Source organism: Paludisphaera borealis (genome assembly GCF_001956985.1).
In the GTDB taxonomy this organism is placed as follows: domain Bacteria; phylum Planctomycetota; class Planctomycetia; order Isosphaerales; family Isosphaeraceae; genus Paludisphaera; species Paludisphaera borealis.
In genome coordinates this window covers 3,282,462-3,513,147 of sequence record NZ_CP019082.1, presented here as the reverse complement: position 1 = coordinate 3,513,147, position 230,686 = coordinate 3,282,462, and the positions used below count along the sequence as shown (strand labels likewise).

Sequence of the window (230,686 nt, the reverse complement as noted above, 5' to 3'; positions counted from 1 at the left end):
GGCCGTCGTGACGGACAACGCCGGATGACCCGCCGGGATGGCGGTCGACCTTCATCCCGTTCCGTCCGCTCCTCTGTTCGGTACATCCTTGACGGCCGCGGCGAATCGCGGAGTTCAAGGAGTCATCGCCGCGCCGACGATCACTTTCGCTTTCCGGAGATGCTTCGCACATGAATGGTTTGATCCGGGCCGCTCTCAAGAACCCGATCGCCGTGACGGTCATGTCGCTGGCGGTCGTCGTCATGGGCGCGCTATCCGCCTACATGATCCCCATCGACATCCTTCCGGTCTTCAAGAGCCCGGCGGTTCAGACCCTGGTCTTCTATGGGGGCATGCCGGCCGCGAGCATCGAGAAGAACATCACCGCGCGGCTCGAACGCGGGGTCGTGCAGGCGACGGGAGGGCGAAGGCTGGAGTCGCGTTCGATCGTCGGCGTCAGCGTCGTCCGCAATTACTTCCGCAGCAACGTCAACCCCAGCGGCGCCCTCACCGAGACCAACTCGCTGGCGGGCTGGGAGTATCCGACGATGCCGCCGGGCACGCTGCCGCCGGTCGTCCTGCCGTACGATCCGACGAGCACCACGCCCGTCTGCCTGCTGGCCCTGGACAGCGAAACCCAGGGCGAGGCGGCCCTGTTCGACACGGGGCGGTACGAGGTCCGGCCTCAGGTCATGTCGCAGCCTGGAGCGATCGCTCCGCTGGTGTACGGCGGCAAGGTTCGCGCGGTCATGTTGTATCTCGACCGGGTCAAGCTTCAGGCCCGCCATCTTTCTCCTCAGGACGTGATGCGGGCGGTCGACGAGTACAACGTCTTCCTGCCGACCGGCAGCGCCAAGTTCGGCGACACCGACTACGCCATCGACTCGAACTCGATGTTCGACGTGGTGGGCAACATGTCGCAGATCCCACTCCGCAACGAGAGCGGCAACGCCGCCTACCTGGGCGACGTGGCGACTCCCAAGGACTCCAATTTCATCCAGACGAACGTCGTGCGGGTCAACGGCAAGCGCCAGGTGTACGTGCCGGTGTTCCGGCAGGCCGGGGCCAGCACGCTGAGCGTGGTCGACAATCTGCGGGCGTCGCTCGAAACGATGAAAGCCCGCCTGAGCCGCGGCGGGATCGATCTGAAGCTGGTGATGGACCAGTCGGTCTACGTCCGTCAGTCGATCGAGAGCCTTGCGGAAGAAGGGGTGCTCGGGGCGGTCCTCTGCTCGCTGGTGATCCTGGTTTTCCTGGGCGAGTGGCGGATGACGGTGATCGCGTTCCTGACGATTCCGGTCGCGATCCTCGCGGCGATCATCGGTCTGAACGCCACGGGCAACACGATCAACGTGATGACGCTGGCCGGGCTGGCGCTGGCGATCGGCCCGCTGGTCGACAGCGCGATCATCTGCCTGGAAAACACGCACCGCCATCTGGGGCTCGGTGCGTCGCCCGAGGAGGCGGCCTACCTGGGGGCGAGCGAGGTCGCCTTGCCGGCCCTCGTGGCTAGCCTTTGCACGCTCCTGGTGCTCGCTCCGTTGGCCCTGATGCCCGGACTGGGCGAGTTCCTCTATCGGCCGATGGCCGCCTCGGTGGCGTTCGCGATGATCGCGGCCTTCCTGCTCTCGCAGACCTTCGTTCCGTCCCGCTCCGCTCGCTGGCTGCGGCCTCACGCGCACACGTCCGCTCACGACGGCGGGGAAGCATCGGAGGATTCCGAAAGTCGCCCCGCCGCCCGGAGGAGCCTGATTGCGGCCGTTTTCGGTCGTTGCGAGGCGATGATCGAGGCCGGAGTCCGGTGGTACACCCGCCAGCTCGACCGCGCCATGAGCCGCCGGTCGCTGGTCGTGTTCGGCTCGCTGGCGACCCTGGTGGCGACGGTGATGATCCTGGGGAGCCAGCTTCGCCGCGAGTTCTTCCCGGAGGTCGACGCCGGGGCCTTTGAAATCTACGCCCGAGCCGCCAGCGGCACGCGGATCGAGAAGACCGAGACGCGGATCGCCGAGGTCGAGAAGTTTGTCCGCGAGAAGATCGGCGACGACGTGCAACTGATCATCTCCGAGCTGGGCGTGGTCGCCGACCTGTCCGCCGCCTACACTCCCAACGCCGGGCCGATGGACGCCGTCGTCAAGGTCCAGCTCGCCGAGCACCGGCATCACTCGGCGCAAGAGTACGTCCACACGCTTCGCGAGGGGTTCGCCGCCGACCCGTCGTTCTCCGACCTGGAGTTCGCCTTCGACGCCGGCGGCATGATCCGTTCCGCGATGAACGAAGGCAAATCGTCGCCGATTAACGTGCGGATCACCGGCAAGGACACGGCCCAGAGCCGAACGATCGCCGAGGCGATCCAGCGCAAGGTGACCAGCGTCCCCGGCGTGGTCGACGCCCGGATCATCCAGCGGCTCGACTATCCGCGGTACATCATCGACGTCGACCGCGCCAAGGCCGCCGACCTGGGCCTGAACCTGGCCGAGGTGATGAAGGACGTCGTCGCGGCCATGAACTCCAGCATCCAGTTCCACAAGAAGAACTTCTGGATCGATCCGGTCAGCAAGAACCAGTACTTCGTCGGGGTCCAGTACTTCGAGGAGGACATCGACTCGGTGGAGACGCTGCTCGACGTCCCGATCACGAGCCCGAAGCAAGACCAGCCGATCCCGCTGAGGAACATCGCGACGCTTCGCCGGGGCTTCGTGCCGACGGAGATCACCCACAACAACCTCCAGTCGACCATCGATCTGACGATGGGCGTTTACGGCCGCGACCTCGGCCACGTGGCCGGCGACGTCACGCAGGTCCTCAACGAGTTCGGCGTCTCCCAGGGCGGCGACTCGTGGCTGCCGTACGACCCCGCCGACCAGGGTGCCGACCGTCAACTCGTCAAGGGGGCGATGATCGAGCTGAGCGGCGAATACTCGCGGATGCAGGAGACGTTCCGCAGCTTGGGCTTCGGGCTGGTGCTGGCGACGATGCTCATCTACTTCCTGATGGCCGCCCTGTTCAAGTCGTACATGACCCCCTTGGTGATCCTCTTCGCCGTGCCTCTGGGCCTGATCGGGGTGGTGGTCATGCTCTACCTGACGAACTCGGCGATCAACGTCCAGTCGCTGTTGGGCGTGATCTTCATGGTCGGCATCGTGGTCTCGAACACGGTGCTGCTGGTCGACTTCGCTCAGAACCTGCGGACGCAGGAGGGGCTGACGCCCGACCAGGCGATTCGCAAGGCGGCGTCGATCCGCGTCCGCCCGGTCGTGATGACCGCTCTGGCCGCCCTCTTCGCGCTGATCCCGATGGCCCTGGCCCTGGGCCGGGGGAGCGAGGCCAACGGGCCGCTGGGACGGTCGGTCATCGGCGGCATCATCGCCGGGCTGGTGACGACCCTGTTCGTCGTGCCGTCGCTCTACTCGCTCGTGATCCGCGACGCCCGCGCCGAAGCCGGGACGCCGGGCGCCGCCGCGTGAGTCGGCGTGCCATTTTGTCAGCCGATCGCCTCCGATGGCATGCCGGAACGAGCCGGCGGCCTCGGGGGTGGTTCGTAAGTCAAGAATGGGTGGCGAGTTGTGGTCGGGCGTTGGTCTGGTATGTCGGTTGCATCCCTGGCCCTGGCGTGAATCCTTCCAACGTCGTCGGCACGTCCGCCGGCGACGTCACGTCTCGGGGTATTGCCGATATGACAGCCGAACACACGCAAGAACGGCAGGAATTCGCGTTTCAGGCGGAGATCAAGCAGCTCCTGCACTTGCTCTCGCACTCGCTGTATCAGAGCCGCGACATCGCGCTCCGCGAGCTGATCTCGAACGCCTCCGACGCGCTCGACAAGATGCGGTTCGTCGCGCTGACCGACGAATCTCAGCGCGAGGCCGGTCCGCTCGAAATCGTGATCGAGCCGCGCGCGGCCGAGAACCAGCTCGTGATCCGCGACAGCGGCGTCGGCATGACGCGCGACGAGCTGGTGACGAATCTGGGGACGATCGCCCACAGCGGCTCGGGCGAGTTCCTCAAGAACCTGTCGAGCGAGTCGAAGGACAAGGCCGACCTGTCGCTGATCGGCCAGTTCGGCGTCGGCTTCTACTCGGCCTTCATGATCGCCGACAAGGTCGAGGTCCGCACCCGCAGCTATCGCGAAGAAAAAGGCTGGGAGTGGGAGTCGGAAGGGACCGGCCGGTTCACGGTCGAGCCCGTCGAGGGCCCCCTGCCCCGAGGCGCTGAAATCGTGCTTCACCTGAAGGACGACGCCAAGGATTTCGCCACGCCCGAACGCATCAAGGAGATCGTCAAGCGGTACTCCAGCTTCGTCCCGCACCCGATCAAGCTGGGGCCGGGCGACGAGGTGATCAACGACCAGAAGCCGATCTGGGTCGAGCCCAAGCGGCAGGTGACCGACGAGCAGTACCAGCGGTTCTACCAGCACCTCAGCCACCACGGCGACGAAAAGCCGCTCTGGCATCTGCACGTCTCGGTCGATTCGCCGATCCAGTTCCACGCGGTCCTGTTCTGCCCGCCGACGAACCTGGAACGCTTCGGCTTCCCCCGGCTCGAGCACGGCGTCAGTCTGTGCGCCAAGCGGGTTCTGGTGCAGAACGACTGCCGCGAGCTGCTGCCCGACTACCTGCGGTTCCTGTTCGGTTTGGTGGATTCTGAAGACCTGCCGCTGAACGTCTCGCGCGAGACGCTGCAAGACAACTCGGTGATCCGCCGCATCCGGGCGTCGCTGTTGAAGTCGGTCTTCGATCGCCTCGACCAGCTCGCCAAGGACCAGCCCGAGGTCTTCCAGACGTTCGTCGACCAGTTCGGCGTCTTGATCAAGGAAGGCGCGATCGTCGATCCGATCAACCGCGAGCGGCTGTCGAAGCTGATCCGGTTCGCCTCGTCGCACAACACCGACGCGACGCTCAACGTCTCGCTCGACGACTACCTCGCCCGGGCGCCGGAGGGCCAGAAGCGGATCTACTTCCTCGGTGGCCCCGACCTGGCCGCGATCAAGAAGAATCCGAACCTTGAGATCTTCCGCAAGCGGAACCTCGAAGTCCTCTACCTGATCGAGCCCATCGACGAGTTCGTGATGAACGCGCTCGGGACGCACGCCGGCAAGCTTCTGACGTCGATCGATTCGGACGACCTCGAACTGCCCGAGGCCGCGGCCGACGCCGAGTCCGACAAGCCGAAGGAAGCCGACGAGAAGAAGGCCGAGGCCGGCTTCGCCCGGGTGCTCGAATTGTTCCGCCAGGCGATCGGCGACCGCGTCCGCGAGGTCCGCGAGTCGCACCGGTTGACCGACAGCCCGTGCTGCCTGGTCAACTCCGACGGCGGCTTCACCATGCAGATGCAGCGCATTCTCAAGATGGCCAACAAGGACGTCCCCGAGATGTCGCGCATCCTCGAAGTCAACCCGGCGTCCCCCTTGATCCGCCGCCTCTGCAACCTGACCGCCAACACCGACCACGACGCGTTCATCAAGCAGTGCGGCCTTCAGCTCTGGTCGAACGCCCTGATCCTCGAAGGCGTCACCCCCGACGCCGAGGAACTCGTCGGCCGCATCCAGGGCTTCATGGACGAAGCCGCCGACAAGCGGTCGCCGTTGATTCTGTCCTGAACGGCAAGCCTCCAAGTGAATTGGCCGTGTGTCGCCGCGAGGGCGAAGAGACAAGCCCGAAGCGCCAGCGAGTGCATGGATCGGAACGTCCGACCGGAAATGCACTCGTTTGCGCTTCGGGCTTGTACTCGGACTCGGCCGACTGCCTACTTGGCTTCGGAGGGCGGTTTGACGCCGTCCTTCAGCGGGAAGATGATGTCGCCCTTGCTGTACCAATCGAGGTCCTTCGTGGCCCGATCATCGACGACGTCCGGGCCGACGCTGTAGAGCAGCATGCAGCCGTCCGTCGGCCGCAGCCGCTTCCCCTCGCGGTCGCGATCGAGGTTGGTGATCGGCCCGTACGAGCCGAGCGGGAGCAACTGTTGTCCCTGCGACGGAAGGTAGCCGAAGGGCTTGTTGGCGTAAGGGTCCAGCGGCCACCCGTCGGGCTCGCCCTCGGGCGTGGGCAATTCGTTGAGCGCGCGGGGCAGCGCGCCGTCGTGCCGGGTTTGCCAGAGCCGAAGGCGGAAGACCAGGTCCAGCGCGCGGCGGGCGACGTCGTTGTTGTGGTCCCGTGACGTGTCGGACCAGTTCCACTGAGCCTGATTGGTCAGGCGGGTGGATATGGCCAGAAAGTACAGCTCCTCGGGGAGGATCGTACTGGGCTTACCGCCGTCCTCGATGTTCAGCGCCGGCCATTGATAGGGCGGCGAGAAGCGGGACGCGGCCGGAGTGGAGTTAGGGTTTCTGCCCAACTCCTGAATCGAAGCGGCCGCCAGCAGGTCGAAGACCTTCCGGGCCCGCTCGATCTCCCACGGGGTCGTCTGGATGTCGTATTGCAGTCGGGTGAACGGGTCGGCTTTCTTTCGGCCTTCGGCCCCCTGGAAGAAGAGATTGTCAGCGAGATCGGCGCGCGGCGTCGCCAACGTGTTCTGAAAGATTAGCGCGGCGATGCGGGCCCGATCGGCCTTGCTGGCAATCTCGGGGAGGTTCTTCCAGGCCGTGCGGGCTGCTTCGAGGGTTTCGGTCGTCTGGCGCGGGTCGGCCGCCCATTGCATCGCCAGGCCGATCGCTGCGGGCTCGATCGCGAGGTACGACCACGGCGAGGACGAGTGCGAATACTGCCGGGCCATGCGCTGCAGCGTCTCGATCTCGGTCCAGGCGCCCTTCAGGTCGCCCCGGGCGAGCCGCACGCGGGCGGAGAGGACCGGCGGGTCCAGGAACGTGTACGTCGGCGGCTCGCTCACCAGGGTGAACAGCGTCACCTTGCGGAGGTCGTCGTACTGGCACGCCGGCATCCGCGCCCCTTTCCGCAGCATCGCCAGCGCGGGCTCGATCCGGCCCAGCCATTCGGCCAGCTTGGGATCGCTCGCGTCCCAATCGCCGAAAAGAAGGCCCTGGAAGTCGCCCCAAGGTCTCGATCCGGAGATCGTGGTCGGCGCAGGCGACATGCCGAACAGCCGGGCGGCCTCGCGATAGAGCGGGGCCGCGTTATCGTCGTCGTGGACCGGCGCGGCGATCCGCGCGAACTGGAAGGTCCGCTCCGCCTGCGCCGGCGGGAGCGTCGGCACTGCCCAGACGCGATTCGCGATGTACGCCGACGTGAGCCCGGTCGCCACGACGGCCGAGTACAGCCCGAGCCTTGCCCACTTCGCCACGCCCGGCCGATCGAGAAGCCAGTCGCCGCTCCAGGCCCAGCTCACGGCCAGCAGCGGGATCGGGATATAGACCAGATGCCAGGGATAGAAGGCCCCGGCGGCGACGAGGGCCCCGATCGGCATGTAGAGAAGGATGCACACGATGAGCGCGATCAGCCCGGCCGTGATCCCGCGCCGGAATACCATCCCGCAGAGGACGGACGCCGCGAATCCGATCGTCAGCCCGCTGGCCGCCCAGAGGACCAAACTATCGTAAGTCAGCCAAGGCTCATGGGGCGATGCGGCCGGCCGTGCGAGGGGGAAGCTGGCGATCCACCAGGTCAGGGCCGCGACCGACCACCAGATCAGCACCTTGACGGTCCAGACCACTCCCGGCCTCGCGCCGTGCTGGAGCAGGAACCGGTTCGTCCGGCCCCGATTCTCGCCGTTGAAGGCGCTCACGCCGGTCACGATCGCCGTCACGCTCATGCTGAGCCAGACCCAGGCCGTCACTTCGTTGCGGGTGCTGCTCATCACGATACCCAGCGGCGCGACCACGCCGACGGCGACGAGGACCCAGAGCGCCGACCGCGCCTCGCGGAGCGTCTCCCAGACGAGCCTCGTCACGGCGTACGGCCAGAACCGGGAGAGCCGGCGCGGCTCGACGTCGACCATCTCCGGCGTCGCCGCGACCGCCGCGAGCCGGACCGGTCGGACCCGCCGTCGGGGCGCCCAGCGCGGCGGCCCGCCCAGTTGGAAAGCTAGAGCCGAGGCCGCGGTCGTGAGCAAGGCCAGGATCAGCAGCGCCGGCGTGGATTCGAGCGTGGTCGGCCCGAGGTTCAGGTTCACCAGTCCCAGGAGGCTGACGCTCAGGCTGGTCATCGCCAGCACCGCGGCGAACAGCGCGTTGCCCAGCAGCGCCGACCAGAGCAGCCCCCATCCCAGGGCGGCCAGGCCCCAGACGAGCGTCACGCCGCCTCCCGTCAACCACTCCGAGGATGACACACCAAAGATGCGAGCCCCAAGCCAGAGCAAGAGCCCCAGCGCCGCCGTAGTCGCGAGAGCGAACGACGCCTTGGCCGTCCAGACCCGCCAGCGCTCGGCCGGGATTGCGTCGAGCAGCCCCAGCGTCCGGTTCTCCCGCTCGCCCGCGAAGACCGCCGCGGCAATCAAGAAGAGGTACATCATCGTGAGGACGAGCGCGATATGGACGTACCCGCCCGGCCCCGCCGCATCGCCCCAGTACCACCCGACGAGCGCCTGCAACCCCAGCCCCGCCGCGGCGAGGAGCGCCCACACCGGCCAGACCTGCCGGGCTTCCTTCCACCACAATCGCGCGATCATGTGATCCTCCTTTCGGATCAAGGGGACGAGTCAGGCGACGTGGATCGCACTGGTGGGCGGCGCCGGCGCGGGGCGTCGGCCGCGCATGTAGCCGATGTAGATTTCTTCGAGGCCGGGCGACTCGATCTGCAACGACTCGACCCCCGGCAGGTGGCGGACCGTGTCGCAGGCCGCGCGGTCGCGGGCGCGCACCAGCCAGTGCGCCTGGCGCGGGGCGTCGGCCGCGTCGATCAGCTCCAGCGGCAGGCTCGCCGGCGGCGCCGGGTCGTGGTCGCGGGTCTGGAAGTTGACCGCCAGCAGAAACGTATGCGCCCGCAGCTCGTCGAGCGGCTCGGCCAGGATCAGCTTCCCCTGGTGCAAGAGCGCCACGTGGCTGGCGACGCGCTCGACCTCGGCGATCTGGTGGCTGGAAAGCAAGACCGTCCGGCCGTCGGCGGCCAGGTCGACCATGCTTTCGAGGAACTCGCGGCGGACCATCGTGTCGAGGCCCGACGTCGGCTCGTCGAGGATCAAGAGCTTCGGATTGGCGGCGAGCGCCAACGACAGCGACACCTTCGCCCGCATCCCCTTCGAGAGCGCCTTGATCTTCCGCTTGGGGGGCAGACCGAACCCCTGCGCCAGGTCGGCGTAGCGAGTCTGGTACGGCGCGGTTCCGGTGACCGCCTCGGGGTGGAATCCGGCGGCGAACCAGCCCATCTCGGAAACCGTCATCCAGTCGTAGAGCGCCGGCAGCTCGGGCACGTATCCGACCCGGCGGCGGATTTCGAGCCCGTCCTTGGCCGGGTCGAGACCGAGCACGCGAGCGTAGCCGCCGTCGGCCGCGATCAGGCCCAACAGGATCTGCAAGGTCGTCGTCTTCCCCGCGCCGTTCTCGCCCAGGAGGCCGAAGACCGAACCTTCGGGAACCGTCAGCGAGAGCCCGTCGAGGGCCGTCTGATCGCGATAATGCTTGCTCACTTTCTCAATGGAGATCGTCGCGTTCGCGTCGGTCGTCGTCATCACGCCCCCCTCCCGTTCGGCTGACTGGCCGCGTCACGTGCCTTGGCCCATTCCTCATGCAAAATCGTCTCGATCTCGGCGGGGTCGAGCCCCGTCCCCCGCGCCTCGTCGATCGCCCCGCGAAGCCGGGTCCGGACGTAGACGCTCCGGGCCGACCGACACTTCTCGGGCGCCCCTTCCGCCACCTGCAAACCCGTCCCCCGCACCGGCTCCAGCAGCCCCTCGGCCTGCAAGTCCCGGTACGACCGGGCCACCGTGTTCGGGTTCACCACCAACTGCTTTGACAATTCGCGGACCGACGGCGCCATCTCCCCCGGACGCAAGACGTCGCCGGCGATCGCGAATTTGATCCTGTCGGAGATCCGCCCGTAAATCGGCCGACCATCCGACTCGCTCAGATCGATCAGGATCATGCGAGCCTCCTAGTGTTATAGCTGACTAGTACAGTGTCGGTGTAGGTCGGACACTTGTCAAGAGGCGATCCGGAAAAGTTGGCTCGGGCGGACGGCGACTGGTTCCGCCCGGGTTGGTCGGTTGCTCAATCGAGCTTGGCGGTCTCGCTTTTGAGAATCCGCATGGCCTGTGCGACGGCGGCGACGTTGGCCGGTTCGTTGAGCCAGCGGCTGACGCCGGAGGGGTGGGGAAGCGGGATGTAGAGGACGCCGTCGCGGTCGGTGGCGGTGCCGACGACGGCGGTCAGTGATTTGACGGGGCCGAGGAAGGTGCGGATGGCGAGCAGCCCGACGAGCAGGACGACCCGGGGGCGGACGATCTCGAATAGCTCGTCGAGCCAGGGGCGGCAGAGAGCCTGTTCGCGGGGGGACGGGACGCGGTCCCCCTTGGCTCCGGGGAGCCGTCCGGGGTAGCACCGGGTGACGGCGGCGAAGTGGATCGCGCGCCAGAAGTCGTCGCGGGGAATCCCCCCTTGTTCGAACCAGGCGCGGAGCTTCTCTCCGGCGGCCCCGGCGAACGGCCGGTCGGTGATCGTCGCACGGAGGCCGGGGGCCTGGCCCACGAGCAGGATGCGCGGCGCAGCCGCGTCGGGCTCCGGGTCGAGGGCGATCGGCACCGATTCGACCTCGTCGAGCAGCCCCGCCATGTGGCACGCGCGGCAGTCGCGGAGGTCGCGGTTCAGCACGATCAAGGCGTTCCGGACGCGGTCGGTGGTCTGGTGGCGAGGTCTCGTCATGGCGCTTGGCGACCAGCCAGCGCCAGCTTCTCGACGAACGCGGCGTGTTCGGGGGTTGCGAGCCCTTGCTGCAAGACGGCGAGGACGCGCGTCAGGTCGTAGTTCAGGAGGGCGGCCGGATCGAGCCAGAGGCCGGGGAACCCGGTGCTCTTGAGGAGGCCGTCCGCGTCGGGCGCGAGGGGTTCGTAGCGGCCCTCGACGAGCACCAGCCAGTCGATCTGCTGATCGAGTACGCGCCAGACGACGTATTCGCGGACGCCGTTGCGACGGTAGGCGTGGAGCTTGGCGCCGAGGTCGTAGCTGACGCTGCTGGACGCGATCGCGGCCGTCAGCTCCGGGGCGCCCTCGACGTAATCGTCGTCGGAAAGCCGCGCCTGGCCGCCGCATCGAGGGAGGATCATAAGGTAGGCGTCGGGCTGGGGCTCGTTGTCCTGGTCGAGCCGGACGGTCCCGTTGTCGCCGACCTCGAGGCCGGGCGTCACCGTTTCATAGCAGGTCAGCCAGGCCATGAGATAGGAGTGGGGACGACTGTGGCGCGAGTGACGGACGGGCGAGGGCATGTAAACGGTCCCTTCGATCAACTCGGCGCGTTTGAGGCCGGGCATGGCGTCGTACCGGCGCTCGAACTCGGCGCGGGTCAGTCGGTCGCCGTTTTCGAGTTCGGGGATCGCTCGGGTTGCGGAGGGATGGATCGCGGCCGTCATGGCGCTTCTCCAAGGTCGTCTTCCTCGACGTCGATCCACAGTTCCGCCGGGGTCGTCGCGAAATCAGGCAGGACGAGGCTGACGAGGGCGTGATCGTCGCGAAAGACCTGCTCGCGCCAGACGTCGCCGTCGCGGTAGAGGATCGTGACCTGGCGCTTCGACGGGTCGATGATCCAGTACTCGAGAACGCCGAATGCGAGGTACTCCAGGGGCTTGGCCTCGTAGTCGCGGACCGCGCTTTGGGTAGAAACGACCTCGCCGACAAGGGCGGGGACGCGTCGGCCTCTCTGATCCTTGGGAGCGCCTTGCAGGACGACCCCCAGGTCGGGGTTTCGGCCGGTCGCCATGCCGGGAAGCCAGATTCGGAATTCCGAGCCGCCGCCGAAGCGACGGACGACTCCGGGGCAACGTTCGGCGAACCGCGCGAGCGCCCGGTAGAGGTTGGACACGACCTGGCCGTGGGGATCGTTGGGAACCTCGGTCACTTCGAGCACTCCACGCGCCAGCTCATAGCGACACCCCTCGTCTGTTTCACTCTCCATGAACTCGTCGAGGGTCATCGAGCGGCCGTGGTCGGTTGGTCCGATTCGGGCGGCGACTGCGGTAGCCATGGGCGTTCTCAGCCTCCAGGAAACCTGTGAGATCGCGACAGTTCATTCTACCCTGGCCGTCCACGGAGGATCACGGTCGTCGGGCTTCGAAAACGCGATCGGCCCGCGGCTCTTGGAAGAGCGCGGGCCGATGCGAAGGTTGATCAGGGGCGTCGCGAGGGGTCGCGAGCTTGGCTTACTCCTTGGCGGCGCCGGCGGTCGCCGGGGCCTCGTCGCGGTATCGGGAGTAGGGCGAACCCTTCTCGGCGAGGGCCTCGAGCGCGTCGGGGTGGATGCGGACTTCGGCTTCGAGGTGAGCCTTGAAGCCGGTTCCGGCCGGGACGAGGTGGCCGAGGATGACGTTTTCCTTGAGTCCGACCAGGTAGTCGGACTTGCCGGCGAGGGCGGCTTCGGTGAGGACCTTGGTGGTCTCCTGGAAGCTCGCGGCCGAGATGAAGCTTTCGGACTGGACGGCCGCCTTGGTGATCCCCAGAAGCTGGGTGCTCGCCGCGGCGGGCTTGGTCCGGAGCCATTCGGCCTTCTTGCCGCCGCCGGCTTCGACGCGGAGGTTTTCCTGCTCGAAGTGGTCGCGGGGGACGATGTCGCCGACGCGGTACTCGCTGTCGCCCGGGTCCTTGATCTTGACGCAGGCGGTCAGCTCGTTGTTGACGCGGCGGAACTCGAACTTGTCGATGACCGAGCCGGGCAGCAGGCCGGTGTCGCCGAGACTGTCGACGCGGACCTTGCGGAGCATCTGGGCGATGATGATCTCCAGGTGCTTGTCGTCGATTTCGACGCGCTGGGACCGGTAGACGTTCTGGATCTCGCGGAGCAGGTAGCGTTGAACCACCTCCTCGCCCGAGATCCGGAGGATGTCGTGCGGGACCAGCGGGCCTTCGACGAGCGGGTCGCCGGCGCGGACGCGGTCGGAGCCGTGGACGCGGAGATACTTGCCGTGGGGCACGAGGTGCTCGCGTTCGATGCCGCTCTCGTTGCGGACGATGATGGTCCGCTTGCCTCGGCGCTTCTCTTCGAGGAGTTCGACGCGGCCGTCGATCTCGGCGATGACGGCCGGCTCCTTGGGCCGCCGGGCTTCAAACAGCTCGGTGACGCGGGGCAAGCCGCCGGTGATGTCCTGGGTACCGCCCACTTCGCGGGGGGTCTTGGCCACGAGCGTGCCGGCCGTGATCATCTGGCCGTCGTCGACCTCGATCGTGGCCCGCTCGGGGATGTACTTGTAATCGAGCGTCTTGCCTTCGGCGTCGACGATGACGATCTGCGGGTGCAGGTCGCCCTTGTGCTCGATGATGGTGCGGCGGATGTGGCCGGAGGGGTCGGCCTCGGCCTTCATGGTCTCGCCCTCGACGATGTCGTCGAAGCGGATCTTGCCGCCGACCTCGGCGAGGATCGGGATGTTGTGAGGATCCCACTCGCAGAGCATCTGGCCGCGGTTGATCTGCTGGCCGTCCTCGACGATCATCATGGCGCCGTCGGGGACGTCGTACTTCTCGAGTTCGCGGCCCTTGGGGTCGAGGATCTGGATCTCGCCGTTTCGCGACAGGGCGATCTGTTTGCCCTCGTCGTTGATGACGATGTTCAGACCGACGAACTTGATCTTACCCTCGCGCTTCGACTTGACGTCCTTGTCTTCCACGGCGCGGGTAGCCACGCCGCCGATGTGGAACGTTCGCATCGTGAGCTGGGTGCCGGGTTCGCCGATCGACTGGGCGGCGATGATGCCCACCGCCATGCCGATCTCGACGAGCTGGCCGGTGGCCAGGTCCATACCGTAGCACCGGCGGCAGACGCCCAGGGGCGCCTCGCAGGTCATCGGGCTGCGGACCTGGATCTTCTCGATCTGCATGTCCTCGAGCTTCCGGGCCGCGGCCAGGGTGATCATCTCGCTTTCACGGACGACCACGGTGTCGCTGATCGGATCGAGGATGTTGACCCGGCTGACCCGTCCTCGGATCGACTGCGCCAGGCTGACTTCGACCTTCTCGCCCTTGTAGATGACGCCCTTGGTGATGCCCTGCGACGTGCCGCAGTCTTCGATCGTGATGACGACGTTCTGGGCGACGTCGGCCAGTTTGCGGGTCAGGTACCCCGAGTCGGCCGTCTTGAGAGCCGTGTCGGCCAGGCCCTTTCGGGCGCCGTGGGTCGAGCTGAAGTACTCGAGCACCGACAGGCCTTCGCGGAAGTTGGCCTTGATCGGCGTCTCGATGATCTTGCCCGACGGCTTGGCCATGAGGCCTCGCATGCCGGCGAGCTGGCGGATCTGCTCGACGCCGCCGCGGGCGCCGGACTCGGCCATCAGGAAGATCGGGTTGTGGTAGCCCTCGTTCTCGCGGGTGTCGGTCCGCAGGGCTTCCATCATCTCGGCCGTGATCCGTTCACGGGCGTGGGTCCAGGCGTCGAGGACCTTGTTGTACCGCTCCTGGTCGGTGATGATCCCGCGGTGGTACAGCTTGTTGTTGCGAAGAACTTCCTTCTCGGCCTCGGCGATGATCGCGTCTTTCGTCAGCGGCGTCTTGAGGTCGTCGGTGGCGAACGACAGGCCCGACCGGGTCGACTCGCGGAAGCCCAGGTCCTTCATGCGGTCGAGGAGACCGATCGTTTCGCGACGGCCGAGGATCTGGTAGCAGTCGGCGATGATGCTCTGGAGCTGCTTCTGCCCCAGCGTCAGGTTGTAGTACGGCATCTTCGCGTGGAGGATGTCGTTGAACACCACCCGCCCGACCGTGGTCTGCACGATCATGCCCGGCGAGAACTCTTTCTCGCTGTCGCCGCGGAGCTTCTTGTGGGCCGGCAGCCGCAACTTGATCACCGAGTGGACGGCGACCTTGCCCTGACTGTGAGCCAGGAAGACCTCGTTGGGCGCCGAGAAGATCATGCCGTCGCCGACCTCGCCGGCGCGGGAGATCGTCAGGTAGTACGAACCCATGACGATGTCCTGGGTCGGGCTGATGATCGGGTTGCCGTTGGCCGGGCTGAAGATGTTGTTGGTCGCCATCATCAGGGTCATGGCCTCGACCTGCGCCTCGATCGACAGCGGCAGGTGGACGGCCATCTGGTCGCCGTCGAAGTCGGCGTTGAACCCCTTGCAGACCAGCGGGTGGATCCGGATCGCATTGCCTTCCACCAGCACCGGCTCGAACGCCTGAATGCCCATTCGGTGCAAGGTCGGCGCCCGGTTGAGCATCACCGGATGGTTGCGGATGACTTCCTCAAGGATGTCCCACACCTCGTCGGTGCGGCGCTCGAGCATCTTCTTGGCCGACTTGATCGTATCGGCGTGGCCGAGCTCCTTGAGACGGCGGATGATGAACGGCTGGAACAGCTCCAGCGCGATCTTCTTGGGAAGTCCGCACTGGTGGAGCTTGAGGTCGGGGCCGACGACGATGACCGACCGGGCCGAGTAGTCGACGCGCTTGCCCAGCAAGTTTTCGCGGAACCGGCCCTGCTTGCCCTTGATCATGTCGGTGAGCGACTTGAGCGGGCGGTTCGAGCTGCCCAGCACCGGCCGCTTACAACGGTTGTTGTCGAAGAGGGCGTCGACGGCCTGCTGGAGCATCCGCTTCTCGTTGCGGATGATGACCTCCGGCGCGTTCAGGTCGACCAGCTTCTTCAGCCGGTTGTTGCGGTTGATGATCCGCCGGTAGAGGTCGTTCAAGTCGCTGGTGGCGAAGTTGCCCGAATCCAGGAGCACCAGCGGACGGAGGTCCGGCGGGATGACCGGGATGCACTCGAGCACCATCCACTCGGGGCGGTTGTCGCTGTCGCGCAGGGCCTCGACGACCTTGAGCCGCTTGGTCAGGTCCTTGATCTTCTGCTTGCTCGTCGTCTCGACCAGGTCCTGGCGGAGCTTCTTGGAGAGCGTCACCAGGTCGAGCCGCATCAGCATCTTGCGGACGGCCTCAGCCCCCATGTCGGCTTGAAACGTGTCGCCGTACAGCTCGCGCGACTTGCGGAACTCGTCCTCGGTCAGGAGCTGGCGCTCCTTCAACGGGGTGTCGCCGGCGTCGACGACCACGTAGTCCTGGAAGTAGATGATCCGCTCCAGGCTGCTGGTCTTCATGTCCAGGAGCGTGCCCAGGCGGCTGGGCATCGCCTTGAAAAACCAGATGTGGACGACCGGCGCGGCCAGCTCGATGTGGCCCATCCGCTTGCGGCGGACCCGCGAGTGCGTCACCTTGACGCCACAGCGGTCGCAGATCATCCCCTTGTACTTCATGCCCCGATACTTGCCGCAAGCGCACTCCCAGTCCTTCTCGGGACCGAAGATCCGCTCGCAGAAGAGCCCGTCCTTCTCGGGACGGTACGTCCGGTAGTTGATCGTTTCCGGCTTCTTGACCTCGCCGAACGACCAGCTCCGGATGTCGTAAGGGCTCGCCAATCCAATCTTGACGGCCCCATAGTCGTTAATACGATCGTAGGCACTTTCGCCCATGCTCACGAGACACTCTCCTCCGCAGGCTCAGGGTAGTCTGAAGCGGGGTGGTTGGTGGGTGAAAGCGGCGGTCGCTCTCGATTGATTCAACGTGCTGACGACCGTCCGGATCAACGGAACCCAAGCTCATGTCGGGGAATGCAAGCGGACCGAAGGTCGGCCCGTCCCCTCTTCTCTGCTCAGCCAAGAACAAAAAAAAAGGTCCGCGTACGGGCTCTCCCTTTGCCAGCGGAGAACCCCGCGGTTATGAAGGTCTTCCTGAGACCCAGGTCGCCAAGTTGAACTCCTCCCTGACCGGTTTTTCGGTCAGACTCCGGCGCCCTCGCGATTCCTCGACCCTTGAAGCGTGCGCGCGCAGCCAGCAAATGCGTCGGAATCGACTCGCGATAAAATCGCATCCTGTGATCCTAAGCAATCACAGGGCCAATTCCAAGTAAAATTTCTGCATGAATTCCCGGAATTCTCCCAGGTTTGTGTCACGATCACCTAAATCGCATGGAGGATTGAACTTGGGGAGGGAGGGTAAGTTCGCCTCCCCACCCAACGCAAACCCTCGTTCGGGACTCAGACGGTTTTCGAGACGTTTTTCCTCCGACTGGAGAGCGAATCATGGCGACGGAAGTCTTGACGAAACAGGCTCTCAATCGGGCCCTGCTCGCGCGTCAGATGCTGCTTTCGAGGCAGGCGGCGTCGGTTTCCGAGGTTCTCGAACGGCTGCTCGGGCTCCAGGCGCAAGAGGCGGCACCGCCGTTCATCGGCCTCTGGACCCGGATCGAGGGATTCCAGCGCGACGATCTGCTGCGATTACTGCGCGACCGCGCGGTCGTCCGCGCCACGCTCCTGCGAGGCACGCTCCATCTGGTGAGCGCCCCGGACTACCTGGCGTTTCGGTCGACCTTTCAACCGATGTTCGACGCGGCGCTCAAGGCGGTGCTCCGTGATCGAACCTCGGGCGTCGACGTCGCCGTGCTCGTGGGGTCGGGCCGTCGTCTGTTCGTCGAGGAGCCTCGGACGTTCACGAAGATGCGGGCCGCCTTGATCGACCTCTTCCCCGGCGGCGACGAGCGGGCGATGGGCTACACGGTCCGGATGCGGGTCCCCCTGGTCTCGACGCCCGACGACTCGAAATGGGGGTTCGGCGGCGACCCCGAGTTTCATGATGCGGCGACCTGGCTGGGCCGGGCACCCGGGCCGGAACCGAGGGCCGAGGAATTGGTCTTGCGCTATCTTGCTGCCTTCGGTCCGGCGGCGGCGGTCGACGTCCAGGCGTGGTCGGGAGTCGGCGGCGCCCGCGAGGTCCTCAATGCGTTGCGGCCGAGGCTTCAGACGTTTCGCGACGAGCGGAAGCGCGAGCTGTTCGATCTGCCGGACGCCCCCCGGCCGGCGGCCGAGACGCCCGTACCCGTGCGGTTCCTTCCGGGCTTTGACAACGTGATCCTCGGCCACGCCGACCGATCGCGGATCATTGACGACGCGCATCGGCCGAAGGTCACGACCAAGAACCTCCAGGTCCTGCCGACGTTCCTGGTCGACGGGTTCGTCGCCGGCACGTGGAAGATCTCGGGGGCCGGGGCCAAGGCCAAGCTCACCCTGTCGCCGTTCGGCCCGATGACGGCCGCCGCGAAGGCGCAGCTCTCGAAGGAAGGGAAGGAGTTGATGCGGTTCGTCGAACCGGACGCGAGCAAGCCGGCGATCGAGTTCGCGGCGGCATGACGGCCGTTCGGACGATGGGGGAAAAACCGCGGCCTCCGCTTCGAGGCGTCCGTAAGGGACGTTCGCGAGGCGGAGGCCGTCGGGGATGGTTGAAGCGCGGGGGCGAGGTCTGGGGTTGGATCAGACCCGCTTCTTCTCAAGCTGCATGTTGAGCCCGAGGCCGCGGATTTCGTTGGTGAGCACGTCGAAGCTCGCCGGGGTGCCGGCTTCGAGGGTGTTCTCCCCCTTGACCATGCTCTCGTAGATCTTCGTACGTCCTTCGACGTCGTCGGACTTGACGGTGAGCAGCTCCTGGAGGATGTAGGCGGCGCCGTAGGCTTCCAGGGCCCACACTTCCATTTCGCCGAACCGCTGGCCGCCGAACCGGGCCTTGCCGCCCAGCGGCTGCTGGGTGATCAAGGAGTACGGCCCCGTGGCGCGGGCGTGGATCTTGTCGTCGACCAGGTGGTGGAGCTTCAGCATGTAGAGGTAGCCCACCGTGACCCGCTGGTCGAATTTCAGACCGGTGCGGCCGTCGTAAAGCTCGGCCTTGCCGTTCTCGGGGAGGCCGGCGTCCTTGAGGCACTGGCGAATGGTCTCTTCGCTGGCCCCGTCGAACACCGGGCAGACCGCCTGGAAGCCAAGCTTGGCGGCGGCCCAACCGAGGTGGGTCTCGAGGATCTGGCCGACGTTCATACGGCTGGGCACGCCCAGCGGGTTGAGCAAGATCTCGACGCCGGTGCCGTCGGCGAGGAACGGCATGTCCTCTTCAGGGAGGATCTTGGCGATGACCCCCTTGTTGCCGTGGCGGCCGGCCATCTTGTCGCCCACCGAGATCACCCGCTTGGTGGCGATGTAGATCTTGACCATCTGGAGCACGCCCGAGGGCAGCTCGTCGCCGCGCTTGAGGCTGTTGAGCCGGCGCTCCTTCTCGTCCTTGAGGGCCTCGATCCGCGGGGCGTACTGGCGGACGACCTCGCGAGCCTTGGCCGAGGCGTCGGGACTGCGGAGGTCGAGCGCTTCGAGCTTGAACCGATCGCTCTCGTCGACGAGGTCCTTGGAGTCCTTGGTCCGGCCCAGCGGCTTGCCGCTGGAGGGGTCGGCGACGGGGCCGCCGACGGCCTCTTCAAGGGCCTTGACCATCTGCCTGTACTCGTCGGCGATGCGGACGTTCTCGCCCCCCTCGGTGTCCTTCAGCTCCTTCTCGAAGGCCTTGCGCTCGTCTTCGCTGAGGCTCATCCGGCGGCTGAACCGCTGGGTGTTGATGACGATGCCCTCGACGCCCGAGGGGACTTCCAGCGAGTCGTTCTTGACGTCCTCGCCGGCCCTTCCGAAGATCGCGTGCAGCAGCTTCTCTTCGGGGGTCAGCTCGCTCTTGCTCTTGGGCGCGACCTTGCCGACCAGGATGTCTCCCGGCTTGACGTAGGTGCCGATCCGGACCACGCCGTTGTCGTCGAGGTTGCGAAGCGCCTTCTCGGAGACGTTGGGGATGTCGCGGGTGAACTCCTCGCGGCCGAGCTTGGTCTCGCGGATCTCGATCTCGAATTCCTCGATGTGGATCGAGGTGTAGACGTCCTCGCGCACCAGCTTCTCGCTGATGATGATGGCGTCTTCAAAGTTATAGCCGTCCCAGGCCTGGAAGCCGACCAGGACGTTGCGGCCCAGGGCCAGCTCGCCCTTGTAGGTCGAGGCCCCGTCGGCCAGGATCTCCCCCGTCTTGACCTGCTGCCCGACCTTCACGATCGGCTTCTGGTTCAGGCACGTCCGCTCGTTGAGGCCGACGTACTTGCGGAGCTTGTAAATGTGGTTGTGGTCGATGATCACCCGGGTCGAGTCGACGTAGGTGATCGTCCCGTCCTGCTGCGCCTTGATCACCATCCCCGAGTTGCCGGCGACCGAGTACTCAAGGCCGGTGGCGACGATCGGCGGCTCGGCCACCAGAAGCGGCACGGCCTGGCGCTGCATGTTCGATCCCATGAGCGCGCGGTTGGCGTCGTCGTGCTCAAGGAACGGGATCAACCCGGCCGAGACCCCGACCATCTGCTTGGGCGAGATGTCCTGGAACTGGATGCTGTCGACCGGCACCGACACGAAGTCGGTCTGGTAGCGGGCGATCAGCGTCGGTCCCTTGAGCTTGCCGTGGTCGTCGACGGCCGCGTCGGCCGGAGCGAGGTAGTTTTCGCTCTCCTCGTCGGCCCGCATCCAGACGACCTCTTCGGTCCCCCTGCCCGCCTTGATCTTGCGGTACGGGGTGATGAGGAAGCCGTATTCGTCGACGCCGCCGTAGATGCCCAGCGAGCTGATCAGACCGATGTTGGTCCCTTCCGGGGTCTCGATCGGGCAGATCCGGCCGTAGTGGGAGATGTGGACGTCGCGGACCTCGAAGCCGGCCCGTTTGCGGTTCAAACCGCCGGGGCCCAGCGCCGACAGCCGCCGCTCGTGCGTGAGCTGGGCCAGCGGGTTGGTCTGGTCGACGACCTGCGACAGCTCGCCGCGGCCGAAGAAGTATTCGATCGCCGCGCTGATGCTCTTGGGGTTGATCAGCGACCGCGGCGTCATGTCCTCGGCGTCTTTGAGGCTCATCCGCTCCTGGACGGTGCGGCGAAGCTTGAGGAAGCCCTTGCGAAGCTCGTCGGCGGCCAGCTCGTCGATCGTCCGCAGGCGGCGGTTGCCCAGGTGGTCGATGTCGTCGATGTGGACCTTCGGGTCGGTCCCCTTGCGAAGCCGGAGGATGTAACGGATCGCGTTGACGTAGTCCTCCGGGTCCAGCGTCATCTGGTCGTCGGGGATCGTCTGGGTGAACTTGCGGTTGATCCGGAACCGGCCGACCTTGCCCAGCCGGTAACGGTTGGTGTCGAAGAACTTCTCGTGGAACAGCTCACGGGCCTTCTCAAGCTGGGGCGGGTTGCCCGGCCGGAGCCGCTGATAGATCCGCAGGAGCGCGCTCTCGTGGTCGGTGGTCGGGTCCTCCTGAAGCGACTGAAGGATGAGCTGGTCGCGGGCGTCCTTGAGGACGCGGATCGGGCCCAGGTCGCCGGCGTCGGCGAACACCTGCGCGAGGGCCTTGGAGATCGTCGCGCCGCTGTCGATCAGGACTTCGCCGGTGTTGGGGTCGACGACGTCGCCGCAGGCGATCTTGCCTTCCAGCAGGGTCGCCGCCTTGGAATCGGACGAGTCGATCTCCTCCGATTCGTAGAACGTGTTGAGGATCGCCTCGTCGGACGAGAAGGCGGGGCTCATCGCACGCAGCAGCGTCATCGACGAGAACTTGCCGGACTGGTCGATGCGGACGCCCAGAGTCTCTTTCTTGGTGACCTGGAGCTCGATCCAGCTTCCCCGCTCGGGGATCACGCGGCAGGCGTGCAGCTTCTTGTCGGTCGACTCGACCTCGACCACGAAGTCAACGCCCGGCGAACGGTGAAGCTGGCTGACCACCACCCGCTCGGCACCGTTGATGATGAACTCGCCGCCGCCGATCATGACCGGCATGTCGCCGAGGTAGACCGACTCTTCGAGCGTGGTCTCGCCCTTGTTCAGCCGCAGCCAGACGTGCAGCGGACGGCCGAACGTCAGCCGGAGCTGGCGGCACTCGTCGGGGTCGTACCGGGGCTTGCCCAGATCGTACCGGATGTACTCCAGCTTGAGCGTCTTGTCGTAGCTCTCGATCGGGAAGATTTCGCGGAAAACACCCTCCAGCCCCGAATCGGCGCGGGCGTCGGCGGGGTCGTCGGCCTGGAGAAACCGTTCGTAGCTGCGGGTCTGAATCTGCGTCAGGTCGGGGACCTGAAATTCGTCGTGGATTCGGCCGAAATTCCGCTTCAGGGCCGGAACGATTCGCCGCACAGTGGTCGGAGTGGGCATAAGGTCGCGCTCCTCAAGAGAAGAAAGGGGCACGGGCCGGAGTCACGGGCGTCGTCCCGGGGGTCGTTGCGGAACTCGCTTCCTTTCGAGTCCGCCCGTCGCGTCGAATTTCCATCATCCCAAAAGGGAGCGGCCCGCGGCAGTCCGCGGGCGATTCCAAACCGGGAGAATCCGTGATCGCGGACGCCCGGGTCGGCTCGGTCGGTCGGACGAACCGAGCCGATCGCGTCTCCGGGCGGTCGAGCTGAAACGACGAAGCCGGTGATACGTGCACGAAATTGCGGTCGATCTGTGAGGTTCCGATGAGGGCCGGGGCGGGAGGCGTTCCAATCGCCGCCCGCGCGTCAGGCCGACCTCCAACGTGCGGCCGGGCGCCGTCGTCGAAGTCAGCCCGAGGATCGCTCGAAACGGGGTCGTCGGCCTGTCCTGGTCGTCGTGAACGCATCGTGATCCGGGCCAGAGACCGCCGCGTTCGCGTCGTGATCGCGGACCGAGCAGAGCAGAGCAAGGAGGGACGACGACGGGGACGCCTGGGGCGGACGACGATGACGACGTCGCCCGCATCCCCGCGAAACGAAGCGGGCGAGGGAGACGCGGCCTCTCGAATGTCGAGACGCCGAGGACCTCCCTCGCTGGCTGTTGCGTTTCAAAAACCGAGACGCCGAACCGAGCGGTCCGGCGGCCGGCTGGAGCGGATTCGCTCGCGGATTTACTTGATCTTGACCGTGGCGCCGGCTTCCTCGAGCTCCTTCTTGAGCTTCTCGGCGTCGTCCTTGGCGATACCGGTCTTGATGGCCTTGGGAGCCGCCTCGACGAGATCCTTGGCTTCCTTGAGGCCCAGGCCGGTGGCGGCGCGGACGATCTTGATGACGTTGATCTTGTTGGCGCCGATGGCTTCGAGGCTGACGTCGAACTCGGTCTGCGGCGCGGCGGCCTCGGTCGGGGCGGCGGCGGCGGCCGGAGCGGCGGCCACGGCGGCGGCGGCCGGCTTGATCCCGTGGACCACCTCAAGGTAGTCGCCCAGGGCCTTGGCTTCGAGGACGGTCAGGCTGACGATCGACTCGCCGAGGGTCTTGATGTTGTCGGCGAACGAGGGGGCTTCAGCGGTGGACATGGCGGAACGGATCCTTTCTAGCTCGATCGTGGAAAACGCGGCTCAAGCGGCGGCGTACGTCGTCGCTGACGCACCCGGACAAATTGGCTGAAAAATCGTTTACTCGCGGCGGTCGTCGGTTGCGAGTGGAACCCGCGACCGCACCGCCACATGAATTGCTGCGTCGGAGTCGAGCCGAAGCCGGCTCAGGACCCCGCTTCGGTCGTCGCGGCGGGCGCTTCGCCCTCGGCTTCAGGCGTGGCGGCGGGCTCTTCGCCCCCGTCCCCATCGGCCGAGGCCCCCTCGGAAATCGTTTGAAGCTGGCTCGCCAGGCTGCCGATCGGGGCGTTGGCCAGGGCGATCACCCGCTGCGCGGGGGCGATGGCCATCGCGGCGACGCGTCCGATCAACGCCTCGCGGCTGGGGAGCTTGGTGATGTCCTCGACCTGCTCGGGGCCGATCACCACGCCGTCGACGGCGCCCCCCTTGATCGCGGGCTTCTTGAGCTTCTTGACCTGGCCGGAAATCTCCTTGGCCAGCTCGGCGACGCCCGCCCCTCCCCAGACCAGGACCGAAGGCCCTTCGAGGTACCTCGAAAGCCCGTCGACGCCGATCTCGGTGAAGATCCGACGCGCCAACGTGTTCTTCAACGTCCGGACGCGGATCGACTTCTTTCGCAAGTCGCTGCGGAACTGGTGCTCGCTGACGGCGTCCAGTCCCTTGAAGTCGAGGATCAGCATCGACCGGCTGTCGGCCAGGTCCGTCCGAAGCTGATCCATCATCAGTTCTTTTACGTATTTACTCATGACTTGGACCGTGGTTTCCGATTCGACGAAATTCGGGTGGTATCGACCCCGGGCGAGCGCGACGCGAGCCGGCTCACGCGGAAACCCGGACGCCGGGGCTCATGGTGGCCGAGATGGTGACCGTCTGGATGTACGTCCCCTTGGAGGAGGCCGGCTTGAGCGTCCGCAAGAAGGCGAGGAACGCGGTGATGTTCTCGATCAGCTGATCTTCCGTGAAGTTGATCTTGCCGACGGGAACCGCGACGTTGCCCCCCTTGTCGTTGCGGAACTCGATCTTACCCGCCTTGAACTCCTTGACCGCCGAGACGATGTCGGTCGTCACGGTGCCCGAGCGAGGCGACGGCATCAGGCCGCGAGGGCCGAGCACGCGACCGAGCGGACCGACGACGCCCATCATGTCAGGCGTGGCCAGGGCGACGTCGAAATCCATCACGCCCCCCTTGATCTGCTGGGCCAGGTCGTCGGCGCCAACGATGTCGGCACCGGCGTTCCGCGCCTTCTCGGCGTTGTCGCCCTGGGCGAACACCGCCACCCGGACGTTCTTGCCGATGCCGTGCGGCAAGGCCACCGACCCGCGCACGTTCTGATCGCTCTGCCGGGGGTCGATGCCCAGGTGGGTCGAAACCTCGACCGTCTGATTGAATTTCGTCGTGTTGAACCCCTTCAGGAGCTTCACGGCTTCCGGCAACGGCACCGGGACCGCGATCTTCACCTTGGAGCTCAACGCGCGAAAGCGCTTCGAATGATATGGCAAGTCGTCACCCCTTTCGCCCTTGGACGGGCTGCCGCCTTAGTATGGGAAACTCTCGGGCCGTCGGCGGGCGGTCGCGCCTGGTTCCGGCCGGTGGTCTCAACTCGGCTCGCGCCGAGATGTGAACCAACCTCAACGTCTTGATCATCCTGCAACTGCGAGGCTCGCCTCACGGCCTGCCGACCCGACCGAACGGGCGGCGGTCGGCGCGATCAACCCTTGATTTCGACGCCCATGCTCCGGGCCGTGCCGGCGATAACGCGGCACGCGTGGTCGATGTCGCGGGCGTTGAGATCGGCGAACTTGGTCTCGGCGATCTTCTTCACCTGCTCGGCGGTCACCGTGCCGACCTTGGTCTTGTTGGGCACGGCGGAACCCGCGGCGATCCCCGCAGCCTGCTTCAGCAGCACGGCGGCCGGCGGGCTCTTGGTGATGAATTCGAACGTGCGGTCCGAATAGATCGTGATTTCGATGGGGATCGTGGTCCCCTTCATGTCCTTGGTCCGTTCGTTGAATTGCATCACGAACTGACCGATGTTCACGCCGTGCTGACCGAGCGCGGGCCCGACCGGAGGCGCGGGGGTCGCCTGTCCCCCGGGACACTGGAGCTTGACCTTCGCCGTCATCACCTTGGCCATCGCGGATTCTCGCTTCCCTTGAAACCTTTGCTTGGTTCGTTCGACTGCGGGTGCGTGTCGATTCGTCGTTTCGATTCGAGCGGCGGCTGCGTGCTTTCAACTTCGGAGCGGGCGTCGCGCCGGCCGACTGACCCATTCCGGTCCGGCGGCTCGCACCTCGCGACGAAGCCGACGCGGGCTCGCGGCCCGCGTCGATCGACCGAAGACGACCCGCTCGAATCAGATCCGCTCGAGCTGCCAGTATTCGAGGTCGACCGGGGTGGGCCGGTTGAAGATGATCAGCATCACCTTCACCAGGCCGCGGCCCTCGATGACCTCTTCGACGGTCCCTTCGAAGTTCTCGAAGGGGCCGTCCTTGATCTTGACCCGATCGCCCCGTTCGACGTCGATGCGGACCTTCGGGCTCTCGGCGGTCGTCTTCTCTTCTTCTTGATGAAGCATCTGGTTTACTTCGGCGTCGGTCATCTTGGTGGGGGTGCCGTGCGCCCCCACGAAGTCTCCCACGCCCGGGGTCTCGCGGACCAGGAACCAGGTCTTCTCGTTCAACTCCATGTGAACCATGATGTAGCCGGGGTACGTCTTGCGCTCGACGATCCGCTTTTTGTTGTTGCGGATCTCGGTGATCTTCTCGGTGGGGACGACGATCCGGGGGCTGCCGTCGGGGTTCTTGCCGAAGAACCGCTCGAGCGCCTGGATCTTGACCCGGCGCTGGAGCGCCGCGGCGATCGTGTCTTCCCGCGAGCTTTGCACCTTGAGGACGTACCAGACCAGTTCCGGCGGGGGCTCGTCGTCGTCCGGGTCGTCGACCGCGGGCGGTTCGGGGGGCTCGACGCCGGAGTCGACCGCGGGCGGTTCGGGCTCCGGTTTGTGAGCAGCCGCCTTCGACGCGCGGGCGGCCGACTTGCCGCTGCCGCCGTCGGGCGTCTCCTCTTCCACGTGCACGACCTGGTCGACCGGCGCAAGACCGCCATCCGTCGAAACGGAGTCGGACGCGTCGGAACCCGGGGGCGAATCGTCAAACTCTTGCGTCAGGTCACTCATGGAACGTTGTACGGCGATTCTCTCTACGGGAACGAATCTCGCGCCGCGCGTCGCTTCAGCGAAGAAGACTCCGGCTCGAGAGCGGGGTGCAGCCTGCCTTGGGAAAGTCGAACCTGAAGCAGGAGGCGGGGAATCGGACTAGTCTACCGAGCCGACCCTGGCGTACGGAAGCCCAAAACGAAAATCTCCAGGGCTTCCATCCGGCGACAGGTCGGCTCCGGGCGTCGGAGCGGTGAGTGGGAGGTGCGCCGGGCGACCTCCCAAGGGTCGGGGCCGCGTCGTGTTTACGACGTCGAACCGAACCCTCCTCCGCCGCTGAACTGGAGCACGCCGATGTTTCGCAGGATGAACAGCCAGAACCAGTCGACGACGAACAGGTAGACCGCCATGACGAGGACCGCGACCAGGACGACGACCGTCGATCGGTAGAGGTCTTCCTTGGACGTCCACGAGACCTTGTTCATCTCGGCTTCGGTGGCGATGAGGAACTCGGCGAACGGCGGGTAGTGGACGATCCGGAAGACGGTCCAGCCCAGCACCAGAGCCACGGTCGCGGGGATGCCCAGCCGCCAGAGCGGCGTATAGTCGAGGGAGGCTTCATAGAGCCGCCAGACGCCGGCCGCGACGATCACGCCGAGGGCCACCCCTGTGTACAAGCGGGCGTGCCAGCCCTGCATCGGCTTGTAGAGAGCGGTGTTCAAAAGATTCAGGAAGAACTGGGAAATAGCGCTGACGGCCCCCCCGCTCGGCTTCCCTTTGAGGGGCTTCGTCGGCTTTTGCCCCGAGACTTCGTCTTTCACTTTGCCCATGGCGACCGTTCCATTCGGAATGGGGAAACCGCGATCTCGAAAGAATCGTGAATCAAAGTCCCGGAGGCGAGGGTTCGAGTGGTCGAACCTCGGCTCGCGGTTGCCTCGATGATTCTCCTGCCTGGGCCCGCAGGCCCCGTCCGGCGTCGCTGGAACCGACCCGACGCAACGCCCGCGGGTTGCGCGGGCGTCGAAGCACGAGCGGAGGGAATCGAACCCCCAACCGCCGGTTTTGGAAACCGGTGCTCTGCCAATTGAGCTACGCTCGTGTGATTCGTCGGCTGATCGCCGGCGAGCCCTCTCCGTGGGGAAAAAGCCCAACCAGTCGATCCGCCGTCGCATTTGATAGGACGGTCGCGCCGTCCATTCTCGCGACCAGAGTCGGCCGTCGCGGTTTTGGCCGGTCGGGACCTGAAATCGCCGGCCGGCGGCCGATCGGCGATTCCGGGTCGGGTCACTTCTTCCGCGACTCTTTGTGAGACGTATGCAGGCGCTCTCGTCGGCAGTACTTCTTCAGCTCCAGCCGATTCGCGCCGCGGGTCTCTTTCTGGACGCGGTAGTTGCGTTCGCCGCAGGCGGTGCACTCGAGCCAGACGTATTCACGCATTGCAATAATACCTCGGTTCCGTCGCTCCCGCCGCCGATTCGGAGACCACGTTCGGTCCGATCGGGCTGGGCCGGGAGGCGGCCGGACGTTCCAGAACACTTGCGGTGCGACCTCCCGGCTTCCGGCCATCAGGCGGAGGCGGGGACCGCGCCTTGGGGGCGACGATCTTCGGATATCGCGGAATCAAAGACGCCGACGGCCCGTGGCCGGCCGCCGGCTCGACGCTACTGAAGGACTTTAGGTTGCGAACGTCGTGGACGACCGACGCGGCGGTCGTCCCGGATCGAAACCCGAGACGAAACGAGCCGCGGACCATCGGGCGAAGTCGCCGACGGTTCGCGGCTGGGGAGCGCGGTCACTCGAGGATCTTGGTCACGACGCCGGCGCCGACCGTCTTGCCGCCTTCACGGATGGCGAAGCGGAGGGCGTCTTCCATGGCGATCGGGCTGCCGAGTTCGACGGTCATCTTGATGTTGTCGCCCGGCATGCACATCTCGGCCTCGCTGCCGTCTTCCGACAGCAGGTTGAGGATCGAGCCGGTGACGTCGGTGGTGCGGATGTAGAACTGGGGACGGTAGCCCTTGAAGAACGGGGTGTGGCGTCCGCCTTCTTCCTTGCTCAAGACGTAAACTTCCGCCTCGAACTTGGTGTGGGGTGTGATCGAGCCCGGCTTGCAGAGCACCTGGCCCCGTTCCAGGTCGTCCTTTTCCACGCCGCGGAGCAGAACGCCGACGTTGTCGCCGGCGACGCCCTCGTCGAGGGTCTTCTGGAACATCTCGACGCCGGTCACGGTGGTCGGCTTCTTGACGCCGAAGCCGATGATCTCGATCGAGTCACCGACCTTGACGCGGCCGCGCTCGACGCGACCGGTGCCCACGGTGCCGCGTCCCTTGATCGAGAACACGTCTTCGATCGGCATCAGGAACGGCTTGTCGATCTCGCGGACCGGGTCGGGGATGTACTCGTCCATCGCCTTGACGAGGTCGAGGATCGGCTTGGCCGCGGTCGGGTCGCTGGGGTTCTCGAGTGCCGGGCGGCTGCTGCCGCGGACGATCGGGATCTCGTCGCCGGGGAACTTGTAGTGAGAGAGCATCTCGCGAAGCTCAAGCTCGACCAGCTCCAGCAGTTCCTCGTCGTCGACCAGGTCGATCTTGTTGAGGAAGACGACCAGCGCCGGGACGCCGACCTGACGGGCCAGGAGGATGTGCTCGCGGGTCTGGGGCATCGGGCCGTCGGCCGCGGAGACCACCAGAATCGCGCCGTCCATCTGAGCCGCGCCGGTGATCATATTCTTGATATAATCGGCGTGACCCGGGCAGTCGATGTGGGCGTAGTGGCGCTTTTCGCTCTCGTACTCGACGTGCGAGACCGCGATGGTCACCGTTTTGGTGGCGTCGCGGACCGTTCCGCCCTTGGCGATGTCGGAGTACGACTTGCTCTTGGCCTGGCCACGCGCCGACAGGACCGCCAGCAGGGCCGCGGTCAGCGTGGTCTTGCCGTGGTCAATGTGCCCGATCGTGCCCACGTTGACGTGCGGCTTGGTTCTGCTGAATGTTTCCTTGGCCATGTGTTCAGCGCCTTTTCGGCATTCCTGTAGTCAAGTTCTCGGCGGGAGATCTGTAATCGAGCCCCACCCGCCAGCCAGGTCCGCTTCGGACGGCTCTGCCAGCGGCCGGGGCCAGCCGCTGCGCACGTCTTCCTTCACGCCCGAACTTTGGGCAACCGACCCAAGAGCTGCCGCTGGGATTTGAACCCAGGACCTCGTCCTTACCAAGGACGCGCTCTACCAACTGAGCCACGGCAGCGTAGTTTTGCGGTTGTTTCTTCTTTCGAGGTCGGTCGTTGCTTTGCGTTGCGGGCGGCTGGGTGACGCCGGGCCAGAGCGGGTGATGGGAATCGAACCCACACGGCCTGCTTGGAAGGCAGGGACTCTACCATTGAGCTACACCCGCGTGCACGTCCCGTTCCCGGCTGGAGCCGCCTCTGTTCCGACCGTCGCCGGCCGGACTTCCTTCGCTCGCTCGATCCTCGCCGTCCTTGTCGTCGCCCTCCCTCTCCTCACCGACCCGCCAGGGCCGGTGCATGTTCACGATTTCTCAAACGAGACGAATGTGGGTGGAGCAGGATTCGAACCTGCGAAGGCTGAGCCACCAGATTTACAGTCTGGCCCCTTTGGCCGCTTGGGTATCCACCCGGTTGGGTCGTCGCCGTCGGCTCGTCGCGGTCGTTTCCGATCCTCGGCGAGTTCCGGCGTTTGGCGTCTTGACGTCCTTAATCATGTGGTAGAGCTGGCGGTGAGAGTCGAACTCACAACCTACGGTTTACAAAACCGTTGCTCTGCCAGTTGAGCTACGCCAGCAGCCTTGGGCCGTGAAACTTCCTACTATATCGTTCGGCCGGGCGACTTCAAGTCGTTTTTCATTCGCTCATACTTTTTTTGTACGACTCGGCCTGCCCCGGTCGGCGCGTTCGATTATGGTAGCGAGTACCTCCCGCCTTCGGCAAGGGGGAAGCCGGAAAAACGACGGCGGCCCACCATTTCTCCGGTTGTTATTCGTTGGTTTGGTCTTGCCTCGGCCCTCACGCCTGACTTTAGGCCTGGTTGGGCGGATGTGTGGTGGCGGTGAAGATGGCCACGTGCTCGGGAGGGGGAAGGAACTCCTGCTCGGGGGCCGTGCGGTACGCCTTCCCAGCGTCGTAGAGTTTCAGGCGATGCTGACGGAGGTCGTCGCCGGGGTCGTCCTTGGGGGCGATCTCGATAGCTCTTCGCTGCCATTTCACGGCGGCCGGGAAGTCGGCCGACTCGGCATAGGACGCGGCCAGGATCTCGAGGTCATCGGGGTCGTTCCATCCCGTGATCGCGCATAACCTGCTGGCGGCTTCGACCGCGCGGCGGCCGTCACGGACCTTGGGTTCGGGGGCCGCGGCCCAGATCCAGGCTTCGGCGTTGAGCGAGTACCTTTCCTGTGGCTCGATCTTCACGGCCGCGGCGAGGTCCGCCAGGGCCTCCTCGTAACGACCCCGAGAGCTCTGCACGCGTCCGCGGAGGCCGTACGCGAAGGCGTCGCTCGGGTCGATGCGAATCACCTGCTTGAGGTCGGCAAGGGCGGCGTCGTGCTCACCCTTTTGTTTCCAGATCACAGCGCGGGACAAATAAGCGAACTTGTCGTCAGGGGCGATTCGTATGGCCTGGGCGAAGTCGTCGAGCGCCTTGTCGTCATTCTCCGTCTCCCGCCAGACGTGGCCTCGTTCACAGTAGAAGGTTGCGTCGCGCGGATCGATTTGGATCGCCGCGTTGTAGTCGTCGAGCGCCTTGTCGTAATGTTTCTTCTCGCTCCAAACGTCGCCACGGTCGCTGTACAGAGTCGCATCGCGGGGGGCGAGTTTGATCGCCGCGTCGTAGTCTTCGAGCGCCTTGTCGTAGTCTCCGGCCCGCTTCCTTGTCAAGCCGCGGCTGCTGAAGAGTGTTGCGTCGCGCGGCTCGATTCGGATCGCCTGCGTATAGTCCTCAACGGCTCTGTCATAGTCTTTCTGGAGCAGTCGCAACAGACCGCGAACCCGATAGGCGAATGCATCCTGCGGATTGATTCGGATGGCCTGATCGTAATCTTCGAACGCTTTCTCAACATCTCCTTTGTCTTGATGCGCACCGCCCCGGCAGATGTGATGAAAGCCATCGTTTGGGTTGAGGATGAGGGCCCCGCTGTAGTCGGCGATCGCCTTGTCGTATTCTTTCTTGAGATTCCAGACGTGCCCGCGACCGCTGTAGGCATAGGAGTCGTCGGGGTTGAAGTGGATCGCCTGGTCGAAATCGGCGATCGCCTTGTCGTATTCTTTCTTGAGATTCCAGGCCTCGCCCCGGCGGCGGTACGCGAAGCCATAGAGCGGATCCAGTCGCAGCGCGTGATTGTAGTCTTCCATCGCCGCGTCGACGTTCTTGGCGTCCTTCGACAGCTTGACGTCGCCCCGAATTGTGTAAGCGATCGCCGAGGTGGGATCGATGCGGATCGCCTGATCGCAGTCTTCGAGGGCTTGATCGTATTCCTTTTTGTCGTACCGAATGCTGGCGCGCCAGATCCGGTTCCAGGCATCATTCGGGGCGGCCAGGATCTTGGCTGTGAAGTGTGCTTCGGCGCGGTCGGCGGCGATGACGCGGGAAATCGGCGCCCAGCCCTCGGACCTCCGGCTTTCGGAGACGAGCCAGACCTGGAAGGCGCGCGCATGGACGACCTTGAAGAACCGGAACGTCGTGTCGCTGGCGGCGGCTCGGCCGTCCTGGAGGATGGTTCCCGGCTCGATGACCACCCGCTGGCCCAGCCAGTCGCCGTCGGCCTTCGGCGGGGCGGTCGCGCCGGGAGGGCCGGCGCCGAGGGCCGAAGCGAGTGTCAGCCAGGCGAGCAGCGAGGCGGATTGAAACCTCGTCGATGGCTTGGTGCGACGGCGACGCCGCTCGTTCCCCGCGCGGATTCTCCAACGGTAGACCATCGGGATTCTCCATCGATCCGGGTTTTGCCGACGACATGCCTGGCGGCCCTCACCCCGCGCGCCAGTGCTCCACGCATGATCGTATCAGCCTGAGCGGGCGATCGCCAAAGTCGGATCGAAAGATTCTTGAAATACCGATGGCCTCTGCGAGGCGGCGACGTCCGGCTCAAGGCTTGAACAGGGCTGCTGCGCGATCGACCCACGGGGCTTTGGTCGCGGTGTTTTCGCGATCAGCCCGGCGGATGATCTCGCTCGAGGCTGCCTCGCGCCTCGCTCGATCGTGTTCGCTCAGGATGGCTCTGTTCACGAAGGCGGTGAGCGAGGCTCGGCGTTCGCCCGGGCTCATCACGTCGCGGGCGCCGCGGGGGCCGGGGTCCACGTGGAACGGCTGTTTGGCGGCGTAGAGGGCCAGTCGCTCGCGGCGTAGTTCTTGGGTTGGTGGATCCTCGGTCAAGTCGATCGCCGCTTGCTGGCGTTTCACGGCGTTCTCGAAGTCGCGGACTTCGGCGAACGAGGCGGCCAGTGTGGCCAGGTGTTCGGGGGTCTTCCAATCGGTGAGCTGGCAGGCGCGCGTCGCCGATTCCACGGCCCGTCCGCCGTCTCGGACTCGCTCATCCGTCGCCGTGGCCAGGATCCAGGCGAGGCCGTCGAGCGCCTCGTGGTCGAGAGGGTCCTGGCCGGCGGCGTAGTCGAGATTCGCGATCGCCTTCTCGTAATCCCACTTGGCGTACCACGCATCGCCTCGGAGGCGGTAGGTTGCGGCGTGCGACCGTCCGAAGGCCATCGCCTTGTCCACGTCCTCGATCGCCAGGTCGAAGTACCCCTGCTCGAATGCGGCGACCGCGCGGTAGTAGAACGCCGAGGGACTGCCCGGATCGTCTCCGATCACGTGGCCGAAATCGCCTGCGGCCGCCGCGAGGTCATCCATGGCGATCCGGGTGATCCCGCGGCAGAGGCGAGAGCTCTTGAGGTCGGGATTGATCTCGATTGCCCGAGTCAGGTCGGCGATCGCTTTGCCGTGTTCTCCGAGGAGGTTCCAGATCGTCGCTCGGCCGTAATACATGCTGGCGTCGTTCGGGTTGATCTGGATCGCTCGGGTACCGTCCTCGACAGCCTTCCCATACTCATTCATTCCAAACCACGCGGAGGAGCGCCAGGTGAAGAAGTCGGCCCGACTCGGATCAAGCTCGATGGCCTTTCCGAAGTCGTCTGCCGCCTTGCTGAATTTCTGTTTGTCGTACCAGATCACACCGCGGTACTTATAGGCATTCGCGAGATCGGGATCGAGCCGGATCGCCTCGTCCAGATCCGGGAGGGCGCGGTCGTATTCCCCCCTTCTCGCCCAGGCGCCTCCCCGACCGCAACGGGCGAGCGCATAGGCGGGGTCGAGTTGCACGGCTTGATCGTAGTCCGCGAACGCTAGGTCGTACTCCTTCCGCTTCGTCCAGACGACGCCTCGATTGTAGTAGGCGCGGGCGGATCTCGGGTCGATCTCTATCGCCTTGTTGAAGTCTTCGAGGGCGTTATCGTAGCTGCCCGAGCGAATCCGGATGGCACCGCGATTCACGTACGCCTCGACGTATCGAGGATCGAGCTGGATGGCCTCGGTGCAGTCCTCGACGGCGTCCTCATAGCGCCCTTCCTCTGCCCGGAGTAGGCCGCGAAAGAGGTAAGCGAACTTGCGATCGTCGCGTGGGATGAGTCGAATCGCCGCATTGCATTGATCGAGCGCCTTGTCGGTCTTGCCCAGCGCTTGCCAGATGAGAGCTCGATCGAAACAAGCCTCAGGGCTTTCGGGCTTTTCGCGGGTCGCTTCATCGATATACGCGATGGCCTCGTCGAGGAGAATGATGTTGGAGATCGGCGTCCAGCCTTGGGCGGTCACGTCGCCCGTAGAAAGCCAGACCTCGCCCTCGCGCGCCTTTCTCACCTTGTAAGTATGGGGCTTCCTCTGGTCGAGCCCCAGCTTCAATCGCTCGCCCCGCCCCTCGTCGTACACGACCTTGTCATCGACCTTCAGGACGGTGCCCTTCCTGGTGATGACCTTCTTTCCCACCAGGGACGTCCCTTCGACTTGCTGGGCGAACATCTCCCGGGGCGCGCCGAGCAGCGCCAGTGCGGCGAGTAGGAGCACCCTCGGTCGGGCGAAGTGGAGTGGGGCGAGTCGTCGCGTCGTCATTTCATTCCTCCCCTGTCGCGATTTCGAAGTGGTTGGAAATCGAACGGAAGCGCGCAGGAGGATAACAGGACGTGGCAATCGGTCCAGGCGAGTGCCGATCACGTCATGGAAACCGGGCGGCGGACGCTTAGGACGGCCGGGGGGCCTGGGGCTCCTCGGATTTTCCGACGCCCGGCGATCCATGCGTTATAGTTCAGCTAACAGCCGGCTTACCCTTCGGGGAGGGCCGGCCGTCGGTTTCCCGGCATTCGTGTCGGGAGCGGGCTGATCATGATTTTTAGGACCTTGCCGCACCGCAGCGGCTGCGATTACACCTCGAGCTTCAACTTACCGCTGGCGGCAGGACGCAGCCGGGGAAACACTATCGATCGTCAGTCCGGTTTTCAAAGGCGCCCGTATCCGGGTCTCTCGATTTCGGCGATTCTCACGACGGCGACGCCGTGAGCTCGACGATGCCGGGAGGCCCGGGCCGACGCCCTCCTCGGCGGTGCTCCTTCGCCCCCCGAGCGCTTGTTCATCCCTCCGCCTTTCGACTATGATCCTGCGACGTCCCGACTCCGGGACGAAGTAGGAGACCGAACGCTCGTGACGCACGGAAGCGACCGGAACGACGAAGGCCAGGAATCCCGTTCGGACACCTCCGAGCCCTGTCGGCCGCTGCGCGAGATTCTCGTCACGGCGATGCTCCTCACGCCGGTGCTGGCGGCCATCTGGATCGTGCCGTGGTTCGTGACGCAGGACGGCCTGACGCATCTCTACAACGCCTGGATCATCGCCGCGTCGACGGCCGGCGACTCGGCCTTCAGCCCCTATTACGAAGTCCACTGGAGGCCGCTGCCGAACTGGGCGGGGCACCTGGCGCTGATCGGGTTGCTCCGGGTGGTCTCGCCGTGGGCGGCTGACCGGATCGTGATGAGCGCATCGCTTCTGGGCTTCGCGGTCGCGACGGTCTGGCTCCGCGCGCGGGTCGTCGGCGGGCGCGGTTCGTTCGCGGCTTGCGCGTTTTCGGCCCTGCTGGCGCTCAGCTTCTCGTGGCTGATGGGGTTCACGAGTTTTCAGTTCGGCGCGTGCTTGTTCCCGATCACGCTGGGCGTCTGGTGGAAGAGCCGCGACGACCTCCGCGCGGGCCGGATGACGGGGGTTTCGGCCCTGCTGGTCCTGGGATACTTCGGCCACCTGGTGAGTCTCGGCCTCACCGTCTGCGCGATGATGTTCCTGGCGATCGTCCTGCCTGGGGGCTCGCGGTGGGCGCGGCTGTGGCGGACCGGACTGAGCCTGGCACCGCTGGGGGGGCTCGGGGTGGTGTACCTGAAGCTCTCGCGGCAGGGCGGGCCGATGCACCCGAAGTTCCCCGCGCCGGGCGAGTTCTTGTCGATCTCGGGCTGGGTGCGGCGGCTGGGCTGGGTCGACCCGATCTCGGTGGCGATCAAGGACGGCTTGCCGTTCACGGACCGAGTCGGGCCGCTGTACGCGGTGTTTTCGCCGGCCGTCTGGCTGGGCCTGGCCGGTCTGCTCGGCCTGGCGACGGCCTGGCGGGGGACCTGCGAGCGCCGGGCCTGGCAGGCGCTAGCGGCGATCCTGGTTCTCGGCGGGGTGTTCGGTCCCGACTCGCTCGGGCCGGGGCACGGCGACTATCTCCCCCAGCGTCTGGCGTTGCTCGGTCTGGTCGCCCTGGTTCCGACATTCGACCGTGCGGCGAAGTCGTGGACCCAGCGCGCGGCGGCCGGGGCGATCGTCGTCGCTCTGGTCCTTCAGACGGTCGTCGTCTGGGACTATGCGCTCGACTCGCAGCGGAAGGTGGCGCAGATGGTCGCGATCGGTCCGTCGGTCGGACGCGGCCAGCGGGTGGCGACGCTGATTTCGGACCTGAAGACCCGGTTCCGCCCCAACGCGGCGTTGCACGCCGACAGTTGGCTGGGGATTTCCGAGGGTGCCGTCCTCTGGAGCAATTACGAGACGCGGTACTACTACTTCCCGGTGCAGTTTCGGCCCGAGCTGGCCCGGCCCGATTCGTTCGAGCTGGAGCAGATCGCGCTTCGGGGCGGGTCGGACGAGGCCGAGGAGCGGTGGGCGCGGGTGTTGGAGACGTATCGCGACGCGATCGACCGGGTGATCGCCTGGCGCGACGATCCGGGGCTCGACGCGATCACCGAGCGGTGGTACGAGCTGGTCGTCCGGCGAGGAGACGCGCGGGTGTATCGGCGTCGCGAGGGCCGGTAGGCTTCGGCCCTCGCGAATCGGAACGGGGGAGTTCGCCCGTCCTCAGCCCTTCTTTTCCTTCTTCAGCTCGAACAGGTAGACCGCGTCTTCGGCGGGGTCGAAGTCCTTGGGGCGGTCGCCGCCGGGGACGGAGATGTTGACGACGAGCTTCTCGCCGTCGAGCTTGTAGACGCCCTTGGCTTCCTTACCCTTGGCCTCGCCGGGGCCGTCCGTGAGTTCGATCGTCCAGGCCGGGTGCGGCTTGGCGTCTTTGTCGAGCTTGAGCTTGCCGATGTAGTCCACGCCGTTGACGGACGCCGTGATCTTGTCGTTCTCGACGGTCCACTTGGCGTCGACCGTGGCGTCGTCGCCCGACACCCAGACGCCTTGAACCGCCTTGAGGGCGGGAGACAGCGTCGCTTCGTCGGCCGAGGCGGTCGCGCCCGAAAGGCCGGCGGACGTCGCCAGAGCCGTGAAGACCGCGGCGAGCAGAGAGTGCTTCATCCACTTTGTCAGCGTCATGATCGCGCTTTCTCATAGAGAGATGGGGAGGGGAAGACGCCGTCGCGGCGTTCGCGACGGCCTTGCGAGATCTCTCCCGGCGCTCCCCGAGACGGGTGCAGGTGGGATTGGATCATGTCGGCGGCCGGGATACAAGGCCGTCCGCCGAATCCGGCCGCGCAGGCCCCCTGATCGTCGCGGCCGTGGTATAATCTGGCTTGCTCGGAGACGCCGATGGAGCGTCGCGACCGTCACGCGCGGAGTCCGGCGACGTAGGACGAACCGCTGCTTCTTTGCTTAGCCACCAGCCCTCCTTTGTCTGGATTCGCCCCATGCTGCATCCCTGGCACGACGTGACCCCCGGCGAGCACCTGCCGCTGGAATTCAACGCCCTGATCGAGATCCCGATGGGGTCGAGCGTCAAGTACGAGCTGGACAAGCGAACGGGCCTGCTGCGGCTCGACCGCGTCTTGTATTCGGCCGTTTATTACCCGGCCAATTACGGGTTCATCCCCCAGACCTACGCCGAGGACGACGACCCGCTCGACGTGTTGGTCCTCTGCCAGGAGGCCGTCGCGCCGATGACGCTGGTCACCGCGCGGGCGATCGGGCTGATGACGATGCTCGACGGCGGCAAGCAGGACCACAAGATCCTGGCCGTGGCCGTCGGCGACCCCGAGTTCAACAGCTTCCGCGAGGCCGCCGAACTCCCCCCCCACCGGCTGATGATGCTCCGGCGGTTCTTCCAGGACTACAAGTTCCTCGAAGGCAAGTCGGTCGAGGTCGACGAGATCCAGTCGTCCGACGCCGCCAAGCCCGTCATCGAAGACTCGCTCCAACGCTACAGCGCCCTCCGCCGCAAGGGCTTCCAGGACCACCACTGACGCCCCCCTGCCCCGGCGGTTGAGTCGCGGAAGAGGCTCGCAAAGCCAATCCACTCGCTGGCGCTTCGAGCTTGTATTTCGAGTCGAAAGCCCTGATACAAGCTCGAAGCGCCAGCGAGTGGATGTTCCAGACGACCGGAGCCGATCGCAAAGCCTCGCCGGGCGTTCCGACCTCAATGGGGCTTCTTGAGCAGCCGGATAATCTCGTCGAGCTTGCCGTCGATCGCATCGACGCGCTGTTCGACCTTGCGCACACGGTCCGCGCCGGCAGACCCCGAGACCGGAGCGGCCGACTCCTGCGCGGAGGGCTGCTCCGATGTGGGCGCCCCGGCGTTCGGCCCAATTCGCTGGAGCGGGAAGCCGGGCTCGGGGGCGGAGTTCAGGTTCGGGTCTTCGGTCTGGTACAAGGACGAGAGGCCGTTCTTATTGAGGATGTGGTAGATCATCTCCGGTGAGGCGTAGAGGCCGGTGTTCTTCTGCGGGTCGGTGAAATTGCAGACGCCGGCCAGGAAGTAGGTGTTGTCGAGAGGCTCTTGCGTGAACAGCCCGCTCCCCACCGACGCCTGCTTTGGGAGCAGGTTGCATTCGATCGCCTCGTAGCCGGCATTGTCGCTCTCCCCTTTGACCAGGCCGAGAATCGGGCCTTGCACGAATATTCCGCTCACACTTCCCCCGAAGCCCCGCATCGTGGCCACGTTCATGCCGGGCTTGGGCTTCCAGTTTCTCGGCACGATCGGCGACGCTGGAAGCACACGGCCGGGAACGATTCGGACCAACGCGACGTTGCGCGTCAAATCGCTGTCGATCAGCTCTCCGACTGTTTGGATGGTGGAGACCCAGTTTGAAATGTCCATCCTAATGGCCGCCGTAAAGTTGACCGAAATCTTCGCGGCACCGGGCGGGAAGATCCGAGCGCTCGTCAGGATGATCGTTTCTTTGGGAGTACTCGAAATGACCGTTCCCGAGGCCGTGATTGTCTTTTCACCCTCGATCTGAATCTGAATGGTCGACTCGGTTGGATACGAAATCACTCTGGCGGGGGCGTCCGGGGCCGGCGGTTTGGGTTCCTCCTCCGCGGTCAGGGGGGCCTGCTCGCCGCTGGGTTTCGCGTTCGGGGTTTCGGCCTGATACAAGGACGAGAGGCCGTTCTTGTCGAGGATGGGATAGATCATCTTTGGAGAGGCGTAGAGGCCACGCTTTCTGCCTGGCTCAGCGAAATTGCAGACGCCCCCCAGGAGATTCGTTTTTCCGTCCGGCCCCTTGGTAAACAAACCGACTCCAGAGCATCCCTGGATCGGCGCCAGGTCGCACTCGATCGCCTCGTAGATGGAATTGCCCTGCAGTCCTTTGGTCATGCCGAGGACGGAGCACTCCGCGAACTTTCCGGAAAACTCTCCCGAATCACCCCAGATCGTGGTCATTCTCGTGCCGGACTTGGGCTCCCAACTCGGCGGCACGATCGGCGAAACGGGAAGCACCTCTCCGGGACGGATTCGGACCAGCGCGACGCCGCGCGCCGTGTCGCAGTCGATCAACTCAGCATCGGATTGCCCGAGTGGGTAGGCCGTCGCTGTCAGCCTGGCGGAGGGGCCGGCGCCTACGAGGTCTCTCGTTCGCCCGCGATAGGTGACCTTGATCGATGTCGACTCGATCTCTTTGCGCCTGGCATCCGAGGGGAAAGCATGGCTGCTCGTCAAGATAATGGCCTCCGTCGGCGTGCTCTGGATGATCGTGCCTCGGACGTAGCCCACCGTCGCTTCGTGCTCGAGCCGGATCAGGACGGTCGAATCGATCGGGGTGGGAATCCCCTTGACCGAGGCTTCGGGCTCCGGCGGCTTGGCTTTCTCCCTCACGGCCGACGGATTTTGGAAGTGCGGCGGTTCCTCCCCGTGAGCCCCGATCGAACGGGGGACGACGGCGGTTGCGAGGCCGAGGCAGCCGACGGTCGCGAATGCGAGCAGGCCGGTCTTGAGTTTCGCCAGCGTCATCATGCGGAGGACTCCTTCGGTCAGAACGAGGATCGACGACGAGATCGCGGCGGCTTGCGAGCCGGTCGCGGCGTACCGCAGGGCGGATTGCAACGTGGCTTCGGCGAGCTTCGGCGGCAGGGCCGATGCGGCGGCGATGGCGACCGATGGGGCCAGGCCGCGCCGGGTCAGGCTCCGCTTGAGTCGCTCGCGGCCCCGGGCCAGGCGGCTCTGGACGGTCCCGACCGGCCATCCCAGCCGACGCGCCGCCTGCTCGTGGGGCAGGCCTTCGAGCAGGCAGAGGACGACCGCCGCGCGATACCGCTCGGGGAGTCGGGCGACCTCTTCATGTAACGCTTCGTCGAGATCGTCCGGGGGCCGCTCCTCGACCTCCGCGACGAGCCCGAAGGCCGCCTTGCGCTCTCGGCGCCGCCGCTGGGTTTCGACCGTCCGGGCCCGCGTGGCGGTGCGGTGGGCCACCTGGTAGAGCCATGGGCCCAGTGAGTCGCGCACCCAGAGCGACCGCGCGCGGCGGACCATGACCAGGAACGTGGCCTGGAAGGCGTCCTCGGCGTCGTGCCGATCGCGCAGGACCGACCGGCAGACGCGCAAGACCATCGGCCCGTGCCGCTCGACCAGGGCCGAGAACGCCGCCTCGGCCGACTCGTCGGCGAACGTCGTGAACCGTTCGAGCAGCCGCCCGTCGGTCATCCCGTCGATCGTCCCCAGCGTGAACAGCGTGCAGACCTGCTGGACGACCACGTCGCGCTGAACTCTCGCCCTTCCCATCGTCCCGCCCCCCTCGCCTTCGCGACGCCTCGCCCCTTACACGAGGATAATGCAGGCGAGCGCGGGGAATGGTCCGCCTTTCTTGGGAAATTCCGTGGAGCAGTCGGCGCGGGAGGCGTCCCGTCCGGCTTGACAGGATCACCGGCGCTCGTCAACTTGAGGCCCGTCAGCCAGGTCGATCAATCAGGAGGAGGCACGATGAATCGGATTCTGAAGGCGTTGCCGCTGCTCTCGACGGCTCTCGTGGTTCAGTTCGCGGTTTCGGCTTCCTCGGCGGACCAGCCCGGCGAGCCCAAGTCACAAGTCGCGGCCGACGCGCCGCCGGTCGCCGGCACCCAGCAGACGGAGCCTCCCGCCGTCCCGCTCTTCAAGATCGTCCCGCGCCACGACTCCGGCGGCGGCGATCGGGTGATCCAGGAGCTGGCCGCCGAGTTGATCGGCCGGCAGGCGGAGACGGATCGATCCGTCCCCGAGAAGCGGGCGCGGCACTTCTCCTGGATCAAGCTCCCGATCCAGGGCTGGACGGGTGAAATTCGGGACCTGGCGATCACGGCGGAGGGCCTCTGCGTCCGCGTGAGGGTCATCCCCGATCTCGGCGGCGGCTGCTGCGCGGTCGGGCAGTATACGGATGAAACCTATCTGATAACCGACGGCGTCGCCCACCTGACCGCGATCGCGTACAACGACCCGAAGTGGCCGCGCGCGATTACGTGGAATTAGGACGCGGGCGGCGCGGCTCCAGGGCGTCTTCGACGAGGCGGACGATATGGCGAAGTGGCTTGCGGGCTGGTTGGCGGCGGTGCTCGTCGTGAGTTCTTTCCTGCTCGTCTCGAACCCGGCTCGCGGGCAGGCCGAGCCCGATGCCGCGCAGCCGGCGGCGGCGGCCGTCGACGAGCGGGCGCCGGTGGAGGTTCCCCAGCCGAGCGCGAAGGCGATGGAGTTTTACAACGGCGGGATGGCGCTCTGGGCGTTTAATCGCGTCTGGGGGATCGTGCTCCCCGCGTTGCTCGTTTTTTCGGGCTTCTCGGCCCGGCTCCGCGACCTGGCCGCCCGGGTCGGAGGGCGCGTCTGGTTCTTGACGGTCGGGATCTACATCGTCTTGTATCTGGCGGTCGTCTTTCTGATCGAGCTGCCGATCGACTATTACCAGGGCTTCGCCCGGCTGCACGCGTACGGGCTGTCGAATCAGTCGCCGGGGAAGTGGCTCAAGGATTCGGTCCTCGACCTCGTCCTGAGCATGGCCGTCGGCTTCGGGGTGCTGTGGGTCCCGTACCTCCTGATGAAGCGGTCCCCGAGGCGGTGGTGGCTGTATACGAGCCTGGCGTCGGTCCCGTTCTTGCTCTTCGTCATGCTGGTCAAGCCGATCTGGATCGATCCGCTGTACAACGACTTCGGACCGATGCGGAACCAGGGGCTGGAACGGTCGATCCTCGACCTCGCCGGGAAGGCCGGCATCGATTCGAGCCGGGTCTTCGAGGTCGCCAAGAGCGTCGACACCAAGGCGGTCAACGCCTACGTCACGGGCTTCCTCGGCACCAAGCGGATCGTCCTCTGGGACACCCTGCTCGCCCGGCTCAATGAGAAGGAAGTCCTGTTCGTCATGGCCCACGAGATGGGGCACTACGTCCTGGGCCACGTCGTCCGCTCGGTCTTCCTCTCGTTCGTCGTCACCCTGCTCGGCCTGTATTTCGTGCACGCGGCGTCCGGCCGCCTGATCCAACGGTTCCGCGGTCGGCTCGGTTTCGACCAGCTCTCGGACGTCGCCTCGGTGCCGCTGATGCTCCTGCTGCTCCAGATTTCCAGCCTGTTCCTGAGCCCCGTGGCGATGGCGTACAGCCGCTATCAGGAGCACGAGGCCGACCGCTTCGCCATCGAATTGACCCACGCCAACCACTCGGGCGGGACGGCCTTCGCGAAGCTGCAAACCGAGAACTTGGGCAACCCGCGCCCAGGGTGGGTTTACCGGGTCTTCCGCGCCTCGCACCCGAGCATCGGCGAGCGGATCGACTTCTGCAACAGCTACCACCCGGCGACGGCTCCCGCCGTTTCGCCAGGCGCCGACTGAACCCGCGCCACCCACCGCCGGGCCGGCTTTCTGGTTGCTGGCGGGGACGCGGAGTCTTATACTGAACTATCAAAAACGTGCGAAACTCAGCCACCAGCCCCACTCCTCTTTCACGGGTCTGCTCGAAGTCGAGTGGGATCCGAGTGACTGCGGCACGCTGTTTCCAGGCTGAACGGAGAGCGCTGCGGGACGAGGTTCCCAGGAGACGGCATCGATGCCACTGGAAATGATAGGGACGCTTTCGAGTCGCTGGCCGGCGTGGATCGTCGCGGCCTGGCTGACGCTGGCGGTCGTCGTGGGGGTGGGGTCGCCGAATCTGACCAAGCTGGCGGCCGAGGGGCAGTCGAAGCTGCTGGGCCGCGAGGCCGAGAGCCGCCGGGCGGCCGAGCTGGTGAAGGAGTGCTGGCCCGACCAGGCGTACGAGTCGACGGCGGTGGCCGCGCTCTACCGTCCCGCCGGCCTGACCGAGGCCGACCGCCGGTTCGCGACCGACCTGGCGCGACGGTTCGAGGTGCCCGGTCGCCCCGCCGTCGTGCTCCGCGTGCTCGGCCCCACGTCGCAGCCCGAGATCGCCAAGCGTCTGGTCAGCGCCGACGGCGCCGTCAGCATGGTGATCGTGCCGCTCGACGCGGCGAACGTCGCGCCCTCGGCCCACGAGGCAATCGGCTGGCTCCAGGAGCAGGCCGAGTCGGCCGTGAAAGAGGCTCCCGAGGCGGCGGGCTTGCAAGTCCTCTGGACCGGTGATGCGGTGATCGGCCGCGACTACATGCACCAGGTGCAGGTCTCGCTCGACCGCGCCGCGGTGGCCACGGTCGTCCTCTTGCTGATCGTCCTCCTGGTCGTGTATCGGTCGTTCTGGCTGGCCCTGGTGCCGCTGACGACGATCGGCGTCAGCCTGGTGATCGCCCGAGGGGTGCTCGCCTGGTTGACCCTGGGAGGCTGGCGGATCTCGTCGCTGGTCGAGCTGTTCCTGGTCGCCATCCTGTTCGGAACGGGGACCGATTTCTGCCTGTTCCTGTCGTGGAGGTTCGGCGAGCACTTCAACCCCCGCAATCCGGCCGGGGTGATGCGGATGACGCTGTCGCGGTCGTTCACGCCGCTGGTCACAAGCGCCGGGACGATCATCATCGGCCTCATGCTGATGGGCACGACCAAGTTCACGCTGTTCGCGACGACCGGGCCGAGCGTGGCGCTCGGGCTGGCGATCACCCTGGTCGCCACGCTGACCCTGACCCCCGCCCTGCTCGTGCTTCTGGCCCGGTTCCGCCCGCGTTGCTTCGAGGGCTTCACCGCGGCGTCGAACGGCTACTGGGAGGCGGTGGGACGAACGGTCATGGCCCGCCCGCTGCGAAGCTGGGCCCTCACCATGGCCGCGATGATCCCCCTGGTCGTCGTCGGTCTGCGGACGCATTTCGTGATGGACCTGCTCTCCGAGATGCCCCCCGACTCCAGCTCCGCGCAGAGCCTGAGCCTGGTGCTCTCGAAGTTCGATCCCGGTATGACGGCCCCGCTGACGATCGTGCTCGAATCGGACCACGTCGACCTGACCAGCTCGGAAGGCCTGGCGCTGATCGACGACGTCAGCCGGCTGCTGTCGCACCAGCGTCGGCACCAGGAGGTCCGCTCGGCGACGCAACCGCTCGGCAGCCCCGAACCGCTCAACCGGGCGCGCCTGGCCTCGCGGCTGGGAGAGGTCGATCAGGGCTTCCAGCAGCTCGCCGACGGTGGGACGCAGCTTCAGAAAGGGCTCAACGAAGGCGCGGCCAAACTTCGCGCAGCGCTCTGGCTGGAGCGGAAGACCGGGCTGAACATCACCGGCGGGGTCGCGGCGGGGAACACGCCCCAGGTGTCGGAGAAGCCCCCCTCGACGCCCCCGGCGCCCCCCCCTCCCTCGGCGACTCCCGCGTCGGCCGACGACGTCCTGTCGGAAGGGCTCAAGACGGCGGCCGACGCCGTCCTCTGGAGCCAGGGCGTCCCCGCCACCTGGAACGTCGCCAGCCTGCGGTCCGGCTTCAATCAGCTCATCCTGGAAGGAGCCGCCCAGGGCGCCAGGCAGCGGGCGCCGAAGACCTCGGGGCTGTTCGACGCCGCGGTGAGGCTCGTCGGCGGCGCGCCCGCCAAGCCCCCCGCCGCTTCGACGACGACCCCGCCCCCGCCCCAACCTCCCAAACCGGGGGAGACCCTGCTCAGCGAGCTGACCCGGGCCGCCGAGGGCGCCGGCAAGATCGCCCTGGGGGCCGAACGGGCTCATCGCGAGGTCAGTGGGATTCTGAGCGACCCGCTGGGCCGTCGCGCGCTCAACCGCCTCCTGATCACGCCCGAGACCGTGAAGGAGAACCCGGAGCTGCTCAAGAGCTTCGCCGCCTACATCACCCCCGACGGCCGCCACGCCCGGATCGACGTGACGCTCACCGACCGGGTCTTCTCGAACGGGGCCATGGACCAGGTCGAGACGCTTCGAAGGCGGCTCGACGACTACCTCGGCGAGTACGAGGGGATCAACGTCACCGCCTCGGTCGCCGGCGCCAACGCCGAATCGGCCGACGTCCGCGCGCTGACCCACACCGACCAGGTCCAGAGCTGGTTCGTCGTCCCGATCGGCGTCTTCCTCGTCCTGATGATCGCCCTCCGCGATCCCTGGGCCTGCTTCAACCTGGTCGCGACCATGGTGCTCACTTATGCGTTCGCCCTGGGGGCCACCCACCTGGTCTTCGTGAGCCTGCTGGGGGCCGAGGGACTGGACTGGAAGGTCCCGTACTTCCTGTTCGTCCTGCTGGTCGCCGTGGGGGTGGATTACAACGTGTTCTTGATGAGCCGGCTGCACGAGGAGACGGCCCGGCACGGGTTCCGCGGCGGCATCATCCGGGCGATCGGCCAGACCGGCGGACTGATCTCGTCGGCCGCGGCGATCACAGCGTGCAGCTTCGCGTCGTTCCTGTTCAGCCCGCTGGGCTCGCTCCGCCAGCTCGGCTTCGCCCTGGTAGTCGGCATCGCCGTCGACGCCGTCCTGGTCCGCCCCTTGCTCGTCCCCTGCGGCCACTGGTTGCTCCGCCGTTCTCGCGAGGTCCTGGCCCCGCGTTACAACGTCCCCTCCGAGCAACTCCGCCTGACGACCGTCCCGGACTGAGCCCCTCGTTTCACGATTGGTTGCAGCCTTGCGCTGGTTTGGGCTGGAAATTGGGCCCGGTTATACCTATAATGCAGCGATGGTGTGGCATCCCTGCCTCACCTCCTAGAAGCTGACACCCCGCAGATTTTCCCCACCTATACTGGATTGAGCCCACGTGGACCATCGTGCGTCCAGAGCGGCCGATTCAAGCCTTGACGCGATCCTCGCCGGCCCCGCGAGTCGCCCGACTCCAGCCCCGACCGGCGGCAGCGATTGGAGCCCTGATGACCGCCACCCTCTTTCTTCGCCTTCTTGGTTTGATGACGTCTCTCGGATTTGGATATCTCGTGTTCGACTACAACGGGCCCGGCGACGAGACCGCCCATGCGGTGGCCGGCAACATTCAGGTTGCGGGCCGCCCGCTGGTCAAGGGGACGGTCCGCTTCATGCCGGCGTCCGGCTCGATGTCGAGGGGCTCCGGGGCGTTCGTCACGAACGGCGAGTACGTGATTTCCCAGGAGGACGGACTGATCGCGGGCAGGTATCAGGTGCACATCAGCAGTATCGGCGTGGATGAGCAGATCCGGGCGGCTCGGGAAGGCGGGAGCGCGGCGGCCAAGCTCCAGGAGTCCATCCCGGCTCGTTTCAACCGGGAGAGCGAGATCTTCGTCGAGGTTACCCCCGACGGCAGCATCCTGGGCTTCGACTTCGACCTGAAGTGACCGCCGACGCCGACTCCAGCCCGGCTCGATTTGACTGGGCTTCGTCGTTCAGAGCCGTTCTCGTCCACGGCCGCCGATCTCAGGGGCGGCCGGACGGAGTGTAGCGGCCGATCAGCAGGCTGGCGTTGTGTCCGCCGAAGCCGAAGCTGTTGGACATGACGCGGTCGACCCGCGCCTCGCGGGCGACGTTGGGGATGTAGTCGAGGTCGCAGCCTTCGCTGGGCTCGTCGAGGTTGATCGTCGGCGGCAGGACGCCGGTGTGGATGGCCAGGGTGGAGGCGATCAGCTCGACGCCTCCCGAGGCGCCCAGCAGGTGGCCGAGCTGGCTCTTGGTGCTGGAAATCTGGAGCCGCGAGGCGTGCGGGCCGAAGACCGTCTTCATAGCGATCGTCTCGGCGAGGTCGCCCAGCGGCGTGCTGGTGCCGTGGGCGTTGATGTAGTCGACGGCGTCGACGGGGGCCCGGGCGTCGGTCAGGCACCGCTTCATGGCGCGGGCCGCGCCTCGCCCTTGCTCGTCGGGGGCGGTGATGTGGTAGCCGTCGCCCGCGAAGCCGTAGCCGAGCAGTTCGGCGTAGATCCGGGCGCCGCGGGCTCGGGCGATCTCCTCGGCCTCGACGATCAAGATCCCGGCGCCTTCGGATAGGACGAAGCCGTCGCGGTCGCGATCGAACGGCCGGCTGGCGCGCTCGGGGTCGTTGTTGCGCAGCGACAGCGCGCGGAGGGCCGCGAAGCCCCCCAGCCCCATGTGGGTGATGGCCGTCTCGCTGCCGCCGGTGATCATGACGTCGGCGTCGCCACACTGGATCAGCTTCATGGCGTCGCCGATGGCGTTGGTCGCCGAGGCGCAGGCCGTGGCGATCGCCGAGCACGGGCCGCGAAGCCCCCACCGGATCGACACCTGCCCGCTGCCCGCGTTGACCATCAGCTTGGGGATCGTGAACGGACTGATCCGCGACGGCCCCTTCTGCATCATGATCGAGTGCTGGGCCTCGAACTCGTTGAGCCCGCCGATCCCCGACCCGATCATGACTCCGCACTGCTCGGGGGGCAGTTTCGAGAAGTCGATGCCCGAATCGACCACCGCGTGCTCGGAAGCCACGAGCGCGAACTGCGCGAACCGGTCGAGGTGTCGCGCCTCCTTGACCCCGAACCGCGCCACGGGGTCCCAATCGCGCACCTGGCCGCCGAAATGCACCTTGAACTCGGTCGTGTCGAACAGGGTCAGCGGCCCTACCCCGCTCCGGCCGGCGCACAGCGCCTCCCAGAACGGGTTCAGGTTCTCACCCAGCGACGTGACCAGCCCCATGCCGGTGATGACGACGCGTCGCGGCTCTCCCATATTCATCTCGTCTCGGGAATGATCCTGTGGCTGTGGGAACGACTCAGGCGCGATTCGGCGGCGGCCGGCGGGCCGGCGCCGACGGGGTCAGGTCACTTGGCGCTGTGACCGTGCTGTTCGATGTAGTCGATGGCCTGGCCCACGCTCTGAATCTTCTCGGCCTCCTCGTCGGGGATGGTGATGTCGAACTCTTCCTCGAACTCCATGACCAGCTCGACGGTGTCGAGCGAATCGGCCCCGAGGTCGTTGACGAAGGACGTCTCCCGGCTGACCTGGTCCTTGGAGACACCCATCTGCTCGCTGACGATTTCGATTACGCGCTCTTCCACGGACACGGGCGAACCTCCTGGTCTACGTATTAGCTCTGGTATTCCGTCGTCACGACCGCCGGTCGCCCGCGTCTACCGGACGCGGGCCGCTCGACGGCCAGGGCTCTGGCTTTCTCGAAAATCGGCTCAGGGCACCTCTCGGAGAGACGTCGAGGCGGGAAACGGCTCTCGGCCGTCGGTCCGCGCTCTCCTCAAGGCGGTCGGAAGCCCTCGGCGATGCGCGTCGCATCGAATCAGGGCCGCCGTCGGGCAAGGGCTCACGGCGAGCCCCGAATTCAATAGGGGCCCAGACGCTTTCCCTGCTCCGTTGATTAATTGAGTCAAAATAGCATGACGCGGAAAGATTGTCCATCCGACGACCGTCAAGGATCGGGCGATCCATAAAATTCCTGCGATCTCAACGGCTCGCCGCGCCCGTCGTCCCCATCGCATCGGCAGTTGGACGGAAAATCTGGAGCGAAAGCCGGACCTCGCGATTCCGTCTCCGACCGACCCCAGCCTTGTCAGGCCGTCATGCCGCCGTCGACGGCGATCACCTGGCCGGTCACATAGCTGGCGCCCGGGCTGCTCAGGTAGCAGACCAGGTCGGCGATGTCTTCCGGGGCTCCCAGCCGTCGCACGGGAATCCGCTCTTTCACCTCGGTCTTGATCTTCTCGGGCAGGACGTCGGTCATGTCGGTCGTGATGAACCCCGGGGCGACCACGTTGACCGTGATCCCCCGCGAAGCCAGCTCGCGGGCGATCGTCTTGCTGAACCCGATCACCCCCGCCTTGCTGGCCGAATAGTTCGCCTGGCCCGGGTTGCCCATCAGCCCCGACACGCTGCTGATATTCACGATCCGCCCGTACCGTCCCCGCATCATGACCGCGCCGACCGACCTGCAGAACAGGAACGTGCCCTTGAGGTTGGTGTCGATCACCTGATCCCAGGCGTCGTCCTCCATCCGCAGGACCAGGCCGTCGCGAGTGACGCCCGCATTGTTGACAAGGACATGAATCTTCTGGTATTTCGCCTCGACCTCGTCGACGACTCGCTTGACGTCCTCGGACGAGGCGACGTCGGCGGCGAAACCCTCGGCCTCGCCCCCCGCGTCGCGGATCTCCTTGAGCGTCGCCTCGAGCCCCTCCAGCGTGCGAGCGACCCCGGCGACCCGCGCCCCGCACGCCGCCAGCCGGACCGCGATCGCGCGACCGATGCCCCGCGAGGCCCCCGTCACCAGAGCCGTTTGACCGCTCAGGTCCACCCGACAGCCCGCTTGAGGTAAACCGGCTCCTTCAGCCATGTTGCGCACGTCCTGCTGGAGAAAGTGTCTGTGAGCCGAGAGGCTGGTGCGATGTCGGACCCCGCCGACCGCCGCTGTCGCTCTCCCGCTCCCTTGCAAGTCAGTCGATTCGTCGCCCGACCCTCTGGAGATTCGTTCCGGTTATAATCCCGCCCGAACCCCGCCATCAACCCCAAAACCATCGCGCCCGAACGATTGCCGCCCCCCTCCCCTTCGACCTTTCCCGGCCTCCCCGAAATTGGCTTCTTCTGAAAATCTTCCGGGCCATGTGTCAGGCTGCAGGGGCTGGTAGTTGGCGTTCGCGGTAGTCGGCCCCGTTCTTGAGCAGGTGCCAGATCACCACCAGGATCTTGTGCGCCACGGCGATCAGAGCCTTCTTTTTCCCGAGTCGTGGGACCCATCGACGGTAGCAGATGCTGAAGGCGGTGTTCTTGGCGTGGCTGGCCGACCACGCCGACTGCACCAGGAGCGAACGCAGCCACGGACTCCCCTTGGTCGTCTTGCCGCTGCGGCGTTTGCCGGCGCTTTGGTCGTTGCCCGGGCACAGCCCCGCCCAGGAGCAGAGGTGGCCCGCGGTCGGGAACGACTCCACGTCCGGCCCGATCTCCCCCACGATCACCTCCGCCGCCCGATCCCCCACTCCGGGGATCCCCTGGAGCCGGCCCGCCGCCTCGTCGAACGGCCTCATGGCCTCGTCGATCCGCTCGTCCAGCCGCTCGATCAGGCGTTCCAACGCGTCGATCTGATCCGTCAGCAGCCGGAGCACGAAGCGGTGGTGGTCGGTGACCCGGCCCAACAGCGCCCGCCTCAGCTCGGGGATCTTGCCCCGGAGCCGCTGCTTGGCCAGATCGGCCAGCTTCTCCGGGTCGTCCTGGCCGTCGATGATCGCCCGGATCATGGCGCGCCCCGAGGCCCCCAGGACGTCGCTGGCCACCGACCCCAGCTTGACGTTGGCGTCCTCCAGCGTCTTCTGGAGGCGATTGGCCACCGCGGCGCGGTCGCGGACCAACTCGGTGCGCTGCCGGGTCAGGTCGCGAAGCTCGCGGATCTCCGGCTTGGGGATGAAGCTGGGCGACAGCAGGCCGTGCTGGAGCAACTGGGCGATCCACTCGGCGTCCTTGACGTCGGTCTTGCGGCCGGGGACCTGCTTGAGCCGCCCGGCGTTGACCAGCATCACGTCGAATCGCCCTTCCAGGATGTGGAAGATCGGCTTCCAGTAGACGCCCGTGCTCTCCATGGCGACCTCGCGGACGCCGTGGGCGTCGAGCCAGTCGGCCAGGGCCAGCAGGTCGGCGGTCATCGTGCCGAAGGTGTGGACCACCGAGGCGACCGAGCCGTCGGGGTTGATGTGGCGGACGCAGGCGACGACGGTCTTCTTGTGGACGTCGAGCCCGGCGCAGCGATCGTGAACGATGTCCATGACGTCCCCTCCAACTCGAGTGGTCGGAAACGAAGCAGTCCGAGCCGGTGGGACGACCTCGGGGCGTAAAGCAGTTTCTTCTACGTGCTCCCCCGCTTCCGGGGGGCGACAGGACGGGGTTCGACGTGAAGTCGAGCCGAGGCCGGGACCAAGTTCCTTCGCGGGTTCGCGACACCAAAGCCAATGACGGCCTCTCGCCCAGGGCCGGACATCCGCAGCATAACCCAACCCGACCCCATTTTCATGGGACGGGTTGAGCCAAAGGCTCATGACCGTTCCTTCGCTCCCCCATCGATCGCTGGCGCCGGGCCGAGCCGAGCTGCAAGCCCGCTGGGCCGATTGGGTTTGTTTGTCTAAAAAAGCATGACGCGTTCTGGGGTTCCTCGACCGATCGTCGCTGGCGACCAGGGAGGTTCTGCCTCGGTTCCGCCCGGCTCGGGCTGCTGCTTTGATAATTCCGGTCTGTGGTTTGCCGTAGGGGCACCCCTTGTGGGTGCCCGATCGCCGAGCGTAAGCCGAACCGGGCACCCACAAGGGGCACCCCTACCGGATCCGGTCGTGACTCCATGCGAGAAGCCCCTCACGGTACGACCCAGAGCTCCTCTTCATGAGGTCGGGGGGCCCGAACTGGGGCATGACGATTCGATCGGCGAGATCTCGTCGCCGCCGATGGAGTGTGATCCGCCCCGGAGTCGGTCTCGTCCCTGCGAATCCCCGTCCTCCCCACCGGATTGACGAAGAGCGCGAGGTGAGCCCCGTTCCCCATAAGGATAGTTTACTCCCTGTCGTCGCGTTTCAAGCGCGAGGGGCTTGGTCCGGGTGGAGAAATCTCGGAGGCGTCCGCCGGTCATGGGGAGTATTATTGGGGCCTGACTACGCGAAGTGGGCCGCCGCCGATTCGTTGTGAGGGAGGAGTTGGCGTTGTAAGCTGGGGTCATGGGACGACCACTTCAGGCGGCGGAAGGCGGGATCGTTTATCACGCGCTGAATCGCGCCAACGCTCGCATGCGTATTTTCGACGACGACGGCGATTACGAAGCGTTTCTCCGCATCTTGGAACAGGCCGTCGTTGTGCGGGAGATGAGGCTTCTGGCTTATTGCCTGATGCCCAATCACTTTCATCTGCTGCTCTGGCCGCGCGCCGACGGCGATCTGTCGAGTTTCATGCGCTGGCTGACACTGACCCACACGCAGCGATGGCACGCCCATCGACGATCGACCGGTGCCGGCCATCTGTACCAGGGTCGATTCAAATCGTTTCCGGTGCAAAGCGACGAGTACTTCTTGGCAGCCTGCCGTTACGTCGAACGCAACGCCCTTCGCGCCGGCCTCGTTCCGCGAGCCGAGCACTGGCCGTGGGGCAGTTTGGCCCGGTTCTCCGCCGACGTCCGAAGCGGGCCGGAACCACCCCTGAGCCCGTGGCCGGTTCCTCGTCCACCGGATTGGTTGGACCGCGTCTGCGCGGCGATGACGCCCCAGGAAGAAGACACCCTGCAACACTGCATCCGTCGCGGCCGGCCGTTCGGATCGGAGCCTTGGCGTGAAGCGTTCAACCCGCCTCGGCCTGGACTCGACCCTCAAGCCCCTGGGACGCCCCAGGAAGCCGAGAAACGGTGCCTGACCCCTTTTGCCTTTGACCCCTTTTCTGTCTTTGTGGCCCCTCTTCGGCATTTTGACCCATTTGCTGTCTTTGGTGGAAAATTCCAACGCACTTTTCGCGTGACACGCGCGGTGTGGGCTGGTAGCATTTCGCCCAGGCGTGGCCGGAACTGGCCTGGTGGCTACCTAACCCGACCCGTAACCCAATAACACACGGTGATGTATGTCGTCGTTCGTCCAGGGGATCAACCGCTTTGACGTTACGGTGCAGTACGGCCACTTCAACATCGCCATCGACGGTATTGTTGGGGCGAATGCTTATATCGCCCTGCACGACGCCGATGGCGATTTAGTATATAATGTCTACGAAAGTTACATGTACCTGAAAGATTTCGGCTCCGTTCTGCCGCTTCTCAACGGGGGCGGATTCGGCCTAATGATGGTGATGGGGATCAACTGGTTCAACGTCGACGCGACTTCCGGGATGCGGTTGGTGATCTGGGATTCTACGCCGGATGACAACGTAATTCGGGCAATGTACGTCTGTACGGTAAAGAAGATTCTGGACTGCCCCCGCGATGAAGGGATTCCGATAGGAGACAGGATCCCTGCCATTGGGAACAAGCATAGTATGCATATGTCACAATTTGACCTGTTCTTGAACGGCGAGCATTGGAATGTCAATATGACCGGCGCTCTAACGGGCCGCGCTCGGATCGCCCTGTATCAAAACACCAGCGGATTCCCAAACGTAGATAACAGCTATACATATTTGGGCATTAAAGAATTGCCTGGGATCTGGGGCAGGCACGGGGGTCTCTCGACTTACCAGTTCAGCGGCTCTACCTGGTTTGATTATGACGCAACGACGCCTTGTTATGTCGGCGTTATTGACCGCACGTTCGACGACGACACGGTAGCGCTCCGGGCGCTCCTGAAGGTCGATTTCCTTCTGGCGACGGTCGTGGAAAACAACTACAAGTGACCGAGGTAGTTTTCTTCCTCCCGAGAATGAAAAGAGGTCATCTACTTGCATGTGGATGTCACACCACCCCCCTCCCCTCATATCCACCGTGCAGACGGGTCAGAGCGGACGCGACCTCGATTTCCACCGGCCGAGCGGCCAAGAAATCGAATGACAAGAGCGGTACATCCTGCAAGCCGAAAGAAAGTACCTGACCCCTTTTCTCTTCCGAGCGATTAGCGCTTGCGAAGAAGCAACAAGATTCCATTTAGGATCATATAGAATGCCAAAAGGATTCCGATTATGAATATTGATATTGGGCCTACGCGTAGAAACGGGAGGATTAGGGCGATTGTGGCGGTGCCTCCTGCCAGCCACATGCAAATAATGACCTTCTCTTGATCACCCATGGCGAGTCCGCCATGTGAAATCTGACGCTTCAATATCCACCTGACAGTCCTCCAAATCCACGCACAGAAAAAAGCAGAAAAGGGATCAGGTACCGTATTTGTGGATAATCCCTCCTTCTCATCCACGGTACGAACGATTCGGAGCGGACGCGACCTCGATTTCCACCGACCGAGCGGTCAAGAAATCGAATGACAAGAGCGGAACATCCTGTAAACTCATGAAGGGGCTTCCGGGGCGGCGGATAACGTGCCGTGTATCAACACGTTAGGCGCGGCGAGAGGCCTTTCGGGTTGGTGCTGCGTGAGTCATCCGCGTTAGAATTCAGAGGGGGAGAAGCCTGGGGCGAGGCGGGAAGCCGCGCCACGTGGGTCGCCGGACTTAGGCTCGGAGAAATCCGGTGGAACGAACGCGCCGATTGCGCCCCTCTTGCCAGCGCGTGGTCCAGGCATCCGGGACGCTTGTCATGATGGGCGGGGTCGCGGTTCTCGCGGGCTGGGCGACGGGAGATCCCGTCCTTCTCGGCCTCCGAGCGAACTATATTCCGATGGCGCCCAACACCGCCCTGGCGTTCATCGTGCTTGGCTCGGGCTTGGTCGCGGTCGTCAGCGGGGGACGATGGGGGCGTCGATTCGCCGCTCTGGGGGCCGTCCTGGTCGGCATGATCGGAGTCCTCAGGCTGGGCGAGTACGCCAGCGGCGACGGATTGGCCGTGGACCATTGGTTCATCCCCGTCCCCGGGGAACGGTTCGGGCTTGCCCCGTTGGGGAAGATGTCGCTCGCCACCGCGTCCGCGTTCGTCGTGGCGAGCGCGGCGGTCTTGATTCTCGCCTGGCCCAGGCGGCGGGTGTTATTGGGGCACATGGCCGGCGCGTGTGGCGTGGCTGCGGCGATGACGGGTCTGATCTTCGTCTTTGGCTACATATTCAGCCCGAACTCCCCGTTGCTCTACGGCACCGAATCGATCCCGATGGCTTTGAACACGGCCTTGTGTTTCGTCGGCCTGGGCGTGGGCATCGCGGCGGCCGCCGGGCCGACGGCGTTCCCGCTGTTGCGGTTGTCCGGGCCGTCGATCCGGGCTCGACTGCTCCGTACCTTCCTCCCGCTGGTGATGGGGACCGTCGGCGTCGTGGCCTGGATCACCCACCTGGTGACGACGACCGTGGGGGCGTCTTCGGCCGCGCTCTCGTCGGCCGCGCTGGCCGCCGTTGCGATCGCCTTGTTCGCAGCGATCTGCGAGCGCATCGCGGGCCGCGTCGGCGGGCGGATCGAGGGCGCCGAACTGGAACTCCAGCAGGCCCACGACCTGCTGGAGGCCAAGGTTGATGAGCGGACACGCGAGCTGAGCCGGGCCAACGCCGACCTCGCCAAGGCGCTCCGTGACACGCAGCTCGCCCACGAGTCGCTCCAGAGAGCCCACCTCGAACTGAAGCAGGCGCAATCCCGGATGCTTCAGCAGGCGAAGTTGGCCAGCCTGGGCCAGACCGCCGCCGGGGTCGCGCACGAGATCAACAATCCTCTGGCGTTCGTCACGAACAACCTCGTCGTCCTCAAGCGCGAGGTTCACGGGCTGCACGACATCATCCTGCTCTACCAGCAGGCCGAGCAAACCTCGGCGGAATACCAGGCCGCCCTCTACACGAAGATCTCCGACCTCGCCGAGGAGGTCGACCTGACGTACGTGCTCGAGAACCTCGACGGCCTGCTGGAGCGGTCCCGAGTCGGTCTGCTCCGGATTCAGAAGATCGTCGCGGACCTACGCGACTTCGCGCATCTCGAGGAGGCCGATTTCAAGGAAGCCGACCTGAACTCCGGAATCAGCGCGACGGTTCGCCTGATGCAAAATCTCGCCAACGACCGACGGGTCACCCTGGAGACGAACCTCCTCGCGATCCCGAGAACGACATGCTTCCCGGCAAAGATCAATCTGGTGGTTCAAAGCCTGGTCTCCAACGCGATCGACGCCTGTCAGCCTGGCGGCAGGGTCGTCGTCGAGACGTGCCCGATCCATGACGGGATCGAGATCGGCGTCTCTGACAACGGGTGTGGGATCGCCGACGCGATCCGTGACAGGCTCTTCGACCCATTCTTCACCACCAAGCCGGTCGGCGAGGGAACAGGGCTCGGGCTCGCGATCAGCTACGGGATCATAAAGGACCATGGCGGGACGATCGATTTCGAGTCGTCCCCCGGCAAGGGCACGCGGTTCCGCGTACGCCTGCCCTTCACCCCACACTGCGAGGCCGTTTTTCACCAAGATGGCCCCAGCGAGGCGCAAGAACCCATGTCTCGAATGGTGTGAACCGTCGTTGAGCGGCGCGGCTCAGGCCAGGTTGAGTTCGGGCTTCGCCGATTCGAGCCGGGCGATCATCCGAGAGGTGAACCTCGCCAGGGTCGGGTCGAGGGTGCTGGCGACGACCATCCACATCTTGAAATCGGCGTCGCTGATATAGTAGCCGGCCGAGTGGTTCATGATGATCTGGTTCCCCATCTCGACCGCGCCATATTGCGAGATGCCGCGGGCTCTGAGGCAGTTGATCATCGCGGTGAGTTTGTCCCTCTGCATCTCGGCGTTCTGCTTCTGGCGATAGTCCTTGACCGCCTGCGCGCCGATGACCACCGGCGGCGCGAGGAACGTGGCCGCCCCCGCGCCGATCGCCCCGGCCACCGCCGTGGCGCGGTTGAGCCCGCGGGCCTTCGCCATGTCGTAGCTCTGGCCGACGGTGTTGTTGTGGAGCTGGTACTCCGCGATCGACTTGTAGTTCTTCAGGCCCTGGGCGAGGGAGTTCAACATGCTCGGCATGGTCGGAACCTCCAGAAATGCGGGAAACCGGACGCGAAGGCCGCCGCTGAGGACGCTGCGCCCTCGACCCCATCCTTATCGCGTCGGGTGTGACAGCATTTCTTTCGGGAGGCGCAACGGGTCAGAAACCGTCGGCCTCTTTCGCCTCGCTAGTTCTTGCCCACGAGACCTAGCGAGAGCCCCTCGGGGGGCGTCGGCTTCTTGGTCTCGGGCAAGGTCATCACGTCGTGGAGCTTCGCGCCGGTGTTCTTGGTCTCTCCGCCGGTGACCAGCGTGAAGCGACCCCCCTCGGCGAAGGCGTTGATGTTCATGACCGGGTTGGCGTCGGCAGTGAACCGGGCCTTGAGTAGCGGGACCGGTTCACCCTCGATCGGCCTGATCCACGCATTCGCGAAATCGGCCTGACGAGCGTGCGTCGTGGAAACGCGGTCGCGCTTGAAGTCCTCGATGAATGCGTAATAGCCGCCGGGATTTTTGCCGCCGGTCACCGTCGAAAACGTCACCAGGCGCTTCCAGCCCTTCGTCTCGGGGACGAAGAACCAGCCGGTGTACTCGGTGCGATCGCCGCTGATCTTGGACGTGACCATCAGCCGGTAGGTCTCGTCGAGCTTCCAATCGTAGTCGAAGAACGACTGCCCTCCGGTTCCCTCGCCGCCGAACCGACCCGTGCGGACGTGTTCATCCTTGTAGAGAAGCTTGGTGCGAAGCTCCGCCTTCACGTCCTTGGGATCGTCCTGGTTGGAATCCCAGACGGAGAAGATCAGCAGCTTCCGGCCGTTCGCCAGTTCCTGAAGCCCGAAATACCCCTTGTTCCAGCCGCAGACCATGAAGTACGACCCGACGGCCGACTTCCGGATCGTCACTTCGTTATAAAAGGCCGTCCCCTCGGCGCCAGGGTATCCCAGGTGCACCGAGCGGCAGGCGACGTCCTTGAGCCGTTCGTCGGCCGTCGCTGAGGAACCGACGACCGACAGAATCACGAGGCCGAGCACGGCGCGAACGCCACGGCAGGGTCGAGACATCAACCAAAACTCCCCAAGAAAGCAAAAAAGAGGTCAGGAACCGAGACATGCGACCCTCTTCGACGGCCGATCAGAGGTTGTACCTCTCGTGCAGGCCGCAGGCGCTCAGGAGGATCATCAGGACGGGGTCGAAGGCGGTGCGGGCGTCGTCGCTTAACGCGGGCAGGCCGTCCAGAAGCGCGACGACCTTCGACTGGTCGTAGAACGGCAGGGATGCCAGGGCCGGGCCGCGCAGCGTCTCCTGCATCAGTTCGTGCAGTCGCTCGCCAGGCGACAGGGCGGCGGGCGGGGCGAGGAACGGGTGTTTGTGCCGGCCGTGGACGGTCGCCGTCAGCACCGGGCGGGCCGCCTCGCGCAGCACGTATTTCTCGGTGATCCCACGGATCTTCTGCGAGATCGGCAAGCCCCGGGCCAGCTCGACGACGTGGTGGTCCAGAAACGGCAGTCGGCCCTCCACCGAGTGCGCCATCTCCATGCGGTCGCCCAGCACGGTCAGGACGTAGCTCGGCAGCATCACCTTGGACCACAGGTACAACGACTGATCCACCGGTTCGCGGCCGGTGAGCTGGCCCGGCGCGTCCAGGCCGTTCAGGAGGACGCGATAGGGGTCGCGCCTGGCGAACTCGGCCGCGAAGTCCGGCGCGAACAGGGAACGCAGCCGGAAGGCCGCCGTCGCGTAGGCCTCCAGCCACGACGGCACGAACCCCAACGCGCGGCGCACGCTCGTGAGGGGAAGGGCCGCGCCCTCGGGCAGCAGCAAGCCGCGGGAGATCGGGTTGCTCGACTGCAACTCATCCAGAAGCCGCCGGACCTCTTCCTCGTCTTGCCCTCGCGCGTTGTAGAGCAGCATGTCCCGCCGGAAGGGTGGGTATCCGGCCAGGATCTCATCGGAGCCCTCTCCGGTCAGCACCACCTTGTAGCCCGCGTCGCGGACGGCGCGGCTGAGCAGGTATTTCGCCACCCCGTGCGCGTTGAAGCAGAGCGTCTCGGCCTGCCAGATCGCATCGATGAAATGGTCGGCGAGGTCGGACTGCCGGATCGGAATCGGATGAAACTCGGCCCCGGCGTGCGCCGCCATCTCGCGGGCGAGGGCTCCTTCGTCGTAGTCGGCCCGGTCGAAGGTCAGCGTGAAGGCCCGGATCGGGTCGGCGCGGTGGGTCGCCGCCAGTCCCAGCACGGCGCAGGAGTCGATCCCACCGCTGAGATAGCAGCCGACCGGCACGTCGGCTCGTAGGCGGAGGCGGACCGCCTCGTCCAGGGCGTGCCGAAACCGCTCGGCGTACTCGGCGTCGGGCTCGACGGGTCGGGAGTCGTCGGCCGCGGGGTAATCGAAGTCCCAGTACCGGATCAGCCGGATGCGGCCGCCCGAGGCGAGCAGGAAGCAACCGGGGGGGACCTGGTCGATTCCCTCGAAGAGCGTGCGGTCCTGGGGAGTCGCCAGGAAGTGGTTGGCCTGGAAGAACGCGGCGTGGTCCCAGCGTCCGGGGACGCCGGCCGCGAGCAACGCTTTGATCTCGGAGGCCAGGTACAACGTGCCTTGGTGCAGCGCGTAGTAGAGGGGCTTGATGCCGAGGCGATCGCGGGCGGCGAAGAGCGTGTCGTTGGGGCCGTCCCACAGGATGTAGGCGAACTCGCCGCGCAACTGTTGGAGGCAGGCCGTGCCGAGGTCCTCGTAGAGGTGCAAGGCGATCTCGCTGTCGGAGTGGGTGCGGAGGCGGTGACCTCGGCTCTCCAGGTCGCTCCGCGTGCGTTCGAAGTCGTAGAACTCGCCGTTGACGACGATCCGCAGACTCTCGTCCTCGCTGGCGATCGGCTGATCGCCGGTGGCGAGGTCGATGATGCTGAGACGGGCGTGACCCAACGCAACCCGTCGATCCTCGGAGATCCACGTCCGCCGTCCGTCCGGCCCGCGGTGGGCGAGCCTCGACGTCGACCGCTCCAAGGGGGCGGCCGAAATCGGCTCGCGCATCGAGTACATCCCGATGATCCCGCACATACCGAGTCTCCTTCGCGGCCCGGTCTCAGCTTGCTCGCTCGGCGGTCTTCCTTTCACGAGTATACAGGAAAGCGAAGGGGACCAGGGAAGGAAAGGCGGCTCGAACGGTTCGAAGTGATCCGAACCTCACCGCGCCGGGACGTTCGTGCAGGGGGTTTTGCGGTCGATCCGCTTGAGGAGTCCGGTGAGGACGCGGCCGGGGCCGATTTCGTAGAACGTGTCGAAGCCGTCGGCGAGCATCTTGCGCATCGATTCGTCCCAGCGGACGCTCTGGAGGACCTGGGAGACGAGGATCTTGCGAATCTCGGCGGGGTCGGCGTGAGGGGAGGCGTCGACGTTGGAGTAGACGGGGATGCGGGGGGCGCGGACGTCGACGCGGGCGAGGACCTCGGCGAGCTGTTCGTCGGCCGGATTCATCAGCGGGGTGTGGAACGCGCCGGCGACGGCCAGGCGGATGCACTTCATGGCGCCGAGTTCCAGGGCGATCGGCTCGACGTGTTCGAGGGCCGAGGCGTCGCCCGAGACGACGATGTTGCCGGGGCCGAGCATGTTGGCCTTCCAGAGCCGGCCGTGGGGGGCGACCCGCTGGCAAAGCTCGTCGGCCTTGGCTTCGTCGAGGCCGAGCGCGCTCATCATCCCGCTGGGAGAGGCCAGCGCGGCGGCCTGCATCGCCTGGCCGCGGCGGCGGACGACTTCCAGGCCCGACTCGAAGTCGAGCGCGCCGGCGAACACGAGGGCCGTGTACTCGCCCAGGCTCAGCCCCGCGGCCCCCTGGCAGTCGCGGACGACGTCGGGGTTGGTCGCCTTGAGGCTCTCAAGAGCGGCGAGGCTGGCCACGAAGATCGCCGGCTGGCTGACGTCGGTCGCTTCAAGGGCTTCAGGCGGGCCGTCGAAGCAGATCGCCCGCAGGTCGAAGCCGAGCACGGCGTTGGCCCGGTCGAACAGGGCTTTCACGGCCGGCAGCTCGGCTTCCAGCTCGCGGCACATGCCGACCGCCTGCGCGCCCTGGCCGGGGAAGAGAAACGCGATCTTGGACATGACGACTTTCCTTGAATTCGGATCAGGACTTCGGGCCGTCGCCCTCGGCCTCGGCGGTCGGCTCGGAGGCTTCGAGTTTGGCACCGAGCTGTTCGATGATCTGGGCGTTGATGCGGTCTTCGGCCATGGCGTAGGCGACCCGCAGCGCGTTCTTGATCGCGCGGTTGCCGGACGAGCCGTGGCAGATGATGCAGGCGCCGCGGATGCCCAGGAGCGGCGCGCCGCCGAACTCCTCGTATTCGAACCGGCTCTTGAGGTTCTTGAGGCTGCCGGCGATCTTCTGCCCGGCGTCGACGGGAAGGTTGGGCAGCAGCCGGGCGAGTTCCTCGCGGAGCGTGGCGAACAGGAACTCGACGGCGCCCTCGCCGGCCTTGAGCAGGACGTTGCCCACGAAGCCGTCGCAGATGATGACCCGGACGTGGCCTTCGTAGATGTCGCGGCCTTCGATGTTGCCGACGAACCGGGCGGCCCAAGGGCTTTCCTGGAACAGGGCGCGGGTGGCGCGGGTGAGGTCGTTCCCTTTGTCGTCCTCGGAGCCGACGTTCAAGAGGCCGATGCGGGGCGAGGTGACGCCGAGGATTTCCTGGGCGTAGATCGAGCCCATGATGCCGTACTGGTAGAGGTCTTCGGCCTTGGCGTTCATGTTGGCGCCGACGTCGATGATGACGATCGGGCCCTGGTGCGACGGGAAGATCGCCGCGATGCCGGGGCGGCGGACGCCGGGGAGGAACATCTTGGCGTGGGCGCCGGCGAACAGCGCCGAGGCCACCATCGCGCCGGTGTTGCCGGCCGAGACGATCGCCTTGACGTCGCCGGCGGCCATCAGGCCCCAGCTCTTGGAGATCGAGTTGTCGCGCTTCTTGCGGAGCGCGTCGACGGGCTTCTCATCCATGCCGATCGCCTGGCTGGCGTGGACGATCGGCAGGCGGTCGCGAGGGGCTCCGGGCGCCTTGGCCAGCTCGGCCTCGATCCGTTCCTGATCGCCGACGAGGACGACGACGAGGTCGTCCTGATCGCGCACCGCTTCCACCGCGCCCGCGACGATCGGGCCGGGGGCAAAGTCGCCGCCCATCGCATCCAGCGCTATCCGCATCGTCGATCTCCCGGTGTTTCCAGCACGTCGTCCGACCCTCGTCCTTGGAAATGAGGACGGGATGCCGAACCAAGGCGCCTCGCCTCGTCCGCATCCCGAGAGTTTTCCCGAGGATCCCGATGAACGCGAGCCGCCGTCGCGATCGTTCGAGTCGAGCGGCGACGGTCGAATTCATCAGCGTTCATGAATAAAGCGGTCCCATCGTAGAAGACGCTCGGGCGACTGTCAAGCGATCGTCCGGCCTCATCCTCACCGCGTCCGGGCTTTCCGGGTCGGCCTCGCCAGCGGGCCGAGGGCGACCCGAAACAGGGCGTCGGGGTGGAGGTGGGTCCGGGCGGCGTCGCGAACCTGGCGGGGCGTGATCGCGGCGATCCGCTCGGGCCAGGTCTTCGGCTCGTCGAGCGGCAGGCCCAGCCGTTCCAGGTCGACCAGCCGCTCGGCGCGCTGCTCGACGGTTTGCAGCTCGAACAGCGCGGCCCCGGCGAGGTACTGCTGCACGCCGGCGACCTCGTCGTCGGAGAAATGGCCGAGATGCATCGCTCGGATCTGGTCGACGATCGCCGCGACCACCCGGTCGGCCTCCTCGGGCATGGTTCCGGCGTAGATCCGGAACAGGCCGGGCATCAGGTCGGCCGAGTCAGTCATGCCGCCGCCGACGGTGTACACCAGGCCCAGTTCGTCGCGGACGATCCGGCCCAGCCGGTCGGAGAAGCCCGGCCCGCTGCCGAGGATGTGGTCGAGCACCAGAAGCGCGTCGTAGTCGGGGTGGCGGCGGGCGATCCCCCGGTGTCCCAGCACGATGTGGACCTGCTCGCCCGGGTGGGTGATCCGCCGCGATCGCGGCCGTCCGGTCGCGGGCAACGCTGGCCACGAGGGGGCCGCCTCGCCTTTCGGCTCCCAGTCGCCGAACTGCTTCTCGATCATCCGCTTGAGTTTCCTGGGGTCGAACTCGCCGACGACCACCAGGAACGCGGTCTCGGGCGCGAAGCAGCGCCGGTGGTGGGCGAAGACGTCGTCGCGGGTCAGCCGGCCGATCTCGCGGACGCCGCCGCGGTGGTCGCGGCCCAGGGGGTGGTCGCCGTAGACCATCGCGCGAAAGGTCTGATCGGCGCGGAACGCGGGGTCTTCGCGGTCGCCCCGCAAGTCGCCGATGATCCGCTGTTTCGCCCAGTCGAGAGCTTCGGCCGGGAACAGCGGGCGGCGGATCACGTCGGCCAGCAGATCGAGGCCGAGGCCCAGGTCTTCCGAGCGGGTCCGCAGCGAATTCCAGGTCGTCGACAATTCGAGCGAGCCGCCGACGTCCTCGATGGCCGCGGCCAGCTCTTGCGACGATCGCCCGACGCTCCCCTCTTCGAGCATCCGGCTGGTCAACGCCGAGACGCCGGGGACGGCCTCGCGCACCCAGCCGCCTTCGATGTAGAGGTCGACGGCCGCTACGCCGACCCCCGGTCGGCGCTCGTGGATGACCCGCAAGCCGTTGCTCAGCAGCATCCGGCGAGGCTGGTAATCGACCTGTCGCGGCGTCCTTCGCCCGGCCTTCGTCGACGCTTCGATCTTGGGATGAGCGATTGTCGTCGTCGAGGCGAGGGCCGCGTTCGTCACGGCGACCTCGCGTTTCTTCGGAAGTGGAAGCGCGGGCGCGGGGCGTTGATTGGGCTTGGCGTCGTCGGGGCGGAGCAGCCAGCCGGCGGTGAGGTTGGATTCGACGAGGTACTTCGAGGCGACCCGGCGGACGGCCGCGGCGTCGACGGCGAGCGCGGCGGCGTGTTCGGCCTGCCAGTCGCGCCAGTCTCCCCAGAGGGCGGCCTGACCGACCCCGCAGGCCAGGGCGAGCAGGTCTTCCTGGTCCCATCGCCAGCCGGCCTCGAACCGGTTGCGGACGCGCGCCAGCTCTTCGGGCGCGGGGCCGATCTCGGCCAGGTCGGCGATCACGTCGGCGATCGCCTCCTCGACGTCGGACGGGTCGATCTGGTCTTCGGCGGCTTCAAGCTGGACGAAGAACTGGCCCGCTTGCCGGCCGCAGGCGTGCGCGGCCTCGACCCAGCCGACCAGCCGGTCCTCGTCGACCAGCGACCGCCACAGCCGCGACCGCCGGCCGGCGGACAGGAGGTCGGCCAGCACTTCGAGCGCCGGGGAGTCGGGGTGGTCTTCGGGGACCGTGTGCCAGCCGAGGATGCCGCGCGGCAGCGCCTCGGATTCGTCCATCACGAAGTCGCGCCGGCCGGTTTGCGGGCCTTCGATGCCGTCGCGCCGCGGGGGTCGCTGGACTTGGCCCGGTGGGATCGCGCCGAAGTGGGCCAGGGCGCGATCGAGCACAAGGCCCGGCTCGACGTCGCCGGCCAGCACCAGGACGGTGCCGTCGGGCCGGTAATGCCGGCGGTAGAACGATTCCAGATCCTCGGCGCCGATCGACTCCAGGTCTTCGGGCCAGCCGATGACCGGGTCGCGGTACGGGTGTCTCAGGTACGAGAGCGCCTGGTGGGTCTGATCGAGGCGGATCAGGGGCGTCTCGACGTCCCGCGCCCGCTCCTCGCCGATGACCTGGCGCTCGGCCTCGACCTCGCGCGGGTCGAACTGGGCGTGGACCATCCGGTCGGCTTCGATCTCCAGGGCGAGTTCCCACTGTTCGGCCGGCAGGGAGAACCAGTAATGGGTGCGGTCTTCGCCAGTGTCGGCGTTGGCCTGGCCGCCGGCGAGGAACGCGAGTTGGTCGATCCGCCCCTTGGGGAACCGCTCGGTCCCCTTGAACAGCATGTGCTCCAGAAAGTGGGCGATCCCCGACTTTCCGGGAGGCTCGTCGAACGACCCGACCGGATAGAAGAGGTCGCAGACGACGATCCGGACCCCTTTGCGGGGCAAGACAAGGACTTTCAGCCCGTTGCCCAGCACCCGCTCGAAGACCGGCTGATCGCCCACCCGCGCGACCGAGGGCTGGGACTTGAGCCGTCGAGCCATATCGGTGCTTCCCCTCCATCCGTTCCGAGGCTTGATCGGGCGACGTCGAGTTCGTCCAGACCGACGCGGACCCCCGTCTCGCCATGACCCGAGGACGCCCTCTATTGTAACACTCCGGGGCCCGACATTCCCAACCGTCCTTGCGCCTCGGCCGCCGCGGGGAGGATTGTCACGGCTGCGCGGGGGCCGTCGGCTCGTTCTCTCGGCGGTGGCGGGCCTCGTAGCGGATCAGGTAGACGACGAACGCCGCGTTCACGATCAAGACCAGGATGCGAACCGCCGTCGGCTTGCGAGCGATCTCGTACAGCTCCAGCGGAATCAGCGAGCTGGTGGCGATGATCGTCAGGAACGCCCCCCAGTTCTTGCCCCGGACCAGCCCGAAGCCCTCGACCATGTGGAGCGATCCATAGAAGAACGCCCCCGCCTCGATCAGCCGGCGACGGCCCGGCTGGATGTTCGCGACCCTCGTGACCGCCTCGTGGATCAGTCGATTATCGGGATCGAACCGGAGACGGCTTATCCACGACTCCAGCGTGACCGCCACGTCGCTCCGGAACAGCCTGAACAACCCGAACCCGACCGCAAGCGCCAGCACCCCGCTCGCGAGCTTGGCGACGCCGATCAATTTCAATCCCAGCGGCGAGCGGGAAGGAGTCGGAGTGGAGGGCATCGTGGGTTCCGAAAATTGAGAACAAGATGATCCGGGCGCGACGTCCGAGAATATCGCCGAGCAACGGCCGAACACAGGCCAGAACGTCGACTCGCCCCGCCGCTCAAGTCGCCTGCATCGTCTTCGGGGACGGCGAGATCGTCGCCGAGGCGGTCAACCTCCTCGTGCAGACGCACGATCCGACCGCCCACGCGGAGTTCCTGGCGATCCGGGCGGCGGCCGCCGCGCTGGGGGCCGAGAACTTCACCGGCTGCGCGTTCACCCTCCTCGCCCACTGTTGTCCCATGTACCTGGCCGCCGCTCGCATTGACGGGCTGTTCTCCGTACTCTGATAAGGATCAGGGGCTTCGTTGCGGCGGGAATCTCAGGATGGTGTTGCATGTGGGATGACGGGAGGCGGGCGCGTCGAATCCTCATCGCGCTGACGGCGACGGCGGTCTTCGCGACGTCCTGCGCGGCCGTTGCTTACTTCTGGCGATCCTTCCTCCCGGTCGACCCTCTCAAGGAGGCCCGGACCGCCTACGACCGGCAGGATTGGGACGCCGCCGCTCGGGCGGCTCGCGCCCGGCTCAAGACCGCCAACGGCGACCTCGACGCCCTTCGCCTTCTCGCCCGCGCCTCGCTCCGTCAGGGGAAGGAGTCGTCGGCCCTGGCGATCTACGGCGGGCTCGGCGAAGACGCGATGGAGTCCGACGACTTCTACCTTCTGGGCATGGAACAGAGCCGCAAGGGGAACGTCGATCTGGCCCACCAGGCGTGGAAGCTCGCCTTGACCAGGAATCCGAACCACCCCGAGACGCTGGCGGCGACGGCGAAATCGCTCTCCGAGATGGATCAATACATCCCCGCCGTGGTCACGATCCAGCAATTGCTGACCCAACCCGGCTGGAAGGCCCGCGCCAATCTGCTGCTCGGTGAAATGTACGTGATGATGAACGCCCCGGAGCAAGTGATCACCGCGCTCGAGCGGGGGTTGAACGAGCCGGGGGAGTCGATCGATCCCAAGGATCGGGAACGGTATCGCAAGCTGCTGGCCCGGAGCTTCCTGCAGACGGGCAAGCCCGCCCGGGCGCGCGAAGTCCTCGAGCCGATGCAACCCGCCGGCGCGACCTCCTCGCCCGATCTCGAAGTCTCCTGGCTGCTGAGCCGTTGCGATCTCCAGGAGAGTAAACCCATCTCCCCGACCGTTCTCGATCAGGCTCGCACATATCGCGACGAACATCCACTCGAAGCCGAGCCGGCGTCTTACGTGGGCGCGGCGGGCTGCGTCAGTTGTCATCGTGTGATTTCCGATATGCAGCAACCCAGCCGGCACGGGCGGACCTTCTTCCGCGAGTCGGAGATCGCCGCGCTACCGCTCCCGAAACAGCCCGTGCCCGACCCCGGCGACCCCAAGGTCGTTCACTCGTTTCAAAAGGTCGAAGATCACGTTGAAGTCGAGACCAAGATCGACGATCGGGTCGTCCGCTCGATCATCGACTACGCCTTCGGCACGGGCGATCGCGGGTTGACTCTCGTCGGGCGCAACGACAAGAACCACTACTTCGAGAGCCGTCTTTCGTATTACGGGAACGACGGGAAATGGGACGTCACGTCGGGCCAGAGCCGAATTCCCCAGCACTCGGCGTTGTACCAGGGATCGATTTTGACGCTCGACGTCGTCCGGCGGTGCATCATCTGCCATCAGACAAATGCCATGGCGGTCCTGAGCAACTCCGGCCCCGAGGCCGCCGATCGCGCGATCGGATGCGAGAAATGCCACGGCCCCGGCGGCAACCATCTGCTGGCCGTCAACGCTCCCGACGCAAAGAAAGACCCATCCCTCTTCTTGCGCGACATGGCGATCGCCCGCCCTTCGATGACGTACGGCGAGCCGATCGTGAAGCTCTGCGGACAGTGTCACGACCCGCGGAAGGTCGGTTTCGAGGTCACTCCCTCGCTCGAAACGGCCAGCCGGTTCCAGTCGACCACGCTCTCCTGGAGCCGTTGTTACACCGAGTCGCAGAAAGCGCTCGACTGCGTCACCTGCCACAGCCCGCACCGCGACGCCGAGACCTCCCCCGCGCATTACGAAGCGAAATGCCTCGAATGCCACTCCGGAACTCCGTCGCCCCCGAAAGAGCCGCGCTCGCTCCTTCGCCCCCGGCAGACCGCGTTCACAGCCGCCCCCCCCTGCCCCGTGCAACCGAAGTCAGGCTGCATCGCCTGCCACATGCCCAAGGATCAAACCCCGATCCCGCACTCGCAATTCACCGACCACCACATCCGCGTCCACCCGGAGCTGACCGAGAGCAAGCCGCCCATCGCGGGACGGTGAGCCGATCGGCCGGCGTCAGGCGATCTGTTTCGACCAGACCGCGTCGTCTGACGCCCGCATCGGCACCGTGTGAATCCAGACGGACTTGAACGGGATTTCCAGGATGATCCCGTCACTGAAGAGAACGCGGTGCAGCAACGCTCCCTGCGACTCGGAATCGACGTCGACCTCGTCGTAGAGCCAGTGCGCCCTTTGCTTCGAAAGCGGCCAGGCACCCTTGTACCGGCTCAACCGAAGCTGATCTCGATGAAGGTAGATCAGCGAGACGATAGGGCACGCCCCATTACGAGCCCGAAGCGCCAGCGAGTGAATCGATTCGAATGGCCGACCGGAAATTCACTCGCTGGCGCTTCGGGCTTGTATTTGGACCGAGTCGACCGCGATCCCCATTTTCATGAGGTCGGGCACCCCAAACTGGGGCATGACGATTCGTCCGGAACCTGCTACTAAAACTGCTTCCGCTGCCGGCTCGACGGGATCGAAAGGGCCTGGCGGTACTTGGTGACGGTGCGGCGGGCGACCTTGAGGCCGTGGCGGCCCATCTCGTCGACGATCTCCTCGTCGGACATGGGGTTCTGCTTGTCTTCCTTGGCGACGACTTCGAGGAGCTTCTGCTTGATGGTGTCCCAGGCGATCTCGTCGCCGTCGGCCGTGGTCGTGCCGCCGCCGAAGAACCGCTTGAGCGGGAAGATCCCGCGCGGGCTCTGAACCCACTTGTCGTCGACGGCGCGGCTCACGGTCGTGACGTGGACGCCGACGCGGTCGGCGATCTGCTGCATCTTGAGCGGCTCGATGAACTCGGGGCCCTTGTCCAGGAACGGCCGCTGATGCTCGATGATCGCGCGGGCGACCTTCAGCAGCGTGTTGCGGCGCTGCTCGATCGACTCGATCAGCCAGCGGGCCGACTGGATCCGCTTCTGGATGAACTCGCGGGCCGCGGGGTCGGTGGCCTTGTTGCGGAGCTGCTTCTGGTAGTACCGCGAGATCGACAGGTTCGGCGTGTGCTCGTCGACGAGCCGGACGTCGTACGTGCCGAGTTCGTTGGGCTCGACGACCAGGTCGGGCACGACGTAGTGGGTGTTTTCCTGGAGGTTGTACGACGAGCCCGGGCGGGGGTTCAGCCGCCGCAGGTGCTCGATGGCCGCCTTGATCCCCTCAATCGACAGCCCGGTCTTCTTCTCGATGGTTGGCAGCCGGTTGTGCTGAAGGTCGTCGAGATGGTGGGTGATCAGGGTGCGGAGGATGTCGAGGCAGGGCGTCTCGGGCGTTAACTGCAAGAGCAGGCACTCGCGGAGGTCGCGGGCGCCGACCCCCGGCGGGTCGAGCCGCTGGACCATCCGCAGCGCGTCCTCGGCCTGTTCGATCGTCACGTCGTGGCCGAAGTCGCGGGCGATGTCGTGGAGGGTGACGTTCTTGGGCAGGTAGCCGTTGTCGTCGAGACTGTGGATGATGTACTCGGCCAGGTCGCGGAGGATCGGGTCGCAGTCGAAGAACCCGAGCTGTTCCGCCAGGCCGTCATGGAACGAACGCGGGCGCGACGCCATGTTTTGCATGGCGTCTTGCTTGCGGTCCCCCTCTTCGCTAAGCGAGGCGCGGCTGCGGCGCGGGCCTTCGTCGTACAGCTCGCTCCAGTTCTCGTCGAGGCCGCCGAGGCTGTCGAACTCGTTGGATTCGGCCGTCTCGGCCTCGGCCGGTGCGGGGGTGGACGTGTCGTCGGAGTCCTCGGTGGTCGTCGGCGTCGATTCGCGGAGGTCGACCAGCACCGGGTTTTCGCTCAGCTCCTGCTCGATCCGCTCCTGCAAGGCCATGATCGGCAACTGAAGGATTTCCATCGACTGGATCATGCGCGGCGCCATGCGCAGCCGCATCTCGGTTCGCATCTGCTGGGACGTGTCAAGCCGCATGATCCACCAATCCCTCAGTTCCGCGAATCAGTCGAACCGTCGCGACAAAAACCAGAACGATTCTCGCCACGGCACGCCATGTTCTCTAGCAAGTATTATGCCACCTTCCGGCGGACTTCAAGCGCAATCTCGTCGAAGGCCCGGGAAACCGACAGGCCGGCGCGCGGAGCGATTCACGGACGCCACATCGCCCGGCCGGTTGTTGCGGCGCTCAGAACGGCTGGCGGCCGGCGAGGGCGTCGGCGAGCATGTCGCGGCTGGCGAATTCGAGCGTGCTGCCCGAGGCCAGTCCGCGCGCCAGGCGGGTGATCTGGACGGACGTGTCGGCCAGCCGCTTGGCGATGAACAGGGCGGTGCCGTCCCCTTCGAGGTTGGGATTGGTGGCCATGATCAGCTCGCGGACCGACCCGGCGCGGACCCGGGCTTCCAGCGCGTCGACGGTCAACTGGTCCGGCCCCATCCCCTGCAACGGGGCCAGGCGGCCGAGCAGGACGTGATAGACGCCGGGAAACGAGCCGGCTTTCTCGATCGCCAGCAGGTCGCGCGACTGCTCGACGACGCAGACCAAGCTCGGATCGCGGCGCTCGTCGCGGCAAATGCCGCAGATGGGTGCATCCACCTCGGTGAGGTGGTAGCAAATTTGACAATGGCGTACCTGCTCCTTGGCCGTTCGGATGGCCTCGGCGAGTTCGAGGGCCTCGTCGACGGGACACTTGAGCAGGTGATGGGCGAGCCGCTCGGCCGATTTCGCGCCGATGCCGGGGAGCCGCCCCAGGGTCGTGGTCAGGCGGTCGAGCGCCGCCGCGTAGCCGGAGCCGGCCATCGTCAGGAGCCTCCGGGCCCGGGGCCGATCGGTGCGTCCCCGCCGGGGAACAGCCCCATCGGCAGGCCGCCGGCCACCGACGCCAGCGACTGAGCCGCCGAATCGCGCGCCTTGACCATCGCGGCGTTCACCGCCGAGACGACCAGGTCTTCGAGCAGCTCGGCATCGCCGTCGGCCAGCAGCTTGGGATCAATCCGCAGCGCGATCATCTCCATCCGGCCGTTGATCTTCGCCGTCACCGCGCCGCCGCCCGAGCTGCCTTCAACCTGAAGCTGGCCAAGCGCTTCCGTCGCCTTGGCGACCGAATCCCGCAACTTGCCCGCGTTGCGCATCAGTTCTGCGATGTTTCCCAGTTGTCCGAACACGGGAGCCTCTTTTCTGACGTATCCTTGTGGCGATCGCGGTGATTCTTCAGCCCGCACCCTGCGCGGCCGAAGGGCCGTCGTTGTCTTGCTCGCCTTCGTATTCGAGATGCAACACCCGCGCCTCGAACAGCTCGATGACCTTCTGAACCATCGGGTCGCTCTGGAGCTGGTCGGCCCGTCGCGACTCGGCGGCGGGAGCGCCGGAGCCGCTGTCGGCGTCGGCGTTTGATTGCTGGTAGCGAACGGTCAAGGGGCGTCGCAGCAACCCTCGAAGGGAATCGGCGATCAGCCTTCGCGCCTCGTCGGTCCCGCACAGGTCGGCCACCGAATTGTATCCCGGCTTGGCCCCGATGACCAGGACGTCCGGCCCGTCCAGACCGATCGGCATCGCCTGGCTCAACTTCCATCCCAGATTCGCGCCCACCTTCTTGATCAGGTCGGGCCAGATGCCGCTGACGACGTGCAATTCGAGCGGCGCCCCGCCGGCTTCGTCCTCGGCCTCGGCGACCTTCGCCGGTTTCCGGGCGACCGTCGCAACCTCTTTCACACCCTGGGCTTTCGTCGCCGTTCCGCTGCCCGCTCGGGGCCTTTCGGCCGCGCGCTCGGGTTCGGATCGAGGAGCCGGGGCGACGGCGGCACCGACCACGGCGGTTTTTTCGGCTTCCGGGGCGCGGTTGGGGGCGTCGTCAGTCGGCGTTAGCTTTTTTTTTAAGCTGGGCGCCGAAGACCTGGGCGGTAGGGGCGATCCGGATTCGAGCGCCTTGAGCCGCTGGACCATTTCGGTCAAGTCTTCGAGATCTTCGAGTCGAGCGACTCGCACGAGAGCCAGTTCAGCGAGCAATCTGCCGTGGGCGACGCCGCGCATTCGCGCACGGGCTTCGGCGAGGATCTGAAGGGCCGTGACGATCGAATCGGTCGACCAGGCGTCGACGACGGCCTGGAGACGGGGGCGCTGGCGGGGCGAGACGGTGAGCAGGATCGAGCCGGCGCCGATCGAGAGAACCATCGCGTCGCGGAGGAAGTCGAGCGTGCCGGCCAGCAGCTCCGACGCCTGGACTCCCTGGCTCGCGGCCTGGTCGAGCAGCGTGAGGGCCGCGGCCGGGTCGCGGCTCGACAGCGCTTCGAGCATCCCCAGCAACCGTTCGTCGCTGGCGGTTCCGAGCAGGCCGTGGACGACCTCGACAGTCAGTTTCGGGCTTCCCGACGACAGGAGCTGTTCGAGCAGCGACTGGGCGTCGCGCATCGATCCCCCGGCGCGGCGGGCGACGACCTGGAGCGCCTCGACCTCGGCGTCGACCTGCTCGCGGTCACAGATGTCCTTGAGCGCGCCGACGATCGCCTCGGGGGTGATCCCGGCGAAGTCGTACCGCTGGCAACGCGACAGGACCGTGATCGGGATCTTGTTCGCTTCGGTCGTCGCGAAGAAGAACTTCACGTGCGGCGGTGGCTCTTCGAGCGTCTTCAAGAGCGCGTTGAACGCCCCCGTCGAGAGCATGTGGACTTCGTCGATGTAGTAGATTTTGTACTTGGCCCGGCTGGGGCGGAGCGAGACGTTCTGCCGCAGCTCGCGGACCTGCTCGACGCCGTTGTTGCTGGCGCCGTCGATCTCGATCACGTCGACGTCCTGGCCGACGGAGATCGCCTGGCAGATGTCGCAGACCTGGCACGGCTCTTCGGTCGGCCCGTTCACGCAGTTCAGGCACTTGGCGAAGATCCGGGCCATCGACGTCTTGCCGACGCCCCGAGTGCCGCAGAACAGGTACGCCTGCGCCAACCTGTTGAGCCGGATCGCGTTGCGAAGCGCCTGGACGACGTGGTCCTGACCGACGACGTCTTCGAACCGTTGCGGCCGATAGCGACGCGCGACGACCGTGTAATTGCCCGCCGAAGCGTCGCGAGAGCCCGGGACGTGCGCCGCCGACGAGGGCTCGGCGTCGTCGTTGGTGGAACTGGCTTGCTTTTTCGGCGCGGGACCTTGCGACACGAGACGGTGCTCCGTCGGACCGGTTTCCCTGTCGTCGAGGTCCGAGCCCGGCCGTCCGGCGTCCTTGCTCTGCGAGAGTCGACCTCGGCTCCGTCCGTTACCGCTTTCGCTTCGCTTCGCTTCCTCAGCCCGCTCGCTCGGGCCGGTCGCCCGCGTTTGCAGGGGCCTTGGAGAGCCGGGGAGGTTCTCCCGCGCACATGAGGGTGATGCTTATGGCTGCTGCGTTCCCGCCCTGACCAGGTTCACAAACCCCCATTGCCCGGGTCCCCCCCGGCTCACCGAGACCCCCGCCTCAGGCGGTCGTCTGGCGAAAGAGCTATTGTCGGAAAGACCGGGGGAGGATGCAAGGTCAAGATCTAGGACTGCGCCTTGTCGCCTTGTCGCCGAGTCCGGAATCGATATTCGAGATCGGCCGCCTTGACTCACGTTGTTGGGCGATCGATCGAATCGTTTGCCCTCCGTGTCCTTCTGTCCTCCGTGGTGAATTCCCTGGAATAAACAGTTGGACGTTGTTCGTGGACGGCCCCTTCCGGCCCTACTCGTGTCGCAGGGCCTTCACCGGGTCGATCCGGGCGGCGTGGCGGGCGGGGTAGACGGCGGCGAGGGTGGTGACGACGACGGGCAGGGTCAGGACGGCGACGACCAGCCAGGGGGGGAAGACGAAGATCCCGTGCGCCAGGTCGATCTTCATATCCCGGAGCACCATCTCCTTGATCCAGGCGTCTCCCGGATACGACGCGGCCCAGGCGAGCAGCAGCCCGAAGACGCCGCCGAAGAAGCCAATCAGGGCGCCCTCGATCAGGAACATCACAAGCAGATGGCGGTTGTCGGCGCCGACGGCCTTCATGACGCCGATCTCCCGCGTCCGTTCGAGGACGCTCATCAGCATCGTGTTGGCGATCCCCAGCGCCGAGACCAAGAGCGCCACCGCCGCCACGCACGTCATGCCGCCGAAGATCAACAGATAAATGAGTCGCTCGCGGTCGATGAATTCCACGGCGGCCCGGCTGTCGAGTCCCGTCTCCTGGACCTTCTGAACCACGTCCTTGACGTTCGCCTCGGCGTCCACGATCAGGATCGCCCGGTCCACTCCTTGCTCGTCGGGCTCGGTCACCCGAAAGTGAACGTCGACGGCCGTCTGAAAGGGCAATACCGCGTCGGCATCGACCCGTAACGGGTTCCACGGTCCCTTCAATTCTTCCTCCGTCGACTGGCGGATCACGCCGACGACCGGGAATTCCTCGGTCTGCACGGCCGGTGCCGTGACGGGCTTCACGACGAGGGCGCTCCGCAGGACCTCGACCTCCTTGGGCGTCAGCCCGAGCTTGTCGAGCGCGTCCGGCAGCCGCTGCTTGATCTTCTGGAGGGCGTCGGCCTCGTCGCGGGTCGGGGTTCCTTGCTGCTTCATCAGGTAGACCTGGATGCCGCCGTCAAACTCCTGGCGGCGGAACTCCAGCCGGAGCGTCTGGCCGATCAGGCGGGCGACGTCGGCCTCGTCGACGCATCCCAGGCGGTAGGCGAGTAGTTCGCTGACGACCAGCCCGCGCTCGTCCGGGGCGTTGAACAGGCGGCCGGCGATGATCCGGCGGCGGAGGGCCTCGTCGGTCGGCCGGGCCGAGGCCAGCCCCGTAAATTGCGATTTCTCGCCGAGGACGGCGAACGCGCCGAGGTTGAGGATCGGCGTCATCGTTTCGACGTGGGGCATCGCGGCGAGCGTGTTCAATCGCTCGCGCGTGAGCTTGACTCGGTCGTCCTGCCGGTTGTACCACGGCGTCGCATCGGCGATCGCCTTGCGGAGCCGATCGCGGCGGGCGTCGGTCATGGCACCGGCGACCGGCTCGTCGGGCTTCGGAGCGGCGGGCTTCCATGCGGGGGAGACGTCGACCCGGCGGGCGACGCCGTTACGGCGGGTTTCGCGGTCGATCGTCTCTTGAACCCCCTGCCCGATCGACAGGCTCGCGGCCAGGACGAACGCGCCGAAGACCACGCCCAAGGTGGTGAGCACCGTCCGCAGGGGCTGCCGGCGCAACGACGCGAACGGCAAGGTCAGCAGGTCGCTCAGTCGCACGGGGGCTCTCCCGGTTTCGCGTTGAGGTTCAAGGCAGCAGCCGACCGTCCCTGAGGCGGAGGATGCGCGAGGTACTGGCGGCGGCGAGTTCCTCGTCGTGCGTGACCAGGACGAGCGTCGCGCCGTGGGTTTCGACGTGGTCGAGGATCAGGCCCATGACCTCGCGCGCGGTGTCGGTGTCGAGGTTGCCGGTCGGCTCGTCGGCCAGGACGATCCGGGGCCGGTTGACCAGGGCGCGGGCCACCGCCACGCGCTGGTTCTCGCCGCCGCTCAGTTCGGTCGGTCGATGGTTCAGGCGCTCGCCCAGGCCGACCGACCGCAAGGCCGCTTCGGCCTGAGCCCGACGTTCGCGGGGGCCACGGCCGGCGAAGATCATCGGCAGCTCGACGTTTTGAAGGGCCGACAGCGACGGGATCAGGTTGAACGACTGGAAGATCATGCCGACCGTCGCCGATCGGAACCGCGACAGCTCGCGCCGGGAGAGCCGGCCGACGTCGAGGCCGCCGACGTGCAGGCCTCCCGAGGTGGCGTGGTCGAGCCCCCCGAGCAGGTTGAGCAGCGTCGATTTTCCCGAGCCCGACTTGCCGAGCAGGGCGACTCGCTCGCCGGTCGCCACGTCGAGCGACACCCCGCGAAGTGCGTACACGGGAGAGGCGGCGGAACCGTAGGATTTCGTGAGGTCGGCGGTCCGCACCGCGATCTCGCCGTTCCGGGACCGAGGCGCAGCCGTCACGGTGCTCGTCTCCGAATCGCTGGATCTGACATCCGTCGAAGTCGGGGACATCGTACCACGACGGCGGGCCGAGGAAAGGGGCCGCCGATCCGGAGTCGAGGCGTCCGGGCCGTCAGGCCGAGACGCCGGCGGAGGCGGGGGCTCGCGAGAGGTGCGGCGCGGGGGGCGTGTGCGAGGCGCGGGGGTCGGCGGCGTCCTTGTCGATCTCGATGACCGGCTTGGCGCCGACGAGCCGGCTCATGGCGACTTCATAGCCCAGGAAGCGGACGTTCTCAAGGATCGCAAGGGCTTCGGTGCAGCCGATCTTCTGGCTGACGCCGAGCAGTTTGCGTTCTTCGGAGGAAAGTGCGTCTTCGGGCGGGGAGGGCTCGGCCTCCATCGTGTCGTCGGCCAGGAAGTCGAGCGAAACGCCGACCGCCTGGGCGAGCCGCAGGGCGTTGTCGAGGCCCGGCCGCGACTTTCCCTGGAGGATTCGGGAGATCTCCGAATCGCTGACCTGGGAGAGACGGGCCAGTTTCTGGCCGTTCAGGCTTCTGCGGGCCATCAGAAGTTGGAGTTTCTGTTTGAGTTCCATGACTCAACTATAGGATGTCTCCCCGATGCGGGGGAGCACTTGGTTTCTGTTCTCGCAAAAATATTCACGAATCCGTGGGAGCAGGCGAAGGGTGGCTCCCAGGGGTGAGCCGAACGAAGCGATTGGAGAAGCTTCAGGGGTTGTTCATGTAAGGAGGAGGGAACGAGTCCCGGCCTTCCACGTCCTATTGGAGACCGTTTCGCGGCCGGCTCGGATGCTCCCGGGAGGCGTCCCGTAAGCGAACTTGCCAGTCAGGCCTCATCATAGCGGTCGGGAAGGGAGTTGCAATCAAAAATTCTTGAATATTCAAGGGGGGGAGGACCACGGCCGGCTCGCCTCGGCGCGAGGCGCGCGCGTTCTCGACGCCGCGTGAGGATCGGTCGGCGCGAGGCTCGCCCCCCGCCGCGCGCGAATGCGGGGAGGGCCCGAGCGACGGCTCGATTCCCCCGCGCCGGAACATTACGCACCAGCGACGTCCCGCCTTACACGAACGGGCGTGATTCCCCGCATGTTACCGCATCCGCAAGGACCAACATGTGTTGAACACGCGTGGTCGCGTAAACGGGAGAATCTGCGCGGCCCGGCGTCACGAAGTCCGTCGGACCACGTATTCGGCGAGCACGACCAGGACGGCCTTGGAATCGGAGGGAGGGAGGACGTCGAGCGCGTCGATCGCCTGCTTGACGTACCAGCGGGCTTTTTCCCACGAGTAGTCGAGCGCGCCCGACTCTTCGAGCAACGGCCGCAGCCGTTTGCGTGATTCGGCCTGGGCTTCGTTGAGCAGGCGGCGGGCGAGATCGACCGTCTCGGGATCGCCGCTTTCGAGCAGCCGAATGATGGGGATGGTCAGCTTCTGCTTCTCGAGGTCGGTTCCCAGGCTCTTGCCGGTGGTCCGTTCCTCTCCCCAGATGTCGAGCACGTCGTCGGCGATCTGGAAGGCGATCCCGAGGCAACGGCCGTAGCGGTCGAGGGCCTCGCAAACCTCGTCGTCCGCGCCCGCGTAATGGGCGCCGAGGCGGCAGGAGACGGCCGTCAGCTCGGCGGTCTTGCCCTCGATGATTGCGAAGTACGATGCTTCATCGAGGTCGAGGTTGCCGCGATGGTGGACCTGCTGCATCTCGCCTTCGCAGAGTTTGTTGGTCGCCGCCCCGATCCAACGGCAGGCCTGCGTGGAGTCGAGCGAAGCCGCGAGATGGAACGCGTGCGTGAACATGTAGTCGCCGAGCAGCACGGCGGTCTCGTTGCCCCACTCGGCGTTGACCGTGGCGGCATGGCGGCGGACGATCGACTCGTCGAGGATGTCGTCATGCACGAGCGTCGCCGTGTGGATCATCTCGACGACGGCCGCGAGGACCGGGTGATCGCCGGTGATCCGGCCGCACGCCTTGGCCGCCAGCAGGACCAGAGCCGGTCGGAGCCGCTTGCCCTGGTAGTCGCCGCAGTGCTCGACGAGCGCTTGCACGAACGGGAAACGGCTGCGCAGCTCGTGCTGGAAGATCCGCTCGGCCTCGGCCAGCTCGGCCTGGATCGGCGCGAACAGCGGCCCCAGCGTCCGCCGGCTCTCCTCGACCTGTAGTCCTGGATGTTTCGACATGCCCGTCTCCGCTCCCACTACGACTCGTTCGACCGCCCCGGCTCGGCCTTCGCACCTGCGGCCGGGGAGATGATCCACGATACGCCGATCGGCTCGCTACGGTTTCGCCGGGGGGTGTTCGCCCCCGTCGCCCGCGTCGGTCCGCCTGTAAACCCCGCGCTTGCCGCCCGTCTTCTCTTCGAGTCTAACACGCTCGACGACCATGCCCCGGTCGACGGCCTTGCACATGTCGTAAATCGTCAGGGCCGCGATGCTGACCGCCGTCATCGCCTCCATCTCAACGCCCGTCCGGCCGTTCAGCCGGGCGGTTGCGACGATCTCCAGCGCGTCAGGAGGACGGGGCGTGAGGTCGATCTCGACGCCGTCGAGGCCCAGGGGGTGGCAGAGCGGGATCAATTCCCCCGTCCGCTTCGCCGCCATGATCCCCGCCAGCCGCGCGACCTCCAGGACGTCCCCCTTGGCCAGCTTCCGATCGACGATCAACGCCAGCGTCTCCGCCGCCATCCGGACCAGGCCGCTGGCCGTCGCCGTGCGAAGGCTCGACGCCTTGGCCGAGACGTCGACCATCCGACTCGCCCCCCGATCGTCGAAATGCGTCAGCTCCGCCATCGCTCCCCCTCGAAGTTTCGTTCAATTCGTTCTGAACATATTTTACGGATTGGCCGGACGGCGGCTAGTCGTCCTGCGCGCGTTTCTTGCGAAGGGGAATGGGGCGACGAGCTAAGATCTAGGGGGAAGATGGCTTAGCATCGTTCTTTGGCCGAGGGGCGAGAGTCCTGGGAATGTGCCAGAGAGCGGAGAGCCAGACCCCATGGCGGCTCCGGCGCGTGATCCAGAGGTCGCGCTCGTTCACCGTGGCGAGGGCTTCGGTCAGCTCGGGGCTCCAGTAGGCGCGTCGGCGGTGAACCACGATCCAGTCGGCGCGGGGGACGGCCGACTCGTCCTGGAGGATGACGTCGCGGCGCGCCAGGGCGGCGGTCGTGGTCAGCACCCCCTGCCCTGGATAGAGCGTCGGCGCGAGGGCCGCGACACTCCCCTTGTCGGCCCGACGCGCCAGGTCGTCGAGCAAGACCCGGTCCACGGCGTCTCCCCAGTACGTCAATTCCAGGCCGAGCCGCTCGGCCCCCGGCAGGCCCCCCACCAGCAGATTGTAATAGCTGAGCCCGAACGGGTGCATCGAGATCGCGCCGTACGACTGGCAGAGCAAGACTCCCAGAACCGCGATGCGGCCGGCGCGCGAGCCCCGCAAGGTCGTCCACGCGAGCCCGCAACCGTAGCCGATCAGCATCGCCCATGCGGGAAAGACGTGCAGGAACAAACGCTCTCCGTCGTATACGGGAACGCCTGTGCTGAAGAGTGTTAAGAATAGGAGAATCGATGCGATCAGCAAAAACGGAAATCGGTCCTCGCGGCGGGCGTGCCAGGCGCGGACTACGCCGACCGCGCCGGCGGCGTGAAGGACGACGGGGACGGTGACGGCGAAATAGAGCCACGGATAATGCCAGGGCACGTCGCGATCGTTCCAGATCCGGCCGAAGTACTCGACGCGGATCGTCGCCCGCGCGACGCTCGTCCCCCAGTAGGCGGCCCATCGCGTGACCGTGTCGTACCAGAGCCACGGCCATCCCGCCATGAACAGCGCGACGCCGGCGGCGGTCCAGACCGCCATCGCCTTGATCGCCCGCGACGGCGACAACCGGCTGAACGCCCAGGCCAGAAGCAGCGGAGCCAGCAGCCAGGCGTGGATTTTGGTCAGCAAGGCGAGCGCCCAGAGCGCGCCGGCGGCGACCATCGCCGGCGTGACCCGGCGCGCCTCGACGGCTCGCGCGCCGGCCAGGAGGGCCAACGTCCAGAAGAGGCTGAGGAACGTATCGAGCGCGGCGAGATGGGCGTGACTGAAGACCCGAGGCATGACGAGCAGCGCCCAACCCGCCGCGAGGCCGGAGGGGTTCCCCCACCGTCGGGCGGCCTCGGCGGCGATCAGGCCGACTAGAACGGCGAAGGCCGATGCGGGGGCGAGTCGGCCCGAGGCGACGTGGACCCCGGTCGGGTCGTAGCCGTTCCAGAGCGGCTCGAACGGCTCGCCGATCAGCGAGGCCAGGCCCAGCAGCCAGCGGCCCAGCGGCGGATGCTCGGCGTTGTCGCGGAAGGCGCGGTCGACGTTCGCGCGTTCGAAGAACCGCCATCCCGTGCGCTGCAAGGTCGCGAAGTAATCGCGTCCCGGGCGCACGTCGAGCGGTTCGTCGACGGTGAGACCCGGGCCTCCCAGGGTGGCGATCGTCAGCAGTGCGGCGAGCGCTCCCATCGCGAATCCCACTCGGCGATGGGTCGTCGCGGTCGCCGTTGAGCCATTCGTCCCCGCCGGTCGACTCATGCCGCGAACGCTCCCGCCGTCTGCTTCGAGAAGGTGGCCGTCGAGTGCCCGTCGCGGGCGTCCCGCACCAGGATGAACGGTCGACGCGATCAAATCAAGCCGCCCTCTCGACCGCACGGCCTGCCGCGGCGATAGGACGTGGAAAAGCCAGCGAGCCCGGGCTCCTTCCTTCCGCGGCGGTGAGGCCGGGATGGAAGTCGCTCGGGCTCGCTGGTTCGAGAACCGAGTATCAGGATCGAGATCGAGATCGAGATCGGCGTCGGGTTCCCTAAGGCGACGTCCGGGGCCGGCTCAAGGCTCTTCGGACTTCTTCTGGGAGATCAGCCTGCGAATCCGCTCTGCCAGCAAGGCACCGTCGAACGGCTTCTTGAAGCCGTCGTTGAAGCCGAGCGCGAAGGTTTCTTCGCCGGGCTCGTCGCTGGTCAGGGCCAGCAGGATGGTCGCTTGATGGTCCGGACTCTTGCGCAGGTTCTGCGCGATCTGTCCGGCCTCGATGCGGCCGAGAGCCATATCGATGATGATGCAATCGGGATGGAAGCTTTCGGCGCGGATGCCGGCTTCAAAGCCCGACGCGGCGGTCTCGATCCGGAAATCGTCGCCCTCGCGAAGGTGATCCCGGAGTACGGCTTGGAGCGGAGCGTCAGCCCCGACCACCAAGATTTTATTATAAACCTCGGCCTCGAGATCGCCCAAGGGCATTCCATGCTCCTTGAGGAACCGCAGGAGATGCTCCCGCGGTATTCTACGATCCTGAGAACCAGGGATTCGATATCCTCGCAAGCGTCCTGAGTCGAACCACTTGCTGACGGTCCTCGGCGCGACTTTGCAAATCTTCGCGACCTGGCCGGTTGTGAATACTTTCTTCATCTCGAGGACTCCACTCGCCCTGTTGGGTGCGAGGCCACGGAGGCTTCCTCCTCCCTCCGGATCGGAACCATGTCGGTTCGGCGACCGCTCCGGCTTATCGGCCTCTCCAGCCCGGTCTTCGGTAAAGAAGGTCGAACTGTGGTGAGAGACCGCAATCGTGCGAATCGCTCCGACCCCTCCCCCGTTCTTTATCGCCCCACGAGGCACACTTCCTGCAACCCGAATCGAGACTCAAGTTTGAGACGATCGACTCCGCGGTCTTGGAGGCCCTTTCGATGAGTTGGGCGACGGCTCGGCAACCCGACTCCCGTTTCGATAAAGCCCGGCAGAGCTTCCCACCCCATCCAGGATGGAAAAGCGGCCCGGTCCTGAACCACGCAAGGGCGTTTGACTCGCATCCCTGCTGTAGCGAACCTGACCGTCAAGACTAATATTCGAGCCGCGCGGCTTGGGACTTTAGGAGGGGTCGCGAGTAGTCCCGTCGAGAGAGCCGAAAGGCGCGGTTGGATCGGTTGTAAAGCCGTGCCACGACGGGGAGTTTCGTCGAGGCAAGAGAAATTAGGCGGGGGCAGGATTGTCCGCTGCCTTGCATGGCTTGCTGTACGCTCAGACGCGCCAGTGCGGCTGGCGAGATCCGCGGTTCCTGTTGGATCACAGGAACTTGAGTGGGCTTCGGGCGCATTGTGCGGGGGTGGGGGTGGGCGTCCGGCCGTCGGGCGGCCTCGGCGGCGAGCGGGTTTTGCCTGCTTAACTAGTCCTGGCGAGCGGGGCCGCCGGTGGCGACGGCCCCGCGCAGGGTCTTCCGACGGTTACTCGCCGCGCCCTCGGAGGCGGTCGAGGAACCGAAACCGCGAGGTCGACGTGGAGTCGTCGTCCGATTTGGCCGCTCCGCCGGTCTTTTGCAGCGAGTCGTCCTTCTTGGCGGCGGGCTTGTCCGAAGCGTCGGTCTTGGCGTCCGTCTTGTCTGACACGTCGGGCTTGTCCTTGGCGTCGTCGTCGGCCTTGCCCGTTTCCGCTGGCTTGTCCTTGGCGTCGGTCTTGGAGGTTTCGCTCTTGGGGGACTTGGCGGCGGCCGAGGCCGGCTTGCCGTCGTCCTCGGCGGACGACCGGTCGCGGAAGTTGAACATCTTGCGGAGCCGCGAGCCGCTCGCGGTCTTCTGGACCGCGGCGTCCTTCTTCGGCGTCGTCGCGCCCAGGATCGATTTCTCGAAGTACTCCACGGTGGAGACGGGCACCGAGTCGACGAACAGCGGGCCGGGCAGGTTCTTCTGCTTTTGCGCGGCTTCGAGGATGGCGATGACCTCGGGATAGGTCGAGCCCATGTTCGCCACGTGGCGGATCACCTCGCCGATCTCGAGCGAGCTGCGGACTTTGACGTCGGCGTCGCCGAACTTGCTGGGGACGATCTTGGAGATGTCGAGCTCGTCGTCGTTGAGCGCGGCGTTCAGCAGGACCGGGCCGGAGCCGAGCACGATCGGGGTCTGGAGCTTCTGGCCCCGGCCGAAGACGACGATCTCCGACCGCCGCGACCGCGAGACGTGGACGACGGGCGGACCTTCCGTCTCGACGATGTAGAGGGCGAACGGGTCTTCCGGTCGGGGGCGCCGGGCCGAGGCGATGGCCAGGGCCATGGCGTCGGGCGCTTCGGGGTCGATCTCCTCGTCCTTATAGGGGTCGTCGAGGATTTTAACCTGCCCGAGCGCCGCGTCGTGCTCGTCGAGAGTGCGGAGGGCGTTGAACGCTCCGTAGCGGACCTCCATCTCGGGCTGGTCCAGCAGCTTGCGGAGCTTGATCCGGGCCGAGTCGTCTTCCATGGCCGCCAGAGCCGCCAGGGCGTAGGCCCGGAACTGCTTATGAGTGATCGCGGTCTGCCCCAGCATTTCGACGCCTGCGGCGTCGTCGAGATACGCCAGGGCCTCGGCCGCGAAGAACCGAACCTCGGGGTCGGCGTGCTTGAGCCCCGCTCCGAGCGCCTCGGAGGCCGAAGGGCCGAGCGCTTCGAGCTTCAACGCCGCGACGCCGCTGGTCTTGGGGTCGAGCAGCTCCTTGGCGGCCCCGGCCATTCGCTGCTCGCGCAGGGCCGGAGTGTCGATCATCGGCAGGAGCTGCACCACGCGAAAGAACCGCTCCTGGTTCTGGTGGTAGATGTCCGGGACTTTGAGGACCAGGTTGCTGTCGGACTTGGCCGTGGCGGCCCCTTTCTGCTGGCCCTTCTCGTTCTGATGGAACCGCTCGTTGACGACCTTCTCCATCAACCCGGCGTTTCGGATGGACCGCTTGTTCTCGCCGAGGAGGAGCTTGTACGGATAGTCTTTCTTGACGCGTCCCGCGCCCAGCACGCGGCCCGACTTGAGGTCGCCGGGGTTCTGGGCGGAGCCGGTCATCACCGGGCCCATCGCCATGGCCATGTCGCTGCCGGTGCGCGGCGTGCCGCCGGCGACGAGGACCTCGCGGAGCCGGGTCGTCATCAGGTAGCCGCCAGCGAGGCTCTTGGCGGCGCTGGCCGGCGGGAGCACGACCTCGACGTCGAAGCGATCCTTGGGGGCGGCGCCGGTGGGGATCTTCATCCTCACGATGACGGGCGCGAATTGCTTGTTCTGGATCAGCTCGCTGGCGTGCTCGACGCCCGCCTTGCTCATCTCGTCGACGAGCTGGGTGCGAAACCACGACGGCGGTATGTCGCCCCCGGTGTTTTCCAGGCCCGCGACCAGACCGACCCCCTCGACGGTGATTTCACCGCCCTTGAAGACGCTCGCAAGGTCTCCCACGGTCTCCTCGGCCTTGGGCGGAGGCGCCGTGGCGCGCTTTTTGCCCAGTGGGCCCGCCGCGCCGACCTGATTCCCCGCCAGCGTCGCCAACGCGACAACGGCTCCGACCGCCCAGGTCAACCTGGGGACTGTCCGCCACATGGGCCTGCCTCCTTGCCTACCGCTCGGGGAGAACCCCCGGACGCGTCATCGAGAACGGATGATGAAGACGCGTCGATCGCGAAATTGACGCTCGCCCACGTCCCTGTGAGACCAGCGACCGCGGGTCAAGGTACAACCCACGACTGGCGGAATCTAGCGGGGGACCGAAAACCGGTCAAGCGGAATCGCCCTCGTTTCTTGAGCCTCTTCCGGCGAGCGGCGCGGATTCGGCCGCTCGCCGGAGAGTGGGGCCGTCAAGAGGCTTTCTTACGCGTCGCGGCGAGCGCCAGCAGGCCGTACGCCGTGACGAGGTTGGCGTCGCCTTCCATGAACCCGTCGGCCTTGTTCACCCACTCGCCGTTCGGGCCCTGGCGCTTCGCGAGCGCGGCGATCAGCTCGGCGCGCCAGTCGTGGTCGACGCCCGAGGCGTCCTTGAACCGGTCGCCGCCGAGGACGGAGAGGGCCTTGGCGAAGACCAGGTAGTAATAGTAGAGCCCGCGCTCGCCCAGCCCCGGGTTCTCATCGAGGGAGTAGTGCTTCTTGATGTACTCCAGGGCCGCCTTGGCGCGCGGGTCGTCGGGGGTGAGTCCGGCGTAGATCATGCTCTTGAGGCCCGCGTACGTCATCGACGCGTACGACCGCAGGCCGCCGTCATCGGCCGGACCGGCGACGCTCGACCCGCCGTTGGCCGCCGTGTAGACGAAGCCGCCGTCGTTCACCTTCTTCGCCCACGGCTGGTCGTTGAACTCGCTGTCGAGGTTCTGGCATCGCGAGACGAAGATCAGGGCCTTCTTGAACGCCGGGTCGTCGGCGGGGACGCCCGAGTCGTGAAGGGCTTCGAGCATGAACGTCGTGTTCGAGAGGTCGGGCCGGCTGTTCTTCCCGCCGTAGCCGGCACCGCCGTAGAACGAGTCGGCGGGGGTCTTCTGCTCGCCCTCGTCCCACTGCTTGCCCTTCAGAAACGCCTGCGCGCCCTTGATGACCGCGTCGTACCGGCCGTTGGTGTTCGCCTCGTGGAAGGCCGTCAGGGCGACCGCCGTCGTGTAATTCGCGTGGGCGGCGTCGGGCAGACCCCCCTCGGGCTTGACGAACGTCTCCAGGTAGGCGAGCCCCTTGACGATCACCGGCTCGGACGGAGTGGCCTGGCCCGACCGCAACAGGGCCGCGACCGCCAGCGCCGTGATGCCCGGCTCCTTGCGCTCGGCCGACCACGTGCCGTCGGCCGCTTGACGCGACTTCAGGAACCGCGCCGCCTTGGCCGTCAGCGCATCGACGTCGGCCGTCGGCGGCGCGGCCGCCTGGCCGAATACGGTGTGAGGGGCCGTCGCCAGGGCGACTGCTCCGGCTGCCTGACCCAGGAACGACCGACGGGTGTTGATGCTCATCGACAAGTCGCTTTCGTTGACTGAGATAAGGGACTGCTTCGACCACTCGATTCAATCGCCGCGGGCCGAAGTCGAGCCGGCTCCAAAGAGCAAGTCCCATGCCGGTGGTTCCAGGCCGCCTGAACACGTCATTCTACGGCGTTCACAGCCCGACCGCCGCCTGAGAGGCCGAACTTTCGGCGATCGGCGCGTCGCCCATGGACAATCCTTGGCCGTCCAGATCGGGCGGGACTCCGGTCCTGAGAACCGTTGGGAATTCTCATTTTGAGAGGGAATCGCGATCAGTTTGAGGCGCGGATCGTGGGTCGAACGGGGCCTGAATGATGTTTCATGGCTGCAAGGTTGCAGGGGTGCGACGCGGCGGTCGGATTTCGTGACCGGCGGTGTGAAGGATCGACGATCCGAGGGGGGCGTCCGCGACCGGAACGGCCCATGCTCTTGCACCTAGAGCGACTGACGTCACCTGGAACTCAATCAAAAGCTCTTATAAAAGATCACTGCAATGAACACCCTCACCACGCTCGGCTCCGGTTCCGACGCCTCGCGGATCATCTCGCCCGGTCCTCTTGAGACCTCGATTTACGGGACGTTCGGCAAGCGGCTGCTCGACGTCGTGCTGGCGTCGTCGGCGCTGTTCGTGCTCTCGCCGCTGTTCCTCGTCGTGGCCTGGTTGATCCGGCTGAACGACGGCGGCCCGGTGTTCTTTCGACAGAAGCGCCACGGCAAGGACGGGGCGTCGTTCTTCATGTACAAATTCCGCTCGATGAAGACCACCGCCGAGGCCCAGAAGGCGGCCTTGCTGGCCGACAATCAGCACGGCCGCGACGGGGTGACGTTCAAGATGAAGGCCGACCCCCGGATCACCCGGGTCGGCGCCTGGCTTCGCCGCACCAGCCTCGACGAGCTGCCGCAGCTCTGGAACGTGGTCCTGGGCGATATGAGCCTGGTCGGCCCTCGCCCGCCGGTCGCGGCCGAGTATGCGAAATACACCGACTACCAGAAGACCCGGCTGGCGGTGACCCCGGGCCTCACCTGCCTCTGGCAGATCAAGGGACGCGCCGAGATCCCCTTCGAGGGCCAGGTCGAACTCGACCGCGAATACGTCGCCACCCGCAGCCTGCTGCTCGACCTCAAGATCCTGGTTCTGACCATCCCCGCCGTCGTCTCCGGACGCGGGGCGTACTGACTCCGATTCACCGGATTCGTGGCCGTCCACGAAGAGCCTCCAATTCGTAGTGGGCCGTTGAGAGTGGATGAACGAGTGTAGTGAGTCGAAAATTCATTCCATAATCAACAGGTGATGGGTGCCACGGGTTCGGTTTGCCGAACCCGTGTTTGACAGGCTACAGCTCGCGTCCACGGGTTCGACTCGAACCCGTGCCACCCCGACTGAAGGACATGGACTTCTGACTCAGGACACTCGATCGCGATTCGTTCGCGGTGATCACGTAGGGGCGCCCCTTGTGGGTGCCCGATCCGGATCGGCGACCTCCGCGACTCGGGCACCCACAAGGGGCGCCCCTACAGTGATGCGGTTTTCCGGCCAGCGCAACTCATAGGTGGATCGCTCTCGTAGGGTGGACGCCGTCCTACGACAAAACGGCACCGTCGCCGCCACAAACCGGACCTGAGCCGTTTGACCCGGCCGCGCGATCCGGCTCGGCCTCGACCGCCGCCTCTGAAGGCCGGGACGAGCCCGCGCCGGATTGGCTTCGTTTGCTCCCGAGAGAGCCGACAACTGGATTCATAACCTGTTGTAATGTAGACGGTTCCGACTCTCTGGCGTTGGCTTCGTTCGCGCGGTTTTTAGGGCTTCGCGATGGTCGTTCCCCCGCTTCGAGCAGCTTGGCCAGGTAGTCGGTCATTCCCTCGGCGACGAGGTTCTCGATCGGGTCGGATCGGTACGAGGACGGGCGAGCGGCCGGCTTGCGGGGGGCCGGGGGATTGGGTTCCTTCGTCGCTTTTTTCTCCGCGGCGCGGAGCTTCGCCAGCAAGTCGATGGTCCGCAGCAGCTCGCGGGTCCGGGCGGTCTGGAACCGACGGAGCCGCTCGAAGGCGTCGCTGGCGGAGAACGAGGCTTGCTCGGCGAGTTCCAGCGCGTCGTCCCCCTCGATCTCTTCGAGGTCGACGAGCAGGTCTTGAAGCCGTTCAATCTCGCGCTCGGCGATCGATCGAAGGAACGCGACGCCGGCCTCGGGAGATTCGGGGCGTGGGACGATCTCGCGCCAGACCCGCCAGGCGCTGAACGCCGGATCTTCGTACGGCGTCATCTCCTGCATCTGGAGCCAGAACCGGGTGCCCCACTTCTCCTCGATCGTCTCCCAGGCGAGGAAGATCTCGTTCAGCTCGGGATCGTCGATCGCGGCGAGCGGCTGCTTGCCGAGCAATCGGACGAACTTGAACTGGTCGAGGAACGTCCAGTCTTCGTTCGAGATGATGAGGCAACGGATTTCAACCCAGCGGTCGAGCAGCCATTGCGCGCCTTCGGGCGATTCTTCGAGGCGGGCGACGAAGGCCGAGGGGTCGTCGGTCCAGGCGGGGCCGGAGATCGGCAGCAGTCGTTTGCCCGCCATGTAGAACAGCTTGCGGCCGAGGTCGCAGACCTTCTCGGTTCGCTTGGCCCGCGAGCGGAGCATGGCCTTCCGGACTTTGCGCGCAAGCAACGCGGTTTCGTACCGTTCGGCCCGATCGAGGCTCCAGGAGATCCGCGCGGCGCGGCTGACCAGCTCGCGTTCGACGGCGTTGGTCGGCTGGTAGTCGTCGATCCAGTCCTGGATCTTGGCTTCCAGCTCGGCCGGGTCCTCGTGCGGCAGGACCGGGTTGCCGGTCTTCGCTCGCAAGCCGTGCTTGAGGGCGTTCAGCCTGCTTTTCGCCTTGCCCTCGTCGGTCTTCGGTCCACAACTTTTCTTGGCGTTGGCGCGATTGGCCTGGAGCTGGGCGTCGGTGGACATCGCGGGGAATCTCCTCAGAGGGGGCGTCGTCGATGAAGCCTCTGAGGATAAGGATGTCGCCTGATGACGCCTTTTAAAAAAGATTCCGGGTTATTCCGAGGATTCCGATTGGGCGGCGGCGATCGGCGAGGGCATGCACTCGCTGGCGCTTCGGGCTTGTATTCGGGGATTCGCGAGGTGCGAAATACAAGCCCGACGCGCCAGCGAGGGATGATTTTCGAGCCGCCGCGTGATCACCGCGAACGAATCGCACTTGAGCCGAGGCGATGCCGGTCCCCTTCAGGCTCAGGTCAGGGCGGCGAGCATGCTTTCGGGGGCGGCGGCGTATTCGAGGGGTTCCATGGTGTAGCTGGCGCGGCCCTGGCTGAGGCTGCGGACGGTCGTCGAGTAGCCGAACATCTCTTTCAGCGGGGCGCGGGCGTCGATGACCATCAGCTTGCCCCGGGTCGAGGTCCGGTCGATCAGGGCGCGGCGGCTGGCGAGGTCGGCGGTGATGTTGCCCAGGTAGTCTTCGGGGGTGACGACTTCGAGCCGCATGATCGGTTCGAGCAGCACCGGGCCGGCCTCTTCGATGGCCTGGCGGAGCGCGTCGGAGGCGGCGAACCGAAAGGCCATATCGCTTGAATCGACGTCGTGATAGTCGCCGTCGACCAGCGTCACCTTGAGGTCGACGAGGGGATAGCCGGTCTTGCCGCCGGATTTCGCTTCTTCGCGGAGGCCCAGCTCGATGGCCGGCACGTACTCGCCGGGGATCACGCCCCCCTTCATCTTGTTGACGAAGTGGAGCACCGGAGCGCCCTTGGGCTGAACCTCGGGCTCGACGTCGACCTTGATCTTGGCGTACAGGCCGGTGCCGCCGGTCTGGCGGACGCACGCCCCCTCGACCCGCTTGACGGCCTTCTTGATCGTCTCGCGGTAGCTGACCCGGGGCCGGCCGACGTGGACCTTGAGCTTGAAGTCGCGGGTCATCCGGTTCTTGAGGATCTCCAGGTGCAGCTCGCCCATGCCGGAGATCAACGTCTGGCCGGTCTCCTCGTTGACCTTGTAGCTGAAGGTCGGGTCTTCGCGGGCCAGGGAGTTGAGGGTGTCGGCGAGCTTCCCCTTGTCGGCCGAGCTGACGGGCTCGATCGACATGCTGATGACCGTTTCGGGGAACTCGATCCGTTCGAGCAGGATCGGGTGCGCGGCGTCGCAGAGGGTGTCGCCGGTGACGCAGTCCTTGAGGCCGACGACGCCGACGATGTCGCCGGTCGTGGCTTCGGCGATCTGCTCGCGGTCGTCGGCCCGGATGTGGTAGAGCCGCGAACAGTTCTCTTTCTTGTCGCGGCCGGGGTTGTACGCTCGCGTGCCGGCCTTGAGGACGCCCGAGTAGACGCGCACGAACGAGAGGTCGCCGTGGGCGTCGTTGGTGATCTTGAAGACGAGGCCGCAGAACGGCTCGTCGGGGCTCGGCTTGCGGACGATCTCGGTCCCCTTCTTGGGGTGGTGGCCGATGATCGGCGGTTTGTCGAGCGGGCTGGGGAGGTAGGCCGAGACCGCGTTGAGGAGCCGCTGCACCCCCACGTACTTGAAGCTCGACCCGCAGAGCACCGGCTGCGCCCGGCCGGTCAGCGTGGCGCGGCGGAGGGCGTCGTGGATCATCGCCTCGGTCAGCTCGGCGCCGTCGAGGTGGGCCATGTAGTTCTCGGCGAACGTCTCGTCGAACTCGGAGAGCGAGTTGAGCATCGTCTCGCGCCAGGCGTCGGCGTCGAGCCTGAGTTCGTCGGGGATCTCGGCGACGGTCATCGTCGAGCCCAGGTCCTCGGTCTTGAAGAAGAGGGCCTTCATGGTGATCAGGTCAATGAGGCCCTGGAACTCGCCCATGGTCCCTTCGGGGCCCGCGCCGATCGGGATCTGGATCGGGATCGGATGGCCTTCGAGCCGATCGGTGATCTCGCCGAAGACGCGGTCGAACTCGGCGCCGATCCGGTCCATCTTGTTGATGAAGCAGAGCCGCGGGACCTGGTACTTGGCGGCCTGCCGCCAGACGGTCTCGCTCTGGGCCTCGACCCCTTCGACGGCCGAGAAGATCACGACGGCGCCGTCGAGCACGCGGAGCGACCGCTCGACCTCGGCCGTGAAATCGACGTGGCCGGGCGTGTCGATGATGTTGATCGTCGTCGCCTGCCCCTCGGCGTCCTTCCAGTGGCAGGTGATCGCGGCGGCGACGATCGTGATCCCGCGCTCGCGTTCTTCCTCCAGGTAGTCGGTCGTCGTGTTCCCCTTGTCGACGTCGCCCATCCGGTGGATTTCGCCGGTGTAGTAGAGAATCCGCTCGGTGGTCGTCGTCTTGCCGGCGTCGATGTGCGCGATGATCCCGATGTTGCGAATCCGGCGTAGGTCGGTCGTGACGTCGTCGCTGGCCATGGGGTCGTCTCGTTCTTCGCCGGGCGTCGGACGTCGGTCCGCGACGGGGCGTCAGGGAAGGAAGTAGCCGGAAGGGCGGGCGCCCGCCGCGAATCCCGCATCGACCCGGGGTCGACGCGCTCTCGGCTTCTAGCTTAACGCCTGTTCGCCCGAAGCGTCGAGACCGGTGATCCGGCCGAGTGTTTGACGCGACGAGGCCCGGCGGCCTTTGATCCGCCGGGCCTCGAACAGTTGGGCCATGCCGTTCCGACCTCGGGCCGGACGCCACGATGCGATTCCCTTGGGAGAGGGAGGGCGCATCGAACCCGAAACGGCTCAGCCGCCGGCGGGCGCGGCGGCGGATTTCTTGGCGAGAAGCTCGGGGATCATGGTTTCGAGCTTGCCGCGCGCCTCGACCGAGAAGAGTTTGCCTTCGGCGTCGACGACGAACATGCTCGGGATGCTGTTGATCCCCCATTTCTTGGAGAATTCGCTGGACCAGCCGTTGCCCTGATAGTACTGCGGCCAGGCGATCTCATTCTCCTTGACGTACTTTTTGAGTGCGTCGAGCCCCCCCTGCTCCTTGGGTTGGTCCAGGCTGACGCCGATGAACTCGACCCCCTTGTCGTGGTATTTGCCGTAGATTTCCTTCATTTTGGGCATCTCGGCCACGCAGGGGCCGCACCAGGTCGCCCAGAAGTCGACGACCACGACCTTGCCCTTGAGACCGTTGATCGAGACGGTCGAACCCTTGACGGCGTCGGTGAACTCGAGCTCGAACGGCTTGCCGACGCTTTCGCGTTGACGCCGACTCCCCTTGATCGAATCGACGATCGAGCTGTTGGGGAAGTCGTTGAGAATGCGTTCCTCGATCGCCTTCTTGGCGGATTCATCGGTCAACCGCTGCGACGCCGCGTACAGCAGGCTCGGCGCGCGGGGGTCCTTCGGCGCCAGCTTGAGGAACGCTTCGACCGGCGACATATCGACCTTGGGATCGCTCGACAGGTACAGCTTGAGCTGAGCCTTGACGAAGTTGCCCTCGATGACGAGCTTCTCGTTCTTGGAGTGGGCCAGAACCTCGTCGATCTCCGCGAGGAGCGCCTTGCCTTGATCTTGCGCGGGGTCGGAGCTCATCCACCGCTCGGGGAGCAGCGTGGCCAGCTTCTCGTTGTTGGGAGCGATCTTGTACAGCTCCTGGATCAGCGCGCCGCGCTTCTTGCTGACTTCCTGTCGCTTGGCGATGTACTCCTGCACGTAGGCCCGGTCCTTGACCTTGGTCCGATCCACGTCCGGAACCTTGACCTCGTCAAGCTCCTTGAGGATCTTCTCGGCGGTGCGGTCGTCGGCGAACGCCGAGGCCGAGGCCAGCAAGAGTCCCAGGGTCGTCACGACCCATGTCGGCTTCATCAAGCGTCGCATCGGTTCACTTGGTCCTTTCTGAAGGATCTGGGCTCGGACGGCGCGCCAGTTCGCCCCTTCCGCCACCCGAGGCCGGTGATCAAGCTTCATCGGGCAATTTCAACGTAAGGATGCGGACCACTCGAAATCAACAAGAAAAGGCTCGCCATGATTCAGGGGATTCAGGACAAGACGCGGGATCTTTCGCTCATGCGCGTGAAGAAATCACGTAAGGGCGGGACGCAGACGTCGACGCTGTACCGTTCCTCGATCGTCCGCCGGGCGGCCCGGCCGAGCGGCGAGTGGGTCGCGGGATCGTCCAGAACGCGGAGGGCCGTTTCGGTCAGGCGGTCGACGTCGAACAGCGGCTCGACCAGGCCGTTGACGCCGGGCTCGATCAGCTCGCGGACCGGCTCGACGTCGGAGGCCAGAACCACCGCGCCGCTCGACATCGCGTTGAACAGCGACCACGACGTCACGAACGGCGTGCTCAGGTAGATGTGCAGGTCGGTCCGTCGCAGAATGTCCGCCAGCCGTTCGGGGACGACGCGGCCGAGGAAGAGGAACCGCGAGAGGTCGTACGAGCCCCGGTCGAGCACCCATTGCTTGAAGCTGGGCGAGCCGGTGTGCAGCTTGTCCCAGCCGTAATGGGTCTCGTCGCCGCCGACCACTATGAAGAGGACGTTGGAGCGGCGGCGGGCGATCCGGTCGGCGACCTTCATAAAGAGGTCGAACCCGCGGACCGATTCGAGCCCTCGCGAGACGAACGTCACCACCTTCGTCGCGGGCGGGATCGAGACGTCGTCGATCGCCTTGATCTTCGCACCGGGGGCGTACAACTCGGAGTCGACGCCGTCGAAATGAACCTCGATCTTGGAATGGAACCGGTCGGGGAACGATTGCTTCTGCCAGGCGGTCGGCGAATAGCCGGCGTCGCAATCGACCAGCCCGAGCAGCGTCGGCGCGTTGATGCAGCGCGGGAAGAACGGAGCGGGCTCGGCCGGCGGCAGATCGACTCGATAAGAGATGTCGCGGCGGCGGGCCGCGAAATAATATTCGCAGTACGTGACGATCGGGCAATCGACGACGTCGCGCAGAAAGACCGACGGCGCCCCCCTGCCCCCGTGGGCGACCACCAGGTCCGGCCGCAATGCGGGCCTGGCGCGGAGCGCGTCGAACACCGAGGCGCTCTGTTCGAGGAACCGACCGTGGACCTGCGGCCAGGGGGTCTCGTCCCGTGCCGGGCCGTCGGCGGCCGGCGGGATCTGGTGCAGTTCGAGCGTTTCGAGCATCTCGGCGGTGGGCGTGGGGCAGCTCGAAAGCGTTTCCACCAGGAAGCTGCAACGCCAGCCGTGGCGCTTCGTCAATTCGAGCGCAAGGCGGCCGAACTGAGCGGGGAAGGCGTCGTGGATGAACAGAACGTGCACGGCCTCGGCTCCTTCAACGTCCGTTTCGGGAGTTCGTCAGCTCTTCCAGGCGGTCGGCCAGCCGAGGGAGGCAGACGTCCTGATCGTACCGCTCCCGAGTCCGTTCGGCCGCCGCCTCGCCCAGCGGCCGATGAGCCGCCGGGTCGTCGACCGCCGAAAGCGCAGCGCGAAGGACCGCGTCGGGATCGTCGGGGTCGACCAGCAGGCCGGTCCGACCGTCGTCGAGAACTTCGCGATACGGTGGAGAGTCGGACGCGAGCACGACGCAGCCGGCGGCCATCGCTTCCAGCACCGAGCGGGCCACCGGATACGGCCGGCCGAGCGCGACGTGCAGGTCGCTCGCCGACAGAACCTCGGCGACCGTCTCGGGCGGCGTCTTGCCCAAAAAGAACAGGCGGTCGACGTCGTTGAGCGGCGCTCGCTCCATCAACACGGCGCGGTAGTCGCGGTTGTTGAACGTCACGTCGAGGCCTCGGTGGACGACCGGATCGCCGACGACGACGCAGACGACGTCGGAACGCGCTTTCATGAGCGCGCGGGCCAGGTTCCAGAACCGGTCGAAGCCGCGAACGCGGTCGAGGCTCCGGGCGACGAACGTGACGATGCGGGACGAGGCGGGAATCGTCCGACCGGCGACGGTTCGCGGACCGTTGCGGCGGGCGCGGTCGAACCGGCGGCCGTCGATCCCGTCGTGGCAGACCCAGAGGTCGTCGCGGTACTCGGCCGGGAACAGCGACCGCTGCCAGTGCGTGGGGGTCCAGGCGAGCGCCGCGTTTTCGAGGTCGAGCAGTTCGACGGCCGCGGCCGAGCGCCGCCAGTGGGTGTAGATCGGCGATGCGCCGGGGCCGTCGTCCGCCGCCAGGTCGTTGCGATGCGGATCGAGGTAGTAGTCGAACAGGTTGACGACGGGGGCGGACGGTTGGGCGACGGGGGCGAACAGGCTGGAGCCCAGGCCGGCGGAGCGGCCGACGACGACGTCGATGGGCCTGGGCCGGTCGGCGTCGACGACTTCCCAGCAGCCGTAGGCGTAGCAGAGGCTGCGTTCGAGGGTCCGCGACCAGGCGACGGCGGGCTCGCGCGCAACGCCCCCCACGCCGAAGACGCGAAGGTCGAGCCCCTGGCCGACGGCGGCCGGCCAGTGCTCGCGGGCTTCGGGCGTATTGGCGTAGAACCGGCACCGATACCCGCGCTTCCTCACCAGCCAGTCGGCCGTCGCGCCGAGCCGACCGGGGAAGTGCGGTTCGATGCAGAGGATGGAGAGCGGGTCTTGGGCCATGGGACGTTCGGCCTGGGCGTGGACAAACCGTGCGAGGACCGTCCCGACGCCGGGCCGGGTCGTCGTTCCGGCTTAGCTCACCAGGCGAAGTGGGCGAAGGCCTTGTTGGCTTCGGCCATGCGGTGGACGTTCTCGCGACGGGTGATGGCGATGCCTTCGCGGTTGAACGCGGCGACCAGTTCGTCGGCGAGCTTGACGGCCATCGGGCGGCCCTTCTTCTCGCGGGCGGCCATCAGCAGCCACCGAATCGCGAGGGTCTGCTGGCGGGTCTTGTTGACCTGCATCGGCACCTGGTAGGTGGCGCCGCCGACGCGCTTCGAGCGGACCTCGATGATCGGCTTGACGTTCTCGACCGCGCGGGTGAAGACGTCGACCGGCTCGTCGTTGGGGAGCCGCTTCTGGATCAACTCCATGGCGTCGTAGAAGATGCGCTGGGCGACGCTCTTCTTGCCGTTGTGCATCACGCAGTTGATGAACTTGCCGGCCAGCTTGGAGCCGTACCGAGGGTCGGGACGAAGATGGGTCTTGCTCGCCGTGAACTTGCGGGCCATGAATGTCGATCCTGCGGAAAAGTGCGATTCGAGGAATTCGTGGGTAGACCCGCCCGGGGCGCGATCTCGGGTTCAAGCCCGGACGGCGAGGGAGCGGGGACGCGCCGACGTCGGGCGCTTAGATCATTTCTTCTTCTTGCCGGCGGGAGCGGCCTTCTTCTTGGGCGAGCCGTACTTCGAGCGGGCCTGCTTGCGATCGCCGACTCCCTGGCAATCGAGGACGCCGCGAACGATGTGGTAGCGAACGCCCGGAAGGTCGCGAACGCGGCCGCCGCGAATCAGGACGATCGAGTGCTCTTGAAGATTGTGGCCTTCGCCGCCGATGTACGCGGTGATTTCCTTGCCGTTGGAGAGCCGCACGCGGGCCACCTTGCGGAGGGCCGAGTTCGGCTTCTTCGGGGTCATGGTCTTGACCTGGAGGCACACGCCGCGCTTGAACGGGCATCCTTCCAGCACCGGCGACTTCGTCTTGTACTTCACGGGCCGGCGGGGGCTGCGAACTAACTGATTAATGGTCGGCATGAGTCCGTCGTTTCCCTGTCATCCATCGGAGCCTGTTCGTCCCGGCTTCCCTTCGAGACGCGTCCCGGGCCGGGCCGGGATTGGTCACATCCCGAACGAATCCTGGTCGCGGGCGTCGCCGCGCCGTCCAGGATTAACCGTATCGATCGCTGTCAACCTCGCCACGAGATCTGCGGCAAGTCGGCCGGAACGGGGGCTTTCCGACGACCTTCCCCGGTATGATTCAGGCGGTCGATCCAGAGTCAAAGCATTTAGTGTACCGAATCTCCGGCTCGTGTCAAGGAGTTCGGCGCGACGGAATCACCTGAAAGTCCTCGGCGTGGAGGGCGCCTCCACGGCTGGAATTGACAGCCCGGCGGGACGGATCTACGATCGGGGTGATTTCCGGACGATCCGGTTGGTAGAGATACGCGATGCGTGGAGGCCGGCGGGCAACACTTCGCCGACGTCGACGCCGCCCTTGCCCGGGGAAGCACGATGGAGCGTAACCCTGGGGGAACGGATTGCGCGACAGTGCACCCGCAGCCAACGACCTCATGGATGTCGACCGCGATTCTCCAGCGCACCGGGCTTGAGCCCGGCGCCGCGCCGATGTCGACCCCCGATCAACCGGCCGCCGTCGCGTCGTCGCCGCTCCGCGTCGTCATGGTTTTCAACATGGACGCCTGCCAGGGCCCGACCGGCGTCACCCGGCACGCCCTGGCCCAGCTCGACCGCCTGGCCCACCGGCCCGACGTCGCGCTCCGGCTGATCTCGGGACGGATGACCGAGCCCGACGGCCGGGCTTACTGGGATTCACTCGAAGATCTCCCCCGCCGCGAGCTGTTCCTCCGCACCCGCGACCTCCTGCGATGGTGGCGGTTGCAGCCCTGGCCCGCGATCGAGCGGATCGCCGGCCCGGCCGACTGGGTCTACTCGCCGGCCGAGTACCTCGTCCCCTCCCGCAAGGCCCGACGCGCCGTCACAAGCCACGACGTCTTGCAATACCTCCGGTTCGGTCCTCCCAAGAGCCGGGACATGATGGCCGCCGCGTTTCAGCGGGCCGATCTGATCCTCTCGGTCTCCGATTTCAACACCCAGCGGCTGATCGAGTCGTTCCCCGCCTGCAAGGACCGGATCGCCCACGTGCCCAACGCCGCCGAAGACCTGTTCTTCGAGCCCTGCGGACCCGGCGAGCGCGAGAGCGTCCGCGACGACCTCGGGCTCCCTCCGGGCGTTCCTTACCTGCTCTCGGTCGCCAACTTTCAGCCCCGCAAGAACCTGATCCGCCTGATCCGAGCGGCCTCGGCCCTCCGTGAGGTGGCCTCGGGCGATCTGGCCCTGGTGCTGCTGGGCGCTGGCGCCCCCCACGAGGTGAAGCCGCTCCGCGAGGCCGTCGCGGCGATCGGCCCCCGGGCGTTGATCCGGCTTCCCGGATATCGCCAGGGCAAGGTCTTGCGGGCCGCGTACGCCGAGGCGACGGCCCTCGTCTTCCCGTCGCTCTGCGAGAGCTTCGGCATCCCGGTGGTCGAGGCCATGGCCCAGGGCGTTCCGGTCGCGCTGGCCGATTCCACCGCGCTTCCCGAGATCGGCGGCGCGGCGGGATGGTATTTCCCTCCGGACGACGAGTCGGCGATCACCGCGACCCTGCGCGACCTGCTCGACCGCCCACTCGAACGGGCACGGCGGACCGAACTGGGCCTGGCCGTCGCCGCTCAGTATCGCTGGCGAACGGCCAACGACCAGCTCGTCGCGGCCCTGACCGCCCGGCTTTAGCGAGGACTCCTTCGGGGCACCCTCCGAATGGAAGCCCGAAGCGCCAGCGAGTGAATTGTTCTGCGTTTCCTGATCCAGCACGTCGGCCGGGAGAATTCACTCGCTGGCGCTTCGGGCTTGTATTTCACTCTCCGAATCGTCCCGTGGGCTATTTTCATGGCGACCACGTGGAGTGCGGGAGCTTGCTCCATCCAGCACGTCGGCCGGGAGAATTCACTCGCTGGCGCTTCGGGCTTGTATTTCACTCTCCGATCGTCCCGTGGGCTATTTTCATGGCGACCACGGTCAGGTGCCGCGCGACGACTGGTTCTTGACGCTCTGGGTCCACCAGTCGCCCGGCCGATCGTCGCCCGGCGCAGGGGGAGCCTCGTCGTCCTCGGTCGTGGCGGACAGGGGGGACGGCGCGTCGTCCTCGCGCCGGCTGTAGCCGCCCAGGGTCCAGACCAGCTCGGAGTTGTGCTGGACGTCGAGCATCGTCAGCGTCTGCACGGCGCGGAGGACGAGGATCTGGTCGCTCCATAGATCGGTCTTGAGCAACACGTCGTGCATCCGGGCCCGGACCTCGTTCCAGGGGTCTTCCCCCCCCTGCCCCAACACCACCCGGACCCAGCCGCCGACGGCCCGGCGATGGCGTCGGAGCAGGGTCGCGATCCGCTTGCGGGCGGCGGGGTCGTACGAAGGGAAGCACGGCAGGTTGAACAGCTCGGGCCAGGGGCGGCTGACCCGGTGGACCGGCCGCCAGAGCCGCCGGAGGTTGAGCACCGGATCGGGGAGGCCCGGCGGCAGCGTCTGGAGGTTCGCCTCGGGGGCGGCGGCGTATTCCATCAGCATCGTCAGCGCCTCGATCGAGAACGACAGCGAGGCGACGTCGTCGTGGTCGAGGACCCAAGCGGCGACCAGCGCGCGCAGCGCCTCGCCGCCGCGGTTGGCCAGGTATGGGATCTCGCGCGCCAGGTACGCGGGCAGGCGGTCGAAGCTCCAGTCGAACCGGACCAGCCAGCGGTGGATCCATTCGAGCCGGCGGAGGTGGCCGCGACGGGTCTGCTCGGCGATGATCCGGTCCTGGCGCGAGGCGCCGATGAAGTCGAGGTCCTTCTCCATCAGCGAATCGGCGGCGATCGTCTCCGGGGCCGACGGCAAGGGGAGCCCGAGATACTCGACGTCGAACCGGGCGCGGAGCCGCAATGATCCCATAAAGGCCGGCTTGCGCATTCGGTGGATCTTCCGGAGCGCCGCCCAGTAGGTGTCGGACGGGACCTCGCGATCCTGGGTGACGCGGGGGTCGAGGACTTCGAGGACGCCCTTGTAGACCCCTCGCACGGCCATGACCGCGCTCTTCAGCAGGCCGCCGGCGACGACCAGCGGGAAGAACACGATCCGGCCGTGGGAAAGGTAGCGGTCGTAAAAAACGTACGGGTTGATGGTCCGCTGGGCGAGCGGAAGCTCGTGGAGCGGGAAGCTGCGGAACGCCTTGCGGACGTTCTGCTGGCGGTCGTGGGCGACGAGCTGAGCGACCTGGTCGCCGAACCGCGACTGGATTTCGGCGTCGCGCTCGGGGTCGTCGCTGAGGAAGTCGATGGCGGTGAACTCGACCGTCTCGAAGAACCCCGCGGCCTCGGGCCGCCGCGCCGCCTCGGGCCGCTCCCGACGCCCCCCGTTCTCCTCGGATTCCGCGACGATCAGGTCGGGCAGGCTCACCTCGTCGGGATCGATCCGCAGCCGCTTCGCCAGCCACTTTTGATACGCCCGACGCTCCGACTCACTCGAACAGGAGAGCCGGTCGAGCGGGATCGCGTTGCGGTTGTAATCCAGGAGCAGAACGGCGGTCTCCTGGATGATGATCCGGGTGATGTAGTTGAACCAGAGGTACGGGCCTCCCAGGAGGCCGCCGGAGCGGTTGAGGTCGAGCCGTCCCAGCTCCCTCCCCTCGCGAAGCAGGTGGCCGAGGTGGCTGCGCCTCAGGTTCGAGAGGGCGAGGTTGCCCAGAAGCTGGACCGAGGCCTTGGTGTCGCTGCGATGGAACGGCGAACCATCGAGATAGTCCTGGTAGAGCCAGCGAATGTTCCGCAGGAAGTGCAGCTCGCGGTTCTCGAAGAACGTCCGCGCGCCGGTCTTCGAGGCGCCGGCGCGGGGGCCGGCGGCACCATCGACCTCGGGCGCCTGGTCGTCGGAAGCGCGCAGGAGCAGCTCCGGGTCGATGACCCGCTGCGCGAGAATCCGGCCGTCCTGGTCGCGCCGGCTGCTCTTGAAGTTCTTCGTCTGGGCGGCGAACTGGGCCTCGACCACGCGCTCGCAGAAGTCGGCCGACTGGTTGGCGATCTTGCGGAACCACGTGCCCAGGATCCAGAACGCCAGGCAGACGCCTCCCAGGACGATCACCGGCCACCCCAGCAGGTTTTGCAGCTCGTCGACGGACCGCCGGAACGGCCGCAGGACGCTCACCAGGTTGACGACCAGGAAGAGGGTCAAGAACACTGAGCCGAGAATCAGGAGCCGCTTGGCGGGCGTGCGGACGGCGTTGACGATCGCCTGGCCGACGCGGTCGAGGAAGATGGCCGGCGACAGCGTCCCCTGAAGGTCGGCGAGGAAGTAGATGATGTCGAGCATGCGCTGGATCATGTCGCCGACGTAGTTGGCGGCCAACGTCACGGCCTCGGCCGGGCTCTTCTCGCGGTAGGCCACCAGGCTGCGCACCAGGGGCAGGCGGCGGACGAGCGGAGCGTCGAGCAGCCGGAGGTAGCGGTCGGCCGAGATCACGAACCCCTGCCCCATCCGATCCAGGAGCGCCTCGGGGGTGAGCTGGATCAGCCGCTCGACCAGCGCCTCGACGGGGATCTCGCGGCCGATGCGCTCCTCGTTGAGGTCGTCGACGGCCTGGCTGGGCAGGAGTTCGAGCCGGATTTCGAGGTCGGAGAGCGCCCGGGCGGCGAGCAAGTCGGCCTGGCCCCGATCGAGCCAGCTCAGAACCAGCGCCTCGGCGTTCTCCAGCTCGTTGCGGAACGTGGCGATGCGATGCCGGCCGCTCGACTCGGGATGCTGCTCGTGATAGGGCTCGAACAGCACGATGTTGCGGTTGAGCAGCCCCGCATTCTTGCGCACCAGGCGGTCGCTGAGCCGGAGCACGAACAGGCCGATCCGCGCCAGCCGCACCACCGGCATCATCACGCGGAGGTAGCGGATCGACTGCACGAGCCGGATCGAGCGGAGCACCCGCAGCGTCTCGGCCGCCCGGCTCACATGACGCTCGATCTGCATCGCGTCGAGCTGGTACGACAGGAACCCGAACGGCAGCGAGGCCAGAAAGTCGATCAGGAAATGGCGCTGAAAGTACAGCGCCTTGCGCGGCGCGAACGTCATTTTGAGTGCGAATTCGGCCAGCAGGATCGAGCAGACCGCCAGGTCGACCCAGGCGAACCAGGCGCGGTCGGCCTCGCTGAGCCGGCCCGCCCGGTCGAGCAGCGTTTCGCTGATGATCAGGCCGGTGAGCACGAAGATCAAGACGAGGATGACGTTTTCGAGGATCTTCACGCCGCGGCGGCCGAGCAGGTTCTGAAGCCGCATGGCCAGCGCTTTGTCTTGCCACTCGCTGCGGACCCGGCGGCGGAGGCGGCGCGTCTTGAGGATGTTTCGGTCGACCCGTCGCCGGCATTCGTCCAGGTCGTCGCTCTCGCGGCTCATCGTCTGGGCGGCGTCGAATTTCGATCGGCGTTCCTGCAAGCGGTCGATCGAGTCCTTGAGCTTTCGGAACGTCGCGATCAGCCGATCGAGGTCTTCGAGCGCCAGTTCGAGCCGGCGCGCGGCCCGGTCGACCGGCATGTCTTCGAGGAAGGTGATGGTCTCGCTCAGATCGTCGTGGACGGCCTGGACGATCAGGTCGGACGACCGTCGCGCGGCGGCCGGCTCGGCGTTCAGCAGCTCCGACTCCGCCAGGCCGGCGAGTTCGACGCGGCGGACGCGCAGGGCTTCCGACCACGGCTCAAGCTCGATACCCGCGCCGGCCGCCTCGCCGTCGCCGATCGGCTGCGACGAGTCGATTCGAGCTTGAAGCCGCGAGAGCTGGAGCCGGATCGCTTCGAGTCGCTCGGGAGGGGCGTTCTGAACCGTCCCGGACAGCTCTTTCTGGACGCGCCGCTCGATCAAGACGCCGTACATCCGTTCGCAGCGGGCGATCAGTCGCTTGCCGGCGCGGTCGTCGGCCCCCCGGCCGGCCTCCTGGATCAGCGACTTACGAATCCGCGCCAGCTCGACCTCGATCCAGGCCGCGCGGCCGGCGGCGCGCTCGCGATCGAGCCGGGCGGCGAGCAGGCCGAACCATTCGACGTCGCCGCGCATCGCCTCCAGCGCCATCGCCTGGCTAAGCGGACCGCGCTGGGCGGCGGCGGTGATCGATTGGAGCGCGAGGCGTTCCAGGCCCAGCCATTCCTTGAGCTTCGCGGCGACCATTCGCTGCGCCGCCGTATCGGGAAGGCAGGCGTCGAGCAGGTCGTCGACCGCCTGCCGCAGCACGGCCACGCCGCGGACGATCAGGCGGCGGACCTGCTCGCCTTCGTCGTCCATGATCTGGCGGTCGAGGGGCCTGCGCAGCCGACGGCCGGCCTCGATGTGCGCCAGCAGCCGCGCCAGGCGGTCGACCGGGTCGGTCTCGGCGCCCTCGGCGGCCAGCGCGCGGGCCTGGTCGCTCCACGCGCGCTCGTTCCCAGAGATCTCGGCCACTCGCGTCGCTCCGGTCCGCTCGAGTACGGGAACCCTCAGGCCGGGAGGTGCTTCCGGAAGAACCGCAGCCAGTTGCCGTGGAACACGTCGTCGATCGCCTGCTCCGAGTAGCCTCGGCTCGCGAACACGGCTTCGAGCTTCTGGAGGTCGGAGATCCGGATCAGGTCGCGCGGAGTCTGCTCGGTGCCGAAGCCGCCGTCGAGATCGCTGCCGATCGCGACGTGGCGACTATTACCGGCGAGCTGGCAAATGTGGTCGACGTGGTCGGCCGCCGCTTCCAGCCCCACGACCTCGGGCTGGGTTTTGCCCCGGACCCAACCCGGGTAGAGCATCCAGGCGTCGAACGCCGCGCCGATCACCGCCCCGCGCTCGATCAACAGCTTGAGCTGCTCGTCCGAGAACTGGCGCTGGCCGGGCACGATCGCCCGGCAGTTGTTGTGGCTGGCCAGCACCGGCCCCGAGAAAGCGTCGAGAGCCTGGAAGAAACTCGTATCGGACAGATGCGTGGCGTCGAGGATCATCCCCAGCCGCTCGAACTCCTTGAGCAGCTCGACCCCCGAGGAGGTCAGCGGGCCGTCGCCGCCGGTCCCCATGGCGTACCGGCTGGGGCCGTAGTGCGCCAGGTTGACCGAGCGGAGGCCGAGTTCCCACCAATCGGCCGCGTGGGAAGGCTCGACGATCGGGTCGGCCCCTTCCATCGCCAGGAGGTAGCCGATCGGCTCGTTCGCGGGGTCGGCTTCCCACTTCGTCCAGTGGGCGTCGAGTTCGGTCGCCGTGCGAATCCGCCGCAGCAGGCCCCGGCGTTCGAGCAGCTCGTAATAGCCGAGCTGGCCCCGGGCCGTCGCCGAGGCGATCTCCTGGCAGCACGAATCGAGGGTCGCCCGGGCCAGCACCTGGCCGCCTCGCGGTTCGTCGGGCTTGGCCCGGGCCAGGAGCGTCGCCTGGCAAAGCGCGATTCCCGCCCGCCGCATCTCGGGGAGCGTCGTCGTCGCCCGGCCTCGGCCCGGATGATCGGTCAGGCCGATTTCCGAGCGATTCAGCGCGTCGAGGTCGATCGTGACGTCCCGATTCCAGCCCAGCGCGTTCCACGAAAGATCCAGATGCCCGTCGAACAGCCGTCTCATTGTTCCGCCTCGATCCCGCAACGTCCCCAGCGCTCTCGATCCCAGCGAGTCCGACACTGATTGTTGCATATCCGCGTCCGAATGGAACCGGCCGGCGGCGGGAGGAAGGCGCGTCGCGGTTCGTCACTCGATCCGGATCAGGCCGCCCGAGCTTCGGTTGTGCGCCCGGGGGGGGGCGTTGCGCCGGCCGGCGGGGGAGGAAGTCGACCAGAACGACCGGGGCGACGACATGTAGTTGTCGACCACGTAGCGGGTGCCGAAGAGGGCCGCGAAATTGAGCAGGACGAGAAAATAGGTCTCCCACTTGCTCAGCTCGAACAGCCAGAAAAAACCGATGAGCATCACCGTCAGCTCGGCCATCATGCTGAAAAACGGGACCGGAACCCAGCAGGCCACCCCTTCGGCGAGGACCGTGATCCCGGCTACCTTCAGGGCGATCACGTGGAGCGGGTCGACGTCGACATCCATGAACCGGGAGGCGATGAACACCGCGATCAGCCCGGCGGGGACCTGGATCAAGAGCTTCTGGAGCGAGCCCTTCACGGCGAATTCCGCCGCTTGCTTGCCCGCCTCCTGATACGCCTCGGCCCCGATCAAGACCAGGCCGAAGAGGAGCATCTGGAAGGGAACCGTCCGGTGCGATCCTGATCGGAGCATGGTCGTTTCTCGGTTGGGGTCGCGGCGGCTCGTTCGGACGTCCATTCGTCTCACGAATACTCTACAGGCACGACGATGCGTGGTGCAATTTTGAAAGCATGGATTTCGAGTCGCGAAAAGATTAAAAATGAGGACGGATCAACCCGCGGGACGATCGAGGAGTGAAATACAAGCCCGAAGCGCCAGCGAGTGAATTCCCTCGGCCGGTGTGCCGAGTCAGCGGACGCAAAACAAAGCACTCGCTGGCGCTTTGGGCTCGTATCGGGAGGCCGCCCGCGTGATTCCCCATCGCCCCATTTTCATGAGGTCGGGCGTCCCCTGCGGCATCATGCCGATTCGTTCGCGACGCGATCCGGCGAGGAGTGGGATGATGGGCGACCAGGTGAAGAAACCTCAAGCGAACGCCAAGGCGTGGACCCCGCCCTCGGAGTTCAAGATTTGGTTCGGCGCTCTCGCGATGGTGGGCGTGAACGTCGTCTTTTTCTCCATCTGGGATCATTGCGCGGGTAAGGATCTCGGTTCCTTGGTTTCCGGTCGAGTCGCCGCGGCATTGGGGTTTCTGCTCGGATGGGGGGTAGTCCACGCCGTCAGTCGACGTCACGAAGACATCTGGTGGTTCACAGGGCTAGGCGGGCTGTTGGGCGAGGGGGTAGGGCAGCGATCCTTGCTTACAAACTTCACCCTATCACTCGCCGGTGCCTTGGTCGTCTGCTCCCTGTGTGCGGTCACAGGGAGATCCTTGCGACGTGCCTTGGATTACCAGTCCCCCAAAGCCAGCCCTCCCCAATCCGGCCACCTGCTCTACGACGCCGACGTCGACGGCGCAACCTGATCGGCCGCCCTGGTTGAGAATCCCGGCCGGGCTTGAAGGGGTCGCGGCCCCGAATCGAACCGTGACGTGGAGGTTGGCGTTGGCCTGTCAGGGGCCGGAACAGGCGGGGAGCAGGATCATGAGCGGATCGGCTTCGACACTCAAACCGAACGATCCGCCCAAGCCGCCGATGACGGAGGCAAGGATTTGGCTTGCGGCTTGTGGGGCCGTGGCTGTTGGAATCGCCATTGCTGCATTGTTTGACCTGCGAGAGGGAGTCGATCTCGCGTCGATAGCTTCCACCAAGACCGGCGCGGCCTTGGGGCTCATGCTTGCCTGGGGAACCTTCCACCTTGCCAGTCGACGACCCAACGACGGCTTCGCGATCGTCGGAGTGGCCGGAACATTGTTCGCGTCCAGCGGACGACACGGGACCTTCACTAAAGCCTTCGTAATTACTCTGGTCGCGAGCGCCGGCGGCCTTGCATTCTTCTGGCTTGTAGGCTTTCGGGTGCCTCGCGGCTCGATGAAAACCTCCACTCCTCAATCTGGCCACCTGCTGTACGACGCCGACGTTGACGGCGCGACCTGATCAGCCGTCCTGGTCGAGAATTCCGGCCGGGCTTGAATGGGGCGTGGCATCGAATCGAAGCGTGACTTGAGGCGGGCGTTTGGCTTGTCAGGGATCAGAACATCGAAGGGAAGCAGGATCATGAATGGACCGGCCGCGGAATTTGAATCGGGCGGTCAGCCCGTGAAGCAGGTCTCGGAGGCCAAGATCTGGTTCGGCGTCGTCTTGATCTTGATCATCCTGGTTATCGGCTCGACCGCCTGGGGCTTATGCAAGGGATACGATCTCGTCTCGGCCGCCGCCGGTCCGATGGGAGCGGCACTTGCGACGCTGCTCAGTTGGGGAGGCTTCCACCTCGTCAGCCGACGGGCCGATGATGTCACGATGCTTACCTCCGTGTCGTTCTTCGTCGTCATGGCCGCTTTCCAACGTGCGACGTTTCTGGCAGCCTTCATCATCACGCTCTTCGGCGTTGCCACCGGCCTCACAGTCGTTTGGGTGCTTTCTGAGTTCATGCGTGAGCTGATCGCTCGCTGGTCGAAAAAAGCCGCGCCTTCTCGATCCGACCACGTGCTGTATGACGCCGACGTTGACGGCGCAGCCTGATCAGCCGCCCTGGTCGAGAATCCCGGCCGGGCTTGAAGGGGGCGCGGCGGGTTCCTAGAATCGGACGGCGACGCGGGGGCGAGCCCTCGCGCTTCGGATACCAGAATCCGAACAGCATCGATGTTTGTCATGCCGCAATTGCGCGGGAGAGCCGGAAACATGGCGGAGCCGACCATCGCGCCCGAGTCCAACCCGTTGCGGCAGGCGTTGCCGCGGTCACGGGCGCCCGAGCCTTGCGCCCTGGTCCTGTTCGGGGCGACCGGCGACCTGGCGCATCGCAAGCTCGTCCCGGCGCTCTACAACCTCTATCGCGGCGGCAACCTCCCCGCCGAATGCGCCGTGGTCTGCTTCGGCCGTCGCGACTGGACCGACGACGACCTGCGGAAGGAATACGAGAAATCGCTGGCCAAGGACGGCGGCCCCGATTTCGCCCAGGTCTGGCCGGCGTTCGCCGAGCGCCTGGTGTTCGCGTCGGGCACGTTCGACGACCCTGAGTCGTTCAAGAACCTCAAGGAGAAGCTTGAGGAACTCGACCGGACGCATGGGACCAAGGGGAACCGGATCTTCTACCTTGCGGTCTCGCCCGAGTTCTTCGAGCAGATCATCGGCCAGCTTGGCGACGCGGACCTGGTCTACGACTGGCAGCAAGACTCCCCCTGGAGCCGGGTCGTCATCGAGAAGCCGTTCGGTCACGACCTCGAAAGCGCCCGGGCGCTCAGCCGGTCGACGTCGCGGGTGCTCGACGAGAGTCAGGTCTACCGGATCGACCATTATCTGGGCAAGGAGACCGTCCAGAACATCCTGGCGTTCCGGTTCGGCAACAGCATTTTCGAGCCGATCTGGAACCGCCGGCACGTGGCGTCGGTGCAGATCACCGTCGCCGAGGAAGTCGGCATGTCCGGCGGTCGGGGCGCCTACTACGACACCGCCGGCGCGCTTCGCGACATGGTTCAGAACCACATGATGCAGCTCCTGTCGCTGGTCGCGATGGAGCCGCCGGTGGACCTCTCGGCCGACGCCGTGCGGAGCGAGAAGGTCAAGGTGCTTCAGGCCCTCCCCCACTGGAAGCCTGAAGACGTCTACCGCAACGTCGTGCGGGCGCAGTACGCCGCCGGCTCGATCGAGGGCGAGGAGGTCCCCGGCTACCTTCAAGAGAAGGGTGTGCCGCCCGACTCGCACACCGCGCCCTACGTGGCGATGCGGCTGGAGTTGAACACCTGGCGGTGGGCTGGCGTGCCGTTCTTCCTCCGGACCGGCAAGCGGCTGCCGAAGCGGGCGACCGAGATCGCCATTCAGTTCCGCCGGCCGCCGACCGAGCTGTTCGACATCGAATCCGAGGAGGACTCGGCCGGCAACCAGCTCGTCCTCCGCATCCAGCCCAACGAAGGGGCCAGCCTGACCTTCGCCGCCAAGATCCCCGGCTCGCGGCGCCGGCTCCAGGAGGTCCGGATGGATTTCCGCTATGGAACCGCGTTCGCCGTCCCGCCGCCGGAGGCTTACGAGCGCCTGCTGCTCGACGTGATGCTCGGCGATCCCACGCTGTTCACCCGCACCGACGAGGTCGAGAACGCCTGGCGGTTCATCACGTCGATCCTCGACGCCTGGGAACTCCCCGACGCCCCCCCGCCCGACTCGTACGTCGCTGGAAGCTGGGGCCCCGAAGCCTCCGACCGTCTGGTGAAAGCCGACGGGACGAAATGGCGAAGACTCTAGAGCGTATAATCATTGGACTGGAGACAGGGGACAGTTGATTCCGGTGACAAAACCAACTCTAGTTCCCCTCTCGGTGCCGTGGAAGGTTGACAGCGGATGTCCGCGCCTCCAACTGTTCGCTTTTGAAAGTGCTTCAGATGGTCCCACGCGTATTCGGCTGAGCGGCTTCTTCGGTCCCATCCAATTTTCTAATGAAGCGAACGCGACAAGCGACAAAGATGCACATGAACAGCAGCAGGAGTCGGTGTACCATGACATCGAAGTCGTATTTCACGATTCCCTTGCTAGTCGCCTCCTCCCGGGCTTCAGCGATTCTGAGATTATTCAAGAATCGCTATATGACTGGAGCATGATTAACGTAGATTATTCCATCCGCGACGGTGTCGAAGAATTTCAAAGGCGTTTCTGGAACACCTGGCGTCAGACAGGGCTGTGTCCCGACCCAGGGGTTTACTCGATCGAGTTCTCGGATTGGTTGCGGATTCTATCGCCCAAGGCTGACGATTTTAAGCATTTTATGATTTGTGGTCACGATAGCTATATAGAGGTGGTGGCGCGTACATTCTCATGGACGCTCACGAAAGACTGAATGGCCAAAGGCCAGGCGGCTAGAGGTGTGACGCAACGGGGACAGGCGGCGACTGGGTACTCTCGGAGCCAGCCCTCGTTTCCGAGTTTCGAAGGGAAACACCGTATTCAATCCAATCGCGAACGGGGGGCGGCGGACATGGCCGGGTCGAGTTCGGATGCGTTCCTGGAGGGGCAAGGGATTCCCGTGGACCTGCCCCGGATCAACACGACGCTCGAACAGCTCTGGGGGCCGGCGGCCGAACGGATCGGCGGGCCCGAGCTGGAGCACCCGAACGTCACCCGGATCGTCCTGGCCAACCTCGTGGTCGAACGGCTCATCCCTGAGACGGACGGCCTGGGCCCGGTGCTCGAGACGGTCGTCGCCAAGTTCCCCTGCCGGACGATCGTCCTGAGGGAGTCGGACGGGCCCGAGCGGAAGATCACCGCCGAGGTCTCCGCGGTCTGCCACCTCCCCGATCCGGGCTCGCCGCAAGTCTGCTCCGAGCGGATCGTCCTGCGAGCCGGCCCGCAGGCGCTCGACCTGATCCCCGGGGCGGTCCGCCCGCTGCTGGAAGCCGACCTCCCGCTCATCCTCTGGTGGACGACCGACCCGACCTTGCACGAACGGCTGTTCCACAATCTGGGCGAGGAGAGCTCGCGGATTCTCCTCGACCTGCCCGACCCCGGCGCGTCGGCCGCGGCGATCAAGCTGGGCCTGGACCCCGCGATCAGCTCGTGCAGTCGCGACTCCGTCTGGTACGGCCTGGCCCACTGGCGCGAGCTGATCGCCCGGTTCTTCGACTCGGCCGACCACCTGGAAACCCTCCGTCGCATCGACTCGGTCCAGATCGAGGCTCTCTCGCCCGACGCCTCCACGCCTCCTCGCCTCGCGCTCTGGCTGGCCTCGTGGCTGGCCGGTCAGCTCGACTGGAAGACCCGGGGCGAGCCGTCGCTCGAAGCGACCGATTCCGGCAGCCGCCTCCGCGCGGATTTCGAGGGTCCGGCGGGGCCGCTGGGGGTCGAGGTCCGCACCAGGCCGTTCGCCGACCCGCGTCCGTTGTACCCCCGGCTGCTGAGCGTGACGATCACCGCCCGCGGAAAAGACGGTCTCGAAACGTTCCGGCTCTGCCGCCCGTCGGCCGAGTCGCCCGACATCGAGATCCACGCCGACTCTCCCGATTACTGCCGGCTGCCGAGCACGGTGTACGCCGAGTGCCTCGAACCCGCCCGCCGCGCCGCCGCCGCGCTCGAGCTGTCGCGGTTCGATCCGCCGTTCGAGAAGGCGTTGCCGTTTTTGCTCTGGCTTCTCGAATCCGCTGATCGCGGCCGTTCTTGACGCCCCGGCCCGTTTCGGCCTTTCGTTTGCTATACTTCGGAGTAGGCGACGGTCAAAATCGTCGTCGTCATGAAGTCCAGGTCGAACCGAACGGGAACCAGGTCGATGTCCAACCCGGAATTCGAGTTCATCAAGATGAGCATGGTCGGCGACGTGGCGGTCGTCGAGGTGCTGGCCAAGGAACTGCGCTTCCCCAACCAGGCCGAGGAGCTTTCCTACGAGCTTGGGCTGGTCGTCGCCCAGGAGTGGGCCGCGAAGACGCTCGTCAACCTGAGCCGAACGCACTTCATCGGCAGCACCGCCTTCGCGGTGTTCTTCAGGCTCGTCGCCAAGGCCAAGGAACAGGCTCGCTCGGTCAAATTCTGCGGCATGACCGAAGACGTCCGCATCGGCGCCGACATCATCGGCCTCGATAAGCTGGCGGAAATCTACGATACCGAGGACGAAGCCCTCGAATCCTTCACCCAGAATCCCGACGCCCCCGCGTTCGAATCCTGACGTCGCCTCAGTCGTGACTGTGACTGTGACTGTGACCGTGGCCATGTTCGTGGTCGCCGTGCGGATGCGGATGTGGGTGCGAGTGGCCTTCGGCCTCGGCTTCGCCCTCGTGAAGGATTGACGACGCCGACGCCAGGACGAGCCGGCCGGTTTCGACGCCCTTGGTGCCGATCAGGTCGTCGGCCAGCTTGCGGACCATCTTGGTGCGGCCGCGCAGGAGGATCACTTCGAGGCAGCGGCGGGCGTCGAGGTGGACGTGGGTGGTGGTCACGACCGCGTTGATCTGCTCGTGTTGGAGGTCGGTGAGCCGCTCGGCGACCCGTCCGGCGTGGTGGTCGTAGATCAGGGTGACGACGCCCATGGCGTCGCTGGTCTCCTCATCGACGGCCTCTTCGATCAACGCGGCGCGGATCAAGCCGCGGACGGCCTCGCTGCGATTCGGGTAGCGGTGCTTTTCGCAATAGACGTCGAACCGCTTGAGCAGCTCGCCGCCGATCGCCACGCTGAACCTCGTCAGGACGTCTTTCACGGCTCGTTTCTCCCCGTGGTCGAACCGGCTCGAAGCACGTCGACCCACGCGCCGTGGTCGGCGGCGCTGGCGACGGCCGCGTCAAGGAACGCCATCACGGCGAGGCCGTCGCCGATCCCCGGGTGATCGTAGGGCGTCGGCGCGTCTTCGCCTCGCCGCCTGCGGATCGTCCATTCGAGCGTCCGGTGCAGGTTGGCGAGCGCCTCGTGGAAGCCCTCGGGATGGCCCTGGGGGAGGCGGAGGTACGGCTTGATCGAAGCCGGCATGTACCGGTAGTCGGCCCCTGCTCGGTAGATCTGGACCGTGTGGTCGGCCTCAAAGAATTCGAGCTGGTCGAAGTGGGTGTGCCGCCAGGAGAGCGTGCCGGCCGTGCCGATGATCCGGAAGCCGTTGTCGTTCTGGGCGCCGATCGTGATCTGCGACGCCGTGATCGTGGCGATCGCGCCGTTGTTCAGCTCGGCCAGAACCGTGAAATCGTCGTCGAGCGCCCGGCCGGGGACGATCGACTTCATCCGGGCCGACAGCTTCACGGCGCGAAGGCCGGCGACGAACCGGACGAACTCATAGGCGTGCGAGCCGATGTCGCCGCCGCATCCCGACGCCCCGGCCTGGGCGGGGTCGGTCCGCCACGACGCCTGCTTGTTCCCCTCTTCTTCCCGCCGCGACGCCAGCCAACCCTGCGGATACCAGGCCTCGACCTTGCGGATCTCGCCGATCCGGCCGTCGCGCACCAGCTCGCGGGCCAGCATGACCATCGGATAGCCGGTGTAGGTATGGGCGACGATGAACGGGATCTCGGCGGCCTTGACCGTCGCGTGAAGCCGGCGGGCCTCGTCGAGGTTCGTGGTCAGCGGCTTCTCGCAGAGGACCGCGATTCCCGCCTGGGCGGCGGCCTCGGCGGGGCCGAAATGGGCGTCGTTGGGCGTGACGATCGTCAGATAGTCGATCCGCTGGTCGTCCGGCAGGGCGGATTCGGCCTCGACCAGACTGCTCCAATCGGGATACCCGCGCGTGAAGAACAGCTCGTCGGCCGAAGCCAGCGACTCGTCGGCCCTGCTCCGCAGCGCGCCGGCGGTCAACTCGGCCGAGTTGTCCATCAAGATCGCCCGCCGGTGCGGCGCCCCGAAGAAACTCGCCGGCCCGCCTCCTCCCACCATCCCGACTCGCATCTTGCATCGTTTCATCGCAACGACCTTCCGGCGACGACGCCCCGGGCGATTCCCCTCGGCCCGCCGATCGACGCGCCGGCGTCGCCCCCGGGCCCGCCTCGTTGAGCCTAGCTTGGCAGCCGGACGAGCCGCAAGAGGAGACCCGGGGGCGCGGCCGATCGATGTCCGGCCTTCCTGTTCCGCCTGCCAGCTTTAAGGGCGAATTCCAGGCAGGCTCTGAATCCAATCCAGTGTGTTGAAGGTTTCGTCGAACGCCCAGCCCGCGAGACTGCATCTCGCCGTGAACGATTTAGAGGCGGTGTTCCCTGTTCTCCATTGGCGTCCTGGAATCGCGTCCAGCGAGTCGAATTCAGTCAACACGATATCGCAGCCCGCCGCGTTGGGTCGCTTTCCGCCCAAGGGCCACCAAAATCTGAGTTGGTCACGCCATTCTCCGTAGAATTCTTGGACTTCCGCGTCTTCCGGCGGCGCATTCACCAGCTCCTTGGAAAGGACGCGGGCGACCACGGCCTCGACTCTCGGAGATTGATCCGGATGGTGGAAAATCACGCATACGGAGTTGCCCGCTCGCCAATACCCGCTGCCAGGGAGAGCGGACGCGAACCAGGCCACCGAGTTCGGATCCCGCCCGCACTGGTCCACGAGATGCCTTAGTTCCCCGGCGGGGGCGGGTCCCCCGGCGGGCGACAGTTTTGCCAGAAGATGTGAGTAATCTTTCACGTAGTTTGCTCCTTTGATATTGGCTCATAAAGGATTCCAGGGTGATGGCCGTGAATCCTTCGCGGGCCGAGGGACCGGCCTCTTATTGTAGCCGGGGTCTGTGGCCCCGGGACGTGCGCCGAGGGATTACTTCAGGCCAGCCGGCCTCACAGAGGCCAGCTACAACAGGCCGGCCCTGAGTGAATTTCCCGTCACCTTGAAACCCATCGGGAGCCTGAATGTTTTGCTCACTGCGTGAAGGTGTCGAGCCGGGCGATGCATCAACCGCCGCTCCTTTGGAATCGTGGCCGGTTCAAGCGGACTGAATCGCTCGCCGGAGGCGTCCGGAGCGCCGCCAAGGGCCGATTCGATCGAACGGCAGACCTCTCGACGCACGGGCGGCTCAGGATTCCATCAACGCCTTGAGGGCGTGGAGATCGCTCTGCACCCACTCGGCGTCGGCCGCGAACGCCTCGTCGCTCATGCCCGGCGTCTGGAAGAGGGTCAGGGTGACTTCGCTGCCGGTCCCGTTTGCGACGACGCGCAAGGGAATCCGGATCTCGACGCCCGGCGCCACGGTGACGACGTGGTCGAGGACGCCGAACTCGTTGGGGGGCGAGAAGCGAATCCGGATCGGCCCCTCGGGCCCTTGGGCCGTCCAGTCGTCGCCCGAGTTCTCCACCCCCGACGCCAGGCCGGACGCCCAGAGCGGGAAATTCGTCGGCTCCGCGGTGAAGTCGTAGACCTCGCGCCAGTTGCAATCGATGGAAACGCTGATGAGTCTGGCGGCGTACGTCGTCATTCCGTCCTCCTGACGAGTTCTTGCATCCATGGCGGATGTTTGAAGCCGAGCCCCGTGGTTCAGACAGGCTACGGCGGTCGACGCGTCGGATCAAGGGGCACGAGCGAGGTGTTCGGGGCCGCCCTGTTTGGAAGCGCCGGTTGAGCGCCGGTCGGCTCTTGGACGGACTCCAGGCGGCGGCTATATTGGCGTTCCTCATCGCGAGCCGCCGGGCGGACCGCCCGGTTTCTCGCGCGCGTGAGCCTGGGTCGGTCGCGCCGGACGAGCGAGGGTTTTCCGTGGCTCGAAGTTTGAGCCGCGACCACCCTCGGCTTGCGCCGGTCTCCCGTCGTTCCTCGTCCGGCCCGTGCCGCCGGACCGGTCCCGAGGCTCGTCGGTCTCCTTCAAGGGGTCTCCTGAATGCGTGAAATCAACGTGGCCATGATCGGCGAAGGCTTCATGGGCCGGACCCACTCGAACGCCTGGTCGCAGGTGAAGAAGTTCTTCAAGCTGACGGCCCAGCCGGTCATGCACACATCGTGCAGCCGGAACGCCGAGAGTTCCCGGACGTTCGCCGACCACTGGGGCTGGAAGAATTCCTCGACCGACTGGCGCGCGACCGTCGCGTCGCCCGACATCGAGCTGGTCGACGTCGTGACGCCGAACAACATGCACGCCGAGGTCTGCCTGGCGGCCCTCGCCGCGGGCAAGCACGTCGCTTGCGAGAAGCCGATCGCCGGCACGCTGGCCGAGGCCAAGAAGATGGTCGACGCGGCCAAGGCGTCGAAGGCCAAGACGTTCGTCTGGTACAACTACCGCCGCTGCCCGGCCGTCGCCTTCGCCCACCGCCTGGTCAAGGACGGCGCGCTCGGCGAGATCCGCCACGTCCGCGCGTTCTACCTCCAGGACTGGGCCGACGACTCGATCCCGCTCATCTGGCGGTTCCAGAAGGAAGGCGCGGGCACCGGCTCGCACGGCGACCTCAACGCCCACATCATCGACATGACCCGGTTCGTGACCGGCGAGGAGATCACCGAGATCTCGGGCGCGATCGCCGAGACGTTCATCAAGCAGCGGAAGATCGTGGCGGGCTCCACCGCCGGCGGGATCGCGGCGGGCGTCGGCTCCGGCGACCAGACCGGACCGGTCACCGTCGACGACGCCGTGCTGTTCCTCGCCCGGTTCTCCGGCGGCGCCGTCGCCAGCTACGAGGCCGCCCGCCAGGCCACCGGCAACCAGAACCGCAACGGGTTCGAGATCAACGGTTCCAAGGGAGCCATCAAGTTCGACTTCGAACGCATGAACGAACTTCAGTACTACGACGCCACCCGCCCCCGCGCCGTGCAGGGCTGGACGACGATCATGTGCACCCACGGCGGCGACCACCCCTACACCGAGAACTGGTGGCCCGACGCCCACGTGCTGGGCTACGAGCACGGCTTCGTGAACCAGGCGTACGATATCCTTCGCGTCCTCGACGGCCAGGAGCCTGTTGTGCCGATTCCCGACTTCGTCGACGCCTACCAGACCCAGCGCGTCCTCGAAGCCGCCCTGATCTCCGCCGTCGAGCGTCGGCCCGTGGCCCTCAGCGATGTGAAGTAAACCTACGGGTAGGGCGGGCATCGCCCACCATTAACAGGCTGTCGCGAGCATGCCTTCTCCCCTCCAGAGGGGAGAAGGGCGTTCGGCCTCGGCCCATGTGCAATCCAATGGTGGGCGATGCCCACCCCACGAATTCCGATCATTGAAAACGCAGCGACGATTTCCTCCCCCAATCCGACAAGAACGTGGGCTTCGCCCACCGTGCCCGAGAGGACTAATTCGATGGGTGCTCCCCACGCCTTGAGCAATCCCCCCAAGGTCGCCCTGATCGGCGGCGGCTTTATCGGCCCGGTGCACGCCGAGGCGCTGCGGCGGATCGGCGTGCAGGTCGCCGGCCTGCTCGACATCTCGCCCGAGAAGGCCAAGCCCCTGGCCGACCGGCTGGGCATTCCCAAGATCTACAACACGCTCGACGAGCTGCTCGCCGACCCGTCCGTCGGCGCGGTGCACCTGGCGTCGCCCAACAACATCCACTTCGAGCACGCCAAGAAGGCGCTCCAGGCCGGCAAGCACGTCCTCTGCGAGAAGCCGTTGGCGATCAGCTCGAAGGAGACCGCCGAGCTGGTCAAGTTGGCGGCGGCCCATCCCAACCTGGCGGCCGGCGTGAACTACAACCTGCGGTTCTACCCGCTCTGCCAGGAGATGCACACCCGCGTCGCCCGCGGCGACCTCGGCCGGATCCTCAGCGTCAGCGGCTCGTACACCCAGGACTGGTTGCTGCTGGAAGACGACTACAACTGGCGGGTCGATCCCGACGGCCACACCAACCTTCGCGCCATCGCCGACATCGGCACCCACTGGATGGACCTCGCCCAGTTCGTCACCGGCCGCCACATCGAGTCGGTCAACGCCGACCTCGCGACCTTCCACCCCCACCGCAACCGCCCCATCGGCGGCGCCGAGACCTACACCAGCCCGACCGCCGTCAAGAAGGCCACCGAGCCGGTCAAGATCGTCACCGAAGACTACGGCGCGGTCCTGATGCACCTGTCGGACGGCGCGCGCGGCCTCTTCCACGTCATGCAGATGCACGGCGGCCGCAAGAACCGGCTGTATCTGGAAGTCTGCGGCACCGAAGGCTCGATGGTCTGGGACAGCGAGGCGCCCGAGCTGCTCTGGCTGGGACGCCGAGGGGCCGCCAACCAGGTCCTCAACCGTGACCCGTCGCTGCTCAGCGCCGAGGCCGGCGAGTTCAGCCACTACCCCGGCGGCCACGCCGAAGGCTTCCCCGACGCCTTCAAGCAGCTCGACCTGGCGTTCTACAGCTTCATCGCCTCGGGCTGCAAAGGCAAAGCCAACTTCCCCACGTTCGCCGACGGCGACCGCGAAGTCCGCATCTGCGAGGCCATCGCCGACAGCGCCAAGAAGCGCCAGTGGGTGAACGTCGGGGCGTAAGGCGCGTCGCCCGAGGGGGCCGATACAAGCTCGAAGCGCCAGCGAGTGAATGATCCGGACAGCCGGCGAGGAATTCACTCGCTGGCGCTTCGAGCTTGCATGATCGGCCTCCGACCGCCGGTGGTCATGATCCGTGAAATAAAAGAGGCCGGCCGACGCGATGGTTGTCGCGTCGGCCGGCCTTTCGTGTTTCAAGGCGTCGCTCGTCCGTCGGCCGGCTCAGTTGCGGCTGTTGAGCTTCTGGAGCAGGCGGAGCAGTTCAAGGTAGAGCCAGACCAGGGTGACGATCAGGCCGAACGCGCCGTACCACTCCATGTACTTGGGGGCTTCGCGGCGAGCCGCTTCCTCGATGAAGTCGAAGTCGAGCAGCAGGTTGAACGCCGCCAGTCCGCAGACGAACAGGCTGAAACCGATGCCGGCGGGCGTGGCGCTGAAGATCAGCGGCACCGCTACGCCGAAGAAGCCCAGCACCATCGAGACCACGTAAAACAAGCAGACCGCGCCGGTCGCCATCATGATCCCGGCCTTGAGTCGCTCGGTGACCTTGATCGTCCCGCTCGCGTACAGGAACAGCATCACCAGCAGCGTGCCGACCGTCAGCGAGACGGCCTGGAGCGCGATGCCATGAGGCCCCTTGACTCCCATCCGCATCTCGACGATCTGCGAGAGTGAGCCGAGGAAGACACCCTGCATCGCCGCGTACACCGGCGCGGTCCAGGGCGAGATGGTCGGCTTGAAGATGGTCACCATCGCCAGCACGAACCCGGCCAGGGCCGAGACGCCGACGACGGGATAGGCAAGCTGGCCGGCCGCCATCGTGTGGAACGCCCAGAGGCCGGTGCCCGACAGGATGGCCAGGAGCAGGAACGTCTTGGACATCGTCCCTTGCACGGTCGTGACCATGCTGCGAGGCGCGCCGTACACCTGGTTGTAGCCGGCGAACATATCCTGAGAGAAAGCGGGATTACTCGTGGCCACTTCGGGAGTCTCCTGAATGGGAAGTCTCGGCCCGTTGAGTTGAAGGGCCGCCGGCGCCGGAATCGCGTTTCGGCCGGGGGGCGCGGTTCGACGGAAAAATCCGAAAGACCGCGCAGGACGACGCGCCGCTAAGAACATCATACGATGCGATCCGGCGGTCCGTTCGCCGAATCCGCCCCGATTTTGATGGTCCGGCGACGCGTTGATGGGCCGGCGGCAGGCTCAGCCGCGGGCTTCGGAGCACTTCTTGCAGCGGGTGGCGCGGCGACGAAGGCCGCCACCGCACTTCTTGCAGACACCGAACTTGCTCTGACGCCAGCTCTTCTTGCGGGGACGCAACGGCACGAGGCACCTCGTCTGCGGAAAGAGAAATTGGACCGAACGAGGTCCAGCGAGAATCCCAGCCGGAACCACCGCCGGCTTTCAAGATCCGCCAGTGTACCCGATTCCAGCCCGACTCGACCACCCCGGCCCTCAGCCGCGTCTCGATTGGCGCTCCCGGTGCGTGGCTCCGATCCCATTGTCCTGGTTCGTGGCCGTCGCGCGGTGGGTGATGCCAGCCCTAAAATTTGACTGTTAAGGAGCTTACGTGGAGTGGGCGTGGCCCGTCGTCACCAGGTCTCAAATCACTTTGACCGGGTCGCCCCTCAATCCCACGCTTCCTGGGCGAGCAGAATGCAGAGCCAATGGGAGCAGAAGACGCCGGCGCCGAGAGTCCCGAGGATGAGCCACGACGCCCAGTCGCCGTGTTCGAGGGCCGAGGGCGCGACCAGCATCCAGGCCGTGGGCCAGGCCAGCGCGAGCGGGAGCCAGCTCGGGAACCGCCAATAGCGCTGAAAGAGCTGCAAGGCGACCGCGATCAACGTCAGCACGATCGCACCCAGGGCCGCGTCCACGATCGGGCCGTACGGAAGGAATTCGAGGATCAGGAGGCAGGCGTCCTCGAACGCGGTGAAGAGCACCATAAGGAACTGGGATGAGAAAACATCCACCACCGCCAGGAGGACGAAGCTGAAGATCGCGGCGGCCAGGTTGCAGGCGAACGAAGGGGGTTCTTCAGGGACCTCGATCTCGACGACCCGCGCCGGTGATCGTCGCCCGGCGTCCAAGAGCGGCGGAGTCATTTTTGAGCCTCCCAGGTCGGGCCAGATCGAGCATCCACCTTCCGACCAGGCTACGGCATCTCGGCGAGGAAATCGAGGAGGCGTTGGTTGTTTTCGACGCTGGCTTGCTCGCAGAATGGGTGTCCTCGCAGACCACGACGGCCGGGACGAACGCGAAGGAGGAAGTGACAGATGTTGCACCGGGAAGCGGTTGGCCTTTCGATGATCCTCGCGGTTCTGGCTTCGGCGTTGACGCTGGCAGGAGCGTCGCGAGCCGACGAGCCGGGGGCGGTCTCGGAGCGCGCCCGCGCGGTCCACGCCTCGGGGATGCTGTTCGACGGCCACAACGACCTTCCCTGGCTGCTCCGGACCGAGGGCGACAGCGCGCTGACGAAATTTGACCTCTCCAAGCGGCTGAACACCGGACAGACGGACGTCCCGAGACTCCGCGAGGGGGGCGTGAAGGCCCAGTTCTGGTCGGTCTACATCCCCAGCGAGCACGCCCACCCGACCAAGACGGTCGTCGAGCAGATCGACCTGGTCCACCGCCTGGTCGCGAAGCACCCGAACGACCTGGAACTCGCCCTCACCGCCGCCGACGTCGAGCGGATCGTTCGCGCCGGCAAGATCGCGTCGCTGATCGGGATCGAGGGGGGCGTGGCGATCGACGACAGCCTCGCCGAGCTGCGTGCGTTCTACAAGCTCGGCGCGCGGTACATGACGTTGACCCACAACACGACGCTCTCGTGGGCCGACGCCGCGAACGGCGAGCACAAGCACGGCGGCCTGACGCCGTTCGGCGAGACAATCGTCGGCGAGATGAACCGACTCGGCATGCTGGTCGACATCTCGCACGTCTCGGCCGAGACGATGGCCGACGCCCTCCGCGTCTCCAAGGCCCCGGTTATCGCCAGCCATTCGAGCGCCTTCGCGATTTGCCCCTCGCCCCGCAACGTCCCCGACGACGTCCTCAAAGCGGTCAAGGCGAACGGCGGCGTGATCATGGTCAACTTCTACTCGGGCTTCATCGTCCCCGGCTATGCCGAGAAGGTCCGTAAGATCAATGAGGAGATCCGCAAGAAGCACGCCGACCGCGCCGAGCGAACGAAGGCCTTCGAGGCATGGCTCAAGACCGACGACGGCAAGATTCGCGGGACGATCCAGGATGTGGCGAACCACATCGACCACATGGTGAAAGTCGCGGGGATCGACCACGTCGGCATCGGCTCCGACTTCGACGGCATCCAGAGCTGGCCCGTGGGCCTCGACGACGTCTCATGCTTCCCCCGGCTGACCGAGGAACTCCTCCGCCGCGACTATTCCGAAACCGACGTCCACAAGATCCTCGGCGCCAACGTCCTCCGCGCCTTCCGCGAAGCCGAAGCCGTCGCCAAGACGCTCCAGGCGACCACCCCGCCGGCCGTCGACGAGGTCAAGGTCGAGAAGCCGCATGACGATTGAGGTGAGATCTGGAAGTGATTCGATTTGTGACCGGCCTCTGGGGGCCGGTCACATGCCGAGGTTGTGGAGTGCGGCGGCTCGCCGCCGCACGTGACACGCGGTCCAGGCGGGAGCAAGCTTCCGCACTCCAAAGAGGTCTGGTCGGGGCCAATTCACGTTCTTCCGAGGGAGGCGAGCTTATTTCCGCAGATACAACCAGACGAAGCCCGTCCTGTCTTCCTTCATGAAATCGCTTCGCTGGTCGTAGAGCTTCTGGTAACGCTGCTGCGCCTCATTTTGCTTTTTCGGGTCGGCGCCCGCGGCATTCAACTCCTTGGCCGCCTCGCCGATCGACGCGTTCCAATCGGCGAATTTCTTCTTGAACTCCGCCTCGGTCAGCGTACCGGATGGGGAGATCAGCGGCGTCATGTCGCCGACGAGGATGTCGAGCTTGCCGTCGGAATTGACGTCGTCGACCCAGATTCGCGTGTCGCCCGAAGGCCCCGTGAGGTCCGCCTCGCGCAAGACCTGGCCGTAATCGAGCCGTGGGCCATGATCGATCAGCGATCGGAAGGGCTTGAGCCGCGGAGGTTTGCTCGGCCCGGCGCGATTCTCGGCCCATTGTACGCCGCCCTCGCTCGAACCGCTCATGAGGTCGAGGTCGCCGTCGCCGTCCCAGTCGACCACGAACGGGTCGCTGTGGTAGCCGTCGATCTTCAGAGGCTTACCGTCCACCTTGATCTCTTCAGGTTCCGGCGGGAACTTGCCCTTGCCCTGCCCCTTGAAGAGGTGGAACGTGCCGGCGAAGGTGCCGACCACGAGATCGAGGTTTCCGTCGCCGTCCCAGTCGATGGCGAAGGGACGAGTGCAGATGTTCTCGGTCATCTGCCGGCCCTTGAGCGGGATGATGAGCGGTTCGCCGTCGGTGCCCTTCAGGACTTCCGCCCGACGAAACGTCCCGTCCTCCCTGCCGTACAGGACCTGGAACAGCCCCGCCATGTCGTTCTGCATGCGGGAATACGATCCGGAGAGAATGTCGCGACGTCCGTCGCCGTCGAGGTCCACAAACTGTGGAGTCGAGCTGGTGCATCACCACACGCCGGGGACTTCGGCCACCGCGCCTTCGGCCTTCAGCCATTCGGATGGCGCGAGCTTGCCGTCGCCGAGGTTCTTGTGAACGTGGATCTTTCCTCCTTTGAACTGGCCGACGAGAAGGTCCTTCTTCCCATCGCCGTCGATGTCGGCCCAGCAAGGCGCCGCGTAGCCCGGGCTTTCGACCCGGACCGCTACGTCGCCCGCCTTGAGTCGGACCGGAGGTTGGAACTCGGCGGAGCCGCCGCCAGGCCCGGTGGCCACCAGGAGCATTGAAAGCAACGTCAATGTCATGGCTCATCCCTCGAAGGTTGAAATGTGGATGCGGCCGGACGGCCCCTCGCCGCCCGGCGGCTTTGGACGACGTTATTGTAATCGGCCCCTCGCCCACGTGCACCGCGCTACAGCGTCTTGAGGTACTCGATCAGGTCGGCCCGGTCGTCCTTGCTGAGCTTGTCGCCGAACGTGTGGCCGCCGTTGTTGAGGCCGTACCGCGAGGTGTCGTAAATGAAGTGGGCCTCGTAGCTGTTCCGCTTCTTGGTCGTTGCCGGCTCGGCGACCTCCTCGAACTTCCAGCCGACCCTTTGTGAGTCGTAGTGCTCGAAATCGGTCGACGGCGGGCGCGTGAATCGCTTCGGGCGGGTCGACGAATCGAGCAAGGCGTTCAGGGTCGGGATCGAGCCGTTGTGGAGGTACGGTGCGCTCGCCCAGATTCCGTCGAGCGGCGGCGCCTGGTAGCCGTCTTCTTCGTCGGTCTGGACGGGATGCTTCTCGGCGAACCAGGTCGTGTTGTAGTGGGCGACGGCGCGGTCGGCCATGCCTCGGATGCGCTCGGGGTCGGTCCCCACGACGTCCAGAGGGACGATCTTGCCGGGGTACGAAACGGTCTCGCCGTAGGTGCCGTGGCACCGCGCGCAGGACTTCTCGAAGACGACCCGTCCGTGATCGGCTCGGGGGGCGTCGATGGGGAACGGGTACTTCGGCGGCTCGATGCTCATCAGGTACGCCTGGATGTCGCGGAACGTCGGCTCCAGCTCCTGGAACTCGGCGAGGCTCTTCTCGGCGAGCAGGAACTGCATGTTGGCCCGGGCCGAGGCGGCCGGCGTGCGGCCGTCGTAGTACATCATCGTCTTCCGCTTGAGGACCCACCACGGCGGGGCGTCCAGCTCGGGGAGGTTCGACCCCATCGGCACGGGAAACGTCCGGCGCGAGAGGTCGGAGTTGCGGAAGCTGAGCAAGACCACGGACATCATCCCGGCGTTGGTCGTCCCCCGGGCCGTCCCCAGGATGAACGGGATGATCGGCATGCGGCGGCCGTCGGCCCGGAACATGTCGAGGAAGAAGGTCTCGTAGTCGATCTGCGTGTTCGGCAGCCCGACGTAGCTCTTGCCGCCGATCGAGCCGCCGTGGCAGACCATGCAGTCGACCTGCATGCCTCGGGTCACGCCGTCGCGCTTGACGCTCCGCTTTAGGCCCATCGGCAGGCCGTCGTTGGGATAGGGAGCGGGATGAAACCCGTAGTGGCGGCCGAACGCGCGCGCGTAGCCCTCGGGGTCTTTCTCGGGATCGGGCGCGGGCTCGTCCCAGTACTTCGACGCGCCCCGATAGGCGGCGTCCGACCATTCCGCATAGAGATACCCGCGCTCCGTCAGCGCCTTTCGGCCGCGCTCGACGGCCTCGCGATCGGGCTTCGGCGGTGTCGGCGCCTCGCCGGCCGAGGCTGAGGGGCAAGCTGTCCAACCCAGGGCGCCGAGCAAGGCCAGGACGACGCGGAAGCTTTGCCGATTGATTCTCCGTCGCATGGTGACGCCTCGCTCCTCGGCCGCGCGGTGTTGGTTCGTCTTCGATTTTATAGTCGCGCGTCGCCAATCGGAAACAGTCGCATCGGAATTATGTACAGATTGTACACGGGTCCATCGACATGGTTTGGGCGGGTGGCTAGAATGGGCCTGTCAAGCGGATTTATGGAAGGTGCGCGGGATTGGTCGATGCGCAAGCCGGATTTCCCTCACGACGAGGACGAGCCGGCCGCGACGTGTTGGGAGAAGCACGCATGGGACCTGCCGAGATCGTCGCCAGTCTGAAAGAGCTTTGCGCCGAGAACGGGCCTCGGTTGAGCACCGAGCAAATCGTCTCGTGGATCGACCGGATCGACGGATTCGAGACCGACGTCGAGCTGATCCAGTACGCCAAGAAGATGAAGGCCCGCCAGTACGCCCGGATGCTCGAATACGACGACGTCGAGTCGGGTCTGAAGATCAAGCGGTTGTGGAGCTTTCGCGATCAGACCCGGCATCGTCGGTATTACGTCGACATTCTTGAGATGCCCGACGCCGAGCGCCAGCGACTGGTCCGCGAGTATTCGCGGTTCGTCAAGCAATTGCGGTCCGTCCGCAAGGCGATGACCGATTATCTCGCCGGCCAGGCGTTCTTCGACTTCTATCCCGGCGACGAAGTCGATGTCGACGCCGACGAGCCAGCGACGTCGGAGATCTGACGGAAACCGGCCGGCGCCCGCCGGTTTGCGAACCTTCGGCGAGCGGGGGATGTCCTGGCGAGAGGGGTTCTCCCTTGACCCGCTGGACCACAACCTTCGAAAATAGATGTTCGTCCCCTCCGACTCGCAGGGCCGCCCGCGAGGTCGCATGCGGATCGTCCTCGACTTGAAGATGAAGGATCGCGCGCTGATGTCCAACCCTGCTTCGACGGGCTCCCCGAACGCGTCGTCACCCGACGTCATCCCCTTCCACGCGATTCACCATGCGCCCGACCGCCTGGGCCGGTTCGGAGTGTTCGGCGGCCGGTTCGTCCCCGAGACGCTGATGGACGCGCTCAACCAGCTCGCCGAGGCGTACGAGCAGGTGAAGGCCGACCCCGCCTTTCAGGCCGAGTTGCACTACTACTGGAAAGACTACGTCGGCCGCCCGTCGCCTCTTTATCGAGCCGACCGGCTGTCGAGCTTCGCGGGCGGGGCCGACATCTACCTCAAGCGCGAGGACCTGAACCACACCGGCGCGCACAAGATCAACAACGCGATCGGCCAGGTGATGCTGGCCAAGCGGATGGGCAAGACCCGTGTGATCGCCGAGACCGGCGCGGGGCAGCACGGCGTGGCGACCGCCACGGCCTGCGCCCTGTTCGGCCTGACTTGCACGGTCTACATGGGTGAGGAAGACATCCGCCGGCAGAAGCTCAACGTCTTCAACATGCGGACGATGGGGGCCACGGTCGTCCCCGTGACGAGCGGCTCGCGAACCCTCCGCGACGCCACCAACGAGGCGATGCGCGACTGGATGGGGTCGTCGAAGGAGACCCACTACACGATCGGCAGCGTCGTCGGCCCGCACCCGTTCCCGATGATCGTCCGCGACTTCCAGTCGGTGATCGGCCGCGAGGCCCGCGAGCAGATCCTGGAGAAGCTCGACCGCCTGCCCGACGCCATCGTCGCCTGCGTCGGCGGCGGCTCGAACGCCGCGGGCATCTTTTATCCGTTCATCGAGGACGCCGATGTGGAGCTGATCGGTGCCGAGGCCGGCGGACGCGGGCTCAAGACCGGCGACCACGCGTCGAGCCTGACGCAAGGACGCCCCGGCGTGCTCCACGGCAGTTTCAGCTACGTCTTGCAGGACGAGGACGGCCAGACCCAGGACGTACACTCGATCTCGGCGGGCCTCGACTACCCGGGCGTCGGCCCCGAGCACAGCTACTGGAAAGACCAGGGCCGCGTCCGTTACGAGAGCATCACCGACGCCGAGGCCCTCGCCGCCTACCAGGAGACCGCCCGCCGCGAGGGCATCCTGCCGGCCCTCGAATCGAGCCACGCGCTGGCCCAGGCGTTCAAGGAGGCCCGGCGGATGGGGCCCGGCAAGGTCTTGATCGCCTGCCTCTCGGGACGCGGCGACAAGGACGCCTACGAGGTCGCCCGGCTCCGCGGCGAGCCCATGTCCTGACCCTCGACCCATCGAACTTCTTTGGGTGCCACGGGTTCCGTACCCGGACCCCGTGTACGCAAGGTTTGGACCAGCACGGGGTCCGGGTACGGAACCCGTGGCACCCATGAATTTTACGGCATTCGCATGCCTATTGCGTCTTCTCAGAGCCACTCCCCCATGAACCGCATTGACGCCCTATTCACCCGCCTCAAGGCTGAGGGCCGACGGGCCTTGATGCCGTTCATCACGGCCGGCGACCCCGACCTGGCCACCACGGCGGTTCTGATCCACGAGCTGGTCGGCCGGGGCGCGAACCTGATCGAGGTCGGCATCCCCTACTCCGACCCCATCGCCGACGGCCCGGTCATCGCCGCCAGCTACCACCGGGCGCTCCAGCACGGCATCAAGGTGTCGCACGTCTTCCAGACCCTCCGCACGCTCCGCGCCGAAGGCTCGGACGCCGTCCGCGAGACGCCGATGGTGTCAATGGTCTCGTACTCGATCATCCATCGGGTGGGCGTCGAGCGCTACCTCAACGACGCCGCCACGGCGGGCCTCGACGGCCTGATCGTCCCCGACCTGCCGGTCGAGGAGTCGGAGTCGCTCCAGGAGAAGGCGACGCTTCGCGGCCTCAAGCTGATCCAGCTCATCACCCCGACCACCCCCCGCGACCGCGCCGTCGAGATCGCCCGGCTCACCACCGGGTTCATCTACTACGTCTCGGTGGCCGGCATCACCGGCGAGCGCAAGGCTCTGCCGGCCGACCTGAAGGACAACGTGGCCTGGCTGCGGACCCAGACCGACCTGCCGATCTGCATCGGCTTCGGCATCGGCGCCCCCGACCAGGTCCGCCAGCTCGCCCCCGTCGCCGACGGCCTGATCGTCGGCAGCGCCCTGGTCCGCCGCCTCGGCGACGCCGTCAACCGCTCGCGCTCCGAGATCGTCAAGGAGATCGGCGACTTCGTCGGTGAACTCGCCGCCGCGCTCGAACCCAAGGCGAGCTGATCGTTCGCCGCCCGTTCTGCTAGAACTGGTCGCCCCCTACCACCTCTCCGCCGTCACGAGTCGCGAGCGCCGAGAGGATGTAGGGGTTGATCGTCTGCTTGATGAATCTCACCGAGCCGTCGCAGAACGAGAAATTACAGCCGCCCGGGTGGAGCCCCCAGAACGAGTCGCCCCCCGCTCGCGGGGAATTCAGGCCGATGATCGGGGCCGGCTCGCTCAGGGGAAGGTCGGTGAAGGCCAGGACCATCCCGTACGCCCCACCGCAAACCTGGTAAGACCAGTTCGGGTCGGTGCATTGCCTCGCCTGCTCGACGATCCCGTTGGGGACGACGCCGACCCAGGTGCCGTCAGCCACGTTCCTCGACCGCTCCCCGATCAAGAGCGTCATGCTCGAACCATCGCGGACGTCGCGCAAACCAAACGCGTGGTTGCGAATCAAGACGCCGTTGCCGCGATCCAAACTGTAATCCTGCTCGAAATGCGAGCCGGCGCAGGCGATGTACTGCGACGCCGACAGATCCGTCGGCAGAAGCGGCGCGGCTTTGGGGAAGTGGAACGAGGCCGGACCGCTCCGGGTCGCGCTGGGACAGAGAAAAACCGAGGGCTGGGCCGAGCGCGCGGTCTGCGATCCGGAGTCTGCGATCTGGAGGCTGAAATTGATGGAGTTGTACAGCGGTCGCTGCTCCAGGCGGTCCAGGATCATCGATCCCCATGCCCAGCCGTTGCCGATCTCGCCGACGTTGGGCGGGCCGTCCACGGTGAAATAGCCGGGCGGGAGGACGTTCAACGTCTCGTGGTAGAGGTGCATCGCCAGCGCGATCTGCTTGAGGTTGTTCGAGCACTGAGCCCGCCTCGCCGCCTCGCGCGCCGACTGCACGGCCGGCAACAACAGCGCGATCAACAACCCGATGATCGCGATGACCACCAGCAGCTCGATCAGGGTGAAACCACGCGCGCCGACCGGTTGCGAAGTGCGGTTCATGACGGACGCCTCGTTGCCAAGCGGACCCAAATCCCCCCCTGCTCTCTGACAAGAGTAATTGGGAGTCCGACTTTTGTCAATGGAGCGATTGAGCGTGCCTGGCGTCCGTCGACTGTAGGGCGCGGCGGCGCTTATGCGTTAAATATCGTTATGTACCAGTGATGGACGAAGATCCCGGTCTGGATCATGCCGATTTCGACGAGGACCAAGGCGATCGGGATAAGGACGACGGCCAGCGTCCAGGTCGCCACGATGGCTCGAAGCGACCGGCTGACCCCCTTCGAAGGTTGATCGGCCGCCTCGCGGATCGGGGGCCAGGTGAGCGCCGCCACCCCCGCGAGGGGAACGGACGCGACCGCCGCGCCGAGCGCCGGGAAGGTCAGCCAGGCGAACACGATCCCAACCGTCGCCAGCGCGCCCTGGACGCGCAGGGCTCGCCGATCGAGTCGCCGCAGACCCGCCCCCAGCCCGAGGTGCAGGAACGCCAGGCCCATGTGGAGGGCGAGCATCGCTTCCATGTAGGCGTCATAGAACGGCGGATGGTTGAACAGCATGAGCGTCCCCTGCCCGGCCAGGTCGCCGAGATAGGGATCGAGCTCGAGCGCCCGCCAGCATTTCCCGACCTCCACGAGCATCGAGAAGAACAAGGCCTGCGGATTGAACTCCGAGCTTGGAAACTGTCCCGCCCGCAACACGCCGTAAACCGCCGCCAGCCCGAGATCCAGCGCCCCGAGCCCCAGGTTCACCGACCCGAGCCCCCGGACGGCCGTCGCGCGCCACGGAAACATTCTGTATTCAGGGCTTGGGCCGGCGGAAAGTTCGTGCTCCATGAAGATCGCTCCGAACCTTGCTCGTGGGGTTCCAGATCTCAAGGTCGCTTCAAGGCATTATCGATCTCGCGACTGAAAAAGGCTTCCCACAACCGGAAGAAATCTGCGTCGGTCTTCGTACTACATAGGCGGGGCCGGGCTGCCGGGTGCTGGGGGGGGGCTACTTGGAAGGACTGATTCGCCGAGTCCGACTCGGGACGGAGCTGGATCTTGAGACCCTCATCGTCGTCGGATGCAACAGCCCCGGCCCTTGCCGCGAGCGAACCGTATTGGACTTGGAGGTTCACGAAGCTCTTGGGCAGATCGCCGAGGACGAATTTCCCGGACGCGTCCGTCTTCGTGAACAACTGCCCGATCGCGAAGCCGTCGATCGGACGCACCCAGGCACCTTCAACCGGCTTCCCATCGGGATCGATCACGATCCCGCTCAAGGAGACGCCCGGCTCCATGCGGATGGGAGCAAGCTCGTGAGGGGAATCGCCCGGTCCTGGTTGGAAGGTGAACTTCGGCGACTCCTGACTGGCGAGGCCTTTCTTCCACAGTGCCAATGAGTAGCCCCTGGACTTGTCCGAGCCATTCTTGTTCGAGAGGCCGTTGATGTGGAACCGGCCGTCGCGGTCGGTCTTCTCCTGGAGTTCGTTATGTAGCAGGAGCCCTAATGAAGAGCTTAGCCCGCTCGCCGACTCGATGTGTACCCTGAGCCCGACGCGGACCCCCTCGATGGGTCGCCCATCACCATCGACGACCCGGCCGACTGCTGCGCCGAGGGCCACGGGCTCAGCCTCTGAGAAGACGCAACGGACCATCAGCTTGCCGTCGACGAGCGTCGGTTCCACTCGGCCTCCCCCACCGCGCAGGAGCGGGCCGCCCGAACCGTCGGGAAGCGTTTGGGGCGCATCGTTGATCGTCGCCGTCCGATCGTGATCGTCCGTAAGGCGATAAGCGTTCTCGACCCGCTCGACCTTGCGCACGAAGTCGGGCCGGAACCCCGCCGCCCACTTGAGAGGCGTCATAATCGGCTTTCTATTCGGAGTTGGTGGGGTCGCATTCTCGCCCGCGACGACCATGGCTTCGCCTGCTTCGGCGGGAAGGGTCAGGGGGAATCGGCCCGCTCGATCGGCCTCAGCCGTGACGAAGCCGTTCTGGTACGACGCGGACACGCCCCCCTTCAACGGCTTGCCGTCCGTACCGAGGAAGCCGAGCGACCAGACGGTCCCCCGGCGCACGACGTAGTCTTTCTGGTGGACTGGATGAGACCGCGTGAGGACGAACGCCTCTTGAGACGTCATATTGCCGCCGGGCGACCAGTAGCCGACCGGGGGGCGGAACATCCAGAGCCTGGCCTGACCGGGCTCCAGGTTGAAAGCGAAACGGCCGTCCACGCCCGACGCGACCTCGCGCAACCGGTCCGGGCGACGTTCGACCGCTTCCTCAAGCATCACGGTGATCCGCGCCCCCGGCACGGGCTCGCCGGTCCCTTCGACCCGCACCGAGCCGGACAGCCGGTAGACTGCGGGGGGCGGGGGTTCGGGCTGCTTCGGCTTCGGAGCCTGCGTGAACTTCCGGGCCGGCTCTTCCGCGGCGCCTGCGCTCCAGAGGCGGTGTCCTCCCCAGGCGCCGAGGCAAAGCAGGATCGCCGCGATCTTGAGTTGGTTCAGAAACATGGAATTCAAGACTCCCCGCGCCAGGACCGCGGCCTCGCCGCCGGCGAGGAACCCCTGGGCGATGCGAAGGGTGGAATGGACGAGCGACGGGGGCACGGCCGCCTCCGCCTGACGGACCGAGCCGGCGACGAGGAAGCCGGCCGAGACCGTAACGCCGCGATGGGTCAGCCGCCGCTTGAGCTTCTCGCGCGCCCGGGCCAGTCGGCCTCGGACCGCCACGGCCGACGCCCCGAGCCGCATCGCCGCCGCGTCGTACGTCAGCCCTTGCAGGCCGCAGAGCACCACGGGGGCGCGAAGCCGCTCGGGAAGCGCCGCGATCTCCTCATGGAGGATCTCCCAGTCGGGATCTTCGACCGCCGCAAGATAGCCCTCGGGCGTCCGTTCGGCGACGAGCCGATCGAGCGCCCGCTTCCGCGCGGCCCGGCGCTTGCCGCGCATCGCCACGCGGTGCGCGACGCCGAACAGCCAGCTCGCGACCGACCCCCGCTCGCGGACCGAACCGGCCCGGTTCGCCAGTACGAGGAAGACGGCCTGGAAGGCGTCCTCGGCGTCGTGCGCGTCGTGAAGGACGCTCCGGCAGACCCGCAGGACCAACGGCCCATGCCGGCTCACCAGCTCCTCGAAGGCCGCTTCCGCGACCTCGTCGCGGCCCGCGACGAACCGGTCCAGCAACTCGCCGTCCGACGCCGTCCCGGCCGTCCCGATGTTCAACAGTCGATGCAACTGATCCGCTGGGCCGCCCGCCATGTCCGTCGATCTCCTTGGGATCGGGTCTCCGGAAAGTAGTGCCCGCTCGTCCGAGGATCGTCACGGCATATTACAGATGTAAGACATTGAGCCGGGCTGGGACGTACTCAAGGTTGTGGACCGAGCCGGCTCTCGGCGTGTGCTCAGACCTCGAAGCTTTCGTGGAACTCGGGGAGCTTGACGGGGTTTTTGACGAAGGGCTGGAGGACGGGGGTGAGGGCTTCCATGGCTTCAGGGTCGCCGTGGACGAGGAAGCCGTGTTCGATCTCGCCGCCGGTCTGTTCGTACCACCAGGCGAGGTCGTTGCGGTCGGCGTGGCCGGAGAAGCCGTCGAGGACGTAGACGGCGGCGTTCAGGTCGTACCAGTGGTCGAGGATCTGGAGCCGCTCGACTCCTTCGGAGATCTTCCGGCCCATGGTGTCCTCGGCCTGGTAGCTGACGATCACGATGGCGTTGTCGGGGTCGGAGACGACGTGCCGGAGGTGATGGCGGATGCGGCCGGCCTCGCACATGCCGGACGACGAGATCACGATCATCGGCCCGCGCTGGTAGTTGAGCCGGCGCGAGTCGTCGAAGGTCTGGCAAAACTCGACGTACTTCGACCCGAAGTAGAGCGGGTCCTTGTCCATCAGGGCCCGGGCGTGCGGGGTGTAGGCTTCGGGGTGGTCGCGATGGACCTCGGTGAGTCGGTTGGCGAGCGGGCTGTCGACGTAGATCGGGATCGGCCGCAGCTTGTGGGTCGCGAACAGCTCTTGCAGGCAATAGACCATCCGCTGGGTCCGCCCCAAGCTGAACGCCGGGATCACGACCTTGCTCTGGAGCCGGATCGCCCGGGCGACGATCGCGTGGAGCTGCTTCATCAGCCGCTCGTAGGGCTCAAGCTCGCGGTTGCCGTAGGTGCTCTCGGAGACCAGGATGTCGATGTTCTTGACTACGGCCGGGTCGGGGAGCAGGCTCGTGTTGCGCCGGCCGAGGTCGCCGGTGAAGACGAACCGGCGGTCGCGGCCGTCCTCCTTGTAGTCGATCTGGACGATCGCCGAGCCCAGGATGTGGCCGGCGTCGTGGTAGGTGAGCGTGACCCCGGGGACGATCTCGCGCGGCTCCTCGTACCGCACCCGCTCCAGACGCTCGACCAACCACTCGACGTCGAGCAGGTCGAACAGGGGATCGGGCGTCTCGATGTGGGGATGCCGGATGTGCGCCATCCGCACGTCTTCGCGCTGGATGCGGGCGCTGTCGCGGAGCATGATGCTGGCGATGTCGCCGGTGGCCGGCGTGGTGAAGATCCGGCCGGCGTAGCCTTCCTTCACCAGATAGGGGAGCCGGCCGATGTGGTCGTTGTGGGCGTGCGAGACCACCACCGCGTCGAGCGAGCGGGGGTCGAAGGGGAGGACGCGGTTGGGACTCGCCGGATCGATTCGATCCGAGTCGAACAACCCACAATCGAGCAAGATGCGATGGGGACCGATCTCCAAGAGATGAGCGCTTCCCGTGACTTGCCGGGTTGCTCCGTGAAACGTGATTCGCAACCCAAAAACCTCCTGACGCTCGCGCCGAGGCAAGACGGTCCCAGGACCGGGCTCGACTACGCGATCGCCGTTGTTCGCGTTCCCTTCTTGAGCGTTCGTCGGGAAACGACCGCTGCTCGGAGAGCGCCGCTCGGGGCTCCGTCGAAAAACCGACGCGCCTGCAACATCTCCCCATTTCATCATGACAGGAACCCGCCTTCCGATCAAGGTTGAGCGCGAAGCCGTCTCCGCGCGGGCATTCATGGTGTCACTCTTCGCAACGGGCCGCGTTCTAGTCTGGGCGGAATCCACATTCTCCGACGATTCGGCGCAACCCTGCTTGATCGATTTCGGGTCGAGGCGCATCATTTGCTATAGCGGGCTCGCGGCTCCCATTCGAGTTTTTCTGATAGTTCGGTCGTAATCGAAAGGTCGGAAGCCACCGTCTCCATCCCTTCTTTCATTCGTTGGGTGAGGATCACCCCCGTTCGGAGAAATCACGCATGATTTCCGAATCGCATCCCCTCCACCGGCTGTTTCGCGGGCTGACGGAATCGACGTTCATGATGGAGCTCGGCGTCGGCGACCCGTCGCTCGTCGGCTACGTCTCCAATCTTCTGGCGGCGTTCGTGCCGAGCCAGCCGATCGGGCAGGTTCGCGACAAGCAGGGCCGCCCGCTGTTCGAGGTCTTGAAGATGGTCGCCGAGGCCGAATCGGCGGCCGACCTGGAGCGCCGCGGCGAGTGCTACCGCCACGTCGGCGACTTCACCCTCTTCTGGACCGGCGTCTACCCCGAGGCGCTCGGCAAGCTTCGCGGCGAGCAATCGCCCGACTGCCTGATCAACTATCAGCAACAGGGCAAACGCTCCTACTACCTGGCGAGCACCCTGAGCGCCCGGACCGACGATCGGCCGGTCCTGCGGCGGCTCAGCGACCAGTTCGAGTTGTGCGCCTTCGGCCTCTCGCAGGTCCGCAAGGAGTGGGAGAAGCTCGAAACCGAGATCGGTGACAAGCCGCTCTGGGCCTGAACCGTCCTCGCTTCCCGATCCCCAGACGCCGCCCGATTCATGGGCAAGCAAAGCCTTCAAACTCATCATTGTGGCCGGGAGGACCGTCGGCTTCCGCCGGAGAGGGATTTTCAAGAACGCCCGCCGGACACAAAATGGACGGGCGTGATCCCAGACCGGCGTCCTCGCATCCGGCGAGCGGCCCCTCCCGCCCCTTTCGATTCGAGTCCCCTTCATGGTTCTCCCCCTCGGCGACCTGCAACCGACCCGGATCACCCCGTTCGTCACGTACGCCCTGATCGCGATCAATGTCGTGATGTACGTGGTCCAGGTCGATCGCGGCGAGGATTTCAAGTTCGCCCTGGCGGCCACACCCTGGGAGATCACGCACAACAGGGATATCGACGAGCCGATCGTCAATCCGCAGCAGGCGGTCCGGGTCCAGGACCCGCGCGACCCGTTCGGCGAGCGGATTCCGGCCAACGCGCCGCCGGATGTGATCCCCCACGCCCCCTGCCCGATCCCGATCTGGCTGACCCTGTTCACGTCGATGTTCCTCCACGGCAGTCCGATGCATCTGGCCGGCAACATGCTCTACCTCTGGATCGTCGGCGACAACGTCGAGGAGGTGCTGGGTGAGGTCCGCTACCTCATCGTCTACCTGGCCTGCGGGCTCGCCGGATCGTTGCTCCAGATCGCCGCCGCGCCGAACTCGATGATCCCGACCCTCGGCGCGTCGGGTGCCATCGCGGGGATCATGGGGGCCTACGTCGTCTGGTTCCCGCACAACCAGATCCGCGTGCTGGTTTTTCGGTTCATTACGGTTTTGCCGGCGGTGGTCGTGATCGGCGGCTGGATCGTCCTGCAGATCTACCTGGGCTCGCAGGCGTTCGGCAAGATGGGCGAATCCGGCGGCGTCGCCTACCTCGCCCACGTCGGCGGCGCGGCCACCGGAATCCTCGTCGCGCTCCTCTTCTACAACCGCGCCCAGTACATCAAAGCCATGGACGCCCACCTCCAGGGATGGCAGACCTCGCCCTATCAGGGGTATTAGCCCGGACCGGCCTGGGCGCGGAAATTGGCTTCATTTTCTCCGAAAGCACCACGACCGCACCGCCGCCGCGATTGGCTTCGATCGTTCCCCGTTTCGGATCGTCGCCGACCGCCTCGACCTTCGATCCCAGCCTTATCGACCGCACCGCCGCGACTCGCCGAATTGGCTTCGATCGCGCGCCTCAGTTTGGCCGCTCTGTGAACGCAAAGCATTTTGTAGTGAGATCTTGCGGCCGTATGTCGAATTGGCTTCGATCGCGCTGAATCGCAAGAATTTCCCGACTCCTTCCCGCTCGGAACGGCCGACCGAAGACCGCCCGGCCTCTCGCCCGTCGCCGATCGGATTGGGTTCGTCCGCGCGGTTTTCGTATTCTCCGCAAGCCCCTCAAGGGCTTTCCGGATTGGGTTCGTCCGCGCGGTTTTCGCATCTTCCGACAAGTCCGCGAAGCCGCCTTCGAGGCTCGTTCGCCACCGCATCCAGATTGGGAAAGAACGCCGCGAAGCTAATCACCCAGTATGAACTTACTCCACGAGGCAGGGGTTCTGAAAAAGGCCGTTCCTATTGTTGGGACGTCCTCTGGCTGATCTGGAAGGACGTACGCCTCATCGGGTCGGCCATGAGATCGATTGACGACCCCGGACTCAAGATGACCCAGAATTCCCAATCTGCGTCTAAAATTAAGAACAACCCCGCCCTGCCAAACTGACCCCGTCCGGCCAAAGCCAATTTGAGCCGTCATGTTAAAGGAAGTCTCTGTTTCGTGTAACATGGGTGGCTGCCTTTCGGCTGTCTTACACGATCGTAGAATAGCGATAGAGGACAGGTGTTCCGATGCGAGCCGGTCAATTTATCCGACAGGTCGAGGGATACCGGGCTTTCGTCCCGGCTCCTCTGCCGCCCGATCCGCCGCCGGTGCTCGACGCCGAGACGATCAACCTGATGTCGAGGGCCGATCGGGCGCTTGGGAGGCTGGACGGGGTCACGTCGATCTTGCCGAACCCGGACCTGTTCGTGGCCATGTTCGTGCGACAGGAGGCGGTGCTCAGTTCCCAGATCGAGGGAACCCAGAGCACTCTGGAGGATGTGCTCCAGTTTGAGTTGGACGAGAAGGGGGCTGATCTTCCGAAGGACGTCGGCGAAGTCGTCAACTACGTCAACGCCATGAACTTCGGGCTCGGCCGCCTGAAAGACCTGCCCCTGTGCCTGAAGCTCATCCGTGAGATTCACGAGCGGCTTCTGCGAGGAGTGCGAGGGGGCGAGAAGACGCCCGGCGATTTCCGGCGCAGCCAGAACTGGATCGGTCCCGCGGGTTGCACGCTCGCCACGGCGGCCTTCGTGCCTCCCCCCGTCCACCAGATGCACTCGGCGCTCGACAACCTGGAGAAGTTCCTCCACGACGACGAGACGTTCCCCGTCCTGATCCACTGCGCTCTCGCCCACGCCCAGTTCGAGACAATCCACCCCTTCATCGACGGCAACGGGCGGGTCGGGCGGCTGTTGATCACGTTCCTGCTCTGCCAGCGAGAGATTCTCCACCGCCCTCTGCTCTACCTCAGCTCCTTTCTCAAGGCGAACCGGGCGGAGTATTACGACCGGCTGACGGCGATCCGCCAATCGGGCGACTGGGAAGGCTGGATCAAGTTCTTCCTGCGGGGCGTCTTCGAGGTCAGCCAGGCGGCCACGGAGACCGCCCGCAAGATTCTGGCACTGCGGGAGGAGCATCGGCAGCGGGTGAAGCACCAGGCGCTCCTCGACTACCTCTTCGAGCAGCCGCTCGTCTCGATCCACATGGTCCAGCAGCGGCTCGGGTGCGGTTTTCCGACCGCCGGCAAGTACGTCGAGCAGTTCGCCGAGGCGGGAATTCTGCGAGAGACGACCGGCTTTCAGCGAAATCGACGCTATCGTTACGATCCGTACCTGTCGCTTTTCGAGTCACCCGACTTCTCCCCGTTCACGCGCCCCGATGTCGACGAAGGCGACGCCCAGGCGACCGAGACGGAAGCGGGCCACTCAACTTGAATACGAATCCGAAATAAGCCGATGGCTCAAGCGGTTCCCCCCGCCCCGGCCTAGGAATGACTCCGTTTTCGCCCCGAGGTAGGCCGAAACCAGAACTGACACTGGGTTTTCCTTGACACCGGGTTTTCCTTAGCTCGATTAATCGCCCTTCACGTCCCTTGTATTCCGCTTCCTCGCCCCACGAGCTGTCTCCTGCCTGCGACGCACCGAGATGACACCCTTCTCTATTAGAGACAGGATAATAAGATGGATGTCAGAGGCTATCCCGTAATGATGTCCTGGTTTTTATGGTACTTGAACGGGATCGCCGGCCTTGAGCGATCGGGCTTCAAGAACTTGAGCATGCGATGAATAGAGCTGATGCGGATCATCGACTCGCTGCTCTCGGCGTGGTGCTCGTAATTCCGACTGTGTCGCCGATGCCGCCCCAGCCAGGCGAACGTCCGCTCCACCACCCAGCGCCTCGGCAGCTTCACAAACCCTTGGCTTCCCGGCGGCCGCTCCACGACCTCGATCCTGTACCCGGCCGAGGCCTCCGCCAGCCAGCCGTCGAGGTGGTGGTTGCGATACTTGCCGTCGCCCCAGACCAACGCCAACCGGCTTCGATGCTCGGCCGTCAGCCGCCCCAGCACCTGGGGGGCGTGCGTCCCGTCGTCGGCGGACGCCGCCGAGACCGCCACGACCAGCAGCAACCCCAGCGTATCCACGATGATATGTCGTTTCACGCCGGTCAGCTTCTTGCCGCCGTCGTAGCCCCGTTCGCCCCCTGTCTCGGTCCCCTTGACCGTCTGGCTGTCGATGCTCCCGGCGCTTGGGGACGGCTCCCGCCCGGCCGTCGTGCGGACCTGGCGGCGCAGGGCGTCCAGGATGAGTTGCCATGTGCCGTCGTCCCGCCACTGGGCGAAGTGGTTGTAGACGGTGCTCTTGGCCGGCAGGTCGTGCGGCAGCATATCCCACTGGCACCCCGAGCGGTTGAGGTAGAGGATGGCATTGAGCACCTCCCGCATGTCGTTGGTCCGGGGCCGTCCGACCTGGGGAACGGGGATCAAGGGCTCGACGATCGCCCACTGTTCGTCGGTCAGGTCGGACGGGTAGGGCTTACGCATCGAACGGTGCTCCTGCGGCGATGAATCCTGCGAACCTCCTGGGAGGACAAGAGTTTACGATCTTCTAGAATTACGGGATAGCCTCTCAGTCTGTGGTCGAATCGGGATACCCATTCGCGGCCGAGGATTGTCACGCGCTCTCTTAACCGCACTCGACACTTTCTCGTCATCAATCGCTAGGTTGTAGACCTTTTTCTTATCGTAGCCGCCTACAGCAGTGCGGAGTTGAGTTGCCACTTCGTCGCAAGTAAGCTTTTCTTCCTCGGGAAAGTCAGCGAAATGAAGTAGTAGCCAGAGATCAAAGCATGGGTTGCTCAAAGCGACCTCGATGTGCTTCTTGCGACACTCTTGTATGACATGAGTCGGATTCTGGATGTGACCCGGCTGTACCCAGTGATCACAATCGCAGACGACCCACAAGGTGTCACCTTCGCCGATCTCGAACTCACGGATGTACTCGCTGATCCGTTCGTGTACATACTCCGGTGCCGATTTTCCATCGGACGTTTCGAGCACGCGAAATTGTATTTTAGTGGATTCGAAGAAATCGAAGTACTGCTTAACAGCGTACTTGTCTTCGGAGGCGATGACGACCAAGCTTGCGTCACGGACAGGCGTCGCCTCGCGGTCAAGTGGTCGTTTCTTCCTCATTCCAAATTCCGTTGGCCGGACAATGAATCATGTCCTTCAGTTTTTTGGTGTGGCCGATGAACGGGATGCCGCCAAACCGTCCCTGAAGATAACCCTTCTCAATTCGAAGATCCTTGCGGGTCTTCCAATCTCCTAGCGAAGACAGTCGCGATTGTTGCTGGCTATCCTTCTCCATGAACCAGATCTCGTCCCGCCTGAGAAGATCGAGGTCGAGTAGGTGGGTTTCGTGGGTTGTGACGATCATTTGCTGATAATGACCAGGGCACTCATCGAGGAAGAGTTTCAATAACGCATGGCAGAGTAGCGGGTGCAAGCTACGATCAATTTCGTCAACTATAAATACCCTGGGCTCCTGCGTGAGATGATAGAGAGCAGGAAGCAAACTAAGGCAACGCTGAGTGCCGTCCGATTCCTCTTGGAAGGAGATCGAGTAATCCTCGTTGTTCACCTCGTGCTTGGCATTGAGATGTTTTCGGATGACCTTGGTTGGGTCGTCTGCATCAAGTTCTAGAGCTACGCCCGGACCTCCGATCAGCAACGCCGTGTTTTCGCCTTCTGGTGACTGCAAATGGTCGAGCATCTGCTTGGGGATTTTATCCGCATCTATCTTAGCCTTCTCGATGCTTAAGTCATCAATCCCCGTGCCGACGTTTTTGAGGAAGGTGCCACAAAATCTTCGGAAGTCTTCGTCCACGTCGATCATATCCATCAGTGGAGCGTAGTGGGACTCGGCGGGGACGGTCGTCAGGCATTTGCTTAGCCACCAAGCAACCCTGTTCAGCAATTTGCCGCGACTCTGATTGGGCAACTCGACAATTTTGGAGAGTAGCAATTGATCATCTCGGACCCCGAGGTCTTTGAGAGCCCGCAGTGCCTTTCGAGATATCGCCACATCCTCTGCAAGTGATCGCAGCCTCCCAATATCAATCGTTTCCTTTTGACGCGTGAATACATTGGTCTCGCGGCCAGTATTGGATGAAGCGTCGAGCCACTCCTCGATTATCGTCTCATGAGTAGTCGTGAAGCCATATACGAATACTTGCCCATTAGCGAGAAAGCGAAACTCGAATGAAGCCGGCTTCTCCTCCTTTACGAAGCGGAAGCGTGATTGAGCGAGTGCCTTGAGGGTAGTCCGTCCCAAAATTAATTGTTGGGCGAACAACATCGCCCTTATGAGATTGGATTTGCCCGAGGCATTGGCCCCATATATGACCCCAGTCTGCAGAACGCTTTTGTCAGTGGCAGGGATTTGTACGCAATGACCAGGATGGTCCTTTAGCGAGGTGGCGAGCATATTAAGGGTCTGCTCGGTGCCGAATGAGCGATAATATTCGACCGTGAAGTTGATTAGCATGTCTGCCTCGATACTTTCGCAGGATTTAGGGAGGACAGACAAATCCCAGGACACCTTTCGAACTCTATCGAGAGAAAATCACAAAATCAATGGGGTGTCGCCAGGAAACCTCTGGCAGACATGCTTGTCAGATTCCACGCTTCCGGCCTAGAGCAAAACCCGGTGTCAGTTCATGTTCCGGCCTTCAATAGGCGTCCTGGAGGGGAGGGCGAAGGGTCATTCCTTTATTCCGAGGCCCTTTGGGTAATTTGGAGGCCTTTGGCTCGGCGAATGCGAACCGCTCCCAGCTTCTTGCGCGGTCGTCCGGCCCAGGCGTCGAAATCGAAAGGGCGGAAGGCCGGCTCGGTTCGAGCGGCTTCCGCCCCGTTTTTGAACTGCGTCACTTCGCTTCGAGCGGGCGGATCTCGACGTTGCGGAACCACATCTCGGCGGCTTCGATTTCCAGCAGGATGCGGCCACGGGTGAGGGGGACGGGTTTGGCGTCGGGCTTCTCGGGGTCGAGGAAGCGGACGTTGGTCCCCTGGTTCACGACCTTGCCGTTGAGGATGTGGACGATCTCGGTCCCGCGGGCGATCACCTCGACGGTGTTCCAGTCGTCGTTCTCGACCGAGCCGGCGACGTGGGCCTGGTAGGCGATGCCCTTGCCGCCGAGGACGTGGGGCTGGCCGCCGTCTTTCGGGGCTTGATAGGCCGGGTACTTGGGCATGACGAAGTCGGCCGTCTTGGGGTCGATGGTGGTGTCGAGCTGCATGCCGAAGAGGGTGATCAGGTCGCCGACGTTGGTCTGCTCGATCTGGTACTGAAGCCCGCGCGGCCAGACGGCGTCGGGGCCGGTGACGTGGTAGTACAGGCCGGCGTCGCGCTTGAGCTTGTAGCGGGGCTCGAACTTCTTCTGGCCCCAGCGGTACTGGAGCCGCAGGTGGTAGTCGCCGTATTCCTTGTCGGTGCCGATGTAGCCCATCACCACCTGGCTCTTGTCCTCGGCGTTCTTGTAGAGGTGGATCGTGCCGTCTTCGATCGTGATGACGCCGTCGGGGTCGGCGTTCCTGCCGTGCTTCTGGAGGAAGGTGTACAGGCCGTCGAGGTTCTTGCCGTTGAACAGCGGCGTCCAGACGGCGCCCGCGCCAGCGCCGGCGTCGACCGCCTTCGCGTCCTGGTCGTTCGCCGCCGTCGCGAGGGCCGCCGCGAGCGTCAAGGTCAGCGTCAGCATAGCGAATGTCGCCTTTCGTTCTTGCATTGCATCCGGACCCGAACGTCGTCGTCGACGCTCGGGCGCGGGCGATTGCGTTTGGGTTCGAGGGATCTCCGAAGTTCGTCGGATGCTGTCTTAACCCGGCCGGGGGGCGCCGTCAATCGGCGCGATCGGCCCGGCGGCTCGAAATTCGCGGAGGGAGGGGCGTTCCGTCCGCTGGGATGAGGATGCTAAGGTGATCTAGTCCCATCCCATCGCGCGGTGGAAGGCTGAAGTGCTTCGGCAACCACGGGAGCGTCGCCATGTCGGCCTGTCCGGTCAAGATCGAGACGGCGGAGTACGAGTTCCTGGTCAGCCCGCTCAGCACCGGGACGCGGGCGGTTCCCAAGGAGCCGCACAGCACCTCGGTGCACGTCGACCTCGGCGCGGTGTCGCATCCCGGCCGGGTCCGGCAGCGGAATGAAGACCATTTCATGGTCGCCAAGGTCTCCCGGACGCTCGAAGTCCTGCTCGACAACCTCCCACAGGGGCAACTGCCCCAAGGGCTGGGCGAGGACGGCTATTCGATGGTCGTCGCCGACGGCATGGGGGGCATGAACGCCGGCGACGTCGCCAGTATGCTGGCGATCAGCACCGGCCTGAAGCTCGCCGACAAGTCGGTCAAGTGGGGCTTCAAGATCAACGAGAAGGAAGCGCGCGAACTGCTGGAACGCATGAGTATGTACTTCCAGGAAATCGACCGCCGGCTCACCCGCAAGAGCGAGTCCGACCGCCGCCTCTTCGGCATGGGTACGACGATGACCCTGGCGTACAGCGTCGGCTCGCACCTGTTCCTGATCCACGTCGGCGACTCACGCGCCTACCTGTACCGGGGCGGCGTCTTGACCCAGCTCACGCGCGACCACACGGTCGCCCAGGCGCTGGCCGACGCTGGGCAGATCAAGGAGGAAGAGGTTCGCCAGCACGCACGCCGCAACACGCTGACCAACTACCTGGGAGGGCATCGCGGCAAGATCAAGGCCGACGTCCGTTGGCTGCGGATCGAGGACGGCGACCAGATCCTCCTGTGCAGCGACGGCCTCAGCGACATGGTCGAAGACCCGGCGATCGCCGCGAGCCTCGCCCGCCGCGAGCCTTCGCAGCAGGCCGCCCAGACCCTGCTCGACATGGCCCTTGACAACGGGGGCAGGGACAACATCACCATCATCGTGGCCGGCTACACCATCCCCAAGCCCGAGAACGAGACCGTCGAGTACCGCCAGCCGTCGGCGAGCTCGGCCGAGCCCACCGAGGAGTTCCCCGTCTTCCAGGGTCCGAAAACCCCGTCCTGATCTCGGTCAGTCGGCCGAGGCGACTCGCGTGACGCCGAACTTGTGCTTCAGCTCGTCGATCAGGGCGACGTAATCGGCCGGCAGTGGGGATTCGACGCGGATCGGCTGGCCGGAGAGTGGGTGGATGAAGCCGAGGGCCTCGGCGTGGAGCGCCTGGCGGGGGAACCGGATGGGGAACACCGCGCGGCCGCGACGGCCGTAGACGGCGTCGCCGACGACCGGATGGCCGATGGCCGCCAGATGGATGCGGATCTGGTGGGTGCGGCCGGTTTCGAGCCGGAGGGCCACCAGGCTCGCGGCGCGGCCGTAGCTTTCGACGACCTGGAAATGGGTCGTCGCGGGGGTCCCCTCCCCCGGCTCGCGGGCGGTCCCCCGGCGGCCGTCGCCGGCGTCGCCGACGAGCGCCAGGTCGATGCGGCCCGACGGGGTCAAGAACACCCCCTCGACGACCGCCAGGTAGCTGCGCTCGATCGTGTGGGTGCGGAAGAGATTCTGGAACGGTCGCAACGCGCGCGGCGAGATCACCACCAGGATCACTCCGGACGTCTGCTGGTCGATCCGGTGGACCACGCCGACGTAGGGGCGATCCACCCCGCGCTTCTTCGCCAGGTAGCGCCCTGCGCGTTCAAGCAAGGTGTCACGCTCGCGAGCTTGCGTGGGCTGACAGAGCAAGCCGGTCGGCTTGTCGATGATCAGGATGTCGCGATCCTCGTAGAGGACCCGCAAGTTGCGCGCGGCGACCTCCGGCCTGGGGCGGTTCGGGTGGTACGACAGCTCTTCGCCCGCTTCGATCTCGTCGGCGGGATCGAGCCGGCGCTCGCCCGCGACGTCGATCTGGCCGCGGAGGATCGCCTCGCGCGCTCCGCGCCGCGACAGCTTGAATTGCTCGGCGACGAGTTTGTCGAGCCGGTTCTTCATCGTGGTCATAAGATCCCAAAATACGGATGCGGGCCGTTGCGGTGTCGAATGGGACCAGTATACCCGCAAGCGGGCCGCGGCGTGAATCGGGGGGTTGGCCCGACCATTTTGCCGAAACCCACGGAATCATTGGGCTTGACCGTCCCATCCGGCCGATTCCTTAACCGAGCAAGAAGCCCGACGACCGTAACGCGGGTGAACGAGTGTGGTTTTCGAGAGCGGACTCCGCTCGCGAGCCCTGCGTTTCGCATCCGGTCGTCGGGCTTGAGGATACGACTCCCCACGGCGGACCGCCCCCCTTCGGTTAAAGGGAAGAGCGCCGCCGAAGACGCCAAGGAGGGTGGAAGCAATGGGGTTGCCCGGCATGGGTTCACCACGAGAGGCCACACGCCGTCGGGTGGCGCTCTGGACGGCGCTGGCGATGGGCGTGATCTTGCCCTCGGTCGGCTGTCAGGTCGAATACGCCGGCATGACGTTGCCTTCGGGCAAGTACATGCACGATGACGTTCAATATTTCCCGAGCGGTCCTGAGTTCCCCTGGGCCAACACCCAGGCGGCCACCCAGCGGGCTCGGATGCGGTCGATGGGGATCGACGTTCCCGGGAACGCGGCCCCGACGACCACGCAGACGCCGGCGCCGGGGGGAGTCCCCGGGGTCCAGAATCAGTTCGGCCGGCCGACTGACGTGAACTCCGGGCCGATGGGTGCCGTGCCCAACGAGGGGGTCAAGGTTCCCGCCCCGCCCGAGCCCGGCAATCTGCCGGCGCCGCCGCCCAACAACGTGCCGGCGCCGCCGCCCCCGGGCGAGACGCCCTGACGCGGACATTTGGTTCCTCCGCTGTCCGAACAAGCCGCAGTAAACGGGAGGGCGAGTCTCTCGTCGATCCGGGCCACGCCCGACGATCGGCGGGAGGTTCGCCCTCTCGGCGTTCACCGCCGCGCCAGGTCGTTGACGACGACGCGTCCGCTCCCTACATTCATTGAGATCAACCCCCCGCTCGCCATAGGACGCCCGACCACCATGTTCACCTTCCAAACGGCCCGCGTCGTCCTATTTATCTACACCCTCCTGCTGGCGGGCGGCGGCGTCATGGGGTTCGTCAAGGCCGGCAGCCGACCGTCGCTGATCGCCGGCGTCGGCTGCGCCTCGGCCACGCTGATCGCGCTCGGCGTCAGCTTCTGGCGACCCTACGAAGGGCTCGTGTTCGCCACGATCATCGCCTTGTTCCTCTGCTTGTTCTTCAACTACCGTTTCGTCACCAAGAGCCGCAAGTTCATGCCCGCCGGCCTCCTCGCCGTGGTCAGCCTCGTCGTTCTGAGCGTGCTGATCATCTCGATCGTCTGAACCCAAGCCGACCGCCCCCCTTCTCCGCCTCCCCGTCGGGGCGACTTTCCGCGAATCCGCGACACCACGCACGGTCGCCGGTGTTCCATAATCATTGAACGCGCCTAGTTGCCGACGATCGGCGGGCTAAGTTCTTGATAGGGACCGCGTCGGATCGAATTCGCGCGGCTGCGCGAAGCCGGAACGCAGCTTGAGGGGGAGAAACGCCGTCATGCTCGCGAATGTCGTCGTCATCGACCGAGATCCGAGCCGTAGGAGGCGAGCCGCCTCGCTGCTCGGCCTGAACGCCCTCGTCGCTGTTTCCGTCCTGGCCGCGTTCGGCCCCAGGACGATCGCCGACGACAAGCCGGCCGCCGCGCCGCCGAAAGCCGAGGCCACGGCCAAGCCCAAAACCGCTCCGAAACCCGCCAAGCCCGCGCCCCCCTCGCCCCCGAGGCCGAAGCGGACGGTCACGGCTCCGACGATCACGTCGGCCGACCTCGATACGCAGATCGCCGCCTTCCTCGCCAAGAACAGCCCGAAGGTCACCCCCGCGCCGATCACCAGCGACGTCGAGTTCGTCCGTCGAGTCCACTTCGACGTCTCGGGCGCGCCGCCGACCCCCGAGCAGGTCCGGTCGTTCGTCGCCGACAGCCGGACCGACAAGCGGGCCAGGCTGATCGACGAACTGCTCGGAAGCCCCGATCACGCCCGCAACTGGGCCCGCTACTGGCGCGACGTGGTCCGGTTCCACGCGACCAACCAGAACGTCGCGCAGATCCGCTACGACGCGCTCGAAGACTGGTTGAGCAAGCAGCTTCAAGGGAATCGGCCGTGGGACGAGATCGTCGCCGACATCATCACCGCCACCGGCCGCAACGACGAGAACGGCGCGGTCGCCTTCGCCCTGGCGAACGAGGTGAAGCCCGTCGAGCTGGCCGGCGAGGTCTCGCGGGTGTTCATGGGCGTGCAGATCCAGTGCGCCCAGTGCCACGACCACAAGACCGACTCGTGGAAGCAGCAGCAGTTCCACGAGTTCGCCGCGTTCTTCGCCGGCGCCCGGCCCCGGAACGTCCAGAAGGCCATGATGGGCCAGCGCCCGGTCTTCGCGGTCGAGCCCCTCCCCCGGACGCGGTACAGCCGGCCCGACAACAACGACCCCAAGAAGCAGATTCCCGTCTCCCCCCGGTTCTTCCTCTCCTCGTCGCAGTCGTCCCAGAAGCTGCCCGATGGGATGACCACGAAGCAGCTTCGCGACCTCGCCGCGTCGTACGTGACCGGTCAGGACAATCCCTGGTTCGCCCGGTCGTACGTCAACCGCGTCTGGACGGTCCTGATGGGCGAAGGCTTTTACGACGCCGTCGACGACCTCGGGCCGGAACGGACCGCCAAGGCCGCCGAGATCCTCGAACCCCTCGCCGACCAGTGGCAGAAGGGGGGCTACGACGTCCGCTGGCTCTTCCGGACCCTCCTCAACACCAAGACATATCAGCGTCGGGTTCGCGCGACGGCCTCGCCGGCCGGCAAGACCCAGCTCGCTTCCAACTGCCCCAGCCGCCTTCGCTCCGACCAGATCCTCGAAGCGCTCGAACTCGCCCTGGGGCTCCCCGCCGAGATCCCCGCGACCAACGACGGGAAGAAGGCCCCCGTTCCGGCCGTCCTCACGTCGAACGGCGGCCCCGCCAAGGGCAAGAAGGCGATCGAGGCCGCGGGCCTGGCCGGCGCTCCGGCCGCCGCCAAGGGACAGGCCAAGGCCGTCCGCGCCGGCGGTCTTCGCGGCTCGTTCAACGCCCTCTTCGGGGCCGATCCCTCGATCGCCGGCGACGAGGTCCTCGGCACCATCCCCCAGGCCCTCTTCCTGATGAACGGGCCGGTCGTCCACAACCGGACCCAAGCCAAGCCGGGGACCGTGCTGGGCCGGATCTTGGCCTCCGCCCCCGACGAGAAGGCCGCGCTCGACGCCCTCTACCTCCGCGTCCTGTCGCGCCGGCCGACGGCCAAGGAAGTCCAGATCTGCGCCGACCATCTGGCCGCCGTCGGCAACCGGAACGAGGCGTTCGAGGACATCTACTGGAGCCTGGTGAACACGACCGAGTTCATCTCGCGACGCTGAAATCCCAAACGCTAATGGGAGCGGTGGGCGACGCCCATCCTCCCACAATACAAGCCCGAAGCGCCAGCGAGTGAATGGATTCCAGTACAAGCCCGAAGCGCCAGCGAGTGAATGGATTCCAGTACAAGCCCGAAGCGCCAGCGAGTGAATGGATTCCAGTACAAGCCCGAAGCGCCAGCGAGTGAGTGGTATTCGAACGGCCGACCGGAGATTCACTCGCTGGCGCTTCGGGCTTGTATTCGGACCTGGCCGACCCCAAACTCCATTTTCAAGCCCCGGGAGCCTCGTGCCATGAAGACCGAATCGAGCATCGTCCAGGTAGCCATGAGTCGCGAGGGCGTCATCGGCCGTCGCGGGTTTCTGCGGTCGATCGGTCTGGGGGCGACGGCCCTGGCCGCCGGAGGCGTGCTGCCGGTCAGCTTCACCGACCTGATCACCCTTCGGGCCGACGAGCTGCGCAAGCAGCGGCTGTCGTGCATCCTGCTCTGGATGAACGGCGGCCCGAGCCAGCTTGAAACGTTCGATCCCAAGCCAGGGACCGAGCACGGCGGGGCGACCAAGGCCATCGCCACGGCCGCGCCGGGGATCTCGATCGCCGAGTCGTGGGGGAAGACCGCGAAGGTCATGAACGACGTCGCCCTGATCCGGTCGATGACCAACAAGGAAGGGAACCACCAGCGGGCCAACTATCAGTTGCACACCGGCTACGTGCCGACGGCCACGCTCAAGCACCCGCACATCGGCTGCGCGGCGGCCTCCGAGATCGGCGACGGCAAGTTCGACCTGCCGCACATCGTCTCGATCGGCGGCGCGACGACCGGCGCGGGGTTCCTCGGCGCGGCGTTCGAGCCGTTCGTGGTGGCTAACGCCCAGCGGACTCCGGACAACACCCAGCCGAAGGTGCCCGACGGCCGGTTCAAGCGGCGGCTCGGCCTGCTCAACCACCTGGAGAAAGCCGGCTTCGAGCAGGCGGGCGGTGCCGACCGCGTCCGCGACCACCGGGCGCTCTACGCCCAGTCGGCCCGCATGGTCCTCTCGCCGCAGATGAAGGCCTTCAATCTGGAGGAAGAAAGCCCCGTGATTCGCGAGAGTTACGGCAAGACCCCGTTCGGCCAGGGCTGCCTGCTGGCCCGCCGGCTCGTCGAGTCGGGCGTCACGTTCGTCGAGGTCCGCATGAACGGCTGGGACACGCACCAGCAGAACAACGAGCGGATCGCGACCCTCGCCGGCCAGGTCGATCCGGGCTTCGCGACGCTGGTAACCGACCTCAAGCAGCGGGGAATGCTCGACAACACCCTGGTCGTCTGGATGGGCGAGTTCGGCCGCACGCCGAAGATCAACGGCAACGCCGGCCGCGACCATTTCCCCCGAGTCTTCAACGTCGCCCTGGCCGGCGGCGGGGTCAAGGGGGGGCAAGTCATCGGCGCGTCGAGCCCCGACGGCTCGGAGGTCAAGGACCGCCCGGTGACCGTCCCCGATCTGATGGCGTCGTTCTGCCAGGCGCTCAAGGTCGACGCAGCCAAGGAGAACATGACGGCCATCGGCCGGCCGATCAAGATCGTCGACGGCGGTAAGCCGGTCGCGGAGCTGTTCGGCTGAGACCTTCTCGGCGTCAAAGTCCGGATTTTCCGAAAGGCTGGGCTGCGATGTGCCGATGATAGGGGATGTATCGGGAGGGCCCGGCGTGGGCGGTTGATCGATCGTCGCGCCGAAGCCATCTCCGGGCCGGAGGCCCTGGGATGCCGGTCGGGCGGAGGTGGAATCCTGCCGCTCGCACGAAAAGGTCGAGAAGGATAGAGAAGGCCGGCCCGGTTTCGACCGCACTGGTTAGGCGCTTTGACCGCCGCGGCGAGGATTTTCGACGCGGCGTCGAGCGCAGACCTTGGGAAAGGAGTTCCCTCATGCGTTTCCCGACACGGTTTGGCCCAGGACTGCTCGCAATGGCCCTCGCGGCCCCTCTGACCGCCAGCGCGGTCGCTCAGCAGGCGGGCGGCTACGCCCCCTCCGCGCCGATCATCCTGAATCAGGCGCCGGAAGGTTATCAGCAGGGGATGGAAGCCGTCGCCCCGGCCCCCGCGGCGAAGCACAATCACAAGGGCCTGCTCGGCTGGCGGCACTGCACCGAGTGCCAGCGGGCGCGGGCCAAGGCCGAGAGCGGCGTCGACGTTCCGCCCCCGCCGTCGGCCGCGCCCCAGGGCCGGGTCGTCCACCAGGGCCACAACCACGGCAATCAAGCGATCGGTTCGACCGGCTGCGCCGCCTGTGAGGCGGGCGCCGTGGTCGTCGGACCGGTCACGGTCACCGAGGCCGACGCCTATCCGGCCGGCCACGCGGTGGCGAGCGGCGAGATGATGGCGTCGGGCATGCCCGCCGGCCACGCCGTGGTGGGCGGCCCCGACCCGGCCCCGGTGGGGGTCTCGCGGTCGAGCCAGGGGAACCTCACCCCGTTCAACGCGATGGCGGCCGGCGGCCCCCGCCCCGGCCAGCGCGACCCGTCGGTCATGCCGACGAGCATGATCCCCGCGCAGACCGCCCTGGGAGGCCCCGTCGGCGGCCGTCCCCGGATCATCTCGCACCTGCTCGGCCTGCCCGACCTGCGCCGGCTCCATCGCGACTCCAACGCGTACAAGAGCCGCGAGGGGCACGCCATGATCTCCTACGAGGACGGCGCGGGACCGGTGACCGAGCTGCCGGCGTCGATGGTCTACGACAAGGGCCGTTGACCGATCACCGTCCTTCGCGACGAATCTGACGCCTGACGAAACTGGTCCGATCCCTTGGCTTGCGCCGGGGGGTCGGACTTTTTGCGTCTCGGGAGTTTCGGATTCGGTCGAGATCGCGGGCCTCCCCTACCGATGGACAATGGCAAGGCCAGAAGATGGCCGCAAGAGACCGTCGGCTCGCCCCCCGCGCAGGAAGCCCAGGGCCGCCATCGGTCGTCCGCTCGCTTGCTTCCGGACAACTTCAGGAGGATTCACGCGACTCAGGTAAGGGATTGACCATGCGTTTCGGAAAACGGCGAGAGACCGCGTTCGTCTTGTGTGTGGCCGCGGGGCTCGGGATGAGCCTGAGTGCGCCCGCAAAGGCTGACGGCTGGCGGTTGCATTCCACGCTTCCCGGAGAGGTTCCGGCGTACGACTTCAACACCGGCGGCGAATACTTCGCCCCCCCGGTTCCTTATGGACACTACGCCAAGGACCCCCTCGGCCAGGCGGCCAAGGGCGTCGGGCATGTTAAGGGCTCGCTGGCGGGTGCGGCCTCGCACCTGGGCGGCAAGCTTCACGGACTCGGCCACGGCGCGGGCTGCGGCGACGGTTGCGGGCACGGCGATGGAGGTGGACTTGGTAGTCATTCCGGCCTCGGACACGGCGGAAGCGGCGCCGGCTGCGGGTTCTGCTCGGGCCTGGGCCTCTTCAAGCACGGCTCGGGACTGGGAACCGGCCTGGCGGGCCACGGTCACGGCGGCTACGGCGCGGTCGCGGCCGGACCCGTCGTCGGCCACGCCAAGAGCTACGGGCCCTACCACCCCGCCGGAGTGGCTGCGACCAGCCAGGCTCTTCCGACCGGACAAGCCGTCGTGCAGCCCACCGCCCAGGTTGCCTGTGGTCAGACGGGATGCGGGCTCGGCGGTCTTCACTCGCACCTCGGCGGGCTGGCGAACAAGCTCCGCTGCCGCCTCTGCGGCGGTAACGGCTGCGGCCCTTGCGGCGGTGCGGGAATCGGCGACCCGTGCTCGGGATGCCAAGGCGCGGGTCATGGGCTCAAGGGCCTGTGCGGCTCGTGCGGCGGCTGCGGTCTCCTGTCGGGCTTCGGCCACGGCGGCGGCTGCCCGAACTGCGGCGGAGCGGGATGCAAGAACTGCCTCCAGGGGCTCGGAAGCAAGCTCCACGGCCTGCTGAAATCCCCGATGGGCCTGCTTCACAAGCAGAAGTTCGACTACTTCGTGGGCCCCGGCGGCCCGGTTCCGCTCACGCCCGGATACGTTCCCTACATCGTGACGACCCGTTCGCCTCGCGATTTCTTCGCGTTCCCTCCGATGAGCCCCGACGCTCCTTGACGATCCCGGAGAATCGCAGCCGTAACAATTCGACCAGGCCCGGCGCGACCCGCGCCGGGCCTTCGTCGAGTCCGACCAAGCCCCAGTCCGGACAGGACGTCCGGGCGAAACCGTTTGTGGAGAGGAAGACATGCCAGGGTTACTCCTCGACTCGCCGCGCGTTCGGACCGCTCCGTCCGATTCCCGCTCTCGGCGCCGGACCGCGAGGGCGACCGCCCCGGGCCTCGGCCTGCTCGCCCTGCTGGCCGTCGCGCTCGCTGGGTCGACCGCGAGGGCCCAGGCCCCGCAGCCGCGCGTCCCCGACGTGCATGAGCGCAGCGGGCTCTTGATGCGGTTCGCCGACATCCCCGGCCGGCTCCCGCCCGACCCGCATCGGGACAACTTCTACGGCACGCGGTACGCCGACCGCGGGCTGGTGAAGCACGTCGACGGCGTCAAGGACCAGGGGCTCTACGGCATGGGCTGGAAAGCCAAATGCACCGAGAGCGTCTACCCGTTCTTCTACGGCAACCCCGGCGAGAGCAAGATCGACGCCTCGTGCCGCCCCGGGAACCGCTCGCTCCGCTTCGTCCAGGGGGTCCTCCACCCGTTCAAGCCGGTGGGGTCGTACTACCAGGAAGGCACCTACGTGCCGATCTACGACCTCGATCCCGGCGTGCCGGGCCCCGGTCCGTTCCCATACCCGTTCTACTTCAACTGGAACAAGGGCGGCTGACGGCCTCGCGTCGTTCGCGACCGTCGCCGGTTCCGCCGCGCGCGGGCGTCGCCGACGAGGTTCCCCCCCTCGGCTCGCCCGCGCCTCAGTCTCGTATGTGATTCACCGATTCCCCCCCGTTCCTTCCCACGATTCGACGCCGAGGAGACGCGAGCGAGCGATTCCGTCTGGCCGGGTTCTTGACAAGCCGACATCGATCATTTAAGGTGTCCAAACTTGTTATAAGGCTAGGCGTTTTCGTGCGCTCTGATAGAACCGCGAGCCGTCTTTTGAGGCGGAGATCCAGCCAGTCGGCTGAGGGAACCCGCCTTCTCGCCGTCGTCGTCACACCTGGTGCAGAGTAGAGGCTCCATGGACAACCCGATTCAGGTCGACCTGGGCCGAATCGCGCAAGACCTGCAGATCCGGCGCGTTCAGGTGGAAAGCGTCGTCCAGTTACTGGACGAAGGCAACACCGTCCCCTTCATTACGCGCTACCGCAAAGAGCGGACCGGAAATCTGAACGAGGTCGTGATCCGCGAGATCCAACTTCGTGTACAGCGACTGCGCGAGCTCGCCGAGCGTAAGGAAACGATCCTCAAGGCGATCGAGAAGCAAGAGAAGCTCGATCCGGAACTCGCCGCGGCGATCCGGGCGGCCGAGAGTCTCAAGCGGCTCGAAGACCTCTACCTGCCGTTCAAGCCGAAAAAGCGGACCAAGGCGTCCGAGGCCCGCGAGAAGGGGCTCGAACCCCTGGCGCTGCGGGTCTGGAACCGCGACGAGACGCTGACCGATTTGACGGCCGCGGCCCAAGAGTTCATCGACGCCGAGAAGGGTCTCGAGACGGCCGAGAAGGTCCTCGAAGGGGTCGGCTACATCCTCGCCGAGGCCATCAGCGAGATGGCTTCGGTGCGCGACGCCGTCCGCAAGACCGTCTGGAAGACCGGCAAGGTCGTCACGACCAAGGGCGAGGTCCCCGAGGGCCAAGGGCTCGAGTACCGCGACTACTTCGACTACTCCGAGCCGCTTGCGCAGGTCCCTCCCCACCGCGTGCTCGCCATCAACCGAGGCGACAAGGAAGGCCCGCTCAAGGTCAAGCTGGAAGTCCCCCGGCCGGATCTCGAGGCCGCCTTCATGGGTCAGCTCCCGCTTGACGCCCATCCCCAGGGCGAGATCTTCCACGCCGCCGCCCTCGACTCGCTCGACCGGCTGATCCTGCCGAGCATGGAGCGCGAGGTGCGCCGCGACCTGACCGAAGCCGCTGAGAAGCACGCGGTCGACGTCTTCGCCCGCAACCTCCGCAGCCTGCTGCTTCAGCCTCCGATCCCCAAGCAGGTCGTCCTGGCCATCGATCCAGGCCTTCGGTCGGGCTGCAAGCTTGCGGTTCTCGATCCCAACGGCAACCTGCTCGACCAGGCGATCGTCTACCCGCACGCCCCCCAGGGCCGTCGCTCCGAGGCGAAGCTGTTCATCAAGGACCTCGTCGGCAAGTACAACGTCGGCGTCGTCGCCATCGGCAACGGCACCGCCTGCCGCGAGACCGAGGAGATGGTCGCCGAGATCATCGCCGAAGGGGTCGAGTTCAGTCAGAACCCCGAGGCCCGCGCCGCCGCCGAAGCTGCCGCTGCGACCGCGACCGTGACGGCCCCCGCCGAACCGGCCGTCGCGATCGAAACGCCCGAAGCGGAAGCGGTCGTCGCGCCGGACGTCTCCGAGCACCAGGCGCATCCGCACGCCGACGCGGTCGAGCCCGAGCCGGCTCACGAGCAACCGATCGAGGATCTGCCGCCGATCTCCGGCGGCGCCCCCGACTCGGCCTCGTCCGAATCCAGCGCCGAGACCGAGACCGCCTCCGCGGAATCGCCGTCGACCAACCACCAGGCGCACCCGACGGAAGAAGCCGGGCACGACGCCCCGCCGCCGGCCGCCGAGTCTCATGCTCACGCGGTCCGCGTCGAAGCGCCCGCCGAGCCGGCCCTTGAGGCGCCCGCGGCCGAACCGGCTCTTGAAGCGCCGGCCGCCGAACCCGCCCTCGAAGCGCCTTCCCAAGCGAGCGGCGATACCCCGGCGACGGAGGGCGGGGAAGCCGCCGCTGCGCCGACACCCGCCAAAGAGTCGCGCCGAGGCCGTGGCGAGGGACGATCACGGGGATCGCGGTCTCGGTCGTCTCAATCGACCCCGCCACCGCAGACTCCGCCGGCACCCCACTCAGCCGATCCCGTCCTGGCGCAGCTCGCCTACGTGATCGTCAACGAGGCTGGCGCCAGCGTTTACTCGGCCAGCCCGATCGGACGCGAGGAGTTGCCCGACTTCGACGCCACGCTCCGCAGCGCGATCTCGATCGGTCGGAGGCTTCAGGACCCGCTTTCCGAGCTGGTCAAGATCGAGCCTCAGAACATCGGCGTCGGGCTTTATCAGCACGACGTCAGCCCCAAGCAGCTCAAGGATTCGCTCGACGCGGTGATTTCGAGCTGCGTGAACTTCGTCGGCGTCGACCTCAACACCGCCAGCGTCCCCCTGCTCCGGTACGTGTCGGGCCTTAACCAGTTGACGGCCCGGCGGATCGCCGACCGTCGCAAGGAGAAAGGCGCGTTCGCCACCCGCGACGAGCTGATCGAGGTCGAGGGGGTCGGCGCGGCCACCTTCACCCAGGCGGCCGGCTTCCTCAAGATCGGCGAGGGCCCTCACCCGCTCGACCGGACGTGGGTCCACCCCGAAAGTTACGAGGCCGCGACCCGGCTCTTGCAGACCTTCGGCTATGAGCCCGAGGTCGTCCGCGACAAGGAGAAGCTTCCCGAGCTTCGGACCAAGCTGGCCGAAGCCGACGTGGCGCAGATCTCGAAGGACCTCGAGATCGGCGAGTTCACGCTCCGCGACATCATCGAGGCCCTCGGCCGTCCCGAGCGCGACCCCCGCGACGACCTCCCCAAGCCGATCTTCAAGAAGGGCATCCTCAAGCTCGAAGACCTGGCCGCTGGGATGGAGCTGAAGGGGACGGTCCTGAACGTGGTCGACTTCGGCGCGTTCGTCGACATCGGCCTCAAGGATTCGGGGCTGGTCCATATCAGCCAGCTCGCCAACCGCTACATCAAGAGCCCGCACGACGTGGTGAGCGTCGGCGACGTGGTGACCGTCTGGGTCATGTCGGTCGACCAGGATCGGAAGCGGGTCTCGCTGACGATGGTCAAGCCCGGCACCGAACGCCATCGCGGGGCGGGTGGCGGCGGACCTGGCGGCGGACCTGGCCGTCGCGGTGAAGGCCAGCCGCAAGGGCAAGGCGAAGGCCGACGTGGCCGAGGGCCCCGGCCCAGCGGCTCGGCCCTGACGTCGCCTCCGGTCGGCGTCGTGCCCTCCCCCACGCCCGGCGAGGGCGCCCCCCGGCGTTTCGATCGCGATCGCCCGGCACCTTCAGGCGGTCCGGGGCCCGGTCGCGGCGAGGGACGGCCTCAGGGCGGTTCCGGCGGCGGTCGTCCCGGCGGCGGTCCCGGCCAGGGTCGGGGCGGACCGCGCGGCGGTTCGTACGGCTCCGGCGGCGGTCGATTCGGTCCCGGCAGGCCGGGACCGGGAGCTGATCGCGGCCCCGCCCCCGCGCCGCGGCCCGCTCGTCCCGCGCCTCCCCCGCCGCCGCTCTCGAAGGACGCGATCGCGGGCAGCGTGCCGTTGCGGACCTTCGGTCAGCTCAAGCAGCTTTGGGAAACCCGCGTGGACGAGCCGGACGCTCCCGCCGGTTCGGAGCCGGGTGCCGAACGCCACTCTTCGCCCGCCGAGCAGCCCAAGCCCGACGCGACCTCGCCGGCTCACGAGTCAGGCGCCGAGTGACCACACCGGCCGACTCTGACGATTAAGAACCGGTCCGCCGCTCCGCGAGAGAACGCTCTCCGGCGCGGCGGCCCGTTCCAGGCCCATTGAGGCCGCCGTTGCGGCGGTCGGGCCGTCGGTTGGACTCAGGATCGATGAACTGATGGGAATTTTCGCCTGGCGAAATCTGCTGACCCGCCCCATGCGGACGCTTCTGGCCCTCATCGGCTTGTCGATCCCGATCCTCGGCGTGCTCGGCCTCTTCAGCCTCTCCAACGGCCTTCGCAACATGGTCGGCGACACCCTCAGCCAGATCGAAGGCGTGATGGTGATCCGCGAGAACGCGCCGAGCCCCGTCTTCAGCACGCTCCCCGCCGACCTGGCCGCCCGGATTCGCAAGATTCCCGGCGTCCGCTCCGTCGCTCCGGAAGTCTGGGGCCTCGCCCCCAACGTCGAAGGTCAGGGCCTGCTGGCGCGAAGCGTCGGCGGCTTGATGTCGAAGAAGGGCCCGGGCGCGCTCTGGGATCAGACGGTGATCTCGGGGCAGGACATCCCCGCCCACAAGAACCTCAAGAGCGCCGTGTTCCCTCGGTCGGTCCGCGAGCACGGCGAGGGGCGGTTCCTCGACGACCGCGACCGGGGCTCCACGAACATCGTCATCAGCCGCAAGATCGCCAAGAACTTCCCCGACGCGGAGGGCAAGCCCCGGCAGGTCGGCGGCACCCTCAAGATCTCCGAGACCGTGTTCAACATCGTCGGCATCTACGATACCGGCTCGCTGCTTCTGGACGTCGTCGTCGTGATGGACATCGAGTCGGCCCGCAAGATTCTCAAGATGCCCGCCGAGCTGGTATCGAGCATGTACGTCGAGGCCGACAACCCTCCCGGCTACGAGGCCCTCTGCCAGACGATCGAGCGCGACGAGCCGGGCGTCGACGCCCGGAGCATGAACGAGGTCCAGGCCGACTTCGGCTCGCTGATGGGAGAGGTCGACAAGCTCCTGATGATGACCGTGAGCCTCGCCCTGCTGGTGGGGATCGTGGGGATCGTCAACACCATGCTCATGAGCACCACCGAGCGGTTCGTCGAATTCGGCGTGCTCCGCACCAACGGCTGGTCGCAGACCAACATCCTCAGCCTGGTCACGCTTGAGAGCGCCTTTCTCGGTTTGCTGTCCGGCGTGGTTGGTTGCATCCTGGCCCTGGCGGGGACCTCGCTGGCGAACCAGTTCATCAACGGCGGCCTGCGGTTGGGGATCACGCCGTACTCGCTCGCCCTGGGCGTCGGACTGTCGATCGTGATGGGCACGCTGGGAGGGCTCTACCCCGCCTGGCGCGCCGCGCGGATGGTCCCCATGGAAGCCATCCGCCTGGGTTCTCACTGATGGAACGATGCGCATCTGACTGCTTTCCCGAGGTCGGCCGATGATCGACGTGGTGAACGCTTGGAAGTCGTACAAGAGCGGAACGCGCACGGTCGACGCCCTCCGCGGCATCCATTGCCACATCGATCGCGGCCGGTTCGCCTTCATCGTCGGACCGAGCGGCTCGGGCAAGAGCACGTTGCTTTACATGCTGGGCGCGGTCGACCGGCCGACCCAGGGCGAGATCTTCGTCGACGGCGAAAACCTCGTCGCCATGTCGGAAGCGGCCCAGAACGTCTACCGTCGCGAGAAGATCGGCTTCATCTTTCAGTCGTTCAACCTGATCAACAACCTGACCGCCGTCGAGAACGTCCTGATCCCGTTCCTCCCGCGCGGGGTGACGGCCCAGCAGCGAGCCGACGCCGCTGAGCTGCTCACCCGGGTCGGCCTCGGCGACCGCCTCGACCATCGCCCGTACCAGCTCTCCGGCGGCGAACAGCAGCGCGTGGCCATCGCCCGGGCGCTCGTCAAGAAGCCGCTGGTGGTGCTGGCCGACGAGCCGACCGGCGAACTCGACAGCAAGACCGGCGACGAGATCTACAAGATCCTGCGGTCGCTCCAGGAGGCCTACCACACGACCCTCGTGGTCGTCACTCACGACCGCCGGTTCATCAACCCGCACGACCTGGTCCTCGAGATCCAGGACGGCCAGCTCGTGGGCGGCCCGAACGGCTCGCCCGCTTCGTCCGAGGTCTCGAACGGTCTGCCCGCCGAGGTCAGAGCCGCAGAATGACCTTGCCGAAGCCCTCGTTAGACGCCATCCGCGAATAGGCGTCGCGGACGTCTTCCAGCGCGAAGACCGAGTCGACCACCGGCTTCACGACCCCTCGTTCCAGCCAGGGGACCACCTGGGCCTCGAACAGCCGGACGGCCGCGATCTTCTCCTCCAGCGGGCGGCCCCGAAGCGTCGTGCCGACCACCATGATCCGCTTGCCCAGCAACACCCCCAGGTCGATTTCCGCCTTCGACCCGCTCAGGAGGCCGACCACGACCAGCCGCCCTCGTTTCGCGAGGACCGCCAGGTTTCCCGCCAGCGCCTGGCCGCCGATCAGGTCGAGGACCACCTCGACCCCCTTCCCTTGGGTCTGTTCGTTCACCGCGTCGGCGAACGCGCCATCCGCGTTGACGATCGCGACGTCGAGCCCGAGCGCCCTGGCTCTTTCGAGCTTCTCGGCCGTCCGCGACGTACCGAGCACGGTGCATCCCATCGCCCGGGCGATCTGCACCGCCGCCGTGCCCACGCCGCTCCCCGCCGCGTGAATCAAGACCCGCTCGCCGGGCGCCAGCCTCCCCTGCGTCGTCAAGGCGTCGTGCGCCGTGATGAAGACCTCGGGGACCGCCGCGGCGGCCTCGAAATCGAGGTTCGACGGAATCGCGACGACCATTCGAGGATGCGTCACCAGGAACTCGGCCTGGGCGCCTCCCGCGACGATCCCGAACACCCGGTCGCCGACCTTCACCTGCCCCGCGACGGCCGGCCCGACCGCCTCGACCTCGCCCGCGAACTCCAACCCCGGGATGTCGACCGGAACGCCCGGGGGCGCTGGGTAGTGTCCCCTGGCCTGCAACAGATCGGCCCGGTTCACCCCGCACGCCCGCACCCGAACCCGGATCAGGTCGCCCCCCGCCTCCGGCGTGGGAACCTCCCGGACCTCCAGCACCCCGGGGCCCCCCTGGCCCGTGATGACGACGGCTTTCATGGCGATCTCCCTCTATTTTCGAACCGACGCTTCACCCAGCCTTACTCTATCGAATTGCGACCCTCATCGCACCGAAGGGACCGTTGTTGGACGGAGAAACCAGGCGTCGATGCTGCTCGGATCGGCTGCCGGCTCGCAAGCATTAAATCTTGCTCATGATGCCATGCCGGGATCGATATGTGTTGGCCGAATGGGTGTCGGGGTCTATGATCGCCGCCAGCCGAGCACCGTTTCACGCTGATCGGAACTTCCGTGACTTGATTGAAGCCTGCTTCGCCTGTTTCTGAGCGGCCGTAGAGTTCGGCCTCCCTCAGAAGCTCCAGCTTTTGCCCGCATGCCTCGCCCGGGCGCGATCAGATCCGAAGGCGACGTTCGCCCTCGGTCGAGGTGATCCGTCTCCCGCAGACATCAGGAGGATGAAATGGCACGGACTCGCAAGCATCGGTACGGATACATGGTTCTTGCCGCCCTCGCCGCCTTGCCGCTGGGGACGGCTGACGCCAGCCCGATCCCGCCCCAGATCACGTACAGCACGACGTGGCCGGGCCCGATGAGTGGTCTGGGGAATTCGCCGGTGTTCGAGTTCCAAGGCGTTGAGAACGGTACGGCCGCGCCGGATTCGATCATCAAACTCGGCACGGTGCTCATCCATCAGACATCGCCTAGGGATGGATTTACGTTCGACAACGAGGGAGTGAGGGTGGACTTCACGATTTCGGCCGTCGACGGGAAGCCGATCGCCCCCATCGAACTCCCCATCTCGCTTGATGTGCAAATCAGCGGCACGGTCCACCCGGACGGGACCGTCGCGGCTGGTATGATCATACAGGGTATGTACAACCGTATGGACCCTTTCGGTGGTTATATCGGGGGTTTTGGAATCGGCGAGTTGAGGCTCAAATTGGGCGAGGTTCGAGGAGACGACATGGCGCTCTGGAGTCGGACGCCGGGAACTCCCGTCGTCGCGGTCGACATTTACGGCGAACTCACCGACGCCACTGTTCCCGAGCCCGGGGCCTGGCTTGTCTTCGCCGGAGCGACTGGGTTCTTCGCCCTGATGGGAAGATCCCAACGAGCGAAGGCCGCATAGCTCATCGACCGCAACAAACCTTTCGAGTCGGCTCCGGGTAGAATGGCAGTGACCGATCCTCCGGCCGGAGGAATCCTCCTCGCCTTCCGCGTTTCCTGGAGCCGATCATGAGCCGCGCCTTACTCGTCATCGACGTGCAGAACGAATACTTCACCGGAGCGTTGCCGATCACCTACCCGGTCGGTCATCTCGACCGGATTCTCGCCGTGATGGACGCGGCGGAAGGGCGGATTCCGGTGGTGGTGATCCAGCACCACACGACGGACAAACCCATCTTCCGCAAGGGAAGCAAGGAGTGGGAGCTTCACCCCGAGGCGGCCGGACGGCCCCATGACCTGCGGATCGAGAAGACCCTGCCGGGCAGCTTCACCAATACCCCGCTGGAGGACTGGCTCCGCAAGCGCGGGATCGATACGGTCACGATCGCCGGCTACATGACCCACATGTGCTGCGACACCACCGCCCGCCAGGCCGTCCACCGCGGGTTCAAGGCCGAGTTCCTCAGCGACGCCACCGGCACCCTGCCCCTCTCGAACTCCGCCGGCCGGGTGACCGCCGAGGAACTCCAGCAGTCGATCCTCTGCGCCCAGCAGCAGTTCCTCAGCGAAGTCCTGCCGTCGTCGGAGTGGATCGGCCGTCTGTGACGGAGGGTAAGATCCGAATCGCGCGCATTCAGGGCGTTCGCGCGGACTGGGCCCGCCCGGCCGGGACGCCGGCGTCCTGGTCCTTTTCCGCGTCCGAAACGAGCAAATCGACCATCAGTTCAAGCTCTTTGCCGCGGAAGTCTCGGTAGCGGATCACGCCCTTGTGGTCGATCACGAAGACGGAGGGCCAGCACCGGATTTGCCAGGCGTCCGCGATCGGTCCGACCGTCTTCTCGCCGCCGTCCCACCACGACCGCCAGGTGATCCCCTCCTTGGCGAGACGTTCCAGGGTCTTCGCCCGGTCGAGGTCGGCGTCGACGCCCAGCAGGACGAACGGGCGGCCTTCCATGCGCTTCACCATCGCCTTCTCGTGCGGGAACATCGCCCGGCATGGGAGGCAGCCGAACCCCCAGAACGAGAGCACGACCACCTTGCCCCGGAACTGGCTCAGGGACATGGGCTTTCCGGCGACGTCCTCGCCGTTGATCTCCAGAGCCTGGCGTCCTGGAAGCGACTGGCGTTTCCAGTACTCGGCGTGCTCTTTCAGACCGCGCCGGGAGACGCCCTCGGCTTCTTGGTCCAGTTTTTGTGGATCACAGGCCTTCAGGGCTTCCAGGTAGGGACGCCCCCACGTCGCTTCCAGCCGTCGAGCGAGCGCCCCGCCGTCGTCGCCCTCCAGCCGACGCGCGAGGTCGGCCCTGCCCTTGAGGAAGCGGACCAGGCTGAGCGCGGCCCCCGCCCGGGTTTCGGCCGACGGATTCTTTTCGAGGACCTCCCGGAGGAATCGCTCGGTCTGGGCCGACGCCGACCCGAAGTGCGAAGGTGATGCCAAGAGCTGAGCGAGATCGGACGCCCGCCCCCCTTGCACGTGGTGTCGGATTAACAGGTCGATCGCCTTCGAGAAGTAAGGAATGGCGTCGTCGCCCGTCGGCTCGGTCGAGAACGAGTCGCCAAGCGCCAGGGCCTCCAGCGACAGGTAGCCGGTAGAATCCTCGGGATTCTTCTCGGCGAGTTCCACATGGCGCGACGCGAAGTGATTCCACGGTAGACCGCCGCCTTTCTCTCGGTTCTCGAAGTTTGCGACGGTCAGCTTGTGGAATTCGTCCCTCCGCTGCTTGGAAACCTCGTCGGTCTTCTTCGCGGCGGGTTCGTCCGAGCCGGGGAGGATGAGCAGCGCCAGGAGAGCAAGGATCGTCGAGTACATCACCGATGCCTTTCCGGAGAGAGACGGCGAGGGATGGGAGATGAACACGAAGCCGTTGCGATCATGGTTTGGAGAGGTCTTTGATCTCGGTCAGAAGGGCGTCCACCGCTTCGTCGAGCGCCTTGCCCCCCAGACCCTTGGAGCGGATCACGCCTTGGGCGTCGAGGAGGTAGAGCGTCGGAAAGCTGTAGATGCTCCACTTTGCGCAGATCGGGCCGTCGGTGCGGCCGTCCCACCAGCATCGCCAGGTGACTTCGCGGTCCTGGATCGACTTTCGGAGCGTGTCCTTGCTCTCGTCGGTGTTCACGCTCAGGAGGGCGAACGGCTTGTCCTTCAGGCGCTCGACGAGTTCGCGTTCCTGGGGATACATCCCCCGGCAAGGGGCGCACCAGTTGCCCGAGAACGTCAGCACGACGACCTTGCCTCGATAATCGCTCAGCTTGAAGGTCGTTCCGTCCGCGTCCTGGCCGACGATCTCGGGCGCTTCGTTTCCCACGGCCAGGTGGCGGATCTCGTTCAGCGTCCGCTCTGCGACGTCGGCGAGGGTCTTCTTCGACGCCTTATCGATCGACCCGCGGCGGTACGGGAGATCGCCGTACTCGTCGAGCGCCCGCTCGCAGAGCGCCTCCGACTCCTTGAGCATCGCGCCGGGGTCGCACGAGCGGAGATGGTCCAGATAGCTTCCGTACCGTCGTTCAAGGAGCCGCATGTCGGTTTCGTCGGGCTTCGGACGCTTGAGATCCTCGGCCAGGCCCGCCTGGATCCTCAGGTATTCCGCCAGGCCCCAGCAGGCCGGCCCTTTCACCGCGCGCGCCGTCGTCGTCTCGTAAACCGCCCGCAGGAAGCCGTCGCGTTTGGCTGTTGGGTAGTTGACCAGGTTCGGCAGGATCGAACCGAGTCCGTCGTCGTTTCGATGGTGTTCCAGGACCAGGTCCATCGCCCGATCGACCTGGCGACGCCGCTTGGGGGCGTTGTGGTCGGCCCAACGCCCCGTCTCCAGGATCCAAAAAAGCGCGTCGCGCGCGCCCGCGTCCTTCGGATCGCGCTCGGCCACGGCGAGGAATCGGTCGATGTACGCTTCCAGCTCGCTCGCCGGATTCAATTTCGCCGCCGCTTCCCGCTCCTTTTCGGTCGCGGCCTTCTCAAAGGCGTTCTGGCGAGCCTTCTCCCTCGAATCCCACTCGTTCCGAAGCGCCTTGTACGACTCGCCGACGGACTGCGGCTCCGTCGTCTGGGCCGCGCCTGTTGTGGCGAGGAAGAGATAAACGGCCGAAGTGATGAGAATCCGCATCGCGCCTCCTCCTACTGTTGTAAGGCTGAACGCGAGGATCGTACTACGGATGTCCGTGAAAAGCCAGAGAGGAGTTCGACCGCGCGACGCCCGACGAAAAAAACCGCCCGTCGCGAGCGGTTCGCGTCGGGCGGTCAGTTTGGTTGGAGTCGTTCGTTCGGTCGCGACGGTCGGCTCGGCTCAGAGTCGGCTGAGGTCGGCGGCGACGATGTGGACGTTCTTCTTGAGGCCGAGTTCCTTGGCGACCTCTTCGGTGGCGGGGACGGTCAGGCTCCGCCGCGGCGAGATGCTGAAGCCGGCGAGCTGCCGGGCGTGGAGGGCGTCGCCGTCGCCTTCGCTCGCGCCGAGGACGGCCAGGCCGTTGAGGATCAGCGGCGAGGCGTTGTCGATGCGAACCGTGTACGTGTTCTTGCCCTTCACCTTGGGCCCCTTGGCGACCTGCGCCCGGACCATTCGGTTGAGCACGCCCTCGGCCAGCGCGTCGGTGAACTTGAGGGTATCGAACTTGCCGTCCTTGCGAGCGATCGGCACGGTGAACTTGCCGTAGGGGACCCAATTCTGGGCCGTGGCGTCGCTGGAGTTGACCAGGACGGTCGCCTCGTTCTCGGTGATCCGGACGCGGCAGGCGATGGCCGGGCCCAGGGGCTCGGCGGGGATCTCTTCCCTCGCCCACAGGCCGAGCACCGGCTTGTCCTTGAGCGCCTTGGTCAGCTCGTCGGCCAGGGGCTTGGTCTTGGCGTCGGCCGAGTCGATCTGGAACCGGATCACGCCGGTCTCGCCGTCGGGCAGGTTGTCGAGTCGGTCGACGAACGCCTGGGCCATCGTCAGCTCATAGGGGTTGCCCCAACTCTGGGAGAGCTGGGCGATGGAGTCCCAGTCCAGTCCCGAGGCCACGCGCCACATCACCATCTGCGAGATCCAGATGTTCGCCTTGTCGGCGGCCAGCCGCTTGAGCGCCTTCTGAACCCGCTGATCCTGGTTGATCTGCGTGATGTCGCCGATCTGGAGCTTCTCCCCATCGGCGGGCAGCTTGACGCCGTTCTCGGCGTCGGGGCGCTCAAGGCTGACGAGCCGAGTCGGCAGGTTGCGGGTCTGGCCGGGCTTGATGTCGGCGAACGGAAGGCCCGTGGGAGGCACCGACCGCATACCCATGCCCATGCCGCCCATGCCGCCGCCCATGCCCCCCATTCCGCCGCCCATTCCGCCGCCCATGCCCCCCATTCCGCCGCCCATGCCCATCATCATGCCCATCATCAGGGACCGCTGATCCCAACTATCGCGGTCGCCGGCGAGCGACATGATGAGCCGGCCGAGCATCATCAGGCCCATGGTCGGGGGCAGCGTGCCGCCCATCATCATGCCGCCTCGGCCGCCCATTCCGCCCATGCCGCCGCCCATGCCGCCTCGGCCGCCGCCCATTCCGCCCATTCCGCCGCCGCCCATGCCACCCATACCGCCGCCCATTCCGCCCATGCCGCCCATCTGGCCGGTGGCACCCTGCGCGATGAGGCCCGGCGGCAGGACGACGCGAAGCTTGCGTTTCGAGGTGTTGGTGACCGAGACGGTCATGCGGCCGTTGCCGCGCCCCTCGGCCTCGACGTTCACCAGGCCGTCGCGCATGGCGTCGAGCAGGTTGTACATCGGAACGTCATCAACTTCAGGCGAGGGTTGCGGTTGCGTCGCGGAAGCGGGCTTCGCCTTGGGCGCCGAATCGTCGGCGGCCGCCACGGAGAGCGGCGCGACGCCGAGCAGCACCGCGATCGCGAGATGTCGAACATCGAAACGTGTCAGAGACATGGAAAACGCCCTTCCTTTCCAGAAAGTCCGGGAAAGTCGCATGACGCCGCCGTCCATCTCATACAAAAAGCGACATAACCCCCCTGATGGGCCGTTCTTCAAGCCGCTGGGAGAGAAGCAGGCGAGGTCGGGCCGTCGTCCCGGAAAGAACGAAAGTATTCGGAGTACTCGGTGAGCGCAGCGACCAGACAAATGCAATAGCGCCGCCCGATCCGATGGCCGTCTCGGCGCGGCTTTCCACGAAGGAGGTCGTCTGTTCAACGATCCAAGGCTGGTAGTGCCTGATTGCGGTTGGTGACTGAAGCAGCCGATCCACCGATGAACGGGCAGGATTTTCACACGCGGCGTTTCGCCGAAACCTGCTTCGTTGCAACCCTAATCGTACCGCTTAAGACCCCCATCGAAACGGAGGCTCTTAAGATTAAATAAAATTCATGAACAAAAAGCAAGGGAGGGATTGTGGGAATTTTGGGAGGCGGCAGTGTTTTTCGGACGTAGGCGGGCCTCGGGACGGCCCGCCGTCGCGTTTCGTCAACGCGGCTGGTTCCAGTAGATTCGCAGGTTGTGGGTGGCGCGGCCGCCGGCGACGACGTCGATTCGGCCGTCGCCGTCGAGGTCGGCGGCCACGGCGTCTTCGCAGGCCATGCCGCCGTCGTCGATCGCGTGTCGCTCGAACGCGAGGCCGTCGGCGCTCGGACGGGGGTCGAAGGCGAAGACGCCCGGCCCGCGCGGGGCTTTGGCGTCGGCCGGATTGCGGTCGCGCTGGCCGATGATCAGCTCGTCGTCGCCATCGCCGTCAAGGTTGGCGCACCAGACGGCGTGGCCCCAGGCGAGGGGCGCGGCGACCACCTGCCGTTGCCAGAGGGCTCCGTCTTGCTTCGGGGGCGTGTAGACCACGACCTGGTTTCCGTGCCAGGGCTCGATGGTCGCCAGGTAGTGCGAGCCGTCCGCGAGCCGTCCCACCTTGACTTCGCTGGCCCCCTTGAACGGTGCGCTCTCCTGGTCGCCCGAGCCGAGCTTGGCCTTGGTCCACTTGCCTTTCTCGGAGCGTTCGAGTCGGTAGACGCCTTCCCATGCGGCCAGAACGATCTGATCGCGGCCGGCGCCCAGCATGTCGACGAGCTGGAGGTTGTGGATCGTGTGCAGCGAGGCGTCGGCGACTTCCGTCGGCCAGTGCGGGTGGGCGGGGTCGCCGGGGACGTCGAGGACGAGCACGCGCACCTCGTGGCCGGCGTCCCAGTTCGGCGGCTTGGTTCCGCGCCCCTGGAGCGGGGCGACGACGAGTTGCTTCTTGCCGTTCCCCTTCACGTCTCCCCAGCGAAGGCGATGGAGCGAGGGTTCGTCGTAGTCGATCGGGTGGACCTGCCACTCGCCGGCGGCGTCGCGGCCGATCCACTGGAGGGTGCCGGCGTGGGCGGTGTCGGGAGGCTTCCAGCCCGCGCCGACCGTGAAGTCGATGCGGCCGTCGCCGTCGACGTCGTGGGCCTGGATGCAGACGTTGTCGCGCTTCGTCGCCCCCCGGACGGCTTCGTGCTTCCGCCAGGACGGGTTCTCGTACCAGATCACGGCGTCTTCCGAGACCGCGACGACGTCGAGCTTGCCGTCGCCGTTGACGTCGGCGGTCGTCACGGCGTAACAGACCTCGCCGATGTGCGGGTCGATCTCCAGGGGCTCGAACCGAGGGAATTCCGCCCCGGAGGCGAATGGGATGCTGAAAACGACCAGCGCGACTGCGAGAGGGAGGCTTCGCATGGTACTCTCCGTAAGACCAGGTGGGGGGAGTAACATGATAAGCGGTCCATGACCCGTTCTGAAGTGCCTATCGCCGTCGAGCCGACTTCGAGCGCGGGGAGGGCGGGAAATGAGAATGCAACAGACCCATCGCGCCTCTTACGACTGCCCGCACTGCCGGGAACCGCTGGAGGCGCGGGCCGGCCCCTGGCGCGGCTGGCTGCTCTGCCCCCGTTGCGGGCGTCCCGGAATGCCGCCGGAGCCGTCGAAGGACCGCGTCTCGCGATGGTCGCGGAAGGCGGTCGGTCACGGCTGGTTCGATGGTAAATCCAGCCCGCGCCCAGCGCCGGCCCAGGGCGTTTTCGTAACCCGGCCGGTTGCGAACCAGTCCTCGCGGTCAAGCATCGCCCACGTGGCCGCCGCGATTGGCTTGCTGGTCTTGGGCCCGCTGGCATGGATCGTGTACCAGAATCAGTTCAGCGCGGGCACGGTTATGCACGGTCTCTTGGCCCTCGCCCTCTGCTGCCTGCTCGCGATGGTTGGGAAGAGGAGATAGGGTCAAGGACGGGCGGGGGCCGGGTCGCTCGCCTCGGTCGGCGTCAGAGAGGGGGACGACGGCCGGCGTGCCTGGCGGGGGAGATCGGGGCGGGGGCGACGCAACTTCTCGTGCCGGGCCGACGAGCGATCGACGACGGCGTTGAGGTCGTGCTCGCGGAGGATGCGGTGGATGCTGTCGATCGAGGCGAAGACCCCCATCCGCCGACCCTGGATCATCTCGGCGTGGCCGACGCAGACGCCGACGAGCCGGCCCTTCCCGGTGAAGAGGCCGCCCCCCGACCGGCCGTGTTCGGGGATCTTGTCGGTGATGAGGAAGGGACGGTCGACGTCGCTCTCGTTGAGCTGAAACGAGGCGGTCTCGACCAGCTCGGTCTTCCAGCTCGACAGCTTCGCGCCCAGGTCGATCCCCACCGAGGTCAGGATCGAGTCGTCGGGCAAGGCGTCCTGGTCGTCCTCGGAGAGCTTCGCAACGTACGGCAAGGCGACCATCTGGCGGACCCGGAGGACCGCCACGTCGGCCGAGGCGTCGGCGCCGACGAGTTGGGCGGGAACCCGGCGCGGCCAGCGGCCCGGCGCGTTCGTCCGCCGCTCAAGCCCCAGGTTGTAGCGATGCAGCTCGACGAGGATCGGCCCCTCGGAGCGGACGACGTGGGCGGCGGTCAAGACGAGGGTGTCGTCGTCGACCGAGGCGACGACCGTGCCGCTCCCTTGCGAGGTGCCGCGCCGGATGATGACCGTCGGTCGAAATGTGCCGTCGTCGCCCGGCGCGACCGGGTCGAGTTGCCGCTTCCCGGCCCTGGCGGCGGGCTTCGGCGACGTCGCCGGCGCGCGTCGAATCCGAACCGCCGGCTCGGCCGCGGGCGAGGGCTCGGTCGGGCCCGCGTCCTGGGCGTGCAAGAAGGCCGGCGCGATCAGCAGGAAAGCCAGCGCAATCGTGGTCCGCATGTCGGCTCGCCGTGGGTCAGAGTGCGTCCGCGGAACTCTACCCACCATGTTGACCCGCCCTCGACCTCGTTTTCAAGCTGGTTTCGAGGAACCCGCGCCGGCGAGTGGCGAGTGGGCCACGCGCCGAGGCTTAATCGACCGCCCCGACCCCGGGCGAGCCGCCGCAGAAATCGAGGATCAGCCGTCGGTACCGGGGCGGGTCGACGGCCGTGAGATTGTGGTGGCCGGCTCCCGGGAAGGTCTCGATCCGACCGTGGGATCGGACGCGGTCGTAGAGGGCGAGCGCCTCCTCGGGCCACGCCAGATCGTCCGCGCCGCCCGCGAGGATCAAGACCGGCGTCGTGGCGGGGATGTGGTCGACGGCCCGCAGCGGGGAGATCGCCTCGAAGTCGGGAACGACCAGGAATGCGGCGATCCGCAGACCCAGGTAGGCCGCGCGATCGAGGAGCGGCGGCAGGTACGCGGCGGTTCGATGCCGGACGGCCGTCTTCAGATCCTGATACGGGCTTTCGAGGACGTAGCCCTGGACCCGGTCGCCAAGCTCCTCGGCCGCGAACGCCGCCGCCGCCGAGCCCAGCGAGACGCCGAAGACGATCACCGGCTTGCCGGGACGACGGTTGTGGAGGAAATCGACCGCCGCGACGACGTCATGACGCGCGCTGTAGCCGATGTCGTTGAAGTCGCCGGTCGAGTCGCCATGGGCGCGGAGCGAGATCAAGAGGACGGCGCAGCCGCCTTCGCCGGCCACGATCGCGGCGCGGTTCAGGCAGTGCGACCGACTCCCCTTGTTGCCGTGCAGGAAGAGGATCGACGGGGCGTCGTCGCGCCCGTCGGCGTACCACGCGCCGATCTGATGGCCGTCGCGGGTCGCCAGCCGATGCTCCTCCAGCCGCCCCCAGGCGACCTGCGGAGCCGGTTCGGGGAACGGAGCCCGTCGACGCTGCGTGAGCCGGTGCGCGACGGCGAACGAGACGAGCAGCCACGACGTCAGGCCGACCATCGCGAAAATCAGCCAGCGGCGCCGTCGCTTCGGCGAAAAGAACTTCTCGCGATCGATCGGCATCCGTCCCTCGCTCCTGTCGTATCGCTCGACGCTTCAAACGATCCGATGCGTGGTCGGGCTGGGTTGAATCGTCGACTGGGGTTCGGGGAGCGATTTGAAATAGAAGTAAACGGCGGTCAGCCCCAGGAGCAAGCTGGCGAGCGCGCCGGCCCAGGTGGTGGTACGGTAGAGCTTGAGCGCGTCGACCAGCTCCTTGGCCTTCTCGCCGTCGGTCGCCTCGACGATCGGCCGCTTCTCTTCGAGTTCGCGTTCCTGGAGCGTGTTGGCCTTCTCCAGCTCACCGAGCCGCTTGCGGAGGGCGGGCGCTTCCTTGGCGTCGGCTTCGGACTCCTTGAGGCTGGCGCGGGCGGCGTCGAGGTCGGCGGCGAGCTCCTTGGCGCGAAGGCCGAGGGTCTCGTTGATCGCGAGTTCGGCGAGCAGCCGATTGTGCGACTCGTCGCGGGCCTTGGCGGTCCGTTCGTAGCGGGCGATGAACTTGCTCGGGTCTTCGCCCCCGACCTTGTCGAGCAACGTGTCGACGGCCAGCCGCTGGCCCCCCGCCGCGTCGTCGAGGTGACGCTGAAGGGCGACGAGCGCCTCGGTCTGCTCGCCGAGCCGGGTGTTGAGCTGGAACAGCCAGAGGGCGGCGGCCAGGCCGACCACCCCGAGAAAACTGCCGAGCATCGCGAGCAGCGCCATGATCGACAGCCGTTCGGCGGGGCCGCCGGCGTGGGGATGAGCGGGACGACTGAGCATCTTGATGAGCTCCGCCTCAAGGCGAGGTGAGAGGGCCGAGCCCCCCTGCCCCGACGGGCTGGGGAGGTTTTCGAGATCGTTGGCCAGCTTCGAGAGCGCCAGCCGTTCCGTCCGCTCGGCGCACAGATGGAATCCGCCCACCTGGACCATCTTGCCGTCGGACCAGCGGAAGAATCCACGGGTCGACTGGATCGGGTCGACGACGTAAGCGACTTGCAGCGGCTGCGCGAAAAAATTCTGGTGGATGAACAGATCGTGATGTGAAAGAAAGATCCCGAAGCTGGGATGCGTATGATACCAGCCCACTATGTCGAGGTCGGGGTACAGCCGATCGCGGTCGCGGGTGATCTCCTCCCACGAGTCGTGCGTGTAGGTGAAGCTCGCCTGGGTGTTGGCGTAGTGCTTGGCTTCGAGGGCCTGGGTGATCCAGGCGAAGTGGTCGCCGGTCGCCGGGTCGACGCACTCCTTGCCCAGCAGGATGCCCCCCAGCTCGACCGAGACGTCGGAGAGCGCGTGACGCTCGATCAGGTCGGCCGGGCCCCGGTCGAGGAAGATCGGCAGGTCGTTCGGGCCGGGGGTCTGGCAGGCGACGCAGGCGTGCCGCGGGTCGCGGTCGGGACGCTTCACCCGCGCCGGCTCGCGATACTTGATCTCGCCGAAGACCATGTCGTCGCCGCTCAAGAGTCGAGCCCCCATCCCGAGGCGAGCCCGTCGCGGTCGCCGGCCAGCAGGAAGAACCGCGCGTCACCGTCTTCTTCATCGACGCGGACGACGTCGAACGGCGGAACGCCGACCTCGGCCAGCGTCCGCCCGGCCAGGGGAGTCCCCTCGTCGATCCGGCTGACGACCACCGGGCGTCCGGCCTCGCGGCATTTCGGGCAGACCGCATCGGCCTGGCGGACCCGCGTCCTCGGCCGCATGACCTCCTCGCGGCCCCCGCAGCGCGGGCACTCGACGGCCTCGACCAGCTCGCGGTCGAGCGTCAGGTGGAGCGGGCCGGAAAGCGCGGGCCGGGCCGCGTCGAACAGCGCGGCGACCGTCGCCCCGCGGCCGAGCGGAAGCGCGATCGGCTCGGGGTACGTCTCGTGGCTCAGGCAGTCGTCGCGGAACGGCAGCTTGGTCGTGTAGAACTGGTTGCCGACCCCGTTGAAGACCAACGCCGAGCCCCCCGCCACCGGCATGTCGTGCAGCAGCTTGAGCGCTTCTTGCACCTGGAGCGCCCCCATCATCGACGCGATCGTGGGCGCGGTGGGAACCTTGCCCGCCAGGATCTCGTCGCGCTTGAGCAGCGGGCAACTGTACCGCAGGTTCAAGAGCTGGTAGTCGCGCTCGGTCATCGCGCACTCGTAGCAGGCCGAATGCGGCGGCGTGAAGACCTTGACCACGCCTTGAATTTCCTGGATGCCGGCGTCGACCCACGGGGTGCTCGTTTTCCAGCACTGGCGGTTGACCCAGAGCCGGGCCTCGCGGTTGTCGAGGCAGCCGATGACCACGTCGACCTCGGCGAACAGCCCCAGGCCGACGTCGTTGAGCACGTCGCCGCGCATCGGCACGAACCGGACGTCGGGATTGATCTCGCCGGCCCGTCGGGCCGCCACGCGCGCCTTGGGAAGGCCGCCGTCGGCCGCCCGGAAGAGGACCGACCGCGACAGGTTCGAGGGCTCGACGTCGTCGAGGTCGATCACGTAGATCGTCCCCAGGCCGACGAGCGCCAGGTTCTTGATCACCTCGTTGCCGAGCGCCCCCGCGCCGACGACCAGCACCTTGGCGGCCGCCAGGCGTTCTTGCCGCCACCATGAGATCAGCCGGAGCCGGCCGTAGCGGTCGTCGTCGTCGATCCGCAGGACGTCGTCGTCGGGCGTCGATGGGTCGGGATGGTCGGGCTTCGTCAATCGATGAAGAGGATGTCTTCCTCCCCTCGCGACGGTTCCACCGCGCGGCTCTCGGCCGCGGGGCTGGTGGTGGTGGTCTCCAGAATCACCATCCCGTCGTCGTCACCGTCGGCGACGGCGGCGGCGGTCCGGGATGGTGGTTCGGGGGGCGAGGCCGGGGCGTCGTCCGGCGGCCGGCCGTACCGCTCGATGAACTGGCGGACCCGCGAGACCGGCGTCGGCCCGTCGGAAGCCGCCGACAGGAACCGCCAGGCCGACTTCGGCTTGGCGTCGTCCAGCGGCTTCGGATGGTCGGATCGACCGTCAGGATCGAGCCACCCCTTGGCCGCGCGGAGGTCGCGGATCGAGCGCGGGTCGGTCGGGAACAGGATCGTCGTCTGGTTGGCGACCCACAGGGCGGCGTCGCGGTTGTAGGGGCTGCGGATGTCGTAGTTGTGGTAGCGGGCCATGTCCCAGAGCATCGTGCAAAGCTCGTCGAGCTGGACGCTCGGGGCCCAGTGCGTGCCATAACCTCCCAGGCAGACCATGCCGATTTCGGAGATGTTGGGGTGGTAGATCGGCGTCAGCCAGCGGATTTCCGGGATCGTCCGGGGGTAGGACGAGCCGAGCTTGATCTCGACCCGATGCGTCTGGATCAACTTCACCTTGCCCCGGTCGCGCCACAGGCCCTTGCCCTTGAAAGCGATCTGGTAATGATGCGGTGGATTTCCCGAAGTCTGGAATTCGAAGACCGAGCTTTCCGAGCGGACGCGGTCGAGTGCGGCCAGATCGTTGTGAAGGCGTCGGGTTCGAGGCGAATCGTGCATGGCCATGCCGCGCGCCGCCGATCGGCGGCGCGTCCTCTCGCGTTAGGGAGTCGGATCGGGCCTTCGTTGCGAGGAGGCGACGCCGGACCGCTAGCCGGCGACCACCTCGGGATAGACGATCAGATGGTCGCCGTCGTGGATGCCGGCTTCAACGAGCGTCCAGGTCTCCAGCAGCCGTCTACCTCCCTCTTTATGGTCGAGGGCGTAGCTCATCGGCTGGCCGTCGGGGCTGGTCGCCGGCAAGTTCATCTTGGTGATGATGTTCGGGATGATCCGGCTTACAGGCACGCTGAATGCGATGACCGCCTTGACCGATTTGGCCCCGGTCTGGTCCAGAAACGTGACCTGCGTGCCCGTGGGATCGGCATTTCCGCCGTATGACATGGTCAGGATACCTCCTCGACATGCCTTTCGGCCGTCGCCCGCCAATATTGGGTCCGGAACCCCCGGAATCGCGTCTTCAGGCGTCCGCCGCGTGCGGGGAATCCCCCCGCTCGCGACCATCAATCACTGAAGATAACATTTGACCACCACGGGCGGAAAGCACTTTCCGACTCTCACTCCCCCTCGTGGCTTCGAATGAACATACGGATCGGCTCGGCGACGTCCGGCCGGACAATTCGGGCGATCGCCGAATCCGGCTCAAGCCGTGAATCCATGCAGTCGATCTTCGCCATAGATTGAAACGGATCAATTCAACGTGGGTGGGTCCGCGCGAAGGCCGCGCCGAATTTTTCGAGATTCGTGCATTCCTCCCAAGACGTCAGGACGACTGGATGCGGATACCCTGGGTCATTGCGATCGCCATGGTTCTGACCTGCCGAATCGCGGCCGCGCAAGCGCCCGACGCCCCGCCCGACCTCGCTTCGGCCGTCTCGGAAGGCGAAGCCGTGGCGCCGGCCGCCGTGAGCCCATTACCCAGCGCCCCTCGACCCCGCGTCGGCTTCCTGTCTCGGGGGCTGTTCAGCCGATGGTTCCGGAGGGTGTCGGCGGATGAACCGACGGACGCAGAAGGAGCGCCGGCGGCCGGGCCGGGCGCCGACGCGGGACCGCCGAGAGGGAGCCAGCCCGTCAGCGCGAACCCGGCGGCCGTCAACATCATCGCCGGCACCGGGGCGCTCGGGCGGTGGCTGGGGCTCGAAGAAGACTCGGGAATCCGGTTCGGCGGGCTCTGGGTCGGCGACGCCAGCGGCGTGCTGTCCGGCGGTCGCGACCCCGGGCACTGGGGGCTCAACAGCCTGACGATCTTCGACATCAACCTCGACGCCGAGAAGCTGTTGGGCGTGAAAGGCGGTTCGTTCGGAACCGAGTTCCTCCAATTCACCGGACAGAAGACCAACAGCCTGGCCGGCGCCTTCCCGGGCTTCGACTCGCTCGAAGTGACGCCGCCGCTCACGCGGCAGGAACTCTACCAACTCTGGTATCGGCAGGAGCTTTTCGACGGCAAGCTGGTCTTCCGGATCGGCAAGTCGGTGCCGACCTTCGACTTCAACAACGTGGTCAGGCCGGTGCCCGTCAGCGACCCCTCGGCCGCGATCCCGGCCGTCACGGGCTTGATCTTCACGCCGGTCTTCGTCAACCCGACGATGCTCGGCGTGATCCCCGGCTATTACAACTCGGCCACCGGGATCACGACGACGTTCGCGCCGACGAAGTCGCTTTACATGAACTACGGCTTCTATGACGGCAACCTCGCCAATCATCGCCAGACCGGCCTGGAAGGCCCGCGGTTCAACGGCTACTACTTCCACATCGGCGAGGTGGGCTACGCGTATCGGCTCGGCCCGCAGGAGAAGCCCGGCAATATCGGGGTCGGCGTCTGGGGACAGACCGGAAAGCTCGACACGTACGACCTCGGGGCGAATGGCAAACCCATTCAGGACAATGGCGCGAACGGCGTCTATCTGTTCGGCAGCCAGCGGTTGTGGTTCCGCCATCCGGGCGTCGACAGCAGCGGCGTCAGCGGCTTCTACCAGTTCGGGGCCAACAACTCCAACGCCCTGCTCGCTCGCCAGTACTTCGGCGGCGGCTTCACGGCCTTCGGCCTGGTTCCCGGCCGGCCAGCCGACTCGTTCGGCTGCGGCATGGCGTGGACGTGGCTCAACCGGGGCGACCATGCCGGAAATCTCTTCTTCCCGGACGCGACGGGGCCGCTCCAACTCAGTCCCAGCCAGCTCATGTTCCAGGCGTACTACCAGATGAAGCTGGTGAACGGCGTGTTCGCCCAGACGGCTCTGACCGACATCCCCACCCCCGGCCAGAACGCGACGTTGCCCAACGCCCTCGCAATCAGCTTCCGGATCATCGCCTTGTTCTAAAAGAACCCCAATCGGCGGCTGTCGTCGTCTCGCCGCGACATGCCGCGAGGTATTGAGCCGATCGTCGTTGCCTTTGAAACGAATGAAGATCAATATTCCGAAGTCTGGCCGAATTCGATCAGGAGCACGAGACATGGTGCCGTCGAGCCGTCGAGATTTCCTCGGAGTCGCGGGGATTGTGGGAGCCGCCGGGCTGGCCTCGGGCCTTGAGAGCGCATCCGGGGCCGCCTCGGCGCAACCGGCGGCTGAGGCCGGTGGCGATCTCGTCGACGTGTTGATCCTCGGCGGAGGCTATGCGGGGCTCTCGGCCGCTCGACACTTGAGATTGCGCGGTCGGAAGGTGGTCGTCCTCGAAGCCAACGATCGAACAGGAGGGAGGACGCGGGACCGGATCTTGGCGGGAGGCCGCCGCGTCGAGCTGGGCGGGCAGTACATCGTCCCGGACCAGACTCGCGTCCACGACCTCGCCCGCGAGATGGGCCTGGAGATGTACGCCTCGTGGAACGAGGGGGATTGGTTCCTCGACTTTGAGGGCCGCACCGCTCGTTACCGCACCTCGCCCGGCCAGTGCCTCGTGGACGCGCTGGGGCAGCCGCCCGAGGTTCGCACCGAGATCGAGACGACGGTGCAGGCGCTGTCCGAGTTGTACCCCGCGGTTTCGGCGGCCACGCCCTGGACCCATCCCAAGGCCCAGGAGTGGGACGGTCTGATGTTCGAGTCGTGGCTCGGCGACCGACTCAAGACCAGCGCGGCCCTCCGGTTCCTCACGCTCATGACGAACCAGGCCTTCTCGGTCGAGCCGTCCGAGATCTCGTTCCTTCAGATGCTCTGGTTCTTGAAAACCAGCCACGGCCTCCCGGGATGGGCGTTGGGCGGCCCGCAGGCCGATCGCGTCGACGGCGGCACGGGACTGCTGGGCGAGCGGCTCGCCAAGCTCCTCGGGGATGACGTCCGCGTCGGCCGCGCCGTGCGGAGCGTCACGCAGGACGATCGGACCGTCTCGGTCGACACGGCCCAGGGCTCGTTCCGGGCCCGCGCGGCGGTGGTCTGCCTTCCTCCTCAATTGACCAACACGGTGCGGTTCGACCCGCCCCTGCCCTCCGACCTCTACCGCGCGTTCGACGGCTTGCAGGCCGGGATGACGGTCAAGGTGCAGGCGGTCTACGATCGGCCCTTCTGGCGCGAGCTGGGCTGGTCGGGAAACGGGATCGCGTTCGAAGGTCCTCAAGCCTTCACCTTCGACAACACGCCGAGGGGCGGTTCGCCGGGCGTGCTGTTAGGCTTCATCAGCGCGGACCAGGCGACGAAATGGAGCCGTCTGGCTCCCGAACTGCGGAAGGCCGCCATCCTTGCGACGTGGTCGCGGGTCTACGGCGAACCGGCCCTCGCGCCGATCGACTATTTCGAGATGAACTGGCCGGCCGAGACGTTCATCCGATGCGGGCACGGCTGCCACCTCAGCCCCGGCTTGTGGAGCACGCTGGGGCCCGCGTTCGGCGGCGAGCGGATGCCCCGCTTCGGGCGCGTCTGGTGGGCGTCGTCCGACCTGGCCAAAGACTGGGTGGGCTACCTCGAAGGCGCCATTCACGCGGGCGAACAGGTGGGGCGCGAGGTCGACGTCGAGCTGGGCTGAAGCCGAGAGCCGAGAAACGAACGACCGTCCCGCACGAGCCGTTGCTCGCGAGGGACGGTTTATTTTTGTTCAATCAAGGGGCGAGGCTCAATCACCCGCCGTCGTCGTCGGCCGTCAGTAGTCGACCTTGTCCTTGCGGTTGTAGTATTCCTTCCAGACTTCGACGGCCTCGGGCCGCATGAACATTTGCTCGGAGATCGCGCGGTCCTTCGTGGGCTTGGCGAACTGCTCGTAGATGAAATCGTCGTCGAAGTTGCCGTACTTCTTCGAGTCGGCGACGACCGCGCCGAAGAAGACGCCGTCGAGGCCCGCCCAGTAGACCGTCGCCAGGCACATCGGACAGGGTTCCGCCGACGTGTAGAGGACGCAGCCTTCGAGCTTCGGCGACTTCAGCAAGGCGCAGGCCTGACGGATCGCGTGCATCTCGGCGTGCCAGGTGGGGTCGTTCTGAGCGACGACGTGGTTCATGCCGTCGGCGATGACCTTGCCGTCCTTGTCGACGATCACGGCTCCGAAGGCGCCGCCCGTCTTGTACTCGACGCCGGCCTTGCGGGAATTGGCGATCGCCCGCTTCATGAACTCTTCGTGCTTCGCCTTCGGGTAGCGAGCGTAGATCTCCTCGGCGGTGATCTTCTTTTTCTCGCTGGCCACCTGCACGAACGCCATGACCGTCTTGGACGGGACGGCCTGGAAGACCAGGAACCCCCCGACGATCAGGGCGCCGAACAGGAATACGCCGAGTGTGATCCGCCCCGCGCGGGCGTTGAGACCGAAACGTGCTGCCTTCATGGTGCGTCCTCAAACGAGTAGTGGAGTGGAAACGGTCGACGGAATCGGACGAATTTGTTCGGCGAAGTGCAGATCGTGGTCGAGTTCGCCGTGGATTGCAGTCATGCGTTGCGGTGGTTTCCAAACCGAGCGGCGAATCCGGTGCGTCCTTCCGTACCCCCTGGTACGATGAACCTTCGGGCCGACGCCTCATCCTCCGGAACCGTAGAACATGAACGGGTCTTAGTCTTCTCGCTTTTTGAGGATCACGCCGTGACTGGATCGCGAGTCGTCGAACTGGAGTCTCTGAAGCCCCGTCTCGAAGCCGCCGTCGAATTCGCCGCGCAGCAGGTGCGCGCGACGATCGAGCGGCGGCCCGACTACTTCCCGATCTACACGGTCGACGGTCGTTGGTTTCACCAGGGCGAGCTGTGGACCGACTGGTGCGGCGGGTTCCACGCCGGGATGATGTGGATTCTGGCCGAGCGGACCGGCGAATCCTGGTGGCGCGCTCAGGCCGAGCATTACGCGAAGCTGCTGGAACATCGCCAGATCGACCGCGACGTCCACGACCTGGGGTTCATCTTCCTGAACACCTATCTGCCCTGGTATCGCCTGACCGGCGACGAGCGGCTGCGCCAGGTGCTGATCCAGGCGGGGCGTACGCTGGCCCTGCGGTTCAACCCCAAGGGGCGGTATCTCCGCTCGTTCGTCGCGCCAGAGAGCCTGTTCATCGACATCATGATGAACGTGCCGATCATCTACTACGCCGCGCGCGAGACCGGCGACGCGGGCCTTCGGGAAGTCGCCGACGCTCATTGCCGGACGACGGAGCGGACGCTCGTGCGGCCCGACGGTTCGACGGCGCACGAGGGGATCTTCGACCTCGGCACCGGCGCGTTCCTCCGCCAGACGACTCACCAGGGCTTGCGGGCCGATTCGGCCTGGACGCGGGGGTTGGCCTGGTCGCTTTATGGCTTCACGACTGTCTATTCCTACACCGGCGATCCGGCCGACCTGGCGATCGCCAGACGGAACGCCGACTATTATCTCGCTCGATGCCCCGAGAGTCTGGTCCCCCCCTGGGACTTCGACGTTCCCGACGGCCCCGACAGGATCGACGACAGCTCGGCGGGCGCGATCGCCGCGTCGGGCCTCTGGGACCTCGCCCGCGCCTGCGAGCCCGCCGACCCGGCCGCCGCCGACCGCTACCGAAACGCCGCAATCACCATCCTCGACAGTCTTTGCTCCGACGCCTACCTGGCCTCGAACACGCCGGGCTGGGAGGGCGTCGTCCGCCACGGGGTCTACCACTTCCACAAGCGGCTCGGCGTCGACGAGTCGGTCATGTGGGGCGATTTCTTCTTTCTGGAAGCGGTCGACAAGGTGCTGCGGGGAGTCTGACGAAGGAGCTGAGGGCCGCCGTTTCGGTCGTTTGGTCGTCGCCTAGGTGCAATATCTCTTAAGGCATGGTAAGATACGGTTTTCGTCCCGGCCTCGCGCTGTCTCCGATCCGCGCCTGGACCCCCGTGCCGAAAGGATCTGGATCATGCGGCCCGACTCGACGAACGACAACCTGGGCGACGAGACCATTCCGTTCCCCCCCCCGCTCAACGGCGGCCTGCCGATCATCGACCCGGACGACGATTTCCTGGAAGACGACGGCGAGTTCGATTCGGACGACGAGATGGACGGTCTCGACGGCGACGACGAGCCGCGCACGGTGCTGATCACCGGCGCCTGCGGCAACCTCGGCCGCAAGCTGCGCGCCGCGTGGGCCGACGTCTACGACCTGATCCTCCTGGACGTCGAGCCCGGCGAGGACGACCCGGACGTCTTCAAGGTCGACCTGAGCGTCTTCGACGAGGACTGGATCACCCATTTCCACGGCGTCGACACGGTGGTCCACCTGGCGGCCAACCCCGACTCGACCGCCTCGCTCGAAGACCTGGCGGGACCGAACGTCGACGCGCTGGCCAACGTCTTCAACGCGTCGGCCCTCGCGGGGATCGAGCGGATCGTCTACGCCAGCTCCAACCATGTGATGTCGGGGTGCCGCGACGACGAGCCCGAGCTGATCGGAGTCGACCTGCCGCCGAAGCCCTCGGGCCCGTACGGAATCTTGAAGTACGTCGGCGAACGGTTCGGCCAGAGCCTCGCCCACGCGTTCGACGTGACGTTCATCGGCCTCCGCCTGGGCTATATCCAGGAGGGCGCGAACCGTCCCGAGACGCTTGAGGACGACTGGAGCCGCAAAATGTGGCTCTCCAACGGCGACCTCGTCCGTCTCTTCGACGCCGCCGTCGAAGCCGAGATTGAGGACCGGCTGTTCCTGGTCGTTAACGGCGTTTCGCGGAACCACGGAACCCCCTGGGACCTCTCCGACGCCGCCGAAGTCCTCGGCTACCTCCCCGAGGACGACGCCTTCGCCTCGAAGAACCACCCCGAACCCGTCGACGAGACGGTCTGAAGCCGCGAAACATCGCCGCGTTTCTCCCGGCCGGGTAGCGATTTCAAGTCGCTGCCCGAACCGGGATGATGAATCTCACGAAAAATGAAACGGCCGGTAAACTTCCGCGGCATTCGCTCTCTCGCGTGTCAGGATGGATCGAGGACGGGTCGTTCGGGGAACCATACGTCGATTGCGTTGAGATTAACGAACAAAGCGATTGGCCGGCTTCGGCCGGTCGGCGGACCGAGTTCGGGAGACCCGGCGCACGCCGAACTCCGATAAACAGAACAAGCGGAACAGGGGGCGGGAAGCTCTCGCGCGTCGCTTGGCCGGATGATCGCGGCGGTGGAAGGGACAGGAGGTCCTACGCATGAGCGGACGAAGCGTTTGGCTCGCGATCGTCGTCGCATGCGCGGCGGGGTGCCGGGCGGAAGTCGCCAGGGCTCAGGTCTCGCTCTCTGACGACATCATCGCCGCCGCTCAGGCGAAGAATGAGACCGAGAAGCGACACCATTCGAGCCTGGGGCGGTCGCTGGGGACAGCCGAGAGCCCCTACCGCCGCAAGCCGGGGTCGACGGACATCAATCTGGGCGGCGCCCCGCCCCGCCGCGCCGTGTTGCCGAGGCTGGCCCGGCTGCGAACGAGCACGTCGGCGTTCAGCCCCCCTCCCCAGGAGCCGGGCCGTTACGAGCAGGGCGTCGCGCCGAGCATCGAGCGGCTGCCACTTCCCCTTCGTCGCGGGCCGTCGCACAACTCGGAGGAAGACCTGGCGGCCTATGATGAGGAAGGACCGCCCGACGGCCTGACGCTTGACGCCTCGATCCGGCGGCTCATCGACGTCAATCGCGACCTCCGGGTCAAGGCCCTGGAACTCCCCCAGGCCGAGGCCGACATCCTGACCGCGGGGCTTCGCGAGAACCCTTTGGTGTTCTACGGAACGGACGACATCGCGTACGGCTCGTACTCGCCGGCCCGGTCGGGCGAAGTCGAACACGGGATCAGCCTCGTCTTGCCGATCGACTACACGGGCAAGCGTCGACGGAGAGTCGAGCTGGCGAAGAAAGAGCAATGCGTGTTGCGCGCCCAGTACCAGGACGCCGTTCGCGTCGCCATCGACGGCCTTTACACCGCCTACGTGGACGCCCTGGTCGCCCGTCAGGCGATCCGGGCCGCCGAGGACAGCCTCCGGCTCATCGACGAGTTGCTCAAGGCCCACGCCGCCGTCGCTTCGCCGACCGAGAAGGAACGCGAGGAACTCGACGATCTGACCGTCGAACGCGACGTCACCGAGATGGCCGTCGAAGACACGTACGAGCGGTACGGCAAGGCGCGGCAACAACTTGCAGACCTCTTGGAACTGGCGCCTGAGGAGGCGGAGTCGCTGGAACTGCGCGGCAAGATTCTCGTCCCCAGCCCCAAGCCGCCGCCGCTCGACGAGTTGATCGCGATGGCGAAGGAGCGCCGACCGGATGTGGTCGCGCACCGAATCGGGGTCGACCGTGCCCGAGCCGAATGGTCCCAGGAGAAATCCGAGCGGCTGTCGGACGCCTACTTCCTCTACTCCCCGATGAACTACCTCGACCGGTCGCAATCGCAGGAGCGGAGCGTGAACACCTGGGGCGCGGGGGTCTTCGTCTCGGTGCCGCTGTTCAACCGCAATCAGGGGAATGTGCGTCGGGCCGAGATCAACGTGATCCAGAGTCAGATTGAGGCGGACGTCGCCGAGGACCGCGCCGTCGGCGAGGTCCGCCATGCGTACAAGGACCTCGAGCATTCGCTCGGCGATCTTGAGCGGTTCGAGAAGGCGACCCTTCCGGCCATTCGTCGCAAGCGGGACCGCGCCCAGCGCCGGCTCAATTCGGGAGAAATCCACCCCGAAGACTTCCTGAAGGTCGAACGCGAGACGACTTCGCTGGTTCGCTTCTATCGCGACACCCTGACCCGACAGCGGCGGAACATGCTGAAGCTCAACACCGCCGTGGGTCTCCGCATCCTTCCCTGACCAGCCGCGTCGCCGCGTCCGCCCGACCGGAACTCGACTTGACCCTCGTCGCCATCCTGCTAAAAGAGCGGCGTTCCTCCGCTTCCGCATATCACGTCTTGCGACCTGGAGCGCGGCGCCGGAGCCTTTCCGTCGGCCGCTTCGTTGAGGACTCTCGGACAAGTCGACTTCGACCGCCCAGGACGGCCGGTTGAACACTACAGCCAGGGATGGGGGCCCTTCTCACGTGACCAGACAATCGAAAAAGCAACAGCCGTTGTTCCGTCGCCTCGTGTATTTCATCGTCATGGTGATGACCGGAGGAAGCGCGGGGATCGGCGGCTGGTTCTTCAAGGACTACCCCCAGCTTCAGGCGCTGACCGAAGCGGTGCTGGGCAAGTCCGTCGATGAGATCGGTCAGGGCGATGGGAGCGAGATCAAGGAACGGCTGGCGACGGCGGTTTCCCAGGTGCTGACGCGAGACCCCAAGCGGCCCGGCGTCTACAAGGTCCGGATCACGGAACTCAGGCTCGACCCCAAGCAGTTCACCGCCGGCAAGACGGTCGACATCCAGGCCGAGGTCCGCAAGATCGACGCCGAGGGGAAGAGCGTCCTCGTCTGGGAGAGCAAGTCGTTCGGCGAGAACCTCGCAGTGGTCGGCCGCGACGACCTGTCGGTCGACTGGAACAAACGCCCCTTCGAGATCGAGTGGCGGTCCGGCGATCAGATCGTCGTCGCGGCGTGGGATCGCAAGGCCGGCTTCTTCAGCCCCAAGACTTTCAAGATGGCGCTTCCCGAGCCCGACACCTTCCCGCTGGCCTCGGGACCGCATGTCCTGGCCGTCGTGTCGAGCCGGTCGGCGGATCAGTCGACGCTCAACCGGATCGTCTTCGACAGCCAGCGCACCGGCGATGCCGCCGACCGGCCGACTGTCGCGCGGAGGGGCTCGGACCGTCCGGCCGTCGACGTCGCCGAGCGACCGATCATCATCAAATGAGCCGCTTCAAACCAAGGAGGCCGGACGTGGCCATCCACTTATCGGTTGATCGGTTCGAGGGCGACGACAAGTCGATCGCCGTCCTCGTCGCCGACGACGGCGCGACGATCAACGTCCCCAAGGCGCTCTTGCCGCCGGGCGCGAAGGCCGGCGACGTGCTCACGATGACCCTCAAACGTGACGAGGCCGCCACCAAGAAGCTGGCCGACGACACGCGCAAGGTTCAGGACGAACTCAAGGCGACCGACCCCGGCGGAGACATCAAATTGTGACCGCCAAACTCTCCCGCCGCCTACGGGTGGTCGCCGCCTTCGTGTTCGCCGTCTCGTGGTTCGCCGCACCGGCCGACGCCCAGTGGTTCACCGGCCGTTCCGGGTCGTCGCCGTCGCGCCCGATGGTGACGATCGAAATCCTCGACGTCGGCCAGGGCGACTCGATCCTGATCCGGTCGCCCGAGGGCAAGACGGCCCTGGTCGACGCCGGCCCCTCGCGCGACGCCGCCGCGAAGCTGCTCAAGAGCAAGGGGATCACGGCGATCGATCTGGTCGTGGTCTCGCACCACCACAGCGACCACTACGGCGGCATGGAGCCGATCCTCCGCGACTTCAAGCCCAAGTACTTCGTAGCCACGGGCTCGTCGCACACGACCAAGAGCTACCTCAAGGTGCTCCAGGTCGTGAAGGACGAAGGGATCACCGCCGTGCAGCCGACCGCCAAGCCGAGGAAGATCGAACTCGGCTCGGTGACGCTCACGATTCTCCCTCAGCCGCCCGAGAACACGAAAGAAGAGAACGAGAACTCGATCGGCCTCCGCGTTCAGTATGGCGGCTTCGCGATGCTGTTGACCGGCGACAGTGAGACCGACGAGCGGCGATGGTGGTTGGCTCATTGTCCGGAGCTGGTCGGCGATTGCTCGATCCTCAAGCTGGCACACCACGGCAGCCGCAACGGCACCGATGCCCGTTGGCTCGAACTCGTCCAGCCCGACCTCGCCGTCGCCAGCCTCGCCAAAGGGAACAGCTACGGGCATCCCCACTCTGAGACGATCGCGCTCTTGCGCAAGTACAAAGTGCCGCTGTTGCGGACCGATCAGCAGGGGACGATCACCCTGGTCAGCAACGGCGAGACCTGGAACGTCGTCTCCTCCCCCCTGGCCCGCCGTCGCGCCCCGCGCGACGACGCCGCCGTGGCCGCGACCCGGGACGACGGACCAACCCGACGGCCGTCGCGGACGCCTTCCCGGACGCGCTGAGCCCGCCTCGCTGATTCCAGCGAAGCGAGTGGTGCGGGGTCCATCCATGGTGTAGAATTCGCTGCCGTGAGGCCGTGCAAGCGGGCGTCCACGTCGCCGACGTCGCTCGATCGTCGCGCTCCCGGCTCGCCCGCGTCCTCGAATTCCGCACCATCGACGAGACACCCCGGACATGGCCCGATCCATCGCATCTCGCCGCGCCGCGCGCCGGGCCGACCTCCAGGTTGAGAGCCTCGACGGCCGGCTGCTCCTGAGCGTGAGCAATCTGCCCGTGGTCGGGCCGACCTATCCGAACGATCCCCAGTTCAACCAGCAGTGGGGGCTCAACAGCCCTTCCGACATCGACGTCGACGCCCCCGAAGCCTGGACGGTGACGACCGGCAGCCCCTCGACCATCGTGGCGGTCATCGACTCGGGCGTCGACCTGCGCAACCCCGACCTCGTCGGCCGGCTCTGGGTCAATCCGGCGGCCTCGCGGCGCGGCAAGATCGTCTACGGCTGGAACTTCGTCAACAACAACGGCAACGTTCAGGACCAGTTCGGCCACGGCACGCACGTCGCGGGCGTCATCGCCGCCGCGGCCGACAATCGCAAGGGGGTCGTCGGCCTCGACTGGAACGCGCGGATCATGCCGCTGAGGACGCTCGCCGCCGACGGCTCGGGCACTCTGGAGAACGCCGTCGCGGCGATCCGGTTCGCGGTCGACAACGGGGCGCGGGTGATCAACGCGAGCTGGGGCTCCGACTTGCCCGACGACGACCTGTACAATGCAATCGCCTACGCCGATCAGAAGGGGGTGGTTTTCGTCACGGCCGCCGGCAATGACGGAGTGAACTCCGACGTCGTGCCGATCTACCCGGCCGCGTACCATCTGCCCAACGTCCTGGTGGTCGCGGCGGTCGACCCCGCCGGCAACCTCGCCTCGTTCTCCAACTACGGGCTCCATTCGGTCGACCTCGCCGCCCCCGGCGTGACCATCTACAGCACGTACCCGCCGCGCACCTACGGGCTGCTCTCGGGAACCTCGATGGCCGCCCCGTACGTGACAGGGGTCGTCTCGCTCCTTGTCGGCCTCCATCCCGACTGGTCGGCCGAGCAACTGGTCCAGCAGGTGCTCGCGACGGTCAAGCCTCTGCCCGGCCTCACGGGCAAGACGGTGACCGGCGGGATCGTCGACGCCGCGCAGGCGGTCGGCGTCTCAGGCTCGGGGCCCCACGGCGACCAGTACGTCAGCCTCCCTCTAACGACCCACAAGATCGCCACGCGATCCGCCGCCATCCCTCGCACTCCCGGCCGCCGCGCGCAGAGCCAGGCCGCCGCGTTCCTCCCGGCCCGTTCGACGGCGCTCGTCGCACGGCCGGAGCGTGCCGGTGCTCGCCAGGCAAGGCCCGCCTGGCGGGGAGGGGTTCGGGTTTCGGCTTCGGCATGAATGAAATTTAATAATTCATGCGATCGCCCTTTCCTGTTCTCTCGCTTCGATGTACCATCCCGGACCCTGGGAAGGGGAGGCGGCGTGCTTCGGGAACGCTCAGGGAGGAGCCGGCGATGTCACTCTCGATCCACCCTCCGTCGTCGTCTTCGGGCGGCGACGAGCCCGGCTTCGGGACGTTCCGCGATCCCCGCACGTTCGTGCGCGTTTTCGTCGGCGCGTTCCTCCGCGACGTCCATTCGTTCTATCCCGGCTGTCGGATCGAGCCGGTTCCCGCGCCCGGCGCGGGCCGGCTGACGGTCGCGTCCGGTCGGTCGAATCCCGGCGACGGACTCGGATTTGAGATGGCCGACGAGGACGGAGATCGGACGACGGCGGTCTGGGTCTCGCTGTTCGGGACGTGGCATCGGCTGGTCCCGGAGCGTCCGCTGGGCCTGGGCGCGCAGGACCGTCGGTTGATCCGGGCGGTCGCCGCGGTGCTGGAACTGAACTTCCAGATCCTCTTCCGCCGGTCGCGGATGTCGATCCTCCAGTTGCGCCGGGGTATGCCGGAAGACCACTACGTTGCGGCCTGCCTGGAGCCGTCGGCCTACGCCCCGGCGGCCTCGGCCACGAGCCGGATCGCCGAGGCGATCCTGACCCTTCGCACCATGGCCCTCTCGACCTACGAGAACCGCCGCGTGACCACCGGCGCGCTGATTCTCGGCTTGGTCGGCGACCGGGGAGAAGGCGAGGACCGCCGTCCGGCGCCCCCCGAGGCGCTCGACTTCGGCGTCGAGCTGACGAGCCTCAAGAGCCTGCACCGGCTTTGCGACGGCCGCCGCACCCTCTTCCTCGTCGACCGCGACGGCAAGCTGGCCGACGTCGTCGACATCCGCCGCTGGGCGGGCCGCGACGATCAAGCACTGGCCGACGAGACGCCGGCGCGCGACGTCCCCTGCGCCCGGTCGTATTCGGCGCACGCTCGGGCGACGCGTGGAGGGGGCGACGTCTGCCTGGTCTTGAGCCCGAACCAGGAGATCAAGGTCTTCGCCGACGGCATGCAGGCGTTCGTTTTCGCCCACGGCCGCTGGCGGGTGCTCGACCCCGAGTCGAAGTTCGCCGTCTGGCAAGCGGCCCTCTCGAACCCTCGCCTCGCCCGCATCCTCTTCCAGGCGGCCCTCGACCTGGCAGAAGAGCGGCAGGGGGGCCTGCTGGTCGTCGTCGACGACTCGTCGCAGGCGATCGGCCGGCTGCTGGCCCCGCAGGACGTCCTCGACTTCGAGACGGAGGCTGGGGGGGAACCCGAGCCGGACCCGGAGCCGGGACCGACGGCTCTCCAGGTGGTCGACCCGTGGAGCGACGCGGCGACGGCCGGCGAGCCGGTGGTCGAGGCATTGACCAAGGGGTCGATCCGTTACCTCGCCGGAAACCGCTCGCTGCTGTCGCTCGACGCCTCGGTGGTCGAGGCCCTCGCCTCGCTCGACGGCGCGCTCGTGACCGACGGCGACGGGCGGCTGCTGGCCTTTGGCGCGATCCTCCGCCACGACGCGCACAGCAGCATCCAGGCGACGGCGGAAGGAGCGCGCACCACCGCCGCGATCGTCGCCAGCCGGTACGGCCCGGTTCTCAAGGTGAGCGAGGATGGCATCGTCTCCTGTTTCCTGGGGGGCGAGCGGGTCTGGGATTTGTGACTTGTCGGCCCACGCCCCGAATCCGAAGATGATGGGAGATGAACAACAAGACGACGGCGGGACGATTTCGCAATGACGGACAAGACGCGATACGAAGGCGAACTTGAACTGGTCAAGGCCCTGGCGATCGAGGCGGCGGCCGTGGCGATGCGGCGAGCGAAGCTGGTCAAGCCCGAGGAGAAGGCCAACCACAGCTACGTGACCGACCTCGACAAGGACCTCGAACAGTTGATCCGGAAGCGGCTGGGAGAGGCCTACCCCGATGATCGGCTTACCGGCGAGGAATTCGCCGCGTCCGGGGGCGAGGGCCGCCGGCGCTGGTCGATCGACCCCATCGACGGCACCGGCAACCTCGTCCACGGCCTGCCCCTCTGGGCCGTCAGCATTGGCCTGATCGAAGACGGCGTGCCCGTCCTCGGCGTGATCGCGATCCCCCCGCTCGGCGAGCTGTTCTGGGCCGTCAAGGGCCATGGCGCCTGGCGCGACGGCGAACGCCTGCATGCCCGCGACGCCGAGGTCTTCCACACTCAGGACAACGTCTGCCTGGGCACGAACGCCATGCGCACGGTCGACCCGCGTTCGATCAAGGGCCGGCTTCGCGATCTGGGAAGCGCTTGCTGCGAGCAGGTGTTCGTAGCCGCCAACCGGCTTCAGGCGTGCGTGTTCCTGGGCGAGCAGACGCACGACGTCGCCGCCGGGGTCGTGATCTCCAGCGAGGCCGGCTGCGTGTTCGGCACGCTCGCGGGCGAACGGCTCGACCCGGCCGAGATGGTCCGCCGCACGCCGGTCGCCACCCCGACGTTCGTCGCACCGCCGAGACGGCTGGAGGCGATCCTGAGCAAGGCCCGCCTCTACCCCGCCGCGACGGAGCGGTCCTGACCATGCGCCGGGTGGTCGCCAGCTTGCCCGACGGCAACGCCGAGCTTTGCCTCGTCCGCATGGGGTTCCAGGTCCGCGGCCTCTCCGGCTGGTTCCATGCCCGGACGCTGCGCGCCGCGATCGCGCGCGACGCCGACCGGGCCGTCGCCGAAGGCGCGGGGCTGCTGGGCTCGGAATCGTTCACGATCGCTCGCGGCCATTTCGGCGTCCTGCAATACTGGAGAAGCTTCGACGCCCTTGACGCCTGGTCGCACCGGCCTCCGCACTCGGAATGGTGGCGGGCGGCCGTCGACCGGATGAGGCGGAAGCAGGACCTGGGCGTCTACCACGAAGTCTTCCTGGTTCCGGCGGCGAACCTGGAATCAATTTATCTCGACTGCGAGCCGGCCGGATTGGCCCGGTTCGGAAAGCTTGGCGAACCGGTCGGGCCGTCGACGACGGCCCGCGGCCGGCTGGGAATGATGAGGCGCTGAATGACCGGATGTTGGGGAGTGAAGAGTTACGAGAACGACGACGCCCACGACGCCCTCGACCGGGGCTTCGAGCGGGTCCACGGCGACGTCTACGACGACCTGATGGACGACGGCAACCCGCTGTCGTTCGACCAGGTCCAGAAGCAACTGGCCAGCCCCGAGACCCTCGCCGCCGCGATGGACTTGTTCGAGGAAGAAGCCGGCTCGAACCGCGAACTCTGGGACGACCTCGACCGCCTGGGCTACGCCGGGATCGTCGTCCGTCACGTTGAGCTGGGCGTCGCCGTCGCCGACGACCTTAAGGCGACCGCCGCCGCCTTCCTCGAAGCCGAAGCCATCGACTGGGACGAGCCCACCCTGCGCAACCTCCGCCGCGAAAAAGAAATCGCCATGCTCCGGCGGTGACGCGCGGCCCTGGCTCCGATTGGACCTCGCGACGACTCACCACGGAGGAATTGGAGGACACGGAGGGGAACGGCCCAATCTTCAAGGCCGAATCTCCTCCGCCATTGGCTTCGTTCGCGCCGAAAGTCCCGGAGGCCCACTGCTCCGCAGCGCCTCTCGACGGCCTGGAAGCCCCGTCGCGGCCCTCCTGGCGTGCCGCGGCGATTGGGTTCGTTCGTAGCTCGCCCTGCTTTCGGCCAGTCCGATCAAGTCCTTTGCTATACAGGCTTTAGGGTTATCGTCGCGACTGGCTTCCTTCGGCCGAAAAGCTTCCTGTTTGGGTTCGCTCGTCTCCTGTCCCGGCCGTCGATCCGCCGAGCGACCGTCCCGCCGTCGGTTCCGACGGATTGGGTTCCTTCGCGCGTTTTTTGCGAACCGTCGGCACGTTGCGGATGGCCTTTCCCCATTTCATTAAACAGCCGAGTTGCCAAAGACGCCGGACGACTTGGGGAGTCCTCCACGATAAGTCTACTACCGGATCGCGGTGTTGGATCGTGGCTTTCTCGTTCGCGGGGGTCCACGAACGGATGTAGGGGCGTCCCTTGGGGGTGCCCGGTCCGCGTCGGCGGCCACGGCGACCCACGATCTGTGTGCCTGCCTTGCGCTGAGGGCACCCCCAAGGGACGCCCCTACAGCGTTACGGGTTCCTGGCCCGTCCGCGAGGTCTGGTGGGAAAGATCATCGCGACACGTCCAAAATAGGTCGTTGTTCGTGGACAGGCCCTAGTAGTCCGCCAGACTCGTTTTGAGGAGTGTCGTCAGACGGCGGCATACCACTCGATCACCTCGTCGATCGCGTGTCTGGATGCAATTTCTTGGGCTTTCTCTATGCTCTCGGCGTCCCAATCGGAGACTACTTCCCAGTTCCGGTCGCACTTAAACAGGTAGTATGGTCCTACGTCCGGATAGCGGCAGATGGCCATCGCCGCCACGGAGATCACGCCAATGTCGGCCGGGTCGGCACCATACGGAATCGTGTGAAACCGACCCAGGCGACTCTCCGTCCAGAAGAGAACGTTCGAACCGTCGAGTTGTAGGGGAGGCGAGGGCATTTCGTCCATCTCCTTGGGGCTGGGCCGACCACAGTTTTGTAGGGTGGGCATCGCCCGCCGTTCCAACCCATGACGGCGTAACCCTTTCGGATGGTTGGCAGTGCTCACCCTACTAATGTTGTATCGCCGGTCGCCGGGGTTGCTGGCCCATGGGAGAGTTCTTAAACAACCGAGGCCCGGCGCCAATCTCGCGATCGACGCCGGGCCTCGGTTGTTTTCGGGGGGATGGTCGACCGGGCCGGCTCAAAGCATAGGCAGGTCGAGCTTCTGTTCGCCGGCGATCTTGCGAAGCTTGTCGACGCCGCGCGATTCGATCTGGCGGACGCGCTCCTTGGTGATGCCCAGCTCGCGGCCGAGCTGTTCGAGGGTCCGTTCGGCGGCGCCGCCGAGGCCGAACCGGCTGGTGATGATCAACCGCTCGCGGTCGTCGAGGCGGTCGAGCATCCCCTTGATGGCCTCTTGCATCCGCTTGAGGGCGCTCTCGTATTCGTGCTCGTCCATCCGGTTGTCGGCGGCGGCCTCGAACATCTCTTCGTGGCCGGTGACGAACCGATCCCGGCGGTAGTTCTCCTCGGGGATCGTCCGGGCGTAGTTCTTCATGATCGCCCATGACGCGTACGTGCTGAACTTGTTGCCGCGAGCGTAGTCGAACTTCTCGACCGCGCGGATCAAGCTCATGTTGCCGTCGGAGACCAGCTCGAAGAAGTTGTTCGACGGGCCGACGTGCCGCTTGGCGATCGAGACCACCAGCCGCAGGTTCGACCGGATGATCTGGTTCTTGACCGCCAGGGCCTGTTCCTGCAACTCCTCGATCCGGTCGAGATCGGTCGTTTTGACCTTAGCGGGGTCGATCTTCTCGCGGAGGGCGACGGCCTGATGCTTGAGATAATTCATCTGGCGGAACAGGTGAGCTTCCTGCTCGCGGTCGAGCAGCGGGACCTCGTAGAGGCTCGCCAGGTACGGGGGCAAACCCTTGGGGGCCCGGGGCCGGCGCGGGGGCTTGCCGTCGGCGGGAGCGGGCAAGGGCGCCAGGATCGTCTTCCGGGACGAGGTCAGGCCGAAACTCTCGTTGTCGATGAACTCGAGCTTGGTTTCGAGGAGCCGCGTGGCGCGAACCTCGTTGATCAGTCGGTAGATGCTCGTCCGGGTGCGGTGGTACTGGGTCGCGAGAACTTCGGCCGAGACCCCCATCTTGTGGCGGAGATAAATCTGAGCCTTGGCGTCGTCGTCCAGTGGAGTCGTGGAGGGGCCGAAGATCGCCCGGTCCGGGTGCTCGCGATCGTACGACTTGAGCGTCAGTCTCACGGTTTCGGTTGAGCGTGCCATCTTACGAGCAATCCTCCGCGCGATCTCGACCAGGCCCACCTCGCCCGGCCGAAATTGCGACATGCGACGGGCGCGGCGGATGATTTCATCGCGCTCCGCGTCGGTCAGTTGTCGAAACTTCGAGCCTCGTTCCACCTGGCCGCGATGATCGGCCACAAACCGTTCCAGGCTGGATTCCAGAAAACCGACTTTGGCCCGCCCGTCGATCACGAACCGACGAGCTACCAGGCCCTGCCGCCGCCACCGCGTCACCGTCCGCGTGGAGACGTTGTATTTCTTGCTCACTTCGCCGACCGTCAGCACCGGCTCGGTCGCCTGCTCGACGGGTTGCCGGACGGTCGCCGACAGGTCCTCGACGAACAACCGCAAGTCGCGCTGAACCTCGTGGCCCTCGAGCATCAAGGCCGACCAGGCGTCGGGCCGGAAGCCCGTGATCCGGAAACAGACGTAGTCGTACGGGTATCGCTTCGCCTGATCGATCTCGCTCAGCAACTGCTCGGCCTTTTCCACCTGCTCGAGCCGCCGCTCTTTGGGAGCGTAGCGCGTCTGCTGATCCTTGAGCTGCTTCATCGCGGGGTGGCAATACGCTTTACCCATGCTCCACCTCCTCGACGCGACCCACCTGCCCTGGATTCAAGATGACTTCGCGCACGCCCCTACCTACCCAATTCCCTATAAGTCGAATTCCAAGCTCTCGCCACGACGATGAAATTAAGACCAGGGCGCGAGATCAACGGAAATCGGTTCTCGCCGGCTCTTGACTCAAGCATTCGTCGACGACCACCCACATATTTAAGAAGTATGCCGTCGAATTCCGCCGAGGCCCGGAAAATCCCGCCGATTCGAAAAATCGGACCTCCCTGCTTTACGTCCGTCGAGCAAAAGAGATCGAGGATTCTCCCGAGTCACACCCCTTTTCCTTTTCTACACAGAGCCTCGTCGACCCCCAAAGGTTCCCGGTACGTCCCGCTTCTCCACCGGATTCAGCAATATCAGCAAATCATGTACCAGTCGGTTTGGTCCGGTTCCGGAAGCGGTCGCCGACGCTCAGGCTTCACCGTTTGCGTCGAACGCTCGTTTTAAACAGACGTTTGAAGTCGGCGGTTTGTTCGGTCGATCCCCATCGAAAAAGTCGATTCCCCCGTTCCTACTCGGTTTGACGGGTGAACTGGACGGTCTGGGGCCTCAAAATCCCGAAGTTGGATCGAAGGGCGTTGCGAGCGTGCTTGCGGCGGGGAGAAAAAACAACCTCTGGGGTCGGCGGACCGCTCGCTGTCCAGTTATGAGGCGGCCGCTGCTAAATTGACAGCTTGCGCGTGCCGAGGATAATGGCCGCGCAGGAGCCGACCGGGTCGAGAGCGTGGATCAGGAGGAGGATGGATGATGGATACCGCGATGCGCACGGAGGCCAACCGGCGCGGGGGCGTCGGGGCGGTCTGGGGCAGGGTGATGGTCGGCCTCGGCGTGTTGGGGGGAGCGGCGGCCGCCGACGATGCGACGGTGGTGCTCAAGGAGTCGTCGGCGACGGATCGGGCCACCGTGGTTCGCATCGAGCTGAAGGCGGGCGGTCTGTTCCGGCCGGGGCTCCCTCCCGACGCCATGACGGACGAAGCCAAGATGCCCAAGCCGCTGGACATCGACATCCAGACGCGGCTGATCTTCCGTGAACGGCTGCTCGCGACGCCGAAGGCGGCCGAAGCCGGCGGCGCGAGGTCGTCGCGGGCGGTCCGGCTCGTGAGCCAGGCGGCCTCGGCGATCAACGGCGAGATCCGGCCGACGGCCCTGGAGCTGCGCAAGGAGTTGTCGCTGTTGATCGCGGCACGCGACGATCCCGAGGGGACGGTGACGGTCGTCAGCCCGTCGGGATCGCTGACGAGGGCCGAGCTTGAGCTGGTGCAGGGCCTGGGCGATCCGCTCAGTCTCGGCGACCTGCTCCCCGAGGGGCCGGTGGCCAAGGGGGCGAAGTGGCCGGTCCGGAAGTCGGCTCTGGCGGCGATCTCGGGTTACGACGCGATCAAATCGTCGAAGGTCGAGGCCGTCGTCGAGTCGATCACGGCCGACCACGTGTGGATCGAGATCACCGGCGAAATCCAGGGGATGGTCCTGGGGGGGCCGGGGACGTTGACGTGCGAGGGCTTCGCGACGTTCGATCGCAGGTCCGCCCTGATCGACCGGGTGGAGCTGACGCGGAACGAGAGCCGACAGCCGGGCCCGATCGAGGCGGGGCTCGACCTCAAGAGCACGCTGACGATCGCCCGCCGCGAAACCGCGACGCCCGCCGAGCTGTCCGACGCCGCCCTCGACGGGACCTCGCTCGACCTGACCCCCGCGCGCAAGCTGCTCCAGCTCATCGCCTTCGACGGCCGGTACAACCTGCTGCACGACCGGACCTGGCACACCTACTGGGACGATCCCAAGCTGGTCGTCCTCAAGCGGTTCCAGAAGGACCGCATCACCGCGCAGTGCAATTTCTCGAACGGGCCGCCGGCGGGCAAGGGCAAGCATCAGGACGTCGAGGAGTTTCGGGCCGACGTCCGCCGGGCGATGAAGGATCGCTTCGTCCAGTTTCTGGGCGCCGGCGAGGTCGAAGGGGAGCCCGACGGCGGGTTTCGCTACAAGCTCGGGGTCCAGGGCCGCGAGGGGGACCTCGGCCTCCTCTGGTATTACTATTTGATCGCCAGCCCGCGCGGGGAGCAGCTCCTGGCGACGTTCACGCTCGCCGAGAGCGACGCCAAGGACTTCGCCGAGGACGACGTCGCGCTCGTCGGCTCGCTCCAGTGGAATGATCCTCCGCTCCCCGTGAAGCACTGAGTCGGTCGTCGGATCGGCAAGCCTCAGCGTGGTTTGCGTGATCCTCAGAAACGACCGCGCGCATCGGCTTCCACCAAAAAAAGCCGACGCGGGGACTCCCCCTGACCGGGCCTGGAAACTATGCTCAAGGAATGGGGGGCGTCTTTGGGGGGCGAATCCGTCGCTCGGGAGCTGGTCGGCGCCCGATTCCGCCAAGCCATGTTCCATTGAAGGTGCGCCATGGGTGAGTTCCGAATCCGAGCGTGGGGGCGAAGCCGCCAGATTCTCCTCTTCGGCGCTCGTCACGAGTCGCGGGCGGTCGCGGTCGCGGTCGTTCTGGCCGCCTCCAGCCTCTGCGGCCTGGCTCGGGCGCAGTCCCCGGCGGCCGATCCCGCCACGGCCGCCGACCCGGCGCGGGACGCCGATTCAAACCTGGGCGAGACCCAGCCGATCAGCCTCCGCTACAAGTTCGTCGAGCAGTACAGCGACGTCCTCGATCCGACCCATCCCGAGTTGCTCACCCAGTACCAGGTGGGCAGCCGCGAGAAGGTCAAGATGATGCGAGAGAGGCCTCAAGGCGCGCCCGAGCGGGTCGAGACCAGCCTCCATACGATTTACACTGAGCGAGTGGGGAAGCTGAGCCCGAAGAAGACCGCGAGCGAGGTCGTCCGCCGCTACGACAAGAGCCAGTTCACCACGACGCTCTCCAACCGTCAGTACCAGAAGCCTGGACTGCTTGAAGATCTCTCCATCCTCTACCGGCTCGCGCCCGGCAAGCCCGTCCGGGTCTTCAACCTGAGCGAGGGCCGGCGGTTCCGTCAGTTCGAGTTCGATCGGATCACCAGGAACCCGTTCCTGCCGCTGCTCGCCATGTACCTGCCGATGCAGCCTCGACGGGTCGGCGACATCTGGGATGTCCCGCGGGCGATGACGTCGCTGTTGATCAGCGAGCCCCTGATCGACGACCCGGATTACAAAGTTGAAGGCGAGCTCGTCGAGGTCCGCGGCGCGGCGCCCGGAGCGACCAGCATGACGGCCGTCGTCAGCCTCAAGGGACAGGTCGTCGCAACCGAAGGGCCGATCGCGTTCAACGCCCGCGTCCATTTCTTGTTCTCGCCCGTCACCCCCGCCCCGGCGCCCGCCGCGACACCTGAGACGGCTTCCTCCGGCACCCCCGCGCGCAAGCCTCGCGAGGGGATCGTCGAAGCGCGCGGCTATATCAGCGAGATCCGCCTGACCGAAGTGCGCTCGGTCTCCACGGGCGAAGGCGAGGGCCGCCTGAAGCAGACCACCACACGCGAGCTGGTCGTGGCTCGCCGAGTCCCCGCGGGCGACACAGGCGGTCTGCCGCTGGCCGTCCCCGACGCGCCGGCCGACGAGCCGGCGTACACCTGGGTGACCTACGACGACCCCGAGGGCGCCTTCCACGTCGCCCATCCCCAGGAGCTTCAGGTGAACCAGTCCTATGCCGGAGGAGGCGTCGACCTCCTGGGATCCAGGCCGAACGGCTATGACTTGGTTCAGCTCAATCTCGTCCCCAAGACTGACGACCCCGCCCACGACCGCCTCGCCACCGATCCCATGGAGCAGAAGAAGGCTCTCATGGACCAGTGGAAGGCCCAGGGGCAGAACGTCATCCTGGGCCCCTCCGGCTGGCTCAAGGAGCCCGTGTGGGCGCAGCTCAACCTCAAGGTCTACCGGATCGAGGCCGCCCTCAAGCCCGAGGACGCCGACGATCCGGGCGGTAAGGCCGGGCGGGTCTACCTCGACTATTACGTCGTCCAGTTCGCCCGCAACGAGACGCTCATCGTGATGGCGACGACGACCCAGGACCCGCACTTGCAATTCCGCGCTCAGGTCGAGACCACGATCCAGAAGTTCCTCCTGGGCCCCTCGGAGGGCCCCGCCGCCGTCGCCGCCGAGCCAGCCGCCGTTCCCATCCCCGCCGGTTCGCAGGCTCCCCCGCGCTGAGGCTTGGGGCGACGCGACCCACGCCGAGGTTGCTGTTCTTAACCCTTGACGTCGCAACGGGTTCGGGCGATGGGAAGGCTCCGGCTCGCGGTGCTCGTCAGTGCATGGTTGCTTGCTGGGAGGCGTGGGTCGAAAGTCGCTCTGTGGTCGGCCGCCAGGACGTGTCAAGCGTCAATGATTGCGTGATCAGGTTGAGAAAATGACGGATCAAGCCGTTTCTACCCTGACTCGTACATACTATTAACGTGGGAAGCTCACGGGAACGAGGGGGACTTCGCCCCGAACCACGTTGAGCCCTTGCGTTGTCGACGCACGCATGGTTGCGCCGAAGAGGCCGAAACGACGGCGTCAACGGCGAGCATTGCGCTGAAACGCGAACAGAAGCGAATCTTGCGTCATGCGGCTCCAGGTTTTCCGTATACAGAGCGCGGGTCGGGTCGGAGGCGTTTCGTGAAGGAGGAAGGCGTTCATGATTCACGGAAAGCAGCCATGCGAGTGATCTTGGAGGTGCTTCAGGGTCCACGAGCGGGAAGGTCGTTCATCTTCGACCGGCACGACACGTTCATCGTGGGCCGCTCTCGTTTCGTTCATTGTCCGATCGAGGACATGGCGTTGTCGCGCGATCATTTCATGATCGAGGTCAATCCGCCCCAGTGCGAGCTGCGCGACCTGGAGAGCACCAACGGCACCTTCGTGAACAACGCGCGGACGGACCGGGCGCGGTTGATCTCGGGCGACGTGATCGCCGCCGGGCAGAGCATCTTTCGGGTTCGGGTCGAGCACGCCCCCCCCGCCAGCGGCGAGCCTCCGGCGTCTTCGAACAGCGAGCTGGCGACCCACGGCCAGATCCGCTGTACGGGCTGCGGCACGAACGCCCCCTTGAACATCACCGTGGCGGGGCCGGCTCAGACCGGTTCGCTGGACAAGATCGAGTGGTGGTGTTCGTCCTGCCGATCCGAGGCGGCGGTCTTGCCGCAGCCGGTGCCGCATTACACGACCCTCCGCGAGCTGGGCAAGGGGGCCATGGGCGTGGTTTACCAGGCCCGGCACAACACGACCGGCAAGCTCGTGGCGCTCAAGCTGATCGTGCCCGAGACCGCGACCACCCAGGCGGCCATCGACCGCTTCCTCCGCGAGATGTCGGTCATCAGCCAGCTTCGTCACCCCAACATCGTCGAGTGGTACGAGCAGGGGATGACCCGCGGCCAGTTCTGGTTCGCGATGGAGTTCGTCGCCGGCGACAACCTCGAGGCGCTGGCCAAGTCGACCCCGAACGGCTATCCGACCGAGCAAGCCTGCCGCCTGACCTGCCAGATCCTCAAGGGGCTGGATCAGGCCCACCGCCTCGGCTTCGTCCACCGCGACATCAAGCCCGAGAACGTCTTGATCGCGCACAACCCCGAAGGCATGACGGCGAAGATCTCCGACTTCGGGCTGGCCAAGAGCTTTCGAGGCGTCGGTCTCTCGGGCCTCACGTTCTCCGGAGAGATGCGCGGCACCGTTCCGTTCATGCCCCCCGAGCAGATGCGCGACTTCAAGACCGTCACCCCCCTGGCCGACCTCTATGCGACGGCCGCGACGCTCTATTACTTGCTCACCTGCCAGTACATCTACGACGAGCCCGCCGGCGGCGGCGACCTGATCCGCATGCTTCTCGAAGAAGAACCCGTTCCGGTCCGCTCCCGCCGCCCCGACATCCCGGTGGGCCTCGCCACGGTCATCTCCAAGTGCCTCACCCGCGAGCCGAGCGAGCGCTACCCGGACGCCAGCTCGATGCGGCGGGCGCTCAAGCCGTTCTGCTGATCAACGGTCTCGTCGGGCTGGCTCGCTCACCTTGACGGCACCCAGGTCGCGGACCTCGCCGGGCTTCAGGTCCCAGACCAGCTCGGAGAACCTTCGAACGTCTTTCCAGGCCATGACGTAGTAGCCTACGCCTGGGATCATGGCGTCGAGTTGGAACTCCCCACGCTCGTTGGGCTGGCCCTGGTGGTCGAAGTAGTGACGGCCCAGGATAGCGGCGTAAGACTGCATGTTGCTGCTCTCGTCCATCAGGTCGTCGCGCGTGTAATCCTTCCGCTCCGGGCTGAGGAGCAGCTTCACCATGAGATTCGCCTTCTCCGTGGGCGCGTCAGCCGGCGAGCCGATCCGGCCGCGAATGACGCCCGTCGGCTGGAGGCGGACGACGCGCGGGTTGTCGGCGGGGTCGTACTTCAGATTGGCGACCCCGCCGAGGTGTTTGTCGGGCGCGACGAAGAAGACGCGATACGTTCGCTCGGGATCAGCATCGGGAATCTCGAACTCGCCGTCGGCGAACTCGTAGCCCTGGTCGCAGGTGTCGCGCAGGGCGGCGTTGATTCCCGCATAGGCGGCCGTGACGACGTCGACGGGCCGACCGTCGGGCGCGACCACGAGGGCTATGAGGCGCACTCCCTTTCGCAACGCGACCTCACCGGCTTTGGCTCCCCGTTCTCGGGAACGTCGATCGTGGTGAACCCCTGGGCATGAATCACGGGGAGGCCCGGGAGACCGAGTCGTCGAGGCGGCAGGCGACGACCGCCGCCAGGCCGAGGGCCAGAAACATCGACGACTGCCAGGCGATAGTCAACGACAGGGAATCCGCCGGTCGAAGATACTCAAACATGACGTCCCTCCTTTCGCCGCTTCTGGTCGATCATCCGCTTGATTTCCGACAGGTCGTGTTCGCTCAACTGCTTGTCGTCGAGCAGGCGCTGAAACAGGAGCATGGGATCGCCCCGAAAGGCGCGGTCGATGAACGTGCGGAGCGTCGACGAGCCGGCCTCGTCGCGGCTCCTGGTGGGGAGGTAGACGTAGCTCCTCCCCTCTGGCCGGTGGCTCAGCCAGCCGGCCTTCTCCAGCTTCTGCATCACCGAGAGGACCGTCGTGTAAGCCGGCTGCGGCTCGCGGTCGAGCCGGTCGCGCACCTGCTGCACCGTCCCCTCGCCCAGCTCCCAGACGGATTCCATCACCGCCTTTTGAAGCTCGCCCAGATCGTCGATCGATTCACGGGCCATCGCCGGTCTCCTCCTCCCACACATGACGCCTGAGGACACCCGACTTCATGAAAATGCGGTGTCGAGAAGTGACGCGGGCGACCTTCGAAATACAAGCCCGAAGCGCCAGCGAGTGCATTGTTTTGCGTTTGCTGACTCGGCATGCTGACGGGGAATACACTCGCTGGCGCTTCGGGCTTGTATTTCGCTCCCCGATGATCCCGCGGGCGGCTTCCGAAACGAGCCCGAAGCGCCAGCGAGTGCGTCCGGAATGGAATAAGTGTCTGGTCGTCGTCCTGACATGCGTCGTACTATATGTGGTAGTACTTCGGTGCATAGTAACGCGGGCCGAGGCGTTGTCAAGCGGTCGTTCGGTCGAGGGGAAAAACACTTGCCGAGGCGTCGGGGTTTGATTCGGACTTGAATCCCCGCTCCGGCGGGAAAACAATGGTTCGGAAGTCAATCAAGCGACGCGATGCGAGATCGCCGCGACCCGAATGGACCACCCAGGTCAAGGAGACCGATCCATGGCGCCGAGCCAGCCTCAGGATGAGCGTTCCGCCACGAGGCCGCCGGGCGCTCCCCGTCATGCGCTCCGAGAGCAAGACGCCGTGTGGGCGGATCTGTTGAACATGGGAAGTTCGGTCGTCAGCTCGCTGGAAAAGTGCGTTCAGGCGGTCTGCGACGGGCGGCTCGAACTCATCGCCGAGGTGAAGGAAGAGGAAGAGGAGTCGGACCGCCGGGAGGTCCAGATCGAGCAGGAGTGCCTGCGCATCCTGGCCCTGTTCGAGCCGGTGGCGTCCGACCTGCGGCGGATGGCGACGATCCTCAAGGTCAATCGCGACTGGGAGCGGATCGCCGACCTCGCCTTGCGGGTCGCCCGCCGGGTGCGGAAGCTCAGCCGGCGGTTCAGCACCATCGTCGTGCCCGAGGATCTCAAGACCCTGGCTCGCGACGTCCTGGCCCAGGTGAAGGCCACTCATGAGGCGCTCGCCACCCGCGACGCTGTGCTGGCCCGCGCGATCATCGCCGGCGACAAGCCGATCGACCAGTTCTACCGCCGGCTCCGCCGCCAGATCAAAGACGAGCTGGCCCGCGACGCCGAGCAGCTCGACGGCTGGCTCCTGCTGCTCAACTCCGCGCGCAACCTGGAACGGATCGCCGACCACGCCACGGGCATCGCCGAGACGGTCGTCTTCCTCGAAGAAGGATCGATCATCCGCCACAGCGGCAAGCCGACTCCGCCTGCGGGCTGACCCGTCCGTCGCCGCTTCCCTCTTCCTCGCGAGTGACGATCATGAACCGTTCCCGTTCCAGTCGACTCGTTCTGGCCCTGGCGATCGGCGTCGTCGCGACGGGCGCGGGCCGGGCGGCCTTCGGGCAGGCGCCGACGCCGGCCAAGGACGCGAAGCCGACGGTCGCGCTGCGGGTTCACGGCGAGGTCGCCAAGCCGCTCGAACTGTCCGCCGCCGATCTCGCCGGCCTGAAGCGGCAGACCGTCACGGCCCGGGCGCACGACAATCGCGAGTCGCGGTATGAAGGCGTCGCGCTCCACGACGTGCTCCAGAAAGCCGTGCTTCCGGCCGGCAAGGATCTCCGCGGCAAGGCGGTCTCGCTGTACCTGATCGTCGAGGCCGCCGACGGCTATCAGGCCCTCTTCGCCCTGCCCGAACTCGACCCGGCGTACACCGACCGGACGATCCTGCTGGCCGACCGTCGCGACGGCCAACCGCTGACCGCCCGCGAGGGGCCGTACCAGATCATCGTGCCCGGCGAGAAGCGGCACTCGCGATGGGTTCGGCAAGTCGTCGGCTTGCGGATCGGCAAGGACTGAGCCGCCCCCGTGCGGTCTCGGTCGTCACTCGATGTGCTCGACCGCCCAGCCCCGGTGTGCGACCAGGTAATCGGCGATGATTCGCCGGTGGCAGTCGGCCACGCGCTTCTCGGCGCAGAGCAAGCAGAACGGTCCCGGCAGATCGACGAGCCGCGCCACGAGCAGGTCGCCCGCGCGCTCCATCAGGTCGTGGTAGATCACCGGCCAGTCGCCCCGGTCGAGGAACACGTTGCCGAGTTCGAGGATCGACCGGTAGCCGATCCCCCGATCGCCCAGCAGCTTCTCGATCCCCTTATCGGGCGTCCTGGCCTTCGTGTACGCCCCCATGCTGGCCCGCTCGGGCCGGATACGGACGTCGGCGACCGTCTTCACGCCGTGAGCCGACAGCAGCCCGACGAACTCCTCCGGCGGCCGGCCGCCGTAGCCGATGGTGAAGAATTCCCGCCGCTCAGGCATCGGCCGGTTCCGGCGCGACGGTCGGTTTCGCGTCGCGCTTGAAGCGTGGCGGCGCGAGGAGGAACGTCGCCAGCACGACGAGGCCGAACGTGATGTAGGCGACGGTGAAGACCCAGGGCTCGGCCCGGAAGAACATCAGCCGGTGGACCCAGTGCGCGATGAAGTCGCCTTCGAAGGTCGTCTGCCCGGCCCGGACGCGGAGGTCGTGCTCCCAGACCGTCAGCGGACAGCGAACCCCCGCGAGCGCCTCGCCGACGATGACCAGAATCACGAACAGGTGGATCGCCCGAAACCAGATGTTTCGCACCCACGCCCAGCGGAAGACGACCCCCAGCAAGACGACCAGGAGGCCAAAGACGATGAACGCCATCAGGGCGAAGTGAATCACCACGATCAGGTCGGCCAGCATGATAAGCGGGTTCATGGCGACAGTCCTCGGACCTATTTCAGCGGGCAAGGCTCCGGCTCGACGCGCCTTCGGCGGCGCGGCAGATGTGGACGTCGGGCGTGACGCCCTGTCGCTTCGAGTAGCCGGCGGCGACGGCCTCGGCGAACGCCTCGGCCTTGTCGGCTTCGACGAGGTTCACCGTGCAGCCGGCCCAGCCCGCTCCCGAGAGCTTGCCGCCGAGGAAGCCGGGGGCCGACTCGGCGGCTTCGACCAGAGCGTCGAGCGCGGGGGAGCTGTTCTCGAAGTCGTCGCGGCTGGAGGCGTGCGAGGCTGAAATCAGCCGGCCGAAGCCGACGAGGTCGCCGGCCTTGAGGGCGGAAACTCCCTGGCGGACCCGCTCGTTCTCGGTCAGGACGTGCCGCGCCCGCTTGCGGGCGATCGGGTCGAGATCGTCCCAGCACCGTTCGAGGTCGGCCAGGCTGACGTCGCGGAGCAGGCTGACGGCGTCGCCGCCGTCGCGGTCGCGGAAGTAGGACACGATCGTCTGGCACTCGGCGAACCGCCGGTTGTACATGCCGTCGGCCAGCCGCCGCGAGGTCTTGGAGTCGCAGACGATGATCGCCGGGCCGGGATCGCCCAGCGGCAGACGGTCGAATTCGAGCGACTGGCAATCGAGGAAGAGCGCGTGGTCGGCCTTGCCGAACAGGCTCGAAAACTGGTCGAGCAGACCGGACGAGACCCCCACGAAGGCGTTCTCGGAGCGTCTGAGGACCATCGCCAGGTCCATCCGGGCCGGGTCGGAGTCGTCGCCGACGTATTGATCGATGGTGCGGCCGGGCGCGACGCCGGCTTGAAGCAGAAAGAAGGCGATAGCGGCCTGCAAGCTCGCCGAGCTGGAAAGCCCCGCGCCCAGCGGCACGTCGCCGGCGATGGCGACCTCGAAGCCGCTGGTCAGTTCGGAGTCGAGGGCTTCCTGGATCGCCCAGACCACCCCCTTGACGTAGTTCGGCCAGGTCCCGACTTCGCCCCGGGTGATGTCGGCGAGCGGGAACTGGTGCGAGCCGTCGAAATCGACGGCGTAGACCTGGCCGTCGCGGGTCGGCTGGGCGAGGCCGACGGCGGTGGTGTAGCGGTCGATGGCCGCGGCCATGACGAGGCCGCCGTTGTAGTCGGTATGGTTGCCGAGCAGCTCGACGCGGCCCGGCGCGCACGAGGCGACCGAAGGCTGCGAGCCGTACCGCTCCGCGAACACCTTCACGGCGACGGCTTCCAGTTCTGCGGGCGTCATCTTCGGGGATTCCTGGTCTGGATCCTGAGAGCGTCGACGTGGGAGGTGGGAGAGGCCGTCGTGCCGGCGGGCGGGGACGATCGCCCCCGCCCGCTGGGAACAGGCTCGCGGAATCGAATCAGACCAGGGTCGCCGTGCGGGCGATCTGGTTGGCCGCGTCGCGGAGCAGGGTCGCGCGGTCGGTCTTTTCCCAGGTGAATTCCGGCTCGGAGCGGCCGAAGTGGCCGCCGCTGGCCGTCTTGCGGAAGATCGGCCGGCGCAGGTCGAGGTGCCTGATGATGCCGGCGGGGGTCAGCGGGAAGCCCTTGCGGACGATCTCGGCGATCGCCGCGTCGGGAAGCTGGCCGGTGCCGAACGTGTCGACGTGGATGCTCACCGGTTCGGACACGCCGATCGCATAGGCGAGCTGAATCTCGCAACGTTCGGCCAGGCCGGCGGCGACGACGTTCTTGGCCACGTAGCGCGCCATGTAGGCGGCCGAGCGGTCGACCTTGGTGGCGTCCTTGCCGCTGAAGGCGCCGCCGCCGTGACGGCCCATGCCGCCGTAGGTGTCGACGATGATCTTCCGCCCCGTCACGCCCGCGTCGCCGTGCGGACCGCCGATCACGAACTTGCCGGTCGGGTTGATGTGGCAGACGATGTCGCCGCTGACCAGGTGCGCCGGGATGACCGGGTCGATCACCTCTTTGCGGATTCGCCGGCACAGCTCTTCGTGGGAGACGTCGGGGGAGTGCTGGGTCGAGACGACCACGGTGTTGACGCGGACCGGCGTGAAGCCGTCGTACTCGATCGTCACCTGGCTCTTGGCGTCGGGACGCAGCCAAGGAATCTGGCCGTTCTGGCGGACCTCGGTGATCTTGTTGATGATCCGGTGGGCCAGCGCGATCGGCAGCGGCATGAGCTCGGGCGTCTCATTGCAGGCGAAGCCGAACATCATCCCCTGGTCGCCGGCGCCGATGTCCTTGCCCTTGTCGCTGTTCTCGTCGACCCCCTGGGCGATGTCGGGCGACTGCTTGCCCAGAGCCACCATGACCGCGCAGGTCGTGCCGTCGAACCCCATGTCGCTCGAGGTGAAGCCGATGTCGCGAACCACCTGGCGGACGATCGAGGGATAGTCGATCATCGCCTTGGTGGTGATCTCGCCCGCAAGGCAGACCAGGCCGGTGGTCAGCAGCGTCTCGCAGGCCACGCGGCCGTAGGGGTCTTGCTCGAGGATCGCGTCGAGGATGCTGTCCGAGATCTGATCCGCCATCTTGTCGGGATGGCCCATCGACACGGATTCGCTCGTGAACAGGTAACGGTCGTGCTGTGACACGGTCGATTGTCTCCTACCATGCGGATCGAAGGGTGCTTTCCGGCGCCGGCGAGAACGCCGACGATGCCCCCGTTGTAGCCGGATCCTTGCCGAATGCTCCGCGATGGCGCACCGGGCCGAATCTCGCCGGCGGGCCGGTCGAGAGGTCGTGCGCGCGGGTCGAGGCGGCGCCGGGTTACGAGTGTATCAGCACGTCGCGATTTTGAAAAGCAGATCGATGCGCCCTTCGATGTCAAGCGCCCGGCGGCCGGGGCCGACCTTCGAGGGTTGGGATCGGCCGGTTCTTAGGGCGATTCGGCGTCGACGTCCGTGGCGACGTCGGGGTCGGTCGGGTCTTCGAGCAGCGACCGGTTCCGCGAATCCCGGTCGCGGCGGTACCAGCTCCAGAGCAATTGCAAGGTTGCGTGTTCGAGGATCGCCTGCGAGCTGGGGAAGTCGTTCTCGCCACACTCGCGACGTTCGAGCAGCGCGCGCGTCGAGTCGGTCAGAAAGGCCTGGGCCGATCGCGCGCAGAGGTCGGCGAGGAAGATCGGGAAGTTGTCGGCCGCCGACTCCTTCAGCCGGTCGCCGAGGTAGGCGTAGTTCATCTGGTTCTCGACGAACCGGAAGACGATCCGGGGGTCGCGGCGGACGACCAGGACCTCGCCGACCGGGTCGCGCGGGGTCCGCTGGGAACGGCCGCCGACGGCGAACGGCCGGGGCTTTCGCAGGGCGATGGCCCGGAGGCCGGAGACGACGGTCGAGGGCCAGAACGGCGTCCCCCGCGCGCGGCCGGCGTCGGCCGCCACGCAACCGGCGCAGATCATTTCGACCCGGTCCCAGGGGACCCAGTGGGTGGGCTCGCCGCGGAGACCTTCGATCCGCAGGCCGTCGTCGAGGCACGCCGCGCGATGGATCGTCCGGGGAGGGCTCAGGTCGGGGAACTGGTCGATCCGCCAGGCTTCGGCGGCGACCCCGAACTCGTAGAGACCGTCGAGCAGCGTTCGGATCGCCGCTTCGTCGAGTTCCTTGGGCCAGACGCCCGGCGCCTTGGCGAGCCACTGCACGGCGTCGGTCGGATGCGCGCCAGTGGCGTTGCTGATCAGGTCGCGCAGCTCTTTCGGATCGTCGATCGCGTCGAAGATCACCAGGCGATAACGCGGCGGCGTGCTGGACATGGCCGGTCGATCTCCGCGACGACGACAACCCTACCGAGAGATCCAATCGTAGCACGCTCCCGGGTCGTTCGCCAATCGACTCGCCGAGCGGACCGGCCGGACGGCTGTGTCATGCGCGCGGCGGTCCTGGCATAATATCCGGGGTTTCCACCACGAGGACGGGCGCGGGTCGCTTCGGAGAGCGGGCGCGGTTCGCTTCGCGCGGCTCGAAGGACGATCCCTTGCGACAGATCGGCGCCCTGCCCCCGAATCTCGATCCCAAGGTCTTCGAGGACCACCTGCTCAGCCTCGGGGTGAAATCCCGGTTCGACCGGAACCCCGAGGGATGGGCCGTCTGGATCTTCAACGAGGACCACGTCGCCCGGGCCAAGCAAGAGCTTGACGCCTATCTGAGCCGGCCCGACGACCCGAAGTTCCGCGAATCGGCCCCGGCCGCCGAGGCGCGCCGCCGGCGCGAGAAGCAACTCGACCGCGAGTACCGCAAGAACGCCCGCGACGTCGCTGACGCGTGGTCCGGCGTCCGTTTCCGCCGCCGGCCGGCGACGATCACGATGGTCCTGATCGCCGTCGTGGTCTTCGTGCTCCAGCACAGCCAGCGATTCGGCCCCGAGGTGGTCGATCAGCTTGGTTTCTTCGCTTGGACCCAGGGCGAACCCGAACTTCGGCCCGATCATGCTCTGACCGACATCGTCCACGGCCAGGCCTGGCGGCTGGTCACGCCGATCTTCCTTCACTTCTCAATCCTCCACATCTTCTTCAATGTCTGGTGGATGCTGGTCCTCGGAACCGCGATCGAGCGCCAGCGCGGCACCTGGCGGCTGGTTGTCTTGATCCTGGTCACCGCCGTCCTCTCCAACCTGACCGAATTCGTGTACATGGAATGGTTCCTCCGCGACTCCCACCTGTTCGGCGGACTCTCGGGGGTGGTCTATGCACTCTTCGGCTACGTCTGGATGAAGGGCGAGTACCAGCCCGAGCAGGGGCTAAGCATCGATTCGAGAAACACGATGCTCATGATGGTCTGGCTGTTCGTCTGCATGACCGGGGCCGTCGGACCGATCGCCAACGCCGCGCACGTCGGGGGGCTGGTGGCGGGCGCCGCCTTGGGCTTGTTGCGTTTCTGATCGCTGGTGATTCCGCCGCCGATTGCGGTATCCTGGTGCCGTCGCGTCGTGGATCGCGCTCCGCTCGGCGTCTGTAGGGCCATCGACCATGAAACTGGGATTCGTCTCGGCCATCTTGCCGGAATTCTCGCTGGAACAGGTTCTCGGGTTCGCCCAGGAGGCGGGCTTCGCGAGTGTCGAGCTGATGTGCTGGCCGCCGGGCAAGGCCGAGCGGCGGTACGCGGGCGTCAGTCATCTCGACGTCACTGACCTGTCGCCCGCAGCGATCAAGAAGACCCACGACCTGCTCGAAAAGCACCAGGTCGAGATTTCCGGGCTCGGCTATTATCCCAACCCCCTCTCCCCCGATCGCGACGAGGCCGACACGGCCGCCGCGCACCTGCGGCACGTGATCGACGCCGCCGCGGCGCTCGGCGTCGGCCGGGTCAACTCGTTCGTCGGCCGCGATTACACCAAGTCGGTCGACGACAACTGGCCGAGGTTCCTCGAAGTCTGGCGGCCGCTGATGGCCCACGCCGACGCCCGCAACGTGAAAGTCGGCATCGAGAACTGCCCGATGTCGTTCGGCGCGGACGAGTGGCCCGGCGGCAAGAACCTGGCGACCAGCCCGGCGATCTGGCGGCGGATGTTCCACGACATCCCGAGCCCCAACTTCGGGCTCAATTTCGACCCCTCGCACTTCGTCCTTCAGCACATGGACTACGTCGCGCCGCTGGCCGAGTTCCGCGACCGGATCTTCCATGCCCACGCCAAGGACGTCCGGATCGACCGCAAGGGCCTCGACGAGCACGGCGTGTTCGCCTATCCCAAGCTCTGGCACTCGCCCAAGCTTCCCGGCCAGGGGGACGTCCGCTGGGGCGCGTTCCTCGGGGCGCTCGCCGACGCCCGATACGACGGCCATCTCGCCATCGAGGTCGAGGATCGGGCGTTCGAGGGATCGCTGGAGAAGCGGCTCGATTCGCTGATCGTCAGCCGTCGGTTCCTGGAACAGTTCATCATCGGAAACCGCCCGAGCGCCGCCGTGTCGGCCTATCGGACCATCGGAAACGACGCCGGCTCATGACTTCCTCGCAGCCCCCCGAAAGCCCCTCGACGTCGAACGGCTCGAAGGTCGATCTGTCGGTCTTGATCCCGGTTTACAACGAGGTCGACAACGTCGGCCCGCTCCACGAGGAGCTGGACGCCGTGCTCCGGCCGACGTCGCGGCGGTACGAGCTGATCTTCGTCGACGACGGCTCGACCGACGGAACCGTCGCCGCGCTTGAGGCGATCCAGGCGCGCGATCCCGAGCACGTCCGCGCGGCGTTCCTCTGGCGCAACTGCGGCCAGACCGCCGCGCTCTCGGCGGCGCTCGACCTCGCCCAGGGGGACGTCCTGGTGCCGATGGACGGCGACCGTCAGAACGACCCCGCCGACATCCCCAAGCTGCTGGAGACCCTCGAAAAAGGCTACGACGTCGTCTCCGGCTGGCGGCGCAACCGCCAGGACGCGTTCGTCAGCCGCAAGATCCCCTCGAAGATCGCCAACCGCCTGGTGGCCCGGATCTCGGGCGTTCCGCTCCACGATTTCGGCTGCACCATGAAGGCCTACCGGCGTCGCGTGTTGGCCGGGGTGCGGCTCTACGGCGAGATGCACCGGTTCATCCCGATCTTCGCGGCCTGGCAAGGGGCGCGCGTCACCGAGCAGGTGGTCAACCACCGCGCCCGGACCGCCGGCAAGACGAAGTACGGACTTGGCCGGACGTTCAACGTCGTCCTCGACCTGATCTTGATCCGGTTCCTTCAGAAGTATTCCCAGCGGCCGATCCACTTCTTCGGCCGGTTCGGCCTGTGGTCGTTCGCGCTGGGGATCGGCTGCTGCTTTGCGATGGTTTACTACAAGTACGTCTTCCCATGGCCGGCCTCGCTGTGGTGGTCCGGCCTGGCGTCCAAGACGTTTATCGAGACCCCCCTGCCCTCGCTGGCCGTCATGTTCTTTCTGGCCGGCGGCATGAGCATCCTGCTGGGCGTCCAGTCGGAGCTGATCATGCGGACGTACTACGAGTCGCAGTCCAAGACGACGTACCTGCTTCGAGAAGTCCGACAAGGCGAACAGCCAGAGTAAGCCGGGGCGCCGGCCCCCTCGGAATATCGGATTTCGAGGGGATCGACGCTTGATCTCGGGGCCGTGCTCAGCTCACGCGGCGAGTCGGCCGGACCTGGCGGAGCGGGCGCGGACCGCCGCCGCCGCGATGGCGATTCCGCAGAACCCGAGTGCGAAGCTCGACGGCTCCGGCACGGCCGCCACCGGCGCGTTCGCCGCATGGATCACTCCCACGCCGCTGAGATCGAAGCCGGACGACCCGAACGGGGTCTTGAACGGGTCGTTGATCAGGTTGCCCAGCGAATCACGGCTGCCGTACCGGGGATCGATCGAACCGACGACGTCGGTGATTCGTACGAACGACACGTGGTCGACGTCGAGCAGCGGGGAGACGCCGACGAGGTCGTCCAGATCGAAGCCCGTGCCGTAGCCGGCGATGTACTTGCCGGCGAGGTTATGCAGGTTGCTCGCGTCCAGGAGCCCGAAGCCGCCGACCTGGGTGTCGGTCTGCGTCAGCGAGATCGACGGGAACCGGAAGAAGTTCACGCCGTCGGACGAGACGTCGACGAACGCCAGTTCGAGAAACGCCATGCCCGCTCCGCCCGAAAGGAAACCGTTCTCGAAGACCGCGAAATCGGCCCCCGCGCCGTTGGTGATCGGCCGGTCGAAGCCCAGAGTGATCGAGCCGCCGTCGCCGAGCGAGAGCACGCTATAGGTCGAGTCGCCCGTGCGCGGGCCGAGAATGTTGGACGGCGACCCGAACGTGACGAGCGGGCTGTTGGGATTGGTGATGTCTTGAGGCCCCGGATCGAATGAGACCACCGACGACGCCCACTCAGTGAACAGCGGACTCGACGCCGGAATTCCGAGCGAGCCAGGCTGCCCCACCTGCGGGTCGAAGCCCGCCCGGGCCGTCGACGACGAGACGACGAGAACCAAGCCGCCGGCCAGCACCTTGAAGAAGCGTGAAGCCAATCGCATGCAATTTCCTTTCAATAAGAACCGAATGGGAACAAAACGCGTCTTCAGGGCGCGGAAAGTCCCCGCCTCGCATCCCCTTCGCGTGACTTCGAAGGGGCCGAGCGTATCGGACGTCGGGACGTCGCGGCGAACCGTGCGCGGTGGGCGCGACGGATCGCGACCGCGAGCGAGTCAGGAGGCGAAGGAGTGGACCTTTCCGGGGCCTTGGGACGCGGCCTCACGAAAAGAAAAAGGCGATGGCGCGCAGCGTTCGGGAACGCATGGCGGTCCGCCCCCCGTGATGCTTGAGGCCGAAGCATCGAATGGGTCATTCGTCAGGCCGTATTCTGGCTCGCGAGTCGAACGGTCGCCGGACGCCTTCCCGCGAGCCGTGGCTCGCAGTGGCTTTTCGTCCGGAGACCTTCTCGCTTACAGCGGCGGTCCCGCGCCGGAATTTCACCGGCTTCCTGTCCAGCGGTTGGGCTGGACGCCTGTCGAATGTAAGCGGGACTATAACGTCGACCACCGCCCCCACGCAAGGCAAGAACGGTCGCCGGCGATTTCGCGGCGGACCCGCCGGTCGGCAAGTCGCGGTGCCATCGTTGGCGGCATTCTGGTAACGTGAGGGAACAGATCGAGGAGGGAGGATTCATGGGCTACGTGATTCTGTTCCTGGCGGCGAGTCTCGCAGGTCAGGCGCCCGGGGCGACCGACACGTCGAGCGACCTGGACGCCGCGCGACGGCTCTTGCAGAACGGCCGCTACGCCGAGGCCGAAGAGGCGTTCGACGCCGTGGCGGCCGGCGCGAAGAAACGGCCCGGCGGGCCGACGCCCGAATTCGAGCGCGCTCTTGCGCTGGGCAGGGCCGAAAGCCTGGTCGGCCAGGGCGAGTACGACAAGGCCGTGAAGGAACTGGAGCCGATCGCGGCCAAGGACCCCAAATCGCCTATAGCCGCCGCCCGGCTCGCCGAGATCGCGTTCAACCGAGGCGACTGGGAGAAGGCCGACGCCTGGGTCGCCAAGGCCCTCGCCGCTGCTCCCGACGACCTGTCCGCCCGCTGGACCGCCGTCCGGCTCCTCGACGCCCGCGGCGAGCTTGAGAAAGCTGTCGCCGCCTGCAAGTGGTTCGTCGACCATTTCAACGCCCACAACGCCGAGCTGGTGAAAGACGCCGAGGGGCTGGTCCTGATCGGCCAGGCGGCCGAGCGCTACTACCGCGCCACGGCCCGGGGCGAAGACCTGAGCGACGCGCTCAACGACGTGATCAACGAGATCTACGAGGCCGCCTTCAAGGCCGACTCGAATTGCTGGAAGGCCCCGTGGCTGGAAGGCCGGCTGTTCCTCGCCGGCTACAATGAGCGCGCCGCGAGCAAGGAGTTGGCGCGGGCGCAGCAGATCAACCCGCTGTCGCCCGAGGTGCTGGTGACGCTCGGCCAGGCCGATCTTCAAGGCTATCGGCTGGCCGCCGGCCGGTCGAAGGCCGAGCGGGCGCTGGCGGTGAACCCCCACTACGGCCCGGCCCACGTTCTGCTGGCCGACCTGAACATCTCCGACGAGCGGTTCGCCGACGCCCTGGCCGCGGCGCAGAAGGCCGTCGTCGCCAACCCGCGCGACGAGGACGCCCTGGCCCGCGTCGCCGCCGCCTGCCGACTCCGGGTCGATCCCGCCGGGGCCGCCGCCGCCGAGTTCTCGGTCCTCATGAACAACCCCCGGCCCGCGAACTTCTACGCCGCCCTCGGCGAACGGCTCGCCGACCGTCGCAAGTACTTCACCGCCGAGCGCGCGTTTCTGCTCGCCGCCCAGGCCGACCCCAGCCGCGCCGACGCCCCCATCGGCCTGGGGATGCTCTACATGCAGATCGGCCGCGAGGACGAGGCTGGCAGCCTCTTCGAATCGGCGTTCGCCGCCGATCCGTTCAACGTCCGGGCCGACAACATGCGTCGCGTGCTCAAGCACATGGCGACCTATCAGCCCTACGAAACCAAGCACTTCACCGTCACGTACGACCCGACCCAGGATTCGCTCCTGGCCAGCTACCTCGGCCGCTATCTCGAATCGGTCTTCGCCGAGCTGTCCGACGGATTCGGCTACGCGCCGCCGGGCAAGACCAAGATCGAGATCATGAAGAACCACCAGTGGTTCAGCGGCCGGACGATCGGCCTGCCGTTCATCCCGACCGTTGGCGCCTGCACCGGCAAGGTCGTCGCCATGGCGAGCCCGAAGGCCACCAACAAGCCGTACAACTGGGCTCGGGTGATCAAGCACGAAGTCGTTCACGTGATCACCCTTCAGCAGACCGAGTTCAACATCCCCCACTGGTACACCGAGGCCCTGGCCGTCGAGAGCGAGGGAGGCCCCCGGCCCCAGGAGTGGAACAAGATGCTCCTCGACCGCGTCCCCAGCCGGTCGAAGCTGTTGAACCTCGACACGATCAACCTCGGCTTCATCCGTCCCAACGAGCCCGACGACCGCCAAATGGCCTACTGTCAGGCGCAGCTTTACGCTCGCTACATGGCCAAGCGGTTCGGCGCCGACGCCCAGATCAAGATGCTCGCCGCCTACCGCCGCGGCTTGACGACCGAACGCGCGATCGACGAGTGCTTCCACGTCGACAAGGCCGATTTCGAGAAAGCCTACCTGGCGTATCTCGACGAGGTCGTCCAGACGATCCGGACCCGCGTCGACCAGGAGAAGCCGGTCAAGTTCTCGGAGCTGGAACGGCAGCTCAAGGCGAAGCCCGACGACCCCGACCTGAACGCCCGGATGGCCTACGAGCACTACGCGCGCCGCGACCTCAAGGCGGCCCGCCCGCTGGCCGACAAGGCCCTGAAGCTGAAGCCGAACCACCCGCTGGCCAGCTACGTGAAAGCTCGCTTGATGATGTCGATCGGCGACGACGACGCCGCACTGGCCTTGATCGAACCGGCTCTCGACTCCAAGCATCCCAACGAGCGGGTCGTCGATTTGATGGCCGAGCTGACGCTCAAGGCCGGCCGGCTCGACGCCGCCGAGAAGCTGTACGAGATGGCCCGCAAGGACGACCCCCAGCACACCAAGTGGATCGCCGGCCTGGCCCGGGTCCACTTGCGGCAGAAGAAGACCGAGGCCTTCCTGAACGACATGGCCCTGATCGCCGCCAACGACGCCGACGACCTCGGCGTCCGCAAGGTTCTGGCCGAGCGTTGGCTGGCCGCCGGCGACGCCGCCCAGGCCGAAAAATGGGCCGAGGAATGCCTCCACGTCGACGTCTACGACCCGTCGGCCCACGTCCTGTTGGGCGACGCCCTGTCGGCCGGCAAGAAGTACGAGCGGGCCGTCGAGGAATACGAGGTCGGTTTGAAGATGAAGCCCAAGAAACCCAACGACCTGAAGGTCAAGCTCGCCCGCGCGCAGCTCGGCCTCAAGAAAGACGACGCGGCCCGCGCGACGCTCGACGAGGTGCTCAAGGCCGACCCGGAACACCCCGAAGCCAAGGCTCTGCGCGAGGAGTCGTCGAAGCCCTCGGCCAAGTGAGGTTCGCCCGGGTCGCCGATCGGCGGCGATCCCGGTCCGAGGGCGTTCGCGACGGCCCGTCCTCGCCGGTGCGAGTCCGGACTTATTCCCGATCGGCCCTGGCGCCGAGAATCTGAGAGGTGTTGTTTCGTGAGACTCCGTGACAAGGAAATCCACTTCTGGGCCGAGGTCTTCGGCATCGAAGGCTCGGCGGTCCCGCTCATCGTGCTTCGGGTACTGGTCCTCGGCAGCTTCGCTTTTCTGGTCACGGCGATCCATATGAGCGAGACGGTCGAGACGTTGCATACGAACGTCGGCCCCCACGAGATCGCCGGCGCCGCGCTCGGCCTCCTGCTCGTGCTGCGGACCAACGCCGGTTACGACCGCTGGTGGGAAGGTCGGCGGCTCTGGGGCGGAATCATCAACCAGAGTCGCAATCTGGTGATCGGAGCGCTTTCCTATGGTCCGGCCGATCGAGCCTGGCGCGAACAGATGATCCGGTGGACGGCCGCGTTCCCCCACGCGACCCGCCTCGACCTCCGCGACCTGCGAGAGAGCACGTCGTTGGAGTCGTTGTTGGGAGACAAGGCCTCGCAGCGCCTTCTGGCCTGTCATCATATGCCGAACGCCGTGGCGATGCACCTCGGGACGTTGCTTCGCGACGCTCTCGACAACCACGGCATGAGCCCCTTCGCATATCATCAAGCGGAAACTCAGAGGGCGGGCCTGATCGACCACATGGGCGCTTGCGAGCGAATCCGATCCACGCCGCTGCCGCTGGCCTATCGCATCGAGATCCGTCGCTTCCTCGTGCTGTTCCTCACGACCTTGCCGTTCGCACTTTTGGATGACTGCGAATGGTTCACGCCTCTGGCGGTGATGCTCGTGGCCGCGCCGGTGTTGGCCCTCGATAAGATCGGCACCGAGCTGCAATTCCCGTTCGCGACGACGAGCCTGAACCACCTTCCCCTCGATCAGCTCTGCCTCAAGATCGAAGTCGACCTGCTCGCCCTGCTCGACGAGCTGGACCCGTTGCCGCCGGCGGCGTCTTGGAATCCGACGACCACGCTCAATAGTCATGGCGCATCGCCGAATAGCTCGTCGACGGCGACCAAGCCCGTCGCCCTGTCGACGTCGCAACCTCTTTCTTGAAAAGAGGAAAACGAGCCGACCGGCGCGTGAGGACGAGGATTTCGACCGCTAACGAGGGACGCCCGCATCATGGCCGCCGAGTGGTTCTACAAGCTCAACGGGACCGACATCGGCCCCGTGTCGTCGTCGGATCTGGTCGAGCTTGCAGTTGCGGGAAAGCTCGCCCCGGGAGCCGCGGTGCGCAAGGGGGACGGGCCGTGGGTGGCGGCCGAGACGGTCCCCGGCCTGGCCGACCGCGTCGGCCGCCGCCGGGCCGAACCGCCGCCGCTTTCCGCCGCGTCGGCCGCCGTCGCCGAGCCGCGGGGTCGAGGGTTCGCGATGGTCTCGGCCTCGGCGGCCGAAGCCTTCGAGGTGCTCGACTCGGCCGAGGACGACGGCTTCCGCGTCGAGATCCTCGCCTATCCCCGGCTGGGGGGCTCGCGCGACGCGCACGCGGCGCAGCAGGTGTTTTTCGCCAACCGCGCCGGGATGAAGCTCAAGCAGGTGCGGATCACGCTCAAGGACGGCCAGGCTCTCAGCGAGGCTGGGGCGCTGCACTTCATGCTCGGCGCGCTCCGCATGGAGAGCAAAGTCGGCGGAGTCGGCGGCATCGGCCGGGCGATGATGAACCGGTTCCTGACCAAGGAGGCCGCGTTCCTGCCCCGCTACCACGGCACCGGCCAGATCTACCTCGAACCGTCGTTCAGCCACTTCTTCATCCACCGGCTGGCGGGCGAGGAGGTCATCGCCGACAAGGGCCTGTTCTACTGCTGCGACGGCGCGCTCGAAGTCGGCGCGGCGGTCCAGAAGTCGATCTCCTCGGCTCTGTTCGGCGGCGAGGGCTGGTTTCAGACCCGGATTCGAGGGCGAGGGCTCTGCGTGCTCGAATCGCCGGTCCCCGCCGACGAGATCATCCGCGTCGATCTCAAGAACGAGACCCTTCAGGTCGACGGCAACTTCGCCCTCATGCGCACCGGCCGGATCGATTTCACGGTCGAACGCTCGACCAAAAGCCTGATGGGCGTGTTCACCAGCGGCGAACTGCTGCTCCAGACGTTTCGGGGCGTCGGCTCGGTCTGGCTCGCCCCGACGCAGGACGTCTACGAGCGGCTTCGCGAGGGGGGCCATTCCGCCCTGGCGCTGGCGTCCCGCAACTCGAGCACGTCGACCGAATCGCGCTGACCCCCGCCCCTCGCTTCCCACGCGCCTTGCAAAAAACGCATCGTGAGGCGACGATGGGTCTACTTCATCTATAATTGAACTAGCCCCAAGCCGCGCCGCCTGATCGGAACCGACGCCCTCGCGAGTCGAGGGGAAGCTCGGTTCCGGCGTGCGAGCCGCGCTGGGATGCGCGGGGAGCGTTCCGGTCCGCTCGGCCAGACTCCCGATCCTGGGAGTGCGCCGCCGACCCAGAGTGAAGCGACGATGGTGATCAGCGACGGGCAGGTTCCTGACGATCCCAGCTCCGTGTACTCGGCGACCGAGGCTGACTCCGGCTCGGCCGGGCCGACGCCGGCGAGCCCCCCCTCGTTCGGCGACTTCCGAATCATCCGCGAGATCGGCCGTGGTGGAATGGGGGTGGTCTACGAGGCCGAGCAGATCTCGCTCGGTCGGCGGGTGGCGCTCAAGGTCCTCTCGCACGTGACGACCAGCGCGAAGCAGCGCCGGCGGTTCGAGCGCGAGGCCAAGGCCGCCGGGCGGCTGCACCACACCCACATCGTGCCGGTCTTCGGCGTCGGCGAGCACGATGGGACGCCCTACTACGTGATGCAGTTCATCGCCGGCGTGGGGTTGCACGGCGTGATCAACGAGCTGCGGAAGCTCGAATCGCCTCCCGCCGAGACCGCGATCGCCGCCGTGGACCAGGCGCACGGGCCGTCGATGGGCATGACCGTCGCCGACGCCTCCGACCTGGTTTTCGACCACGACCCGACGACCGTCGATCCCGCGTCCGCCCCCGAACCCGTCGCGCTCGCCGTCGAGGACGAGCTCAACCGGACGGCCGACGACCCCGCGCTCGTCGCGATCGCTCGGGCGCTGCTCGATGGCAGGTCGGAGTCGACCGACGCCGAGCCGGCCGCGCCCTCGGATTCCTCAAGCGGCTCGCTGGCGTCGCTGATCCCGCACGCCGACGTCTTCGGCCGTGCCGGCAGCGGCTGCTATTGGAAGCGCGTGGCGCGGATCGGCGCCGAGGTCGCGCGGGGGCTCGACTACGCCCACGGCCAGGGGGTCTTGCACCGCGACATCAAGCCGTCCAACCTGCTGCTCGATGAGCGCGGTGCCGTCTGGGTGACCGATTTCGGGCTGGCCAAGGCCGGTGATCAGCAGGATCTGACCCAGAGCGGCGACGTGGTCGGGACGCTGCGCTACATGCCCCCCGAGGCGTTCGAGGGGGTCTCCGGGCCGTGCGGCGACGTCTACGGGCTGGGGCTGACGCTCTACGAGCTGCTGGCGCGGCGGCCCGCCTTCGACGAGAAGGACCGCGCCCGGCTCATCAAGCAGGTGACCGAGGCCGACCCGCCCCGGCTGGGCAAGCTCGACCCCCGAATTCCCCGCGACCTGGCGACGGTCGTCCAGAAGGCGATCGAGCGCGCCCCGGCGAACCGCTACGCGAGCGCCGCCGAGTTCGCCGCCGACCTCCAGCGGTTCCTCGACGACGAGCCGGTCAAGGCCCGCAGGGCGTCGCTTGTGGAACGCTATCTGCGGTGGGCCTGGCGGAATCCGACGGTCGCCGCGCTCGGGGGATTGCTGGCGGCGGTGCTCGTGCTCGCCACAGTGGGGTCGCTGGCGGCGGCCCGGCGGTTCCGCGATCAGGCCGAGGTCCAGCACCAGCTCGCCGAGGATCGCGAGGCCGAACGCCTCGACGCCCAGCGGGCGCGCGACGAGGAGGCCGAGGCGCACCGCCTGGCCGATTCCGCCCTGACGAGCCTCCAGTCGGTGCGCGACGTGCTTCGCGGCACGCTCTACGCCACCCGCTCCAACCTGGCCATGTCGGCGTGGGACGCCAACGACTTCGGCCAAATGCACAGCCTGCTCGACCTGCTGCGGCCCGCCCCCGGAGAGCCCGACCTTCGGGGATGGGAGTGGCGCTACCTTCAGCGGCTCGGCAACGAGGAGCGGCTCACCCTGCGATCGCCGGGCGAGGGGTTCATCGACGCGGCGATCAGTCCCGACGGTCGCACCATCGCCTCGCTTGAGATGGACGACCGGATCCGGTTCTGGGATCGCGCGGACGGGAAGCTCCGGACGACGATCAACGTCAAAAATCGCAGCCATGCCGAGCTTTACGCGGGGGTCCACGCCCTGGCGTACAGCCCCGACGGCCGATGGCTCGCCGGCCCCGGCCATGAGGATTCGCTGAGCCTCTACGACGCCGCGACCGGCGCGCTCGTTCGGACCATCGAGTTCGGTCGCGGGGCCGTGCTCTCGCTTGCCTGGAGCCCCGACGGCAAGCGGCTGGCGGCCGCTCAGTCGAGGCACATCGTCCGCGTCTGGAACGTCGAGACCGGCAAGCCGATCGAGCCGTACCTGGGAGGGCACGAGGGGCCCGTGGCTTCGGTCGACGTCAGCCGCGACGGCCGCTTCGCCGTCTCGGGAGGGTTCGACGGCGCCGTCAAAATCTGGAACTTCCAGGGCGAGCCGAAGCTCATCCGCCAGTTGATCGGGCGCGGCGAGGAAATCCGGGCCGTGGTGTTCAGCCCCGACGGCCGGCACGTGGCCTCCGGCGGCCTGGACGGCGCCGTCCGGATCTGGGAGACCGAGTCGGGCCGCTCCGTCGCCGTGCTTCGCGGCCACGACGCGGCCGTGCACTGCCTGGCCTACTGCCCCACCGGCCTGCTGGCGTCCGCCGGCAACGACGACACCGTGAAGATCTGGGACCCCGCCTCGGGCCGCGAGCTGCGAACCTTCAAGGGACACACCGAGGGCGTGCGCGCAGTCGCCTTCAGCCCCGACGGCTGCGACCTCCTGTCCGCGTCGACCGACGGCTCGATCAAGGTCTGGGACGCCGAGAGTCCACCGCGGCCCCGGAGCCTCTACAGCCCCTCGGTCCTGACCTACGGCGGCGTCGTCGAGTGCGTGGCCCTCAGCCCCGACGGCCGCCGCCTCGCCACCGGGCAGGACGACCATGCGGTGCGGATCTGGGACGTCGCCAAGGGCCGGCTGCTCTACCTGCTGACGGGCCACAACGAGCCGATTCGAGCCGTGGCCTTCAGCCCCGACGGCCGTCTGCTCGCCTCCGCCGCCGGCTCGCCCGACCAGCCCGCCCCGGGGCGCGACGTCGTCTGCGTCTGGGAGGTCGAAACCGGTCGGCGGATTGCGAGCTATTCCGGATTCGACAACGTGGTCGACGCCTTGGTCTTCATCGGCGACGGCCACTGGCTGGCTTCCGCCGGCGGCCAGAGCAAGATCCACATCTGGAACGTCGACGACGGCGAGCTGCGGGCGACACTGTCGGGCCACGGCGAGGACGTCCGCCGGCTGGCCCTCAGCCCCGACGGCAAGCTTCTGGCGTCCACCTCCAGCGACGGCACCGCCAAGATCTGGGAACTGCCCGGCGGCGCGCTGCGCGCCACGATCGACGGGCACGGAGAACGGGTGGCGGTCGCCTTCAACCACGACGGCCGACTGCTGGCGACGGCCGCGGCCGACGCCGCGATCCAGGTCTGGAACGTCGCCGACGGCACGCTCCGACAGACCCTGAAGGGCCATCTCCGCGAGGTCGACGCCCTGGCCTTCGCCCCCGACGACCGCCTCGCCTCGGCCGGTCTCGACAAGACCATCCGGATCTGGGACCTGGCCAGCGGCCAGTCGGTGCTCTCGCTCAACGGCCACTCGGGGGCCGTGACCGGCCTGGCGTTCAGCCCCGACGGCCGCGTCCTCGCCTCGTCCAGCCGAGACCGCACCGTGAGGCTCTGGGAAGCCCCCCTTCAATAGAAGATAGAACCGCCTTCAGCCGACCCGGGCCTTGGCGACGGCGAGCCCGACGAGGCCCGTCGCGACGAGGCCGAGACCGATCGCGCGGGTCGACGGACTGGCGACGAGCGACCCGCAGACGACCGCCGCGAGGACGCCGTACGCGGCGACCGCGCGCCAGGGCTTGAGCCGAATCCCCTCGGCGACGATCTTCGTCAGAATCCGCCGGCCGTCGCGAAACGCCCGCAACTTGCTCTCGGTTCCGGCGATCCGAGGGCGATACGGCACCGAGACCTCGATCGCCGCGAACCCCCGGGCGACCGTCGCGACGGTCAGCTCGGTCTCGATCTCGAAGCCCTCGGAGCGCAGGTCGACCGACTCGACGAACTCCCGGCTGAACGCCCGGTAGCCCGACAGCAGGTCGCCGGCGCCGGGACCGATGAAGACGCGGAAGGCCGTGCGGATCAGGACGTTGCCCAACGCTCGGACCGGCGCCATGGCCCCGGCTCCCGGCACGGGCTGGCGGGCGCCGACGGTCGTCGCCGCCACCCCTTCCAGGATCGGGGCCGCCAGCAGCGGAGCCGCCTCGGCCGGATAGGTGCCGTCGCCGTCGACCATCATGACGACGTCGTACCCGCGCAGCGCCGCGAACGCGGCGCGGACGGCGTGGCCCTTGCCCTGCTTCGGCACCACGACCACCCGGACGCCTCGGGCGCTGGCGATCGCGCCGGTGCCGTCGTTCGAGTTATTGTCGAAGACCACGATCTCGGCATCTGGAAGGGCCGCGCGGAACTGGTCAACGACCGCCCCGACGGCAGCGGCCTCGTTGTAACACGGGATGGCGACGGCGATCTTCGGCGTCGGCCTGGGTTCGACGGAGCTTGTCACGAGTTTGCGGTTCTCATTAGCGCGCCGAGAGGCCGGACGCCCCTGCGCTGAAGTCGACCGTTCGCGGCGCGACGATCGTGGTCACGAGCGGGGCGGCCGAACCGGTCTTGCCGGCCGTCACCCGGATCACAAGGGCGCTCGGCCCTTCGGGAAGTTCGATCTCGGCGGAGAACGGGCCGCCCCCCTGAGGCCGCGTCAGCGTCGTCGGCTTGCCATTGTGCCAGACCGCCACGTCGGCCGGGGTGTCGAGGACCAGCCGGGCCTTCTGGGCGGCCGAGGAAACGATCGGCACGACCCCGTAGGCGACCTGCCGCGAGCCCGGCGTCAGGAGCGGGCTGAGGTCGACGATCCCCTCGGCGTTGGCGTTGATCCGCCGCCAGGAGAGCTTGCGGCCCTCGCCGTCGGACACCTCGGCGTCGAGGTCGACGCGGGACGTGGGGTCGATCGCGTGGGCGGCGGTCGGCTCGACGATCGGGCCGACCACCTGGTACTGGCCGATGATGCTGACCGGCTGTTTCAGCGTGCCGAGGTAGACGACCAGGTCGACCAGATCGCCGTCGGTCATCGTCTGGGCGAGGTTCTCGGGCATGAGTGAGACGTCGCTGGCGCGGCGGTCTTCAATGTCGCCGGGGCGGATCGTCACCCGCTCGCCCTCGGCCGTCTTGAGGACCAGCCGCTCGGGGGTCTCATCGACCGGCAGCCCGGTCACCACCCGGCCGTCGGCCAGGCCGACGACCATCGACCGGAAGTTGTAGCCGATGGCCGCGCTCGGGTTGAGGATCGACTTGAGCAGTTCCTCCTTGCCGTACTTGGTGCCGATCGTCGAGAGGTCGGGGCCGATCCACTGCCCGCGTCCCTGGACGCGATGGCATGCGCCGCAGGCGTTCGACGCCGCGCGGAAGAAGACCGTCTCGCCTCGGCCGGCGTCGCCGTCGCGGCGGATCAGCTCGAACAACGACGGCAGCGGTCGTCCACTGGCCGACAGGGGCTGCGGCAGCAGTTCGTCGGCCAGGTCGCGGACCCGGCGGTCGGTCTGGCTGTGGAGAACCGTCGTGGCCTCGGTCTTGAGGTCGTCGGGGAGCTTCTTCTCGCGGACCAGGTCGAGCAGCTTCAGCCCGCCGTCCTTGAGCCGGGCGACGGTCCGCAACGCCTCGCGACGCAGTCCGAGCGGATAGGCGCGGTCGGTCACCATCGTCAGGAGCTGGTCGCGGGCGTCGTAAAGTTTGGGGAGCGTCCGGACGGCGGCCTCGGCCCGAGGGGTCGAGCTGGGCTTGTTGCGAACGTCGGCAATCACCTGGCCGAGCACGGGGTTGGGGGTCGACCGGAACACGCCGAGGGCCTCGACGGCGGCCACCACGAGTTCCACCGGCTGATTCTCGGCGAGGGCGATCGCTTCGATGCCGGCCTGGTAACGGGCGTCGCCGGTCGCGGCGGCGAGCGCCACGCCCTGGGAGCGCAGGTCCGGGGTATCGAGAGCCTTGGCGATCACCCGGGTCACCGGCGGACGATCCTTGGCCTCTTTCCAGGGGCCGGCGAGCCCTTCGGCGAGCATGGCGAGCAGGCCGCGGCGGCGGACCGGATCTTCGGTTCGGTCGGCGACATGCGCCACGACGTCGGCGGCGGCGGGACTGGCCAACTGCCGCAAGATGTCGTCGCCGGCCTGCTGGAGTCCCGGGGCCTTCAGGTTCGGAAGGATCTGTTCGAGCACCGGCAGCGCCTCGGGGCGATGCAGCCGCCACAACAGGCCGAGGAACTTGCTCAGGCCGGTCGTCGGCTGGTCGGGGGCGCCGACGGCGATGAACGCCTCGTTGCGATCGACGGGGAAGTACGGTGGCAGGGCGACATGGTCGTTGCGGCCGTCCTTCGAGAAGTCGCCCGATTCGCCGAACAGCCCCGGGTCCATCAGGCTGGTGATGTACTCGGCCTCGCGGCCGTCGAGCGCCAGGCCGAGGGCCTCAAGATACCAGCGGTCCTGGCCGTCCCACGAGGCGACGAGCTTCCGGAGGGCGTCGGCGACCTTGGGCGTCGGCAAGTTGCGGAAGGCGAGGATCAGCTCGCGGCGGACCGCCGGATCGGGGTCGTCGACCAGAGTGAGCAGCAGGTCGAGATTGGCAAGAGCCGGGGCGGGCTTCTTGGCCTCGGGGTTCTTGTACTCGACGGTCCCGTTCTCGCGGCAGTCGCGGCCGAGGATGCGGACGGCCAACACGCGGAGCCGAGGGTCGCCGTCGTGGAAAGCGTCGGGGTGCTTGACGACCTCGGTCGCGATCGTGCCGACGACCGGCGAGTTGGGCATGGCCGACGCCGTCCAGATCGCGCGGGCCGCTTCCTCGGGCGTACCCAGGTGGATCAAGCTGAGCAAGGCTTGCGACGCCTCCGTTCCCCACGCGATCAGGCCTCGGCGGGCGGCGTCGTGGGTGGCGGTGTTGGGCGACTTGAGGGCCTCGATCAGCCCGGCGATCGTGCCGAAATCGGCCTTGGCGGCGTTCGGCTTGGCCCCCTTCGGGACGACCCGGTAGATCCGGCCGGTGGTCTGGTCGCTGAACGCGTGGCCGCCGACGCCGGCGTCGTACCAGTCGGCCACGAAGACCGAGCCGTCGGGCGCGGTGGTGGCGTCGACGGGGCGGAACCAGGGGTCGTCGCTGGTCAGGAACACCTTGTAGTCGGTGCGGAACGAGGCCCCCTTGCGGGTGATTGGGAAGAAGTTGACCTGGCGACTGCCGGCGTCGACTTCGAGCAGGCCGCCGAAATAGGCGTCGGGCAGAAGCCGGCCTTCGTAGACCATGATCCCGGTCGGGCTGCCGTTGCCGGTGCCGACGATCTTGGGGACGTTGCCGGGGACGTCCTCGCCCCAGTGTCGCGGGCTGCCCGGCGTCTGGTAGCCGTAATGGCCGCCGTCCATCGCCCAGATGACGCGGCAGCCGCGGTTGCCGTCGTCGTCGTTGTCGCTGGTGAACACGTCGCCGAAGGCGTTCACCGAGGTCTCGTAGTTGTTCCGCTGGCGGTCGCAGACCACCTCGAACTCGGTGCCGTCGCGGTTGACGCGGAGGGTGTTGGCGAGCTGGTCCGACTTCACGCGCCGGCCGCTCTTGTCGACGACGTCGAAGTTCTCCTTGCGCTCCGAGCGGTCGCTCTGGACCGAGCAGCAGCCGTCGCCGTGGGTGAAGTAGAGCTTGCCGTCGGGGCCGAGGGTCATGCCGTGGACGCCGTGGTCGGAATCGACGCCGCCGAAGCCGGTGAGCAGCGGATAACGCTTGTCGGCCTTGTCGTCGCCGTCGGTGTCTTCCAGGACCAGCAGGTCGGGGCTGTTGCCGACGAAGACCCGGCAGCCCTTGTACTTGCCGGCCTTGTCGTAGAATTCCTCGACGGCGATGCCCATCGGCACCGGGAAGATCTTGTCGGCGAAGACGGTCATCTTGTCGGCCTTGCCGTCGCCGTCGGTGTCTTCGAGGATCTTGATCTTGTCGTCGTTCTCGACCCGGGGGAACCGCTTGTTGCCGCCTCGCGTCAGCCGGTAGTTGAGCCCCTCGGCGACCCAGACGCGGCCTCGGGAATCGACGTCCATATTCGTCGGGTTGACCACCATCGGCTCGGCCGCCCAGAGCGTCGCCTCCAGCCCTTCGGCCGGCTTGAGCTTGCGTTCCGACTCGGCGGCGCTCACCTGCGCCCGGGCCTCGGGGGCGAACGCGGCGAGCCACGCCAGAGCGAGGAGGACGGCGACTCCATGGCGCGGCGAGGGAGAGAGGGAGGTCATCGGCGGCGGCTCCTGGGATGGCTCGACGTTCGGTCCGGCTGCGGTCGGAAACCGCCGATGCGTCGGCTTTTGCGGTTCAGCGATTCCTCATTCTGGCCGACCGGCCGACGACCGTCCAGACGCTGTCGCCGGCCGCCGCCGTCGGTTTCCCGGGAAGAGTTGGTCCAACCGCCTCGGTTCCCTACAATACTGGTACGTCCCGCGCGTAAACAGACGCAGGCGTCGGCGGAGACCGGACCGAGAACCCGAGCAGGCGAGGGGAAAGCCATGGAGTACGACCAGCCGTCCTTCCGCGGAACGATCATCAGCCATGTGGCGGCCGTCGGGCTCACCCTGCTCCTCACCGCTCTGCTGTTCAGCGTCCGATTCGAACGGCCCCAACCCCCGCCCCGCATCCCCTCGATCGGCGTCGCGAATCCGACCCCCGCTCCTGCCCCCGCCCCCGCTCCCTCGCCCATCGAGGAGGCGGAGCTTGATGCGTTCGACGCCGCGGCCCCCGTCGTCGCCCTGGCGTCTCCGCCGTCGGAGGATGCGCTCAAAGAGCTTGACCCGGAGGAGCGGCAGAACGTCGTCGTGTACGCGGCGGTCAACAAGAGCGTGGTCAACATCACGACCGAGGCCGAGAACCAGGGGTTCTTCGGCGAGGAGACCTCGACGGGCACGGGATCGGGCTTCGTGACCGACAAGCGGGGGCACATCCTGACCAACTTCCACGTCGTCCAGGGGGCCGACACGGTTCGCGCCACGCTGTTCGACGGCTCGGCCCATGCCGCCAAGGTCGTCGGCGTCGACGCCTCCAACGACGTCGCCCTGCTGCAAATCGACGCCCCCGCCGACAAGCTGATTCCGGTCACCTTCGGCGACTCGTCGAGGCTGCTGGTCGGGCAGAAGATCATGGCGATCGGCAACCCCTTCGGCCTGGAACGGACGCTTACCACGGGGATCGTCAGCAGCCTCGACCGGTCGCTCAAGGCCAAGAACGGGCGGATGATCCGGGGCATCATCCAGACCGACGCGGCGATCAACCCCGGCAATTCGGGGGGGCCGCTGCTGAACACCAAGGGCCAGGTGATCGGCATGAACACGGCGATCATCAGCCCGGTCGGCCAGTCGGCGGGGGTCAGCTTCGCGGTGCCGATCAACTCCATCGCTCGCATTCTCCAGCCGCTGATTGAGCACGGCCGCGTGGTCCGCGCCGACCTGGGCGTCACGCGGTTCTACGCCACCGACGAGGGCCTTTTGGTCCTGGCCCTCGCCGAGGGGGGGCCGGCCGAACAGGCGGGAATCCGGCCGATCCAGGTCAAGGTCGAGCGCGTCGGGCCCGGCTTCGTGCGGCGGTCGCTCGATCCCGACTCGGCCGACCTGATCGTCGCCGTCGACCACAAGCGGGTGAAGACGCTCGACGAGCTGATGACCGAGGTCGAGAAGCACCAGCCCGGCCAGTCCGCCCGGATCACCGTGGTCCGCGACGGCAAGCCGATGGACGTCGTGGTGCAGCTCGGCAAGTCGTGACCCTCGGCCGTCAGCGAGCCGGCGGCTCTTTCGACAGCCACCAGAGCAGGCCCGCGACGACCAGGGCGTGGTCGATGCGTCCCATTTCAATCAAGCCGAGGAGGTCGGCGGCGGGCACGCGCTCGACGGTCAGCTCCTCGGTGTGGTCGAGCTTCGGCTCGGCGATCTTGCGGACGTTGCGGACGACGATCGTGCTCGTCCGCGACGTGACGATCGAGGGGTTCGACCAGAGCGAGCCGATCAGCTCGGGAGGGTCGCCGGCGTAACCGGTCTCCTCCAGCAGCTCGCGGGCGCCGGCCTCGCACGGGTCTTCTCCGGGATCGATCAGCCCGCCGGGGACTTCGAGACTGTCGCGCCCCGAACCGGCCCGGAACTGCCGCACGCAGAGGATTTCGTTCTCGGGCGTCAGCGCGATCGCGTGAACCGCGTCGGCTAGATGCATAACGAAGAAATCATGCGTCAGGCCCGACGCGCGCGACCGGAACCGCTCCTTGCGAAGCCGGAACAGCCAGTTCTCCTCGATCGTCCGGTCATGCGTTCCGCCGTCCACGCGGGACCACGAGGCGTTCGATTCGGCGTCGTCGTTCGTCACGCTGCACCATCCTCCGCGAAAGACCAGATCGCTCCGCCCGTTCATCCCATCCTATCAGTCGACGAGTTCGAGGACGACCAGCAGCGGGCGGTGGTCGGAGGCGACGGGCTCGTCGAGGACGCGGGTTTCGACGACCTTCCAGCGGGGGGCGGGGCGGACCAGGACGTAGTCGATCTGGCTGTTCGGCTTGTCGGCGGGGTAGGTCGGCAGCGAGGTCGAATCGGTGCGGGTCCAATTCTCGCCGAACGCCTTCATCACGCGGCTGTCTGGCATCGAGTTGAGGTCGCCGACGAGCAGCGTGGGGAGGTTCGGCTGCTCGCGCGCGACTTCCTCGATCCGCTTGACCGAATCGAGGCGTTCGGCGTCCGACGTGCGGTAGTCGATGTGCGTCGCCATGAACCGGAACGGCGTCTTGCGGGCGTCGGGAGCGGTCAGGTCGACCGTGAGCACGCCGCGCTGTTCGCCGACGTAATGTGACGGGACCGGGATGTTGCGGTGGCCGGTCACGGGCAGGCGGGTCAGCACGGCGTTGCCGTAATCGCCCCCCTGGAAAACGATGTTCCGCTCGAAGATCGGCGTCATCTTCGTCAGTCGGCCCAGCTCGCCGGGCTCGTCCACCCCTTCGGTCCGCTTGACGCCGCGATCGACCTCCTGAAGCGCGACGACATGCGGATCGACCGATAAGATCACCTTGGCGATCCGCTCCAGGTCGAGTTTGCCGTCCATCCCCTCGCCGTGGTGGATGTTGTAGCTGAGCACTCGAATCCGGGTCGGCTCGGCGGCGAAGGCCGGCGCGGCGGCGTGAGCGAGCAAGCAGAGGGCGAGCGTCCATCCACGTTTGTTCATCGAGCGTTGCTCCGGGCTTTCGAGGGGGACTTGGCCGGCGGGGCGCTCGACTTGGCCTTGGGGGCCGCCTTGAACTCGTCGGCGGTCATGGTCCGGACGGTCCGGTTGAGCAGGAGGACGGCCCCCCCCTTCTCGGGCGCGTCCTTGCCGTAGGCGAGCACGTCTTCGTCGGGGCTGCCGCCGGGTTCTTCCTTGGTGTCGGGCAACGTCGCGCCCCAGATCACGACGACCCCGCTCGACCTGAGCTGCTCGACGCCGCCGGGCGACGCCCCGGCGTTCGCTTGCAACTGCTTGAGCGTGTGGGGCGGCGCGCCGTTCGACAACTGGTAGTCCCGGAGCATCTCGCCGACCTGCTGGAGCGCCGCCTCATCCGACGCGTCGGCGGTCGGCAACGCGCTGGTCGAGCCGCATCCCGCGAGGGGAAAGAGCAGAATCGCAAGGCTGAGGATTCGATACCGCGTACTCATGAAAGAACCTCGGGCGTCGTCGCGTGCGTGCGGTCGATCGGGGTCAATACGCGTCGGCGCTCACGACTTCGCCGCCGGCGCGGGTGCCGAGCGCCCGCCAGCTCATCGGATTGATCGAGTTCTTGACGAACCGGACCGAGCCGTCGGCGAACACGACGTTGACGCCGCCGGAGTGGTTGCTTCGGGCCGCGATGTGGGCGCAGATGAAATCGCTGGAATTGGCGCAGTCGTAGGTCTGCGGGTTGGGCGTCTGCGTGTGCGAGAAGAACGCCGTCGGAGCGATGCCTCGATAATACTGCTGGCCGCGGTACTTGAGCCGGGTGCCGGCGAGGCAGAGGTCGGTCGGCGGCAGCACGCTCGTCGTGAAGCTGTCCGCCGAGATCCCGAAGACGTTCAGGTAGCTGTTCGCGGGGACCTCGCCAGCCGTGTTGGCGTTGGCGATCGAGCGGGTGACCTCGGAGAACAAGCTCGTGTTGCTCGTGCCGTCGGTGATCGAGGCGATGGTCCCCTTGCCGGTCGCCTTGAGGTAATCCGGATTGTTGGCGCCGTTGAGGGTCTGCGGCGAGCTGTAATCGAGCGTGACGTTGAAGACGCCGGCCAGGCCCGCGTTCACCTCGGTCTTGTTGGCCGCGTAGCCCGCCGGCGGCTGCCCCAGCTCGGCGCACGCCGTGGCTCCGATGGAGGCGAAGTAGTTGTTGTAGCCGAGGATGCCGAACAGTTTCACGTCGCTGGAGTCGGACGGGCAGATGTAGGCCGAGATGATCTGGGTCCCGGCGGTGTAGTTGGCGTCGTTGGTCTTGTTGTTGGAGATTCCGTTGAGGTTGAACTGGAAGTTGAACGTGTTGTACAGGTTCGAGTTCTCAAGGAACTGGAGCACCTGCACCGCAGGCGTCGGGCGCGGGTAGAGCGGGACGTTGATGGTCGGCGTCTGGCCGAACCCCGGCGGGAACGAGCCGTTGGTCGACTCGAAGTTGTGCGCGGCCAGTCCCATCTGCTTGAGGTTGTTGACGCACTGCGCGCGGCGGGCCGCCTCGCGCGCCGACTGGACCGCCGGCAGCAGAAGCGCGATTAAAACGGCGATGATCGCGATGACGACCAGCAATTCGATGAGCGTGAAGCCGCGACGCGGGTTCGGCGACATGAAGTTCATCCTACGAAAGAATTCGAGAATTCGGCCGGGGGTGGGACGCGTGGATCAGGCGGTGGGGACGTCTCCGATTTCGAGAGTCCGAGGGGGTCGGACTCGCGGGAGGCCGTTGAGCGCCGCTTCATCGCGTGCGACTCGCCTTCAAAGCCTGACTCGCGCACGGCCAACATCCTATCGAGAGATCGTGACGACCAGACGCGGAATCTGTGTGGGTTTCACGAAGAGTCTTCAGGGACGGCCCTGCCAGGCCCGACTCCGCCCGCCAGCAGCCGCTCGATCAGCATCGCGACGCCGTCCCCGTCGTGGTCGCCGGTGACGTGGTCGGCGACGGCGAGGACGTCGGGCGGGGCGTGGCCCATCGCGACTCCCAGGCCGGCGCCCTCGATCATCGACACGTCGTTGACGTCGTCCCCCACGGCGCAGATCTCCTCGGGAGCGACGCCCCACAGTTCGGCGACGTGAAGCACCGCCGCCCACTTGCCGGCGTCGCGACGGACCACCTCGCACATCGTCCCCTTGTACTGGGGGCTGCGCTGGACGAACGTGCGGACCTGGTCGGAATAGGCGTCGAGCACGATCCGCTCGAACACAAGCATGTCGTCACGTGATCCGATGGCGCATATGTGGAACAGCGGCTCGGCGGTCCAGTCGGAGGCGGCCTCGGCGTGGGCGCGGTTGCGGTCGACGTAGTCGTCGTACAGCGGCCGGCCGGAGGGGTGCCGCGAGACTCGGAAGTCGGCCTGATCCGGACGGCGGTCGTTGAACGCGACGATCAACTGGTCGTGGGCGTGGAACAGGTCGAGCAAGGCGTGGGCCAGCGACGGCTCGAAATCGGCCCGCCAGAGCGTGCCGTGGTCGGCCGGGCTCTTGACGATCGCGCCAGAGTTGCAAACGATCGGCGCGTCGAGGCCGAGCAGTTCGGCGATCGGCCGCGCCCGCCGGTAGCGTCGGCCGGTGCAGAGGATCGGCCTGATCCCGGCCCTCGCCGCGCGCGTCACGGCGTCGGCCGTGGTCGTCCGCAGCGCGCCGAAGCGGTCGAGCAAGGTGCCGTCGACGTCCAGGGCCAGGATGCGGAATCGAGGACGGCTCATGTAGCCCGGTTCGCATGGGTCCGTCGGCCGCAGACGCTGTGTGGGAACATCCCCGCCCGGTCGAGCGTCCCGTCGGCCGAGATCGGCATGGGCAGATACTCGGTCTCGCGCTTCAGGCTCGCGTTCGCCTCGACCTCGGCTTCGAGCGGCTTCGACACCCACAGCTCCTCGACTTCGAGCGTGTTGGGGATCACCACGATCCGGGCCTCGGCGGGGTCGATCCGCCAGCAGGTGTCGATGCCCTTTTCGATGACCTCGCGGTCGGTGGGCAGGGTGATCGGAATCCGCGACCGTTCGAGGCAGCACGAGGTCAGGGTGTTGATTCGGAGCGCCTCCTGATCGACCCGCGAGACCAGGCGCTCGGTGGTCAAATCGGCGAAGCCGACGCCGACGATGTTGCCGTGGCTCTCGTCGGAGACGTCGAGGACCACCAACCGCGTCACGACGGGGCGGTCGAAGTCGTTCTGAGTCTCGACCATCAGCCGGCCGATGACGTTTGGGTCCATGCCGGCGCCCGAGTAGTTCTTGCCCAGCTCGCCGACCACCAGCAGGTCGATCTGGTCGAACGGCAGCCTCCCCATCAGCGCCCGGGCCTTGTCGAGCAGGGCGGGCTCCTGGTCGAAGACCGTCTCGGGCTCCAGCGGGACGATCTCGGCGGTCTCGTCGCGGGCGTTCTCGATGATCGCCAGGCCGAGAGCGAACTTGGTGTTCTCCACCAGGAACCGACCGACGGCGGGGAGCACTTCCTTCAGCCCCCGGAGGCCCAGCTTGTGGACCTGGCTGGCGCCGTCGCGCTTGCCCAGGCCGATCGTGAGCATTTTGACCACGCCCGACTCGTAGGTCGCGACGAAGTCGGTGTGCGGCTTGACCCGGTTGAGCAGCACGATGCCGTCGGCCTGGTAGGCGTTGCGGTCGAAGTAGATCGGCAGGCCGACCGGGTTGGTCCCCAGCACGACGGTGTCCATGTCGGTCTTGACCGGCACGCCCATGCTCTCGGCGGTGACGTCGTAGCTGGCCAGCAGCTCGGCCTGGCCCTCGGCCGTGGCGCCGCCGTGGCTCCCCATCGCCGCGACGATGAACGGTTTGAAGCCCATCTCCTGGAGCGTCTGGACGGTCTCCCTGGCGATCACGGCGATCCGGTTGACGCCCCGGCTGCCGACCCCCACCGCGACCGTCCCGCCGGCCGGCACGCGGTCGCGAATCCGGCTTTCGAGGATCAGCCGGCGGACCGTCCCCGCGAGGTCTTCCACGCGGGGCTGGGGGATCTGCTGTCGGACGCGGGCGAGGTTGGGGAGGTTCATCGTTGTGTGACCTATGCGGCGGGTGGGGAGATGAAGCGGGTCAGCTCAGGCGCGGGACCAGTCGCTCGGCGATGGTCTTGCCGATGTTGAGCGAGGCCGTCGCGGCGGGCGACGGGGCGTTGTTGACGTTGACGATCCGGTCGGCCTCCTGGATCAGGAAGTCGTCGACCATCGCGCCGTCGGGCGTCACGGCCTGCGCCCGGATGCCGGCCGGCGCGGGCTTCAGGTGCTCGGCCCGGATCTCGGGGACGAGCCGCGACAGGGCCCGGACGAACGCCTTCTTGCTCGCCGACCGCCACATCTCGCCCAGTCCGGTCTTCCAGTACTTGGCGGCCAGCTTGAGGAAGCCGGCGTAGCTGAGGGTGTCGGCCATGTCGGCCAGGTTGAAGTCGGTCTTGCGATAGCCCTCGCGGCCGAAGGCCAGCACGGCGTTGGGCCCGCACTCGACCCCCCCCTCGATCATCCGGGTGAAGTGGACGCCGAGGAACGGGAAGGCCGGGTCGGGCACCGGGTAGATCAGGTTCTTGCAGAGGTGCTCGGCCTCGGGCTTCAGCTCGAAGTACTCGCCGCGGAACGGGATGATCTTGGCGTCGGGCTTTTGGCCGCCGAGCGCCGTGACGCGGTCGGAGTAGAGCCCCGCGCAGTTGACGACCTGGCTGGCCTCGACCTCGCCGGCGGCGGTCGTGATCACGACCTTGTCCCCCTTGCGCTCGATCTTGGTCGCCCTGGCCGACGTGAGGACCTGGCCGCCGGCCTCGCGGATGCGTTCGGCCAGGCGTCGGCAGACCTGCTTGTAGTCGACGATGCCGGCCTCGGGGACGTGGATCGCCTTGATCCCCGCCGCGTGCGGCTCCAGCTCGGCCAGCCGTTCCCGGCCGATCACCTCGCAGACGACGCCGTTGGCCTGCCCGCGCTCGTAGATCCGGTCGAGGGCCGGCAGGTCGGCCTCGTCGATCGCCACGATGACCTTGCCGCAGATCTCATAAGCGATCCCCTCCGCCTCGCAGAACGCCTCCATCAACTTCTTGCCCTCGCGGCAGTTGGTCGACTTGAGCGAGCCGGGCTTGTAGTAGATCCCCGAGTGGAGCACGCCCGAGTTGTGACCCGTCTGATGGAGGCCCACCTCGGCCTCTTTTTCGAGCACCACCACGCGACGTTGCGGGAGGGCTTTATTGAGCTGGTAGGCCGTCGCGAGCCCGACGAT

At 66.5% G+C, this 230,686-nt stretch carries 176 protein-coding genes, 5 tRNA genes, 1 other RNA gene, 1 pseudogene and 1 riboswitch (2 of these 184 only partly in view); of the genes and pseudogenes, 73 read left to right on the top strand and 110 right to left on the bottom strand.

Features of this window, described 5'->3' with window-relative positions:
* The 3 genes from BSF38_RS13600 to htpG all read left to right on the top strand — a co-directional run.
* Positions 1-28: the 3' end of an efflux RND transporter periplasmic adaptor subunit gene (locus BSF38_RS13600; RefSeq protein WP_237170871.1), read on the top strand. The gene continues 1,385 nt to the left of window position 1, outside the view; 28 of the gene's 1,413 nt are visible here — the last part of the coding sequence; its start codon lies beyond the left edge, outside the window; its stop codon occupies positions 26-28.
* 142 nt (positions 29-170) lie between these two features.
* Positions 171-3,443: an efflux RND transporter permease subunit gene (locus BSF38_RS13595; protein WP_076346419.1), complete on the top strand. Its 3,273-nt coding sequence runs from the start codon at positions 171-173 to the stop codon at positions 3,441-3,443.
* Between the two features lie 209 nt (positions 3,444-3,652).
* The gene (htpG, locus tag BSF38_RS13590; RefSeq protein WP_076346417.1) at positions 3,653-5,575 is read left to right on the top strand and encodes a molecular chaperone HtpG; all 1,923 of its coding nucleotides are present in this window, start codon (positions 3,653-3,655) and stop codon (positions 5,573-5,575) included.
* A 146-nt stretch (positions 5,576-5,721) separates the two neighbouring features.
* Here htpG and BSF38_RS13585 read toward each other — a convergent pair whose 3' ends face one another.
* The 7 genes from BSF38_RS13585 to rpoC all read right to left on the bottom strand — a co-directional run bounded on the left by BSF38_RS13585 (position 5,722) and on the right by rpoC (position 16,473).
* On the bottom strand, positions 5,722-8,535 hold the full coding sequence (locus BSF38_RS13585) for an ABC transporter permease (RefSeq protein WP_076346415.1): 2,814 nt from the start codon (positions 8,533-8,535) through the stop codon (positions 5,722-5,724).
* 30 nt (positions 8,536-8,565) lie between these two features.
* Entirely contained in the window at positions 8,566-9,534 is a 969-nt protein-coding gene (locus BSF38_RS13580; protein WP_076346413.1) for an ABC transporter ATP-binding protein, read from the bottom strand.
* A complete protein-coding gene (locus BSF38_RS13575) occupies positions 9,534-9,947 on the bottom strand; it encodes a GntR family transcriptional regulator (protein ID WP_076346411.1) in 414 nt (137 codons plus the stop codon). Before BSF38_RS13575 ends, BSF38_RS13580 begins: the two co-directional genes overlap by 1 nt.
* A gap of 125 nt (positions 9,948-10,072) precedes the next feature.
* Positions 10,073-10,723 (bottom strand): uracil-DNA glycosylase family protein, encoded by a 651-nt coding sequence (locus BSF38_RS13570; protein ID WP_099091977.1) that lies wholly within the window; start codon positions 10,721-10,723, stop codon positions 10,073-10,075.
* On the bottom strand, positions 10,720-11,427 hold the full coding sequence (locus tag BSF38_RS13565) for a Uma2 family endonuclease (RefSeq protein ID WP_076346409.1): 708 nt from the start codon (positions 11,425-11,427) through the stop codon (positions 10,720-10,722). Before BSF38_RS13565 ends, BSF38_RS13570 begins: the two co-directional genes overlap by 4 nt.
* A complete protein-coding gene (locus BSF38_RS13560) occupies positions 11,424-12,038 on the bottom strand; it encodes a Uma2 family endonuclease (protein ID WP_076346407.1) in 615 nt (204 codons plus the stop codon). The genes BSF38_RS13565 and BSF38_RS13560 overlap by 4 nt, the downstream gene beginning before the upstream one ends.
* 175 nt (positions 12,039-12,213) lie before the next feature.
* Positions 12,214-16,473 carry a DNA-directed RNA polymerase subunit beta' gene (rpoC, locus tag BSF38_RS13555; RefSeq protein WP_076346405.1) on the bottom strand — a complete coding sequence of 1,420 codons (4,260 nt, stop codon included), beginning with the start codon at positions 16,471-16,473 and terminating at the stop codon, positions 12,214-12,216.
* Between the two features lie 603 nt (positions 16,474-17,076).
* On the opposite strand from rpoC, the gene BSF38_RS13550 reads away from it, so the two are divergent.
* On the top strand, positions 17,077-18,180 hold the full coding sequence (locus tag BSF38_RS13550; RefSeq protein WP_076346404.1) for a winged helix DNA-binding domain-containing protein: 1,104 nt from the start codon (positions 17,077-17,079) through the stop codon (positions 18,178-18,180).
* A 120-nt stretch (positions 18,181-18,300) separates the two neighbouring features.
* On the opposite strand, the gene rpoB is transcribed toward BSF38_RS13550, so the two are convergent.
* The 16 genes from rpoB to BSF38_RS13465 all read right to left on the bottom strand — a co-directional run bounded on the left by rpoB (position 18,301) and on the right by BSF38_RS13465 (position 34,429).
* Positions 18,301-22,020, bottom strand: a complete 3,720-nt coding sequence (rpoB, locus tag BSF38_RS13545; protein WP_076346402.1) for a DNA-directed RNA polymerase subunit beta — start codon at positions 22,018-22,020, stop codon at positions 18,301-18,303.
* Between the two features lie 709 nt (positions 22,021-22,729).
* The gene (gene rplL, locus BSF38_RS13540) at positions 22,730-23,134 is read right to left on the bottom strand and encodes a 50S ribosomal protein L7/L12 (protein ID WP_076346400.1); all 405 of its coding nucleotides are present in this window, start codon (positions 23,132-23,134) and stop codon (positions 22,730-22,732) included.
* A gap of 185 nt (positions 23,135-23,319) precedes the next feature.
* Positions 23,320-23,919 (bottom strand): 50S ribosomal protein L10, encoded by a 600-nt coding sequence (gene rplJ / locus BSF38_RS13535; RefSeq protein WP_076346398.1) that lies wholly within the window; start codon positions 23,917-23,919, stop codon positions 23,320-23,322.
* A 73-nt stretch (positions 23,920-23,992) separates the two neighbouring features.
* On the bottom strand, positions 23,993-24,673 hold the full coding sequence (gene rplA, locus BSF38_RS13530) for a 50S ribosomal protein L1 (RefSeq protein WP_076346396.1): 681 nt from the start codon (positions 24,671-24,673) through the stop codon (positions 23,993-23,995).
* 209 nt (positions 24,674-24,882) lie between these two features.
* Complete coding sequence (gene rplK, locus BSF38_RS13525) at positions 24,883-25,308, bottom strand: 50S ribosomal protein L11 (RefSeq protein ID WP_076346394.1); 426 nt, start codon at positions 25,306-25,308, stop codon at positions 24,883-24,885.
* Positions 25,309-25,527: 219 nt separating this feature from the next.
* The gene (nusG, locus tag BSF38_RS13520; RefSeq protein WP_083712923.1) at positions 25,528-26,349 is read right to left on the bottom strand and encodes a transcription termination/antitermination protein NusG; all 822 of its coding nucleotides are present in this window, start codon (positions 26,347-26,349) and stop codon (positions 25,528-25,530) included.
* A gap of 284 nt (positions 26,350-26,633) precedes the next feature.
* Positions 26,634-27,158 carry a preprotein translocase subunit SecE gene (gene secE / locus BSF38_RS13515; RefSeq protein WP_076346392.1) on the bottom strand — a complete coding sequence of 175 codons (525 nt, stop codon included), beginning with the start codon at positions 27,156-27,158 and terminating at the stop codon, positions 26,634-26,636.
* A 196-nt stretch (positions 27,159-27,354) separates the two neighbouring features.
* Positions 27,355-27,427, bottom strand: a tRNA-Trp gene (locus BSF38_RS13510).
* Positions 27,428-27,612: 185 nt separating this feature from the next.
* Entirely contained in the window at positions 27,613-27,765 is a 153-nt protein-coding gene (rpmG, locus tag BSF38_RS13505) for a 50S ribosomal protein L33 (protein ID WP_076346390.1), read from the bottom strand.
* 355 nt (positions 27,766-28,120) lie between these two features.
* Positions 28,121-29,332 (bottom strand): elongation factor Tu, encoded by a 1,212-nt coding sequence (gene tuf / locus BSF38_RS13495; protein ID WP_076346386.1) that lies wholly within the window; start codon positions 29,330-29,332, stop codon positions 28,121-28,123.
* Positions 29,333-29,497: 165 nt separating this feature from the next.
* Positions 29,498-29,570, bottom strand: a tRNA-Thr gene (locus tag BSF38_RS13490).
* Between the two features lie 76 nt (positions 29,571-29,646).
* Positions 29,647-29,717: transfer RNA gene (locus BSF38_RS13485), tRNA-Gly, on the bottom strand.
* Positions 29,718-29,877: 160 nt separating this feature from the next.
* A tRNA-Tyr gene (locus BSF38_RS13480) sits at positions 29,878-29,959 on the bottom strand.
* A 92-nt stretch (positions 29,960-30,051) separates the two neighbouring features.
* Positions 30,052-30,124: transfer RNA gene (locus BSF38_RS13475), tRNA-Thr, on the bottom strand.
* A 233-nt stretch (positions 30,125-30,357) separates the two neighbouring features.
* On the bottom strand, positions 30,358-32,250 hold the full coding sequence (locus tag BSF38_RS13470) for a tetratricopeptide repeat protein (RefSeq protein WP_076346384.1): 1,893 nt from the start codon (positions 32,248-32,250) through the stop codon (positions 30,358-30,360).
* A gap of 166 nt (positions 32,251-32,416) precedes the next feature.
* The gene (locus BSF38_RS13465; protein WP_076346382.1) at positions 32,417-34,429 is read right to left on the bottom strand and encodes a tetratricopeptide repeat protein; all 2,013 of its coding nucleotides are present in this window, start codon (positions 34,427-34,429) and stop codon (positions 32,417-32,419) included.
* Between the two features lie 585 nt (positions 34,430-35,014).
* Here BSF38_RS13465 and BSF38_RS13460 point away from each other — a divergent pair.
* Entirely contained in the window at positions 35,015-36,649 is a 1,635-nt protein-coding gene (locus tag BSF38_RS13460; RefSeq protein ID WP_076346380.1) for a hypothetical protein, read from the top strand.
* 42 nt (positions 36,650-36,691) lie between these two features.
* Here the strand turns inward: BSF38_RS13460 and BSF38_RS13455 are convergent, their stop codons facing one another.
* Positions 36,692-37,150: a TIGR03067 domain-containing protein gene (locus BSF38_RS13455; protein ID WP_076346378.1), complete on the bottom strand. Its 459-nt coding sequence runs from the start codon at positions 37,148-37,150 to the stop codon at positions 36,692-36,694.
* Between the two features lie 311 nt (positions 37,151-37,461).
* On the opposite strand from BSF38_RS13455, the gene BSF38_RS13450 reads away from it, so the two are divergent.
* Positions 37,462-38,013, top strand: coding sequence for an inorganic diphosphatase (locus BSF38_RS13450; RefSeq protein ID WP_076346376.1), 552 nt, complete (start codon positions 37,462-37,464; stop codon positions 38,011-38,013).
* A gap of 173 nt (positions 38,014-38,186) precedes the next feature.
* Here BSF38_RS13450 and BSF38_RS13445 read toward each other — a convergent pair whose 3' ends face one another.
* Positions 38,187-40,769, bottom strand: coding sequence for a sigma-70 family RNA polymerase sigma factor (locus BSF38_RS13445; protein WP_083712921.1), 2,583 nt, complete (start codon positions 40,767-40,769; stop codon positions 38,187-38,189).
* Positions 40,770-40,967: 198 nt separating this feature from the next.
* On the opposite strand from BSF38_RS13445, the gene BSF38_RS13440 reads away from it, so the two are divergent.
* The 4 genes from BSF38_RS13440 (at position 40,968) to BSF38_RS13420 (ending at position 46,665) form a co-directional block, all read left to right on the top strand.
* A complete protein-coding gene (locus BSF38_RS13440) occupies positions 40,968-41,489 on the top strand; it encodes a hypothetical protein (protein WP_076346372.1) in 522 nt (173 codons plus the stop codon).
* 46 nt (positions 41,490-41,535) lie between these two features.
* Positions 41,536-42,834, top strand: coding sequence for a M48 family metallopeptidase (locus BSF38_RS13435; RefSeq protein ID WP_076346370.1), 1,299 nt, complete (start codon positions 41,536-41,538; stop codon positions 42,832-42,834).
* 214 nt (positions 42,835-43,048) lie between these two features.
* Positions 43,049-45,961 carry an MMPL family transporter gene (locus tag BSF38_RS32040; RefSeq protein ID WP_237170869.1) on the top strand — a complete coding sequence of 971 codons (2,913 nt, stop codon included), beginning with the start codon at positions 43,049-43,051 and terminating at the stop codon, positions 45,959-45,961.
* Between the two features lie 329 nt (positions 45,962-46,290).
* Positions 46,291-46,665 carry a hypothetical protein gene (locus tag BSF38_RS13420; protein WP_145952116.1) on the top strand — a complete coding sequence of 125 codons (375 nt, stop codon included), beginning with the start codon at positions 46,291-46,293 and terminating at the stop codon, positions 46,663-46,665.
* A gap of 79 nt (positions 46,666-46,744) precedes the next feature.
* Here the strand turns inward: BSF38_RS13420 and fabF are convergent, their stop codons facing one another.
* From fabF to BSF38_RS13400, 4 genes are all read right to left on the bottom strand, one after another.
* Positions 46,745-48,004, bottom strand: coding sequence for a beta-ketoacyl-ACP synthase II (gene fabF / locus BSF38_RS13415; RefSeq protein ID WP_076346366.1), 1,260 nt, complete (start codon positions 48,002-48,004; stop codon positions 46,745-46,747).
* A gap of 92 nt (positions 48,005-48,096) precedes the next feature.
* Positions 48,097-48,339: an acyl carrier protein gene (gene acpP / locus BSF38_RS13410; RefSeq protein ID WP_076346364.1), complete on the bottom strand. Its 243-nt coding sequence runs from the start codon at positions 48,337-48,339 to the stop codon at positions 48,097-48,099.
* 497 nt (positions 48,340-48,836) lie between these two features.
* Complete coding sequence (gene fabG, locus BSF38_RS13405) at positions 48,837-49,616, bottom strand: 3-oxoacyl-[acyl-carrier-protein] reductase (RefSeq protein WP_083712920.1); 780 nt, start codon at positions 49,614-49,616, stop codon at positions 48,837-48,839.
* 271 nt (positions 49,617-49,887) lie between these two features.
* Positions 49,888-51,036, bottom strand: a complete 1,149-nt coding sequence (locus tag BSF38_RS13400) for an IS110 family RNA-guided transposase (protein WP_076343043.1) — start codon at positions 51,034-51,036, stop codon at positions 49,888-49,890.
* Positions 51,037-51,972: 936 nt separating this feature from the next.
* Here BSF38_RS13400 and BSF38_RS13395 point away from each other — a divergent pair.
* The 3 genes from BSF38_RS13395 (at position 51,973) to BSF38_RS13385 (ending at position 56,309) form a co-directional block, all read left to right on the top strand.
* A complete protein-coding gene (locus BSF38_RS13395; RefSeq protein ID WP_210405717.1) occupies positions 51,973-52,845 on the top strand; it encodes a transposase in 873 nt (290 codons plus the stop codon).
* A 13-nt stretch (positions 52,846-52,858) separates the two neighbouring features.
* On the top strand, positions 52,859-53,620 hold the full coding sequence (locus BSF38_RS13390; RefSeq protein WP_076346360.1) for a hypothetical protein: 762 nt from the start codon (positions 52,859-52,861) through the stop codon (positions 53,618-53,620).
* Positions 53,621-54,554: 934 nt separating this feature from the next.
* Positions 54,555-56,309 (top strand): sensor histidine kinase, encoded by a 1,755-nt coding sequence (locus BSF38_RS13385; protein ID WP_168189371.1) that lies wholly within the window; start codon positions 54,555-54,557, stop codon positions 56,307-56,309.
* A 21-nt stretch (positions 56,310-56,330) separates the two neighbouring features.
* On the opposite strand, the gene BSF38_RS13380 is transcribed toward BSF38_RS13385, so the two are convergent.
* From BSF38_RS13380 to BSF38_RS13350, 7 genes are all read right to left on the bottom strand, one after another.
* Complete coding sequence (locus tag BSF38_RS13380) at positions 56,331-56,810, bottom strand: hypothetical protein (protein ID WP_076346356.1); 480 nt, start codon at positions 56,808-56,810, stop codon at positions 56,331-56,333.
* A 149-nt stretch (positions 56,811-56,959) separates the two neighbouring features.
* A complete protein-coding gene (locus BSF38_RS13375) occupies positions 56,960-57,832 on the bottom strand; it encodes a DUF3472 domain-containing protein (protein WP_076346354.1) in 873 nt (290 codons plus the stop codon).
* A 70-nt stretch (positions 57,833-57,902) separates the two neighbouring features.
* Positions 57,903-59,828 (bottom strand): asparagine synthase (glutamine-hydrolyzing), encoded by a 1,926-nt coding sequence (gene asnB / locus BSF38_RS13370; RefSeq protein ID WP_076346352.1) that lies wholly within the window; start codon positions 59,826-59,828, stop codon positions 57,903-57,905.
* Between the two features lie 126 nt (positions 59,829-59,954).
* Positions 59,955-60,866: an ACP S-malonyltransferase gene (fabD, locus tag BSF38_RS13365; RefSeq protein WP_076346350.1), complete on the bottom strand. Its 912-nt coding sequence runs from the start codon at positions 60,864-60,866 to the stop codon at positions 59,955-59,957.
* A 22-nt stretch (positions 60,867-60,888) separates the two neighbouring features.
* Positions 60,889-61,959: a phosphate acyltransferase PlsX gene (gene plsX, locus BSF38_RS13360; protein ID WP_076346348.1), complete on the bottom strand. Its 1,071-nt coding sequence runs from the start codon at positions 61,957-61,959 to the stop codon at positions 60,889-60,891.
* 249 nt (positions 61,960-62,208) lie between these two features.
* The gene (locus BSF38_RS13355) at positions 62,209-64,914 is read right to left on the bottom strand and encodes a M16 family metallopeptidase (RefSeq protein ID WP_076346346.1); all 2,706 of its coding nucleotides are present in this window, start codon (positions 64,912-64,914) and stop codon (positions 62,209-62,211) included.
* 169 nt (positions 64,915-65,083) lie between these two features.
* Entirely contained in the window at positions 65,084-65,584 is a 501-nt protein-coding gene (locus BSF38_RS13350) for a DUF2127 domain-containing protein (RefSeq protein WP_076346344.1), read from the bottom strand.
* Positions 65,585-65,610: 26 nt separating this feature from the next.
* Here BSF38_RS13350 and BSF38_RS13345 point away from each other — a divergent pair, with 26 nt between their 5' ends.
* Together BSF38_RS13345 and BSF38_RS13340 are read left to right on the top strand one after the other, a co-directional pair.
* Complete coding sequence (locus BSF38_RS13345; protein WP_076346342.1) at positions 65,611-65,916, top strand: tRNA-specific adenosine deaminase; 306 nt, start codon at positions 65,611-65,613, stop codon at positions 65,914-65,916.
* Between the two features lie 47 nt (positions 65,917-65,963).
* Positions 65,964-67,901: a cytochrome c3 family protein gene (locus BSF38_RS13340; protein ID WP_076346340.1), complete on the top strand. Its 1,938-nt coding sequence runs from the start codon at positions 65,964-65,966 to the stop codon at positions 67,899-67,901.
* Between the two features lie 15 nt (positions 67,902-67,916).
* On the opposite strand, the gene BSF38_RS13335 is transcribed toward BSF38_RS13340, so the two are convergent.
* The 15 genes from BSF38_RS13335 to BSF38_RS13265 all read right to left on the bottom strand — a co-directional run bounded on the left by BSF38_RS13335 (position 67,917) and on the right by BSF38_RS13265 (position 85,481).
* A complete protein-coding gene (locus BSF38_RS13335; RefSeq protein WP_076346338.1) occupies positions 67,917-68,132 on the bottom strand; it encodes a hypothetical protein in 216 nt (71 codons plus the stop codon).
* Between the two features lie 215 nt (positions 68,133-68,347).
* Positions 68,348-69,805 (bottom strand): RNA polymerase factor sigma-54, encoded by a 1,458-nt coding sequence (rpoN, locus tag BSF38_RS13330; RefSeq protein ID WP_076346336.1) that lies wholly within the window; start codon positions 69,803-69,805, stop codon positions 68,348-68,350.
* A 211-nt stretch (positions 69,806-70,016) separates the two neighbouring features.
* On the bottom strand, positions 70,017-70,628 hold the full coding sequence (gene recR, locus BSF38_RS13325) for a recombination mediator RecR (RefSeq protein ID WP_076346334.1): 612 nt from the start codon (positions 70,626-70,628) through the stop codon (positions 70,017-70,019).
* 2 nt (positions 70,629-70,630) lie between these two features.
* The gene (locus BSF38_RS13320; RefSeq protein WP_076346332.1) at positions 70,631-70,993 is read right to left on the bottom strand and encodes a YbaB/EbfC family nucleoid-associated protein; all 363 of its coding nucleotides are present in this window, start codon (positions 70,991-70,993) and stop codon (positions 70,631-70,633) included.
* Between the two features lie 46 nt (positions 70,994-71,039).
* On the bottom strand, positions 71,040-72,977 hold the full coding sequence (gene dnaX, locus BSF38_RS13315; protein ID WP_083713884.1) for a DNA polymerase III subunit gamma/tau: 1,938 nt from the start codon (positions 72,975-72,977) through the stop codon (positions 71,040-71,042).
* Between the two features lie 174 nt (positions 72,978-73,151).
* Positions 73,152-73,249: signal recognition particle sRNA small type (gene ffs, locus BSF38_RS13310), an RNA gene on the bottom strand.
* A gap of 263 nt (positions 73,250-73,512) precedes the next feature.
* Complete coding sequence (locus BSF38_RS13305; protein WP_076346330.1) at positions 73,513-75,045, bottom strand: ABC transporter permease; 1,533 nt, start codon at positions 75,043-75,045, stop codon at positions 73,513-73,515.
* 28 nt (positions 75,046-75,073) lie between these two features.
* On the bottom strand, positions 75,074-75,778 hold the full coding sequence (locus BSF38_RS13300; protein WP_076346328.1) for an ABC transporter ATP-binding protein: 705 nt from the start codon (positions 75,776-75,778) through the stop codon (positions 75,074-75,076).
* A 112-nt stretch (positions 75,779-75,890) separates the two neighbouring features.
* Complete coding sequence (locus tag BSF38_RS13295; RefSeq protein WP_076346326.1) at positions 75,891-76,352, bottom strand: helix-turn-helix domain-containing protein; 462 nt, start codon at positions 76,350-76,352, stop codon at positions 75,891-75,893.
* Positions 76,353-76,938: 586 nt separating this feature from the next.
* The gene (locus BSF38_RS13290) at positions 76,939-77,946 is read right to left on the bottom strand and encodes a polyprenyl synthetase family protein (RefSeq protein WP_076346324.1); all 1,008 of its coding nucleotides are present in this window, start codon (positions 77,944-77,946) and stop codon (positions 76,939-76,941) included.
* A gap of 96 nt (positions 77,947-78,042) precedes the next feature.
* Positions 78,043-78,555: a cyclic pyranopterin monophosphate synthase MoaC gene (gene moaC / locus BSF38_RS13285; RefSeq protein WP_076346322.1), complete on the bottom strand. Its 513-nt coding sequence runs from the start codon at positions 78,553-78,555 to the stop codon at positions 78,043-78,045.
* Between the two features lie 118 nt (positions 78,556-78,673).
* Positions 78,674-80,251, bottom strand: a complete 1,578-nt coding sequence (locus BSF38_RS13280; protein ID WP_237170868.1) for an ArnT family glycosyltransferase — start codon at positions 80,249-80,251, stop codon at positions 78,674-78,676.
* Positions 80,252-80,611: 360 nt separating this feature from the next.
* On the bottom strand, positions 80,612-81,187 hold the full coding sequence (locus BSF38_RS13275) for a helix-turn-helix domain-containing protein (RefSeq protein ID WP_076346318.1): 576 nt from the start codon (positions 81,185-81,187) through the stop codon (positions 80,612-80,614).
* Between the two features lie 809 nt (positions 81,188-81,996).
* Positions 81,997-84,096, bottom strand: coding sequence for a flagellar basal body P-ring protein FlgI (locus BSF38_RS13270; protein WP_076346316.1), 2,100 nt, complete (start codon positions 84,094-84,096; stop codon positions 81,997-81,999).
* Between the two features lie 254 nt (positions 84,097-84,350).
* Positions 84,351-85,481, bottom strand: coding sequence for a prenyltransferase/squalene oxidase repeat-containing protein (locus BSF38_RS13265; RefSeq protein ID WP_076350854.1), 1,131 nt, complete (start codon positions 85,479-85,481; stop codon positions 84,351-84,353).
* A 502-nt stretch (positions 85,482-85,983) separates the two neighbouring features.
* Between BSF38_RS13265 and BSF38_RS13260 the strand changes: the two genes are divergently transcribed.
* Positions 85,984-86,667, top strand: a complete 684-nt coding sequence (locus tag BSF38_RS13260) for a sugar transferase (RefSeq protein WP_076346314.1) — start codon at positions 85,984-85,986, stop codon at positions 86,665-86,667.
* A 403-nt stretch (positions 86,668-87,070) separates the two neighbouring features.
* Here BSF38_RS13260 and BSF38_RS13255 read toward each other — a convergent pair whose 3' ends face one another.
* The 7 genes from BSF38_RS13255 to rpsL all read right to left on the bottom strand — a co-directional run bounded on the left by BSF38_RS13255 (position 87,071) and on the right by rpsL (position 95,991).
* Positions 87,071-88,432, bottom strand: a complete 1,362-nt coding sequence (locus tag BSF38_RS13255; RefSeq protein WP_076346312.1) for a hypothetical protein — start codon at positions 88,430-88,432, stop codon at positions 87,071-87,073.
* A gap of 285 nt (positions 88,433-88,717) precedes the next feature.
* On the bottom strand, positions 88,718-90,838 hold the full coding sequence (gene fusA / locus BSF38_RS13250) for an elongation factor G (protein ID WP_076346310.1): 2,121 nt from the start codon (positions 90,836-90,838) through the stop codon (positions 88,718-88,720).
* 315 nt (positions 90,839-91,153) lie between these two features.
* Positions 91,154-92,236 carry a TlpA family protein disulfide reductase gene (locus BSF38_RS13245; protein ID WP_168189370.1) on the bottom strand — a complete coding sequence of 361 codons (1,083 nt, stop codon included), beginning with the start codon at positions 92,234-92,236 and terminating at the stop codon, positions 91,154-91,156.
* Between the two features lie 161 nt (positions 92,237-92,397).
* The gene (locus BSF38_RS13240; RefSeq protein WP_076346306.1) at positions 92,398-93,642 is read right to left on the bottom strand and encodes a glycosyltransferase; all 1,245 of its coding nucleotides are present in this window, start codon (positions 93,640-93,642) and stop codon (positions 92,398-92,400) included.
* 13 nt (positions 93,643-93,655) lie between these two features.
* Entirely contained in the window at positions 93,656-94,918 is a 1,263-nt protein-coding gene (locus BSF38_RS13235; protein ID WP_076346304.1) for a glycosyltransferase, read from the bottom strand.
* A 77-nt stretch (positions 94,919-94,995) separates the two neighbouring features.
* A complete protein-coding gene (rpsG, locus tag BSF38_RS13230) occupies positions 94,996-95,469 on the bottom strand; it encodes a 30S ribosomal protein S7 (protein ID WP_076346302.1) in 474 nt (157 codons plus the stop codon).
* A gap of 123 nt (positions 95,470-95,592) precedes the next feature.
* A complete protein-coding gene (rpsL, locus tag BSF38_RS13225; RefSeq protein ID WP_076346300.1) occupies positions 95,593-95,991 on the bottom strand; it encodes a 30S ribosomal protein S12 in 399 nt (132 codons plus the stop codon).
* Positions 95,992-96,531: 540 nt separating this feature from the next.
* Here rpsL and BSF38_RS13220 point away from each other — a divergent pair.
* Positions 96,532-97,746, top strand: coding sequence for a glycosyltransferase family 4 protein (locus BSF38_RS13220; protein WP_237170867.1), 1,215 nt, complete (start codon positions 96,532-96,534; stop codon positions 97,744-97,746).
* A 285-nt stretch (positions 97,747-98,031) separates the two neighbouring features.
* Here BSF38_RS13220 and BSF38_RS13215 read toward each other — a convergent pair whose 3' ends face one another.
* The 3 genes from BSF38_RS13215 to BSF38_RS13205 all read right to left on the bottom strand — a co-directional run bounded on the left by BSF38_RS13215 (position 98,032) and on the right by BSF38_RS13205 (position 104,240).
* On the bottom strand, positions 98,032-102,459 hold the full coding sequence (locus tag BSF38_RS13215) for an ion transporter (protein WP_076346298.1): 4,428 nt from the start codon (positions 102,457-102,459) through the stop codon (positions 98,032-98,034).
* 35 nt (positions 102,460-102,494) lie between these two features.
* Entirely contained in the window at positions 102,495-103,583 is a 1,089-nt protein-coding gene (locus BSF38_RS13210) for a dipeptidase (protein ID WP_076346296.1), read from the bottom strand.
* A gap of 123 nt (positions 103,584-103,706) precedes the next feature.
* Positions 103,707-104,240 (bottom strand): hypothetical protein, encoded by a 534-nt coding sequence (locus BSF38_RS13205; protein ID WP_145952114.1) that lies wholly within the window; start codon positions 104,238-104,240, stop codon positions 103,707-103,709.
* A 370-nt stretch (positions 104,241-104,610) separates the two neighbouring features.
* Between BSF38_RS13205 and BSF38_RS13200 the strand changes: the two genes are divergently transcribed.
* The 7 genes from BSF38_RS13200 (at position 104,611) to BSF38_RS13170 (ending at position 110,345) form a co-directional block, all read left to right on the top strand.
* Positions 104,611-105,072: a hypothetical protein gene (locus tag BSF38_RS13200; RefSeq protein WP_145952113.1), complete on the top strand. Its 462-nt coding sequence runs from the start codon at positions 104,611-104,613 to the stop codon at positions 105,070-105,072.
* 118 nt (positions 105,073-105,190) lie between these two features.
* A complete protein-coding gene (locus BSF38_RS13195) occupies positions 105,191-105,643 on the top strand; it encodes a hypothetical protein (RefSeq protein ID WP_145952112.1) in 453 nt (150 codons plus the stop codon).
* A 120-nt stretch (positions 105,644-105,763) separates the two neighbouring features.
* The gene (locus BSF38_RS13190; RefSeq protein ID WP_076346288.1) at positions 105,764-106,228 is read left to right on the top strand and encodes a hypothetical protein; all 465 of its coding nucleotides are present in this window, start codon (positions 105,764-105,766) and stop codon (positions 106,226-106,228) included.
* A 159-nt stretch (positions 106,229-106,387) separates the two neighbouring features.
* Positions 106,388-107,941 (top strand): glucose-6-phosphate dehydrogenase, encoded by a 1,554-nt coding sequence (gene zwf, locus BSF38_RS13185; protein WP_076350850.1) that lies wholly within the window; start codon positions 106,388-106,390, stop codon positions 107,939-107,941.
* Between the two features lie 34 nt (positions 107,942-107,975).
* Complete coding sequence (locus BSF38_RS13180) at positions 107,976-108,530, top strand: hypothetical protein (RefSeq protein WP_145952111.1); 555 nt, start codon at positions 107,976-107,978, stop codon at positions 108,528-108,530.
* Between the two features lie 138 nt (positions 108,531-108,668).
* Complete coding sequence (locus BSF38_RS13175; RefSeq protein ID WP_076346284.1) at positions 108,669-109,847, top strand: glucose-6-phosphate dehydrogenase assembly protein OpcA; 1,179 nt, start codon at positions 108,669-108,671, stop codon at positions 109,845-109,847.
* 105 nt (positions 109,848-109,952) lie between these two features.
* Entirely contained in the window at positions 109,953-110,345 is a 393-nt protein-coding gene (locus BSF38_RS13170; protein ID WP_076346282.1) for an STAS domain-containing protein, read from the top strand.
* A 109-nt stretch (positions 110,346-110,454) separates the two neighbouring features.
* On the opposite strand, the pseudogene nikR reads toward BSF38_RS13170, so the two are convergent.
* The 3 genes and pseudogenes from nikR to BSF38_RS13155 all read right to left on the bottom strand — a co-directional run.
* Positions 110,455-110,862: pseudogene (nikR, locus tag BSF38_RS13165) on the bottom strand (nickel-responsive transcriptional regulator NikR); the annotation flags it as partial.
* Positions 110,863-110,870: 8 nt separating this feature from the next.
* Positions 110,871-112,058, bottom strand: coding sequence for a Gfo/Idh/MocA family protein (locus tag BSF38_RS13160; protein WP_076346278.1), 1,188 nt, complete (start codon positions 112,056-112,058; stop codon positions 110,871-110,873).
* A gap of 1,087 nt (positions 112,059-113,145) precedes the next feature.
* The gene (locus BSF38_RS13155) at positions 113,146-113,544 is read right to left on the bottom strand and encodes an SRPBCC family protein (protein WP_076346276.1); all 399 of its coding nucleotides are present in this window, start codon (positions 113,542-113,544) and stop codon (positions 113,146-113,148) included.
* A gap of 399 nt (positions 113,545-113,943) precedes the next feature.
* Here BSF38_RS13155 and BSF38_RS13150 point away from each other — a divergent pair, with 399 nt between their 5' ends.
* Positions 113,944-115,125: a Gfo/Idh/MocA family protein gene (locus tag BSF38_RS13150; protein ID WP_076346274.1), complete on the top strand. Its 1,182-nt coding sequence runs from the start codon at positions 113,944-113,946 to the stop codon at positions 115,123-115,125.
* A gap of 222 nt (positions 115,126-115,347) precedes the next feature.
* The gene (locus BSF38_RS13145; protein ID WP_076346272.1) at positions 115,348-116,520 is read left to right on the top strand and encodes a Gfo/Idh/MocA family protein; all 1,173 of its coding nucleotides are present in this window, start codon (positions 115,348-115,350) and stop codon (positions 116,518-116,520) included.
* A gap of 219 nt (positions 116,521-116,739) precedes the next feature.
* Here BSF38_RS13145 and BSF38_RS13140 read toward each other — a convergent pair whose 3' ends face one another.
* Positions 116,740-117,498, bottom strand: a complete 759-nt coding sequence (locus BSF38_RS13140) for a Bax inhibitor-1/YccA family protein (RefSeq protein ID WP_076346270.1) — start codon at positions 117,496-117,498, stop codon at positions 116,740-116,742.
* 647 nt (positions 117,499-118,145) lie between these two features.
* Entirely contained in the window at positions 118,146-118,622 is a 477-nt protein-coding gene (locus BSF38_RS13135) for a hypothetical protein (protein ID WP_076346268.1), read from the bottom strand.
* A gap of 171 nt (positions 118,623-118,793) precedes the next feature.
* On the opposite strand from BSF38_RS13135, the gene BSF38_RS13130 reads away from it, so the two are divergent.
* Positions 118,794-120,062 (top strand): dipeptidase, encoded by a 1,269-nt coding sequence (locus tag BSF38_RS13130; protein WP_076346266.1) that lies wholly within the window; start codon positions 118,794-118,796, stop codon positions 120,060-120,062.
* Positions 120,063-120,239: 177 nt separating this feature from the next.
* On the opposite strand, the gene BSF38_RS13125 is transcribed toward BSF38_RS13130, so the two are convergent.
* The 3 genes from BSF38_RS13125 to BSF38_RS13115 all read right to left on the bottom strand — a co-directional run bounded on the left by BSF38_RS13125 (position 120,240) and on the right by BSF38_RS13115 (position 122,935).
* Positions 120,240-121,052, bottom strand: a complete 813-nt coding sequence (locus BSF38_RS13125; RefSeq protein WP_145952109.1) for an FG-GAP-like repeat-containing protein — start codon at positions 121,050-121,052, stop codon at positions 120,240-120,242.
* Positions 121,053-121,130: 78 nt separating this feature from the next.
* The gene (locus BSF38_RS13120) at positions 121,131-121,427 is read right to left on the bottom strand and encodes an FG-GAP repeat domain-containing protein (RefSeq protein WP_145952108.1); all 297 of its coding nucleotides are present in this window, start codon (positions 121,425-121,427) and stop codon (positions 121,131-121,133) included.
* Between the two features lie 107 nt (positions 121,428-121,534).
* Positions 121,535-122,935 carry a c-type cytochrome gene (locus BSF38_RS13115; RefSeq protein ID WP_083712917.1) on the bottom strand — a complete coding sequence of 467 codons (1,401 nt, stop codon included), beginning with the start codon at positions 122,933-122,935 and terminating at the stop codon, positions 121,535-121,537.
* A 251-nt stretch (positions 122,936-123,186) separates the two neighbouring features.
* Here BSF38_RS13115 and BSF38_RS13110 point away from each other — a divergent pair, with 251 nt between their 5' ends.
* The 3 genes from BSF38_RS13110 to trpA all read left to right on the top strand — a co-directional run bounded on the left by BSF38_RS13110 (position 123,187) and on the right by trpA (position 126,070).
* Positions 123,187-123,630, top strand: a complete 444-nt coding sequence (locus BSF38_RS13110) for a hypothetical protein (protein ID WP_076346260.1) — start codon at positions 123,187-123,189, stop codon at positions 123,628-123,630.
* 190 nt (positions 123,631-123,820) lie between these two features.
* Positions 123,821-125,083 (top strand): tryptophan synthase subunit beta, encoded by a 1,263-nt coding sequence (gene trpB / locus BSF38_RS13105; RefSeq protein ID WP_083713881.1) that lies wholly within the window; start codon positions 123,821-123,823, stop codon positions 125,081-125,083.
* A 159-nt stretch (positions 125,084-125,242) separates the two neighbouring features.
* Positions 125,243-126,070, top strand: coding sequence for a tryptophan synthase subunit alpha (gene trpA / locus BSF38_RS13100; protein ID WP_076346258.1), 828 nt, complete (start codon positions 125,243-125,245; stop codon positions 126,068-126,070).
* A gap of 19 nt (positions 126,071-126,089) precedes the next feature.
* Here trpA and BSF38_RS13095 read toward each other — a convergent pair whose 3' ends face one another.
* The 4 genes from BSF38_RS13095 to BSF38_RS13080 form a co-directional block, all read right to left on the bottom strand.
* Positions 126,090-127,052 carry a DUF1559 family PulG-like putative transporter gene (locus BSF38_RS13095; RefSeq protein ID WP_076346256.1) on the bottom strand — a complete coding sequence of 321 codons (963 nt, stop codon included), beginning with the start codon at positions 127,050-127,052 and terminating at the stop codon, positions 126,090-126,092.
* Between the two features lie 131 nt (positions 127,053-127,183).
* On the bottom strand, positions 127,184-127,840 hold the full coding sequence (locus BSF38_RS13090) for a hypothetical protein (protein WP_076346254.1): 657 nt from the start codon (positions 127,838-127,840) through the stop codon (positions 127,184-127,186).
* 80 nt (positions 127,841-127,920) lie between these two features.
* Entirely contained in the window at positions 127,921-130,293 is a 2,373-nt protein-coding gene (locus BSF38_RS13085) for a sigma-70 family RNA polymerase sigma factor (RefSeq protein WP_076346252.1), read from the bottom strand.
* A gap of 143 nt (positions 130,294-130,436) precedes the next feature.
* Positions 130,437-131,822 carry an MBL fold metallo-hydrolase RNA specificity domain-containing protein gene (locus tag BSF38_RS13080; RefSeq protein WP_076346250.1) on the bottom strand — a complete coding sequence of 462 codons (1,386 nt, stop codon included), beginning with the start codon at positions 131,820-131,822 and terminating at the stop codon, positions 130,437-130,439.
* A 482-nt stretch (positions 131,823-132,304) separates the two neighbouring features.
* Here BSF38_RS13080 and BSF38_RS13075 point away from each other — a divergent pair, with 482 nt between their 5' ends.
* The 3 genes from BSF38_RS13075 (at position 132,305) to BSF38_RS13065 (ending at position 135,881) form a co-directional block, all read left to right on the top strand.
* The gene (locus tag BSF38_RS13075) at positions 132,305-132,829 is read left to right on the top strand and encodes a hypothetical protein (protein ID WP_076346248.1); all 525 of its coding nucleotides are present in this window, start codon (positions 132,305-132,307) and stop codon (positions 132,827-132,829) included.
* A 214-nt stretch (positions 132,830-133,043) separates the two neighbouring features.
* On the top strand, positions 133,044-133,862 hold the full coding sequence (locus BSF38_RS13070) for a rhomboid family intramembrane serine protease (protein WP_076346246.1): 819 nt from the start codon (positions 133,044-133,046) through the stop codon (positions 133,860-133,862).
* An 831-nt stretch (positions 133,863-134,693) separates the two neighbouring features.
* Positions 134,694-135,881, top strand: a complete 1,188-nt coding sequence (locus tag BSF38_RS13065) for a Fic family protein (protein WP_076346244.1) — start codon at positions 134,694-134,696, stop codon at positions 135,879-135,881.
* A gap of 260 nt (positions 135,882-136,141) precedes the next feature.
* Here BSF38_RS13065 and BSF38_RS13060 read toward each other — a convergent pair whose 3' ends face one another.
* The 4 genes from BSF38_RS13060 to BSF38_RS13045 all read right to left on the bottom strand — a co-directional run bounded on the left by BSF38_RS13060 (position 136,142) and on the right by BSF38_RS13045 (position 140,202).
* A complete protein-coding gene (locus BSF38_RS13060) occupies positions 136,142-136,987 on the bottom strand; it encodes an IS5 family transposase (protein WP_076342952.1) in 846 nt (281 codons plus the stop codon).
* A gap of 54 nt (positions 136,988-137,041) precedes the next feature.
* Entirely contained in the window at positions 137,042-137,638 is a 597-nt protein-coding gene (locus tag BSF38_RS13055) for an RloB family protein (RefSeq protein WP_083712916.1), read from the bottom strand.
* Complete coding sequence (locus BSF38_RS13050) at positions 137,616-138,992, bottom strand: AAA family ATPase (protein WP_076346240.1); 1,377 nt, start codon at positions 138,990-138,992, stop codon at positions 137,616-137,618. Before BSF38_RS13050 ends, BSF38_RS13055 begins: the two co-directional genes overlap by 23 nt.
* Before the next feature lie 379 nt (positions 138,993-139,371).
* Positions 139,372-140,202, bottom strand: coding sequence for a 3-keto-disaccharide hydrolase (locus BSF38_RS13045; RefSeq protein ID WP_076346238.1), 831 nt, complete (start codon positions 140,200-140,202; stop codon positions 139,372-139,374).
* A gap of 284 nt (positions 140,203-140,486) precedes the next feature.
* Between BSF38_RS13045 and BSF38_RS13040 the strand changes: the two genes are divergently transcribed.
* Positions 140,487-141,515, top strand: a complete 1,029-nt coding sequence (locus BSF38_RS13040) for a PP2C family protein-serine/threonine phosphatase (protein WP_076346236.1) — start codon at positions 140,487-140,489, stop codon at positions 141,513-141,515.
* Between the two features lie 6 nt (positions 141,516-141,521).
* Here the strand turns inward: BSF38_RS13040 and BSF38_RS13035 are convergent, their stop codons facing one another.
* Positions 141,522-142,442, bottom strand: coding sequence for an RluA family pseudouridine synthase (locus tag BSF38_RS13035; protein WP_237170866.1), 921 nt, complete (start codon positions 142,440-142,442; stop codon positions 141,522-141,524).
* Positions 142,443-142,797: 355 nt separating this feature from the next.
* Here BSF38_RS13035 and BSF38_RS13030 point away from each other — a divergent pair, with 355 nt between their 5' ends.
* From BSF38_RS13030 to BSF38_RS12985, 10 genes are all read left to right on the top strand, one after another.
* Positions 142,798-143,250, top strand: coding sequence for a hypothetical protein (locus BSF38_RS13030; protein WP_099092087.1), 453 nt, complete (start codon positions 142,798-142,800; stop codon positions 143,248-143,250).
* A gap of 204 nt (positions 143,251-143,454) precedes the next feature.
* On the top strand, positions 143,455-143,778 hold the full coding sequence (locus BSF38_RS13025; protein ID WP_076346232.1) for a TMEM14 family protein: 324 nt from the start codon (positions 143,455-143,457) through the stop codon (positions 143,776-143,778).
* A 211-nt stretch (positions 143,779-143,989) separates the two neighbouring features.
* Positions 143,990-145,870 (top strand): DUF1549 domain-containing protein, encoded by a 1,881-nt coding sequence (locus BSF38_RS13020; protein ID WP_076346230.1) that lies wholly within the window; start codon positions 143,990-143,992, stop codon positions 145,868-145,870.
* Positions 145,871-146,161: 291 nt separating this feature from the next.
* Positions 146,162-147,469, top strand: a complete 1,308-nt coding sequence (locus BSF38_RS13015; RefSeq protein ID WP_076346228.1) for a DUF1501 domain-containing protein — start codon at positions 146,162-146,164, stop codon at positions 147,467-147,469.
* A gap of 302 nt (positions 147,470-147,771) precedes the next feature.
* Positions 147,772-148,593 carry a hypothetical protein gene (locus tag BSF38_RS13010; RefSeq protein ID WP_145952107.1) on the top strand — a complete coding sequence of 274 codons (822 nt, stop codon included), beginning with the start codon at positions 147,772-147,774 and terminating at the stop codon, positions 148,591-148,593.
* A 278-nt stretch (positions 148,594-148,871) separates the two neighbouring features.
* Entirely contained in the window at positions 148,872-149,927 is a 1,056-nt protein-coding gene (locus tag BSF38_RS13005; RefSeq protein ID WP_076346224.1) for a hypothetical protein, read from the top strand.
* Between the two features lie 130 nt (positions 149,928-150,057).
* The gene (locus BSF38_RS13000; protein WP_099091976.1) at positions 150,058-150,642 is read left to right on the top strand and encodes a hypothetical protein; all 585 of its coding nucleotides are present in this window, start codon (positions 150,058-150,060) and stop codon (positions 150,640-150,642) included.
* Between the two features lie 351 nt (positions 150,643-150,993).
* Entirely contained in the window at positions 150,994-154,440 is a 3,447-nt protein-coding gene (locus BSF38_RS12995; RefSeq protein WP_076346222.1) for a Tex-like N-terminal domain-containing protein, read from the top strand.
* 142 nt (positions 154,441-154,582) lie between these two features.
* Entirely contained in the window at positions 154,583-155,803 is a 1,221-nt protein-coding gene (locus BSF38_RS12990; RefSeq protein ID WP_076346220.1) for an ABC transporter permease, read from the top strand.
* A gap of 40 nt (positions 155,804-155,843) precedes the next feature.
* Entirely contained in the window at positions 155,844-156,575 is a 732-nt protein-coding gene (locus tag BSF38_RS12985) for an ABC transporter ATP-binding protein (RefSeq protein WP_076346218.1), read from the top strand.
* Here the strand turns inward: BSF38_RS12985 and BSF38_RS12980 are convergent.
* Positions 156,559-157,542 (bottom strand): NAD(P)H-quinone oxidoreductase, encoded by a 984-nt coding sequence (locus BSF38_RS12980; protein ID WP_076346216.1) that lies wholly within the window; start codon positions 157,540-157,542, stop codon positions 156,559-156,561. The two genes, BSF38_RS12985 and BSF38_RS12980, sit on opposite strands and share 17 nt — an antisense overlap.
* Positions 157,543-157,963: 421 nt before the next feature.
* Between BSF38_RS12980 and BSF38_RS12975 the strand changes: the two genes are divergently transcribed.
* A complete protein-coding gene (locus BSF38_RS12975) occupies positions 157,964-158,632 on the top strand; it encodes a hypothetical protein (protein WP_145952106.1) in 669 nt (222 codons plus the stop codon).
* Positions 158,633-158,739: 107 nt separating this feature from the next.
* On the top strand, positions 158,740-159,276 hold the full coding sequence (locus BSF38_RS12970) for a cysteine hydrolase family protein (protein ID WP_076346212.1): 537 nt from the start codon (positions 158,740-158,742) through the stop codon (positions 159,274-159,276).
* Between the two features lie 28 nt (positions 159,277-159,304).
* On the opposite strand, the gene BSF38_RS29950 is transcribed toward BSF38_RS12970, so the two are convergent.
* The 4 genes from BSF38_RS29950 to BSF38_RS12950 form a co-directional block, all read right to left on the bottom strand.
* Positions 159,305-160,480: a TlpA family protein disulfide reductase gene (locus BSF38_RS29950; RefSeq protein WP_083712915.1), complete on the bottom strand. Its 1,176-nt coding sequence runs from the start codon at positions 160,478-160,480 to the stop codon at positions 159,305-159,307.
* 61 nt (positions 160,481-160,541) lie between these two features.
* On the bottom strand, positions 160,542-161,771 hold the full coding sequence (locus BSF38_RS12960) for a peroxiredoxin family protein (RefSeq protein WP_076346210.1): 1,230 nt from the start codon (positions 161,769-161,771) through the stop codon (positions 160,542-160,544).
* A gap of 180 nt (positions 161,772-161,951) precedes the next feature.
* Positions 161,952-163,568 carry a hypothetical protein gene (locus BSF38_RS31345; RefSeq protein WP_076346208.1) on the bottom strand — a complete coding sequence of 539 codons (1,617 nt, stop codon included), beginning with the start codon at positions 163,566-163,568 and terminating at the stop codon, positions 161,952-161,954.
* Between the two features lie 531 nt (positions 163,569-164,099).
* Positions 164,100-165,320, bottom strand: a complete 1,221-nt coding sequence (locus BSF38_RS12950; protein ID WP_076346206.1) for an FG-GAP repeat domain-containing protein — start codon at positions 165,318-165,320, stop codon at positions 164,100-164,102.
* 109 nt (positions 165,321-165,429) lie between these two features.
* Between BSF38_RS12950 and BSF38_RS12945 the strand changes: the two genes are divergently transcribed.
* The gene (locus BSF38_RS12945) at positions 165,430-165,855 is read left to right on the top strand and encodes a hypothetical protein (protein WP_076346204.1); all 426 of its coding nucleotides are present in this window, start codon (positions 165,430-165,432) and stop codon (positions 165,853-165,855) included.
* Between the two features lie 2 nt (positions 165,856-165,857).
* On the opposite strand, the gene BSF38_RS12940 is transcribed toward BSF38_RS12945, so the two are convergent.
* From BSF38_RS12940 to BSF38_RS12915, 6 genes are all read right to left on the bottom strand, one after another.
* Positions 165,858-166,802, bottom strand: coding sequence for a S1 family peptidase (locus tag BSF38_RS12940; RefSeq protein ID WP_076346202.1), 945 nt, complete (start codon positions 166,800-166,802; stop codon positions 165,858-165,860).
* A 130-nt stretch (positions 166,803-166,932) separates the two neighbouring features.
* Positions 166,933-167,865, bottom strand: a complete 933-nt coding sequence (locus BSF38_RS12935) for an alpha/beta hydrolase (protein ID WP_076346200.1) — start codon at positions 167,863-167,865, stop codon at positions 166,933-166,935.
* Positions 167,866-167,898: 33 nt separating this feature from the next.
* Positions 167,899-169,281, bottom strand: coding sequence for a Mov34/MPN/PAD-1 family protein (locus BSF38_RS12930; RefSeq protein WP_076346198.1), 1,383 nt, complete (start codon positions 169,279-169,281; stop codon positions 167,899-167,901).
* Entirely contained in the window at positions 169,278-170,492 is a 1,215-nt protein-coding gene (locus tag BSF38_RS12925) for a HesA/MoeB/ThiF family protein (protein ID WP_076346196.1), read from the bottom strand. The genes BSF38_RS12930 and BSF38_RS12925 overlap by 4 nt, the downstream gene beginning before the upstream one ends.
* Entirely contained in the window at positions 170,489-171,304 is an 816-nt protein-coding gene (locus tag BSF38_RS12920; protein ID WP_076346194.1) for a ubiquitin-conjugating enzyme E2, read from the bottom strand. The genes BSF38_RS12925 and BSF38_RS12920 overlap by 4 nt, the downstream gene beginning before the upstream one ends.
* A gap of 84 nt (positions 171,305-171,388) precedes the next feature.
* Entirely contained in the window at positions 171,389-171,682 is a 294-nt protein-coding gene (locus BSF38_RS12915; RefSeq protein WP_076346192.1) for an EsaB/YukD family protein, read from the bottom strand.
* A gap of 392 nt (positions 171,683-172,074) precedes the next feature.
* Here BSF38_RS12915 and BSF38_RS12910 point away from each other — a divergent pair, with 392 nt between their 5' ends.
* Entirely contained in the window at positions 172,075-173,616 is a 1,542-nt protein-coding gene (locus BSF38_RS12910) for a carbohydrate porin (protein WP_237170865.1), read from the top strand.
* 133 nt (positions 173,617-173,749) lie between these two features.
* Positions 173,750-175,249 carry a flavin monoamine oxidase family protein gene (locus BSF38_RS12905; RefSeq protein ID WP_076346190.1) on the top strand — a complete coding sequence of 500 codons (1,500 nt, stop codon included), beginning with the start codon at positions 173,750-173,752 and terminating at the stop codon, positions 175,247-175,249.
* A gap of 114 nt (positions 175,250-175,363) precedes the next feature.
* On the opposite strand, the gene BSF38_RS12900 is transcribed toward BSF38_RS12905, so the two are convergent.
* Positions 175,364-176,038, bottom strand: coding sequence for a nucleoside deaminase (locus tag BSF38_RS12900; RefSeq protein WP_210405716.1), 675 nt, complete (start codon positions 176,036-176,038; stop codon positions 175,364-175,366).
* Positions 176,039-176,290: 252 nt separating this feature from the next.
* On the opposite strand from BSF38_RS12900, the gene BSF38_RS12895 reads away from it, so the two are divergent.
* From BSF38_RS12895 to BSF38_RS12845, 11 genes are all read left to right on the top strand, one after another.
* Entirely contained in the window at positions 176,291-177,421 is a 1,131-nt protein-coding gene (locus BSF38_RS12895) for a glycoside hydrolase family 88 protein (RefSeq protein WP_076346188.1), read from the top strand.
* Between the two features lie 145 nt (positions 177,422-177,566).
* On the top strand, positions 177,567-178,487 hold the full coding sequence (locus BSF38_RS12890) for an NAD-dependent epimerase/dehydratase family protein (protein WP_076346186.1): 921 nt from the start codon (positions 177,567-177,569) through the stop codon (positions 178,485-178,487).
* Between the two features lie 352 nt (positions 178,488-178,839).
* Positions 178,840-180,471 (top strand): TolC family protein, encoded by a 1,632-nt coding sequence (locus BSF38_RS12885; protein ID WP_076346184.1) that lies wholly within the window; start codon positions 178,840-178,842, stop codon positions 180,469-180,471.
* A 226-nt stretch (positions 180,472-180,697) separates the two neighbouring features.
* Complete coding sequence (locus tag BSF38_RS12880; protein ID WP_145952104.1) at positions 180,698-181,447, top strand: hypothetical protein; 750 nt, start codon at positions 180,698-180,700, stop codon at positions 181,445-181,447.
* A 26-nt stretch (positions 181,448-181,473) separates the two neighbouring features.
* Positions 181,474-181,719 carry a DUF3006 domain-containing protein gene (locus BSF38_RS12875; RefSeq protein WP_099091975.1) on the top strand — a complete coding sequence of 82 codons (246 nt, stop codon included), beginning with the start codon at positions 181,474-181,476 and terminating at the stop codon, positions 181,717-181,719.
* Complete coding sequence (locus BSF38_RS12870) at positions 181,716-182,699, top strand: ComEC/Rec2 family competence protein (protein ID WP_076346178.1); 984 nt, start codon at positions 181,716-181,718, stop codon at positions 182,697-182,699. The genes BSF38_RS12875 and BSF38_RS12870 overlap by 4 nt, the downstream gene beginning before the upstream one ends.
* A 172-nt stretch (positions 182,700-182,871) precedes the next feature.
* Positions 182,872-184,128: a S8 family peptidase gene (locus BSF38_RS12865; protein ID WP_076346176.1), complete on the top strand. Its 1,257-nt coding sequence runs from the start codon at positions 182,872-182,874 to the stop codon at positions 184,126-184,128.
* A gap of 116 nt (positions 184,129-184,244) precedes the next feature.
* Positions 184,245-185,801, top strand: coding sequence for a hypothetical protein (locus tag BSF38_RS12860; RefSeq protein WP_076346174.1), 1,557 nt, complete (start codon positions 184,245-184,247; stop codon positions 185,799-185,801).
* Between the two features lie 72 nt (positions 185,802-185,873).
* Positions 185,874-186,680 carry an inositol monophosphatase family protein gene (locus tag BSF38_RS12855; protein ID WP_076346172.1) on the top strand — a complete coding sequence of 269 codons (807 nt, stop codon included), beginning with the start codon at positions 185,874-185,876 and terminating at the stop codon, positions 186,678-186,680.
* Positions 186,681-186,682: 2 nt separating this feature from the next.
* Positions 186,683-187,153 (top strand): phenylacetaldoxime dehydratase family protein, encoded by a 471-nt coding sequence (locus BSF38_RS12850; RefSeq protein ID WP_076346170.1) that lies wholly within the window; start codon positions 186,683-186,685, stop codon positions 187,151-187,153.
* A gap of 18 nt (positions 187,154-187,171) precedes the next feature.
* Positions 187,172-187,558, top strand: a complete 387-nt coding sequence (locus BSF38_RS12845; protein WP_237170864.1) for a hypothetical protein — start codon at positions 187,172-187,174, stop codon at positions 187,556-187,558.
* A gap of 796 nt (positions 187,559-188,354) precedes the next feature.
* On the opposite strand, the gene BSF38_RS12840 is transcribed toward BSF38_RS12845, so the two are convergent.
* Positions 188,355-188,648 carry a hypothetical protein gene (locus BSF38_RS12840; protein WP_145952103.1) on the bottom strand — a complete coding sequence of 98 codons (294 nt, stop codon included), beginning with the start codon at positions 188,646-188,648 and terminating at the stop codon, positions 188,355-188,357.
* A 243-nt stretch (positions 188,649-188,891) separates the two neighbouring features.
* Positions 188,892-190,571 (bottom strand): sigma-70 family RNA polymerase sigma factor, encoded by a 1,680-nt coding sequence (locus BSF38_RS12835; RefSeq protein ID WP_076346164.1) that lies wholly within the window; start codon positions 190,569-190,571, stop codon positions 188,892-188,894.
* A 783-nt stretch (positions 190,572-191,354) separates the two neighbouring features.
* Here BSF38_RS12835 and BSF38_RS12830 point away from each other — a divergent pair.
* The 3 genes from BSF38_RS12830 to BSF38_RS12820 all read left to right on the top strand — a co-directional run bounded on the left by BSF38_RS12830 (position 191,355) and on the right by BSF38_RS12820 (position 196,538).
* Positions 191,355-192,785, top strand: coding sequence for a hypothetical protein (locus tag BSF38_RS12830; protein WP_237170863.1), 1,431 nt, complete (start codon positions 191,355-191,357; stop codon positions 192,783-192,785).
* Between the two features lie 219 nt (positions 192,786-193,004).
* Positions 193,005-194,735, top strand: coding sequence for a hypothetical protein (locus BSF38_RS12825; protein ID WP_076346162.1), 1,731 nt, complete (start codon positions 193,005-193,007; stop codon positions 194,733-194,735).
* Positions 194,736-195,224: 489 nt separating this feature from the next.
* A complete protein-coding gene (locus BSF38_RS12820; RefSeq protein WP_076346160.1) occupies positions 195,225-196,538 on the top strand; it encodes an FHA domain-containing serine/threonine-protein kinase in 1,314 nt (437 codons plus the stop codon).
* On the opposite strand, the gene BSF38_RS12815 is transcribed toward BSF38_RS12820, so the two are convergent.
* From BSF38_RS12815 to BSF38_RS12810, 3 genes are all read right to left on the bottom strand, one after another.
* A complete protein-coding gene (locus BSF38_RS12815) occupies positions 196,539-197,162 on the bottom strand; it encodes a hypothetical protein (protein WP_145952102.1) in 624 nt (207 codons plus the stop codon).
* 79 nt (positions 197,163-197,241) lie between these two features.
* A complete protein-coding gene (locus BSF38_RS32360; protein WP_257787844.1) occupies positions 197,242-197,376 on the bottom strand; it encodes a hypothetical protein in 135 nt (44 codons plus the stop codon).
* Positions 197,369-197,767, bottom strand: a complete 399-nt coding sequence (locus tag BSF38_RS12810) for a BlaI/MecI/CopY family transcriptional regulator (RefSeq protein WP_076346156.1) — start codon at positions 197,765-197,767, stop codon at positions 197,369-197,371. The genes BSF38_RS32360 and BSF38_RS12810 overlap by 8 nt, the downstream gene beginning before the upstream one ends.
* Before the next feature lie 506 nt (positions 197,768-198,273).
* On the opposite strand from BSF38_RS12810, the gene phoU reads away from it, so the two are divergent.
* Positions 198,274-199,002, top strand: coding sequence for a phosphate signaling complex protein PhoU (gene phoU / locus BSF38_RS12805; RefSeq protein ID WP_168189369.1), 729 nt, complete (start codon positions 198,274-198,276; stop codon positions 199,000-199,002).
* A gap of 41 nt (positions 199,003-199,043) precedes the next feature.
* Positions 199,044-199,580 carry a molybdopterin-dependent oxidoreductase gene (locus BSF38_RS12800; RefSeq protein WP_076346152.1) on the top strand — a complete coding sequence of 179 codons (537 nt, stop codon included), beginning with the start codon at positions 199,044-199,046 and terminating at the stop codon, positions 199,578-199,580.
* A 24-nt stretch (positions 199,581-199,604) separates the two neighbouring features.
* Here BSF38_RS12800 and BSF38_RS12795 read toward each other — a convergent pair whose 3' ends face one another.
* The 5 genes from BSF38_RS12795 to BSF38_RS12775 all read right to left on the bottom strand — a co-directional run bounded on the left by BSF38_RS12795 (position 199,605) and on the right by BSF38_RS12775 (position 204,184).
* Positions 199,605-200,036, bottom strand: a complete 432-nt coding sequence (locus BSF38_RS12795; RefSeq protein ID WP_076346150.1) for a DUF488 domain-containing protein — start codon at positions 200,034-200,036, stop codon at positions 199,605-199,607.
* Positions 200,029-200,460 carry a DUF2784 domain-containing protein gene (locus tag BSF38_RS12790; RefSeq protein ID WP_076346148.1) on the bottom strand — a complete coding sequence of 144 codons (432 nt, stop codon included), beginning with the start codon at positions 200,458-200,460 and terminating at the stop codon, positions 200,029-200,031. The genes BSF38_RS12795 and BSF38_RS12790 overlap by 8 nt, the downstream gene beginning before the upstream one ends.
* Positions 200,461-200,482: 22 nt before the next feature.
* On the bottom strand, positions 200,483-201,712 hold the full coding sequence (gene galK, locus BSF38_RS12785; protein WP_076346146.1) for a galactokinase: 1,230 nt from the start codon (positions 201,710-201,712) through the stop codon (positions 200,483-200,485).
* Positions 201,713-201,830: 118 nt separating this feature from the next.
* A complete protein-coding gene (gene metK, locus BSF38_RS12780) occupies positions 201,831-203,027 on the bottom strand; it encodes a methionine adenosyltransferase (RefSeq protein ID WP_076346144.1) in 1,197 nt (398 codons plus the stop codon).
* Positions 203,028-203,311: 284 nt separating this feature from the next.
* Complete coding sequence (locus tag BSF38_RS12775) at positions 203,312-204,184, bottom strand: hypothetical protein (RefSeq protein ID WP_076346142.1); 873 nt, start codon at positions 204,182-204,184, stop codon at positions 203,312-203,314.
* A gap of 221 nt (positions 204,185-204,405) precedes the next feature.
* On the opposite strand from BSF38_RS12775, the gene BSF38_RS12770 reads away from it, so the two are divergent.
* The 3 genes from BSF38_RS12770 to BSF38_RS12760 all read left to right on the top strand — a co-directional run bounded on the left by BSF38_RS12770 (position 204,406) and on the right by BSF38_RS12760 (position 207,411).
* Positions 204,406-205,308, top strand: a complete 903-nt coding sequence (locus BSF38_RS12770) for a rhomboid family intramembrane serine protease (protein WP_076346140.1) — start codon at positions 204,406-204,408, stop codon at positions 205,306-205,308.
* A gap of 88 nt (positions 205,309-205,396) precedes the next feature.
* Positions 205,397-206,371 carry a sugar phosphate isomerase/epimerase family protein gene (locus tag BSF38_RS12765; protein ID WP_076346138.1) on the top strand — a complete coding sequence of 325 codons (975 nt, stop codon included), beginning with the start codon at positions 205,397-205,399 and terminating at the stop codon, positions 206,369-206,371.
* Positions 206,368-207,411, top strand: a complete 1,044-nt coding sequence (locus BSF38_RS12760) for a glycosyltransferase family 2 protein (protein WP_076346136.1) — start codon at positions 206,368-206,370, stop codon at positions 207,409-207,411. Before BSF38_RS12765 ends, BSF38_RS12760 begins: the two co-directional genes overlap by 4 nt.
* Positions 207,412-207,483: 72 nt before the next feature.
* Here BSF38_RS12760 and BSF38_RS12755 read toward each other — a convergent pair whose 3' ends face one another.
* Positions 207,484-208,371: a hypothetical protein gene (locus tag BSF38_RS12755; RefSeq protein WP_076346134.1), complete on the bottom strand. Its 888-nt coding sequence runs from the start codon at positions 208,369-208,371 to the stop codon at positions 207,484-207,486.
* Between the two features lie 300 nt (positions 208,372-208,671).
* Positions 208,672-208,860, bottom strand: a riboswitch (cobalamin riboswitch).
* Between the two features lie 141 nt (positions 208,861-209,001).
* On the opposite strand from BSF38_RS12755, the gene BSF38_RS12750 reads away from it, so the two are divergent.
* From BSF38_RS12750 to BSF38_RS12735, 4 genes are all read left to right on the top strand, one after another.
* On the top strand, positions 209,002-211,863 hold the full coding sequence (locus BSF38_RS12750) for a tetratricopeptide repeat protein (RefSeq protein WP_083712908.1): 2,862 nt from the start codon (positions 209,002-209,004) through the stop codon (positions 211,861-211,863).
* Between the two features lie 129 nt (positions 211,864-211,992).
* Complete coding sequence (locus BSF38_RS12745) at positions 211,993-212,994, top strand: bestrophin family protein (RefSeq protein WP_076346132.1); 1,002 nt, start codon at positions 211,993-211,995, stop codon at positions 212,992-212,994.
* A 69-nt stretch (positions 212,995-213,063) separates the two neighbouring features.
* Positions 213,064-214,155, top strand: a complete 1,092-nt coding sequence (locus BSF38_RS12740) for an AIM24 family protein (RefSeq protein WP_076346130.1) — start codon at positions 213,064-213,066, stop codon at positions 214,153-214,155.
* Positions 214,156-214,398: 243 nt separating this feature from the next.
* Positions 214,399-217,908, top strand: a complete 3,510-nt coding sequence (locus tag BSF38_RS12735; RefSeq protein ID WP_076346128.1) for a protein kinase domain-containing protein — start codon at positions 214,399-214,401, stop codon at positions 217,906-217,908.
* Between the two features lie 15 nt (positions 217,909-217,923).
* Here the strand turns inward: BSF38_RS12735 and BSF38_RS12730 are convergent, their stop codons facing one another.
* Together BSF38_RS12730 and BSF38_RS12725 are read right to left on the bottom strand one after the other, a co-directional pair.
* Positions 217,924-218,775: a glycosyltransferase gene (locus BSF38_RS12730; RefSeq protein WP_076346126.1), complete on the bottom strand. Its 852-nt coding sequence runs from the start codon at positions 218,773-218,775 to the stop codon at positions 217,924-217,926.
* A 16-nt stretch (positions 218,776-218,791) separates the two neighbouring features.
* Positions 218,792-222,526 carry a PVC-type heme-binding CxxCH protein gene (locus BSF38_RS12725; RefSeq protein ID WP_076346124.1) on the bottom strand — a complete coding sequence of 1,245 codons (3,735 nt, stop codon included), beginning with the start codon at positions 222,524-222,526 and terminating at the stop codon, positions 218,792-218,794.
* A gap of 267 nt (positions 222,527-222,793) precedes the next feature.
* Between BSF38_RS12725 and BSF38_RS12720 the strand changes: the two genes are divergently transcribed.
* Complete coding sequence (locus tag BSF38_RS12720) at positions 222,794-224,038, top strand: S1C family serine protease (RefSeq protein WP_076346122.1); 1,245 nt, start codon at positions 222,794-222,796, stop codon at positions 224,036-224,038.
* 10 nt (positions 224,039-224,048) lie between these two features.
* Here BSF38_RS12720 and BSF38_RS12715 read toward each other — a convergent pair whose 3' ends face one another.
* The 7 genes from BSF38_RS12715 to lhgO form a co-directional block, all read right to left on the bottom strand.
* Positions 224,049-224,630, bottom strand: a complete 582-nt coding sequence (locus tag BSF38_RS12715; protein WP_076350830.1) for an NUDIX hydrolase — start codon at positions 224,628-224,630, stop codon at positions 224,049-224,051.
* Between the two features lie 54 nt (positions 224,631-224,684).
* Positions 224,685-225,476 (bottom strand): endonuclease/exonuclease/phosphatase family protein, encoded by a 792-nt coding sequence (locus BSF38_RS12710; protein WP_076346120.1) that lies wholly within the window; start codon positions 225,474-225,476, stop codon positions 224,685-224,687.
* Positions 225,473-225,943, bottom strand: a complete 471-nt coding sequence (locus BSF38_RS12705; protein ID WP_076346118.1) for a hypothetical protein — start codon at positions 225,941-225,943, stop codon at positions 225,473-225,475. The genes BSF38_RS12710 and BSF38_RS12705 overlap by 4 nt, the downstream gene beginning before the upstream one ends.
* Positions 225,944-225,986: 43 nt before the next feature.
* Complete coding sequence (locus BSF38_RS12700; RefSeq protein ID WP_076350828.1) at positions 225,987-227,084, bottom strand: DUF1559 domain-containing protein; 1,098 nt, start codon at positions 227,082-227,084, stop codon at positions 225,987-225,989.
* Between the two features lie 221 nt (positions 227,085-227,305).
* Positions 227,306-228,181 (bottom strand): HAD family hydrolase, encoded by an 876-nt coding sequence (locus tag BSF38_RS12695; protein ID WP_076346116.1) that lies wholly within the window; start codon positions 228,179-228,181, stop codon positions 227,306-227,308.
* Positions 228,178-229,482: a nickel pincer cofactor-dependent isomerase, group 22 gene (locus BSF38_RS12690; RefSeq protein WP_076346114.1), complete on the bottom strand. Its 1,305-nt coding sequence runs from the start codon at positions 229,480-229,482 to the stop codon at positions 228,178-228,180. The genes BSF38_RS12695 and BSF38_RS12690 overlap by 4 nt, the downstream gene beginning before the upstream one ends.
* 40 nt (positions 229,483-229,522) lie before the next feature.
* Positions 229,523-230,686 carry the 3' portion of an L-2-hydroxyglutarate oxidase gene (lhgO, locus tag BSF38_RS12685; RefSeq protein WP_076346112.1) on the bottom strand. It continues 36 nt past the right edge of the window, so only the last 1,164 of its 1,200 coding nucleotides appear in the window; its start codon lies off the right edge, out of view; it ends in the stop codon at positions 229,523-229,525.

Bases quoted from the DNA above. Each gene is read 5' to 3' on its own strand.
- BSF38_RS13400 (WP_076343043.1), bottom strand. From the start codon at position 51,036: ATGGACATCGTTCACGATCGCTGCGCCGGGCTCGACGTCCACAAGAAG.
- nusG (WP_083712923.1), bottom strand. From the start codon at position 26,349: ATGAGTGACCTGACGCAAGAGTTTGACGATTCGCCCCCGGGTTCCGAC.
- BSF38_RS12705 (WP_076346118.1), bottom strand. From the start codon at position 225,943: ATGAGTACGCGGTATCGAATCCTCAGCCTTGCGATTCTGCTCTTTCCC.
- BSF38_RS13170 (WP_076346282.1), top strand. From the start codon at position 109,953: ATGTCCAACCCGGAATTCGAGTTCATCAAGATGAGCATGGTCGGCGAC.
- BSF38_RS13085 (WP_076346252.1), bottom strand. From the start codon at position 130,293: ATGGCGGGCGGCCCAGCGGATCAGTTGCATCGACTGTTGAACATCGGG.
- BSF38_RS12840 (WP_145952103.1), bottom strand. From the start codon at position 188,648: ATGCCCTCGCCTCCCCTACAACTCGACGGTTCGAACGTTCTCTTCTGG.
- BSF38_RS13010 (WP_145952107.1), top strand. From the start codon at position 147,772: ATGCGTTTCCCGACACGGTTTGGCCCAGGACTGCTCGCAATGGCCCTC.
- BSF38_RS12700 (WP_076350828.1), bottom strand. From the start codon at position 227,084: ATGTCGCCGAACCCGCGTCGCGGCTTCACGCTCATCGAATTGCTGGTC.
- BSF38_RS13150 (WP_076346274.1), top strand. From the start codon at position 113,944: ATGCGTGAAATCAACGTGGCCATGATCGGCGAAGGCTTCATGGGCCGG.
- BSF38_RS13055 (WP_083712916.1), bottom strand. From the start codon at position 137,638: ATGAGGAAGAAACGACCACTTGACCGCGAGGCGACGCCTGTCCGTGAC.
- BSF38_RS13340 (WP_076346340.1), top strand. From the start codon at position 65,964: ATGTGGGATGACGGGAGGCGGGCGCGTCGAATCCTCATCGCGCTGACG.
- BSF38_RS12850 (WP_076346170.1), top strand. From the start codon at position 186,683: ATGCGCCGGGTGGTCGCCAGCTTGCCCGACGGCAACGCCGAGCTTTGC.
- BSF38_RS12980 (WP_076346216.1), bottom strand. From the start codon at position 157,542: ATGAAAGCCGTCGTCATCACGGGCCAGGGGGGCCCCGGGGTGCTGGAG.
- rpmG (WP_076346390.1), bottom strand. From the start codon at position 27,765: ATGCGTGAATACGTCTGGCTCGAGTGCACCGCCTGCGGCGAACGCAAC.
- BSF38_RS13375 (WP_076346354.1), bottom strand. From the start codon at position 57,832: ATGTCTCGACCCTGCCGTGGCGTTCGCGCCGTGCTCGGCCTCGTGATT.
- BSF38_RS12985 (WP_076346218.1), top strand. From the start codon at position 155,844: ATGATCGACGTGGTGAACGCTTGGAAGTCGTACAAGAGCGGAACGCGC.
- BSF38_RS12905 (WP_076346190.1), top strand. From the start codon at position 173,750: ATGGTGCCGTCGAGCCGTCGAGATTTCCTCGGAGTCGCGGGGATTGTG.
- BSF38_RS13005 (WP_076346224.1), top strand. From the start codon at position 148,872: ATGCGTTTCGGAAAACGGCGAGAGACCGCGTTCGTCTTGTGTGTGGCC.
- BSF38_RS13295 (WP_076346326.1), bottom strand. From the start codon at position 76,352: ATGGAACTCAAACAGAAACTCCAACTTCTGATGGCCCGCAGAAGCCTG.
- BSF38_RS12725 (WP_076346124.1), bottom strand. From the start codon at position 222,526: ATGACCTCCCTCTCTCCCTCGCCGCGCCATGGAGTCGCCGTCCTCCTC.
- BSF38_RS13000 (WP_099091976.1), top strand. From the start codon at position 150,058: ATGCCAGGGTTACTCCTCGACTCGCCGCGCGTTCGGACCGCTCCGTCC.
- plsX (WP_076346348.1), bottom strand. From the start codon at position 61,959: ATGCGGATAGCGCTGGATGCGATGGGCGGCGACTTTGCCCCCGGCCCG.
- fabG (WP_083712920.1), bottom strand. From the start codon at position 49,616: ATGGCTGAAGGAGCCGGTTTACCTCAAGCGGGCTGTCGGGTGGACCTG.
- BSF38_RS12750 (WP_083712908.1), top strand. From the start codon at position 209,002: ATGGGCTACGTGATTCTGTTCCTGGCGGCGAGTCTCGCAGGTCAGGCG.
- BSF38_RS13440 (WP_076346372.1), top strand. From the start codon at position 40,968: ATGAATCGGATTCTGAAGGCGTTGCCGCTGCTCTCGACGGCTCTCGTG.
- BSF38_RS13380 (WP_076346356.1), bottom strand. From the start codon at position 56,810: ATGCCGAGCATGTTGAACTCCCTCGCCCAGGGCCTGAAGAACTACAAG.
- BSF38_RS12945 (WP_076346204.1), top strand. From the start codon at position 165,430: ATGAGAATGCAACAGACCCATCGCGCCTCTTACGACTGCCCGCACTGC.
- BSF38_RS13120 (WP_145952108.1), bottom strand. From the start codon at position 121,427: ATGACATTGACGTTGCTTTCAATGCTCCTGGTGGCCACCGGGCCTGGC.
- BSF38_RS13025 (WP_076346232.1), top strand. From the start codon at position 143,455: ATGTTCACCTTCCAAACGGCCCGCGTCGTCCTATTTATCTACACCCTC.
- BSF38_RS12810 (WP_076346156.1), bottom strand. From the start codon at position 197,767: ATGGCCCGTGAATCGATCGACGATCTGGGCGAGCTTCAAAAGGCGGTG.
- BSF38_RS12755 (WP_076346134.1), bottom strand. From the start codon at position 208,371: ATGCGATTGGCTTCACGCTTCTTCAAGGTGCTGGCCGGCGGCTTGGTT.
- rplK (WP_076346394.1), bottom strand. From the start codon at position 25,308: ATGGCCAAGGTGATGACGGCGAAGGTCAAGCTCCAGTGTCCCGGGGGA.
- rpoN (WP_076346336.1), bottom strand. From the start codon at position 69,805: ATGCGGCTTGACACGTCCCAGCAGATGCGAACCGAGATGCGGCTGCGC.
- BSF38_RS12795 (WP_076346150.1), bottom strand. From the start codon at position 200,036: ATGCCTGAGCGGCGGGAATTCTTCACCATCGGCTACGGCGGCCGGCCG.
- BSF38_RS12735 (WP_076346128.1), top strand. From the start codon at position 214,399: ATGGTGATCAGCGACGGGCAGGTTCCTGACGATCCCAGCTCCGTGTAC.
- BSF38_RS13595 (WP_076346419.1), top strand. From the start codon at position 171: ATGAATGGTTTGATCCGGGCCGCTCTCAAGAACCCGATCGCCGTGACG.
- BSF38_RS13470 (WP_076346384.1), bottom strand. From the start codon at position 32,250: ATGGTCTACCGTTGGAGAATCCGCGCGGGGAACGAGCGGCGTCGCCGT.
- BSF38_RS13550 (WP_076346404.1), top strand. From the start codon at position 17,077: ATGGCGACGGAAGTCTTGACGAAACAGGCTCTCAATCGGGCCCTGCTC.
- BSF38_RS13110 (WP_076346260.1), top strand. From the start codon at position 123,187: ATGGGACCTGCCGAGATCGTCGCCAGTCTGAAAGAGCTTTGCGCCGAG.
- BSF38_RS13560 (WP_076346407.1), bottom strand. From the start codon at position 12,038: ATGGCTACCGCAGTCGCCGCCCGAATCGGACCAACCGACCACGGCCGC.
- BSF38_RS13280 (WP_237170868.1), bottom strand. From the start codon at position 80,251: ATGGGAGCGCTCGCCGCACTGCTGACGATCGCCACCCTGGGAGGCCCG.
- secE (WP_076346392.1), bottom strand. From the start codon at position 27,158: ATGGGCAAAGTGAAAGACGAAGTCTCGGGGCAAAAGCCGACGAAGCCC.
- BSF38_RS12830 (WP_237170863.1), top strand. From the start codon at position 191,355: ATGATGGATACCGCGATGCGCACGGAGGCCAACCGGCGCGGGGGCGTC.
- BSF38_RS12775 (WP_076346142.1), bottom strand. From the start codon at position 204,184: ATGTCCAGCACGCCGCCGCGTTATCGCCTGGTGATCTTCGACGCGATC.
- BSF38_RS31345 (WP_076346208.1), bottom strand. From the start codon at position 163,568: ATGTCTCTGACACGTTTCGATGTTCGACATCTCGCGATCGCGGTGCTG.
- rpsG (WP_076346302.1), bottom strand. From the start codon at position 95,469: ATGGCCCGCAAGTTCACGGCGAGCAAGACCCATCTTCGTCCCGACCCT.
- BSF38_RS13450 (WP_076346376.1), top strand. From the start codon at position 37,462: ATGCTGCATCCCTGGCACGACGTGACCCCCGGCGAGCACCTGCCGCTG.
- BSF38_RS13355 (WP_076346346.1), bottom strand. From the start codon at position 64,914: ATGGCTCGACGGCTCAAGTCCCAGCCCTCGGTCGCGCGGGTGGGCGAT.
- BSF38_RS12720 (WP_076346122.1), top strand. From the start codon at position 222,794: ATGGAGTACGACCAGCCGTCCTTCCGCGGAACGATCATCAGCCATGTG.
- BSF38_RS12935 (WP_076346200.1), bottom strand. From the start codon at position 167,865: ATGCCGATCGATCGCGAGAAGTTCTTTTCGCCGAAGCGACGGCGCCGC.
- BSF38_RS13070 (WP_076346246.1), top strand. From the start codon at position 133,044: ATGGTTCTCCCCCTCGGCGACCTGCAACCGACCCGGATCACCCCGTTC.
- BSF38_RS13565 (WP_076346409.1), bottom strand. From the start codon at position 11,427: ATGACGGCCGCGATCCATCCCTCCGCAACCCGAGCGATCCCCGAACTC.
- BSF38_RS13395 (WP_210405717.1), top strand. From the start codon at position 51,973: ATGGGACGACCACTTCAGGCGGCGGAAGGCGGGATCGTTTATCACGCG.
- BSF38_RS12910 (WP_237170865.1), top strand. From the start codon at position 172,075: ATGCGGATACCCTGGGTCATTGCGATCGCCATGGTTCTGACCTGCCGA.
- BSF38_RS13095 (WP_076346256.1), bottom strand. From the start codon at position 127,052: ATGAACCGCACTTCGCAACCGGTCGGCGCGCGTGGTTTCACCCTGATC.
- BSF38_RS12740 (WP_076346130.1), top strand. From the start codon at position 213,064: ATGGCCGCCGAGTGGTTCTACAAGCTCAACGGGACCGACATCGGCCCC.
- BSF38_RS13580 (WP_076346413.1), bottom strand. From the start codon at position 9,534: ATGACGACGACCGACGCGAACGCGACGATCTCCATTGAGAAAGTGAGC.
- BSF38_RS13260 (WP_076346314.1), top strand. From the start codon at position 85,984: ATGAACACCCTCACCACGCTCGGCTCCGGTTCCGACGCCTCGCGGATC.
- BSF38_RS13255 (WP_076346312.1), bottom strand. From the start codon at position 88,432: ATGTCCACCGACGCCCAGCTCCAGGCCAATCGCGCCAACGCCAAGAAA.
- BSF38_RS12995 (WP_076346222.1), top strand. From the start codon at position 150,994: ATGGACAACCCGATTCAGGTCGACCTGGGCCGAATCGCGCAAGACCTG.
- BSF38_RS13270 (WP_076346316.1), bottom strand. From the start codon at position 84,096: ATGTGGCGGACAGTCCCCAGGTTGACCTGGGCGGTCGGAGCCGTTGTC.
- BSF38_RS12760 (WP_076346136.1), top strand. From the start codon at position 206,368: ATGACTTCCTCGCAGCCCCCCGAAAGCCCCTCGACGTCGAACGGCTCG.
- BSF38_RS13205 (WP_145952114.1), bottom strand. From the start codon at position 104,240: ATGCTCCGATCAGGATCGCACCGGACGGTTCCCTTCCAGATGCTCCTC.
- BSF38_RS13125 (WP_145952109.1), bottom strand. From the start codon at position 121,052: ATGCAGAACGACATGGCGGGGCTGTTCCAGGTCCTGTACGGCAGGGAG.
- rpoB (WP_076346402.1), bottom strand. From the start codon at position 22,020: ATGCCCACTCCGACCACTGTGCGGCGAATCGTTCCGGCCCTGAAGCGG.
- BSF38_RS13385 (WP_168189371.1), top strand. From the start codon at position 54,555: ATGGCGCCCAACACCGCCCTGGCGTTCATCGTGCTTGGCTCGGGCTTG.
- BSF38_RS12710 (WP_076346120.1), bottom strand. From the start codon at position 225,476: ATGAACAAACGTGGATGGACGCTCGCCCTCTGCTTGCTCGCTCACGCC.
- recR (WP_076346334.1), bottom strand. From the start codon at position 70,628: ATGGCCGGCTCCGGCTACGCGGCGGCGCTCGACCGCCTGACCACGACC.
- BSF38_RS13130 (WP_076346266.1), top strand. From the start codon at position 118,794: ATGTTGCACCGGGAAGCGGTTGGCCTTTCGATGATCCTCGCGGTTCTG.
- BSF38_RS12865 (WP_076346176.1), top strand. From the start codon at position 182,872: ATGGCCCGATCCATCGCATCTCGCCGCGCCGCGCGCCGGGCCGACCTC.
- BSF38_RS12885 (WP_076346184.1), top strand. From the start codon at position 178,840: ATGAGCGGACGAAGCGTTTGGCTCGCGATCGTCGTCGCATGCGCGGCG.
- rplJ (WP_076346398.1), bottom strand. From the start codon at position 23,919: ATGAGTAAATACGTAAAAGAACTGATGATGGATCAGCTTCGGACGGAC.
- BSF38_RS12695 (WP_076346116.1), bottom strand. From the start codon at position 228,181: ATGAGCCGTCCTCGATTCCGCATCCTGGCCCTGGACGTCGACGGCACC.
- fabF (WP_076346366.1), bottom strand. From the start codon at position 48,004: ATGGGAGAGCCGCGACGCGTCGTCATCACCGGCATGGGGCTGGTCACG.
- BSF38_RS13040 (WP_076346236.1), top strand. From the start codon at position 140,487: ATGTCGGCCTGTCCGGTCAAGATCGAGACGGCGGAGTACGAGTTCCTG.
- BSF38_RS13045 (WP_076346238.1), bottom strand. From the start codon at position 140,202: ATGCTGACGCTGACCTTGACGCTCGCGGCGGCCCTCGCGACGGCGGCG.
- BSF38_RS12690 (WP_076346114.1), bottom strand. From the start codon at position 229,482: ATGAACCTCCCCAACCTCGCCCGCGTCCGACAGCAGATCCCCCAGCCC.
- rpsL (WP_076346300.1), bottom strand. From the start codon at position 95,991: ATGCCGACCATTAATCAGTTAGTTCGCAGCCCCCGCCGGCCCGTGAAG.
- BSF38_RS13090 (WP_076346254.1), bottom strand. From the start codon at position 127,840: ATGTTTCCGTGGCGCGCGACGGCCGTCCGGGGGCTCGGGTCGGTGAAC.
- BSF38_RS12890 (WP_076346186.1), top strand. From the start codon at position 177,567: ATGCGGCCCGACTCGACGAACGACAACCTGGGCGACGAGACCATTCCG.
- BSF38_RS12765 (WP_076346138.1), top strand. From the start codon at position 205,397: ATGAAACTGGGATTCGTCTCGGCCATCTTGCCGGAATTCTCGCTGGAA.
- BSF38_RS12920 (WP_076346194.1), bottom strand. From the start codon at position 171,304: ATGGCCATGCACGATTCGCCTCGAACCCGACGCCTTCACAACGATCTG.
- BSF38_RS13075 (WP_076346248.1), top strand. From the start codon at position 132,305: ATGATTTCCGAATCGCATCCCCTCCACCGGCTGTTTCGCGGGCTGACG.
- BSF38_RS12860 (WP_076346174.1), top strand. From the start codon at position 184,245: ATGTCACTCTCGATCCACCCTCCGTCGTCGTCTTCGGGCGGCGACGAG.
- BSF38_RS12970 (WP_076346212.1), top strand. From the start codon at position 158,740: ATGAGCCGCGCCTTACTCGTCATCGACGTGCAGAACGAATACTTCACC.
- galK (WP_076346146.1), bottom strand. From the start codon at position 201,712: ATGACGCCCGCAGAACTGGAAGCCGTCGCCGTGAAGGTGTTCGCGGAG.
- BSF38_RS13455 (WP_076346378.1), bottom strand. From the start codon at position 37,150: ATGACGCTGACAAAGTGGATGAAGCACTCTCTGCTCGCCGCGGTCTTC.
- BSF38_RS13145 (WP_076346272.1), top strand. From the start codon at position 115,348: ATGGGTGCTCCCCACGCCTTGAGCAATCCCCCCAAGGTCGCCCTGATC.
- BSF38_RS13190 (WP_076346288.1), top strand. From the start codon at position 105,764: ATGAATGGACCGGCCGCGGAATTTGAATCGGGCGGTCAGCCCGTGAAG.
- BSF38_RS12800 (WP_076346152.1), top strand. From the start codon at position 199,044: ATGAACCGTTCCCGTTCCAGTCGACTCGTTCTGGCCCTGGCGATCGGC.
- BSF38_RS13265 (WP_076350854.1), bottom strand. From the start codon at position 85,481: ATGAGCATCAACACCCGTCGGTCGTTCCTGGGTCAGGCAGCCGGAGCA.
- BSF38_RS13115 (WP_083712917.1), bottom strand. From the start codon at position 122,935: ATGCGACGGAGAATCAATCGGCAAAGCTTCCGCGTCGTCCTGGCCTTG.
- BSF38_RS12990 (WP_076346220.1), top strand. From the start codon at position 154,583: ATGGGAATTTTCGCCTGGCGAAATCTGCTGACCCGCCCCATGCGGACG.
- BSF38_RS12855 (WP_076346172.1), top strand. From the start codon at position 185,874: ATGACGGACAAGACGCGATACGAAGGCGAACTTGAACTGGTCAAGGCC.
- BSF38_RS12825 (WP_076346162.1), top strand. From the start codon at position 193,005: ATGGGTGAGTTCCGAATCCGAGCGTGGGGGCGAAGCCGCCAGATTCTC.
- BSF38_RS32040 (WP_237170869.1), top strand. From the start codon at position 43,049: ATGCCACTGGAAATGATAGGGACGCTTTCGAGTCGCTGGCCGGCGTGG.
- BSF38_RS13015 (WP_076346228.1), top strand. From the start codon at position 146,162: ATGAAGACCGAATCGAGCATCGTCCAGGTAGCCATGAGTCGCGAGGGC.
- BSF38_RS12900 (WP_210405716.1), bottom strand. From the start codon at position 176,038: ATGAAGGCAGCACGTTTCGGTCTCAACGCCCGCGCGGGGCGGATCACA.
- BSF38_RS13195 (WP_145952112.1), top strand. From the start codon at position 105,191: ATGAGCGGATCGGCTTCGACACTCAAACCGAACGATCCGCCCAAGCCG.
- BSF38_RS13200 (WP_145952113.1), top strand. From the start codon at position 104,611: ATGGGCGACCAGGTGAAGAAACCTCAAGCGAACGCCAAGGCGTGGACC.
- BSF38_RS13585 (WP_076346415.1), bottom strand. From the start codon at position 8,535: ATGATCGCGCGATTGTGGTGGAAGGAAGCCCGGCAGGTCTGGCCGGTG.
- rplL (WP_076346400.1), bottom strand. From the start codon at position 23,134: ATGTCCACCGCTGAAGCCCCCTCGTTCGCCGACAACATCAAGACCCTC.
- BSF38_RS12950 (WP_076346206.1), bottom strand. From the start codon at position 165,320: ATGCGAAGCCTCCCTCTCGCAGTCGCGCTGGTCGTTTTCAGCATCCCA.
- BSF38_RS13570 (WP_099091977.1), bottom strand. From the start codon at position 10,723: ATGACGAGACCTCGCCACCAGACCACCGACCGCGTCCGGAACGCCTTG.
- BSF38_RS13275 (WP_076346318.1), bottom strand. From the start codon at position 81,187: ATGAAGAAAGTATTCACAACCGGCCAGGTCGCGAAGATTTGCAAAGTC.
- htpG (WP_076346417.1), top strand. From the start codon at position 3,653: ATGACAGCCGAACACACGCAAGAACGGCAGGAATTCGCGTTTCAGGCG.
- BSF38_RS13135 (WP_076346268.1), bottom strand. From the start codon at position 118,622: ATGACTCCGCCGCTCTTGGACGCCGGGCGACGATCACCGGCGCGGGTC.
- BSF38_RS13390 (WP_076346360.1), top strand. From the start codon at position 52,859: ATGTCGTCGTTCGTCCAGGGGATCAACCGCTTTGACGTTACGGTGCAG.
- trpA (WP_076346258.1), top strand. From the start codon at position 125,243: ATGAACCGCATTGACGCCCTATTCACCCGCCTCAAGGCTGAGGGCCGA.
- BSF38_RS13575 (WP_076346411.1), bottom strand. From the start codon at position 9,947: ATGATCCTGATCGATCTGAGCGAGTCGGATGGTCGGCCGATTTACGGG.
- moaC (WP_076346322.1), bottom strand. From the start codon at position 78,555: ATGGCGGAGCTGACGCATTTCGACGATCGGGGGGCGAGTCGGATGGTC.
- phoU (WP_168189369.1), top strand. From the start codon at position 198,274: ATGGCGCCGAGCCAGCCTCAGGATGAGCGTTCCGCCACGAGGCCGCCG.
- BSF38_RS13290 (WP_076346324.1), bottom strand. From the start codon at position 77,946: ATGTCGAAACATCCAGGACTACAGGTCGAGGAGAGCCGGCGGACGCTG.
- BSF38_RS32360 (WP_257787844.1), bottom strand. From the start codon at position 197,376: ATGTTTGAGTATCTTCGACCGGCGGATTCCCTGTCGTTGACTATCGCC.
- BSF38_RS13160 (WP_076346278.1), bottom strand. From the start codon at position 112,058: ATGAAACGATGCAAGATGCGAGTCGGGATGGTGGGAGGAGGCGGGCCG.
- BSF38_RS13210 (WP_076346296.1), bottom strand. From the start codon at position 103,583: ATGAGACGGCTGTTCGACGGGCATCTGGATCTTTCGTGGAACGCGCTG.
- BSF38_RS13445 (WP_083712921.1), bottom strand. From the start codon at position 40,769: ATGGGAAGGGCGAGAGTTCAGCGCGACGTGGTCGTCCAGCAGGTCTGC.
- BSF38_RS12975 (WP_145952106.1), top strand. From the start codon at position 157,964: ATGGCACGGACTCGCAAGCATCGGTACGGATACATGGTTCTTGCCGCC.
- BSF38_RS13245 (WP_168189370.1), bottom strand. From the start codon at position 92,236: ATGCGACGCTTGATGAAGCCGACATGGGTCGTGACGACCCTGGGACTC.
- BSF38_RS13235 (WP_076346304.1), bottom strand. From the start codon at position 94,918: ATGGCCCAAGACCCGCTCTCCATCCTCTGCATCGAACCGCACTTCCCC.
- BSF38_RS13155 (WP_076346276.1), bottom strand. From the start codon at position 113,544: ATGACGACGTACGCCGCCAGACTCATCAGCGTTTCCATCGATTGCAAC.
- BSF38_RS13035 (WP_237170866.1), bottom strand. From the start codon at position 142,442: ATGACCACGATGAAGAACCGGCTCGACAAACTCGTCGCCGAGCAATTC.
- BSF38_RS13030 (WP_099092087.1), top strand. From the start codon at position 142,798: ATGGGTTCACCACGAGAGGCCACACGCCGTCGGGTGGCGCTCTGGACG.
- BSF38_RS13175 (WP_076346284.1), top strand. From the start codon at position 108,669: ATGGCCGGGTCGAGTTCGGATGCGTTCCTGGAGGGGCAAGGGATTCCC.
- BSF38_RS13350 (WP_076346344.1), bottom strand. From the start codon at position 65,584: ATGCCCTCCACTCCGACTCCTTCCCGCTCGCCGCTGGGATTGAAATTG.
- BSF38_RS13435 (WP_076346370.1), top strand. From the start codon at position 41,536: ATGGCGAAGTGGCTTGCGGGCTGGTTGGCGGCGGTGCTCGTCGTGAGT.
- fabD (WP_076346350.1), bottom strand. From the start codon at position 60,866: ATGTCCAAGATCGCGTTTCTCTTCCCCGGCCAGGGCGCGCAGGCGGTC.
- BSF38_RS13065 (WP_076346244.1), top strand. From the start codon at position 134,694: ATGCGAGCCGGTCAATTTATCCGACAGGTCGAGGGATACCGGGCTTTC.
- BSF38_RS13020 (WP_076346230.1), top strand. From the start codon at position 143,990: ATGCTCGCGAATGTCGTCGTCATCGACCGAGATCCGAGCCGTAGGAGG.
- BSF38_RS12940 (WP_076346202.1), bottom strand. From the start codon at position 166,802: ATGCGGACCACGATTGCGCTGGCTTTCCTGCTGATCGCGCCGGCCTTC.
- BSF38_RS13050 (WP_076346240.1), bottom strand. From the start codon at position 138,992: ATGCTAATCAACTTCACGGTCGAATATTATCGCTCATTCGGCACCGAG.
- BSF38_RS12820 (WP_076346160.1), top strand. From the start codon at position 195,225: ATGCGAGTGATCTTGGAGGTGCTTCAGGGTCCACGAGCGGGAAGGTCG.
- trpB (WP_083713881.1), top strand. From the start codon at position 123,821: ATGTCCAACCCTGCTTCGACGGGCTCCCCGAACGCGTCGTCACCCGAC.
- fusA (WP_076346310.1), bottom strand. From the start codon at position 90,838: ATGGCCAGCGACGACGTCACGACCGACCTACGCCGGATTCGCAACATC.
- asnB (WP_076346352.1), bottom strand. From the start codon at position 59,828: ATGTGCGGGATCATCGGGATGTACTCGATGCGCGAGCCGATTTCGGCC.
- BSF38_RS13060 (WP_076342952.1), bottom strand. From the start codon at position 136,987: ATGCGTAAGCCCTACCCGTCCGACCTGACCGACGAACAGTGGGCGATC.
- BSF38_RS12790 (WP_076346148.1), bottom strand. From the start codon at position 200,460: ATGAACCCGCTTATCATGCTGGCCGACCTGATCGTGGTGATTCACTTC.
- zwf (WP_076350850.1), top strand. From the start codon at position 106,388: ATGGCGGAGCCGACCATCGCGCCCGAGTCCAACCCGTTGCGGCAGGCG.
- BSF38_RS12960 (WP_076346210.1), bottom strand. From the start codon at position 161,771: ATGCGGATTCTCATCACTTCGGCCGTTTATCTCTTCCTCGCCACAACA.
- BSF38_RS13220 (WP_237170867.1), top strand. From the start codon at position 96,532: ATGTCGACCGCGATTCTCCAGCGCACCGGGCTTGAGCCCGGCGCCGCG.
- BSF38_RS13465 (WP_076346382.1), bottom strand. From the start codon at position 34,429: ATGACGACGCGACGACTCGCCCCACTCCACTTCGCCCGACCGAGGGTG.
- BSF38_RS13345 (WP_076346342.1), top strand. From the start codon at position 65,611: ATGATCCGGGCGCGACGTCCGAGAATATCGCCGAGCAACGGCCGAACA.
- BSF38_RS12915 (WP_076346192.1), bottom strand. From the start codon at position 171,682: ATGTCATACGGCGGAAATGCCGATCCCACGGGCACGCAGGTCACGTTT.
- BSF38_RS29950 (WP_083712915.1), bottom strand. From the start codon at position 160,480: ATGTACTCGACGATCCTTGCTCTCCTGGCGCTGCTCATCCTCCCCGGC.
- tuf (WP_076346386.1), bottom strand. From the start codon at position 29,332: ATGGCCAAGGAAACATTCAGCAGAACCAAGCCGCACGTCAACGTGGGC.
- BSF38_RS12835 (WP_076346164.1), bottom strand. From the start codon at position 190,571: ATGGGTAAAGCGTATTGCCACCCCGCGATGAAGCAGCTCAAGGATCAG.